General features: G+C 64.2%; 220 protein-coding genes and 1 tRNA gene (1 of these 221 cut by a window edge). 152 read left to right on the forward strand and 69 right to left on the reverse strand.

The window, feature by feature from the left end; translation table 11 throughout:
* Positions 1-371: energy transducer TonB (locus JQK15_RS13065; RefSeq protein ID WP_214866003.1), on the forward strand; the 371-nt coding region annotated here is incomplete at its 5' end.
* A 303-nt stretch (positions 372-674) separates the two neighbouring features.
* Positions 675-2846: a TonB-dependent siderophore receptor gene (locus JQK15_RS13070; RefSeq protein WP_214866004.1), complete on the forward strand. Its 2172-nt coding sequence runs from the start codon at positions 675-677 to the stop codon at positions 2844-2846.
* Positions 2847-2913: 67 nt separating this feature from the next.
* Here the strand turns inward: JQK15_RS13070 and JQK15_RS13075 are convergent, their stop codons facing one another.
* Complete coding sequence (locus JQK15_RS13075; protein WP_214866005.1) at positions 2914-4740, reverse strand: DUF885 domain-containing protein; 1827 nt, start codon at positions 4738-4740, stop codon at positions 2914-2916.
* A 188-nt stretch (positions 4741-4928) separates the two neighbouring features.
* On the opposite strand from JQK15_RS13075, the gene JQK15_RS13080 reads away from it, so the two are divergent.
* From JQK15_RS13080 to qhpE, 9 genes are all read left to right on the forward strand, one after another.
* Complete coding sequence (locus JQK15_RS13080; RefSeq protein WP_214866006.1) at positions 4929-5396, forward strand: (2Fe-2S)-binding protein; 468 nt, start codon at positions 4929-4931, stop codon at positions 5394-5396.
* A complete protein-coding gene (locus JQK15_RS13085; protein WP_214866007.1) occupies positions 5393-7576 on the forward strand; it encodes a xanthine dehydrogenase family protein molybdopterin-binding subunit in 2184 nt (727 codons plus the stop codon). Before JQK15_RS13080 ends, JQK15_RS13085 begins: the two co-directional genes overlap by 4 nt.
* A gap of 176 nt (positions 7577-7752) precedes the next feature.
* On the forward strand, positions 7753-9489 hold the full coding sequence (peaA, locus tag JQK15_RS13090) for a quinohemoprotein amine dehydrogenase subunit alpha (protein WP_214866008.1): 1737 nt from the start codon (positions 7753-7755) through the stop codon (positions 9487-9489).
* Complete coding sequence (peaB, locus tag JQK15_RS13095; protein WP_214866009.1) at positions 9486-10934, forward strand: quinohemoprotein amine dehydrogenase maturation protein; 1449 nt, start codon at positions 9486-9488, stop codon at positions 10932-10934. Before peaA ends, peaB begins: the two co-directional genes overlap by 4 nt.
* On the forward strand, positions 10931-11311 hold the full coding sequence (gene qhpC, locus JQK15_RS13100; protein WP_017501471.1) for a quinohemoprotein amine dehydrogenase subunit gamma: 381 nt from the start codon (positions 10931-10933) through the stop codon (positions 11309-11311). Before peaB ends, qhpC begins: the two co-directional genes overlap by 4 nt.
* Before the next feature lie 8 nt (positions 11312-11319).
* On the forward strand, positions 11320-12411 hold the full coding sequence (locus tag JQK15_RS13105; RefSeq protein WP_214866010.1) for a YncE family protein: 1092 nt from the start codon (positions 11320-11322) through the stop codon (positions 12409-12411).
* Complete coding sequence (locus tag JQK15_RS13110; RefSeq protein ID WP_353047199.1) at positions 12408-13427, forward strand: hypothetical protein; 1020 nt, start codon at positions 12408-12410, stop codon at positions 13425-13427. Before JQK15_RS13105 ends, JQK15_RS13110 begins: the two co-directional genes overlap by 4 nt.
* The gene (locus JQK15_RS13115) at positions 13424-15124 is read left to right on the forward strand and encodes an ABC transporter ATP-binding protein (protein WP_214866011.1); all 1701 of its coding nucleotides are present in this window, start codon (positions 13424-13426) and stop codon (positions 15122-15124) included. Before JQK15_RS13110 ends, JQK15_RS13115 begins: the two co-directional genes overlap by 4 nt.
* Positions 15117-15791, forward strand: a complete 675-nt coding sequence (qhpE, locus tag JQK15_RS13120; RefSeq protein WP_251007738.1) for a subtilisin-like serine protease QhpE — start codon at positions 15117-15119, stop codon at positions 15789-15791. Before JQK15_RS13115 ends, qhpE begins: the two co-directional genes overlap by 8 nt.
* Here the strand turns inward: qhpE and JQK15_RS13125 are convergent, their stop codons facing one another.
* From JQK15_RS13125 to JQK15_RS13145, 5 genes are all read right to left on the reverse strand, one after another.
* Complete coding sequence (locus JQK15_RS13125) at positions 15792-16544, reverse strand: FadR/GntR family transcriptional regulator (RefSeq protein ID WP_004210963.1); 753 nt, start codon at positions 16542-16544, stop codon at positions 15792-15794. It lies immediately after the preceding gene.
* A gap of 16 nt (positions 16545-16560) precedes the next feature.
* On the reverse strand, positions 16561-17484 hold the full coding sequence (locus JQK15_RS13130; RefSeq protein ID WP_214866012.1) for a Gfo/Idh/MocA family protein: 924 nt from the start codon (positions 17482-17484) through the stop codon (positions 16561-16563).
* A complete protein-coding gene (gene araD1 / locus JQK15_RS13135) occupies positions 17481-18461 on the reverse strand; it encodes an AraD1 family protein (protein ID WP_214866013.1) in 981 nt (326 codons plus the stop codon). Before araD1 ends, JQK15_RS13130 begins: the two co-directional genes overlap by 4 nt.
* Positions 18458-20035 (reverse strand): aldehyde dehydrogenase (NADP(+)), encoded by a 1578-nt coding sequence (locus JQK15_RS13140; RefSeq protein WP_214866014.1) that lies wholly within the window; start codon positions 20033-20035, stop codon positions 18458-18460. The genes araD1 and JQK15_RS13140 overlap by 4 nt, the downstream gene beginning before the upstream one ends.
* A gap of 158 nt (positions 20036-20193) precedes the next feature.
* On the reverse strand, positions 20194-21996 hold the full coding sequence (locus tag JQK15_RS13145; protein ID WP_214866015.1) for an IlvD/Edd family dehydratase: 1803 nt from the start codon (positions 21994-21996) through the stop codon (positions 20194-20196).
* A gap of 135 nt (positions 21997-22131) precedes the next feature.
* Here JQK15_RS13145 and JQK15_RS13150 point away from each other — a divergent pair, with 135 nt between their 5' ends.
* Both JQK15_RS13150 and JQK15_RS13155 read left to right on the forward strand, forming a co-directional pair.
* Positions 22132-23034, forward strand: a complete 903-nt coding sequence (locus JQK15_RS13150; RefSeq protein WP_214866016.1) for a 2-dehydro-3-deoxygalactonokinase — start codon at positions 22132-22134, stop codon at positions 23032-23034.
* A gap of 3 nt (positions 23035-23037) precedes the next feature.
* Complete coding sequence (locus tag JQK15_RS13155; RefSeq protein ID WP_214866017.1) at positions 23038-23670, forward strand: 2-dehydro-3-deoxy-6-phosphogalactonate aldolase; 633 nt, start codon at positions 23038-23040, stop codon at positions 23668-23670.
* A gap of 5 nt (positions 23671-23675) precedes the next feature.
* On the opposite strand, the gene JQK15_RS13160 is transcribed toward JQK15_RS13155, so the two are convergent.
* The gene (locus tag JQK15_RS13160) at positions 23676-25712 is read right to left on the reverse strand and encodes a hybrid sensor histidine kinase/response regulator (protein ID WP_251007739.1); all 2037 of its coding nucleotides are present in this window, start codon (positions 25710-25712) and stop codon (positions 23676-23678) included.
* A gap of 137 nt (positions 25713-25849) precedes the next feature.
* On the opposite strand from JQK15_RS13160, the gene JQK15_RS13165 reads away from it, so the two are divergent.
* The 7 genes from JQK15_RS13165 (at position 25850) to JQK15_RS13195 (ending at position 32373) form a co-directional block, all read left to right on the forward strand.
* Positions 25850-26893, forward strand: coding sequence for a COX15/CtaA family protein (locus tag JQK15_RS13165; RefSeq protein ID WP_136187926.1), 1044 nt, complete (start codon positions 25850-25852; stop codon positions 26891-26893).
* The gene (gene cutA, locus JQK15_RS13170) at positions 26890-27219 is read left to right on the forward strand and encodes a divalent-cation tolerance protein CutA (protein WP_214866019.1); all 330 of its coding nucleotides are present in this window, start codon (positions 26890-26892) and stop codon (positions 27217-27219) included. Before JQK15_RS13165 ends, cutA begins: the two co-directional genes overlap by 4 nt.
* Positions 27216-28007 (forward strand): hypothetical protein, encoded by a 792-nt coding sequence (locus JQK15_RS13175; protein ID WP_214866020.1) that lies wholly within the window; start codon positions 27216-27218, stop codon positions 28005-28007. Before cutA ends, JQK15_RS13175 begins: the two co-directional genes overlap by 4 nt.
* Positions 28008-28137: 130 nt before the next feature.
* Positions 28138-28617, forward strand: a complete 480-nt coding sequence (gene rplM / locus JQK15_RS13180) for a 50S ribosomal protein L13 (protein ID WP_004210974.1) — start codon at positions 28138-28140, stop codon at positions 28615-28617.
* On the forward strand, positions 28617-29153 hold the full coding sequence (gene rpsI, locus JQK15_RS13185) for a 30S ribosomal protein S9 (RefSeq protein WP_214866021.1): 537 nt from the start codon (positions 28617-28619) through the stop codon (positions 29151-29153). Before rplM ends, rpsI begins: the two co-directional genes overlap by 1 nt.
* Before the next feature lie 184 nt (positions 29154-29337).
* A complete protein-coding gene (locus JQK15_RS13190; protein ID WP_214866022.1) occupies positions 29338-32103 on the forward strand; it encodes a DUF3857 domain-containing protein in 2766 nt (921 codons plus the stop codon).
* 87 nt (positions 32104-32190) lie between these two features.
* Positions 32191-32373 (forward strand): CsbD family protein, encoded by a 183-nt coding sequence (locus JQK15_RS13195; protein ID WP_007713182.1) that lies wholly within the window; start codon positions 32191-32193, stop codon positions 32371-32373.
* A 159-nt stretch (positions 32374-32532) separates the two neighbouring features.
* On the opposite strand, the gene JQK15_RS13200 is transcribed toward JQK15_RS13195, so the two are convergent.
* Positions 32533-33900: an alanine/glycine:cation symporter family protein gene (locus tag JQK15_RS13200; RefSeq protein WP_214866023.1), complete on the reverse strand. Its 1368-nt coding sequence runs from the start codon at positions 33898-33900 to the stop codon at positions 32533-32535.
* Positions 33901-33993: 93 nt separating this feature from the next.
* Between JQK15_RS13200 and glmM the strand changes: the two genes are divergently transcribed.
* From glmM to JQK15_RS13225, 5 genes are all read left to right on the forward strand, one after another.
* Positions 33994-35334, forward strand: coding sequence for a phosphoglucosamine mutase (gene glmM, locus JQK15_RS13205; protein WP_004210979.1), 1341 nt, complete (start codon positions 33994-33996; stop codon positions 35332-35334).
* Positions 35334-35558, forward strand: coding sequence for a DUF1272 domain-containing protein (locus JQK15_RS13210; protein ID WP_010337632.1), 225 nt, complete (start codon positions 35334-35336; stop codon positions 35556-35558). Before glmM ends, JQK15_RS13210 begins: the two co-directional genes overlap by 1 nt.
* Positions 35555-36316, forward strand: coding sequence for a bifunctional hydroxymethylpyrimidine kinase/phosphomethylpyrimidine kinase (thiD, locus tag JQK15_RS13215; protein ID WP_214866024.1), 762 nt, complete (start codon positions 35555-35557; stop codon positions 36314-36316). Before JQK15_RS13210 ends, thiD begins: the two co-directional genes overlap by 4 nt.
* On the forward strand, positions 36309-36908 hold the full coding sequence (gene rnhB / locus JQK15_RS13220; protein ID WP_214866025.1) for a ribonuclease HII: 600 nt from the start codon (positions 36309-36311) through the stop codon (positions 36906-36908). The genes thiD and rnhB overlap by 8 nt, the downstream gene beginning before the upstream one ends.
* Before the next feature lie 79 nt (positions 36909-36987).
* A complete protein-coding gene (locus JQK15_RS13225; protein ID WP_214866026.1) occupies positions 36988-37626 on the forward strand; it encodes a L,D-transpeptidase family protein in 639 nt (212 codons plus the stop codon).
* A gap of 4 nt (positions 37627-37630) precedes the next feature.
* Here JQK15_RS13225 and JQK15_RS13230 read toward each other — a convergent pair whose 3' ends face one another.
* Complete coding sequence (locus JQK15_RS13230) at positions 37631-39052, reverse strand: APC family permease (protein WP_214866027.1); 1422 nt, start codon at positions 39050-39052, stop codon at positions 37631-37633.
* A gap of 164 nt (positions 39053-39216) precedes the next feature.
* On the opposite strand from JQK15_RS13230, the gene JQK15_RS13235 reads away from it, so the two are divergent.
* The gene (locus JQK15_RS13235) at positions 39217-39792 is read left to right on the forward strand and encodes a hypothetical protein (protein WP_214866182.1); all 576 of its coding nucleotides are present in this window, start codon (positions 39217-39219) and stop codon (positions 39790-39792) included.
* Here the strand turns inward: JQK15_RS13235 and JQK15_RS13240 are convergent.
* The 4 genes from JQK15_RS13240 to JQK15_RS13255 form a co-directional block, all read right to left on the reverse strand.
* Positions 39789-40703 (reverse strand): TIGR03619 family F420-dependent LLM class oxidoreductase, encoded by a 915-nt coding sequence (locus JQK15_RS13240; RefSeq protein ID WP_214866028.1) that lies wholly within the window; start codon positions 40701-40703, stop codon positions 39789-39791. The two genes, JQK15_RS13235 and JQK15_RS13240, sit on opposite strands and share 4 nt — an antisense overlap.
* A complete protein-coding gene (locus JQK15_RS13245; protein ID WP_214866029.1) occupies positions 40700-41566 on the reverse strand; it encodes an SDR family NAD(P)-dependent oxidoreductase in 867 nt (288 codons plus the stop codon). Before JQK15_RS13245 ends, JQK15_RS13240 begins: the two co-directional genes overlap by 4 nt.
* A gap of 94 nt (positions 41567-41660) precedes the next feature.
* Positions 41661-42452, reverse strand: coding sequence for a 3-hydroxybutyrate dehydrogenase (locus JQK15_RS13250; protein ID WP_214866030.1), 792 nt, complete (start codon positions 42450-42452; stop codon positions 41661-41663).
* Positions 42449-43627 (reverse strand): patatin-like phospholipase family protein, encoded by a 1179-nt coding sequence (locus tag JQK15_RS13255; protein ID WP_004210996.1) that lies wholly within the window; start codon positions 43625-43627, stop codon positions 42449-42451. The genes JQK15_RS13250 and JQK15_RS13255 overlap by 4 nt, the downstream gene beginning before the upstream one ends.
* A gap of 152 nt (positions 43628-43779) precedes the next feature.
* Between JQK15_RS13255 and ypfJ the strand changes: the two genes are divergently transcribed.
* The gene (ypfJ, locus tag JQK15_RS13260) at positions 43780-44673 is read left to right on the forward strand and encodes a KPN_02809 family neutral zinc metallopeptidase (protein WP_214866031.1); all 894 of its coding nucleotides are present in this window, start codon (positions 43780-43782) and stop codon (positions 44671-44673) included.
* Between the two features lie 6 nt (positions 44674-44679).
* Here ypfJ and JQK15_RS13265 read toward each other — a convergent pair whose 3' ends face one another.
* On the reverse strand, positions 44680-44991 hold the full coding sequence (locus JQK15_RS13265) for a hypothetical protein (RefSeq protein WP_251007740.1): 312 nt from the start codon (positions 44989-44991) through the stop codon (positions 44680-44682).
* Positions 44992-45075: 84 nt separating this feature from the next.
* Entirely contained in the window at positions 45076-45267 is a 192-nt protein-coding gene (locus JQK15_RS13270; RefSeq protein ID WP_037491094.1) for a hypothetical protein, read from the reverse strand.
* Between the two features lie 86 nt (positions 45268-45353).
* On the opposite strand from JQK15_RS13270, the gene JQK15_RS13275 reads away from it, so the two are divergent.
* The 8 genes from JQK15_RS13275 to JQK15_RS13310 all read left to right on the forward strand — a co-directional run bounded on the left by JQK15_RS13275 (position 45354) and on the right by JQK15_RS13310 (position 52327).
* On the forward strand, positions 45354-48047 hold the full coding sequence (locus tag JQK15_RS13275) for a bifunctional [glutamine synthetase] adenylyltransferase/[glutamine synthetase]-adenylyl-L-tyrosine phosphorylase (protein ID WP_214866032.1): 2694 nt from the start codon (positions 45354-45356) through the stop codon (positions 48045-48047).
* A complete protein-coding gene (bcp, locus tag JQK15_RS13280) occupies positions 48040-48501 on the forward strand; it encodes a thioredoxin-dependent thiol peroxidase (RefSeq protein WP_214866033.1) in 462 nt (153 codons plus the stop codon). Before JQK15_RS13275 ends, bcp begins: the two co-directional genes overlap by 8 nt.
* Positions 48498-49307 (forward strand): ferritin-like domain-containing protein, encoded by an 810-nt coding sequence (locus JQK15_RS13285; protein WP_214866034.1) that lies wholly within the window; start codon positions 48498-48500, stop codon positions 49305-49307. The genes bcp and JQK15_RS13285 overlap by 4 nt, the downstream gene beginning before the upstream one ends.
* A gap of 109 nt (positions 49308-49416) precedes the next feature.
* Positions 49417-50145 (forward strand): M23 family metallopeptidase, encoded by a 729-nt coding sequence (locus JQK15_RS13290; RefSeq protein ID WP_214866035.1) that lies wholly within the window; start codon positions 49417-49419, stop codon positions 50143-50145.
* Positions 50146-50227: 82 nt separating this feature from the next.
* Entirely contained in the window at positions 50228-50554 is a 327-nt protein-coding gene (erpA, locus tag JQK15_RS13295; protein WP_004211010.1) for an iron-sulfur cluster insertion protein ErpA, read from the forward strand.
* Between the two features lie 71 nt (positions 50555-50625).
* Positions 50626-51402 (forward strand): exodeoxyribonuclease III, encoded by a 777-nt coding sequence (gene xth, locus JQK15_RS13300; protein WP_214866036.1) that lies wholly within the window; start codon positions 50626-50628, stop codon positions 51400-51402.
* Between the two features lie 67 nt (positions 51403-51469).
* Positions 51470-51985 (forward strand): DUF2239 family protein, encoded by a 516-nt coding sequence (locus JQK15_RS13305; protein WP_214866037.1) that lies wholly within the window; start codon positions 51470-51472, stop codon positions 51983-51985.
* Between the two features lie 30 nt (positions 51986-52015).
* Positions 52016-52327, forward strand: coding sequence for a YdeI/OmpD-associated family protein (locus tag JQK15_RS13310; RefSeq protein WP_214866038.1), 312 nt, complete (start codon positions 52016-52018; stop codon positions 52325-52327).
* Between the two features lie 359 nt (positions 52328-52686).
* Here the strand turns inward: JQK15_RS13310 and JQK15_RS13315 are convergent, their stop codons facing one another.
* Positions 52687-53571, reverse strand: coding sequence for a bestrophin family protein (locus tag JQK15_RS13315; RefSeq protein WP_214866039.1), 885 nt, complete (start codon positions 53569-53571; stop codon positions 52687-52689).
* Between the two features lie 22 nt (positions 53572-53593).
* Positions 53594-53848, reverse strand: a complete 255-nt coding sequence (locus JQK15_RS13320) for a hypothetical protein (protein ID WP_004211015.1) — start codon at positions 53846-53848, stop codon at positions 53594-53596.
* Positions 53849-54079: 231 nt separating this feature from the next.
* Between JQK15_RS13320 and JQK15_RS13325 the strand changes: the two genes are divergently transcribed.
* The 3 genes from JQK15_RS13325 to JQK15_RS13335 all read left to right on the forward strand — a co-directional run bounded on the left by JQK15_RS13325 (position 54080) and on the right by JQK15_RS13335 (position 58354).
* Entirely contained in the window at positions 54080-54985 is a 906-nt protein-coding gene (locus tag JQK15_RS13325) for a LysR family transcriptional regulator (protein ID WP_037492074.1), read from the forward strand.
* 346 nt (positions 54986-55331) lie between these two features.
* Positions 55332-57542, forward strand: coding sequence for a TonB-dependent receptor (locus JQK15_RS13330; RefSeq protein WP_251007741.1), 2211 nt, complete (start codon positions 55332-55334; stop codon positions 57540-57542).
* Positions 57539-58354: a sialate O-acetylesterase gene (locus JQK15_RS13335; protein ID WP_214866040.1), complete on the forward strand. Its 816-nt coding sequence runs from the start codon at positions 57539-57541 to the stop codon at positions 58352-58354. Before JQK15_RS13330 ends, JQK15_RS13335 begins: the two co-directional genes overlap by 4 nt.
* A 15-nt stretch (positions 58355-58369) precedes the next feature.
* Here JQK15_RS13335 and JQK15_RS13340 read toward each other — a convergent pair whose 3' ends face one another.
* Positions 58370-59527, reverse strand: a complete 1158-nt coding sequence (locus JQK15_RS13340) for an N-acetyltransferase (RefSeq protein ID WP_159365488.1) — start codon at positions 59525-59527, stop codon at positions 58370-58372.
* 199 nt (positions 59528-59726) lie between these two features.
* On the opposite strand from JQK15_RS13340, the gene JQK15_RS13345 reads away from it, so the two are divergent.
* The gene (locus JQK15_RS13345) at positions 59727-60794 is read left to right on the forward strand and encodes a fatty acid desaturase family protein (RefSeq protein ID WP_214866041.1); all 1068 of its coding nucleotides are present in this window, start codon (positions 59727-59729) and stop codon (positions 60792-60794) included.
* A 520-nt stretch (positions 60795-61314) separates the two neighbouring features.
* On the opposite strand, the gene lptG is transcribed toward JQK15_RS13345, so the two are convergent.
* Positions 61315-62415, reverse strand: a complete 1101-nt coding sequence (gene lptG, locus JQK15_RS13350) for an LPS export ABC transporter permease LptG (protein ID WP_004211023.1) — start codon at positions 62413-62415, stop codon at positions 61315-61317.
* A 4-nt stretch (positions 62416-62419) separates the two neighbouring features.
* The gene (gene lptF, locus JQK15_RS13355) at positions 62420-63631 is read right to left on the reverse strand and encodes an LPS export ABC transporter permease LptF (protein ID WP_004211025.1); all 1212 of its coding nucleotides are present in this window, start codon (positions 63629-63631) and stop codon (positions 62420-62422) included.
* 137 nt (positions 63632-63768) lie between these two features.
* On the opposite strand from lptF, the gene JQK15_RS13360 reads away from it, so the two are divergent.
* A complete protein-coding gene (locus JQK15_RS13360; RefSeq protein ID WP_010337967.1) occupies positions 63769-64263 on the forward strand; it encodes a DUF2141 domain-containing protein in 495 nt (164 codons plus the stop codon).
* 7 nt (positions 64264-64270) lie between these two features.
* Positions 64271-65236 (forward strand): acylglycerol kinase family protein, encoded by a 966-nt coding sequence (locus JQK15_RS13365; protein ID WP_010337966.1) that lies wholly within the window; start codon positions 64271-64273, stop codon positions 65234-65236.
* A gap of 223 nt (positions 65237-65459) precedes the next feature.
* Here the strand turns inward: JQK15_RS13365 and JQK15_RS13370 are convergent, their stop codons facing one another.
* Entirely contained in the window at positions 65460-66353 is an 894-nt protein-coding gene (locus JQK15_RS13370) for a diacylglycerol/lipid kinase family protein (protein ID WP_214866042.1), read from the reverse strand.
* A 69-nt stretch (positions 66354-66422) separates the two neighbouring features.
* Between JQK15_RS13370 and JQK15_RS13375 the strand changes: the two genes are divergently transcribed.
* Together JQK15_RS13375 and JQK15_RS13380 are read left to right on the forward strand one after the other, a co-directional pair.
* The gene (locus JQK15_RS13375) at positions 66423-67301 is read left to right on the forward strand and encodes a metallophosphoesterase family protein (protein WP_214866043.1); all 879 of its coding nucleotides are present in this window, start codon (positions 66423-66425) and stop codon (positions 67299-67301) included.
* A gap of 166 nt (positions 67302-67467) precedes the next feature.
* A complete protein-coding gene (locus JQK15_RS13380; RefSeq protein WP_214866185.1) occupies positions 67468-69249 on the forward strand; it encodes a diguanylate cyclase in 1782 nt (593 codons plus the stop codon).
* A 185-nt stretch (positions 69250-69434) separates the two neighbouring features.
* On the opposite strand, the gene JQK15_RS13385 is transcribed toward JQK15_RS13380, so the two are convergent.
* The gene (locus JQK15_RS13385; RefSeq protein ID WP_214866044.1) at positions 69435-70310 is read right to left on the reverse strand and encodes a LysR family transcriptional regulator; all 876 of its coding nucleotides are present in this window, start codon (positions 70308-70310) and stop codon (positions 69435-69437) included.
* Between the two features lie 97 nt (positions 70311-70407).
* Between JQK15_RS13385 and JQK15_RS13390 the strand changes: the two genes are divergently transcribed.
* Together JQK15_RS13390 and JQK15_RS13395 are read left to right on the forward strand one after the other, a co-directional pair.
* Positions 70408-71337, forward strand: coding sequence for an AEC family transporter (locus JQK15_RS13390; RefSeq protein WP_214866045.1), 930 nt, complete (start codon positions 70408-70410; stop codon positions 71335-71337).
* Between the two features lie 129 nt (positions 71338-71466).
* Positions 71467-73044 (forward strand): EAL domain-containing protein, encoded by a 1578-nt coding sequence (locus JQK15_RS13395; RefSeq protein WP_214866046.1) that lies wholly within the window; start codon positions 71467-71469, stop codon positions 73042-73044.
* A gap of 3 nt (positions 73045-73047) precedes the next feature.
* On the opposite strand, the gene JQK15_RS13400 is transcribed toward JQK15_RS13395, so the two are convergent.
* On the reverse strand, positions 73048-73908 hold the full coding sequence (locus JQK15_RS13400; protein WP_125997738.1) for a class I SAM-dependent methyltransferase: 861 nt from the start codon (positions 73906-73908) through the stop codon (positions 73048-73050).
* A 41-nt stretch (positions 73909-73949) separates the two neighbouring features.
* Between JQK15_RS13400 and JQK15_RS13405 the strand changes: the two genes are divergently transcribed.
* The 5 genes from JQK15_RS13405 (at position 73950) to JQK15_RS13425 (ending at position 77981) form a co-directional block, all read left to right on the forward strand.
* Positions 73950-74696, forward strand: a complete 747-nt coding sequence (locus tag JQK15_RS13405; RefSeq protein ID WP_214866047.1) for a ComF family protein — start codon at positions 73950-73952, stop codon at positions 74694-74696.
* 50 nt (positions 74697-74746) lie between these two features.
* The gene (grxC, locus tag JQK15_RS13410) at positions 74747-75004 is read left to right on the forward strand and encodes a glutaredoxin 3 (protein WP_010335902.1); all 258 of its coding nucleotides are present in this window, start codon (positions 74747-74749) and stop codon (positions 75002-75004) included.
* Positions 75005-75009: 5 nt separating this feature from the next.
* Positions 75010-75840: a carbon-nitrogen hydrolase family protein gene (locus JQK15_RS13415; RefSeq protein WP_214866048.1), complete on the forward strand. Its 831-nt coding sequence runs from the start codon at positions 75010-75012 to the stop codon at positions 75838-75840.
* Entirely contained in the window at positions 75837-76337 is a 501-nt protein-coding gene (locus JQK15_RS13420; RefSeq protein WP_214866049.1) for a DUF1178 family protein, read from the forward strand. Before JQK15_RS13415 ends, JQK15_RS13420 begins: the two co-directional genes overlap by 4 nt.
* Before the next feature lie 261 nt (positions 76338-76598).
* Positions 76599-77981 carry a tyrosine-type recombinase/integrase gene (locus JQK15_RS13425; protein ID WP_214866050.1) on the forward strand — a complete coding sequence of 461 codons (1383 nt, stop codon included), beginning with the start codon at positions 76599-76601 and terminating at the stop codon, positions 77979-77981.
* A 16-nt stretch (positions 77982-77997) separates the two neighbouring features.
* Here JQK15_RS13425 and JQK15_RS13430 read toward each other — a convergent pair whose 3' ends face one another.
* The 8 genes from JQK15_RS13430 to JQK15_RS13465 all read right to left on the reverse strand — a co-directional run bounded on the left by JQK15_RS13430 (position 77998) and on the right by JQK15_RS13465 (position 83418).
* Entirely contained in the window at positions 77998-78198 is a 201-nt protein-coding gene (locus tag JQK15_RS13430) for a helix-turn-helix transcriptional regulator (RefSeq protein ID WP_214866051.1), read from the reverse strand.
* A 135-nt stretch (positions 78199-78333) separates the two neighbouring features.
* Complete coding sequence (locus JQK15_RS13435; protein WP_214866052.1) at positions 78334-78549, reverse strand: hypothetical protein; 216 nt, start codon at positions 78547-78549, stop codon at positions 78334-78336.
* A gap of 164 nt (positions 78550-78713) precedes the next feature.
* Positions 78714-79106 (reverse strand): hypothetical protein, encoded by a 393-nt coding sequence (locus JQK15_RS13440; RefSeq protein ID WP_214866053.1) that lies wholly within the window; start codon positions 79104-79106, stop codon positions 78714-78716.
* Between the two features lie 79 nt (positions 79107-79185).
* Entirely contained in the window at positions 79186-79782 is a 597-nt protein-coding gene (locus tag JQK15_RS13445) for a hypothetical protein (RefSeq protein ID WP_214866054.1), read from the reverse strand.
* Between the two features lie 80 nt (positions 79783-79862).
* A complete protein-coding gene (locus JQK15_RS13450) occupies positions 79863-80057 on the reverse strand; it encodes a helix-turn-helix transcriptional regulator (RefSeq protein WP_214866055.1) in 195 nt (64 codons plus the stop codon).
* A 322-nt stretch (positions 80058-80379) separates the two neighbouring features.
* Entirely contained in the window at positions 80380-81852 is a 1473-nt protein-coding gene (locus JQK15_RS13455) for a hypothetical protein (RefSeq protein WP_214866056.1), read from the reverse strand.
* A gap of 550 nt (positions 81853-82402) precedes the next feature.
* A complete protein-coding gene (locus tag JQK15_RS13460) occupies positions 82403-82747 on the reverse strand; it encodes a hypothetical protein (RefSeq protein ID WP_214866057.1) in 345 nt (114 codons plus the stop codon).
* A 146-nt stretch (positions 82748-82893) separates the two neighbouring features.
* Positions 82894-83418, reverse strand: coding sequence for a hypothetical protein (locus JQK15_RS13465; RefSeq protein WP_214866058.1), 525 nt, complete (start codon positions 83416-83418; stop codon positions 82894-82896).
* Positions 83419-83566: 148 nt separating this feature from the next.
* Between JQK15_RS13465 and JQK15_RS13470 the strand changes: the two genes are divergently transcribed.
* Positions 83567-83767, forward strand: a complete 201-nt coding sequence (locus JQK15_RS13470) for a hypothetical protein (protein WP_214866059.1) — start codon at positions 83567-83569, stop codon at positions 83765-83767.
* Complete coding sequence (locus JQK15_RS13475; protein ID WP_214866060.1) at positions 83767-84066, forward strand: hypothetical protein; 300 nt, start codon at positions 83767-83769, stop codon at positions 84064-84066. Before JQK15_RS13470 ends, JQK15_RS13475 begins: the two co-directional genes overlap by 1 nt.
* Before the next feature lie 670 nt (positions 84067-84736).
* Here the strand turns inward: JQK15_RS13475 and JQK15_RS13480 are convergent.
* On the reverse strand, positions 84737-84982 hold the full coding sequence (locus JQK15_RS13480) for a hypothetical protein (protein WP_214866061.1): 246 nt from the start codon (positions 84980-84982) through the stop codon (positions 84737-84739).
* 167 nt (positions 84983-85149) lie between these two features.
* Here JQK15_RS13480 and JQK15_RS13485 point away from each other — a divergent pair, with 167 nt between their 5' ends.
* From JQK15_RS13485 to JQK15_RS13505, 5 genes are all read left to right on the forward strand, one after another.
* On the forward strand, positions 85150-85710 hold the full coding sequence (locus JQK15_RS13485) for a terminase small subunit-like protein (protein WP_214866062.1): 561 nt from the start codon (positions 85150-85152) through the stop codon (positions 85708-85710).
* A gap of 37 nt (positions 85711-85747) precedes the next feature.
* Positions 85748-86416 carry a recombinase family protein gene (locus JQK15_RS13490; RefSeq protein WP_214866186.1) on the forward strand — a complete coding sequence of 223 codons (669 nt, stop codon included), beginning with the start codon at positions 85748-85750 and terminating at the stop codon, positions 86414-86416.
* An 80-nt stretch (positions 86417-86496) separates the two neighbouring features.
* Positions 86497-86796: a type II toxin-antitoxin system RelE/ParE family toxin gene (locus JQK15_RS13495; protein WP_214866063.1), complete on the forward strand. Its 300-nt coding sequence runs from the start codon at positions 86497-86499 to the stop codon at positions 86794-86796.
* 90 nt (positions 86797-86886) lie between these two features.
* Positions 86887-87276, forward strand: a complete 390-nt coding sequence (locus tag JQK15_RS13500; RefSeq protein WP_214866064.1) for a hypothetical protein — start codon at positions 86887-86889, stop codon at positions 87274-87276.
* Between the two features lie 29 nt (positions 87277-87305).
* Positions 87306-87866 carry a hypothetical protein gene (locus JQK15_RS13505; protein ID WP_214866065.1) on the forward strand — a complete coding sequence of 187 codons (561 nt, stop codon included), beginning with the start codon at positions 87306-87308 and terminating at the stop codon, positions 87864-87866.
* Here the strand turns inward: JQK15_RS13505 and JQK15_RS13510 are convergent.
* Complete coding sequence (locus tag JQK15_RS13510) at positions 87863-88372, reverse strand: TIGR02594 family protein (RefSeq protein WP_214866066.1); 510 nt, start codon at positions 88370-88372, stop codon at positions 87863-87865. The two genes, JQK15_RS13505 and JQK15_RS13510, sit on opposite strands and share 4 nt — an antisense overlap.
* A gap of 291 nt (positions 88373-88663) precedes the next feature.
* On the opposite strand from JQK15_RS13510, the gene JQK15_RS13515 reads away from it, so the two are divergent.
* From JQK15_RS13515 to JQK15_RS13650, 29 genes are all read left to right on the forward strand, one after another.
* On the forward strand, positions 88664-88915 hold the full coding sequence (locus JQK15_RS13515) for a hypothetical protein (RefSeq protein WP_214866067.1): 252 nt from the start codon (positions 88664-88666) through the stop codon (positions 88913-88915).
* A 2-nt stretch (positions 88916-88917) separates the two neighbouring features.
* Entirely contained in the window at positions 88918-89190 is a 273-nt protein-coding gene (locus JQK15_RS13520; RefSeq protein WP_214866068.1) for a hypothetical protein, read from the forward strand.
* A gap of 2 nt (positions 89191-89192) precedes the next feature.
* The gene (locus JQK15_RS13525) at positions 89193-89837 is read left to right on the forward strand and encodes a hypothetical protein (protein WP_214866069.1); all 645 of its coding nucleotides are present in this window, start codon (positions 89193-89195) and stop codon (positions 89835-89837) included.
* 2 nt (positions 89838-89839) lie between these two features.
* On the forward strand, positions 89840-90034 hold the full coding sequence (locus JQK15_RS13530) for a hypothetical protein (protein ID WP_214866070.1): 195 nt from the start codon (positions 89840-89842) through the stop codon (positions 90032-90034).
* A gap of 2 nt (positions 90035-90036) precedes the next feature.
* Positions 90037-90249 carry a hypothetical protein gene (locus tag JQK15_RS13535; protein ID WP_214866071.1) on the forward strand — a complete coding sequence of 71 codons (213 nt, stop codon included), beginning with the start codon at positions 90037-90039 and terminating at the stop codon, positions 90247-90249.
* Complete coding sequence (locus JQK15_RS27290; RefSeq protein WP_285236564.1) at positions 90246-90374, forward strand: hypothetical protein; 129 nt, start codon at positions 90246-90248, stop codon at positions 90372-90374. Before JQK15_RS13535 ends, JQK15_RS27290 begins: the two co-directional genes overlap by 4 nt.
* A gap of 321 nt (positions 90375-90695) precedes the next feature.
* Positions 90696-91433 (forward strand): hypothetical protein, encoded by a 738-nt coding sequence (locus tag JQK15_RS13540; protein ID WP_214866072.1) that lies wholly within the window; start codon positions 90696-90698, stop codon positions 91431-91433.
* Positions 91430-91759: a hypothetical protein gene (locus JQK15_RS13545; protein WP_214866073.1), complete on the forward strand. Its 330-nt coding sequence runs from the start codon at positions 91430-91432 to the stop codon at positions 91757-91759. The genes JQK15_RS13540 and JQK15_RS13545 overlap by 4 nt, the downstream gene beginning before the upstream one ends.
* Positions 91756-92211 (forward strand): hypothetical protein, encoded by a 456-nt coding sequence (locus JQK15_RS13550; RefSeq protein ID WP_214866074.1) that lies wholly within the window; start codon positions 91756-91758, stop codon positions 92209-92211. Before JQK15_RS13545 ends, JQK15_RS13550 begins: the two co-directional genes overlap by 4 nt.
* 78 nt (positions 92212-92289) lie before the next feature.
* A complete protein-coding gene (locus JQK15_RS13555; protein ID WP_214866075.1) occupies positions 92290-93630 on the forward strand; it encodes a phage terminase large subunit in 1341 nt (446 codons plus the stop codon).
* Between the two features lie 11 nt (positions 93631-93641).
* A complete protein-coding gene (locus JQK15_RS13560; RefSeq protein WP_214866076.1) occupies positions 93642-95087 on the forward strand; it encodes a DUF4055 domain-containing protein in 1446 nt (481 codons plus the stop codon).
* A gap of 30 nt (positions 95088-95117) precedes the next feature.
* Positions 95118-95699 (forward strand): hypothetical protein, encoded by a 582-nt coding sequence (locus tag JQK15_RS13565; RefSeq protein WP_214866077.1) that lies wholly within the window; start codon positions 95118-95120, stop codon positions 95697-95699.
* Positions 95700-95723: 24 nt separating this feature from the next.
* Positions 95724-96791 carry a minor capsid protein gene (locus tag JQK15_RS27295; RefSeq protein ID WP_214866078.1) on the forward strand — a complete coding sequence of 356 codons (1068 nt, stop codon included), beginning with the start codon at positions 95724-95726 and terminating at the stop codon, positions 96789-96791.
* A gap of 46 nt (positions 96792-96837) precedes the next feature.
* Positions 96838-97539, forward strand: coding sequence for a hypothetical protein (locus JQK15_RS13575; protein WP_214866079.1), 702 nt, complete (start codon positions 96838-96840; stop codon positions 97537-97539).
* A 92-nt stretch (positions 97540-97631) separates the two neighbouring features.
* Complete coding sequence (locus tag JQK15_RS13580) at positions 97632-98267, forward strand: hypothetical protein (RefSeq protein ID WP_214866080.1); 636 nt, start codon at positions 97632-97634, stop codon at positions 98265-98267.
* A 105-nt stretch (positions 98268-98372) separates the two neighbouring features.
* Positions 98373-99320: a hypothetical protein gene (locus JQK15_RS13585; protein WP_214866081.1), complete on the forward strand. Its 948-nt coding sequence runs from the start codon at positions 98373-98375 to the stop codon at positions 99318-99320.
* 53 nt (positions 99321-99373) lie between these two features.
* Positions 99374-99775, forward strand: a complete 402-nt coding sequence (locus JQK15_RS13590) for a hypothetical protein (protein WP_214866082.1) — start codon at positions 99374-99376, stop codon at positions 99773-99775.
* 2 nt (positions 99776-99777) lie between these two features.
* Positions 99778-100131, forward strand: coding sequence for a hypothetical protein (locus tag JQK15_RS13595; protein WP_214866083.1), 354 nt, complete (start codon positions 99778-99780; stop codon positions 100129-100131).
* Positions 100128-100394 (forward strand): hypothetical protein, encoded by a 267-nt coding sequence (locus JQK15_RS13600; RefSeq protein ID WP_214866084.1) that lies wholly within the window; start codon positions 100128-100130, stop codon positions 100392-100394. The genes JQK15_RS13595 and JQK15_RS13600 overlap by 4 nt, the downstream gene beginning before the upstream one ends.
* A gap of 8 nt (positions 100395-100402) precedes the next feature.
* Positions 100403-100795: a phage tail terminator-like protein gene (locus JQK15_RS13605; RefSeq protein WP_214866085.1), complete on the forward strand. Its 393-nt coding sequence runs from the start codon at positions 100403-100405 to the stop codon at positions 100793-100795.
* A gap of 85 nt (positions 100796-100880) precedes the next feature.
* Positions 100881-101792, forward strand: coding sequence for a phage tail tube protein (locus JQK15_RS13610; RefSeq protein ID WP_214866086.1), 912 nt, complete (start codon positions 100881-100883; stop codon positions 101790-101792).
* 108 nt (positions 101793-101900) lie between these two features.
* Complete coding sequence (locus JQK15_RS13615; RefSeq protein ID WP_214866087.1) at positions 101901-102320, forward strand: phage-derived protein YdaY family protein; 420 nt, start codon at positions 101901-101903, stop codon at positions 102318-102320.
* An 8-nt stretch (positions 102321-102328) separates the two neighbouring features.
* Entirely contained in the window at positions 102329-102661 is a 333-nt protein-coding gene (locus JQK15_RS13620; RefSeq protein ID WP_214866088.1) for a phage tail assembly chaperone, read from the forward strand.
* A 3-nt stretch (positions 102662-102664) separates the two neighbouring features.
* On the forward strand, positions 102665-106816 hold the full coding sequence (locus tag JQK15_RS13625) for a tape measure protein (protein ID WP_214866089.1): 4152 nt from the start codon (positions 102665-102667) through the stop codon (positions 106814-106816).
* 8 nt (positions 106817-106824) lie between these two features.
* Positions 106825-107181: a hypothetical protein gene (locus JQK15_RS13630; RefSeq protein WP_214866090.1), complete on the forward strand. Its 357-nt coding sequence runs from the start codon at positions 106825-106827 to the stop codon at positions 107179-107181.
* Positions 107181-108527 (forward strand): phage head spike fiber domain-containing protein, encoded by a 1347-nt coding sequence (locus JQK15_RS13635; protein ID WP_214866091.1) that lies wholly within the window; start codon positions 107181-107183, stop codon positions 108525-108527. The genes JQK15_RS13630 and JQK15_RS13635 overlap by 1 nt, the downstream gene beginning before the upstream one ends.
* A 32-nt stretch (positions 108528-108559) precedes the next feature.
* The gene (locus JQK15_RS13640) at positions 108560-118099 is read left to right on the forward strand and encodes a DUF7359 domain-containing protein (RefSeq protein ID WP_214866092.1); all 9540 of its coding nucleotides are present in this window, start codon (positions 108560-108562) and stop codon (positions 118097-118099) included.
* Between the two features lie 60 nt (positions 118100-118159).
* Positions 118160-118462 carry a hypothetical protein gene (locus tag JQK15_RS13645; RefSeq protein WP_214866093.1) on the forward strand — a complete coding sequence of 101 codons (303 nt, stop codon included), beginning with the start codon at positions 118160-118162 and terminating at the stop codon, positions 118460-118462.
* A gap of 321 nt (positions 118463-118783) precedes the next feature.
* Entirely contained in the window at positions 118784-119050 is a 267-nt protein-coding gene (locus JQK15_RS13650) for a hypothetical protein (protein ID WP_214866094.1), read from the forward strand.
* On the opposite strand, the gene JQK15_RS13655 is transcribed toward JQK15_RS13650, so the two are convergent.
* The 3 genes from JQK15_RS13655 to JQK15_RS13665 all read right to left on the reverse strand — a co-directional run bounded on the left by JQK15_RS13655 (position 119033) and on the right by JQK15_RS13665 (position 120448).
* Positions 119033-119302: a hypothetical protein gene (locus tag JQK15_RS13655; RefSeq protein WP_214866095.1), complete on the reverse strand. Its 270-nt coding sequence runs from the start codon at positions 119300-119302 to the stop codon at positions 119033-119035. The two genes, JQK15_RS13650 and JQK15_RS13655, sit on opposite strands and share 18 nt — an antisense overlap.
* 181 nt (positions 119303-119483) lie before the next feature.
* Complete coding sequence (locus JQK15_RS13660; protein ID WP_214866096.1) at positions 119484-120002, reverse strand: NUMOD4 domain-containing protein; 519 nt, start codon at positions 120000-120002, stop codon at positions 119484-119486.
* Positions 120003-120049: 47 nt separating this feature from the next.
* The gene (locus JQK15_RS13665; protein ID WP_214866097.1) at positions 120050-120448 is read right to left on the reverse strand and encodes a hypothetical protein; all 399 of its coding nucleotides are present in this window, start codon (positions 120446-120448) and stop codon (positions 120050-120052) included.
* A gap of 58 nt (positions 120449-120506) precedes the next feature.
* Here JQK15_RS13665 and JQK15_RS13670 point away from each other — a divergent pair.
* The 3 genes from JQK15_RS13670 to JQK15_RS13680 all read left to right on the forward strand — a co-directional run bounded on the left by JQK15_RS13670 (position 120507) and on the right by JQK15_RS13680 (position 125196).
* Positions 120507-120583, forward strand: a tRNA-Arg gene (locus JQK15_RS13670).
* Between the two features lie 484 nt (positions 120584-121067).
* Entirely contained in the window at positions 121068-124160 is a 3093-nt protein-coding gene (locus JQK15_RS13675) for a TonB-dependent receptor domain-containing protein (RefSeq protein ID WP_169861595.1), read from the forward strand.
* Between the two features lie 67 nt (positions 124161-124227).
* Entirely contained in the window at positions 124228-125196 is a 969-nt protein-coding gene (locus tag JQK15_RS13680) for a 2OG-Fe(II) oxygenase (protein ID WP_214866098.1), read from the forward strand.
* A 67-nt stretch (positions 125197-125263) separates the two neighbouring features.
* Here JQK15_RS13680 and JQK15_RS13685 read toward each other — a convergent pair whose 3' ends face one another.
* The 5 genes from JQK15_RS13685 to JQK15_RS13705 all read right to left on the reverse strand — a co-directional run bounded on the left by JQK15_RS13685 (position 125264) and on the right by JQK15_RS13705 (position 131389).
* Positions 125264-126163, reverse strand: coding sequence for a hypothetical protein (locus JQK15_RS13685; protein WP_214866099.1), 900 nt, complete (start codon positions 126161-126163; stop codon positions 125264-125266).
* Entirely contained in the window at positions 126160-128031 is a 1872-nt protein-coding gene (locus tag JQK15_RS13690; RefSeq protein ID WP_214866100.1) for a glycosyltransferase family 2 protein, read from the reverse strand. Before JQK15_RS13690 ends, JQK15_RS13685 begins: the two co-directional genes overlap by 4 nt.
* The gene (locus JQK15_RS13695; protein ID WP_214866101.1) at positions 128031-129620 is read right to left on the reverse strand and encodes a cellulose biosynthesis cyclic di-GMP-binding regulatory protein BcsB; all 1590 of its coding nucleotides are present in this window, start codon (positions 129618-129620) and stop codon (positions 128031-128033) included. Before JQK15_RS13695 ends, JQK15_RS13690 begins: the two co-directional genes overlap by 1 nt.
* Positions 129617-130867 (reverse strand): NAD-dependent epimerase/dehydratase family protein, encoded by a 1251-nt coding sequence (locus JQK15_RS13700; protein ID WP_214866102.1) that lies wholly within the window; start codon positions 130865-130867, stop codon positions 129617-129619. Before JQK15_RS13700 ends, JQK15_RS13695 begins: the two co-directional genes overlap by 4 nt.
* Before the next feature lie 171 nt (positions 130868-131038).
* Positions 131039-131389 (reverse strand): YciI family protein, encoded by a 351-nt coding sequence (locus JQK15_RS13705; RefSeq protein ID WP_214866103.1) that lies wholly within the window; start codon positions 131387-131389, stop codon positions 131039-131041.
* 248 nt (positions 131390-131637) lie between these two features.
* Between JQK15_RS13705 and JQK15_RS13710 the strand changes: the two genes are divergently transcribed.
* Positions 131638-132924, forward strand: a complete 1287-nt coding sequence (locus tag JQK15_RS13710) for a cyclic di-GMP phosphodiesterase (RefSeq protein ID WP_214866104.1) — start codon at positions 131638-131640, stop codon at positions 132922-132924.
* 19 nt (positions 132925-132943) lie between these two features.
* Here JQK15_RS13710 and JQK15_RS13715 read toward each other — a convergent pair whose 3' ends face one another.
* Positions 132944-133279, reverse strand: coding sequence for a GIY-YIG nuclease family protein (locus JQK15_RS13715; RefSeq protein WP_214866105.1), 336 nt, complete (start codon positions 133277-133279; stop codon positions 132944-132946).
* Positions 133280-133545: 266 nt separating this feature from the next.
* Here JQK15_RS13715 and JQK15_RS13720 point away from each other — a divergent pair, with 266 nt between their 5' ends.
* On the forward strand, positions 133546-134721 hold the full coding sequence (locus JQK15_RS13720; RefSeq protein WP_214866106.1) for a glycoside hydrolase family 5 protein: 1176 nt from the start codon (positions 133546-133548) through the stop codon (positions 134719-134721).
* Positions 134722-134729: 8 nt separating this feature from the next.
* On the opposite strand, the gene JQK15_RS13725 is transcribed toward JQK15_RS13720, so the two are convergent.
* The 3 genes from JQK15_RS13725 to JQK15_RS13735 are packed head-to-tail and all read right to left on the reverse strand — an operon-like array spanning position 134730 to position 137337.
* The gene (locus JQK15_RS13725; protein WP_214866107.1) at positions 134730-135719 is read right to left on the reverse strand and encodes a DUF2891 domain-containing protein; all 990 of its coding nucleotides are present in this window, start codon (positions 135717-135719) and stop codon (positions 134730-134732) included.
* On the reverse strand, positions 135716-136654 hold the full coding sequence (locus JQK15_RS13730) for a DUF979 domain-containing protein (RefSeq protein WP_037510233.1): 939 nt from the start codon (positions 136652-136654) through the stop codon (positions 135716-135718). Before JQK15_RS13730 ends, JQK15_RS13725 begins: the two co-directional genes overlap by 4 nt.
* Positions 136651-137337: a DUF969 domain-containing protein gene (locus JQK15_RS13735; RefSeq protein WP_214866187.1), complete on the reverse strand. Its 687-nt coding sequence runs from the start codon at positions 137335-137337 to the stop codon at positions 136651-136653. The genes JQK15_RS13730 and JQK15_RS13735 overlap by 4 nt, the downstream gene beginning before the upstream one ends.
* Positions 137338-137590: 253 nt before the next feature.
* On the opposite strand from JQK15_RS13735, the gene JQK15_RS13740 reads away from it, so the two are divergent.
* The 9 genes from JQK15_RS13740 to epsC all read left to right on the forward strand — a co-directional run bounded on the left by JQK15_RS13740 (position 137591) and on the right by epsC (position 146267).
* On the forward strand, positions 137591-138124 hold the full coding sequence (locus tag JQK15_RS13740; RefSeq protein WP_214866108.1) for a hypothetical protein: 534 nt from the start codon (positions 137591-137593) through the stop codon (positions 138122-138124).
* 126 nt (positions 138125-138250) lie between these two features.
* Positions 138251-138688 (forward strand): hypothetical protein, encoded by a 438-nt coding sequence (locus tag JQK15_RS13745; RefSeq protein ID WP_004211071.1) that lies wholly within the window; start codon positions 138251-138253, stop codon positions 138686-138688.
* The gene (locus JQK15_RS13750) at positions 138688-139398 is read left to right on the forward strand and encodes a winged helix-turn-helix domain-containing protein (RefSeq protein WP_004211073.1); all 711 of its coding nucleotides are present in this window, start codon (positions 138688-138690) and stop codon (positions 139396-139398) included. Before JQK15_RS13745 ends, JQK15_RS13750 begins: the two co-directional genes overlap by 1 nt.
* A 183-nt stretch (positions 139399-139581) precedes the next feature.
* Positions 139582-140280: a carbonic anhydrase gene (locus JQK15_RS13755; protein ID WP_004211075.1), complete on the forward strand. Its 699-nt coding sequence runs from the start codon at positions 139582-139584 to the stop codon at positions 140278-140280.
* A gap of 3 nt (positions 140281-140283) precedes the next feature.
* Positions 140284-141780 carry a SulP family inorganic anion transporter gene (locus JQK15_RS13760; protein ID WP_004211076.1) on the forward strand — a complete coding sequence of 499 codons (1497 nt, stop codon included), beginning with the start codon at positions 140284-140286 and terminating at the stop codon, positions 141778-141780.
* A 285-nt stretch (positions 141781-142065) separates the two neighbouring features.
* Positions 142066-142914, forward strand: a complete 849-nt coding sequence (locus JQK15_RS13765; RefSeq protein WP_010337000.1) for a TorF family putative porin — start codon at positions 142066-142068, stop codon at positions 142912-142914.
* Positions 142915-143108: 194 nt separating this feature from the next.
* On the forward strand, positions 143109-143819 hold the full coding sequence (locus tag JQK15_RS13770) for a response regulator (protein ID WP_004211079.1): 711 nt from the start codon (positions 143109-143111) through the stop codon (positions 143817-143819).
* Positions 143816-145150, forward strand: coding sequence for an ATP-binding protein (locus tag JQK15_RS13775; RefSeq protein ID WP_010337002.1), 1335 nt, complete (start codon positions 143816-143818; stop codon positions 145148-145150). The genes JQK15_RS13770 and JQK15_RS13775 overlap by 4 nt, the downstream gene beginning before the upstream one ends.
* Before the next feature lie 115 nt (positions 145151-145265).
* Positions 145266-146267, forward strand: a complete 1002-nt coding sequence (epsC, locus tag JQK15_RS13780) for a serine O-acetyltransferase EpsC (RefSeq protein WP_004211082.1) — start codon at positions 145266-145268, stop codon at positions 146265-146267.
* A 37-nt stretch (positions 146268-146304) separates the two neighbouring features.
* Here the strand turns inward: epsC and JQK15_RS13785 are convergent, their stop codons facing one another.
* On the reverse strand, positions 146305-147984 hold the full coding sequence (locus JQK15_RS13785) for an alkaline phosphatase family protein (protein ID WP_214866109.1): 1680 nt from the start codon (positions 147982-147984) through the stop codon (positions 146305-146307).
* A gap of 76 nt (positions 147985-148060) precedes the next feature.
* On the opposite strand from JQK15_RS13785, the gene JQK15_RS13790 reads away from it, so the two are divergent.
* The 10 genes from JQK15_RS13790 (at position 148061) to JQK15_RS13835 (ending at position 158302) form a co-directional block, all read left to right on the forward strand.
* A complete protein-coding gene (locus JQK15_RS13790) occupies positions 148061-150103 on the forward strand; it encodes a protein-disulfide reductase DsbD family protein (protein ID WP_214866110.1) in 2043 nt (680 codons plus the stop codon).
* On the forward strand, positions 150103-150840 hold the full coding sequence (locus tag JQK15_RS13795; RefSeq protein ID WP_214866111.1) for a TlyA family RNA methyltransferase: 738 nt from the start codon (positions 150103-150105) through the stop codon (positions 150838-150840). Before JQK15_RS13790 ends, JQK15_RS13795 begins: the two co-directional genes overlap by 1 nt.
* 88 nt (positions 150841-150928) lie before the next feature.
* Positions 150929-151993 carry an efflux RND transporter periplasmic adaptor subunit gene (locus JQK15_RS13800; protein ID WP_037518069.1) on the forward strand — a complete coding sequence of 355 codons (1065 nt, stop codon included), beginning with the start codon at positions 150929-150931 and terminating at the stop codon, positions 151991-151993.
* Positions 151994-151997: 4 nt separating this feature from the next.
* Positions 151998-155102, forward strand: a complete 3105-nt coding sequence (locus tag JQK15_RS13805) for an efflux RND transporter permease subunit (protein WP_214866112.1) — start codon at positions 151998-152000, stop codon at positions 155100-155102.
* A gap of 18 nt (positions 155103-155120) precedes the next feature.
* Positions 155121-155669: a TspO/MBR family protein gene (locus JQK15_RS13810; protein ID WP_214866113.1), complete on the forward strand. Its 549-nt coding sequence runs from the start codon at positions 155121-155123 to the stop codon at positions 155667-155669.
* 40 nt (positions 155670-155709) lie between these two features.
* A complete protein-coding gene (locus tag JQK15_RS13815) occupies positions 155710-156021 on the forward strand; it encodes an accessory factor UbiK family protein (RefSeq protein ID WP_214866114.1) in 312 nt (103 codons plus the stop codon).
* Positions 156022-156063: 42 nt separating this feature from the next.
* The gene (locus JQK15_RS13820; RefSeq protein ID WP_004211091.1) at positions 156064-156570 is read left to right on the forward strand and encodes a type III secretion system chaperone family protein; all 507 of its coding nucleotides are present in this window, start codon (positions 156064-156066) and stop codon (positions 156568-156570) included.
* A gap of 23 nt (positions 156571-156593) precedes the next feature.
* Positions 156594-157409, forward strand: a complete 816-nt coding sequence (locus JQK15_RS13825) for a pyrroline-5-carboxylate reductase family protein (RefSeq protein ID WP_214866115.1) — start codon at positions 156594-156596, stop codon at positions 157407-157409.
* Between the two features lie 62 nt (positions 157410-157471).
* Positions 157472-157975, forward strand: a complete 504-nt coding sequence (locus tag JQK15_RS13830) for an asparaginase domain-containing protein (RefSeq protein WP_004211094.1) — start codon at positions 157472-157474, stop codon at positions 157973-157975.
* A gap of 81 nt (positions 157976-158056) precedes the next feature.
* Complete coding sequence (locus JQK15_RS13835) at positions 158057-158302, forward strand: hypothetical protein (RefSeq protein WP_004211096.1); 246 nt, start codon at positions 158057-158059, stop codon at positions 158300-158302.
* A gap of 38 nt (positions 158303-158340) precedes the next feature.
* Here the strand turns inward: JQK15_RS13835 and JQK15_RS13840 are convergent, their stop codons facing one another.
* The 4 genes from JQK15_RS13840 to JQK15_RS13855 form a co-directional block, all read right to left on the reverse strand.
* A complete protein-coding gene (locus JQK15_RS13840) occupies positions 158341-159498 on the reverse strand; it encodes a pyridoxal phosphate-dependent aminotransferase (protein ID WP_214866116.1) in 1158 nt (385 codons plus the stop codon).
* A 145-nt stretch (positions 159499-159643) separates the two neighbouring features.
* Entirely contained in the window at positions 159644-160171 is a 528-nt protein-coding gene (locus tag JQK15_RS13845; RefSeq protein WP_004211100.1) for a CarD family transcriptional regulator, read from the reverse strand.
* A gap of 246 nt (positions 160172-160417) precedes the next feature.
* Positions 160418-160756: a ferredoxin FdxA gene (gene fdxA, locus JQK15_RS13850; protein ID WP_004211101.1), complete on the reverse strand. Its 339-nt coding sequence runs from the start codon at positions 160754-160756 to the stop codon at positions 160418-160420.
* 160 nt (positions 160757-160916) lie between these two features.
* A complete protein-coding gene (locus JQK15_RS13855) occupies positions 160917-161597 on the reverse strand; it encodes a YiaD family glycine zipper/OmpA-like lipoprotein (protein WP_026108966.1) in 681 nt (226 codons plus the stop codon).
* Between the two features lie 147 nt (positions 161598-161744).
* Between JQK15_RS13855 and JQK15_RS13860 the strand changes: the two genes are divergently transcribed.
* Together JQK15_RS13860 and JQK15_RS13865 are read left to right on the forward strand one after the other, a co-directional pair.
* Positions 161745-163061, forward strand: a complete 1317-nt coding sequence (locus tag JQK15_RS13860; protein WP_037510219.1) for a hemolysin family protein — start codon at positions 161745-161747, stop codon at positions 163059-163061.
* Between the two features lie 2 nt (positions 163062-163063).
* Entirely contained in the window at positions 163064-163867 is an 804-nt protein-coding gene (locus tag JQK15_RS13865) for a kinase (protein WP_214866117.1), read from the forward strand.
* Positions 163868-163907: 40 nt separating this feature from the next.
* On the opposite strand, the gene JQK15_RS13870 is transcribed toward JQK15_RS13865, so the two are convergent.
* Positions 163908-164525 (reverse strand): c-type cytochrome, encoded by a 618-nt coding sequence (locus JQK15_RS13870; protein WP_125997766.1) that lies wholly within the window; start codon positions 164523-164525, stop codon positions 163908-163910.
* 172 nt (positions 164526-164697) lie between these two features.
* Between JQK15_RS13870 and JQK15_RS13875 the strand changes: the two genes are divergently transcribed.
* The 8 genes from JQK15_RS13875 to JQK15_RS13910 all read left to right on the forward strand — a co-directional run bounded on the left by JQK15_RS13875 (position 164698) and on the right by JQK15_RS13910 (position 170719).
* Positions 164698-165588 (forward strand): prephenate dehydratase, encoded by an 891-nt coding sequence (locus JQK15_RS13875; protein ID WP_214866118.1) that lies wholly within the window; start codon positions 164698-164700, stop codon positions 165586-165588.
* Positions 165589-166079: 491 nt separating this feature from the next.
* Entirely contained in the window at positions 166080-166943 is an 864-nt protein-coding gene (locus JQK15_RS13880; RefSeq protein WP_214866119.1) for a small ribosomal subunit Rsm22 family protein, read from the forward strand.
* Positions 166940-167557, forward strand: coding sequence for an alpha-ketoglutarate-dependent dioxygenase AlkB family protein (locus JQK15_RS13885; protein ID WP_214866120.1), 618 nt, complete (start codon positions 166940-166942; stop codon positions 167555-167557). Before JQK15_RS13880 ends, JQK15_RS13885 begins: the two co-directional genes overlap by 4 nt.
* 170 nt (positions 167558-167727) lie before the next feature.
* Positions 167728-168456, forward strand: coding sequence for a sterol desaturase family protein (locus JQK15_RS13890; RefSeq protein WP_214866121.1), 729 nt, complete (start codon positions 167728-167730; stop codon positions 168454-168456).
* Positions 168453-168890 carry a DUF2141 domain-containing protein gene (locus tag JQK15_RS13895; RefSeq protein ID WP_214866122.1) on the forward strand — a complete coding sequence of 146 codons (438 nt, stop codon included), beginning with the start codon at positions 168453-168455 and terminating at the stop codon, positions 168888-168890. Before JQK15_RS13890 ends, JQK15_RS13895 begins: the two co-directional genes overlap by 4 nt.
* A 96-nt stretch (positions 168891-168986) precedes the next feature.
* Complete coding sequence (locus JQK15_RS13900) at positions 168987-169898, forward strand: tetratricopeptide repeat protein (RefSeq protein WP_214866123.1); 912 nt, start codon at positions 168987-168989, stop codon at positions 169896-169898.
* 15 nt (positions 169899-169913) lie between these two features.
* Positions 169914-170525 (forward strand): LON peptidase substrate-binding domain-containing protein, encoded by a 612-nt coding sequence (locus JQK15_RS13905; RefSeq protein ID WP_214866124.1) that lies wholly within the window; start codon positions 169914-169916, stop codon positions 170523-170525.
* A gap of 8 nt (positions 170526-170533) precedes the next feature.
* Entirely contained in the window at positions 170534-170719 is a 186-nt protein-coding gene (locus tag JQK15_RS13910) for a Trm112 family protein (protein WP_251007742.1), read from the forward strand.
* A 21-nt stretch (positions 170720-170740) separates the two neighbouring features.
* Here JQK15_RS13910 and JQK15_RS13915 read toward each other — a convergent pair whose 3' ends face one another.
* The 4 genes from JQK15_RS13915 to JQK15_RS13930 are packed head-to-tail and all read right to left on the reverse strand — an operon-like array spanning position 170741 to position 176326.
* A complete protein-coding gene (locus tag JQK15_RS13915) occupies positions 170741-172264 on the reverse strand; it encodes a Ppx/GppA family phosphatase (protein WP_004211116.1) in 1524 nt (507 codons plus the stop codon).
* Positions 172265-172271: 7 nt separating this feature from the next.
* The gene (locus tag JQK15_RS13920; protein WP_010337022.1) at positions 172272-174410 is read right to left on the reverse strand and encodes an RNA degradosome polyphosphate kinase; all 2139 of its coding nucleotides are present in this window, start codon (positions 174408-174410) and stop codon (positions 172272-172274) included.
* A gap of 3 nt (positions 174411-174413) precedes the next feature.
* Positions 174414-175046: an HdaA/DnaA family protein gene (locus JQK15_RS13925; protein ID WP_004211120.1), complete on the reverse strand. Its 633-nt coding sequence runs from the start codon at positions 175044-175046 to the stop codon at positions 174414-174416.
* Complete coding sequence (locus JQK15_RS13930; RefSeq protein WP_214866126.1) at positions 175043-176326, reverse strand: heavy-metal-associated domain-containing protein; 1284 nt, start codon at positions 176324-176326, stop codon at positions 175043-175045. The genes JQK15_RS13925 and JQK15_RS13930 overlap by 4 nt, the downstream gene beginning before the upstream one ends.
* 196 nt (positions 176327-176522) lie before the next feature.
* Here JQK15_RS13930 and purM point away from each other — a divergent pair, with 196 nt between their 5' ends.
* From purM to JQK15_RS13945, 3 genes are all read left to right on the forward strand, one after another.
* Complete coding sequence (gene purM, locus JQK15_RS13935) at positions 176523-177617, forward strand: phosphoribosylformylglycinamidine cyclo-ligase (RefSeq protein ID WP_214866127.1); 1095 nt, start codon at positions 176523-176525, stop codon at positions 177615-177617.
* A 116-nt stretch (positions 177618-177733) separates the two neighbouring features.
* Positions 177734-178684, forward strand: a complete 951-nt coding sequence (gene purN, locus JQK15_RS13940) for a phosphoribosylglycinamide formyltransferase (RefSeq protein ID WP_214866128.1) — start codon at positions 177734-177736, stop codon at positions 178682-178684.
* 201 nt (positions 178685-178885) lie between these two features.
* The gene (locus JQK15_RS13945) at positions 178886-179677 is read left to right on the forward strand and encodes a MipA/OmpV family protein (protein ID WP_214866129.1); all 792 of its coding nucleotides are present in this window, start codon (positions 178886-178888) and stop codon (positions 179675-179677) included.
* A 21-nt stretch (positions 179678-179698) separates the two neighbouring features.
* Here JQK15_RS13945 and JQK15_RS13950 read toward each other — a convergent pair whose 3' ends face one another.
* Both JQK15_RS13950 and JQK15_RS13955 read right to left on the reverse strand, forming a co-directional pair.
* The gene (locus JQK15_RS13950) at positions 179699-179983 is read right to left on the reverse strand and encodes an RNA-binding S4 domain-containing protein (RefSeq protein WP_214866130.1); all 285 of its coding nucleotides are present in this window, start codon (positions 179981-179983) and stop codon (positions 179699-179701) included.
* 19 nt (positions 179984-180002) lie between these two features.
* Positions 180003-182951, reverse strand: a complete 2949-nt coding sequence (locus JQK15_RS13955; protein WP_214866131.1) for a helicase-related protein — start codon at positions 182949-182951, stop codon at positions 180003-180005.
* Between the two features lie 285 nt (positions 182952-183236).
* Here JQK15_RS13955 and JQK15_RS13960 point away from each other — a divergent pair, with 285 nt between their 5' ends.
* The 3 genes from JQK15_RS13960 to JQK15_RS13970 all read left to right on the forward strand — a co-directional run bounded on the left by JQK15_RS13960 (position 183237) and on the right by JQK15_RS13970 (position 186037).
* Positions 183237-184721: a M23 family metallopeptidase gene (locus JQK15_RS13960; protein WP_251007743.1), complete on the forward strand. Its 1485-nt coding sequence runs from the start codon at positions 183237-183239 to the stop codon at positions 184719-184721.
* Between the two features lie 40 nt (positions 184722-184761).
* On the forward strand, positions 184762-185553 hold the full coding sequence (locus JQK15_RS13965; RefSeq protein WP_125985209.1) for a nucleotidyltransferase family protein: 792 nt from the start codon (positions 184762-184764) through the stop codon (positions 185551-185553).
* 121 nt (positions 185554-185674) lie between these two features.
* On the forward strand, positions 185675-186037 hold the full coding sequence (locus tag JQK15_RS13970; protein WP_004211134.1) for a hypothetical protein: 363 nt from the start codon (positions 185675-185677) through the stop codon (positions 186035-186037).
* A gap of 95 nt (positions 186038-186132) precedes the next feature.
* Here JQK15_RS13970 and JQK15_RS13975 read toward each other — a convergent pair whose 3' ends face one another.
* The gene (locus tag JQK15_RS13975; RefSeq protein ID WP_214866133.1) at positions 186133-187479 is read right to left on the reverse strand and encodes a lipopolysaccharide biosynthesis protein; all 1347 of its coding nucleotides are present in this window, start codon (positions 187477-187479) and stop codon (positions 186133-186135) included.
* A gap of 126 nt (positions 187480-187605) precedes the next feature.
* Between JQK15_RS13975 and JQK15_RS13980 the strand changes: the two genes are divergently transcribed.
* Positions 187606-188376: a phosphocholine cytidylyltransferase family protein gene (locus JQK15_RS13980; RefSeq protein WP_010337489.1), complete on the forward strand. Its 771-nt coding sequence runs from the start codon at positions 187606-187608 to the stop codon at positions 188374-188376.
* A 419-nt stretch (positions 188377-188795) separates the two neighbouring features.
* Here the strand turns inward: JQK15_RS13980 and JQK15_RS13985 are convergent, their stop codons facing one another.
* The gene (locus JQK15_RS13985) at positions 188796-189974 is read right to left on the reverse strand and encodes a BamA/TamA family outer membrane protein (RefSeq protein ID WP_353047200.1); all 1179 of its coding nucleotides are present in this window, start codon (positions 189972-189974) and stop codon (positions 188796-188798) included.
* A 168-nt stretch (positions 189975-190142) separates the two neighbouring features.
* On the opposite strand from JQK15_RS13985, the gene JQK15_RS13990 reads away from it, so the two are divergent.
* Entirely contained in the window at positions 190143-191168 is a 1026-nt protein-coding gene (locus JQK15_RS13990; RefSeq protein ID WP_214866134.1) for an outer membrane beta-barrel protein, read from the forward strand.
* Between the two features lie 24 nt (positions 191169-191192).
* Here JQK15_RS13990 and JQK15_RS13995 read toward each other — a convergent pair whose 3' ends face one another.
* Genes JQK15_RS13995 through JQK15_RS14005 form a run of 3 tightly spaced genes read right to left on the reverse strand, consistent with a single transcriptional unit; the run spans position 191193 to position 193800 of the window.
* Positions 191193-191624, reverse strand: coding sequence for an HIT family protein (locus JQK15_RS13995; RefSeq protein WP_214866135.1), 432 nt, complete (start codon positions 191622-191624; stop codon positions 191193-191195).
* Positions 191621-192724 carry a CDP-alcohol phosphatidyltransferase family protein gene (locus JQK15_RS14000; protein WP_099234035.1) on the reverse strand — a complete coding sequence of 368 codons (1104 nt, stop codon included), beginning with the start codon at positions 192722-192724 and terminating at the stop codon, positions 191621-191623. The genes JQK15_RS13995 and JQK15_RS14000 overlap by 4 nt, the downstream gene beginning before the upstream one ends.
* The gene (locus tag JQK15_RS14005; RefSeq protein WP_214866136.1) at positions 192721-193800 is read right to left on the reverse strand and encodes a CDP-glycerol glycerophosphotransferase family protein; all 1080 of its coding nucleotides are present in this window, start codon (positions 193798-193800) and stop codon (positions 192721-192723) included. Before JQK15_RS14005 ends, JQK15_RS14000 begins: the two co-directional genes overlap by 4 nt.
* 278 nt (positions 193801-194078) lie before the next feature.
* Here JQK15_RS14005 and JQK15_RS14010 point away from each other — a divergent pair, with 278 nt between their 5' ends.
* The 9 genes from JQK15_RS14010 to JQK15_RS14050 all read left to right on the forward strand — a co-directional run bounded on the left by JQK15_RS14010 (position 194079) and on the right by JQK15_RS14050 (position 204721).
* The gene (locus tag JQK15_RS14010; RefSeq protein WP_004211148.1) at positions 194079-194867 is read left to right on the forward strand and encodes a succinate dehydrogenase iron-sulfur subunit; all 789 of its coding nucleotides are present in this window, start codon (positions 194079-194081) and stop codon (positions 194865-194867) included.
* A 1-nt stretch (position 194868) separates the two neighbouring features.
* Positions 194869-195330 (forward strand): PaaI family thioesterase, encoded by a 462-nt coding sequence (locus JQK15_RS14015; protein ID WP_048937829.1) that lies wholly within the window; start codon positions 194869-194871, stop codon positions 195328-195330.
* Positions 195327-196439: a cell division protein ZapE gene (zapE, locus tag JQK15_RS14020; protein ID WP_004211152.1), complete on the forward strand. Its 1113-nt coding sequence runs from the start codon at positions 195327-195329 to the stop codon at positions 196437-196439. The genes JQK15_RS14015 and zapE overlap by 4 nt, the downstream gene beginning before the upstream one ends.
* A gap of 316 nt (positions 196440-196755) precedes the next feature.
* Positions 196756-197718 carry a malate dehydrogenase gene (gene mdh, locus JQK15_RS14025; protein WP_010337480.1) on the forward strand — a complete coding sequence of 321 codons (963 nt, stop codon included), beginning with the start codon at positions 196756-196758 and terminating at the stop codon, positions 197716-197718.
* A gap of 99 nt (positions 197719-197817) precedes the next feature.
* Positions 197818-198702: a succinate--CoA ligase subunit alpha gene (gene sucD, locus JQK15_RS14030; protein WP_004211155.1), complete on the forward strand. Its 885-nt coding sequence runs from the start codon at positions 197818-197820 to the stop codon at positions 198700-198702.
* Positions 198703-198800: 98 nt separating this feature from the next.
* Positions 198801-201596 carry a 2-oxoglutarate dehydrogenase E1 component gene (locus JQK15_RS14035; RefSeq protein WP_004211156.1) on the forward strand — a complete coding sequence of 932 codons (2796 nt, stop codon included), beginning with the start codon at positions 198801-198803 and terminating at the stop codon, positions 201594-201596.
* Between the two features lie 8 nt (positions 201597-201604).
* Complete coding sequence (gene odhB, locus JQK15_RS14040) at positions 201605-202843, forward strand: 2-oxoglutarate dehydrogenase complex dihydrolipoyllysine-residue succinyltransferase (RefSeq protein WP_214866137.1); 1239 nt, start codon at positions 201605-201607, stop codon at positions 202841-202843.
* 107 nt (positions 202844-202950) lie between these two features.
* The gene (gene lpdA / locus JQK15_RS14045) at positions 202951-204351 is read left to right on the forward strand and encodes a dihydrolipoyl dehydrogenase (protein WP_125998727.1); all 1401 of its coding nucleotides are present in this window, start codon (positions 202951-202953) and stop codon (positions 204349-204351) included.
* 94 nt (positions 204352-204445) lie between these two features.
* The gene (locus JQK15_RS14050; protein WP_214866138.1) at positions 204446-204721 is read left to right on the forward strand and encodes a hypothetical protein; all 276 of its coding nucleotides are present in this window, start codon (positions 204446-204448) and stop codon (positions 204719-204721) included.
* Here JQK15_RS14050 and JQK15_RS14055 read toward each other — a convergent pair.
* From JQK15_RS14055 to JQK15_RS14065, 3 genes are all read right to left on the reverse strand, one after another.
* Positions 204697-205848, reverse strand: coding sequence for a GGDEF domain-containing protein (locus JQK15_RS14055; protein WP_214866139.1), 1152 nt, complete (start codon positions 205846-205848; stop codon positions 204697-204699). The two genes, JQK15_RS14050 and JQK15_RS14055, sit on opposite strands and share 25 nt — an antisense overlap.
* 142 nt (positions 205849-205990) lie before the next feature.
* The gene (locus JQK15_RS14060; RefSeq protein ID WP_214866140.1) at positions 205991-206752 is read right to left on the reverse strand and encodes an enoyl-CoA hydratase/isomerase family protein; all 762 of its coding nucleotides are present in this window, start codon (positions 206750-206752) and stop codon (positions 205991-205993) included.
* Positions 206749-207417 carry an HAD family hydrolase gene (locus JQK15_RS14065; RefSeq protein WP_170978376.1) on the reverse strand — a complete coding sequence of 223 codons (669 nt, stop codon included), beginning with the start codon at positions 207415-207417 and terminating at the stop codon, positions 206749-206751. The genes JQK15_RS14060 and JQK15_RS14065 overlap by 4 nt, the downstream gene beginning before the upstream one ends.
* A 154-nt stretch (positions 207418-207571) precedes the next feature.
* Between JQK15_RS14065 and glmU the strand changes: the two genes are divergently transcribed.
* From glmU to glmS, 3 genes are all read left to right on the forward strand, one after another.
* Positions 207572-208864, forward strand: coding sequence for a bifunctional UDP-N-acetylglucosamine diphosphorylase/glucosamine-1-phosphate N-acetyltransferase GlmU (gene glmU, locus JQK15_RS14070; RefSeq protein WP_251007760.1), 1293 nt, complete (start codon positions 207572-207574; stop codon positions 208862-208864).
* Entirely contained in the window at positions 208861-209724 is an 864-nt protein-coding gene (locus JQK15_RS14075) for a metallophosphoesterase (protein WP_214866141.1), read from the forward strand. Before glmU ends, JQK15_RS14075 begins: the two co-directional genes overlap by 4 nt.
* A gap of 116 nt (positions 209725-209840) precedes the next feature.
* The gene (gene glmS, locus JQK15_RS14080) at positions 209841-211664 is read left to right on the forward strand and encodes a glutamine--fructose-6-phosphate transaminase (isomerizing) (protein ID WP_037510157.1); all 1824 of its coding nucleotides are present in this window, start codon (positions 209841-209843) and stop codon (positions 211662-211664) included.
* Here the strand turns inward: glmS and JQK15_RS14085 are convergent.
* The 3 genes from JQK15_RS14085 to JQK15_RS14095 all read right to left on the reverse strand — a co-directional run bounded on the left by JQK15_RS14085 (position 211651) and on the right by JQK15_RS14095 (position 216000).
* Entirely contained in the window at positions 211651-212967 is a 1317-nt protein-coding gene (locus JQK15_RS14085) for an MFS transporter (protein WP_251007744.1), read from the reverse strand. The two genes, glmS and JQK15_RS14085, sit on opposite strands and share 14 nt — an antisense overlap.
* Before the next feature lie 79 nt (positions 212968-213046).
* Complete coding sequence (locus tag JQK15_RS14090) at positions 213047-214660, reverse strand: bifunctional GNAT family N-acetyltransferase/carbon-nitrogen hydrolase family protein (protein WP_004211166.1); 1614 nt, start codon at positions 214658-214660, stop codon at positions 213047-213049.
* Between the two features lie 119 nt (positions 214661-214779).
* Positions 214780-216000 carry an NADP-dependent isocitrate dehydrogenase gene (locus JQK15_RS14095; protein WP_004211167.1) on the reverse strand — a complete coding sequence of 407 codons (1221 nt, stop codon included), beginning with the start codon at positions 215998-216000 and terminating at the stop codon, positions 214780-214782.
* Between the two features lie 203 nt (positions 216001-216203).
* Between JQK15_RS14095 and JQK15_RS14100 the strand changes: the two genes are divergently transcribed.
* A complete protein-coding gene (locus JQK15_RS14100; protein WP_029547694.1) occupies positions 216204-216938 on the forward strand; it encodes a phosphatidylserine decarboxylase in 735 nt (244 codons plus the stop codon).
* A gap of 50 nt (positions 216939-216988) precedes the next feature.
* Complete coding sequence (locus JQK15_RS14105) at positions 216989-217702, forward strand: CDP-alcohol phosphatidyltransferase family protein (protein ID WP_048937892.1); 714 nt, start codon at positions 216989-216991, stop codon at positions 217700-217702.
* Positions 217703-217716: 14 nt separating this feature from the next.
* On the opposite strand, the gene JQK15_RS14110 is transcribed toward JQK15_RS14105, so the two are convergent.
* A complete protein-coding gene (locus JQK15_RS14110) occupies positions 217717-217953 on the reverse strand; it encodes a hypothetical protein (protein ID WP_214866142.1) in 237 nt (78 codons plus the stop codon).
* A 257-nt stretch (positions 217954-218210) separates the two neighbouring features.
* Between JQK15_RS14110 and rpsB the strand changes: the two genes are divergently transcribed.
* The 10 genes from rpsB to JQK15_RS14160 form a co-directional block, all read left to right on the forward strand.
* Positions 218211-218969 carry a 30S ribosomal protein S2 gene (gene rpsB, locus JQK15_RS14115; RefSeq protein WP_010337471.1) on the forward strand — a complete coding sequence of 253 codons (759 nt, stop codon included), beginning with the start codon at positions 218211-218213 and terminating at the stop codon, positions 218967-218969.
* 105 nt (positions 218970-219074) lie between these two features.
* Complete coding sequence (tsf, locus tag JQK15_RS14120; protein WP_010337470.1) at positions 219075-220001, forward strand: translation elongation factor Ts; 927 nt, start codon at positions 219075-219077, stop codon at positions 219999-220001.
* A 237-nt stretch (positions 220002-220238) separates the two neighbouring features.
* A complete protein-coding gene (gene pyrH / locus JQK15_RS14125) occupies positions 220239-220964 on the forward strand; it encodes a UMP kinase (protein WP_004211175.1) in 726 nt (241 codons plus the stop codon).
* 2 nt (positions 220965-220966) lie between these two features.
* A complete protein-coding gene (gene frr, locus JQK15_RS14130) occupies positions 220967-221524 on the forward strand; it encodes a ribosome recycling factor (protein ID WP_037518180.1) in 558 nt (185 codons plus the stop codon).
* A 43-nt stretch (positions 221525-221567) separates the two neighbouring features.
* Positions 221568-222308 (forward strand): isoprenyl transferase, encoded by a 741-nt coding sequence (locus tag JQK15_RS14135; RefSeq protein WP_214866143.1) that lies wholly within the window; start codon positions 221568-221570, stop codon positions 222306-222308.
* 5 nt (positions 222309-222313) lie between these two features.
* A complete protein-coding gene (locus JQK15_RS14140; protein WP_214866144.1) occupies positions 222314-223090 on the forward strand; it encodes a phosphatidate cytidylyltransferase in 777 nt (258 codons plus the stop codon).
* Complete coding sequence (locus JQK15_RS14145) at positions 223090-224247, forward strand: 1-deoxy-D-xylulose-5-phosphate reductoisomerase (protein ID WP_214866145.1); 1158 nt, start codon at positions 223090-223092, stop codon at positions 224245-224247. Before JQK15_RS14140 ends, JQK15_RS14145 begins: the two co-directional genes overlap by 1 nt.
* A complete protein-coding gene (rseP, locus tag JQK15_RS14150) occupies positions 224244-225377 on the forward strand; it encodes an RIP metalloprotease RseP (protein ID WP_017499846.1) in 1134 nt (377 codons plus the stop codon). Before JQK15_RS14145 ends, rseP begins: the two co-directional genes overlap by 4 nt.
* 88 nt (positions 225378-225465) lie before the next feature.
* Complete coding sequence (gene bamA, locus JQK15_RS14155) at positions 225466-228102, forward strand: outer membrane protein assembly factor BamA (protein ID WP_017499847.1); 2637 nt, start codon at positions 225466-225468, stop codon at positions 228100-228102.
* Positions 228102-228586: the 5' portion of an OmpH family outer membrane protein gene (locus JQK15_RS14160; RefSeq protein WP_004211184.1), read on the forward strand. Its footprint extends 184 nt past the window's final position; the window shows 485 of its 669 coding nt (coding positions 1-485); the start codon lies at positions 228102-228104; its stop codon lies off the right edge, out of view. Before bamA ends, JQK15_RS14160 begins: the two co-directional genes overlap by 1 nt.

A 228586-nucleotide genomic window follows, 5' to 3' on the forward strand; every position in this document is an offset into this window, starting at 1 on the left:
CGGTCATGGCCGCCAGCGCCGGCGCGCCGCCCGCCCGGCGCGGCATTGCCGACGGGCTGGACGCCAACGCGCCGGCCGGCAACAGCCGCGCCTATGCCGCGCGGGTGCGTTCCTGGCTCTATGCCCACAAAATTTATCCCCGCCGCGCCAAGATGCGGCATGAGGAGGGGGTGGTGAAGGTCCGCTTCGTGATCGACCGCGCCGGCATGCTGATCGAAGGGCGGGTGATCAGCAGTTCCGGCCGTGCGTCACTCGACGAGGAGGCTGCCGCCATGCTGCACCGCGCCTCGCCCTATCCCAAGGCCCCGTCCGACATATCCGGCGACCGCATCGAATTCACCGCGCCGGTGGAGTTCGTGCTGCCGGTGTAGCGGGGGAGGATGGTCCGAAAGCGAGCAGAAGCGGGCCTTGCCTTTCCACGCCCTCACCATTCTTGTCTGCGGCGCCGCGCGAAACGATCCCGTGCAGCGATGCGAAGAGGCAGACGAAAGCAACGGCCGGAGCAGTCCCGGCAGTCAATATGACTGATCGATAGCGCCATATTGCGCCTCGACGCATATTTCGCATCAGCTTGTTTCCGAATCATTGCATTTGCAAATCAATCGCATTAAGGCGCCGCTCCAACATCCAGGGCGCCATGTTCAGGGCATGGCGAAATATGGGGGAAGTGCCTTATGTCCTTTGCATCGAAGAAGAATTTCGTCCGCTACGGCGCGGCGTCGATCGCTGCCTGCTTGCTGCTGGCTAACACCAGCGCCCAGGCCCAGGCGCCCGCGGACGAGCCTGATGCAAACGCGCCTGCCCCGGACTCGATCGTCGTTACCGGTCAGAATGAGACCAACGGCCTCAACCTCACCGCCCGCGAAACGCCCCAGTCGGTCACCAGCCTCGACAGCCTGCGCATGCAGGAACAGGGGCTGACCGACATTTCCGAAGTGATGCAGCAGATCGTCGGCATCCAGACCAACCGCTCCAGCGCGCTCGGCACCGACGGCACCAACTATACCGCGCGCGGCTTTGCAGTGCAGAATTATCTGGTCGACGGCGTCGCCCGACCGTCCAACATCTATGGCTTCACCGAAGATACCGCCGACATGATCGCCTATGACCGGATCGAGGTGATCCGCGGCTCGGCGGGGATGATGACCGGCACCGGCGAGCCGTCGGCGGCGATCAACATGATCCGCAAGCGCCCCGGTAAGGACTTGAGCGCCACGGTCGCGGCGACCATCGGTTCCTGGGACAAGTACCGGCTGGAGGGCGATATCGGCGGCGCGCTGACCGCCAGCGGCCATATCCGCGCGCGCGTCGCCGGCGCCTGGCAGGATAATGACACTTTCATCGACCGCGAACATGCCAAGCGCCAGGCCCTTTATGGCGTGATCGAGGCTGATCTGGGCCCCAGCACGCTGCTGACCGCCGGCATCGAATATCAGAATTTCCGCAACGAAGGCGCCTCGCGCGGCGGCGTGCCGCTCTTCTTCACCGACGGCACGAAGACCGATTTCGCCCGCTCCACCAATGGCGGTGCCGACTGGTCCGACTTCCGCCGCAAGAGCGTCAACATCTTCGCCTCGATTGCCCATGATTTCGACGCCAACTGGCATCTGCAGGTCGATGCCGAGCACAAGTCGGGCTCCTATGACGAGACGATCGGCTATTATTTCGGCACCGCGATCGACAAGGAAACCGGCGATGGCGGCACCTTCTACGCCACCCGCTGGGCGTCGGACCTGACGCTCGACGCGGTCTATGCCAATCTGCGCGGCGCGTTCGAGGCACTGGGCCAGGAACAGCATGTCGCCCTGACCGTGAGCCACACCCGTTTCGACGATGACCAGACGCCCTATCCCGGCTGGTGGGGTGGCAGCGACTATATGTATCCGATCAATGCCTATAGCTATTTCCCGACCGGCGACGTGGCCAAGCCTGACCTGACGCCATCGGGCGGCACCGCGGGCAACCGGATCGAGACCAGTTCGCTCGCCGGTGTCGCCCGGCTGAAGCCGATCGGCCCGCTCTCGATCATCGCCGGCGGCCGCCTCACCTGGTGGAAGCAGGACAGCTATGCGCAGGACGTGACCGGCCCCAAGGTCTGGACCCCGGTGGTCGATGAAAAGGCGGTCTTCACCCCCTATGCCGGCCTGGTGCTGGACTTTACCAAGACCCTCTCGGCCTATGTCAGCTATGCCAGCGTGTTCACGCCGCAAACATCGCGCACGGTCGATGGCGACGTCATCGCCCCGCTCGAAGGCAATACCTATGAAGCGGGCCTCAAGGCCGACTTCCTCGATGGCCGCCTCAGCGCCACCGCCGCCGTGTTCAAGATGCAGCAGGATAATTATGCCCTGGCCGACGGCCCTGGCATCTTCGCGCCCGATGGCAGTTCCGCCTATCATGCCGTATCGGGCATGAAGTCGTCGGGCTTCGAACTGGAGGTGAAGGGCGAAATCCTGCCCGGCTGGCGCATCGCTGGCGGCTTTGCCAACGCCCGAGCGGAGGATCGCGACGGCGTGCGCCAGATGCCGCAGATCGCCAAGAACAGCTTCAAGATGTTCAGCGCCTATACGCTGCCGGGCCAGTTCAGCGCGCTGACGATTGGCGGCAATGTCGAATGGCAGGGCAAGACCACGGCCGACGGCGAAGGGCCGAATGGCGAAACCTACAGCCAGGGCAGCCTGGCGGTGGTCGACCTGCTCGCCAATTATCGCTTCACCGACCATCTCTCGCTGTCGGTCCATGTCGAGAATATCTTCGACAAGACCTATTATTCCGGCCTCTATCTCGGCAGCGCCCGCTACGGCGAACCCCGCGCGGTGAAGTTCACCCTGCGCGGCACGCTGTAAGGGCAGGGAGCGCTGCCTTCACCCGGCTTGCCCCCGCTGGCGGGACAAGCCGGGTGCGCAGGCTGGCTCAGCCCTTGGCCTTGGTCGCTGCGATATAGGCCTGGACCTGTTCGCCCAGCACGTCGAGCGGCAGGGCGCCATTGGCCAGCACCACTTCATGGAAGTCGCGAATGTCGAACTTCGCGCCCAGCGCCTGTTCGGCCTCCTTGCGCAACTGGGCAATGCGGATCTGGCCGATCATGTAGCTGGTCGCCTGGCCCGGATTGTTGATGTAGCGATCGACTTCCTTGACGATGTCGCGTTCCGACAGGGGCGCATTGTCGCGGAAATACTGGATCGCCTGTTCGCGCGTCCAGCGCTTGGCGTGCATGCCGGTGTCGGTGACCAGGCGGATCGCGCGCCACATCTGCAGCGAGAGCATGCCGAATTCCGAATAGGGATCCTGATAGGCGCCCATTTCCTTGGCCAGGCGCTCGCTATAGAGGCCCCAGCCTTCGGTATAGGCGCCATAATAGCCGAAGCGGCGGAATTTGGGCAGGTCGGGCAGTTCCTGCGCGCGGGCGATCTGGAAATGATGGCCCGGCGCGCCTTCATGATGGGCGATCGCCGCGACCTGCGGCTTCTGCACCTGATTCATGTCGGCGAGGTTGACGTAGAAGATGCCGGGACGCGATCCGTCCGGCGCGGGCTGGTTGTAGAAAGCGACCGAGGCGGTTTCCTGCCGCCAGGCCTCGACCGCGCGCACCTCCAGCTTCGCCTTGGGCAGGACGCGGAAGAAGCGCGGCGCGGCGTCCATGGTCTGGGCGATGGCGGCGCGGGCGTCCGCCAGATAGGCTTCGCGGCCGGCGGCATCATTGGGATATTTGAACTTGGGATCGGTGCGCAGCGCCCGGAAGAAATCGGTCAGCGATCCGGCAAAGCCGATCCGCGCCTTTACCGCCTCCATCTCCGCCCGGATCGCCTTCACCTGGTCCAGGCCGATCTGGTGGATCTGGTCAGCGTTGAGGCTGGTGGTGGTGTAGAAGGCGAGGCGGGCGTTATAATAGGCCTCGCCACCCGGCAGGCTCCAGGCGCCGTCATTGCCCTTGGCCTTGGGCTCGATCGCATCGAGCGTGGCGAACAGGGTCTGGAAACCCTTGGCGAAGGGGCCGGTCAGCGCGGCCTGTGCGTCCGCGATCAGCTTGGCCTTCTCGGCATCCGACGCCTTGAGCGCGCCGACCTTCCTCTTGAAATCGGCGAACAGGGTGGAGTCCGGCCCCTGATCGAAGGGGGCGCCGCTGATCACCTTCTTCGCGTCGGCGCGGGCAGGGGCGAACACCATCTTGGGCGGGACGATGCCCTGTGCGGCCTGGTCGCGCATCTTGGTCGCGACCTCGTTCATCACCCGCTCGCTGTCGCGCAGGCGGGCGATATAGGCCTGGGCATCCGCAACGCTGTCGACGCGATGCTCGTTGATCAGGAAGACCGGGATATTGCCCGCTGGGCTGCCATTGGTGGACACGGGGAAGGCATATTTGGCGAAGGGCGCCTGCTGCTTCGACGTTGCCACCTGTGCCTCGAACAGGCGATAGCTGAGGCGCGCGGAGGGGCCGAGCCGTTCGGGTGAGAAGCGGCGATGCAATTCGGCCAGCTGCTGCTCCTGCAGCGCCAGGCTGCGGGCGTCGGCCCGTTCGCTATAATCGTCCAACTTGCCATAGTCGGTCTTGAGGCCAAGGCTGGTCATCGATTCCGGGCTGAGCGCGAGCTGCTGGTCGAACGCCTGGTCGAGGAAGGCGAGCAGCGCCTTGTCTTCCTGAGCGGTCGCCGATGCGGGCGCAGTGGTTGGGGCTTGGGCCAGGATCGGGGCGGAGGCGCCGAGGGCAAGGAGCAGCGCGAGCGAGATACGGACGGTCATGGCAATTCCTGTCGCGAATGGGGATGGACAGGGAGAGACAGGCGCGCGGGCACCAAGTCAAGCCGGGCCTTGCGAAAGCGATCGCTTTTCCGGGGCTTGGGCGGCCATCCTTGAAGCCTCTGGACAGGCCGTGCCTTTCTGCCATCTATTTTGCGCGCGACAATCAAAGGTCGAGCGGGGGTAGGGCGATGGCGATCAGTCTCAAGGTCAATGGACAGACACGATCGGTGGAGGCCGATCCGGCCAAGCCTTTGCTGTGGGCGTTGCGCGAGGATCTGGACATGGTCGGCACCAAGTTCGGCTGTGGTGCGGGGCTGTGCGGCGCCTGCACCGTCCATATCGACGGCAGCCCGGCGCGCGCCTGCCAGACGCCGATCGGCGAGGCGCAGGGCATGGCGATCACTACGATCGAGGCGGTGGCGCAGAGCGATGCGGGCAAGCGCATATCCGATGCCTGGGTCAAGCTGGACGTGCCGCAATGCGGCTATTGCCAAGCCGGGCAGATCATGAGCGCGAGTGCGCTGCTGGCGACCACGCCCGACCCCAGTGACGAGGATATTGACGCGGCGATGATGGGCAATCTCTGCCGCTGCTCCACCTATGTCCGCATCCGCGCCGCGATCAAGGATGCGGCCAAGGCGGGGGCGAAGGCATGAACGCGCCGATCCTGTCGCGCCGCCGCTTCCTCAGCGCCTCGCTGGTCGCGGGCGGCGGCTTGCTGTTCGACCTCAACATTCCGCTGGCGGGCGCGGCCGAGGGCGCGCCGCAGATATTGACCGCCTTCGTGCGCATCCTGCCCGACAATCGCGTCATCATCGGCGCGAAAAATGCCGAGATCGGGCAGGGCGCCAAGACCATGCTGCCGATGCTGATCGCCGAGGAACTGGACGTCGACTGGGCGCAGGTGACGATCGAGCAGACCCATGCCGACCAGAAGATATTCGGCGGGCAGACGGCCGGCGGCAGTCGCACGACGCCGCGCGAATGGCTGCCGACGCGCAAGGCCGGTGCCGCTGCCCGCGCGATGCTGGTCGCGGCGGCGGCGCAGCTATGGGGCGTGGCGCCCGCGACATTGAAGACCGGCAGCGGCAAGGTGAGTGATCCCGCATCGGGCAGGAGCATCGGCTATGCCGCGCTCGCCGCCGCCGCCGCGCAGCAGCCAGCGCCCGATCCGGCGACGCTGGTGCTGAAGGATCCCAAGGATTTCCGCATCATCGGCCAGTCGATCGGCGGGGTGGATACGCCCGCGATCGTGGCGGGCAAGCCGCTGTTCGGGATCGATTTCAAGCTGCCCGGCATGCTCTATGCCGTGCTGGAAACCTGCCCGGCCTTTGGCGGGACGTTCCAATCGGCCAATCTGGACGCAGTGAAGGCACTGCCCGGCGTGGCCCATGTGCTGACGATCAAGGGCGACGGGACGCCGGAATCGCTGTTCGACGGCGTCGCCATCCTGTCGACCAGTTGGTGGAGCGCCAACCAGGCGCGCGAGGCGCTGAAGGTCGAATGGGACATGAGCGCGGTCAGCGGCTTTTCGACCGAGGGCTATGCGGCGCAGGCGGCCGAACGGCTCAAGGGCAAGGCCGATGGCGACATCGTCCGCGCCGGAGACTTGGACGCGGCCTTTGCCGGGGCGGCGAAGACGGTCAGCGCGCAATATGATTATCCCTTCCTGGCGCATGGCACGCTGGAGCCGCAGAACTGCACCGCTCTGTTCAAGTATGGCGCGATCGAGATCTGGGCGCCGACGCAAAATCCGGAAAGCGGGCGCGGGCTGGTGGCCAAGGCGCTGAACCTGCCGCCGAAAAAAATCCGCATCAACTTCACCCGCATCGGCGGCGGTTTCGGCCGGCGGCTGATGAACGACTATATGGTGCAGGCGGCGGCGATCGCGGCGCAATTGCCCGGCGTGCCGGTGAAGCTGCTCTATAACCGGCAGCAGGATATCCAGCGCGACTTCTATCGCCCGGCTGGCTGGCACGGCTTCCGTGCGGCGCTGGACAAGGCGGGCAAGCTGACCGCCTTCCACGATCATTTCGTGACCTTCGGCAAGGATGGCAAGCCGGTGCGGTCGGCCGAGATGCCGGCGACCGAAATCCCCGCCGGCCTGATCGACACGGTGCTGCTGGAACAGAGTTTCCTCAGCTCCAACATGCCGACCGGCTGGCTGCGCGCGCCCGGCTCCAACGCGCTGGCCTTTGTCACCCAGGCCTTCCTGGACGAAGTGGCGCAGGCGGCGGGCAAGGATCTGCCGACGCTGATGCTGGAATTGCTGGGCGACCCGCGCGAATTGCCGCGCGGTCCCAATGCGCCGCCCTTCGTTACCGGCCGCGCCAGGGGCGTGATCGAGAAGGTGGTGGCGATGAGCGGCTGGGCCGATCGTGGCAAATTGCCCAAGGGGCGGGGCAGGGGATTTGCCTTTTATTACAGCCATATGGGCTATTTCGCCGAGGTGCTGGAGGTGGCGCTGGTCGATGGCATGCCCAAGGTCGCGACCGTGTGGGTCGCGGGCGATGTCGGTAGCCAGATCATCAACCCTATGAATGCGCTGCATCAGGCACAGGGGTCGGTGATCGAGGGGCTGGGCCAGGCGCTGGCCGGGCAGAAGATCACGCAGGTCGCCGGCGCGGTGGAGCAGGCCAATTTCGACACCTATCCGTTGCAGCGCATCCCCGATACGCCGCAGATTATCGTCGAGTTCGTGAAGACCGATTATCCGCCGACCGGCATGGGCGAGCCGGCGCTGCCGCCGGTGATCCCGGCGCTGGTCAACGCGCTGCACGCTGCGACCGGCAAGCGCATCCGCACCCTGCCGATCGTACCAGAGATGTTCGCCTGAACCCTGTTTTCCGACCCCCTCTTTACTTGGCCTGAAAAATCTTGATGATCGTCAAGAATCTGATGGCGGATCGACATGGCGTCGTCCGTCATGCCGGTCAGAGGGGCAAAAAAGCCCCCGCCTGAGATTGGGCCGCGTCCAGGACAAAAGACCGGACGCCAAAGGGGGACATCAGGGTGAAGCAGCTTCCGGTGAAGTTCGGTCTGTTGGCGTTGCTCTCCGCATCGGTCGTGCTTGCCCAAGGGGGTAGCGGGGCCGATGGCGGTCCCGACGGCGCGACGATGAAGGAGACGGAGGAGGGCATCCCCGTCACCGATCCGCTGGTCCAGGAAAAATGCGGCAGCTGTCATGCGCCCGATGCCAAGGGCAACCTGTCCCGCATCAGCTGGGTGCGCACCACGCCGGAGGGCTGGGCGCAGGCGATCAAGCGGATGGTGCGCCTCAATGGCCTCCCCATCACCCCCGAGGAATCGCGCGCGGTCATCAAGTCGCTCTCTGCCTCGCACGGGCTGGCGCCGGAGGAGGCGCGGCCGGTCATGTATCTGCCCGAAAAGCGGATCATCGACGAAGTGCTGCCCAACGAGACGATGCGCGGCGCCTGCGCCAGTTGCCATGCCTTTGCCCAGCCCCTGTCCTGGCGCCGGTCGAAACTGGAATGGAAGACGCTGCAGGATTTGCATGTCGCCCTCTATTCGCAGGCCGATGCCCAATATCGCCGCCCGGCCGAGGATAGCGAGCAGCCCGCCGGCCGCGACCCCAAGGACAAGATGACGCGCGGCGAATATGCGCTGACTTACCTGCCCAAGGTGGCGGGGCTGCATACGCCGGAATGGGCCGCCTGGAGCTCGCGCCTGCGCGCGCCGCGGCTGGCGGGCGACTGGCTGGTGGTGGCGTCGGTGCCGGGGCAGGGGCGCTTCGTCGGCACGATGACGGTGGCACCGGGCGCGGCCGCCGACGAGTTCAAGACCAGCGCGTCGCTCACCTCGCTCACCAATGGCGCGACCATCAGCCGCAGCGGCACCGGCCTTGTCTATTCCGGCTATAGCTGGCGCGGCTCGTCCAGGGGCGGCGCGGCGCCGGGCAAGCCCGATGATCTGGGCAGCCCGGCGCGCGAGACGATGTGGTTCGCACCCGACCAGCAGCGCGCCGAAGGGCGCTGGTTCTGGGGCGAATATCAGGAATTCGGCTATGACGTGAAACTGGTCCGCGCGACCGCCGCGCCCGCGATCCTGGCGGTGACGCCGGGCGCGGTGAAGGCCGGAGCGAAGGGCGTCGATGTCACCATCTGGGGCCATAATCTGCCCGCCTCGCTGACGGCGGCGGACGTCGACCTGGGCGCGGGTGTCACCGTCGCCAGGGTCGTGTCGGCGACGCCGGGCAAGGCGGTGCTGAGCGTCGATGTCGCGGCCAGCGCGCCCGCCGGTCAGCGCGATGTCGGCATTGGCGGCGCGGTGCTGGAAAAGGCGTTCCCGGTCTATCGCAAGGTCGATTATCTCAAGGTCACGCCGGAAACGAGCCTGGCGCGGCTGGGCGGCACCAAGTTCGCCAAGGGATACCAGCAGTTCGAGGCGATCGGTTACGACAATGGCCTGGATGGCAAGCCGAACACTGGCGACGATGTCGCGATCGGCCCGGTCGACGCGACCTGGTCGATGCAGGAATTCATGTCGGTCTATTATGATGACGACATGAAATATGTCGGGGCCTTGAGCCCCACCGCCTTCTTCACGCCGGGGCTGGAAGGCCCCAATCCCGAACGCCGGTTCAGCCGCAACAATTATGGCGAGGTCTGGGTCGTCGCCACGGCGAAGGGCGAGAAGGACAAGTTCGGCAAGCCCCTGAGCGCCCGGTCCTATCTGGTCGTGACCGTGCCCATGTATCAGCGCTTCGACCAGCCGGAGGTGTCGCGATGACCGTCATGCAGGCCCCCGCCTATCGCCGCGCCGAATATCATGGCTTTGCCGCCGGCGGCAGCGACTTCGTCTATCTGGTGAGTGCCGGCGCGATCTTCGAGATCGATGCGCAGGTGCAGGCCGTGCTCGACCGGCTCGACAGCCAGGAACTGAGCCATGCCGCCCTGGTCCGCGAACTGGCGGGCGAGGAGGGCGACCTGGCCGAAGCCGAGGCGCTGGTGCGGGAATTGCGCGCGGTGCAACTCATCCATCTGGGCGCGGCGCCGGTATCCGTGCCTGAAGCGCCGCCGGCCGATTTCCCGTTGCAGGCGCTGGTGCTGAACATCACCAACCAGTGCAATCTGGCCTGCACCTATTGCTATGAATTTGGGGCGGACAAGATCGCGACCCCGGCCGGCAAGCCCAAATATATGACGCTGGAAACGGCCAGGGCATCGGTCGACCTGCTGATCGCGGAGGCGGCGAACCGTCCGTCGGTCCACATCACCTTCTTCGGCGGCGAAACCTTGATGAATTTCAAGCTTCTGCGCGATGTGGTGGAATATGCCAATGGCGCGACGGCGGCGGCGGGCAAGGGGATCACCTACAGCCTGACCACCAATGCGACCTTGCTGACGCCGGAGATCGTCACCTTCCTGTCGGACAATCGGGTCGGCGTCACCGTGTCGATGGACGGCCCGCCCGAACTGCAGGACAAGCATCGCGTCTACAAGAATGGCAAGGGCAGCTATGCGGTGATCGAGCCGCGGCTGCGCACGCTGATCGCCCATCATCGCACCCGTGCCGTCACCGCGCGCGTCACCCTGACCGAAGGCGTGACCGATGTCGTGCGCATCTTCCGCCATCTGAAGGATGATCTGGGTTTCCACGAAGTCGGCTTCGCGCCGGTGACCACGGGGGAAACGCGGGCCTATTCGATCGATGCCGATGGCATGGACAGCGTGCTGGCGCAGTTCAACCTGCTGGCGCGCGAATGGCTGGAATATGCGCTGCGTGGGCAGGTCCATGGCTTCACCAATGTCAGCGAGACGATCAGCGAGCTGATTTCGGGCGTCAACAAATCGCATCCCTGCGGCGCGGGCATGGGGCTGATGGGGGTCAACCCGTCGGGCGACCTGTCGCCCTGCCACCGCTTCACCGACGCCGACACCCATGTGATGGGCCATGTGTCGAGCGGCATCGACCGGGCCAAGCAGGGCGATTTCCTGAGCCGGGGCCATGTCAGCGCCAAATATGATTGCCAGAGCTGCTGGGCGCGGCCGCTCTGCGCCGGCGGCTGCCACCATGAAGCGTTCGTCCGCTATGGCGACACCGGCCACGCCAATCTCCATTATTGCGACTGGATCCGGCAATGGACCGACACCTGCCTGCATATCTATGGCGAGTTGGCGGTGAAGAACCCCGGCTTCCTCGAGCATTTCGCTGAACGAAAGGGGCTGTCATGAAGCATCTTCGTGCCATCAACAAAAAGGCGCGGCGGATCGACGACGCCGTGACGCAGATGGAGGCGGCGATCGAGGCCGCCGCTGCGTCGGGCGCCACGCCATCCGACATGGAGGAGGATGTCGTCGCCCTGCAACAGGCGCCGCGTCCGCATGTGCCGATGGGCTGTACCCTGTCCTTCTCGCCCGGCTGGGAAGTGGATGCGGGCGGCGGCACGGCGGGCCTGTGCCAGCCGGTCGAGCGTGACATCTATGATTGCTACGTCACCTGCTTCTGGCCGGTGCAGGTACCCGACCATGTGAATTATTCGCCCGACTGGGCCAGCAACTGCGCCACCGCGACCAAGGACTGGCGCAATCTCGACCTGGTATTCCCATGAGGCGCGCGATGCAGAAAATCGGCTTTGTCCTGGCGGCGGGGCTTGCCGCGCTGGCGACCATCCCCACCCATGCGGCGACCCTGTTCATGGGCGCCTATCCCGATGTTCTGCTGGTCTTTGACGAGGGCAAGGGCGCGGTGACGCAGAAGATCAAGCTGGATACCGGCCTGCCGACCGCCATGAGCCTGTCGGACGATGGCAAGCGCATCTATGTGTCGACCATCACCACCAGCGGGATCGAGGTGATCGACGCCGCCAGCCGGCAGGTGGTGAGCAAGTTCAGCCTGAACGACGGCCCCAATCGGGTGCGCTTCTATGGCGGCGTTGCGGACCCGGCGGGCCGCTATTTCTACACGATCATCACCAGGATCGACAAGGAAATGGACCGCTACAAGGTCAGCAAGCCGCTCTATGGCGTGGTGGACCTGAAGCTCGGCAAGCTGGTGCGCACCGCCGAGATCGAGAAGGATGATGAAAAGGCGATCGGCGGCTTTCGCGTCGCCTTCAAGGTGTCCGGCGACGGCAAATATCTCTATGCCTTTGGCGAGAAGGTGATCGTCATCGACACCGCGACGCTGAAGGCCACCGACCGCATCGACCTCGCCCGGCCCGAAGGCACGGGGCTGGAGAATGTCGGCTTTGGCGGATCGCTCGAAACGCTGCGGACGCCCGGCCAATATGTGTCGCTGTTCAACGCGGCCGACCCCTATATCCACAGCAAGATGTTCGGCCTGGCCCGGTTCGACCTCAACAGCCGCCAGTTCGACTTCACCCCGATCGGCCCGGCGCCGGCCGCCATGGCGGGCCTGGAAATCACGCCAGACGGCAAGCAGGCCTATACGGTCGTGACCAACGGCACGCTGGGATCGAAGCGCTGCGAATTCTGGCACATGGACCTGTCCACCAACGCGGTCGTGGACAAGGTGGAATTCCCCTGCCGATCGCGCTTCCGCTTCGGCATGTCGATGGATGGGGCCAAGCTCTATATCTACGGCGCCAGCTTCGACATCGAGGTCTATGACGCGAAGACGCTGAAGCTGGAAGCCACCTGGGATCTGGGCAATGACGCGACCGGGGCCGGCATGGTGGCGGTGCCGTGATCCGTGCCGGCTGTCCCGACACTCCGATGGCCGTGGCCATCCGGGGCAGCGGGATGGCCGCCAATGCCTGCGCGCATCTGCTGAAAGGGGCGGGGCTCCGCGTCGGACAGGAGCCCGCCCATCGCCCGCCGGTACCCAGCCTGTTGCTGAGCGAGGCGGCACTGGCCTTGATGCGCGACCTGTTCGCCCGGCCGGACCTGCTCGCGGACGCGCCGCGCGTGCGGCGCCGGCTGGTCGCCTGGGGCGGGGCGCCGGTGATGGTGCCGCATGAGGCGGTGCTGGTGTCGGAAGAACGGGTGCAGGCCGCGTTCGCGGTGGCGGAGACAGCGCCGATCGCCGCGCCCGATTTCACCATCCACGCCGCGCCGCCGCTGCCGATGGGCGAACTGCATGTCTTTGGCGAGCGTCATGCCGTCGCCGCCCGCGTGCGGCTGCGCGATCCGGCCTGCCGCGAGGAAGGCCGGATCGAGGCAGTCGAGAGCGGCTGGCTGTTCCTGGTCCCGGCGGGCGGGGAGGAGGGGTGGCTGTTGGGCGTCGGCAGCGAGATCGACGCGTTGCTGGCGCAGAGCCGGCTGATCGCACCGGTGGTCGATCCGATCGGCGGGTCGTCGCGCCCCTTTCTGGCCGCGCCGCGCCTGCATCTGCCGCTGGTCGGCGACGACTGGCTGGCCTGCGGCACCGCAGCGATCGGCTTTGATCCCATCTGCGGCGACGGCACCGCCCAGTCGGTGCGCGAGGCGATATTGGCGAGTGCGGTGCTGACGGGCATCGCGGAAGGCGGCGACCGGGGCGCGCTGCTCGGCCATTATCAGGCGATGCTGATCGCGGCGATGCGCCGGCACCTGCTGCTGTGTGCCCAATTTTACGCCGATGGCGGGCAGGGCGACTGGTGGCGGGCGCAGCATGAGGCGCTGATGCAGGGGCATCACTGGTGTACCGGGCTGCTGGCGAAATTGCCCGAGCCGCAATATGCGCTGCACGGCCTGCGGCTGGTGCCGCGGCAGGTGGCGGCATGAGCGCGCCTGCGCCTGTCGCCGAATGGCGCAGCTATCGCCGGCTGCTGCCCTATATCCGGCCCTATCGGCGCGGGCTGCTGCTGGTGCTGGCGATCAGTGTGCTGTCGACCGCGCTGGGGCTGGCGCAGCCCTATCTGTCCAAGCTGATGATCGACCAGGCGCTGCTGCGGCGGGACATGGGCGCGCTGTGGCGGATTGCCGGCATCATGATTACGGTCACGGTGCTGGGCTTTGGCGTCAACATCCTGGCGAGCTATCGCTATGTCCGGCTGTCGGCGGCGATGCTCTATGACATGCGCGCGGCGCTGCTGCGCCATCTCCAGACGCTCTCGCCGCGCTTCTATGCCAGCTTCCGGCTGGGCGATCTCGTTTCGCGCATGAACAGCGATGTGAGCGACGTGCAGCGGATCGCGTCCGACACCCTGCTCTCGGTGGTCAGTAACCTGCTCTTCTTCATCGGCTGCGTCGCGATGATGCTCTGGCTCGACTGGCGGCTGTTCCTGGTCGGGGTGCTGCTGGTGCCGGCCAGCCTGGCGGCCTTCACTCATTATCAGCGGCGGCTGACCGCGCTGACCCGCGACATGCGTGAGCGGGGCGCGGATCTCGGCAGTCTGCTGGTCGATACGGTGATGGGGATGCGCGTCGTCACCGCGCTGCGCGCCGGCGAGCATGAGGTCGGGCGGTTCAAGGCGAAGAATGACGCCTTTATCGGCGCGATGTTGCGGATGCAGGTCGCCTCCTACATGACCGGGGCGCTGCCGGGGACGCTGATGACCGGGGCGACCTCCGCCGTGATCCTCTATGGCGGCTGGCGGATCATCGAGGGCGACATGAGCATCGGCACGCTCGTCGCCTTCATGACCTATCATATGCGACTACTGTCGCCGATCCAGACGCTGATGGGGCTGACGTCCGGTCTGGCATCGGCGCGGGTGTCGCTGGGGCGGATCTTCGAGCTGTTCGACACCCGGCCCGATGTCGAGGAGCGCGCCGATGCCACGCTGATCGGCCGGGTGCGCGGCGAAATCCGCTTCGAGCAGGTGGCGATGCGCTATGATCGCGATCCGGTGCTGCGCGACATGGACCTGGCCATTCCCGCCGGCAGCATCTGCGCGATCCTGGGGCCAAGCGGCGTCGGCAAGTCGACCATGGCCGACCTGATGGTGCGCCATGCCGATCCGACCGGCGGACGGCTGTTGCTAGACGACCATGACCTGCGCGACCTGCGGCTCGACGATCTGCGGCGCGAGGTGATGCTGGTCGACCAGTCGCCCTGGCTGTTCAATGACAGTATCGCCGCCAATATCGGCTTTGCCCTGCCGGACGTGCGGACCGAGGATATCGAGACCGCCGCCCATGCTGCCGGGCTGGACGCATTCCTGGCGCGCCTGCCCGAGGGGCTGGACACCCGCACCGGCGAACGCGGACTGGCGCTGTCGGCGGGCGAGCGGCAGCGCATCGTCATCGCCCGCGCGCTGCTGCGCCGGCCATCGGTGCTGATCCTGGACGAGCCGACATCGGCGCTGGATGGCGAGACCGAGGCGCTGGTGGCCCAGCGGCTGCGCGGCGCGCTGCCCGATGCGACCATCATCCTCATCACCCACAAGCCGGCCTTGGCGCGGATCGCCGACCGGATCGTGACGATCACCGATGGGCAGGCGCATGTGGCGCAACAGCCTGAGCCGGCCCATGCCTGATCTGCTGCCTGATCCGCTGCGCATCGCCGTGATCGACAGCGGCGTCCATCCCGATCATCCCCATATCGATGCCGCCCGGCTGCTGCCCGGCTTTGCCATCGCCAAGGAAGGGCGTGACAGCGAAGCTGACACGGGCGACCGGCTGGGCCATGGCACCGCCGTCACCGCCGCGATCCAGGATCAGGCGCCCGATGCGCTCTGCCTGTCGATCCGGGTGTTTCATGACGCGCTCAGCACCACGGCGCGGGCGCTGGTCGCGGCGATCGACCGGGCGGTGGCGGCACGGGTGGACCTCATCAACCTCAGCCTTGGCACCGTCAATCCGGCCCATGGAGAGGCATTCGCGGCAGCGGCCGAACGGGCGCTGGAGGCCGGCATCCTGATCGTCGCAGCGCGCGATAATGACGGCACGCCCTGTTATCCCGGCAGTCTGGATATGGTCTTGGGAGTCGGCCTCGACTGGGATTGTCCGCGCGACGATTTTCGGCTGCGGGCGGGGCTGGCTTTCGCCTCGGGGCATCCCCGGCCGATCCCCGGCGTGCCCCAGCGTCGCAACCTCCATGGTGTCAGTTTCGCTGTCGCCAACATGACCGGCCTGATCGCGCGGCAGGGGCGGGAGGGGCTGGCCCGGTGGATGCCGGCTGGCGCCTGCGCACAGGCCGGTTGATCAGGCGCCCGGTTCGCTGAGCGCAATATCCATGTCGGCAAAGGCCAGGCGCAGCAGTTCGGCCATGGCGTTGCGCGCGGCCGCTGTGTCGCGTGCGGCGATGGCGCGATGCACCGCCTGATGATCGGGCAAGGGATCGCGCGGCAACAGCTTCTTGCGATGCTTGAAGGTGGTGGTCCAGCTGACCGCCGCGCCGACCGAACTGGCCAGTGCCTCCAGCGCGTCATTATGGGTCGCGGCCAGAATGGCATTGTGGAAACGCTGGTCGGCGGCGCGTCCTTCCGGCGTGGACAGGCCATAGCGTTCCATCTCGGCCAGCGCCGCGTCCATGATCGCCAGTTGATCGTCGGTGCGGCGGCGCGCGGCAAATTCGGCCGCCGCCGGCTCGATCACGCCGCGCAGCTCGAACAGGTCGCGGATGAAGGCGCGGTCGGGTTCGCCGGCGAACATCCAGGCGAGCATTTCGGGGTCGAGCACGTTCCAGCGCGCGCGCGGCAGGACGCGGGTGCCGGCCTTCGGGCGGCTTTCCAGCATGCCCTTGGCGATCAGGATGCGGATCGCCTCGCGATAGGCGGTGCGCGATACGCCAAGCCGTTCCGACGCCTCGATCTCGCCCTCGAACAGGTCGCCGGGCTTGTGCCTGCCGGTCAGGATGGCGGTGCCCATGTCGCGGGCGATCGCCTGGTGAATGCGGAGCGAGCCTTCGTCCGACGCGAACTTGCGTTCCGGTCCGTCCTTGCGCTCGCTCCCCATTCTACCTCCGTTGAATTTAGTCCTCAAAATCAGCCGTAGGGCAATGCCGGCCACAAAGGAAGGCATCGGCCACCAGGCGCAGCGGCGCGGTGTCGGCGTCGATCACCTTGTCCGCCACCAGCCCGACGAAGCGCCGATACATGGTCGGATATTCCTCGTCCGGCGCCTTCAACTGGACTTCGCCGTCCAGCGTCAGCGTATTGCCACCTTCGGACAGGAGCAGCTTGCCATTGCTGGTTTCGACCGCGATGTCCCAGGTCTGGGGACCGGTCTGGCGCCAGTCGAACACGGTGTCGATCGGTGCGCCCGAAGCGGTCGCCATGGCCAGCGTCGCGCCGATCGGCGCCTGCTTGTTGGACGGCACTTCCAGTTCGGCCGACAGCAGGGTGATCGGTTCGGCGACGATTTCGGTCAGGATCGACAGGGCGTTGATGCCCGGATCGAACACGCCGAAACCGCCTGCTTCCCAGATCCAGGGCTGGCCCGGATGCCAGTGACGGACATCCTCGCGCCACTGGATCGAGATGCGCTCGATCGTACGCGACGCCATCCAGTCCTTGGCCTGGGCCACGGCGGCGGCATAGCGGCTGTGCCAGCTGGCATAGAGGGTGACGCCATTGGCCTTGGCCAGCGCGATCAGCGCATCCACTTCCGACACGGTCGCACCCGGCGGCTTTTCCAGGAAGACATGCTTGCCGGCCAGGATCGCCTGACGGGCCGCCTGATAGCGGACCTGCGGCGGCTGGCACAGGATGACGGCGTCCATGTCGGGCTCGCCCGCCAGCATCGCGCCGAGATCGGGATAGTTGTTCACCCCTTCGCCCTGCGCGTTGCGGCTGGCGACGGCGACCAGATCGATGCCGTCGATCTTGGCGATCGCGGGCAGATGCTGGTCGCGGGCGATCTTGCCCAGGCCTACGAGGCCGGCCTTGATGCTCATAGCGCCTTTACCTTGGTCTTGCCCTCGTCCGCTGCGCGCTTCAGGCCATTGCGGACCGGCAGGGTGAAGGGCTTGGCCTCGACCTCGAACACATCGCCTTCCTGGGTGGCGAAGCCATCGGAGAAGGAGAGGGTGGCGGTGCCGAAGAAATGGACATGAATGTCGCCGGGGCGACGGAACGGACCATATTTGAAATGATGATGTTCCAGATTCGCGATCGTGTGCGACATGTTGGTCTCACCCGACAGGAACGGCTTTTCCCAGACGGTCTCGCCATTGCGGACGATGCGGCTGGTGCCGCGCAGATCCTGCGGCAGGTCGCCCAGCAGCAGTTCCGGGCCGAGCGAGGCCTGGCGCAGCTTGGAGTGGGCGAGCCACAGATAATTGCCGCGTTCGGTGATGTGATCGGAAAATTCATTGCCGATCGCAAAGCCCAGGCGCACCGGCGTACCGTCGGCGTCGATCAGGTAGATGCCGGCGACTTCGGGTTCCTCGCCACCATCCTCGGCAAAGGCGGGCATGGTGAAGTCCTGGCCCGGATCGACCAGGATCTGGCCGTCGCCCTTGTAGAACCATTCGGGCTGCGCACCGATGCCGTCATCGGCGGGCTTGCCGCCCTCGACGCCCATCAGGAACATGCGCATGGAGTCTGTGAGGTCGCCCGAGGTGGCGGCCTTGTGCATCTTGTCGCGGCCTTCGGCCGAGCCGAGATGGGTAAGCCCGGTGCCGGCGACCAGCAGATGCGCCGCATCCTCATGGTCGATCGGCGACAGCAGGGTGACGGCGGCGAGGTCCACCGCGTCGCCCAGCTTGCCTGCCGCAAAGGCGGCCAGGCCCTGGCCCGCCGCGATCGCGTCCAGCGCCAGCTGGCGGGCGGAGCTTGCGCCCGTCACCCGCTTCGCCGCGCCGCTTTCGTCAATGGCGGCGACGCCCCGTGCGTCGCCATCCTTGAACTGAACCAGCGAAATGACGGTCACTGCGCCAGCTCCAGCTTGCCTTCCATGCGGCGGTTGAGCTTCCAGGGGTTGGCCGCCTGCAGCGCCGGCGGCAGCACGGCGTCCACCACGTCCTGATAGCAGACCGGACGCAGGAAGCGCATCATGGCCAGCGTACCGACAGAGGTGGTGCGGCCGTCCGAGGTCGACGGGAAGGGACCGCCATGGACCATGGCATGGGTCACTTCGACGCCGGTCGGCCAGCCATTGGCGAGCACGCGGCCGACCTTGCGGGACAGCGTGGGCAGCAGCTTGGCGGCATTGTCATTGTCGCTTTCGTCCATCTGCAGCGTGGCGGTCAGCTGACCTTCCATCTGGGCGATGGTGGCGATCACTTCCTCGATCGTGGCGCACTTTACCAGGATCGACGAGGAACCGAACACTTCATGCGACAGCGCCGGGTTGGTGCGGAACTGTTCGCCGCTGGTGGCGAACAGGGCCGACTGGGCCAGGTTCACGCCCTCGGCTTCGGCGCCGCGCGCCACGGTGGTGACGCCTTCCGCGCCGGCCAGTGCCTCGACGCCCTTTTCATAGGCGGCGTGGATGCCGGGCGTCAGCATGACATGGGGCTGGTTGGCCGACAGGGCCGTTGCCGCCGAAGCAACGAAGCGGTCGAGATCGGGGCTGTCGAGCGCGATCACCATGCCGGGGTTGGTGCAGAACTGGCCGGCGAACAGGCTCAGCGAACCAACGAAGGCGGTGCCCAGCGCTTCGGCGCGAGCCGCGAGCGCGCCCGGCAGCAGCACGACCGGGTTGATCGACGACATTTCCGAATAGACCGGGATCGGCTCTTCGCGGTTGGCGGCGATCTTCATCAGCGCAATGCCGCCGCCGCGCGAACCGGTGAAGCCGACCGCCTTGATGCGGGGATCGGCGACCAGCGCGCCGCCCAGATCATTGGTGGTGCCGGGCAGGTAGGAGAAGACGCCTTCATGCAGGCCGCTGGCCTTGACCGCGGCGGCAATGGCGCGGGCGACCAGTTCGCCGGTGCCGGGGTGGGCCGGGTGGCCCTTCACGACGACCGGGCAGCCGGCGGCGAAGGCCGATGCGGTGTCACCGCCCGCGACCGAGAAGGCGAGCGGGAAGTTGGAGGCGCCGAACACGGCGACCGGGCCGACGGCATGGTTGACGCGGCGCAGGTCGCTGCGGGGCAGCGGGGTGCGTTCCGGCAGCGCCTTGTCGATGGTGACGTCGAGCCAGTCGCCCTGGCGGACATAGGAAGCGAACAGGCGCAGCTGGCCGACGGTGCGGCCACGCTCGCCTTCCAGGCGGCCACGCGGCAGGCCGGTTTCGCTCATGGCGGTGGTGATCAGCAGGTCGCCGATTTCCATGATCTGGTCGGCCACGGCTTCCAGGAAGGCAGCGCGGGTTTCGGGAGACAGGGTCGAGAAGCCCTCGAACGCGCTGTCGGCCAGCGCGCAGGCATCGGCGACATCGGCGGTCGAGGCGTTGTGGAAGGCGACGTCGCCCTTGGCGCCGGTCGACGGATTGACCGCGAAGAAGGGCTCACCACCGGTGCGCTCGGCAGCACCGACCAGAATGGCTCCGTTGAACATGGATATCTCCCGAAATGTCGTGGAAAGGGGGTAATATTTGCCGGAACGGCGCGCCCATCAGATGGGGACGAGGGGACGCAATTTCGAGCATCGCTGCACGGAAATTACGCCCTGTTGCCTCCTTTGAATGACGCGCCGTTTACCGGATCAATGCCAAATCAGTGGTTGTCGCGCGGCAGGCCCATGGTCTGGGCGATGCGCTGATATTTCTCCGCGCCTTCCAGGATCGCGCCGGTGTTCATCTGGCCGACGACCGAGCGCTGGATTTCCTGCCAGGGGGTCTGCGAGGCGGGGTACTTGTAACCGCCTTCGGCGATCAGCTTGGCGCGGCGCGCTTCCAGTTCCTCGTCGGAAATCAGCACGTTCACCACGCCGGCCTTCAGGTCCATGCGGACGCGGTCGCCGGTTTCCAGCAGCGCCAGGCCACCCATCGCCGCCGCTTCGGGCGAGGCGTTGAGGATCGACGGGCTGCCCGAGGTGCCCGACTGACGGCCATCGCCGATGCAGGGCAGGGCCGACACGCCTTCGGTGATCAGGTACGCAGGCGGACGCATGTTCACGACCTCGGCCGCGCCCGGATAGCCGATCGGGCCGGCGCCGCGCATGAACAGCAGCGTGTCGGCGGTGATGCCGACCGACGGATCGTCGATGCGGTGGTGATAATCTTCCGGACCGTCGAACACGACCGCCGGGCCTTCAAAGGCTTCGGGATCGTCGGGGTTCGACAAATAGCGCATGCGGAATTCTTCGCTGATGACGCTGGTCTTCATGACCGCTTCGTCGAACAGGTTGCCGGTCAGCACCAGGAAGCCGGCTTCCTGCTTGAGCGGCTGGCCGAAGGGACGGATGACCTTTTCATCCTCGATCTCCACGCCCTTGCAATTCTCGCCCATGGTCTTGCCATTGACGGTCATCGCGCCTTCCTTGATCAGGCCCTGGTCGATCAGCTGGCTGATGACGGCGGGCAGGCCGCCGGCGCGGTAATAATCCTCGCCCAGATATTCGCCGGCCGGCTGCATGTTGACCAGCAGCGGCACCTTGTGACCGACGGTTTCCCAATCCTTGAGCGGCAGGTCGACGCCCATGTGGCGGGCGATGGCGGCCAGATGGATCGGCGCGTTGGTCGAACCGCCGATCGCCGAGTTGGCGACGATGGCATTGTGGAAGGCGTCGAGCGTCATGATGTCGGAGGGCTTGAGATCTTCATGCACCATTTCGACGATGCGCTTGCCGGTGCGATAGGCGGCTTCCTGGCGGTCGCGATAGGGGGCGGGGATCGCCGCGCTGCCCGGCAGCATCATGCCCAGCGCTTCGGCGAGCGCGTTCATGGTGCTGGCGGTGCCCATGGTGTTGCAGAAACCGGTCGAGGGAGCCGACGAGGCGACCAGCTTGATGAAGCCTTCATCGTCGATCTTGCCGGCGGCCAGCAGCTGGCGGCCATGCCACACGATCGTGCCCGAACCAGTGCGCTCGCCCTTGTGCCAGCCATTGAGCATCGGGCCGACCGACAAAGCGATCGCCGGGATGTTGACGGTGGCGGCGGCCATCAGCAGCGCCGGGGTGGTCTTGTCGCAGCCGCTGGTCAGGATCACGCCGTCGAGCGGATAGCCATACATGGCTTCGACCAGGCCCAGATAGGCGAGGTTGCGGTCAAGGCCGGCGGTCGGGCGCTTGCCGGTTTCCTGGATCGGGTGGACCGGGAATTCGAGGGCAATGCCGCCCATTTCGCGAATGCCTTCGCGCATGCGCTCGGCCAGCACGAGGTGATGGCGATTGCAGGGCGACAGGTCGCTGCCGGTCTGTGCGATGCCGATGATCGGCTTGCCGCTGCGCAGCTCTTCGAGGCTGAGGCCGAAGTTCAGGTAGCGCTCCAGATAGAGCGAGGTCATGTCGATATTGTCTGGGTTGTCGAACCAGGCGCGGCTACGCAGCTTGAGAGTAGGCTTGGACGAATCGCTCATGTGGGCATCCTGACACTTTGAAAAGGCTTGGCACGTTGACGCGCTTGCCTCTCCGATATACTCAGACAAATAACTTTTCAAGGATACAAAGAGAGGGAAAGTGCGGTTGAACGCGAAAAATCGGGCGGATCATCGATGAGCGACTATGCAGTGATCGGCGACTGGGGCACCAGCAATCTGCGGCTGTTCCGGGTGGAAGCGGGGCGGATCGTAGCGCGCCGCGACGGGCCGGGCATCGGCGTGGTCGGCCGCGAGGCGGAAGCCGCCTTTGCCGAGACGATCGCCCCCTGGCTGGAGGATGGCCTGCCGACATCGATCCGCCTGTGTGGCATGGTCGGCGCGCGCGACGGCTGGGTCGAGGCACCCTATGCCGATTGTCCCGCCGATGCCGATAGCTGGGCAGAGGTTGCCGTGCGCTTCGACTGGCGCGGCGCGCCGCTGGCGATCATGGCGGGCCTGGCCTGCACCGACGCCGACGGCATTGCCGATGTGATGCGCGGCGAGGAGGCGCAGATTTTCGGCGCGATGGCGCTCGATCCCCTGCTCGCCACCGGCCGTCACCTGATCGTGCTGCCCGGCACCCACAGCAAATGGACGCTGGTGGAGGATGGCCGGGTGATCCGCTTTCGCACCGTGCCGACCGGCGAACTCTTTGCGCTGCTGCGCGATCGTTCGACGCTCAGCCCCAATATCGCCGCCGCCGACGCCGATCCGGCAGAGGAAGCGGCCGGATTTGCCGAGGGGCTGGAACGGGCCGGCGCGGGCCGGCTGCTCGCCTCTCTGTTCGCGGCGCGGGCGATGCGGCTGCGTGCCGGGCGCTCGGCCGATTGGGCGCTGGGCTATCTGTCGGGCCTCGTCATCGGCTGCGAGATTGCCGAGGCGCGGGCCGCGCTGGCGGGCGACACCGGCGTCGTCTTGATTGGTGACGCGCGGCTTTCGGATCGCTATGCCCGTGCCCTCGATGCGCAGGGCATCGCTTCGCAATCGCTGGACGGCGACGCCTGCGCGCGGGCTGGCCTTGGCTTTCTGGAGAACTGACCGATGATTCTCGACGACCTGCTGGCCGACGGCGCGCCGCCGATCGCCGCCATTCTGCGTGGCGTGAAGCCTGAAGAGGCGCTCGATATCGCCGCCGCCCTGGTGGAAGCCGGCATCCGCGTGATCGAGGTGCCGTTCAATTCGCCCGAGCCGCTGGTCAGCATCGCGGCAATGCAGCAGGCCTTTGGCGATCGCGCGCTGATCGGCGGCGGCACGGTGCTGACGGTCGAGGCGGTCGAGGCGCTGGCGGCTGCGGGCGGCCGCATCATGGTGACGCCCAATACCGTCCCCGACGTCATCGCGCGCGGCGCGGAACTCGGCCTCGAACTGCTGCCCGGCTTCATGACGCCGAGCGAGGCGTTCCGCGCGGTCGAGGCCGGTGCGCGCCGGGTGAAGCTGTTCCCCGCCGCCCAGCTCGGCCCAGCCTATGTCAAGGCGGTCAAGGATGTGCTGCCCAAGCATGTCGGCGTCTGGGCCGTGGGCGGCACCGGCGCGGACACGATCGGCGACTGGCTTGCCGGTGGCTGCGAAGGGATCGGCGTGGGCGGCGCGCTCTATCGTCCGGGCGACGATGCGCTCACCGTGCGCGAACGGGCGGTCGATCTGGTCGCCGCCTGGCAGCGCGCCAAGAGCTGACCTTTTTACTGGGCCGGGCTTTCCACCCGGTCCAGCATATCGCGGATCTTCTCGCCCAGTGCCCTGTAGGTAAAGGGCTTGGTCAGTAGCTCGACCCCCGGATCGAGCCGGCCATGATGGATGATCGCGTTGCGGGCATAGCCGGTGGTGAACAGCACGCGTAGCCCCGGCTGCTTCGCCTTGGCGGCGCGGGCAATGTCCGCGCCGGTCATGCCACCGGGCAGCACCACGTCGGTGAACAGCAGGTCGATCGGCTCGGCCGCGGCATCCAGCGCGGCGAGGGCGGTCGGGCCATCGCCCGCCTCGATCACGCGATAGCCCAGATCGCGCAGCACCTCGACCGAATAGGCGCGGACATTCTCGTCATCCTCGCACACCAGGATCACCTCCTGCCCGGCCTGCGGACAGGGCGGGGGCGGCGCCTGCACGATCTCCTCGGTCACCGGCAGCAGGCCATGATAGCGCGGCAGATAGATTTTCACCGTCGTGCCCTGGCCGGCCTCCGAATAGACCCGGACATGGCCGCCCGACTGTTTGACGAAGCCATAGACCATCGACAGGCCAAGGCCGGTGCCGCGTCCGACATCCTTGGTGGTGAAGAAGGGTTCGATCGCGTGGGACAGTGTGTCGGCGTCCATGCCCATGCCGGTGTCCGACACACAGATCAGCACATATTGGCCGGGCGTGATTTCCTGCTCGGTCGCGGCATAATGGCTGTCGAGATGGGTGTTGGCGACCTCGATCGTCAGCTTGCCGCCCTGCGGCATCGCGTCGCGCGCATTGACCGCCAGGTTGAGCAGCGCATTTTCCATCTGGTTGACGTCGATCTCGACCGGCCAGACCCGCGGGCTCTGCACCGTTTCCACTTCGATCATCTCGCCCAGCGTCCGATGCAGCAGGTCAGACATGCCAGCGATCAGCCGGTTGGGGTCGACCCGGTCGGGGGCCAGGGGCTGGCGGCGGGAAAAGGCGAGCAGCCGCTGGGTCAGTATCGCCGCCCGTTCGGCCCCGGCCATGGCATTGTCGGCGGCGCGGCGCAGGCGCGGCTGGTCGTCGGGCAGGGCGCGTTGCAGCAGGTCCAGATTGCCGGTGACGATCTGCAGCAGATTGTTGAAATCATGCGCAACGCCGCCGGTGAGCTGGCCCAGCGTCTCCATCTTCTGCGCCTGGCGCAGCGCGGCTTCGGTTTCGGCTAGGGTCTGGGCGTCGGCGCGATGCCGGGTCACGTCGCGGGCGACGCAATAGATGAGGTCGCCCTCGGGCACGGCGGTCCAGCTGAAGATGCGATAATCGCCCCGCTTGGTGCGGAACCGGTTTTCGAACCGGATGGTCGGATGACCGTCGGCCAGATCCTGCACCTCGCCGCGCGTCCGCTTCACATCGTCGGGATGCTCCATCCATTCCGATGTGCGGCCGATCAATTCCTCCTGCGACCAGCCCAATATGTCGGTCCAGGCGGGGCTGGCGGACAGCCAGATCCCCTCGCTGTCGGCGATCAGGAAGGGGTCACGCGCTAGTGCCCAGAGGCGGTTGCGGTCGGCGCGTGCCTCGCGCTCGGCGAGCACGCGCACCGTGGTTTCGCTGACGATGCACAACACGCCGCCGATTGACCCATCCAGTTCGAACACCGGCGAATAGGAAATGTCGAAGAAGACCTCCTCGCCCCGCCCGCCGTCGCGCTCTATATAAAAGGGGCGGTCCTTGGCATGGAAGGTCTCGCCCGTGTCCCGCACCGATTGCAGCAGCGGGCCAAGATCATCCCACAGCTCGGCCCAGCCTTCGCGGGCCGGGCGGCCAAGCACGCGCGGATGCTTGTCGCCGATCGTGGGGGCATAGGCTTCATTATAGAGGGCGCAATAATCCGGCCCCCAGAACAGCACGATCTCCGCGCGCGACGACAGCATCAGCCGCACCGTCGACACGAGCGATGGCGACCAGTCCGATGCTGGCCCCAGAGGCGACGACCCGTCGATCGTCGCGGTCAGGGCGCCCATCGGCCCCTGTTCGGCGATCATGTCGGCAATGTCCCTCTGCTGGCTCATCATAACCCTGTCGTTGCAATGCGTTGGTGGGAGACGCCCGTGCGCCGATTTGTATCCCCCGGCGATGGCAGCCCCATGACCTTTTGTCCCAGTCCGTGCCTCTTGAATAGGGGGCGGCATGGGCGCATGGACCGGGCATGACACGTTCTTCCCCGACCGCGTTCAGCGCGGCTCCGCGTCCCGTCGCCATTGCCCGCTGGCTGCTCATCGTGGCGGCGCTGGTCTTCTGCATGGTGGTGGTGGGCGGCATCACGCGCCTCACCGAATCCGGCCTGTCGATCACCCAGTGGAAGCCGATCACGGGCGCGATCCCGCCCTTGACCCACGACCAGTGGATGGAGGCGTTTCGCGACTATCAGCAGATCCCCGAATATAAGGAGATCAACAAGGGCATGAGCCTGGCCGCCTTCCAGTTCATCTTCTTCTGGGAATGGCTGCACCGGCTGCTCGGCCGCCTGATCGGCGTCGCTTTTGCCCTGCCACTGATCTGGTTCGCGGCGCGGCGGGCGATCCCGGCTGGCTATGGCTGGCGCCTGGTCGCGCTGCTGGCGCTGGGCGGGTTGCAGGGCGCGATCGGCTGGTGGATGGTGAAGTCCGGTCTGTCGGTGCGCACCGATGTCAGCCATTATCGGCTGGCGGTGCATCTGCTGACCGCGCTCTTCATCATCGGTGGGCTGATCTGGACCGCGCTCGACCTGCTGGCGCTGGCGCGCAATCCCTATGCCCGGCCCGCCGCGTTGCAGCCCTTTGCGCTGGCGACCCTGCTGGTGCTGCTTGTCCAGCTGATGTTCGGCGCTTTCACCGCGGGCCTCGACGCCGGCTATGTCTCCAGCACCTGGCCGCTGATGAATGACCATCTGGTGCCCGAAGGCATACAATGGCTCGGCTCGCTCTGGGCGACCGTCTCCAGCGATCCCTATCTGGTCCATTTCATCCACCGCTGGTGGGCCTGGGTTGCGGCGGCGATGCTGATCATCCTGGCGCGCAAGGCCAAGGCGGCGGGCCATCGCGGCGCGTCGATCGCGATCAACGCGGCGGTCGGTACGCAGGTGCTGCTGGGCATCGCCACCGTCATCAGCGGCATCGCCCTGCCGCTGGCCGTGCTGCACCAGGCGGTCGGCGCGCTGGTGGTGGCTTCCGCCGCCTGGGGCGCCCATGCGGTGGGATCGCGCCGGGCATGAGCCCTGAGCGGAACGAGTTGATGCTGGTCTACAGCCTGTTCGGATCGGCCGAGCAGGCGCGTGCCGTCGCCCGCACGCTGGTCGCGGAGAGGCTGGCCGCCTGCGCCAATATCCTCGGTCCCTGCACCTCCATCTATGAATGGCAGGGCAAGGTGGAGGAAGGCGCCGAAGTCCCGGTTCTGTTCAAGACCAGCGCCGACCGGCGCGCCGCGCTGATGGCCCGGATCGCGCAGCTGCACGATTATGATGTGCCGGCGATCCTGGCGCTGCCGGTCGATGCCGCCCATCCACCCTTTGCCGTCTGGGTCGCGGAGCAACTGGCATGAAGCGGGCGATCGCCTTCCTGTCGCTGGCGCTCGCGTCGCCGGCACTGGCCGCCCCGGTTGCGATCGGCTTCGCGCCGCCGACCGGGCAGGATCTGCTCTACCGCATCGAACAGCATCGTCCGGTCGAAGGGCGCGACAGCCTGTTTCGTGCCGACCGGGCTCTGCGGTTCGAGAAGGCGGGGGATGGCTATATCCTGCATGTCACGCTGCGCAGCCTGGACAGCGATGCGCCCGGTGCGGGTGCCGATGCCTATCGCGCCGCCCTGTCGCCGCTGATCGGGGTGGAGCATCGCTTCCGCCTCGATAGCCATGGCAAGATTGTCGGCCTCGACAATGTCGATGATGTCCGGGCGGCGATGGAGAAGGCGCTCAATGCCATGGTCGCCAGGGCGCCGGAGGGAAGTGCAGGGCAGCGCACGGCGAAGAATGTCCTGACCCTGCTGGATGGTCTCACGCCCGAGGGACGGCTGGCGCTGCTGTCGGGCGAGGTGCAGCCACTGCTGCTGTTCGTTGACAGCGAAGTTGACGATGCCAGGCCGCGCGGCGTGCGCACCATGGCTGGCCCGCCACTGGGCCGGGCCGTCGCTGTGGAAGGCGAGTCCACCGTTGCCGCCCATGACGGCAACCGCCTGACCTTGCAGGAGGATCTGCAGGGGGAGGGCGCCCATGTCGCGATGCGCTATATCGTGTCGGCGCAGACGGGACTGGTCGATGCGCAGGAGCGCAGGCTAACCCTAGGCGCCCAGACGCTGACCGAAAAGCGGAGCCTGACCGTCTCCGGCAAGTGAGTGGTATTATTTTACCCGTCGTGAAAGCCGCCGAATCTCTTGACTTGTCGGCCCCCAAACGTCATTAGCGCCCATCTTCCGGCGACCCTAGGGTAGCTGGTTCACTGTTCATTCTTGGAGAATTGGCACCATGAAGGCGCTGATGAAGACCACCAAGCCGGCAACCCCGGCAACGGTCGAAAAGAAGTGGATCCTGATCGACGCCGAAGGGCTGGTCGTGGGTCGTCTCGCTTCGACTGTGGCGAATATCCTGCGCGGCAAGCACAAGCCGAGCTTCACCCCCCATGTCGATTGCGGTGACAATGTCATCATCATCAACGCGGGCAAGGTCAAGTTCACCGGCCGCAAGCTGACCGACAAGGTTTACTACAAGCACACCGGTTATGCCGGCGGCATCAAGGAAACCACCCCCCAGAAGATCCTGGAAGGTCGTTTCCCCGAGCGCGTCCTGGAAAAGGCCGTCGAGCGTATGATCCCCCGTGGTCCGCTGGGCCGCCAGCAGATGCGCAACCTGCGCATCTTCGCCGGCACCGAGCATCCGCATGAAGCCCAGAACCCCGAAGTGCTCGACTTCGCGTCGCGCAACCGCAAGAACAAGGTGGGTGCATAATGTCCGATAACCGTCAGTCCCTGTCCGACCTCGCGTCGCTGGCCACTGCCGCTCCTGCCGCTGCCCAGGCTGCCGTCGAAGGCGAAGCGCCCGTCGCTGCCGCGCCGGTCCAGCCCTCGGCTCCGCTGCGCGCCCAGGAAATCGACGGCCTCGGCCGCGCCTATGCCACCGGCCGCCGCAAGGACGCCGTGGCCCGCGTGTGGGTGAAGCCCGGCACCGGCAAGATCACGGTCAACGGCCGTGACCAGGAAGTCTATTTCGCTCGCCCGACCCTGCGTCTGGTCATCAACCAGCCCTTCGGCGTCACCGACCGTGAAGGTCAGTATGACGTGATCGCCACCGTCAAGGGCGGCGGTCTGTCGGGCCAGGCCGGTGCGGTCAAGCACGGCATCGCCCAGGCTCTGTCGAAGTATGAGCCGGCGCTGCGCAGCGCGGTCAAGGCCGAAGGCTTCCTGACCCGCGACAGCCGCGTCGTCGAGCGTAAGAAGTACGGTAAGGCCAAGGCCCGCCGCAGCTTCCAGTTCTCGAAGCGCTAATCCGCTTCGCGACTGCCGCGAATTTCGAGAAGGGGCCGGTTTTCCGGCCCCTTTTTCTTTGCGCGTGATGCTTCCCCTTGAGCGCTTCGCCGCGATGCCATAGCCTTTGATCAAACGGGGCTTAGTGCAAAAGGAAGTTCGGGGGGAAATGAGACATTTTGGGTGGTTGGCGGCTTCGGCGGCCATGACGGTTGTGGCGCCTGCCTTTGCCGGAGAGGTGCCGCTATATCAGCCGGCCCCCGGCTGGATCGACAAGGCGGCGATGCCCAAGCTCGCGGCTGATGGCGATCCGCCTTCGATGATGATCCTCGACAGCCAGCAGCGGGTCGAGAAGGGCCAGCTGTGGAACTATGCCGACATCGCCACCCGCGCCGGTTCGGCCGAGGCGCTGACCCAGTTGTCGTCGCTGACGCTGCCCTGGGCGCCGGACAAGGGCGACCTCATCATCCATGAACTGTCGATCCTGCGCGGCGATCAGGTGATCGATGCGCTGGCCAGCGGCAAGAAATTCACCGTGCTGCGCCGCGAGCAGGGGCTGGAAGCGTTGCAGATCAGCGGCATCCTGACCGCGACCATGGCGGTCGAAGGGGTGCAGGTGGGCGATGTGGTGCGGCTGCGCTATTCGACCACCAGCAAGGATGATGCGCTGGGCGGCCATGTCCAGAATGTCTCGGCCCTGCCGGCCGCGCCGCTGCGGCTGGGCTATGGCCGGGTTCGCCTGCTCTGGGACGATGCGGATGCGCCGCGCTGGAAGCTGCTGGCGAGCGGCGTCGATGCCAAGCCGGTCAAGAAGGGTGGCCTCATTGAGCTGAGCTTTGCCGTGCCGCTGGCCAAGCAGCCGGAAATGCCGGCCGACGCGCCGACCCGCTTCACCCATCCGCCGCTGTTCGAACTGTCGACCTTCGCCAGTTGGGCCGATGTGTCGAAGACGATGGCGCCGCTCTATGCGACCGACGGACTGATCGTCGATGGATCGCCGCTGGCGGGCGAACTGACCAAGCTCAAGGCGCTGCCGGGATCGCCCAAGGAAAAGGCGGCGGCGGCGCTGCAACTGGTGCAGGACCATGTCCGCTATCTGATGGTGGGCATGAATGGCGGCAATTATGTCCCGCAGAAGCCGGCCGAGACCTGGACGCTGCGCTATGGCGACTGCAAGGCGAAGACGCTGCTGCTGCTTTCGCTGCTGCGCGGGCTGGGGATCGAGGCGGAGCCGGTGCTGGCCAGTTCGACCCTGGGCGATTCCGTGCCGGAACGGCTGCCCACGGCCGCGGCCTTCGACCATGTGCTGGTGCGTGCGGTGATCGATGGCCAGTCCTACTGGCTCGACGGCACGGGCCTGGGATCGCGGCTGGAGGATATCGGCGATACGCCGCGCTTCGGATCGGTGCTGCCGGTGCGCACCGCCGGCGCTGAACTGATGCCGATCCAGACCCATGCCAATGCCCGGCCAACGATCGACGTCAGTGTCGAGGCCGACGAAAGCGGGCATGAGAAGCTGCCGACCGTGTTCGATGCCAGGGCGGTACTGCGTGGGCAGATCGCGACGATGATCAGCACCGGTCTTGGCCAGATGGATGCCAAGCGGCGCGACGAGATGGTGCAGGGCTTTTTCAGCGAGCAGGTCGGCACCGCCCAATATAGCCAGGTTGGCGTCACCACCGATGCGGCCTCGGCCACCGTCACCTTCACCGCCCATGGCGTCACCAGTTCGCCCTGGAAGCTCAGCGACCGGCGCTATCGCCGCGACGCCAGCAAGCTGATCGACGAGATCAGCTTCGCGCCGGACCGGGCACGCCCCGCCTGGCTGGCGATTCCGGTGGCGACGAGCGCGCCGATCGGCATCCGCTATCATCTGCGCCTGCGCCTGCCCCAGGGCGGCAAGGGCTATGCGATCGAAGGCGAGCAGGGCCTCAGCAAGACGGTGGCGGGTTATGACCTGCGCCGGACCGTGCAGCTGAAGGACGGGGTGCTGGATGTCGAGGAGCGGACCGACGCCACCGGCGTCGAGATTGCGGCCGATCGCCTGCCCGACGAGCGCGACGCGCTGGCGACGGTGCAGGCGATGTCGCCACATGTGATCGGCCCGGCCAAGCCCACCTATTTGTGGGATTACAGCCCGGCGACCATCGCCGCCTGGCCGCAGTCCAAGGCGGTCGAGGCGACCTTTGCCAAGGCGATCGCCGCCGATGCGGAGGACGCGACCGGCTATTCCAGCCGCAGCAATTTCCGCTGGGGCATTGGCGACTACAAGAATGCGCTGGTCGACCTGGACAAGGCGATCGGGATCAAGCCCGATGTCGACCTCTATCTGCAGCGCGCCTATCGCCGGTTCCAGACCGGCGACGTGACCGGCGCGCTGGCCGATGGCCGGATGGCGCGCCAGCTCGACCCGGCGTCGGGCGCGGCGGTCGGCACGGTCGCGACCTATCTGGCGGAAAGCGGCAAGCTGGACGATGCACTGGGCATGGTCGACGCCAAGATCGCGATCGGTGGCGAGGCGCGCGACGGCTATCGCAGCTTCAAGGCGACGCTGCTCGGCACCTATGGCGATCCGGCCAAGGCGATCGAGATCATCGATGCGCAACTGGCCGAAAAGCCCGGCATGACCGGGCTGTTCAACGAGCGTTGCTGGGTCAAGGGATCGCGCAATGTCGAACTGGACAGTGCGATGCAGGATTGCACCAAGGCGGTGGAGCTGAGTTCGGGCAGCATGGCCGCGCTCGACAGTCGGGCGATGCTGTGGTTCCGCATGGGCCGGTTCGACGATGCGCTGCGCGACCTGGATGTCGTCGTCGCGCAGGAACCGGGCAAGGAGCCGAGCCGCTACATGCGCGGCATCGTGCTGCACCGGCTGGGCCGGGCGAGCGAAGGGGACGCGGAAATCGCGGTCGCGCGCCGCATCGATCCGCGCATCGACGCCGTCTATGCCCGCTACGGGATCAAGCCCTGATTTTGTCGTGACGCCCGCGTTTCGATGGAAACCTTTCCCCCTGTCGGATGGTTGACAGGGGGAAAGCCACTTCCAAGGAGAAACCATATGGGTGAAATGACCGACAAGGTGAAGGCTGCGGGCAACAAGGCCGCCGGTGCCACGAAGGAAGCGATCGGCAAGGCCACGGATAATGAACGCCTGGAAGCCGAAGGCAAGCTGCAGAAGGCTAAGGGTACGGCCCAGGATGTGGCTGGCTCGGTGAAGGGGGCGCTCGGCGACAAGATCTGACGCCCCGCCATCTGCACGATCGAAGAGGCTCCGCCGACAGGCGGGGCCTTTTTCGTTTCTGTCCTATCTGGTTAAGCTCATGCTATAAGAACGGGGCCGCTTTCCGATAGGATCGCGGCCCCGCAATATTATGTCAGAATGTGCGGGAAATGTGCGAAGTTAAGCCTGTTCCGCCAGATAGGCCTTCACGTCGCGGCGCAGCTCGCCGGCGCACAGATAGAGGGCGATGACATTGGGGATCGCCATCAGGAAGAAGCTGCTGTCGACGATGCCGACCACCCGGCCAAGGTCGATCGCGGCGGCCGGGGGCAGGGCGACGACATAGAGGATCTTGTAGACCCACTGGGCGCGCGGCCCGTTGCCGAACAGATAGCCCCAGGCCTGAAGACCATAGAAGCCCCAGGCGACCAGTGTCGAATAGGCGAAGAGGAAGACGACGACGGCGAGCAGCCAGGGGAACCAGGGCGACACCTTGGCAAAGGCGGCGGAGGTGATAGCGATACCCTCCAGCCCATTGTTCCAGGTGCCCGCGACGACCAGCGCGAGGCCACCCAGCGCGCAGACGATCATCGTGCCGAGCAGCGGTTCGAGCAGGGCGACAAGCCCTTCGGATACCGGATGGCGGGCACGGGCCAGGCTGTGCGCCATGACGGCGGAGCCGACGCCCGCCTCGCTGGCGAAGACCGCGCGGCGCATGCCCGCGACAAAGGCGCCGATCGCGCCGCCGGTGGCCGCGTCGCTGGAAAAGGCGCCGTGCCAGATCAGCGCAAAAGCGCCGGGAATGGCGTCGGCGTGGAGGATCAGGATCGCCGCGACGCCGCCCAGATAGACGGTGACCTTGAGCGGGGTCAGGCGCTTCGACACCTCGCCCAGCCAGGCCGCGCCGCCCATCGTCACCAGCGCGACGGCCGCCGCGATGAACACGCCATAGGCCCAGCCATTGGTCATGCCGGTGACCACCTTCACCTGGGCGAAGCTCTGGTTGACCTGCACCATCGGGATCGCGCCGAACAGGGCGAAGAAGGCATAGGCGCCGCCGAGCACCAGGCCGATCTTCGGCCAGCCGCGCGCCGCGCCGACGGCTTTGAGCACATACATCGGCCCGCCATGGACATGGCCGCGTTCGTCGAAGACCCGATATTTGAGTCCCAGCGTGACCTCCGCCATCTTCACCGTCATCGCGAACCAGCCGATGATGAACATCCACAGGATTGCGCCCGGCCCGCCCATGGTCAGTGCCACCGCGACGCCGGCGATATTGCCGAGGCCAATGGTGCCGGACAGGGCGGTGGAGAGCGCGCCCCACTGGCTGACATCGCCCTTCGCCTCGCCCTCATGCGGCTGGCTGCGCAGGATGCGGATCGCCCGGCCGACCTGGGTGACATTGGGGAAGCCCAGCCAGATGGTGAAGAACAGCATGGGGAGCGCCAGATAGAGCACGATCAACTCGATCTGTGCGCCGAACAGGGGAACCTTGAAGAAGACCGCGCTGGACAGCGCGTCGACGGCGGCATTGAAATTTTCCATGCGGCGGCGATGCCGGGACAGCGGTGGAAAGTCGATCAAAGATTGCTATGGGGGAGGTGAGTTTTACCCATAGCCGCCCCGGGGCAGGATCGCATGAGCAGACAATATTTCGGCACTGACGGTATTCGTGGTCGCACCAACCAGTGGCCGATGACGCCGCAACTGGCGATGAAGGTCGGCATGGCGGCCGGCACCCATTTCCAGCGCGGCAGCCATCGCCACCGGGTGGTGATCGGCAAGGATACCCGCCTGTCGGGCTATATGGTCGAAAATGCGCTGGTCGCGGGCTTTACCGCGGTCGGCATGGACGTGGTCCAGTTCGGGCCGATCCCGACGCCGGCCGTCGCCATGCTGGCCCATTCGATGCGCGCCGACCTGGGCGTCATGATTTCGGCCAGCCACAATCCCTATTATGACAATGGCATCAAGCTGTTCGGTCCGGATGGCTACAAGCTGTCGGACGAGGATGAGCTGAAGATCGAGGCGCTGCTGAACCAGGACGTGCCGCTGGCCGCGTCCAAGGATATCGGCCGCGCCCGCCGGGTCGAGGATGCGCGGGGCCGCTATATCCATGCGGTCAAATCGAGCTTCCCTGCCGACCTGCGGCTCGACGGCCTCAAGATCGTGGTCGACTGCGCCAATGGCGCCGCCTATCAGGTCGCGCCGTCGGCCTTCTGGGAGCTGGGCGCGGAAGTGGTCGCCGTGGGCGTCACGCCCAACGGCACCAATATCAATGACGGATGCGGATCGACCTCGCCCTTGCTGTGCCAGGAAACCGTCGTCTCCTCCGGCGCCGACATCGGCATCGCGTTGGACGGCGACGCCGACCGGCTGATCGTGGTCGATGAAAAGGGCCAGATTGTCGACGGCGACCAGATCATGGCGCTGATTGCCTCTAATTTCGCCCGCGCCGGCACGCTGCGCGGTGGCGGGCTGGTGGCGACGATCATGTCGAACCTGGGCCTCGAACGCTTCCTGACCGGGCAGGGTATCGGCCTGGAGCGCACCAAGGTGGGCGATCGCTATGTGCTGGAGCGGATGCGCGAGGGCGGCTTCAATGTCGGCGGCGAACAGTCCGGCCACATGATCCTGTCCGACTATGCGACGACCGGCGACGGTACGGTCGCGGCGCTGCAGGTGCTGGCCGCCTTGGTACGTTCGGGCAAGCCGGCGAGCGAGACGCTGCACCAGTTCGATCCGGTGCCCCAGCTGCTCAAGAATGTCCGATTCGCCGGCGGCAAGCCGCTGGAGGATGAGACGGTGCAGCGCGTGATCGCCCAGGCCGAGGCGGAACTGAACGGGTCGGGCCGGCTGGTCATCCGCCCGTCCGGCACCGAACCGGTGATCCGCGTCATGGCCGAGGGCGACCGCGAGGATCAGGTCAAGGATGTGGTCGAGCGCATCTGCGCCGCGGTCGAGAAGGCGGCGGCCTGATGCTTGAAATGCGTCCCGATTGCGAACGCTGCGGCACTGACCTGCCGGCCGATGAGCCCGGCGCGTTCATCTGTTCGTTCGAATGCACCTATTGCGCGCCCTGTGCCGAGGCGCTGGACGATCGCTGCCCCAATTGCGGCGGGGAACTGATGGACCGGCCGACCCGGATGGGGAAGGCGCTGGCGAACAACCCCGCCTCCACGGAGCGCAAGTTCAAGGGATGAGCGTGCCCCGCATTCTCATCATTGCCGGGTCGGACAGTGGCGGCGGCGCCGGTATCCAGGCGGATATCAAGACGGTTACGCTGCTGGGCGGCCATGCCATGACCGCGATAACCGCGATCACCGCGCAGAACACGCTGGGCGTCCAGGGCGTCCACCCGGTGCCGACCGAGATGGTGCTGGCGCAGATGGAAAGCTGCATCGCCGACATCGGCGTCGACGCGGTCAAGATCGGCATGATCGGTTCGGCGCAGACGGCGGCAGCGGTGGCCGAGCGGCTGGCGTTGCTGGAGCATGTGCCGATCGTCTTCGACCCCGTCATGGTCGCGACCAGCGGATCGCTGCTGGCCGACGATGCGACGATCGCGGCGTTCGAGCGGCTGATGGCGATCGCCACGCTGGTGACGCCCAATATCCCCGAACTGGCGGCGCTAGGCGGCGAGGAAATCGCGATCCGTTTCGCCACCCATGTGCTGGCCAAGGGCGGCCATGGCGAGGGGCCGATGCTGACCGACCGGCTGATCGGGCCGCAGGGCGTGCGCAAGGCGTGGAGCAATGCGCGGATCGACACGCGGCACAGCCATGGCACCGGCTGCACCCTGGCGAGCGCGATCGCGACCGGCCTGGGGCAGGGGCTGGACCTGATCGAGGCGGTCGAGCGTGGCCGCAAATATGTGCGCGAGGCACTGGCGCTGGCGCCGGGGCTTGGCGCGGGCCATGGCCCGATGGGCAATCCCTTCGGCTTCCACGCCTATGCCTGATTTTGCGCATGAACTGATCCATCATCCCGGCCTGGTCGCCGGGGTGGACGAGGCCGGGCGTGGGCCGCTGGCGGGGCCGGTGGTCGCGGCGGCCGTCATCCTGCGGCAGGAAGATTGCCCCGAAGGGCTCAATGATTCCAAGAAGCTGACCGCCAAGCGCCGCGCCGTGCTGGAGGGCGAGATCAAGGCGCGGGCGCTGTGCTGGGGGCTGGGCGTTGCCAGCGTCGCGGAGATCGATGAGCTGAACATCCTGTGGGCGACGATGCTGGCCATGACCCGCGCGGTCGAGGCGCTGTCGCAGGAGTGCGCCCATATACTGGTCGATGGCAATCGTTGTCCCAATTGGCGCTGGCCCTCGACCGCAGTGGTGGAGGGCGACGCCAAATGCCTGTCGATCGCCGCCGCATCGATCCTGGCCAAGGAAGAGCGCGACCGGATCATGATCGCGGCCGCCGCCGACCACCCGCATTATGGGTGGGAGAGCAACAAGGGCTATGGCAGCGCCAAGCATATGGTGGCGCTGCGTGAGCATGGCCCGACGCCGCTGCATCGGCGCAGTTTTTCGCCGGTGGCGCAACTGCTGCTGATCTGACGATGCTGTCCCGTCGCGGGGCGGGATGGGGATGATTTGAGGGCTGGCGCGGGTGTGGCGCATGCTTAAGAAGGGATTCATGTCCTTCGCCCGTTTCGGCCTTTCCAGCCTGTTCCTGCTTGTTGGCGCGCTGTCGCTGCCGGTGCAGGCGGCCGCGCCGGTCAAGCGCGCGCGGCCGGTGGCCAGGGCTGGTGCGCTGGCGCCGGGTGGCTATCGCTGGCTGGAGGAAGGGCCGCTCGACGGGCCGATCCATCTGGTCATCAGCATCGATCGGCAGATGGCCCATGTCTATAGCGGCGACCGGTTGGTCGGCATGGCGAGCGTGTCGACCGGCATGGCCGGGCATAGCACGCCGACCGGCGACTATCCGATCCTGCAGAAGAATCAGTGGCACCGGTCCAATCTCTACAGCAATGCGCCCATGCCCTTCATGCAGCGGCTGACCTGGGACGGGATTGCGCTGCATGCCGGACATAATCCGGGCTATCCGGCCAGCCATGGCTGCATCCGCCTGCCCTATGCCTTTGCCCAGAAGCTGTTCGGCATGACCAGCCTGGGCGGGCTGGTGACGGTGACCAGGGATCGGCTGCATCCCTCGCTGACGATCGAGCAGATGGCGGCGGCGGATGCCATGGCCAAGGTCGCTGCGCCGGCCCCGGCAAAGCCGGTGCTGGATATCGACCCGATCATCTTCATGCCGAGGGTATCGCGAAGGTAAGCGATCAGCGCTGGGCCAGTACCGAACGCCGCATCGAATAGCCGAAATAGAGCAGCGCGGCCGCACCAACCCAGACCGCGAACAGCGCATAGGTGTCGGCCGGCAGGCCGAAGATCAGATAGGCGCAGAAGAGCGTGCTGGCGATCGGCAGGACCGGATAGAAAGGCACCTTGTAGCCGCGCGGCAGGTCCGGCCGGGTGCGGCGCAGGATGATGACGCCGATCGACACGGTGGCAAAGGCGATCAGCGTGCCCATGCTGGTGAGGTTGACCAGCACGTCCAACGGCACGAAGGCGGCGAGCAGGGCGACGCCGATCGCGACGATCCACGTATTCTGGCGCGGCACATGGCGCACCGGATCGACCCGGCAGAAGAAGGCGGGCAGCAGCCCGTCGCGGCCCATGGCATAGAGGATGCGGGTCTGGCCGTAGATCACCACCAGAGTGACGCTGAAGATCGAGGCGATGGCGCCCAGCGACAGGATCACCGCCGGCCAGCCCGCGCCGGTGAGGTTGTGGAGGATGACGGCCAGGCCCGCTTCCTGCCCGGCAAATTCGGTCCAGGGCTGGGCGCCGATCGCCGCGACCGCGACCAATATATAGGCGGCGGTGACGATCAGCAGCGACAGGATGATCGCGAGCGGCAGGTCGCGGCGCGGATTGCGCACTTCCTCGCCGGCGGTCGAGACTGCGTCGATGCCGATATAGGAAAAGAAGATGGAGGAGGCAGCGGCGCCGATGCCGATCATGCCCGTGGGCGCGAAGGGATGGAAGTTGGTCGGCTGGAAATGGGCGAGCGCGACCGCCACGAACAGCGCCAGCACGGCCAGCTTGGCGATCACCAATATGGCGTTGGCGGTGGTCGATTCTCGCGTGCCGCGCAGCAGCAGGATGAGGCACAGGCCCACCAGCAGCACGGCGGGCAGGTTGACGATGCCGCCTGCGCCCGGCGGCCGGGCGATGATGTCGGGCAGGCGCCAGCCGGTGCTGATCGAGAGAAGCTCGTTCAGATATTGCCCCCATCCCACGGCGATGGCGGAGGCGGAGACGCCATATTCCAGCAGTAGGCAACTGCCGATCAGGAAGGCGGCAAGTTCGCCCATGGTGGCATAGGCATAGGAATAGGAGGAGCCCGACGCCGGCACGGCCGAGGCCATTTCGGCATAGCAGAGCGCGGTGAGCGCGGCGGTGATGCCGGCGATGACGAAGGACAGGGTGACCGCCGGCCCCGCTTCGGGCACGGCGGTGGTCAGGGCGACGAAGATGCCGGTGCCGATGGTCGCGCCGACGCCCAGCATGGTCAGCTGGAACAGGCCGATATTGCGGGCGAGCGGTTTGCTGTCCGGATCGTCGCCGATGAAGTCGAGCACCGGCTTGCAGCGCAGCAGCGCGATCAGGAGCGGATGGCGGGGCGATCGGTTCGTCATGCTCCGCCGCTGTCATGCCGGACGCGGGAAGGCAAATGAATATCGTGTGAGATTGGAGCGGCGGGGCCGGTGAGGGCGCGCGATTGTCGGCGGGCCGCCGCTGGGCTAGGCAAGGGTTTGTTGGCCGCCGACCTGTGCGGCTTGGGATGGATGATCGAGCCTTGATGGATCAGAAGCAATTGCCCGGCGCGCGGAAATGGGCGCGATCCATGCTGGTGGTTGCAGCGGCGATGCTGCTGCCGGCGATGGCATCGGCAGCGGATGTGCCGAGCGGCGGCACCATATCTGTGTCCATGCAGGAGGATGCGAGCGGGCAGGCGGGCGCGGCCGACGCCTTTGTCGATGCGGCCACCCTGGCCCTGTCGGACAAGGGCTTCACCTTGCTGGACGATGGCCATGCCGCGCTGGTCATGGAACTGGTCATCCGCGCGTCCGAGGTCGGGACAGGGACCGGCAAGGTCGAGAAGAGCAATTCCGACCTGATGCCCGGCGGCGTGTCGGGCGCGGTGGGATCGAGCCTCTCGCTGGCGGTGCCGTCCGGCAAGACGCGCCATGTGGCGCTGGAACGCACCGAGCTGGAGATGCGCCTGCATCGGCGCGGCGACTCGGCGGTGATCTGGAGCGGCAGCGCCGTGACGGTTCGCCCGGCCGACAAACGGGCTAGTGCTGCCACGGCGCTGTGCAACGCGCTGCTGCGTGCCTATCCCGAGCAGCCCGAAACGGTGATCGGCGTCCCCTAGATTTTCGCGATCACCTCTTCGCCGATGCGGGCGGCATTGTCGCACCATTGGGAACGGCTGCGGCCCTTGACCGTGACGCCGCAGGCGGTGACGCCGAGCTGCGCATAGATGCCGATGCGGTCGACGATCTGCTGGTTGGAGAGATCCTCGCCAGGCTTGTTGACGCCGCCCAGGATCACGTCGGGCAGGTTTGTGCGACCGACCTGCGCCGCATAGTCGCGCATATAGGCGATGCCGGCCTGAAGATCGGCCTCATTCTCCATTGCGGCAGTGCGGGTGGTGGCGCTGTTGACGCCGCCGCCGGCGGTGAAGAAGGGGTTCCAGCCATCGGCGAGATCGACCACGCGGCGGATTGCGCGCCTGGCATTGCCGCCGACATAGAGGGGCAGGCCGGGCTTTTGCGGCGATCCGGGAATGATGCGGTTGCCGAACGCCTGATAGCCGGCCCCTTCAAAGGCGAATTCTTCGCCGGTCGTGGCGGCGCGGATGGCGCGCAGATATTCGTCCATGAGTTCGTTGCGCTGGTCGAAATCGACGCCGAGCGCGCGATATTCGCCCTTGAGATAGCCGGCACCCACGCTGAGCGTCACCCGGCCGCCGGCGAAGGCGTCGAGCGTGGTGATGTCGCGCGCGACGATGAAGGGGTTGCGATAGGGCAGGACGAGGATGCCGGTCTGGAGCCGCAGCGTCGTGGTGTGGGCGGCGAGCAGGGCCAGCATGACGAAGGGCGACTGGGCATGATGGCCGCCGGCGTCGAGCCAGCGGCCGGTCGGCACCGGATGGTCGGTGACGAGGCCGGCGTGGAAGCCGGCCTGTTCCACCGTGCGGCCGATTTCGGCGACCGCGGCCATCGTACCGAACTCGTCGGGCAGGTCGGCATGGTCGAAGGGCAGGGGGACGTTGATCTTCATGCGTCGGACACTCCATGCGGTTCGACCAGCACCCATTGGCGGGCGGCATTGCGGACCCAGCCGGACGAGGCCCAGCTGCCACCGTCGACCGGCAATATGGTGCCGGTGATGTAGCTGCTCATCGGCGAGGCGAGGAACAGGGCGGCCTGGCCGCATTCGCGGTCGATGCCGGGGCGGCGCAGCGGGATGCGGCGGGCGGTGGCATCGGCCATGGCGGGCCGCACGGGGAACCAGGTGGCTTCGTCCACCGGGCCGGGGGGATTGCCGCGCGTGCCCGGCGTGGTGGTGAAATCGGGCGCGATCGCGTTCACGCGGATGCCATGATCGGCCAGCTCCAGCGCCATGGTCCGGGTGAAATTGTTCATCCCCGCTTTGCACGCGGCATAGACGGCATAGCCGGGCGCAGCGCGCGATCCTTCGATGCTGGAGACGTTGATGATGGTGCCGCCGCGCCCGCCCGCGATGATGTGCGGCACGGCGGCCGAGGTGGCGGCGAGCATCGAGACGAGGTTGAGGTCGATATGGCGGCGCCAGCTATTCTGGCTCTGGTCGAGAAAGGGTTTACGACTGACGCCACCGGCATTGTTGACGAGGATGTCGATCCGGCCAAAGCGGGCCTGGGCGGCATCGACCATTGCCGCGACCTGATCGGGCTGGGCCATGTCGGTCGGGATGGCGAGGCAGGCGCGGCCATGTTCCGCAACGCGCGCCGCCACTTCCGCGCCGCGTTCGGGGAGGATGTCGGCGATGACGATGTCGGCGCCGGCCTCCGCCAGGGCGAGCGCGATGGCGCGGCCGATGCCCGCGCCGCCGCCCGTGACGATGGCGACCTGATCGGTGATGCGGCACTGGTCTGGCGCCATGGCGCGATCCTCTTCCCCTTTTGGCCGTCAGTTCGCGGCCAAGGGGGAAGGGGAGTCAATCGCGTGCCCGGTCATATCGACCGGGCGATGGCGCTTATTGGGCGGTCCAGCCGCCGTCGATCGAGAGATTGGCGCCGGTGATCTGGGCGGCGGCGTCGCTGCAGAGATAGAGGGCGGTGGCGGCGACCTGTTCGGCGGTGACGAACTGCTTGGTCGGCTGGCCGGCGAGCAGCACGTCGTTCATCACCTGCTCGCGGGTCATGTTCCGCGCCTTCATCGTGTCGGGAATCTGGTTCTCGACCAGCGGGGTCCAGACATAGCCCGGCGAGATGCAGTTGGCGGTGATGCCGAAGGTGGCGACTTCCAGCGCGACCGTCTTGGTGAAGCCGTTGAGGCCATGCTTGGCCGTCACATAGGCGCTCTTGAAGGGGGATGCGACCAGCGAGTGGGCCGAGGCGGTCTGGATGATCCGGCCCCACTTCTTGTCCTTCATGTACGGGATGGCAAGGCGTGTGGTGTGGAAGGCGGCATTGAGGTTGAGCGCGATGATGAGATCCCATTTGTCGATCGGAAACTCCTCGACCGGGGCAACATGCTGCATGCCGGCATTGTTGATGAGGATGTCGACGCCGCCGAACGCATCGGCGGCTTCCTGCATCATCGCCTCGATCTGGTCGACCTTGGTCAGGTCATGGCCGCTGTAGAGCGCCTTGGCGCCCGAGAGGGCTTCAAGGTCGAGCCGTTCCTTCTCGATCGCCTCCGCATCGCCAAAGCCGTTGATCACGACATTGGCGCCTTCGCCGGCCAGCGCCTTGGCATAGGCAAGCCCGATGCCCGAGGTGGAACCGGTGATCAGGGCGGTCTTGCCAGCGAGGGACTTGCTCATGCCATTTTCTCCTTGAGATGATCCGGCGCGTCGAGATCGAAGGTCGCGCTCTTTCCGTCGAGAATGTTGCGGGCGATGAGGTCGCCCTTGTGCATCACTTCCTCCACCGCCTCGCGGCCCTGGCTCCAATGATCGAGCATGGTCGCGCGGGAAAATTCGAAATCCTTCGCGCCGCTTTCCCAGGCGCGGGTGCGGTAGATGAGGTGGACGATGTTGACCGAGCCGCCATCGAGCATGTCGCGCAGCTTCTGCGCCTCCGGCCCGTCCTGCAATTCGGGCGGCAGCTTGTCGAGCAGCGCCTTGATCGCGCCATGTTCGCGGCGCAGGCGGAGATACTGGTCGGTCACCTGGCGGGTGCGGCTGCTATACTGGATGTCCTTCATGCGCGAATAGACATCGGTCATCTGCCGCGGCATCGGTCCTTCGGCCGGGAAGAGATCGACCTGGAATACCAGCATGTCGTCGGTCTGGTGGTTGAGGACATGGGCGAGCGGGGTGTTGGAGACGATGCCGCCATCCCAATACCAGCGCCCATCGATCTCGACCGGGGGAAGACCGGGGGGCAGCGCGCCCGAGGCCATGATATGGCGGGCGTCGATGCGGGTGTTGCCGCCCGGTCCGCGCGTGTCCCAATAAGCGAAATTGCCGGTCTCGACATCGACCGCGCCGACCGACAGCCGGACCGGGCCATCATTGAGCAGATCCCAGTCGACGCAGGCGTCGAGCGTGTCCTTCAAGGGCGCGCTGTCATAGAAGCTGATCGCGCCGGCCGATCCTTCGGGCATCAGCGGCGCGGGCCACAGGCGCGGGCGGAACATGCCCGGCACGCCCAGCGTCGCGACCGTGCCGGCGGCCATCAGATGGGCGGCTTCGCGGATATGGTCGATTTCCGGCAGGATCATGTTGGGCATGCCGCCCGAGACGGTCAGCCAGAATTTCTTGAGCTGGCTCAGGCGCCGGTGCGGCGGGTTGCCGGCAATGATCGCGGCATTGACCGCGCCGATCGAGATGCCCGCGACCCAGCTGACGTCGACCCCCAGTTCATCGAGCCGCTGATAGACGCCGGCCTGGAAGGAGCCGAGCGCGCCACCCCCCTGCAACAGCAATGCGACTTCGCGGGGGAGGGGGAGGGGCGTGGTGGCGCGGCGGCGCGGTCGGGATTCGGTGTCGGCCATGTCGCACTGCAATATAGGTTTTGGTCCGGCCATTCCAACTTAATGTCTCGTAACAAACTCGTTCCCGTCGATGGAACGTGCATCGTCAGCCGATGGTTTGCAGCTAGCCGGTTATGAAGTAGGCACGGGAACAGGATGCGAGGGAGGCCAGGGTGCGGCTCGACGACGAACAGGAAAGCAGCAATTTCGAGGTGCAGGACGGACGCGGCGGCGGTTTCGGCGGCGGCGGCGGGATGGGTGGCCTGGGATTGCTGCTGCCGCTGATCGGCAGTCGCTTCGGCTGTGGCGGCATCGTCGTTGTGCTGATCATCCTGGCGGTGATGGGCGTCAATCCGCTGAGCCTGCTGGGCGGCGGTGGCGGCGTGCAGCAGCAGGCGCCGCAGAGCGCGCCGGCGGGCAGCCAGGATGCGAGCAAGCTGACCGAGATCCAGCATTGGTCGTTGAAGGTGCTGGGATCGACCGAGCGGGTCTGGGGCCAGATCTTCAAGGAAGCGGGCCAGACCTATCAGCCGACCATCCTGTCCTTCTATGCGCAGAGCGGCACGTCGGGCTGTGGCGCGGCGCAGAGCGCGATGGGGCCATTTTATTGCCCGAACGACCAGAAGGTCTATCTCGACACCGATTTCTTCACCGAATTGCGCGACCGCTTCGGTGCGCCGGGCGATTTCGCCCAGGCTTATGTGATCGCGCATGAGGTGGGCCATCATGTCCAGGATCTGGAAGGCACACTGGGTCAGGTGAACCAGCAGCAGCGCCGCGTCAGCGAGGCGCAGGGCAATGCGCTGCAGGTGAAGGTGGAACTGCAGGCGGACTGTTATGCTGGCGTCTGGGCCAAGCGCACGGGCCTGATGGAGCCGGGCGACCTGGAAGAGGGGATGAAGGCGGCGCAGTCGATCGGCGACGATACACTGCAGAAGTCGGCCGGGCGCCGGCCGGTGCCGGAAAGCTTCACCCATGGCACCAGCGAGCAGCGCATGAGCTGGCTACGCAAGGGACTGGACAGTGGCGATCCGGCCCAATGCGATACGTTCAAGGGGACGCTGTAGGCGCGATCAATGTTCGGCGTTGGGGGAGCCTGGCGGCGGCGAGTCTGATGACCCCGGACTGACGGACGCGGCCGTGTCCAGCTGCGGCATAATGCTGGGTTGGCCGGCATCGGCCATCGGTTCGCCCGAGGACGGGACAGCAAAGTCCTGGGGCGCACCGGGGGCGACGGGGGGAGGCGGCGGCGCAACCGGCGTGGCGACCGGCTGTGCCTCGCTAGGCTGGGCGATTGGCTGGTGATGCGGCGCGAAATTCTGCAGCGCCAGGACGATCATCGGTGCGACCACCAGCGTGCCGCCGGCAAAGACCTTGTACATCATCGATTGACCCGCATTCCCGCCTGAAAATGGAAAGAGATTCGGGCCTTAGCGGCAAGACATGAAAAAATGTCTGCGCTTTATTGGTTAATGCTGATCAAGCTTTGCCAGCAGGGCCAGCATGTCGTCCGGCAGAGTGTCGCGCTGCGCGGAGAAGCTGGACCGCAGCGCCTTGCCCACGCCCTCATAGGGCAGGGGCAGGGCGACGTTGACGACGCGGGCGCCGCCGCTGTCCCGTCCCGGTGCCGATCGGCCAAGAGGTTTGCGCTGCATTTCCATGAGACACAGAACGGCCATCTAAGCCAAAAGTTTCTGGATTTCGTCGCATTCGGACGCGATATCGCCGTCAACAAGGAGACGGAAGCGTGACGGACTGGATCGACCTGGAGGCGCGGATACGCGCGCATTCGCCTTTTCTGGCGCGACAGATGGACCGTTATCCGGCCGTCGTCGCGTTGCTGGCGGCGGGCGATTTCGACGCGGCGATGGCGGCGGCGCAGGTGCAGGGCGTGCCAGAGGATGGGGTGGCCAAATCGCTGCGGCGGCGGCGCGGCGCGATCGCGCTGGTGACGGCGGCGGCAGACCTGGCCAGCGCCTGGGACATGGACCGGGTGACGCGCACCTTGTCCGACTTTGCCGACCAGGCGCTGGAGGAGGCGCTGGCGGCGACCTTTGCCGAACGCTATCCCGATGCCGTGCCACAGGGCTTCGTCGTGCTGGCGCTGGGCAAGCATGGCAGCCGGGAACTCAATTATTCGTCCGATATCGACCCGATCCTGCTCTATGATCCCACCACTCTGCCGCATGGCGAGCGGGAGGATGTGGCCGACGCGGCGGTGCGGATCGGCCGGCGGGTCAGCGAGATACTGAATGCGCGAGACGGCGACGGCTATGTCTTTCGCGTCGACCTGCGGCTGCGGCCATCCCCCGAAGCCACGCCGATCGCGCTGCCGGTGGAGGCGGCGATCGGCTATTATGAATCGACCGCGATGGGCTGGGAACAGGCCGCCTTCATCCGCGCCCGGCCGGCGGCGGGCGACATGGCGCTGGGCGACTATTTCCTGCGCCAGATCCGCCCCTTCGTGTGGCGGCGCAGCTTGGATTTCGGGGCGATCGACGCGATCACCGACATCAGCCGGCGCATCCGCGACCATTATGCGCAGGGGCAGGCGTTCGGGCCGGGCTATGACCTCAAGCGCGGGCGCGGCGGCATCCGCGAGGTGGAGTTTTTCGCCCAGGTCCATCAACTGATCCATGGCGGGCGCGACCCGTCATTGCGGTCGGGCCATACGCGCACGGCGCTGCGGGCACTGGCGGCAGCTGGCGTGATCGAGGCGGAGGTGGCCGCGCGGCTGGACGAAGCCTATATCCTGTTCCGCACGATCGAGCATCGCCTGCAGATGGTCGAGGATCGCCAGACCCATGAATTGCCCAAGAATCCGGACTCGCTGGATAATGTCGCGCGCTTGCACGGCCTGACGGACGGGGCGGCGCTGTTCGACCTGCTGCGGTCGCATGTCGAGTGGGTCGGCGCCAATTATGACCGGCTGACCGCCGCGCCCGACGATGGCAGCCTGTCGCATGACGAGGACAGGCTGAAGGCGCAGCTCAAGGAGATGGGCTTTGCCGATGCCGACTGGGCGGCGGCGCGGGTGGCCCATTGGCGTGACGGCACGATCCGCTCGCTGCGCAGCGGCGCGTCGCGCGAGGCGCTGGAGCGGCTGTTGCCGGTGCTGATGCCCGCGCTCGCCACCGCGCCCGATCCGGGCCGGGCGCTCAACCGGCTGGACGACATGATCGGCCGGTTGCCGAGCGCGATCAACTTCTTCAAGCTGCTGGGCGCGCGACCGGGGCTGGTGGAACTGCTGGCCGAGATATTGAGCCATGCGCCGGCGCTGGCCGATGTGCTGAGCCGCCGGGTCGAACTGCTCGAAGGGTTGATCGATGCGTCGGCCTTCGCCCCGGTGCCGCCGGTCGATGTCCTGGCACAGCAATTTTCCGCGCTGGAGGCGGGCGAGGATTATCAGGCGCTGCTCGACCGGGTGCGGCAGCGGGTGAATGATCGCCGCTTTGCGCTGGGCGTGCAGATCGTGCGCGGCGGCGATCCGCTGGAGGCCGGGCGCGGCTATGGCCGGGTTGCGGAGGCGGCGATCGAGGCCCTGGCGGGCGCCACCGTGGCCGAGTTCGAGAGCGCGCATGGCAAGGTACCGGGCGGCGAGATGGTGATCCTGGCGCTCGGCCGGATGGGCGGCGGGGTGCTGACCCATGCGTCGGACCTGGACCTGGTCTATCTCTTCACCGGCGATTTCCTGACGGAATCGGATGGCGCGCGGCCGCTGGGCGCGACCCAATATTTCAACCGCCTTGGCCAGCGCATCACCAATGCGCTGTCGGTGTCGACGGCGGCGGGGCCGCTTTATGAGGTGGATACGCGGTTGCGGCCGTCGGGCGCGCAGGGACTGCTGGCGGTCAGCCTCGACAGCTTCGCCAAATATCAGCGCGAGGAAGCCTGGACCTGGGAGCATCTGGCGCTGACGCGGGCGCGGCCGGTGTTCGGATCGGTGCAGGCGCGTAGCGCGCTGGAGGCGATCCTGACCGAGACGCTGCAGCGTCCGCGCGATTTCGACGAACTGGCACGGCAGGCGGTGAAGATGCGCGGCGACATTGCCCGGCACAAGCCGCCAGCGAGCGAGCTGGACGTCAAGCTGGTGCCCGGCGGGCTGGTCGACATCGAGTTCCTGATCCACATCAGCCAGTTCCATTATCGCCTGGGGTTCGACCCGGATCTGGGCGAGGCGCTGGCCGAGCTGGTGGCGGCCGGCCATCTGCCCGCCGCGCTGATCCCGGCGCAGGAGTTGATCACCCGCTTCCTGATCGTGTCGCGGCTGGTATCGCCCAAGTCGACCGAGCCGCCGGAGGCAACCCGGCCGCTGGTGGCACGGGCCTGTGGCGCGGCCGATTGGGACGTGCTGCTTGAAAGCTATGCCAAGGCCCGGCAAAGCGTCGGCGACGCATGGCGCGCGCTGGCCGCGCCCTATCAGGAGGATCAAGATGCTTGAACAGGGAGCGATGCTGTCCGACGTGGCGCTGAAGGATGCGGATGGCGCGGACTTCAGCCTGGCGCGCTATCGCGGCAAGCCGGTGGTGGTCTATTTCTATCCCAAGGCGGATACGCCCGGCTGCACTAGCGAGGCGAAGGATTTCACCGAACTGGCGAGCGACTTCGCGGCGCTGGGCGTGGCGGTGGTTGGCGTGTCGAAGGACAAGCCGGCAAAGCTCAAGAAGTTCGGCGACAAATATGGGCTGGCGGTGACGCTGGCGTCGGACGAGCCGGGCACGGCCTGCGAGGCATTTGGCACCTGGGTCGAAAAGTCGCTCTATGGCCGCCAATATATGGGGATCGCGCGGGCGACCTTCCTGGCGGACGCAGACGGCAAGATCGTGCGGGTCTGGCCCAAGGTGAAGGTCAAGGGCCATGCCGCCGAGGTGCTGGAGGCGGCGAAGGCACTTTGACCCTGCCGCCTGCCATCGATTCCGTGGGCGCGGGGTGCGCCCATGTGCTGACCGTTGCCGACCCGACCGCCAAGCTGATGGCGGCGCGGGCGGTGGCGCGTAGCTGGCGACTGGGCCGGCTGGCGCATCGGTTCGACACGGTGATGCCAGACCGGCCGGCCCGGCCCGATGCACCCGAACTGCTGCCGCCGGGGCAAATGCCCAAGCGCAGCAAGATGGGCACGGATCGCGGGCGGATCGCGATGCTGCACGCACTGGCGCATATCGAGTTTGTCGCGATCGACCTGGCGTTCGACCTGATCGGGCGCTTTGGCGGCGAATTTCCGGCGGGATTCACCGACGAATGGATGCGGGTCGGCGCGGACGAGGCGATGCATTTCGCGCTGCTCGACCGGCGGCTGCGGCAGTTGGGCAGCCATTATGGCGCGCTGCCCGCGCATGACGGGCTGTGGCAGGCGGCGAGCGAGACGGCGGGCGATGCGCTGGCGCGGCTGGCCGTGGTGCCGATGGTGCTGGAGGCGCGGGCGCTGGATATCACGCCGTCGACGATCGCCCGGTTCGAGGGGGTGGGCGACGATATATCCGCAAGGATGTTGCAGCGGATCATGACGGATGAGATTCGCCATGTGTCGGCCGGGACGACATGGTTCAACCAGGCGACGAACCGATTGGGCCTAGACCCCGTCAAACATTACCAAATCCTTGTGAAACGCCATTTTCGGGGAAGCGTTAAGCCACCGTTCAACGACTCGGCGCGTCGGCAGGCCGGTTTGACGCGGGATTTCTACGACGCGCTTGCAAGCTGAGCGGCGATTTGCAGTCTGCATCCAGCGGGGGCGATCTAGGTCGCCATTTTATTGAACATGGGGAACCCACGAGAGGCAAAAGCCTTCGCGGGCATAAGTCGGGGTCGGCATGTTGATTCTTCGTACTGTGAATGCGCTGGGTGCGAGTTGGTTCCAATCGGCCAGCAAGACGGCCAAGATTTTCGGGATGGTCGGCATGGTAGGCGTGATGTGCGCCGCAGCTCCGGCCAACGCCAAGGATGAAGATGATCCATATGGCGACGCCTCGGAAATCAATACCAGTGCGCTCGGCCCGGCCGATGTCGGCTTCTCCAATATCTTCTCCAGCCTGCAGCGCATGGACGGCAACGCCAAGACCGCAGCCTATATCCCCTCGGGCCGCCCGGTCGAGAAGCTGTCGCTGACCTCGAACTTCGGCGTGCGTTCCGACCCGTTCAACCGCAGCGCCCGCATGCACAAGGGCATCGATATTCCCGGCCCGATCGGCACCCCGATCCACGCGACCGCCGACGGCATCATCAGCCGCGCCGGCTGGGCCAGCGGTTATGGCAACCTGGTCCAGATTTCGCACGGCAATGGCATGGAAACCCGCTACGGCCATATGTCGAAGCTGCTGGTTGCGCCCAACTCCTATGTCCATCGCGGCCAGGTGATCGGCCTGATGGGGTCGACCGGCCGTTCGACCGGCAGCCATCTCCATTATGAAGTCCGCGTCGATGGCGCGGCGATCAACCCGATCCCGTTCGTTGCCGGTCCCGATTATCTGATCGCGATGAACACCAAGCCGCCGGTCGCCATGGGCGGCCCGACCAAGGCGGACGAAAAGGCCGTCGACTGATCGGCCGCTTTTGACCCCGACTTTTCCAAAGCCCCGGCGCCCATGGGTTGCCGGGGCTTTTGCTTGATCCTATCTAGGCGCCATGGCCGATATTGACCTCACCCCCTCCGCTGCCGCGCGCGTCGCGGCGATCGCCGCCAAGCAGGGCAAGCCCGCCATATTGCGGCTGGCCGTGGAAGGCGGCGGCTGTTCGGGCTTCCAATATCGCTTTGGTCTGGCCGAGCAGGTGGAGGCCGAGGATCTGGCGGTGGAGCGCGATGGCGTGACGCTGGTGGTGGACGATGTCAGCCTGGACCTGGTGCGCGGCTCCGCGGTCGATTTCGTGTCGGACCTGGGCGGCGCGGCGTTCAAGGTGACCAATCCCAACGCGACCGCCGGTTGCGGCTGCGGCACCAGCTTCTCGGTCTGATCGGCGCATTGGCTTGTAGACGCAGCCCACTTCTCTAAAGGGAAGTCGACAGCGAAAGAGACAGGTCCATTATGCGTATCGCCACCTTCAACATCAACGGCATCAAGGCGCGGCTGCCGCGCCTGCTGGAATGGCTGGACGAGACCCGGCCCGATATTGCCTGCCTGCAGGAAATCAAGACGTCCGACGAGACCTTCCCGGTCAAGGATATCGAGGATGCGGGCTATGGCGTGATCTGGCACGGGCAGAAGGGCTTCAACGGCGTGGCCATCCTGGCGCGCGGCGACCAGCCGGTGGAAGTGCGCCGCGGCCTGGAGGGCGAGCCCGAGGACGAGCAGAGCCGCTATCTGGAAGCCGATGTGAAGGGGGTGCGGGTGGCCAGCATCTACCTGCCCAACGGCAATCCCCAGCCGGGGCCGAAATTCGATTACAAGCTGCGCTGGATGAAGCGGTTGCGGGAGCGGTCGGCGGAAATCTGGGCGGAGGAAGTGCCCGCCATCCTGGCCGGCGACTATAATGTCATCCCGCGCGACGTGGACATCTATTCGCCCAAGGCGATGGCGGACGATGCGCTGATGCAGCCCGAAAGCCGGGAGGCCTATCGCCGGCTGCTGGGCGACGGCTGGACCGATTCGATCCTGACCCGCCATCCGGCCGGTGGGGTGTGGACCTATTGGGACTATCAGGCCGGCGCCTGGCCGCGCGACGCGGGCTTCCGCATCGACCATCTGCTGCTGAGCCCGGCAGCGGCCGACCGGCTGGTTGATGCGCAGGTCGACAAGGCGTTTCGCGGCCGGGAAAAGGCGAGCGACCATGCGCCGACCTGGGTCGAATTGCGCGATATCTGAATTTAATCCGGATATTATTGACTATATTATATCCGGGTAATAAAATCCGTGTCGAAGGAGATTCGGCATGGACCGCACATTGACGGCCTTTTCGGGCGACTATTGGATCGCGACCGGCGACGAGGATGAAGTGCGCGCGGCGCTGCGTGCGATGGGGGACGACGCGCAGAATATCCTGCTGTTCGACGATCGCACCGGACGGCAGGTGGATATCGACCTGCAGGTCGATGCGGCACCGCGGGGGCGGGGGCGACCCAAGATGGGGGTGCAGGCGCGCGAGATCACCCTGCTGCCGCGCCATTGGGACTGGCTGGCGGCGCAGCCGCGCGGCGCCTCCGCCACGTTGCGCCAATTGGTCGAGGATGCGGTGAAGGCGAGCGCGGACAAGCCATCGCCCCGCGCGGCGATGGACGCGGCCTATCATTTCCTGACCGCGATGGCGGGCGACCGGGCCGGCTATGAAGCGGCGATCCGCGCGCTTTATGCCAGGGACAGGGCGGCGTTCGAGGTGGCGGCGGAAGGCTGGCCCGGCGCGATCCGGGCGCATGGTCTGGCGCTGGCGGAGCCGGCCTTTTCCGCCTAGCCTGCGCATCGCAATGATTGGAGAGGCTGGGTGACGGACGATTTCCTCCAGGGCATAGTGCATGAGGCGGCCGATGACATGCAGGCGGCGATCCGGGCCGATGCCGGCATCTTCGCGCTGTGGCAGGGGCTGACGCCGCTTGGCCGCAACGAGTTCATCTGCTGGGTCGAGGATGCCAAGCAGGCCGCGACCCGCGCGCGGCGCATTGCACGCACTGTCGAGGAGTTGCAGGAGGGCAAGAAGCGGCCCTGCTGCTGGGCCGGCTGCATCCACCGCACCGACAAGGCGCCAAGTCGCTGGCAACAGGCGGTGCTGATCGAGGGTAAGGGGAAGCGGCGCTAGGCCGGCGTGGACAGATTCGACGCTCGCCGACCGGCCGGGATGGGTGTGAACAACACATTCCTCCCCGTCACGGGGAGGGGGACCGCTCGCGTAGCGAGTGGTGGAGGGGCACAGGCCGGATAGCGCAGCGCTAAGAGGCACCTGCCCCTCCGTCAGCGCTTCGCGCTGCCACCTCCCCGTACCGGGGAGGAATGTCCGCTGCTGGTCGAAACACGTTGATCCCTATCAGCGTCATCCTGGCGAAAGGCTCTCCTGGACTCGTCGGAGGATTCGGGATCCATTGTGCGCCACGAGGGCGCGCTGAATGGATTCCGCATCGAATGCGGGATGACGGCCGGTTTGGCGGGCGGCCTTTGGCTTTACCAGAGCACGCCGTCGACCGGCTGGACCGGCGGAGGCCCTTCGCGGCCGAGCGTGTCGCACATGTCCGCCTCGATCGTGGTGGTGATGCTGTCGAGCGGCAGGTCGTGGACGTCGTTGCCGAACGGATCGACCAGATCGTCGCCGATCTGCAGCACGGCAAGATACATGAAGCCCGCGACCGCCGATCCGACCGGGGTGGCGATGCCCAATGTCTCGACCAGGCCGATCGGCAGCAAGATGCAGAAGAGCCGGGTGAAGAATTTGGGGAAGCTGCGATACTGGGCGGGCAGCGGGGTGTTCTTGATCCGCTCCATGCCGCCCTGCGCGTTCGACATGTCGACCAGCAGCCGTTCGATCTGGGTCTGCTGGATGCTGTCGATCCAGCCGTCCGCGCGCGCCTGTTCGACCCGACGACCCGACCCGTCGAGCAGGCCGTTGGCGGGATTGCGGCGGCCCAGTTCCGGAATCTCCGGGCCGGCGAGCACGCGACGCACATCGGGCGCCGGATCGATCCGGCGGAGCTGGCAGCGCAGCGCTTGGACATAGGCGATATGGCGTTCGACCAGGGTCTGACGCAGGTCCGCCGTTTCGGCCCGGTCGGGGATGAAGTTCATCACCGCGCGTGCCCAGCTGCGCGAGACATTGACCATCGCACCCCACAGGATGCGGCCTTCCCACCAGCGCTGATAGGCGGAGTTGACGCGGAAGCCGAGTACCAGGGCGAGGGCGGTGCCGAAGATGGTGAGCGGCAGGGCCGGGGCCTTGAAGGGCGAGATGAAGTAGAAGATGGTGACCGCCAGATCCCAGAAGAACAGCGCGATCAGCGCGCGCCACGCGGTCTGGAAACTTTGGCGGATACGTGGGGCACGTCCGACGATCATAGGGGGAGAGGTTCTCTACAGGTCAGGCGATGTCCGTGCCGTCGGCTTCATCCAGTTTCAGCCAGGCATGGCGCAGCGCCATGCCGCCGATGATGCCGACCGCCTTCAGGATGGTCGCATAGATGGTGGGGGTGCTGTCGCTGATCGCCAGCCAGGCGCAGGCGAAGCAGAGCGCCATGGCGGCATAGATGGGCAGCGCCTCGATATCGTTCCAGGCAAGACGCTGATTGGTCTTGGGCGTGGGCGCGGCGCGCGTTGCGGCGAGCGTGCGGATCATGGCGGTCCTTTCCGAAATGGAGCCGACGGGCGGCCTTTGTTCGAAAAATGATGCGACGCACAAGCGACGGTCAACGTGGTCCACGCCATGCAAGCCAGCCTTGCGGTGGCGGTAACGCCAGCAAAATTCCGTCGCATTTCCGTGCCGTTTGGGAGACGTGGCAATGTTTTCACACGGAACTGCAACCTTGCGCCTATTGCAATGCAGCGTAACGCGCATAGCTTTTTGCGCATGGCCGATCGCTATGCTGAAATCCTGTCCTTCGTGAAAATTGCCGAATCGGGCAGCCTGTCCGAAGCGGCCAAACGACTGGACCTGTCGCTTGCCGCGACCAGTCGCCGCCTGTCGCAACTGGAGTCGCGGCTGGGGGTGATGCTGGTGCGCCGCAACAGCCGGCACATGACGCTGACGCAGGAAGGCCAGATCTTCTACGAGAAGGCGGGACAGGCGCTGTCCGACATCGACCAGGCGGAAAATGTCGTGATGCGCAACGCCACCGAGCCGGTCGGCGCATTGCGCGTGGTGACGACGCTGCATTCGGGCCGCAGCCGGCTGGCGCCGCTGTTCCAGCATTATGCGACGCTGCACCCGGAGGTGGCGGTGCATCTGGAGGCGGCGGGGCAGGCAGCCAATATCGTTGAGACCGGCCATGACATCGCCATCTGTTTCGATCCGCCGCCCGACAGCGGCCTGATCATGAAGCGGCTGGCCGACAATCCGCGCATGCTCTGCGCCTCGCCCGAATATCTCAGCCGACGCGGCGTGCCGCGCACGATCGAGGATCTGGCCAGCCATGACCGGATCGTCATTGGCGGCGGGCAGGATATGTGGCGCGCGATCGACATGGACATGGGGCGGGACAACCGGGCGAGCCGGGTGTTGAGCACCAATGATGGCGAAATGGCGCGGATGTGGGCGCTCAATGGCGCCGGTATCGTCATCAAGTCGCTATGGGCGGTGTCGGACGATCTGGAAGAGGGGCGGTTGCAGACGGTGCTGCCCGCTGTCGCGCTGCCGGAATCGCCGATCGTGGCCCTCTATCTGCCGGCGCAGGGGGACAGCGCCAAGGTGCGCAGTTGCCTCGACTTCCTGGCGCGCCACCTGAAGCCGGCCGAGGCGACCCCGGCCGCCGCCTGACCCGATTTTGAAAATGCGCGATCGGCGCGATCGACTGTTTGCGGACCGTCGATCGCGCCGATGCTGATTCACGGCGGCCCGCTTCCGCCGGAGCGCATCCATCCGCCATGGCCATCGACCTGTCAGGCCAATTTGTCTGACAAGTACCGCTTTTGCCAATATTGGTTTGGCCAATATATTGCGCTGGCCTGATCTGTCGGTTACAGCCTTTTCGAAATCTGGAGTCGAGTCCCGCAATGTGGGCTTTGTGATGGATGCAGTCGGGCAAACCGGCGCATCGGCCGATGGCTCCCGGTGGCAGCTTTGGAACACGGATCGGGAGAGGATGATGAAGGGGCAGTCGAAAATGGCAGTCGTGATGGCGAGCCTGCTGGTTGGCGTCGCATCGGGGACGCTGGCGGGCGTGGCCCATGCGCAGGCGCAGGATATGTCGGCCGGCGACATCATCGTGACGGCGCAGAAGCGCGAACAGAATGTGCAGGATGTGCCCTTGTCGGTGCAGGTGCTGGGCGAGGCCCAGTTGCAGGCCAATGCGGTGCAGGATTTCAATGATCTGAGCCGCGTGTCGCCGTCGCTGAGCATCCGGCCGGCGGAAAATCCGGCGAGCGCCAATGTCGCGATCCGCGGTGTCGGCACCCTGGCCTTCAGCCCCGGCGTCGAGCCAAGCGTCGCGGTCATCCTGGACGATGTGGCGCTGGCCTTCCAGTCGCGCGCCTTCACCGATCTTTCCGATATCGAGCGGATCGAGGTGCTGCGCGGGCCGCAGACGACGCTGTATGGAAAGTCGGCCTCGGCGGGCCTCATCAATATCGTGTCCAAGGCGCCGACGAAGACGCTGACCGCGTCGGTGCGCGGGATGATCACCACCGATGACGAGCAGCAGATCGGTGCGGTTCTTTCCGGGCCGCTGACCGATACGCTGGGGTTCCGCACCAGCGTCAACTATGATGATTTCAAGGGCAATTCGCGCAATCTGGCCGATGGCAAGACGCTGAACGGGCGCCGCTATTTCTCCACCCGCAACAAGCTGCGCTGGAACCCGACGGCCGAGTTGCAGGCCGATCTGGCGATCGATTATGCCGATGGGCGGACGACAGCGACGCGGCCCTTCATCGAACTGGGCGACAATGCGATCCTGCGCGGCAACCCCGCCTTCACCCAGGATGTGTTCGCGCCGGGCATCACCGTCGGCAAGGACAATACGGATGTGTCGATCGATTTCCCGACCGGCAACACCTATAATGATTTCGCCCAGTCGCTGCGGCTGAGCTATGATACGGGCGGGCCGACGATCATGTCGATCACCGCGCATGACCGCTACAAGTCGCATGACTGGTTCGACAGCGACGATTCCGCGATCAGCAGCTTCCAGAATTTCCAATATGGCCATTTCGACAGCGAGCAGTTCAGCCAGGAACTGCGGCTGATTTCGCCCGGCAAGGACCGGTTCCGCTATACGCTGGGCGCCTATTACAGCAATGTCGACATTGGCCGCGACTTCTATCGCGGGCCGCTTTTTTCCAACGCCAATTGGGATGCGACCAACGGCAGCGACCTGATCGCGGGCTTTGGCCAGCTGGAATATGATCCGTTGCCCGGCACGACGCTGATCGCCGGTGGCCGCTACAGCCGGGAAAAGATCGATTATGTGTTCACCGATCTGGCGGCCAGCCGGGTCTATGCGGGGCGCAGCAGCGACAGTTTCGGCACCTACAAACTGGGCATCAAGCAGGATGTCGCGCGCGACATGAACCTCTATCTCACCTATGCGACCGGGCATAAGGGGCAGGCCTATGACATTTCGTCGGGCTTCAACCAGGCGCGCGCCGATGCCGGCCCGGTGAACCCGGAAAAGTCCGACAGCCTGGAACTGGGCTTCCGGTCGCAGTTGCTGGATCGCAAGGTCACGTTGAACGTCACCGTCTTCAATTCCAACTTCCGCGATTTCCAGACCCAGGCGGTGGAAAATCTGGCCGACGGGACGCAGAATTTCCGTCTGACCAATGTCGGCAAGGTGCGCATCCGGGGGCTGGAAATGGAAACCAGTATCCGTCCGGTGGCCGGGCTGACAATCAATGGGTCGCTGACCTATCTGGACGCCAAGTTCAGGGAATTTGCCGGGGCGGCCTGTTATGTGAACCAGACCGCGGCGCAGGGATGCGTCGGCACGCCGCCGCGCCAGGATCTGAGCGGCAAGGCGATGCTGATCTCGCCCAAGTGGAAGCTGGCGGGCAATATCGATTATGCCCAGCCGCTGGGGCAGGGGCCGCTGGAACTGGTCGCGCAGGGGGCCGTCACCTGGCAGAGCAAGGTCGTGCCGCTGGACCAGAATCCGCGCACCATCCAGCCGGAATATGCGATGGTGAACATCGCGCTGGGCCTGCGCAGCGCCGACAAGTCCTGGCAGGTGATGGGCTTCATCAACAATCTGTTCGACCAGCATTATCGCTACCTGATCAACGATGTGTCGAACCGTTATGGGACGACGGCGATCCAGGGCTATGTGCCGCGCGATTTCCATCGTTATGGCGGCATCCGCCTGAGCTACAGCTATTGAGCTGGCGAGTTGCCGGGCTGGGCCTGGCCGCGCTGATCGGCGCGGCTGGCTCGGCGGGCGGCGCGGCGCCCTTGCCCGACATCTACGTGCTGGCCGGCCAGTCCAACATGTCGGGGCGGGGCGCCTTGGCGGACCTTACCGAGCCGGAACGGGCGCCAGTGCCGGGCGTGATGATGCTGGGCAATGACGGCATCATCCGGCCGGCGGTGGAACCGATCGACAGTGCGCAGGGACAGCAGGACATGGTGTCGGCGGACCGGCTGGCGGCGGTCGGACCGGGCCTGTTCTTTGCCCGCGCGCTGATCGCGCGGCAGCGGCGGCCGATCATCCTGATCCCCTGCGCCAAGGGCGGCAGCGCGATCGCGCGCTGGCGACCCGGCGGGGATCGGACGACGCTCTATGGCTCCTGTCTGGCGCGAGTACGATCGGTCCGGGGACGGCTGGCCGGCATCCTCTGGTATCAGGGAGAGAGCGACACGGAGAATATGGCGACGGCAACGGGCTATGGCGCTGCGCTGGCCGATCTGGCCGGACATTTTCGGCGGGATCTGGGACGCGCAGACGTGCCGTTCCTCTTTGCGCAGATTGCCGATCGGCCGGCCGCGCCGGAGCATGTCGCGCGCTATCCGGGGTGGGCGATGGTGCAGGCGGCGCAGCGCGATCTAAGGCTGCGCTGCGCCTATATGGTGCCGACCGGCGGCCTTGTGCGGCAGGCGGACGAACTGCATCTGGTGACCGATGCCCAGCGCCGGCTGGGCATGGCAATGGCGCGGGCGATGATGGCCTTGCAGGCGGATGGATGCGGGCGCTGAGGCGCACCCGCCGCCTTACAGTGTCTTTTCGTAGACCTGATAGATTTTGTTGACCCTGGATTCGATGGCGTCGGCGATCGCGTTCATGCCCTGATTATCGTCCAGCACCCAGCCGATCTCGCCCCGCGTCGCGCTGTAATGGGCCAGGGCGTTGCGGCGGATATATTCGATCATCATGAAGGCGAGCTGGCTGGCCATGCGAGTGGATTGCAGCCGCTGGACCACGCCCATCAGCGGCACGCGCATGGTGCGGACCTGCGGCTTGCGCAGCCAGCGCAGCAGCTTGATCCAGCCGAACGGGAGGAGCGAACCGTTGAGCGGCTTCAACGCCTCGTTAAGGTCGGGCAGGGTCATCATGAAGGCGACCGGCTCGCCTTCCAGCTCGGCGATCATGATCAGATCCTCGAACACCAGCGGCTTGAGTTTCTTGCCGGTGAAGGCGACTTCGGCGTCGGTGATCGGCACGAAGCCCCAATTCTTGCCCCAGGCATCGTTGAGGATGCCCAGGATGATCGCGGCTTCCTGATCGAATTTCGACTTGTCGACCTTGCGGATGGTGATGCGCGCACTCTTCTCGCCGGAGGCGACGATGCGCTCGATCAGCGGCGGGAAATTCTTGGTGATGTCCAGCTCATAGGTCTTGAGCTGCTTGACCGGCTGATAGCCGGCACCTTCGACCATCGGCTGATAGGCGGCGCTGTTATGGCCCATCATCACCGTCGGCGGATGATCATGGCCTTGGATCAGCAGGCCGGGCTCTTCCCAGATCGACAGCGAGATCGGGCCGAGCACGCGGGTCATGCCCTTGGCCTTGAGCCAGCCTTCGGCCGCGGCGATCAGGGCGGCGCCGGTTTCGGCATCTTCCGCCTCGAACAGGCCGAAATTGCCGGTGCCCGGACCCATGCCCTGTTCGACTGGCTGGGCCAGCGCCAGTTTGTCGAAATGCGCGGAAATGCGGCCGACCACCTTGTTTCCGCGCCGGGCGAGGAAATATTGGGCCTCGGCATGGTCGAAGAAGGGATTTTTGCCCGGCGTCAGCAGGCCGTAGACTTCGGACTTGAGCGGCGGCACCCAATTGGGATCGTTGGCGTAGAGCCGCCAGGGCAGGTCGACAAAGGCCTTGAGATCGGCCTTGGAGGAAACGGGGGTGATGAGGAGATCGGTTGATGCCACGGCGCAGGCCCTTGAAGAAATGTGTCGAGCAGTTCGGCGCTTGTTTGCGGAATGTCAATCTCGGGCCGGGGGAGGAGCGTTAAGAGTCGGTCTGGAAATGCGCGTCTGGCGCATCTGTACCGGCCCACACCCCCAACCGGGGTGAATATGTCACGTTGCTGCCACGATTGCAGCGCATTTGGAGTGTAGGGAAGGCAGCATGACTGTGCATGATCCCATTTTGGCCGCCGCGTCGCGCACGCGGTCGGCTATACCCGACGATAACAAGATGCTGCGCGCTGCCGCGGATCTGACGCGCACCCTGTCGACCGCGAACCCGGCCATCTACTGGCCGGATATGCTGGCGTCGGCGCTGATCGGCTATGGCGCGCTGGCCGGCGCGATTCTGGCCCAGAATGTGGCGATCGCGATCGGCTGTGCCCTGTTGTCGATGATGGCGCTCTATCGCGCGGCCAGCTTCATCCATGAGCTGACCCATATCCGCAAGGGCGCGCTGCCCGGCTTCCGCTTCGGCTGGAATCTGCTGGTCGGCATTCCGCTGATGATCCCGTCCTTCCTGTATGAAGGCGTGCATACCCAGCATCATGCCCGCACCCGCTATGGCACGGCGGAAGACCCGGAATATCTGCCGCTGGCGCTGATGAAGCCCTGGTCGCTGCCCCTGTTCATCGTCGTCGCCGCGCTGGCGCCGGTCGGCCTGATCCTGCGCTTTGGCGTGCTGACGCCGCTCAGCCTGATCATCCCGCCGCTGCGGCACAAGGTGGTGGCGGAGTTTTCGGCGCTGTCGATCAATCCCGCCTATCGCCGCCGTGCGCCCGAGGGTGAGTTTGCCCGCATGTGGCATTGGCAGGAAGCGGGCGCCTGCCTGTTCGCGCTGGCGCTGGTCGGCAGTGTCTTCGCCTTCGGCTGGAAGCCCTTGCTGGTCTATATGGCGATCCATTCGGCGATGACCGTCATCAACCAGCTGCGCACCCTGGTCGCCCATCTGTGGGAGAATGAGGGCGAGGCGATGACCGTGACGGCGCAATATCTGGATTCGGTCAATGTGCCGCCGCCGGGCACGCTGCCGGAACTGTGGGCGCCGGTCGGCCTGCGCTATCATGCGTTGCATCACCTGCTGCCGAGCGTGCCCTATCATAATCTGGCGGCCGCGCATCGGCAACTGATGGCGACGCTCGACATCGACTCGCCCTATCGCCAGGGCAATTATACCGGCATGTTCCCGCTGGTCGCCAAGATCGCCCGGAGCACGATGCACGCACGCTGATCGCGGTGGATCGGGACAGGAAAAAAAGGCCGGTGGAAACACCGGCCTTTTTTTGTGAGCGGATGAGGGAGACGGTTTGCAAGGCGACCGTGGGGCGACGCTTTTGCGGCGATCAGGTGGTCGTGATCCAACCGGCAAAGCGGAGGGCCTGGCTTCCAGAACAGGGAATGTCCGAGCGGGAAAACTGCGCACCGGGGATGGCGGGAAGCGACCAGAAGCAGACATTCCTCCCCGGCACGGGGAGGTGGCAGGCGCGGAGCGCCTGACGGAGGGGCAGGAGCCTATTAGTGCTGCGCTATTGGGCCTGTGCCCCTCCACCACTCGCTGCGCGAGTGGTCCCCCTCCCCGTACCGGGGAGGAATGTCTTGTTCCCACCCAACTTCGTCGCCCCAGCGAAGGCTGGGGGCTCTGGCGGTGGTAGAAGGGGGGCGGCCGTCTCGCTATTCGTTGATGTGGCGTTCGCATGCCTGAGATGCCAGCCTTCGCTGGCATGACGGGATTTGCCAGCCCTTAACCACGCTTATTCCTCGGTTCTGAATAGCACCGTCTCGCCGAGCAGCAGGAAGAGGAGGAAGGGCGCCCAGGCGGCGAGAATGGGGGGGTAGGCGCCCAGATTGCCCATGGCGAGCGAGAAATTGTCGGCGACGAAATAGGCGAAGCCCAGCGCCATGCCCATCACCGCGCGCAGGAAGAGCTGGCCCGAGCGGGCGAGGCCGAAGGCGGCGACGGAGCCGAGGATTGGCATCAGCACGGCCGAGAGCGGCCCGGACAGCTTGTGCCACAGGCTGCCTTCCAGTTCCGCGGTCGGTCGCCCGGCATCGTGCAGGTCGCCGATCGCCGCCTGCAACTCGCTGAAGGTCAGGGCGTCGGGATCGACCTTGGCCAGGGTGAACTGGTCGGGACGGATGTCGCTGCCGAAGCGGACGGTGCCGACATTCTGGAGCGTGCCGCGGGCGACGTCGAACTGGCGCGCGCCTTCCAGCACCCAGCTCTTGCTGGCGGCGTCATAATGGCCCTTGGGCGCGGTGATGATGGTGGTGAGGCTGTTGTTGATGCGGTTGAAGATCTCGACCTTGCGCAGTTGCACGTCCTGGCCATGGCCCGCGACGATCGCCGCGGTGACGAGATTATTGCCGTCACGCACCCAGGGATTGGTCTTGATGCCGCTGTCCGCGGGCACCGGGCCGAAGTCGACCGCCTGCCAGGCGCTGAGCATCGCGGTCGAGCGGGCGACGATCCGTTCGTTGAAGGCGTAGCTGAGGACCGAGACGCCGAGCGCGGCGGCGATCAGCGGGGCGAGGATCTGCTGGGCGGAGAGGCCCGCTGCCTTCATCGCGATGATCTCGCTATTCTGGTTGAGCGTCGCCAGCATGATGAGCGTGCCGAGCAGCACCGAGAAGGGCAGGAAGCGGGCCACGATCTGGGGCGCGCGCAGGCCGACATAATGCCAGAGCTGCGCATCGCCATTGCCCGGATAGGCGAGGATGTCGCCCGAATTGCCGAGCAGGTCGAGCATCTGGAGCACGACCACCAGCATGGCCAGCACGGCGAGCGTGCGGGTCAGGAACAGCCGCACCATGTACCAGCTGACCTGGCGCGAGGGGAAGAAATCGAACTGCATGGGGTCAGGCTGCTCCTTGCGCCGGCTCGCCACGCCGCGTCACGAAGCGCAGCAGGCGGCCGATCTGCTTGCCGAGCTTGGCGAAGGCATATTCCAGCGCCGCGATCGGCTGTCCGCCGGGGCGGTGGGCGATGACATGATACATCCAGAAGATCAGTCCGGACGCCAGCAGGAACGGCCCCCATAGCGCGATGATCGGATCGATCTTGCCCAGCGAGCCGATGCTTTCGCCATATTGGTTGATCTTGTGATAGGTGACGATGAAGACGATCGAGAGGAACACGCCGAGCGCCGAGGTCGAGCGCTTGGGCGGGATCGCGAAGGCGAGCGCGGCCATCGGCAGCAGCATCATCATCACCACTTCGACCATGCGGAAGTGGAAGTTGGAGCGGACCTCGTTGCGCAGCTTGGTCGGCGTGGCGGGATCACGCCCCATCGAGAAGAGTTCGGGCAGGGTCTTTTCCCGGTCGACGTCGCGGCCGCGGAAATTCTCGATCTGCGGCAGGTCGATCGGCAGATCGTGGCTGGAGAAGGAGAGGATGCGCGGCGTCTTGTATTTGGGTGCATCGTTCACCAGCACGCCGTCGCGCAGGCGGAAGATGATGGTGTCGGGATCGTCGGTGGCGAGGAAGGCGCCCTGGGCCGCCGTGACCGCGACCGACTGGCCATCCTTGCCGACGGCGCGGACGAAGATGCCGCGCAGGTTGCGTCCTTCGTCCAGGCTGCGTTCGATCCGCAGGGTCATGCGCTTGCCCAGGCTGGTGAACTCGCCGACCTTGATCGACGCGCCCAGCGCGCCCGAGCGCAGTTCGAAGCGCAGCGCCTCATAGGCGTGGCGGGACAAGGGCTGGACCCAGCCGACAATGCCGAGGTTGAGCAGGGCGAGGGCGAAGGCGAACATGTAGGGGACGCGCAGCAGCCGGCCATAGGAGAGGCCGACGGCGCGCATCACGTCGAGTTCGGACGAGGTGGCAAGCTTGCGGAAGGCAAGCAGGATGCCGAGCATCAGCCCGATCGGAATGCCGAGCGAGAGATATTCGGGCAGCATGTTGGCGAGCATGCGCCACACGACGCTGACGGGGCCGCCTTCGGCCGCGACAAAATCGAACAGGCTCAACATCTTGTCGAGCACCAGCAGCATCGCGGCGATCACCAGGGTGCCAAGCAATGGCAGCGCGATCAGGCGGGCGAGATATCGGTCGATGGCAGTCAGCATTTCTCTATGTCGTCGTCCCATCACCATGTTTTGGCCGCAAACCCCGCCCATATGCGAGTCAGCTAATAAAAGAGTCGCGGGGCGAACAGGGGCTCGCCGTCCGATCACATCGGGCGGCTATAGCTTCCAGGAGTCTGATGGTCATGTTGAAAGTTGCAATGGGTCTGATGCCGGTGGCGGTTCTGTTGGCCGCAACGCCTGCCTTGGCCCATGGTCAGGAAATCACGAACGATCTGTCCCGTTGCGCCGCGTCGGCCAAGGGGCCGGCGGTGCTGGTCGATGTGCGCGGCTTTGCCGAGGCGACCGGCCGCGTGCGCATGCAGTCCTATCACGCCACCAAGGCGAGCTGGCTGACCAAGGGCGAATGGCTGAACCGGATCGACACCGTGGTCCGCCCGTCCGAAGGCGGCATGCGATTCTGCATGCCGATCCCGGAGCCGGGCAAATATGGCATCGCCGTGCGGCATGACCGCGACGGCAATGGCAAGACCGACATTTCGCGGGATGGCGGCGGCTTTTCGAACAATCCGTCGATCAACATCTTCAATCTGGGCAAGCCGTCGGTCGACAAGGCCGCCTTCTATGCTGGACCGGGCGTGACCCGGATCACCATCAACCTCAAATATATGTAAGGTCGTCATGGTTCGCGTCGCGCTCCTGTCCAATCCCAAGTCCACGGGCAACCGGCAGACCCTGCCGCGCGTGCGCAGTTTTTGTGCCAACAACCCGGACATCTTCCATTATGAGGTCGAGCATGTCGACCAGATCGGCCGCGCGCTTCAGACGATTGCGCGGGTCGATCCGGCCGTCATCGTCATCAATGGCGGCGACGGGACGGTGCAGGCGGCGCTGACCGAACTCTATCAGGGCGAGCATTTCTGCGGTCGGGTGCCCCCGATCGCGGTGCTGCCCAATGGCAAGACCAACCTGATCGCGCTGGACCTGGGCATTCATGGCGATCCGATCAAGGCGCTGGAGCGGATCGTCGAGATCGCCAAGTCGGGGCTGGGCGACCATGTCGTGCAGCGCGAACTGATCGCGCTGACCGACGGGCAGACGACCCGTCCGGTGCTGGGCATGTTCCTGGGCGGTGCGGGCCTGGCCGACTATATCCTCTATTGCCGGGACAAGATCTATCCGCTGGGCCTGTCCAACGGATTCAGCCATTTCCTGACCGCGCTCGCCGTGCTGGCGTCGCTGGTTTTCGGTATTCGTGCCCGATTCCTGCCACAATCCAGCCACCCGGTCAGCATCTCGCTGATGCGCGAGGGGCAGTTGGCGGGGCGCTTTTCGGTCCTGATCGTGACCACGCTGGAGCGACTGCTGCTGGGCGTCGATCCGGGTGACAGCCGCCGTGGCAACATGAAGCTGATGGCGGTCGACCAGAGCGTTTCGGCGCTGCTGCGCCTGGTATGGGCCAGCGTCTTCCGCCGGATGGGCAAGCAGCAGATGCAGGGCATCCATCTGGAGCAGGGCGACACGATCCGCATCGAGGGCGCGCAGAGCAGCGTCATCCTGGACGGCGAAATCTTCCGCGCGTCGGAAGGCAAGCCGATCCTGCTGCGCTCGACCGAACCGGTGCCCTTCCTGCGCCTGGCCGCCTGAGATCGGCCGAGCGCCGGGGGCATCCGGCGCCCCGCTGAATGGTTGAGATGGGTGGCTTAAGGCCATCCCATCAATGTCATGCTGAACTTGTTTCAGCATCTATCAAGCCTAACAAACCATTGGTCTATTGGGAGGAATGGACCCTGAAACAAGTTCAGGGTGACGATGATGGGATGGGCGGTTCTTGGTCGCTTCCCGACAATCTGGACTTGTCCTTGCCGCCCTAGTCCTGCGGCACCGCTACATCGACGGCACCGGGGGCTATCTTTACCGTGACCGGGGTCTTTGCCAGCACTTCGCCGTCGATCGATATTTTCTGCGGCGGGTGGCAGGCGAGCTTGAACTGGCGGCCGTGAAATTCCTCCGTATGGGCATTGCGGTCGCGCAGCTTGAAGAATTTGGCATACCAGTCCCAGGCGAGGCGCGGCTTGGAGCGGCCGACGACGGCCTGGATCACGATCTCGCCGGTATCGACGGCGGCATGATCCGACAGTTCGACTCCGCCATGATAGGGGCCGTTGAGGATGCGCACCTCGGTCGACCACAGGCGCCGTTCCTTCACGCCATCGTCGATGGTCAGGCGGAAGGCGCGGAAGCCGACCGAGCATTTGACCGCCCATAGCAGATAGCCGATGCGCCCGAGATAGCGTTTGAGCTTGTGCGGCACGGTCTGGCCGATCATCGGCGACAGGCCCAGGGACGCGGCATTCACGAAATAGTCGCGATCGATCATGCCCAGATCCACGCGGCGGCGCTGGCCGGTGGCGATGGCGCGGACCGCGCCGTCAAGGTCGAGCGGCAGGCCCAATGTGCGGGCGAAGCTGTTGGCGGTGCCGAGCGGCAGCACGCCGAACACGCAATGTTTGCCGACCAATTCGTCGACCGTGCCCGACATGGAGCCATCGCCGCCGCCGACGATGACCATCGGCGCGCCGCTTTCCACCGCCTGACGGACGGTGGCGGCCATCTGTTCGGGATCGTCGACCGCATGGGCAGCGATCAGCTCGATGCCGGCGGCTTCGAGTTTTTCCTTGGCCTGATTGAAATTGTCCTGACCGCGTCGGCTATGGGCGTTGATGACCAGGATCGCCTGCCGGGGGAGCGTTTTCGTTTCCATGCCGCAATAACACCGCGCAACCAATTCGGGTCCATCGGAAACGAATAGCGATGGATTCGTTGGGGAGGGATGGCCCGCATCGCCCATCTGTCCGACATTCATTTCGGCGCGCATGATCCGCGCATCGTCGACGCCGCCACCGCCTGGCTGGAGGAGCGCCGGCCCGACCTGGTCGTCATCAGCGGCGACCTGACCCAGCGTGCGCGGGTGGAGCAGTTCAGGGCGGCGGCGGCCTGGCTCAATCGCCTGCGCGCGGCGGGGCTGAAGATATTGGTGATCCCCGGCAATCATGACGTGCCGCTGTTCGACGTGGTGCGACGCTTCGCCCGGCCGCTGGCGCGCTACAAGCGCTATATCAGCCGCGATCTCTGTCCCTTTTACGAGGATGACGAGGTCGCGATACTGGGCCTCAACACCGCCCGGTCGCTGACGATCAAGGACGGGCGGATCAACCATGACCAGATGGACCGGCTGCGCGCGAGTTTCGCGCAGGTCGCGCCGGCCAAGACCCGCATCCTGGTGACCCATCATCCGCTGTTCGCCATGCCGATCGGCCGCGGTGGAGAATTGAGCGAGGCGGTGGGGCGGCATGAGGATGCGGTGCAGGCGGCGTGCGAGGCGGGTGTCCATGTCGCGCTGGCCGGGCATTTCCACCGCACCTATGCGGAGGCCGCGCAGAAGATGGTGGCGCATAGCGGCGGGGCGCTGGTGATCCAGGCGGGGACGGCGACATCGACCCGGCTGCGCAATGCCGAGCCGCAAAGCTTCAACTGGCTGCATGTCCGGCGTAACAATGCGATCGAACTGCAGGTGATCGTCTGGGACGGCAACGCCTTTCGCCGGGCCAGCCATGTCGACTATGTGCGGGAAGGCGAGGCATGGACGGGACGGGACGTGATTGACCCGCCAACGGTTGGCAGTCTGGCTGTGCTACAAGGGACAGGCTGAGGCAGGAGTCTTCGATCGGTCGCAATTCTCCCTAAAAAACAATGATTCATGTTGCATCGGCGAAGCGATTGACCAAAGGCGATGGGCTTGCGGACCCAGGGAGTGTCAGTTGGTCGGATCATTGTCCCATCGGATTGTGGTGCTGTGCGGCATATTGTGCGTGGTGATGGTGCTGCTCGCCGGGCTGTTGCTCGACGGGTCGGCGCAGATGCGCAGCAGTCTGGGTTGGGTGACCCATTCCTCACAGGTGCTCAAGACCGCGAACCGGACGCTCGGCCATCTGCAGGAAGCGGAGTCGGGGCAGCGCGGCTATGTGCTGACCCGCAATCCCGAATTTGGCGAGACCGTCGCGGCCGAGATCGCCGCCGCCAAGCATGAAGCGGCCGCGCTGGTCAACCTGACTGCCGACAATCCGCCGCAGAATGAACGGGCGCAGCAGGTGCGCGCGCTGGTGACGGAACGGGCCGCGAGCCTGGAGAAGTCGGCGGCCATGACTCGCGCGGGCGACTTTGCCGGGGCGCAGGCATCGACCGCGACCGGACGCGGCCGCTATCTGATGCTGATGGTCGAAGCGCGGGTCGGCGATCTGCTGGCCGAGGAGCGCGCGCTGTCGGTCGAGCGCATGGGCGCGGTGGAACGGCGGCTCAACTATATTCGCTGGCTGGTGCTGCTGGGCACGCCGCTGACGGTGGCGATCATCGTCATCATGGGCGTGGCGCTGATCCGCGGCATCCGCCGTCCGGTCGAGGCTATGATGACGGTGATGGGCAAGCTGGGCGCTGGCGACCGCAGCGCGCGCATCGATGTCGAGATGCGATCGAGCGAGTTCGAGCGGCTGGCCGGCGGCTATAATGAAATGGCGCGCGAGCTGGAGGCGGCGGTTGCCGACCAGGTGGACAGCGAGGGGCGGCTGAAGGTCGCCAACCAGGAACTGAGCGCCAATGCGCAGGTGCTGCGCGAACGGGGCGAGGTGATCGAACTGCTGGGCGGCATGGCCCACCGGATGCAGGCGGCCCGCACCGACGAGGAACTGGCCTCGATCATCCGGGTGTTCGTGCCGCGCGTGCTGCCCGATATTCCCGGTGCCCTCTATGCCCATAATAATTCCCGCAACCTGCTGGTGCCGATCGCGGCCTGGGGCGGGCTGGAGGTGGAGCAGGCGGGCTTTGCGCCCGACCAGTGCTGGGCGCTGCGGCGCGGACAGAGCCATTATGTGACCGAGCAGGGGTCGGACATCGTCTGTGCCCATGTCGGGGCCGAGGCGGACCATTATCATTGCGAGCCGTTGCTGGCGGGCGGCGAGGTGATCGGCGTGCTGTATCTGCGCGGCGTGGTGGGGGCCGAAAACCGGTTCCGCCTGACCGTGCTGACCGAGAATATCGCGTCGGCCCTGGTCAACCATCGCCTGCAGCGCGGCCTGCGCGAACAGACGATCCGCGATCCGCTGACCAGCCTGTTCAACCGCCGCTACATGGAAGAGACGCTGGCGCTGGAGATTGCGCGGGCGACGCGCACCGGCAGCCCGCTGAGCCTGGTGATGTGCGACGTCGACCATTTCAAGCGCTTCAACGACGAGTTCGGCCATGAGGCGGGCGACGCGGTGTTGCAGGCGGTCGCGACGGAAATGCGCAGCCGCTTCCGCGACGGCGACGTCGTCTGCCGCTTTGGCGGCGAGGAGTTCACCATCATCGCGCCGGGCACGTCGGCCGTGGTGCTGGCCGACCGGGTCGAGATCGTCCGCCAGGCGATCAGCGAGCTGATGGTCAACCAGGGTGGCCGCACGCTGGGGGCGACGACCATGTCCTTCGGCGTTGCCACCTGGGAAGAGAGCATGGAGCGCGACGGCTCGACACTGATCAAGGCGGCCGATGCCGCGCTCTATCGCGCCAAGCGCGAGGGGCGGAACCGGGTGGTGCTGGACGCACGGGCGGAAGCGCTGTCAGCCTGACCGAGGTGGCCTGAAAGGGGCGGCGGAAAATAGGAAAATCGCCGCTTAACTTCGCATATTTCCCGCACATTTCGACATTTTATGTCGATGGTTGGAAATTTCCTTGCGTCGTCCTGCTTGCCTGATTTGAGAAAGAGCCGGGCGCGATCATGGCAGCTCGGCGCGCTGTAGGACAGCGGACCGTTTCATGCGGGCTGGAGGCTGTCGGCGATCGCGCGCAGATGGGTGAGCGCCGGATTGCGGGCGTCGGGGCGGACCATCAACAGTTGCTCGACCATCGGCGCATCGACCAGCGGCACGAAGCGCACGCTGGTCATGGCGAGGCGGCGCAGCGATTCCGGCACGATCGCGACGCCCAGCCCTTCGCCCACCAGGCTGACGATCGTCTGCTGCAACTGGGTTTCGAGCAATATGGCGGGCGGCGCGGCCAGCCAGCCCAGGATCGCGCGGCGCAGCATGGGCGTCACATCCGCGGGCGAGAGGATGAAGCGTTCGCCGGCCAACTGGTCGGGGGTGAGGGCGCTGGCGCTGGCCAGGTGATGGTCCGACGGGACGACGGCGGCGAGCGGCTCGCGATAGAGCGGGCTGGTGACGAGGCCGCGCCGGGGGCCGGGATCGAAGCCGATGGCGGCGTCGAAGCGCCCCTCCATCACGCCGTCGGCCAGCATCATCGGCAGCGTTTCGCGCAGGTGCAGCGTCACGTCGGGATGGGCGGTGGCGAAGCGGCGGGTCAGCAGGGGCACGCTGCTATAGGCGGCGTGCATCATGAAGCCGATCGTCAGTTCGCCAAGATCGCCGGACTGCCAGGCGCGGGCATCGCGACAGGCGCGGTCGAGCGCGGCGATGATCTGCCGGGCATCCTCCAGGAAGCGGGCGCCGGCGGGAGTCAGCACGGCGCGGCGCGAATGCCGCTCGATCAGGCGGACGCCCAGTTCCTGTTCCAGCGCGGCCACCTGACGACTGAGCGGCGGCTGGGTGACGTGCAGCCGTTCGGCCGCGCGGCCAAAATGCAGCGTTTCGGCGACGGCGACGAAATAGCGGAGCTGGCGAATATCAATCATACGGAATCAGTATCAATCATTCCATGTAATGGCATTGGTATGCATCGATTGGGCGGCGTAGGCGAGCGCTGTTTCCGCTGTCCCGAAAGTCCGTCCGATGTTGTCCGTGCTGCTGATCGTCCTGCCCATCTTCGCGCTGATCGGGGCGGGATGGATCGCCCGCAGGAGTGGCGTGCTGGGGCCGCATGCGACCGGCGAGATCAATCGCTTCGTGGTGTGGCTGGCGCTGCCGGCGCTGCTGTTCGACATCGTTGCCAAGGCGCGGTGGAGCGACATCTGGCAACCCGGTTTCATCGTCGTCTTCGGCATCGGCGCGGGGCTGAGCTTTGCCGCGACGCTGGTGCTGCGGCGACGCGGCGGGCGGCATCTGGCGGATGCGACGGTCGACGGGTTGAACGCGGGCTATGCCAATACCGGCTTCGTCGGCTTTCCGCTGGCAGCGACGATATTGGGGCCGGCATCGCTGGCGCCGACCCTGGTGGCGACGATCATTACCGTCTGTGTGCTGTTTGCCGTGGCGCTGATCCTGATCGAGATCGGCGTGCAGAGCGAGCGACGGCCGGGGCATATGATGGCCAAGGTCGCACGGTCGCTGGCGACCAATCCGCTGCTGGTGGCGCCGCTGGCCGGTGGGCTGTTCCTGGCCTTTGCCATTCCGCTGCCGGCGCCGCTCGACAAGTTCCTGTCGCTGCTGGGCGGTGCGGCATCGCCCTGTGCGCTGGTCGCGCTGGGCCTGTTCATCGCCGAGAAGCGGGAGAGCGCGCCGCCGCCAGCGGGAGCGGTTGGCTTTCTGGTGGGCATGAAATTGCTGGCGCAGCCGCTGCTGACCGGGGCGCTGGCGCTGGTCTTCCGCCTGCAGCCGGCGCTGGCGGCGACGGCGGTGCTGATGGCGGCGCTGCCGACAGGCACCGGCCCGTTCATGGTCGCCGAATTCTATGGCCGGGAAGCGGGTATCACCGCGCGGGTCGTGCTGGTCTCCACCATCGCCTCGCTGGTGACCATCACCCTCTATCTGAGCCTGCGCTGAGCATCAGGGTGACAGGGCGTTGCGCTTTCGCGCGCAAGGACAGGCCGTTAACAAAATAAATACTCGTCTTTGCTCTGCTGAGGGCGCAGGTTTTGCTGCTCCGATGGCGAATGAAGATGGGGGCCGGACTTGCGGCGACGGATCATTATCTTTCTGGCCCTGATATTGGCGATATTGGCGATCGTCATTCCACTGGCACTGACCGTCCATTTTTCGCGCGAGCGGGCGATCGCCGCCGAACGCGCGCATATGCAGGAATATGCCAACTGGACGCTGCTGCGCGCCGAGCAGGTCCTGACCGACGCCAAGGATGTGCTGGCGCAGGTCGGCAAGGGCGATTGTTCCGTCGGCCATATCGAGCGGATGCGCCAGTTGGCGATCGACAGCGGGGCAGTGGAGGAAGTGGGCCATTATGATGGCGATCAGCTGGCCTGCACCGGTTGGGGCAAGGTGCCGGCGGATGTTGTCATCGCGCGCGGGACGCCTTCGGCGACGCTGGCGGGCGGTTATGCGCTGCATCTGCATGTGAAGCCGCGCATCAGCCATGCCCGCGAGGTAATGGTGCTGGGCTATCGTGACCATAATGTGCTGATCCTGCCGCAGCGGCTGGTCGATGTCTTGTCCGACAGCCACATGATCCTGGGCATCGCGACGCGGCAGGGAACGCTGATCGCCATTACCGGGCGGGCCAATGACGGGCTGGTGGGACAATTGAGCCGGCAGGCGATGACCGGGATGGACGATACGGACATCTATGCGTCGGTGCAGCGCGGCGACCTGACCGCCTTTGCCATTGCCGACCGCAGCGCCATCGATGCGAAGCTGGGCAGCGAGATGCGCCTGTTATTGCCGATTGGGCTGGTGGCGTCCGCGATCCTGATGCTGCTGATCCTGTGGGTGTCACGCCAGCGCCTGTCGCCGGAAAAGGAACTGAAGCTGGCCATCCGCAAGCGCGAGTTCCAGGTTCATTATCAGCCGCTGATCGAGCTGGCGACCGGATATTGCGTGGGCGCCGAGGCGCTGGTGCGGTGGCGGCGGCCCGATGGCCGATGGATAGCGCCCGACCTGTTCATCCCGCTGGCCGAACAGAGCGGGCTGATCCTGGACATTACCGACCATGTGATCGAGCAGGTGGTAGCGGACCTGCACGTCATGCTGCTGGCCGAGCAGCAGGTGCATGTGGCGATCAACATTTCCGCGCGCGACCTGGAAAGCGGCCGCTTCCTGGACGTGCTGGAGCGCGAGATAGCCAAGGCCGGCATCGCGCCGGGCCAGATCTGGCTGGAGGTGACCGAGCGCAGCCTGATCAACCCGGACACGGCGCGCGCGACCATCGCCCGCGCGCGCGATGCCGGGCATCTGATGGCGATCGACGATTTCGGCACCGGCTATTCCAGCCTGTCGCTGCTGGAGACATTGCCGCTCGACGCGCTCAAGATCGACAAATGCTTCATCGATGCGATCGGCCGGGATGCGGCGGCCAGCGTGGTCACGCCCCATATCATCGGGATGGGGCGGGCGCTGAAGCTGAACCTGATCGCCGAAGGGGTGGAGACGCGCGAACAGGATGCCTATGTCCGCAAGGCCGGCGTCCAGTTCGCGCAGGGCTGGTATTATGCCAAGGCGCTGCCGGCGGACGAGTTCATGGCTTTCTACCGCGACTATAACCGGGGCAAGCGATCCCGCTTCCTGAGCGTCGCGGCCTGACGGTCAGTCCTTGCCCTTGAGCGCGGCGGCGAGCGAGACGGTGGCGCTGCCGCGGCGGGCGGGGGCGGCCTGGCTGGCATCGGGTTTCCAGCCGGACAGATAGATAAGCGCCATCTGTTCGGCGGTGCGGCCGTCGGGATCGGCGGCATCGGCGAAATGGGCGGCGGCGCGCATCAGCACGTCGCGCGACAGGGCCGGCGGGCGGGTGGCGAGCGCATTGCCCGCGCCCATGCCGCGCAGATCATGCATCAGCCGGACGATGTCGCCGTAGCGGATATTGAGCGTCTCGCCATCAGCGACTGGCATGGCGAAGCCGGCGCGGCTCAGGAGATCGCCGGCCGAGCGGACATCGACCTGGGGATGGACATGCTGGCCGGGCCGGTCGCCCTCGGCCGCGAGCAGGGCGGACTTGAGGCGGGCCAAGCTGCCGGCGCCGGCAAAGGCGGCGAGCATCAGCCCGTCGGGCCGCAGCACGCGGCGCATCAGGATCAGCGCGCCGGGCAGATCATTGACGCTGTCGAGCGTGCCGCAGGCGATGACCAGGTCGAAACTGTTATCGGCGAAGGGCAGGGCATCCTCGTCCGCCTGCACGCCGCCGGCCCGTTGCGCGGCGAGGAAGCCGGGATCGGCGCAGGCGACGCGCTTGCCCATGGCTTCTAGCGCGGCCTTCGCGCTGCCGTCCGGGCAGCCGATCAGCAATACTTCGGGCAGGTCGCGTTGCACATCGGCCAGCCGTTCGAGCAGTTCGTCCAGCATCGCGCGGTGGAGGAAGTCGTGATCGGCAAAGGCGCCGAGCATCCGGTCGCGGTGACGGGCGCGCAGGGCGCGGTCGAAAATGTCGGGGCGGGTTTCGGGGGCAGTCATGGCGGGCCTTGTGCATCGGGGACGAAGCGGGGACAAGGCAGATGATGTCGCTGGTCCCGCTTCTCAAGACCGTGATGCGTCCGGTCATGGATTATGCCCTTCCGCCCCGCTGCCCCGGATGCGGCGCGATCGTCGGCGCGGACCATGGTTTCTGCCTCGATTGCTGGAGCGGGATGCGGTTCCTGGGGCCGCCCTGCTGCGCGCGCTGCGGCCTGCCGTTCGAGCATGAGATGGGCGAGGGCGCGGCCTGTGGCGCCTGCCTGGCACAGCCGCCGCTGTTCGACAGCGCGCGGGCGGTGCTGGCCTATGGCGATGTCGCGCGGACGGTGGCGCTGCGGTTGAAATATGGGCGGCGGATCGGCCTGGCCCGGCTGGTGGCGGGACAGATGCTGCGCCATGTGCGGCCGGAGATGGAGGAGGCGCTGATCGTGCCGGTGCCGCTGCACCGCTGGCGGTTGTGGGGGCGCGGCTTCAACCAGTCGGCGCTGATCGCCGATCATCTGGGGCGGCTGACGGGGCTGGCGGTGGACAAGCATGGCCTGCGCCGGGTGAAGCGGACCCAGCCGCTGCGGGGGATGAATCCGAAACAGCGGGCGAAGGCGGTGCGCGGCGCCTTTGCACTGGGGCCGGACCATGGGCTGGCGGGACGGGTGATATGGCTGGTCGATGATGTCCATACCAGCGGAGCGACGGCGGCAGCCTGCGCGAAGCTGTTGAAGGCCGGCGGCGCGCGCGAGGTGCATCTGCTCTGCTGGGCGCGGGCGTTACCCAGAACCGGCGACGATTGACAAAGCGCGCATTCCCCCCAATTTCGGGGGAAAGGAGTTTTACCGAGATAATGGCAAAGGTCGAAATCTATACCAAGGACTGGTGCGGCTATTGCGCGCGGGCCAAGGCACTGCTGGAAGGCAAGGGTGTTGCCTTCGAGGAATATGACATTTCGCTGGGTGGCCCGAAGCGCGAGGAAATGCTGGAGCGGGCGCCGGGGCGCACCACCGTGCCGCAAATCTTCATCGACGGCCAGCATATCGGCGGCAGCGATGACCTTGCTGCGCTGAACCGCGAGGGCAAGCTAGACCCGCTGCTGGGGCTGTAAGCCCGATGCGCGCCGCGATTCTTCAGATGACGACCGGGATCGATCCGGCCGCCAATGCCGCCGCGATTGAGGAGGCGGCGAAGCGCGCCAAGGGGGAGGGAGCGGACATGCTCTTCACCCCGGAAATGGCGGGCTATCTGGACCGCGATCGCAAGCGCGCGGCGGAAACGCTGCGCGGCGAGGCGGACGATATCGTGCTAGCCGCGGTGCGCGAGGCGGCGGCGCGCGAGGGGCTGTGGGTCCATATCGGATCGCTGCCGCTGAAAGATGCGCGCAGCGACGGGCGCTGGGCCAATCGCAGCTTCATGATCGACGATCAGGGCGAAATACGGGCGCGCTACGACAAGATCCATCTGTTCGACGTCGACCTGGCATCGGGCGAGAGCTGGCGCGAATCCTCGGTCTATGGGCCGGGGGAAAGCGTGGTGGCGGTCGATACGCCCTGGGCGCGGATGGGCTTTTCCATCTGCTACGACATGCGCTTTCCCGATCTCTACCGGGCGCTGACCAATGCGGGGGCGACCGTGCTGCTGGCGCCGGCGGCCTTCACTGTGCCGACCGGGCAGGCGCACTGGCATGTGCTGCTGCGCGCCCGTGCGATCGAGGCGGGCTGCTTCCTGATCGCCGCCGCGCAGGCGGGTGAACATGCCGACGGGCGCACCACCTATGGCCATAGTCTGGTGGTCGATCCATGGGGCGATGAGCTGCTGGACATGGGCGAGGGCGCGGGCCTGGCCCTTGCCGATCTTGACCTGAGCCGCGTAGAGGCGGTGCGCGGGCGGGTGCCCGCCATCGCCAATCGGCGCGTGATACCGCAGGATGTTGAGATCAGGTGATCGTTTTTGACCTTAAGTGCGAGGGCCAGGGCCATGTGTTCGAGGCCTGGTTCGGCTCCAGCGCAGACTTTGCGGACCAGAAGGAACGGGGCCTGCTCGCCTGTCCGCTGTGCGGCGATACGCGGGTCGGCAAGGCGCTGATGGCGCCGGCGGTGGCGGCCAAGGGCAACCAGCGGCGCGAGATCGTGCCGTCGCAGCAGCAGCAGCAGCAGCCGGCGGCCGCAGCGGAGACGGCGCCGGTCGCGGCCGGGCCGGACGAGGCGAAGATGCGCGCGCTGGTCGAAGCACTGGCGGACGCGCAGAAGAAGGTGCTGGAAGGCTCGACCTGGGTCGGGCGCGGCTTTGCCGAGCAGGCGCGGGCCATGCATTATGGCGAGCAGGACAAGGGCAGCATCCATGGCGAGGTCGCCCCGGCCGAGGCCAAGGCACTGGCCGAGGAAGGCATCAATGTCGCCCAACTGCCCTTTCCGGTGATTCCGCCCGAAGCGAAGAATTGACCGCGCGCGCCGCGCATAATAGAGCCGGCGCTGCGTGCACCCGTAGCTCAGCAGGATAGAGCATCAGATTCCTAATCTGATGTGGTGCCGATTTCCCTGATACAATGTGATACCGCCAGATGCACGAAAAATGGCTGTTTTCCGCCATTATTCGATCGTCCCGGCTTCCGTTGATTGTATCAGGGAGTCTCCAATATGCTCCCCCAGTATGGACCTGTGACTACTTGTGGACTACTTGGCCTGCGAAAGGGACACGGCGACATGGCTGCGAAGAATTTGACTGACACGGCGGTTAAGAGCGCCAAGCCGACACCGGGCGCGAAGGCGGCCACGGCCATCAAGGATGGGATGACCCCCGGCCTCTATCTCATGGTGCAGCCCACCGGTTCGAAGTCATGGGTGTATCAGTATCGTCGGCCCAGCGATCAGAAGCAGGCGAAGATGTCGCTGGGTTCGTATCCCGCATTTTCGCTTTCGGACGCGCGAGCATGGGCTGGCGAACAGGAGGCGCTGCGCGGGCGCGGTATCGACCCCAAGCTTGAGAAGGTCCGCCTTGAGGATGAGGCCAAGGCGGTCGAGGAAGCCAAGGCGGCGAACGATACCCAAACCCTGCAATGGTTCTGGGACACCTACTATCTGCCCGACCATATTGAGCGCTTGAAACAGCCAGAGGCTGAAAAGCTGTATTGGTCGCGCTACCTGTCGCAGATCGCGCACCTTCCGCTGACCCAGATCGATCACCGGCTGCTGGACGGGCTGTTGGATCAGGCTAAGGCACGATCCCCGCATCAGGGTTACAAATTCGCTAGTTTCATGAAAACGCTCTGGAATCGCATGTGCAGCGAATATCGCTATAAGGTGCTCAATCAGGAAGACGCTGCGCGCTACCTTGTCGCGGCGAACACGATCAAAACAGTCGAGCGCCATCTGGATGAGCGGGAACTGGGATACGTGATTGCGGTGATCGACCGTTACGCGATGGCAAATCACCCCAGCAACCACCAGACGTTCGCGCTTGGCCTGCGCCTCATCCTCGCCACCGGATGCCGACTTGAGGAGGCAATGGGCGCATCGTGGGATCAGTTCGATCTTGAGGAAGGCAGTTGGACGCAGCCGGGCGCATCCACGAAAAACGGTCGGCCCAATTACCTGCTGCTGCAAGAACCGATTGTCGCATGGTTGAAGGCCATGCGGGCGTCCGCACCGGATGCACAATATGTATTCAGGCAGGCCAAGCAGGATAAGCCGCTCAACGCCTTTTCGAAGTCGACCAAGCTGCTGTTTCGCGAGACTGAACAGCTTGCCAAGGCGGATGGTGTGGAAATCGCCGGTTGGTCAGCGCACGATTTCCGCCGCACGATCACGACGACGTTCCAGCGCCTCCATCACCCCGGCACCATCAACCGGGTCGTGACCGATGAAGTGACCGAAGCGCTGCTGAACCATGTCGAGCGATCCACGACGATCGGCAGCCGCAAGAATTACAACAAGCACCAGTATATGCACGAAAAGGCATATGCGCTGCGGGTGTGGCAGGAGGTGCTGGATCAGGCCAAGGCTGCGGAAGATGCGCGCGCTGCGGTGCGCGGCAGCCTTGATCCGATCAGTCGGACGTCGAAGCAGCGGAAAAAGGCCAAGGCCTAACCGTCGTCGCGTGGGGTCAGTAGTTGGCCGCCACGCGCGACTGCATCCACTGGAGCAATTCGCTTTCGCGCCATGCGACACGGGTGCGCTTTTTGTTGAGGTAAACGGGGGAGGGGAACTCCCCTGTCTGCCGCATGCGATAGATGGTCATGCGGGAAAGGCTAGTGTGAGCCATGACTTCCTTCTGGCTCAGGAAACGGTCGGGGGTGGTAGTCATCGGTATTGGCAATCTGATTGTTGATACCCGTTGATACCGAAGCCGGAATCCCAGAATCAAAATTAAAATCGCCGCCGGGCATTTTCGCCCATTTGTCAGCGGAATCAGCGGTTTGGCGCGACCCGAAGGCTGAACTTAAAGTGTATGAACTTGTCCATCGCCCCAATAGCTATTGGCCAGATGGGCCTCATAGCCCTCCCACTCCGACTTCGACCACCACCGGCCATTGACCTCAATATGGTAGCGATCGTCATCGGTGGCCTCGGCAGGACGAACCCTACGATCGACGGGAAACGCGATCACATTGTCGTTGTCGTGCTGGCGGTCATGGTCGGGCTGATGCTTGTTCATGATGGTCCTCCCCCGGCCTGATGGTATCCCTGCGCCCGGCCGGTAGGGTGCAAGGATCGGTGCCACGCGGCCCCGCGCCGCGCAGATGATGAAGTGATTGATGGTTTGGGAAATTGGTAACCGCAGGGGCGGTCTGGTGGGGAGGCGTTGACCTCCCCAGATCGTCAGGCTTCTACGCGCGAAATTCGCGTGACCGTTATTGCTGCAACTTGATTTTGGAGAGTGTCGGTCGACCGAGTTGAGTTGTCGGCCAGCCACGCGAAGAACGGATTGAAAGCGTTGGGCGAATCGCAGCCTTCCATCACACGATACCGATCGTCATTGGTGAGGATCACGCGATACTTGTCACCATTGACCATTCTCTGATCATAGTTGACCTCATACCTTATGTCGAAATCCGGGTGCATGATTTCGACGATTACCGTTTGCAACTTTCCGAAATCTTCCCAAGTCACATTTATTTCGGCCCCACCCAGCGTGACCTGCGTGTCGGTCAACGGGACATCAATCACGTCCAGTTCCAGATTGTCCAACCAGAATTCTTCGAAATCTTCCACGGAAGTCATCTTATTATCCCCCACTGGGTCAGTCCCATCGGGCAGGCCATGGCCTGCCCGGATCGTCAGCGCAAGACGGTCAATCGATATGTTCGCCAGCGTAAAGCCCCGCCTTCATCATCACTTCCTGTGCCTGCTCTTCGTAGCCGACGATCTTGGTCAGTTCTTCGGCCGTATCGACGATGAAGGCCTTGCCATTGATGACCTGAAACTTCCGCTCTTCGGAGAAGTGAGCGATCAGCGTTCCACCGATCGTGCGGTAAACGGACAATTTCTTGTAGGAACCGTCGGGTTGCGGGCGGTGCGAATATGCCAATCTGGTGCCAGTGAAGCGGTAGGGTTCTTCGCCGTCGCGACGAAGGCAGTGGCGAGGCATATGCGACCGCACAGCCTTCTCCAGCGCATCCCGGACTTCCGACCATGGCGATGCGTTGGCGATGTCAGACAGATACTGAGCGAAAACGGATTTGCTCTTCTTGTGGTCTTTGAAAATGGTGGTCCCGCTGTGGTCCTTGACCGCCGTGCGCTCGACGGTCACGAACGGCTCAGAGTGGTCGCCAGCTTCGACCTTCCTCATCGTGATGACGGCGACCGGTCGGTCATCCATCATTTCGTGCCATTCCTCGCCTTCCTTGATGGTTTTCAGCGTCAAAGTGGATGCGTTCTTATCAATCATGGTCATGTTCCTTGGGCATATCTTCCCCGTCGCCGGAACCGCACAGTCCCAGCTTGGTCAGTTCATCAAAGTAATGGAGGTCAGGGCAGCAAGGCGTTGATAGCTTTGGCGTCCCAGTAGAGCGGTATCTTCTTTACAGTCTCAACAGGCGGCGGAATACGACCTTCTAAGCGCATACGGTCAAGGGTGCTGACCGCTACGCCAAGCCTTTTGGCTACTTGTTCTCTGGTAAGAAGTTCCACTAAATTTCCCTCAATTTCCTGAGGGGTCACCATATATACTCACAAATCCTCGTACTAAAGCTCATAAAAAGTAGTATCTGTTTTACAGTCGTTAAAATACTACTTTTGATGAACTAAAATTGGCAAAATCGATCACAGGATCGATCGGAGTCGAGGATTTACGTCAATCGGTGATCGATTTTGTTCGTAAAAAAGTGGGGCCACAGTCTGAAAGCTGACTGTGGCCCCCAAAGGGTCTTCATAACGGAGATGTCGGGACGATCGAACCATGGGAGAGAGAAACGAGGAATAACGACAGACCTCGGATCGTCCCGACAATTCTATTTATACCAAAGCCCCGATCTTCGGCGCAATATTAATCGATTTTCTCGATTTCCTTTTGCTTCGCCGCCTTTTGCTCCGCGCGCTTCCGCGCCTTGCGCGCCGTGTCCAGCGCCCGTTCGTGATCCTTCTTTGCCTGAATTTCATCCGGGGATAGAACCGGCGGCTCTTTCTTCGCTGGTTTCCAATCGGCCCAGCCCAGATCGTGCAACGCCAGCGATGGGATGCAGTAGCCTGTTGATTGGAAATAGGCTTCCAGATGCTTGGCCTGCACCTCATCATAGACCCACAGATTGACCGTTTCGGTGCTGGCTGCGTCCCTGATCGACGTGCGGCAGGCGAACTGAACCAACACTTCATATTCGCGCGTTTCGATCACCGCGTCAGGGTCGACGCCGATCATCCGCATGACCAAGCGGTCGCTCGTGTCGGGCTTGCTGGTGTATATCATTGTCGCGGTGGTGGCTGCCATGAACCGATTTGAACCCTGCTGGCGCGGCGATAGCTTGACCCCTGCGATGTTCACCCCTTGCGTGGTCAAGGTGGCCTCATCGTCCCCGTTACACATCCAGATATGGCGCATAGGATCGACCTGTGCATCAATGTGGCGCGCGACCTGTCGAAGGTGCCCCTTACCCCTCTCGCTGTTCCAGAGCATCCGCTGGGCCGTATGGGCGCGGGCGAAGTAGTTGATGACGACGCGGCGCTGCGCGTAGGGCCGGGTCATGCTGCGGTCGAGGCGAACCCATTCGATTTCAGGCCATTTCGCCGACATGATCCGATAGGTGACTGACCGGGTGAAGGCGTTGGCCAGAATGGTGACGCGCTGAAATACGCCAAGCTGTTCCGGTGACCAGATCGACCACCATGTCCAGTTCGCATCTTCGTTGAGTTCGGACCATCTTGCCAGCTTGGTTGCAACCTCGATCCGATCGGACAGGACGCGAGCGTGGAAAACGCCCACCGCTTTGGCCAGATCATCGCGGGCGAAATCCTTGGCCGTGCTATCGCTGACGGCGGTGATCCGGCGCACCCGATCATTTTCCGTTGGCATCAGGTCATAGTGCCGGGCGAAGAAATCCTTCGTCACGCTGGTCGACAGTAGCTGCTTATCCCAGATCGTTGGTGTCTCGTCGATGTAGAGGTTCCAGCCCTCAAAGGCGGCCAGATCGGCTGATTTTAGGCCTTCGTGCGTGATGATGATGATCATGTGGCCACGCTGGTAGGTCGAAGGTAGGGCCTCAATCTCGACACGGACATTGGCCACGCCAACCCGGTCTAGGCGGCCATCTTCGCGCACCTCGGCCTGTGACGAAAAGATCGTCTTGATGACAGGGGTGGTGCCAGCATCGGCGGCCAGTTCGGCCAGCATCTTGAGGCGTTCAACCATGACCGTGCGCTGTTCGACCGCCAAAAGGTAAAGGCCGGGAGTGCGCACCATAAAATTGCATTCGGTATAGGTCTTGCCCGACCCACAGGGCCGGTCGTCATAATAGATAGTCGTCATTTCTCTCTCGTTTGGCGCGTCCGGTTGGCGCTACTAGTTGCTATAATATTGTCCGGTTATTTGACTATATTTATCTTAGTAACCGGACCGGACAGGTATAGGAGAGGAATTGAGGAATTCTTGTTGAGTAATTGGGCATTCTATGGAACTGGGCGAAGCCCGGTCAATATCTTTCGCTTGCGCATCGCGCCCAAGGCCGAATGGCCTCATGCCAATGAGGACAGGCCGCAGGTCGCACGCGATCGGGAGGAGCCGCAAGGCGACGAGCGATTGCGATAACGTTGACTATATGTATAATGATTCCAAAGGCATAAGGTGCGCGTGACCGCTGGCGCGGCCACGGGAATGAAGGCCTCATCAGTCGGCAGATGCCTCCTTCGGGTCGGCCTCATTCGATCAGCTATCGCAAGGGATAGGCCTTCGGCCCGTGTTCATACACTTTAAGGTCAACCTTGATCATCAACGCGGATAGCGGGCCGTCAAAGACGGACACTGAAGACCACCCGCGTAGCGGGGCCGAAGGCCCCTTAGTAGCGCCAAACGGACATCGTCAGGCGTCTTCCCTGCGCCGTCGCCTCAATTCAGCCGCTCTTGTCTGGAAGGATATCTGATCAACCGATCGATAGACGCCAACGGCGTGATAGACCGCGTTGACCAAGGCCGTGACGGTCTGCGCGCGGCAGATATCCGTCATATGTTGGCCATGCGGATGGACGTAAGAGCAGCCGCGCCAAAGCCGATCGAACGCCCCGCGATCCTTTCGACCAGACACGGCGAACAGGTAGGCAAGCGCAAACCGCAGGCCCATCGACTGCCTGACCCGACCATCTGCGCAAGCCTCCTCGACGACCAAAAGGGCCTTTCTCGTTAGATCATCGCGGGTGAGTCGGGTCATATCCAGACCAGTACAAAGCAAGAACGTTTGGGAAAAGCCACCAAACGAACTAATATCGTTGCGGTATCAAAACGAACTTAAAGTGTATGGACTTTTGCGCGCGGAATTTTTCGCCGGGTTCATACACTTCATGTTCGACCGGGCGATCAGATCGCGTCGGTCAGGCCTGCGTCGCTCTTGGCTTCATAGGTGAGGATGAAGCCGGGAATGGCACCCGTGGTCAGGCTGATAAGGACGCCATCCCGATACCACTCATAGTCGGTCATGTGCCGGTCGATGCCCATGCTGGGGGTGAACATGCGGTTCCCTGTCTGGGTGCGCTCTTCCTTGCGCCGGGGTTCGCCATACTTCTCCAGCAGGGCGGCCAAGATCATGGAATAGTCGTCGATCGTTTCCAGCGTGACCTTGCGGACATGCTTGGTCTTGGTGCCATCGGGGTGCTTGCGCGTGTCCAAGGTCAGTTCAGCCCTGACGACAAATTTCGGGGCCAGTTCGTAGCTGAATAGCATCCCGGTGGAAGTCATTTCGGGAAATAGCTTCCTTGCGTCATTGATGTCCATGCCAGCCCTGATGCCTTTCCAGAGCATGGGGCCTTCGACCTGCGCTGCCACAGGGGCAGGGGCCTCCTGTGCCATCACCGGCATCGCCACCGTCATCAACATCGCCGCCATCGCATACTTCAACATCTGGTCATCCTCGCAATAAAATCTATGTCGAGTATGTATCATATGACTCAAAGTTGCTGCAATGACTTCTAATAGAAGTGAAATGGGCAATTATATATCGCCTTATGGTTGGCGACATCGCCATAAGTAGGTGATGAGCAATGACGAATGGCGGGGAGAGATAACCCGCAAACACAAGCGCAGCGGCAAGGTCTATGAGGTCAAATACCTCGACTTGCGTGGCCTTCACCCGATGGATCGGCGCAAGCTGGAATGGCTGGCGTTCGCGCCGGGAAGCCTTCGACAGGCGGTAGCGGACGCGCGGTTGGACCTGATGGTCAATGGGTGGTCGTGATGGAGAAGATCGGATGGGACGATTTGATTGCCGAAAATGAGGCGCGCCGGGCTGAACTGGGGTTGGTCGATATCGACCCTGAAGAAGCGATGCAGAAGGCACAGGAGCGCAAGGCGTTCAAACTGAAGAGGCTGGCCGAACTGGTTGAAGCCGGGATCGACGTGAGTAAGGTCGACTATAAGGAGCGTCGACGCCTGATATGGGGTGACACCCGCATCCACCCCGACACCGGCGCGACCCTTCGCCGCGACATTCGACCGTTCCCGGTTGGCGATCAGATGGTCGATGTTCCCGGATAGTATCCCGATGACGATGGTGATGCGATCTTTGAGGTCGACGGTCTGGCGGTTATTGGGGCGACGCAGAAGTCGATCGGTGGTGGTGTTGGTAAGCGTCGCAATCCACGGTCATAATTCGAACCGAAATTTCGCGGGTTTCAACAGGTGCGTCTTCCGGTTCGTATTCGGGTTCATAAACAGGTTCGTGTTTGTGTTCGTTTTAAGGACGCTAAAAGTTCGTCCGAAATTCATACGAGTTTTTCACGGCATAATTCGTGATAAAATCCGGTTCGCGTAAGTCTATTGACCGAACCGTCAATATGCGTGTGCGCATTGCGGTCGCAATATGGTACGTAATAAGACTGTTGGAAGAGTGTTGAATGATACTAGCGCGTTGACATCCTACGCAGTCCTTGCGAATATTCCGAACATTCGGAAAAAATCTGGCAGCCACGCCAATTTTTCCTTGCGCCGAATCCATGTGAGGGTCATTACCGAAATAGGCCACCAAGGATATCACTCCCTGATGGCCTATTCGTCGAACCGGGTTGCCGCCCGGTTCAAATCAGAGGTCGAAATGTCCTCACCGGTAAGAAAAGGAACGGAACGTGGAACCTCCATAGCCCCAAGGGGCCGCCCCGGCAGTCAATGACTGTCGGGGCTTCCTCGTTAATGGGTAATGACGGTCGCGTCAATATTCCGGCATCAACCTGACCAGATGTTGATGCTGCGGCAGATAGAATATTTCAGGGTCGACGCCAAAATCTGAATATCCAGCAGATGGACCGCGCACCTTGATTCTACCTTCGTTGTTCAACTGAACTAATTCTTCATGAAGTGTTTCGGGATTTACTCCCGTTACGGGCATGCTTCCATTCACCGCTGCGACTGGACCGTTTTGTAGGCGCTGGAGGATTTTGATTCGGGCTTCACTCATCGGATCATATCCTTGATTGGTGTTGATCGCCGTCAGGCCCCGGCAACAACCATTATAACCGATGTTCCCATGTTGTTCCAGCCTTGAAAACAAGGGGTGGTGTCATTAGGTGCCCCGAATAGCTACATGTTGTGCCTGAAATGTGGGCAGCACACATAAGTATAGGCATGACGATACCCACAGATGATGCCCCGAAGCATACCCAGACCCAGATTGCGGAGCGCACCAGCGGCCTGATGGCCCAGATTGCCGATGACGTTCGCAAATCGAAGGTTGGGCGCAAGACGAAGCGCACCCCAGAGTTGATCAACGACCTCTTGCTGTATCTTCGCGCCGGATTGTCGCTGGAGGATGCTGGTCGTCAGGTTGGCGTGTGTAATGAGACGATACACAATTGGAAGCGCGCTGATCCTGACCTTTCTGCGGATATCGAACAGGCCCGCGACGATGGGATGGAGACGCTGGAGGCCGCAATCATCAACATCATGTCTGGAGGATCGTTGTCGACGGGCAGCGTGAACCGCGACAAGGCTTTGGTGCATGAATTGCGGTGGATAATGAGCAAGCGTAACGCGCGCTATCGTGACAAGGTCGAGGTCAATCAGACGGTTACGACCTACACGATCCAAGCCAACCCGAAATCGCTGGCGATGTTCGATCAGCCTTTGATTGAGGGTGATTTCATCGACGTTGATGCGGTGATGATTGAGGATCAGAGCGAAGAATAGGCTTCATACACAATCTAAACGCTGGTATAGATTGTGTATGACCATCAACCCCGCATCATTCGTCCTCTATTGTCGCGTTTCCACTTCTCGACAGGGACGATCAGGCCTTGGCCTCGAAGCCCAACGATCGCGCGCCCACAAATTCGCCGCCGACAATGATATCCCAATCATTGGGGAGGAAATTGAGGTCGAGACAGGCAAGGGCAGCGATGCGATGGATCGTCGGCCCAGACTGTTGGCTGCGATGACGATGGCGCGGAAGCATAAGGCGGCCATTCTGGTCAGCAAGCTGGATCGACTATCGAGAAACGTCCATTTCATCAGCGGCCTGATGACCCAGCGTGTGCCCTTCATCGTTGCTGAACTGGGATTGGGCGTCGATCCATTCATGCTTCATATCTATGCCGCGCTGGCGGAAAAGGAGCGCGAAATGATCGCGTCCCGCACCCGTGAGGCCCTCCAGCAGGCCAAGGCGCGTGGGGTCGTGCTGGGTAACCCACGCATTGACGATGCCCGACAGAAGGCCGGTGAGACGCTGAACGCGCAGAAGGATGCCAGATCGTCGAATATCCGACCGTTGATCCACCAGCTTCGTCAGCAGGGCTTCACCAGCCTAGCGGCCATCGCCAATGAGTTGAACGCTAGGAAGGTGCCCACGGCTAGGGGTGGTCAATGGCATCCATCATCGGTGCGCAACATGCTCTAGTTGTATCGTTAGGCAATACAATTCGCTTGCCATCCTCAATCCAGACTGTATGGTCCAACCATACAACGCAGGAGGCAAGAATGCAGATCGTGAGTGTCAGGGATAAGCGGGTCAAGGCTCTGGTCGAAAACCCCAAGCAGACGTCGGTGAAGGGGTTGGACGCTCTGGAAACCCGCAAGATCGCGGAAATGATCGCCGCCATCAAGGTCATGACCAACCCTATCCAGCTTCGTTCGGTGCCATCGTGGAAGGCCCACGAATTGACCCCCGGTCAGCCCGACAAGTGGAGCCTGACCGTCACCCGCAACTATCGCCTGACCTTCGTGGTCGATCAGGTGGCCCAGACGGTCAGTGTCCTCGACTATGAGGACTATCATTAAGGACCAAGGGGGCGGCCACTGGCCGCCCTTATTGTATGACGGCACGATACGATGTATGGTCGGGCCGCACAGTTGCATGAAGGATGGACCATGACCAGCAAGCACAAGATCGATCCCCCAGCCTTGGTCGAGGACACAGGCGATGTCGTTCACCCCGGCAGCATGATCCGCGACCAGCTTGCCGAAGCGGGCTATTCGGTCAATGCGGCAGCCGCAGCCATGGCGCTCAATCGTGCCAACCTCAACAATGTCGTTCTGGGCAAGGTGGCCGTCTCCCGTGACCTCGCATATCGGCTGTCTGCATTGCTGAACCCCGATGATGCTGACATGGACTTTGCCCGCCTGCTGGTCGACTGGCAGGCCCGCTATGACTGGCATCGTGATGCACCAGCCCGGAAGACGCTCTTGAGCGTTATGCAGGCTTCCCGGCGCACGATCGACGCGCGGGGCAAGAAAGCCATTGATGAGGTCGAGGCCTGATAATATCGGGTGGTCACCAAGGGGGAAGTATGACCACGATTTCTAAAGCCGACTGGGAAACCAGCATGATCCCGATCGTCGATGACGCAGCGGCGAAGATCAAGGCTACCGGCTACCATCCGATGAAAAGCAAGATCGCAAATATGCTGGCTGCGGATGGTGTGGTCGATCGAAGCGGCAACCCCATAACAAGCGCCGTGGTGGGGCAGATTTACTATCGCAAGGAACTGGTCGAATCTGCCCTATCCCCTCACGCGCCAGCGACCGACTTGGTCGCGTGGGAGGCGGCCCTTGTGGAAAAGATCGGGCAGTTTCGTTTCATTCGTCTTCATTACGGTGGGGGGAGCGCACGAGTTATCGCAGACCGAATGAACCGGTTGGGTTTCCGAAACCGTGACGGGGAATTGTTGACTGCCGCAATCGTCGACAGGTTGTATAACAAGCACCTTGATGGCGCTGTTCTGAGTGCCATGGGTGAGGCATACAGAGCGAAGCGCCGCGAATACCTTGCCGCCACCGATCCGGTGGAACGGGCAAAGATAATTGCAGCCAATGAGGAGCAATATAGGGCGCTGGTGGAAGGCCTCTAGGCTTCGTTCGCGCTGACCTTTGCCCCCTTCGCGTCCATCACCGGTGCCAGCAAGGTCGGCGCGGCCACACCAGCGGGCCAACGGTAAGCCACGGCCCGCGACCGTTCGATCCAAGTTTCATTGACCATGTCGCTCTGATTTCCGCCCAACACCCGCAGCAACTTGCCATCCTTGGACTGGCCGGTGATGATGCCAACATGGCCGCCACCCGGACGCTGGAACCGAACCACGGCACCCAGATACGGCTTCGCCACTGCGACACCGAACCCGTCCCATGACGATGCCCGCACGGCGACCTTCGGAGGGACAAAGCCACATTCGGTCATCACGGCGGCCATGAACGTCCCACACCACGGGGTTTCATCGTCAGTGACTGCGATCCCCAGCACCTTGCTGCCAAGGCGCTTGATCCAGCCCATGATGGTGGGATTGTGCTTCGGACCCTTGATTTCGCGGGTGCCGATGTATTTGCGGGCCACGTCGACCCAGATGAGTTGTTCAGTCATCTGGAATTTATCCCGGCTTCGCCATCGCGACCGGGCTGCTGGGATAATTAAGTCTGAAGGGCCGCGCCGTTTTAAGGGACCGTAGGGATCACGGTCTTGGCAAAGGCGATCCTGCGCACTTCATGTGCGTCAACGCGGGGGCGTCCAGCCCTATGTATAAATTTCTCCCCGCGAAGGTTCGCAACGATCCGGGGGAGGCCAAGCGCCTCCCCTTCAAATATTGTCAAAATCACCCTTATCGGCTCGAAACATCACCCACGATCTAAATAGAACGGGAGATTGAAAAGAATAGTGACTTTCGCAGTCTCCCGCAGGCAAAATGCCATTAACAATTGGGAGATTAAAGTTTCAATGTATCTGGAAAACATCATAGCCGGTTATCTGCGCGAATTTCAGTGGGCTGCGGACATACTCGGCGACAAGGTTGAAGCGTCTTTGGGTCATGCGACCATGGCCCGTGAAGTGGAGCGGGCACAGGCCTGTTTGGACCTGCTGAAGACCATGCCGCGCTTGGACCCCATTGAGTTCATGGAGGGCCGCTGATCATGAACACCATCAAGATCACCATCCCCCTGTTGAGCGGTCAGAAGGATTTGTCCTTCCCCGTCGACATGGACAAGCTGATGGCCATCTATTCGGCCTATCGTTTCAACAAGCATCCGTCCGCCTTTGCGCTGGTGCAGTCGTTCCTTGGCCGCAAGCTGGAACTGAACGAAGTTTCCACGGCGCAGGCTGCCGACGATATCGCCATGGTGCGTGAACTGCTGGCCGATGCCGTCGACCTCAATGCGCATCGCAAGATTGAGGAGGGCCGCTGATCATGCGTATCGACAACGATTTCCTGACCCTGCTGGACCTGACCGTCAAATTGGCGATGGCAAAGGCGAACCGTCCAGTCGTAGCGTATCCCGCCGAAAGAGAGCGCGACCTTGTCAACATTGAGAATATGACGCTGAAACGCGATGCTCTGGTCGCGAAGATCAACGCGGCCGACGACGCTCGCCGCAAGGAAGAACTGGACCGGGTCGCAGCCATGTTCAAGCTGGCTGACTGGCATGATCGCAAGCGCGCGCGTCGTTCAGCGGAAATTTTGTCCCAGATCGACAAGGTAATGGGAGGTCCAGCCGGGGAAGAGCGTGATGCAGCCGTCGCGATGTTGCTTTCTGACCTGAAGGCTTCCCGTGCCACGATCGACGCGATTGCCGCTGACCTGAAGAAACGTGAAGCCAGCATGGTCGAGGCCAAGGATGCCGCGCCCGCACCGACGTTTGAGCAAAAGCTTCGTGAGTTCATGGCCAAACCGTCCGAGCCCAAGGGTTTCACCACCTGTGGCGCTACGCTGGACGAAGCCATCAACAAGCTGATCAAGGCTGGGTGCCCGATCCAGTTCGAAAGGGTTTGCGGTGGCGCACAATATTTCGCGCGTTGGAACGTGTCCCCCAAGGATGCCGGGGAGGGTCGCTAATCATGCCGATCCTTTTCATCCTGTTGATCATCGGGATCATCGTATTTGTCGCAACCGGTCACATTGCGATGGCAATCGCGCTGTCAGAATTCTGGATTCCTCTGGTTGGCCCAATCGCGGGTTGGACGCTGTCGGCGCTGGCAACGGTAGGATTGCTCGCCGCAATCCATCTCCTCTTTGCCATGGGGAGGGACTGATCATGGACATCGCAACCATCTTCCTCATCATAGCCTTGGGCTGCACCGTCATGGCGGGATATTACCATCATAGCGCCAAGCGCCGTGCCAAGGTTCTGGAGCGTCTGCGCCGGGAACACGAAGCCAACATCGCCAAGCTGGTCGAGAAGCTGAACAGCCCTGAAGATCGGCCGACGCTGGCTGCCTTTTTGCAGATTGCGGAGGGTCGGGCATGATGGAAATCGAACATCTGCTGGAATGTCTGGCCGCCGCGCAGGCTGAACTGGACTGGAACCCCGACGCTGCTGATCAGGTGGCTTGGTATGAAGCGTTGATCGAACAGGCCGGGGGTGAGGTATGACGCCGCGCTATTATCTGGCCAATCCCTTCGGTCACCCCATGGGGACTGAAGCCCAGCGCCAAAGCGATCATATCCGGCGATACTGGAACCGGAGGGCCACGGCCGCAGTGCTGTTCCAATTGGGATACTCAAACGCGGAAATCGCAAGAATGGGGTTCGGGTCATGAGCGCCCTCAACCGTATCCGCCGACGCCCCCGGCGCGGCCAATGGTTCAACTTTAAGCTGGACCCCGCTGCCATCCGCCAAACGATGGCGGACCTACAATCTCAAACCGGCAACCGTGCCGAAACGCTGCCCGACGCACCGGGCCAAGGAGAATAATGGTAAAGTTAGAGAAATTCCTTAGAATTACGTCGAATATTCTGTTCATTCCGGCGCTCGCCCAGATGATCGCTGCGATCGGATGGGGCCATGAAAACAGACTTTTCATCGACCTGTGGTTCTGGCTTTGGGCGGCTTCACTTTGCCTGAAGACCGATATTCTTGAAAAGGCGCTGACAGCGGCCAAACAGCTTGCTGACCGTCAGCGGATTGCGGCTGACCGGGTGGCCGAAAACGCAGCGCGGTTCCAGAATTGGCAGTCGCGCCAGATCAACGAACTGAAATCCGAACTGAAGAGCCGCCCCGCGCCGGTGTGGCAGTATGACCTTCAGGCCCCTGATGCGCTGACGGCCGACGAAGAAGCCTGCTATGGCGCGGCTGTCGATGCGGTCTATCGGGGCCATTTCGTATCGGACATGCGCCGCCGTGAAGCCATGTTGGATCGCAAGTTCGTCGAACACGCCCCGACCAGCTACACGCTGATCGACGCCCGCCATCCTTCTACCATCACCGGCGAATATCTTGATGCCATCCGGTCGGATGCCATTGCTGCGCGTGGCGGCAAATGGTCGGAAATCCTGTTCCCCGATCGCCAGTCCGCCGAAGCCTTCCGTGACAAGTGGGATATTGCTGGTCTGGTCATTGGCACCGCTGCCGATCAGTCGGCCCGTGAATATCTCGCCAGCGCCGTCGACAACATCATTGCGCCGGTCAAGGTGCAGGAGGGCCGGGCATGATCAAGGATCAGGATTATATCCGCCGCCTTGAAGCGAAGATCGTCGAACTGACGATGAGCAATGATGACCTGTGGCAGGAACTGGAGGACGCGAAAGAGGCCGCGAGGGAAGCGAAAAGCAACAGTTGGTCGCCCGCTGACTGGACCATCCGCACCGCTGCTGAACTTCATTTCAAGACCAGCGACATCGAGAAGCTGCGTAGCCTGTCCATCACCGCAGAGGAGTATCGTGCCTTCGAACGGGACTGCCTAACGAATATACCTCGCAGCTTCCTGTGTGGCCACCCGATCGACCGGGAATTGATGCGGAGGGTAATGGAACTATGACCTATCTCACCCTCATATCCCCGCCATCATCGGCCAGTCTGAAGGCCGCGCAGGTTTTGGCCCAGACCGACACCCTTGATGAAGCCTATGGCGCGATCATGGATTTCCGCGATGCCAGCCCCAGCCTGCTGACCGGCAATTTCCGCGCCCTTGTCATCCATGATGGTCAGGTCGTTGCACGGTGCCAGCGCGGCGATGGTCCCGACATCATAGAGGCTCTTGCCGGTGCGTGGGAGGTCGACGCCGACACCCTGCGCGTCCATGTGTTCGTCGCACCGGCAGACGGTGACTATGCGCCCGTCAGCATCACCGCCACCGAACTGGCCGCCAATGGTCCTGACCTGCCCGATGGCGACGATGATCCTGTCGAGGATGCGCCGGAACCAGTTGAAGAGCCGGTCGAGGAAGAAATTCAGCCCGAACCGGTTGAACCCGATCCGCCCGAAGAGTAATCGCTCCTCTGTGTCCTGATCGGGAACGACGCGACCCGCCTGACGGTCAGGACACAACTGCCCCAAACTAAGTAACGGATGATAGTTGATAACTACGTCCGTAACCCTTTCCAGCTTCGCGCCGAACGCGCCTATTACGCCCCCAATCCCTATGTCCTGAACGCCGGTGGTTCCGGTGGTGGCAAGTCTTTCGGGATCATGGCGTGGATCATCGAACGGTGCATCTATTGCCCCGGATCGCGCAACCTCATCCTTCGCCGCACCCGCACGGCCGTCAAGGATACCCTTTGGTCACAGGTGCTACCGGACGTCCTGAAGGCTTTCCCCGGTCTGCGGGAAACCATCGACCTCAACATCACCGACCTGACCGTCACCTTTCGAAACGGCAGCGTGATGAAGTTTGCCGGGCTGGAGGAGGGGGAGAACCGCGACAAGGTTCTGGGTCAGAGCCTCACCACCGTTTGGATGAACGAATGCACGGATTTCAATTACCGTGACTTCGAAGATATCGACACCCGCCTTCGCTACATCGTCGACGGACCCAACGGGAAGCCGATCCCGGTCAAGCTGCTGCTGGACTGCAACCCGACGAAGAAGAGCCATTTCGCCTACAAGCTGTTCAAGGAGAAGGTCGACCCGATCACCAAGCAACCGCTGGTCAATCCCAACGACTATGTCCTGATCGAAACGCCACCAGAGGCGAACGCGGCCAACCTGAGTGCCGACTATATCGAGAAGCTGAAGCGGATGAGTCCAGAGGCGCGTCGGCGCTTCTATCTGGGCCAGTGGGGCGATGACGTCGATAATGCGCTTTGGACCGAAGCCAACGTCAACAAGCATCGTGTGCCTGCCCAGACCCCGCAGGAGTGGCGCGCGCGTCTGACCCGCATCGCCATATCGGTTGACCCGTCGATCACGGCCAACGACAAATCGGACGAATGCGGGATCACGGTGCAGGGCATCGACGCCGATGGCCATGGCTATGTGTTGGAAGACCTGAGCATGAAAGCCGTGCCCGATCGCTGGGGCCGTGTCGTTATTGAAGCCTATCAGCGATGGCAGGCCGACCTGATTACCGTCGAGGGCAATCAGGGCAAGCTGCTGCTGAACCATCTGCTGAATTCGATCGACCCGACTGCGGCGGTGAAGCTGACCACTGCCTATAAGGATAAGGTGTCGCGCGCCGAACCGGTGTCGGCACTCTATGCCCGTGGTCTGGTCCACCATGCCGGTGTCTTCGATCGGCTTGAAGACCAGATGTATGCGATCGAAACCGGCTACAAAAAGGGGATGCGCGGCAAGTCTCCTGATCGCGTCGACGCTATGGTCTGGGGCTTCACAGAACTGATGGTCGCCAAGGGGCCGCCCAAGCCCGGCGCTGCCACGTCGCACCGGATCGGTGGGCTTTTCGGCCGCTGAATAAATAGCGGATGACCGATATCGACCAACCGACTGCGAAGATCGCCGCAGCCCATAAGCGCTGGCAGCGCGCCCGTGACGTGATCGAAGGTGCCGACGCCGTGAAGGCCCGTGGCACCACATACCTGCCCAAACTGACTGACCAGCAAGCGGACGAATTTGAGGATTACAAGCAGGCCGTCCCGTTCTTCCCCGGCGCAGGCGTCACGCACGAAGGTCTGATCGGCATGATCAACCGGAAGCCCGCGACCATGACGGCCCCGGCAGCGTTGGAGCCTATCCTAGAGACGATCACGGCCACCGGCATGACCGTCGACGACCTTGCCGAAGAAGTTCTGTCGGAAATCCTCATCACCAATTTCGTCGGCCTGCTGGTCGACCATCCGGCTTCGACTGCTGGCCTGAACGCGGCCAATGCCATCGCCAAGGGGTTCCGTCCATTTGTCGCTGTCTATCGTGCCGAATCCATTCTGGAGGTCACGCCAGCGGTCATCGAAAACAAGCTGAAGGTGGTGCGCGTCCGCCTGAAGGACGACGAAGATACCGTTCGCGAACTGGCGCTGGTCGACGGGAAGTATCAGGTCATCATCCATCGTCGCGTCGGTGGCGAGTGGCTGGCCGATGCGCCTGTCGTGCCGCTGAAGCGTGGCCAGCCCCTAGACGCCATTCCGTTCGTGCTGGCGACCACCAAGGCCCGAAAATTCGAACCGCAGAAGGCCCCGCTTGACGACGTCGTGATCACCAATCTGGACCACTATAATGTTCAGGCCCAGCATAGCCTGACCCGCCTGATGACCTGCATCCCAATGATCAAGGTCAAGGGCGTTGCCGATCCATCTATGGACCCAGATTCAAAGCATAAGCCCATTCGCGCGGTTCCCGGCACGGTCATCTACTTGCCTGTTGTCGAGGGTGTCGACGCTGATGCGGAATGGATGAAAAATGATGCTCCGGCGATCGGTGATATCCGTCAGACGGCCCTCGACCTTAAAGAGGACATGTCACAGGAAGGCCTGCGCATCATCGCGTCGGAGAAGAACGCGTCGGAAGCGGCCGAAACCCATGCGATCCGCCGTGCATCGGAAAATAGTCGCACGGCATCGTTGGCCCGCATCGTCAGCCGCAAGATCGAAGAAGCCCTGATCATTGTTGCGGACTGGGTAGGGGTGACCGGTGAATTGTCCTATGCCCTGTCGACCGATTTCCTTCCGACCCCGATGTCATCGCAGGACGTCGCCGCCCTTCAGGGTCTGGTCGCCGCTGGACTGATGTCGAAACAGACGATGTTCGAATTGCTCCAGCAGGGGGAAATGATCCCCGATGGCTTGACCTATGAGGAGGAACGCAGCCGCATCGAAGAGGATCAGGCCGACATGCCGACCTCGCAGGCTGGGCTTTCGACTTTCCCGCAGGAACCGGTTGAGGATCAGGAAGCCGAAGAGCCGACTGACCGTTGACGTTCATTCGTGCCGCTGTGATGAAGCGGCATGGAATTCACTGACCCTAACTTCATCGCAATAGCCACGGTCGTTGCTGCCTTTATAGCGGCGACGGTCGCGGCTGCTACCTTGATTTCGGCTAAGGAAAGCAAGGTCAGCGAATTCCGGCAGGACTGGATAGATGAGCAGCGCAAAGACCTTGCAACGGCCATCGCGGCGACCTTGGCCTACTTCAATGCCGATGCCGCCAAAGAGCGTTCTACGTTCATGAAGGAATTCTTCGAAGCGCGGATGCGCATAGAATTGCGCGAAAAGCCGACCGATCATGAATGGACGCGGGTGCGTGTTGCGGTGGCCTGCCTTGGAAACATGATGCTTCACGGCAAATTGGACATGCACAAGGTCCGACAGGCAGAGCGGATTATCATCTGCAATTCGCGCCCTGTCCTGAAGCAGCATTGGGAAACCGCGAAGAATGGGGAGCGGTTCTATAAGGGCATCAAATGGACGTTCCTTATAGGCGTTGGGGCGCTTGTCGCACTTGGCGTCCTCCTAGCCATCTTTCAGCCTATCTCGCGGCGCAGCGATGATGCGCCCGGCGTATCAGTGAAGATCACCCGACCCGGCTGATACAGATCGCGGTCTAAATAGGTCGTGACAGTCAACGACGACCTTCTATCCCGTGCGATCCAGCATCAAATTTACGTCGAACGCTATGGCCGTGGGCTGGCGGACAAGATCGTTCGCCTCCTCAATTCGGCTGACAAGGATATCGTCGAAACGCTGGCCAAGCGCCTGATCGACATCGACAAGCGCGGCTATGATCTTGGCCCGGCCATGACCAAGCGCCTTGAAGACCTGCTGGCCGATATCCGCGCCATCAACGAGAACGTCTATCAGAAGGTTGCCGATGGTCTGACCGTCGAACTGGAGGGACTGGCCCAGCATAGTGCGGACACGGCTGCCGATGGGCTCAAGGCCGCCATCCCGATTTCCACCACGATCGCCACGCCTGCGGCTTCATATTTGAAGCATCTGGTCGAGGTCGCGCCCTTGGCTGGAACCCAGTTGAAGCCATGGGTGGATCGCCTGTCGGCTTCGCGCATCGGCCGTATCGAAGATACCATCAGGACCGGGCTGGTCACCGGCAAGACGACCGACCAGATGGTTCGCGACATTCGCGGTCCCGGTGGCGTGTTCGAAGGTAGCAGGAAATCGGCGCAGACCATGGTGCTGACGTCGGTGGCCGGTATCCAGAATTCGGCCCGTGATGCGGTCTATCAGCGCAATTCGCACCTCATCAAAGGTGTCCGTTACGTCAGCGTCCTCGACACCCGGACGACCTCCATATGCCAATCGCGTGACGGCCAATTCTATCCGCTGGACAAGCCCAGACCGGCCTTGCCTGCGCATCCGCGTTGTCGTTCGGCCTATGCGCCGGTGACGCGATCGGTCGATGAACTGGGCAACGTCAAGGAAGCCGATGCGAGCCGTTATCGTGCCAGCATGGACGGCCGGGTGACCGGCAAGACTACATACGGCGATTGGTTGGAGAAGCAGCCCGCAGACCGTCAGGACGCTATTCTTGGTGTTGAACGTGCCAAGCTATTCAGGGACGGAAAGGTGGCGTTCAAAGACCTCTATCGCGATGATGGCAGCTACAAATCGCTTGATCAATTGCGCCGGGCCGAAGGCCTGGCCGCTTCGCGGCCAGCGGCATGATGTCCGCCCATTGACGGGGTCGCATCAGTCTGGCCAAACCTCACCCATGTTGCTGATACAGGCTATCATTGTGTGGGGGCTTTTGACGGCTATGAGTGGAATCGGGCAGTTTCTCTATGATTGGCAAACCCTGATCGGCAGCGGCCTTGCGCTCGCTGCTGCGTATTGGGCGGTGAAGCCGGTTTATGCCCAGCTTGAATTGACCCGCACCCAGTCCAATGGGGTGCTGCGAGAAATGCTGTTGGACCGTCAGTCGGAATTCCAACAGGCGATTGCGGCCGTTAAGAAGCATGTCGAAAAGCCGATCCGCGAAGTTTACCAGCCCGACCGTTGGGAGGAGGGCAGGCCGATTTCCTCGGAAAGGGCCTTTCATGATAGTCAATCAATGTCCGTCGTTTTGACGTGGCTCAAGGTCGAATATCATTGGCGTGACTCCGAAACGGTGGAGGCCTCCAAGCAATCTCTTGTCCAGTCAATAGAGGTGCTACGCGATGCACTAGACGCCGTTCATGCGCCCGATTCTGTCCATCAAGAATGGATCGACGATGAAGGGGAACATCATGAAATTGCGGCTGATGATTGGGCCGCGATCCTGACACGCGGGGAAGAGGCTATCGGGGAAATTGATGGATTGCGAAGTGCTGCGGTAAAAGCCGCCACGGCCATGCTCAACGCCTTGAACGCTGATCGTTATGGGATTCGTCGCCGATTGTCGGAGGTGGACGCCGCGCTTCTGGGTCGTGCCTGACTAAATAGCCTGTCGATCAGATGGTCCTGCCGCCTGATCGCGCTCAACCGCGCTACTGGCGCTAACCGGGCAGCTACTGGCTGAAAGGAAACATGACCGAAGAAGAATTGAAGGCGAAGCTCGCAGAGCTTGAGAATGAAAAAGAGGCGCTGAAGCGCAAGAATTCCGAACTGATCGATCGGGAGAAGAAGGCGAAAGCCGCTGCCGATGCTGCCGAAGAGGCCGCAGAAAGCGCAGCCGCTGAAGCCGCCGCAAAGGCTGGCGATGTTGAAGCCATCAAGGCTTCCCTCCAGAAAAAGCATGACGCTGCCCTGAAGAAGGTTGAGGCTGAACGCGATGCCGCGAACGCGCAGCTTCAGACCCTGCTGGTCGATAATGGCCTTCAGGCTGCACTGGTCGCGGGCAACGTCGACCCCGAACATTTCGACATCCTCATCCCGGCGCTGAAGGCGCAGGTCACCATGAAGGATGGCGCTGCCTATTATGGCGACGAACCCCTGACCGATGGTGTGACCGCGTTCCTGACCGGCAAGGGTGCGAAATATTGTCTGGCCCCGGCGAATTCTGGCGCAGGCGCGACCGGCTCCAGTGCCAAGGCGACCGGCTGGTCGAAGCCCCCGGCGACTGCCGAAGAATATGACCGTTATTTCAAGCTGACCGTGTCCGATCCCGCGCAGGCATCTGCGCTGGCTGACTCTTGGGGTATGCCAGAACTAAAGCCGGTCTAAGAATGGCTGAAGAAAAGCAAGAATAATAAATAACCGTGGAGCCGAAACGCTCCACGGCCCTCCAACTCCGGGCCGTAAAACCCCATTGTTGGAGCGTATATTTTAATGACTGTTCAAACTAATATTGCCGATCTTGTTGGTGCCAATCCGGGTGTTCTGGCGAACCTTGTTCTGGCCAAGTATCGTGTAAACAACTCTCTGATTTCCAGCGGCGTTGCCGTGACTGGCCCTGAAGTTGAGCTTCTGATGTCCGGTGGCGCGCAGGTTCAGCGTCTCAACTTCGTCAACAAGGTCGACACGACCGCGTTCAACCACTCCTCGGATGATTTCGACGAGAAGGGCGCGACCGGCAAGATCACCGCTGAGCCGTATCAGGCGCTGCGTATCGATGCCAACTGGGGCTGGGCTTATACCGACCTCGTCAAGATCATCACCAAGTATGACATCAAGAGTGGCACCCTTGCCGGTGCTATCCCGATGTATTGGTCGGAAGTTGGTGAAAACATGGCTGTCGCCAGCATGAAGGGCGCACTGGCCAAGGCCACCACGCTGACCAGCGGCGTCGTGACCGATGCTTTCAACCCGGATGCCTTCATCGACGCGGCCGCCACCATGGACGACCCGCGCGCGCAGAAGACCCTGTTCGTTTCGCGTAAGACCTACGCCAAGCTTCAGAAGCTTCAGCGCAATGATTTCATCGCGCCGTCTGCTGCCAACCTGAACATCGGCCGCTTCGAAGGTTACAACCTGATCATCACCGAAGCGTTCGGCGACAACAAATCTGTAGTTGCTACCGAAGGCGCTCTGGTTTTCGCGACTGGCGTGACCCCCGGCCTGATCCCGATGGAAATCATCCGTGACGGTAACGCTGGTAACGGCGGTGGTGGCGAAATCCTCCGCACCCGTATGTCGCTGGTGGCGGGTCATCCGCAGGGCTTCAGCTATACCGGCCCCTTGAAGCCGTCGCTTGTTCAGCTTGCTACAGCGAGCAACTGGACGAAGGTTGCCCAAGACCAGTTCATCGGCATCCGCGCTGTCAACCACGCAGCCTAATCCAAGAGGGCCGGGGAAAACCCCGGCCCTTTCTCTATCCGCATAAATATCGGATGACCCCCACGCTCACCGATACCGATGCTTATCACCTCGACCGTCTGACACCCGGATGGGCCGACGCTACCGATGTAGTCCGAACCGCTGCGATCGTTCGTGCCGCCGATTATATCGAGCGCACATATACCCTGCGCGATGCTGTCGAGGATAACGACCCCCTCTTGCTCAAAGCCATCATGGCGCTGGCCGTCCATGCTCTGACGTCGACGCTGGCCGAAGCCGAAGCTGACCGCGACATCATCGCCAGCGAAAAGAGCGGCGACGGTATCGGCGCGATCAAGCTGACCTATGGCGACAAGGCCGCCGATCGCTTCCCCCATATCACCGCCATGCTGCGCCCGATTGCCTACCTGACCAAGGCCGGTGGCGGGATCATGATCGGCAAAATGGTGCGCTGATCATGGCCACCGATTTCTATGCCGAAATGGCGGACCTGATCGAGGAACTGGCGGACGAGTTCCTTCGCCCGGCAACCCTGATCCGCAAGACCGCTGCCCAGACTGCATATGTGCCGGGCACCCGCAAGCTGGCCCCGGCATCGACCGTCAGGTTGGACTGCAAAGCCGTGGCGAAGCCGCGCGCAACCCGGTTGGCGGATGGTGTCCTTCATCACGATACGGTCCTGACCCTGACGGTTGAACCGCAGATCGGTGACGAAATCGAACAGGGGGTCAAGACCTATAAGGTGACGGCGCTGGAGACGGTCGCGCCGACTGGCGTGGCGCTGGTTTATCGTGCGGTGGTGTCATCGTGATCCGCATCGATATCACCAGCCAGATTATGCAGTTGGCCAGAGAGAAGGCCGACGAAATCGCCTTGAATATCTATGGCGACCTGCTGGCTGAAACGCCTGTCGACACCGGGCAGGCCAAGCAGGGCTGGACCCTAGATGATAGCGGCAAGAAGGTCATCACGATCGAAAATCGGGTGCCGTATATCGAGCGACTGGCTACCGGCTGGTCCGATCAGGCCCCTGATGGCTGGATCGACGAAATCATCGACTACCGCACTAGATAAATATCGGCATGTCCGTCACCGCCGATATCATTGCCCTCTCCGATCGCTTCCTTGACCAGTGGGGCGACCTTACCCCTGTCAGCATGGAAGGCCTTCCGGTGCTTCCCGAGCGGGATGACGCTTGGGTGCGGTTCACGATCCGACCCGGTCGGCAACGGTATTTTGGCGGCAACGGCAACCACTACGAACAGCTTGGCCGGGTCTATCTGCAAATCTTCGTGCCGACCGGGCAGGGTGATGGTCTGGCCTATGAGTTGGCCGAACGGTTCATCGAAATATTCCGCGACTATCGCGTCGAAAATCTGATTTGCGAAACGCCAGACTTGGACGTCGTTGGTGAAGATGGCCCATGGCTTCAAGTCAATGTGTCAGTGTTCTGGCGCTCAATTAGGCAGGGTTAGCGACCGGCCATTTTCCGATCCCTCTCCTAAATATCGGTGGAGTCCACTGGCTCCTTTGATTTTATTTTAGGAGTCCATACCTCAAATGGCATATTTCACCCCCTCCAACTTTGAATGGGGCATTGTCGCGGAAACCGTGCCGGGCACGACCCCGGCAACACCGGCTTTCCTTCGCTTCGTCCACAAGGAAGGCGACAACATCAATCCGACCCATGATTGGTATGAGGTCGATGTTGTTCGTCAGAACCGCGCCAGCAACGGCGGACGTCGCACCAACATTGCGGCCGAAGGTTCGCTGTCGACCGTGTTCCAGCGTGGCCCGGCCAACGAAGCCCTGTTGCTTGCTGCGATCGGCGCGACGACCTTCACCAGCAATGTCGCCAAGGGCGGAAACGCTGAAACCAGTTTCACCATCGAAAAGGCTCTGTCGGCAACGGCTTACCAGCGCATGACTGGCGCGATGGTCACCGGCTGGAACCTTGAAGCCAGCTATGATGGTGGTGTTGAAGTGTCGGTCGATATCATGGGCCGTGGCATCACCAATGCGGCGACCAAGATCGCAGGCGCTACCACGGGCGCGGCTCCTTCGACCCAGTTCCTGACTGGTCGCGAAATCACCAACGTCAGCCTTGGTGGCTTGTCGGGTATGACCTACACCAGCATGAGCCTGTCGATCACGCAGGACCGCGAAACGATCAACGGATTTGGCACCAATGCCGCTCTTGGTGTTGCTGCATCGAGCAACCGCAAGATCAGCGGTTCGGTCACCTTCCACCGCGAAGATTTCACGCCGGAAACCCTGCTGGGCGATGCGGCTGTCCCGTTCAGCTTCACCATGGGGGCAGCGGCCAACGGCCTGACCATCCTCGTGCCTGCCGTCTATTGCAAGATGCCGACCGACGACACGGATGGTGCCAAGCTGTATTGCACGGTTGAGTGGGAAGCGGACTTGGACGCTACCGAAGCCACCGATATCAAGGTCACCCGTCTGGCGTAATCCTCGCAATATTCCATCAGACGAACGGGGAAGGGGTGCTTCGGCATCCCTTCCTTTTTGTTTGCATAAATACCCGCATAATCAATATTGCGAGGTTTTCAGCCCATTATGGCTAAGTTTAAGTTCCCCAAGCGTTATGACAAGGATGTTGCGTCTGCTGGTATCAAGTTCGACATCCACGATGAATTCGGCAACCACTATGGTCGCTTTCTCACCCGTTACCTGAACGGCAACGACCCCAAGTATCAGCTTATCCGCACCCGTCTGGATCGCACCCACGCGCTGGCGGTCAAGACCAAGCAGATGACCGATGACGACGTGTTCGCGCTGGCCTTCGTCGAATATGCCATCATTGGTTGGGAAGACGTGTTTGGCGAGGATGGTGAACCCGTCGAATTTTCGCTTGAGGCGGCCAAGGAATACTTCGCCGAACCGGATGCCAAGTTCGTGCTGGGTCAGCTTATTTCAAATTCGCTGAACGTCGAATTCTATCAGGCGTCGACCCCTGAAGAGGCCAAAAAAAAGTAATTGCGCTGTTGGAGTGGCAAGAGCTTCACGCAAACCATCTTGCCACTCTCCGGGCACAGGCTGAAGACGGCCTATTGCCCGCTATCCGTATCCTCGACACGGAACCGAAGCTTGGGCCAGATACAGAATTCTGGTTCAATGCCTTCAAGACTCTCGAAACTGAACGCGCGGTCGGTTTTGGCGACGGCCCGATCCCTTTTACCGCTATTCTTGCTTTCGCTCGTTACTATGGCCTGTCGGAGTTCGAAACCGACTTTCTGATCACATTCATCAGAAGCTTAGACGTCTGGGTGCGCGAGCAGCAGGCCAAAAATCAGGCACGCAAATCCAAGACTAAATAGCGGGTGCAAGATAATGTCATCCGCATCGTTATTGACCCGACCGCTGCCCAGACTGGTGCAGCGCGGGCTAATGCTGCCTACAACTCCATTCAGGCTGCGGCGGCCCAACTCAATCGACAGATGGGCGTCACCCAGAACGGAATGGGCGCGCTCGGTGGTGCGGCGAATGGCCTTGGTGGTCACCTAAACGGCTTTGCCCGCAGCGCCGGTCTTTCGACCACCAATCTGGGACGGCTGAACGTCACCTTCGGCACCGGCACCAGTGCCGCCCATTCCTACAATTCGGCGATGCTGGCGAACATCGCGGCGATGATGCGGACGGGCACGGCTGCCCAGCAGATGGCGGCCCAGATGGCAGCCGCTGCGGCTGCGGCCGGGCAAGCTGGTGCAGCCGCCGGTCAGGCCGGATCGGGTGCCAGTGGCGCGGCATCTTGGTTCGACCGTATGCGCGCCGTGGCTGGCAGCGCAGGCAATGCGTTGGGCGGCATGGCCACCAGCATGGCGGGCCTTGGGGGCATGGCCGTCGTGGGTGCGGCTGTTGGCGCTTCCATAGTTCTGGTCGGTGCCAATGCGATCGACGCTGCTGCCAAGGTTGAGGCGTTCAAGGCCAGTCTGACAACCGTGGTTGGCAATGCCCAGTCGGCCGGGTTGGCGTTCGACGCGCTGGCCGCGTTCGCGCAGAAGACCCCATTTTCTCTTGATCAGGCCGTCGACGGCTTTGTGAAGCTGAAGGCTTTGGGCCTGACTCCTAGCGAAAACGCGATGATGTCCTACGGCAACACCGCATCCGCGATGGGCAAAGACCTCAACCAGATGATCGAAGCCGTGGCCGACGCGACCACTGGCGAATTCGAACGTCTGAAGGAGTTCGGCATCAAGACGTCCAGCGAAGGCAACAAGGTCAAGCTGACGTTTCAGGGCGTTACGACCGAAATCGGGAAGAACGCGACCGAAATCGAAAAATACCTGATCGGCCTTGGTAATAACCAATTTGGCGGCGCGATGGAGCGTCAGGCCGCCACGATCGGCGGCGCGCTGTCGGGCCTGAAGGATCAGATATTCCTGTCGCTGGCTGCCTTGGGTGGGGGCCTGTTCGGCGAAGCCATTTCCAAGATCATCAACCTGACGACCACCGGCCTACAGTCGATCACGCCGTTCATTCAGTCCATCGGTTCGGTGGTCGGCGGCGTGGTCAACATCGTGGCGAACATCGCGTCGGGCGTCGGTGCTATGTTCAGCGCCATCACCAATCAGGGCGGCGAAGGCCTTAGCACGCTGGACTATCTGACCCTTGCCTTCAACGGGATTGGGTCGACTGTTAGCGTCATGGCGGACCTTGTCGGGTCAGGCCTGCGCGGGATCGCCAATCTCGTGGGCTGGCTGGGCGACAATATTCGCACCCTGTTGGGTGGGGCGTTCACATGGCTGACCGGAATTTCCACCAAAACAGCGGGAGACGTGGGCCTCAGCTTCATTGCGATGATGCGCGCGGCCAAGTTCGTCGCCGAACAAATCCCGCGCCTGTTCCAAGTGGCATATGCCGATATCATGCAGATGTTCCGCAAGCTGGGCAGCATTGTCGGCCGCCTGCTGACCGGTGATATCTCGGCCCTGAAGGATATCGGCGGTGCCTTCACTTCATCGTTCGAACGGACTGGTCGTGTCATTAACGCTACGGCGCATGGCGCGGGTGTGATTGCGAACAATCTGTGGGATGCCAAGCAATCCATGGATGCGATGCTTGGACGCGGGAAGAAGGCCAGCATCGACGATTTTGCGGGTGTGTCGCCGCGATCGAAGCCTGCTGCCGATAGCGGCAAGAATGATGCGGCGAAGAAGGCAGCAGAAGCGGAAGCCAAGCGCCAACAGTCCATCAAGGATTTCTGGAAGACCCTCGACCAGTCTGTCGATCTTGCCCGGATGCTCCCGCAGGAAGCGGAGAAGCACACGAAGTGGCTCGAACTGCAAAAGCTGTATGGCGATAAGCTGTCCGATCAGGACAAGGCAGCGCTGATCGCTGCCAAGGACAAGATCGCGCTCAAATTGCAGGAAATCGCGACCGGCAAGGCCATCACCGGGATGCAGGAGCAGACCCGCAAGCTGGCGCTGGAAAACGGTCTGTTGGACAAGCGCAAGCTGGGCCTGACCGAACAGCAGCAGACTGTTGAGGATGCTCTGTTCAGCAATCGCCTGTCCGCGCTGACCAGCGGTGTCGATATCGCGGGCAAGGATTATCAGATTGCGGAAGCCGCGCTGAAGAAGGAACTGGAGCGCAATGCGGCCATCAAGGCCCGTGGTGACCTGTCGAAGGAAGCCGCGTCGATCGCGTCGACATACTCGCCCCAGTTCAGCGCCGGGCAGCAAATCAAGGGTATCGAAACGGAACGGGCCAAGTTCAAGGCGGCCTTCGAAAGCGGCACTCTGATCAACGGTCAGGCTATCAGCCGTGATCTTTACGATAGCGTCATGAAGGGCATGGACAACGCTGTGCGCGATGTCAGCGGCCATTTCCAAGACCAGTTCCTTGATCGCATCGACTACGTCGCCAACAGCTTCGGCGGCAAGATCGGTCGCATCCTCCAGTCGGTGGCCGGGGCGCTGTCGAACATGTCGTCGGCTGCCCGTGGCGGCCAGATGGGCGGTATTGTCGGCCTGCTTCAGACCACGCTGGGTAACGGCAAGGATGGTAAGAAGAACAGCTTCGGTGAGGCGATCGATAAGGGTGCGACCAGCTTCTACGATCAGGTCGGCACCGCGTTCAAAAATCCTCTGAAGTCGATGGGCGACGGCTTCGAAGGCTTCAAGGACAACATCAAGGCGATGTTCGGCAAGGGCGGCGAATTCGGCAAGGGGCTGGGTAACGCCCTCGGTGCCGCTGCGCAGGGCGCGCAGATCGGCACCATGACCAACGGCCTGATGAAGGGTTTGGGGATCAAGGCCAGCGGCACCGGCGCACAGCTTGGCGGTGCGCTCGGCGGCGCGGCCCTTGGTCCGCTGGGTGCGATCGGCGGGTCGATCATCGGCGGCATCGTCGGCGGGATGCTGAAGAAAGCGAAATGGGGCACCTCGGTCGTTACCGGCCAGAACGCTTCGGGTATCTCGACAGCGGGCAACAGCGGGTCGCGCAAGGAATATGCGTCGGGCGCTGCGGCCTCGATACAGGATGGACTCCAGTCGCTGGCGGACCAGTTCGGCACCAGCGTCGGCAGCTATCTGGTGTCGATCGGCACCTATAAGGACAAGTGGCGCGTCTCGACCACGGGCCGCGACGGCAAGCTGAAGGGCGGGTCAGGCCGCACCGACATCAAGGATTTCGGCAAGGATGGGCAGGCGGAAGCGATCGAATATGCTATCCGTGACGCTATCTCTGACGGCGCGTTGACCGGGCTGAAGGCCTTCACCCAGCGTGTCCTGAACGACAAGAATTACAGCCTTGATAGCGCCGTTTCGCTGGCGACGTCGTATGAGAATGCGCTGAAGGAACTGGCGTCGATCGACGATCCGCTGAAATACTCGGTCACCAGCATCCTTGACCCGATCGACCAGCTTATCGCCAAGATGAAGACCGCTGGCGCGTCCGTGTCGGAGGTCGCTGATATCGAGCGTCTGCGTTCGGAGAAGCTGAAGGCGCTGACAGAACAGCAGTTGGCTGGGCTGACCGATTTCAAATCCATGCTGAACGGCGAAGGTTCGGGCGTGACCCAGCTTGCCCAGTTGACGGCCAAGCAGACGGAATTTGACGCCCTTAAGGCCCAGATCGCGAGCGGCAAGGCCGTCGATCAGGATACATTTACGAAGCTGGGTCAGGAAATCTTCGGCCTGTCGCGCGACATCTATGGCACGGCAAACAGTCAGTTCCAAAGCATCCGCGCCGACCTGATCGGGGTTTCGGATCAGTTCGCCAGCCTGTTGACCGACCAGATCAACAGCGCGGCCGGGATCGCCACGACCACCGCCATCACCGTCGACACCAGCGCTACCGATGCGGCTGTCCAGCAGCAGACGGCGGCCCTGACCTCGGCGGCAGCGGTGACCAACGAAACACTGGCCAAAATTCTGGAAGCGCTTGAGGCTGCCAACCAGATCAACAGCCGGGCAGGGACCATCTACAGCGGTGGCGCGGGCAACTACATCAATGGGGTCAAGGTCGCATAAATATCGACATGGCCCTTGATCCCACCCGCGCAACATTTGTTCAGCGAGAATATCGCTACGAAGTCCAGACCGATAACACCGTGCTGGCCGCATACCCTGCGGCCCGCGAAATCGAACTGCCCACCCAGATCGACCAGACCAGCGCGGCGGCGCTTGCCACCAATATGCTGGCCGCAGCCAAGACCCCCGCGATGTCGTTCGAAATCGAAATCGATCAGGTCATCTATGCTGAAGACTGTGACGGATCGCTGTCCACCTTCGCCGTCACCTCCGACACGCACCGTGTGACCAACCGGACGACTCGACAGGAACAGCAGCAAATCGACTGGGCCACCGGCATCACTAAGCTGACGGTGCGCGGATAATGGCTGCGTTCGTCACATATCCCGAAACGTTCACGATCATCAGTGCTGCGGCTCAGACCACGGCACCGGCGGTCAATCTGCTGACCGATGACGTGGGCCTGATCTACCGGTCGACCACCCTGACCCCCACGTTGACAGTGCTGTCGGGATCGCCGACGCCGATCGACACCGTGGCGCTGGTCAATACGAACCTGCGCTGTTTCGACGCGGTGCGCATCCGCATCGGTGACACACAGACCGACGTCGATGGGACTGCCCCGGTCGATATTCAGATGCCCGCATGGTCGGGGATCAAGAGCAGCCAGACCAAGGCTATGACCGTTCTGCGGCTTCCCGCGCCGGTCGCGGGCAAATATGTCCGCATCGACATCACCGCCACTGGTCATCCCGATGGTTATGTCCAGATCGGCCGCGTTGTGATCGGTTCTTCCGCTACCAATCAGTTCGGCGCGATCGGTCAGGACGTCGAAGTGACGATCAACGACGGATCAGAGTCCTACGATTATCGGGGCAACACCGGATGGGACAAATACGCCAAAACTCAGTCTTTTAAGGCCCCGGTCAACTGGATCACCGAACAGCAGTATCGGCGTGATTGGCATCGCACGCTGACGTCGGCGGGCAACAGTTCGGCCGTGCTGTTCGTGCCGTCCTACGAATTGAAAACCAACGTCAATCTGTTGCGCGATAGCCAGACGATGGCGTCGGCCAATGGCTGGACAACCAGCGGCAGCCCGTCATGGGTTCGCAATGCTGACTATGCGCCTGACGGCAGCCTGACGGCCTCGGTCATTGGCGACACGTCGACGACGGTCCAACCTTATGCGCTAGGGTCTGCGTCCATTCCGACCGATGTCACAACCTATACTGTCAGCGTGTTCGTCAAAAAGCAGGCTGGTCCCATTGTTCGACTGGTCGCAGAAGTCACGGGTGGGACAGCGGCCACGGCCTCATGTTCGCTGGACCCGGCCACAGGCGCAAGCAGCGCCGCGAATTCGGTGGTCGACGCTGGCGATTACTGGCGGGTCTATCGATCGGTCAACAACAGCGGCGCAAACACCAATGCGCGTATCAGATGCTATCCGGCCTACGCTGAACCGGGATCGGTGTCGAACCCAAGTGCAGCCACAGCGGTCGGATCGAACACGTTCGCCGCTCCCCAGATCACGGCCGGATCGGGCTTGGTCGATTGGTGTCCAACGAGTCAAACGGCCACCGCCGACACCCATTTTGCCGCCATGGAGCAAAACGACGCGGTGTTCGGGTTCATTTCCAAGGCGACCCCGAAATGGTCGGCACCATACTGGTGGAATATCGACCTGACGGTGACGTCGACCAGCCTCTGACCGGGTGATGATCCACGCCGACTAAATATGGCGTGACCAACAATATCCTGATCGAGGCGACGCCTTACAACCCCGCTACTTCATCGTTTGTAACCGTCCGCATGACCCTGATGGGGGCGGACGATCGCGGCACCCAGTTGAACGGCTATCAGTGGATGCCGTGCATCAATGGCACCCCGATCACGACCCGGCGCTTTGCCAGCGATGGTGTGGCGCAGTCATTCGAAGGCAATGGCGGCGAGGTCGGTTTCGTCTGCGCACCTCAGTTCGGAAATCAGGACTGGGCAACCCTCCAGTGGGACGGCGCGACCTTCTCCATGTTCGTGGCCCCGATCGGCGCGCCATGGGCTGAATATCGTCAGGTTCTGAGTGGCACGACCAGCGCGATCAAGCGCGAGGGTGCGCAATGTTCCATCAATCTGTCTGGTTCGGAAGCCACCCTTAACCGCAACCTGCTGACGGCCAGCTACGCGGGCACGGGCAACGCTGAAGGCCCCAGCGAACTGAAGGGCACCCTGAAGCCATTCGCCGCCGGTGATTGCCTCAACATCGAACCGATCCTGATCGATCCGGTTCGCTTCATCTATCAGTTCCACAACGGCGCGGCGCAGGACGTGACGGCGGTCTATGAGCAGGCGCTGACCCTTGGCCCGGCCAGCACGACGGCTTCGACCTACAACAGCTTGCGTGACGCCACCCTGCAACCCGGTGAGTGGATCAAGGCCCCGGCTATTGGTTGCTTCCGTCTGGGCGCTGAACCGACCGGCAAGATCACCGCTGACATCAAGGGTGGCAAGGACGGGTCGACCTATCCAGCGTCGATCGCAACCATCGTTCCCCTGCTGATCAAGGCCGCTGGCGTTCCTGCGGCGAAGATCAAGACCGCCAGCTTTGCCGCGTTCAGCGCGGTTCCGTGGTCCTATTACACCAAGGCGCAGGTCCAGATTGGCGATGTCGCCCGTGATGCACTCCAGCAGGCGGGCGGTTACCTCATGGCCGATGGTCAGGGCAATTGGCAGGTCGGCAACTATTACGCGACCTCGACAGCTACGGCTTTGCGCGAAGATCGCAGCGCCTTGCCGTTGGTCCGTTCGATCGTCCAGAATGAGGCCGCGCCCCCGGTCTATCGCGTTCGTGTTGGTTATAACCGTTGCTGGGCTGTCCACAGCGCCGACGAAATCAGCCCGGCGCTGTCAGAAGCCCAAGATGACATCATCGCGGCCAAGGAAGCTGCGGACGCGGCGAAGGCTGCGGCGGATGCTGCACAGGCTGATGCAGACCAAGCCCTTCAGCAGATCGACAACATCGGCGCGGATGGGATTCTTGATCGCGCCGAAAAGGCGATCATCGTTCGCGAATTCCAGCAGGTCACGGCGGAAAAGGCTGGGATCGAAAGCCGCGCGACCGGCGCGGGCATCACCACGCTGCTGACCGCATACACCAACGCCTACAACACCCTGTCGTCATACCTGTCGGGCCTGTCACCGGCATACACCGACACGACCCAGAACACTTCGATCACCCGGTCGACGTGGAACAGCCGGTGGAATGGCTATTATACGGCCCGTCAGGCGCTGCTGAACGAAATCGCGCGCCTTGCCGCCGACATGGTCGGAAGCCTTCCCGCGACCACCGTGGCCAGCGCGGTCACCAACTTCAACACTCGCAACGATCGTAACGCCAGCCCGGTCACTGCACCCACCTTGCTGACTGATGGCACGGCGATCACATCGACCGCCAACACCGATGGTTCGGCCGATATCCGCTTTGCGTGGAACTGGGCCGGTTCGAACGATGATATCGACGGTTTCCGGGTCATCGTGCGGTCGTCGTTGTCCTCCAGCGCCTACACGCTGGGTGGCACGGTTGGTGAGGAACAGGCCTTTGAACTGCCTGCCGATCGCCGCGCCTTCTCGCTCTATGGCACCGCTGCTGACCGCTATTATACCTTCTATGTTCAGGCCTATCGCGTCGTCGATCCCGATGTCGCGAGCGGTGGCCTGATCGTCTCGACGGCGGTCAAGTCGACGCGGTCGGGTGCCAATCCATATCAGCCTTCGGCGACCGTGAATTTCATCGGCAAGGTCGGTGGCGTTGATGCCGCCGCACTGGTCGCGCAGGCTGCTGCTGCCAAGCCGATCGACACCGTGGCACCCAATCAGGTCACCGGCCTGACCGTCACTTCGACGGCTGCGTTTGACGCGGTCGGCGGCCAGATCATCACCCTCAACATTGGCTGGACCGCATCGACGGCGGCGGACCTTGCGGGCTATTCGATCGAGATCGCCCAAGGCGCTTCCTCGACCACATTCATCCCGGTCGGCAACGTCGGTAAGACGGCCACGACCTATGCCTATTCGGCGGGCATCCTCGCAAACACGGTCTATCGCGTCCGTGTCGCGGCCTATGACGATAGCGCCAATCTCGGCAACTGGTCCGCCATCTTCAACGTCACCACGGCCCGCGATACGGCTGCCCCAAGCGCACCGACCGGCATGGTAGCGGAAGCGCAGGCGCTCGACGCTATCCAGATCAACTGGACCAATCCATCGGCCAGCGACCTCGACCGCATCGAGATTTACGAACACACCGCGAATTCAAGCAGCGCTGCCACCAAGATCATGACGGTCAACGGTTCGGCGGGCCAGATTGGCGGCTATCGTCGCAGCGGTCTGCCTGCGTCGGCCTTGCGCTATTACTGGACCAAGGCGGTCGACACCAGCGGCAACGCCAGCGGCTTTAGTGCCGTTGTGTCGGCTACCGTTTCCAAGGGCGCTGGCCTCGACGTTTTTGACCCCACGCTCGGGGTGAAGATTCCGCAGGGTGTCACCAGCCTTCCGAACGTCGCGACTTGGACCGGGTCAAATCAGGTCTGGGTTGATGGCACGCTTTACGAACTGAAGGCTGGCGCATGGGTCAAGGCCATCGATATGGCCGGGATCAGCGGTAAGGTCGTCGAAGCACAGATCAGCACTGGCGCTGTAACCAGCGACAAAATCGGCACAAACGAGGTCAAGACCACCAACATCGCACCTCTCGCGGTGACGGCTGCGGAAATGGCCAACCTGACCATTTCGAACGGCAAGCTGGCGAACAGCGCAGTCGATGCGAACAAGTTGGCCACCAATGCGGTCATTGAAGCCAAAATCGCGCAGGGCGCTGTCACGGTCAACAAAGTTGGTGATGGTGCGATCACCACGGCCAAACTGTTCGACGGCGCGGTCAACTCGGACAAGCTGGCTGGCGGGTCAGTTCTGGAAGATAAGATCGGGCTTGAAGCGGTCACGGCGGCCAAGATCGGCCCCAACGCGGTCACGGTCGACAAGCTGGCGGCCAACTCGGTCACCGCTTCCAAGCTGGTCGTCGCCGACGTCAGCAATTACGTGCAAGACCCGACCTTCTCGGACGAAGCCTATTGGGCGCTTACGCGCGGCACATTCTCGACCGATAGCGCCGCCATCAACGCTATGGCGGTGCCCAAGGCCTTCCGAACCGACGTCGGCAATGGCACGACCTCACAGGCCGATAGCCGCATCGCGACACAGGCAAGCCAGCGATATTCAATCGAAGGCGGTGCAAGTTATCGCCTGAACGGCACATGGTATGTCACGGCTGGCTTCACCGGCCTGATCCAGATCGTAATCTATTGGTATAAGGCCGATGGGTCGGGTGCCAGCACGTCGTCGCAGACGCTGACCCTTGCTGACTATCGTTCGACCGCTGCGGCTGCGGCGGCGAATGGCACCAACAACGCGATTGCCAAGGCACCGACCGACTCGGTTTTCGCCAAGTTCGATTACAAGGTCGTTTGGTCGACGTCGGTCAACAACGCTGGCTATGGCTACGTTGCCTATCCGATCCTCAACCGCGCAGCGTCGGGCGAACTGATTGTCGATGGCGCAATCACCGCGACGAAGATCGCGACGAATTCGATCGATGCGACCAAGGTGGCTGCGGGATCGATCACGGCCAGCAAACTGCTGATCGGCGACACCTCCAACATGGTCACCGACGCGAACTGTGTCGACCCCAGTTACTGGACTGCGCCGGGCGGGGTTTCGACTGGGCCAACCGGCAGCGTGGCCGCATCCACCAATCGGCTTTGGGCTGCCTCATCGACGACGGCCTACAACATCGCATCGTCCTACATCCCGGTCGAGCCGAACAAGGAATATTATGCCAGTCTGGGTATTGGCCTGAATAGTGGCACTGCCACGGTCACGGCCAAGGTCGACTGGTATTCGCTGAACGTCAGCGGCGTTTACGCCTATATTTCGTCCAGCACGATCGGTGCGCCTGTCACGTCAGGCACCCTCAGCCGTGTGTCGGCGATCGTCACCGCGCCAGCAACCGCACGCGCTTGTATGATCCTCGCGAGCAAGGCGGCCAGCGCTGCGGCGGCTTCCCCCACGCTGATGGAACCGGTCATGCGGCGGGCATCGTCGGGTGAACTCATTGTCGACGGTGCGATCACCGCGACCAAGGTGGCAGCGAGCGCGATCACGGCTGACAAGGTTGCGGCCGGGGCGATCACGGCGACCAAGGTCTTCATCGGCGATACGTCGAACATGGTGCCTGATCCGGGCTTCAACGATCAGGCAAGCTGGACTGGAGCCGCCTATACGCTGTCGACCACCACTTCGGCGTTCGCGTCCGATTATTATCTGCGCATTTTGTCCAACGCGGCAGCGCCGCAGCAGGTCCGTTCGACCGCCATCCCGGTCGAGAAAAGCACCGCATACGCCTTCAGCGGCATCCCGTTCACGTCGACTTCGAACACCGCCACGGCAACGATATCGGTCGAATGGTATTCTGATATCGCCGCGACCGCGCTGATTTCGACGGCGGTAATTGGCAGCGGCACAGGCACTGGCCAGACCGCTACCAACATGATCGCCACGGCACCGGCTAACGCGCGCCGCGCCAAAATCCTTCTCGCCAGATCGGCGGGCAACAGCGACACCGGTGAGGCGCGCTTTGCCAACATCGTGATGCGCCGCGCTGCCTCCGGCGAACTGATCGTCGACGGGGCGATTACCGCTGACAAGATTTCTGCGAACGCGATCGACGCCACCAAGGTCGCGGCAGGCGCGATCACCGCAAGCAAACTGCTGGTTGGCGACACGTCTAACATGTTCGGCGACCCCGATTTGGTCGATCGGACATATACCGACTGGGTATTGACCCACGGCCTGACCTTCACCGGCACAGGCTTGGTTTCATCCTCGACCAATCGCGCCAACATGACCTCATCGGCTGATTTGGTCGATGCGCGTAGCCCTTTGATCGCGGTTGAAAGAGACAAGGATTACTTCGTCAGTTCGCAGGTCAGCGCCGATGGGGCTGGCGCGACGCTGCGGCTCTATGTCGAGTGGTATTCGATGACGTCGGGAGGAGCCACGACTTGGCTGTCGTCCGCCACGGTAGGGACCATCGACGCTACCACCACCAACACGGTCTATACTCTTTCCGGCATCGTTACCGCGCCCGCTTCCGCGCGGCGGATGCGCATGTTGTGGCGCAAGGAAGCCACGTCGGCAGCGATGGCGATGTCGTTCTATGGTCCGGTGGTGCGTCGGGCGACGTCTGGCGAACTGATCGTCGACGGGGCGATCACGGCCGACAAGATCGCTGCCAAGTCGATCATCGCGAGCAAGGTGGCCATCGGCGACACCTCCAACATGGTGGCCGATCCGAATATGTCGGACCTCGCCTGCTGGCGCGGCAACACGGTGACGACGGGCCTCGCGGTTGGGACTTACACTTCAACAAATTTCTTGGCGGCGGCATCGTCGACTGATCGCCTTGAATTCGGTTCGACCCCGATCCAGATCGAGGCTGGCAAGGACTACTATGTCAGTGCTGGCGTCCGCAACAGCGGCAACAGCATCCCGACGCTGTTCGTCATCAACTGGTATTCGGACAGCGCGGCGACCGCCTACATCAGCAATTCGCTGATCGGGACCAACTCGACCGGCAGCTTCTTCCCGTTGCTGTCGACGATCGTCACTGCGCCCGCGAACGCGCGCGTGGCCACGATGCAGTTCATCAAGGATGTCAGTTCAACCGCATCGGGTTTGCAGGCGGTCAGCCCGATTTTCCGTCGCGCATCCAGCGGCGAACTGATCGTCGATGGATCGATCGTCGCGAGCAAGATCGCTGTCGGTGCAGTCAGTGCGAACAAGATGTCGGTCGTGGCGGGTGGCAATATCGAGGATAACCGCCTGCCGACTGGCCTTTATGTCGGCACCTCTGGTGACACGATCGGGACGGTCCAGACACAGGCAAGCGGCGCGTTCGACGGGACCGCTGGATATCGGGTGACCGGTGTCCCGACCAACACGCCGACACCTTCATCAGCCTCGGTATTCGCCAATGCCAACGGCACCCGCAACATCACGCTGAATTGGGCCGCCTATACGCAGGGCACCCGTAAGGCCGACTTCCTCATGATTTTTTGGCGCAAGGCGACGACTGCGCCGGGCCTCAATGATTCGGCGGTCAGCGTCAACGTCAACACGTCAGCGGCTTCCTATTACATCTTCGAAGGCGTCAGCCCAAACGACACCTTCAGCTTTGGTATTGCGGCGGCGCGCCGCACCGAAAACGGTATCGAAATCGGCGCAATCCAGACCATTGCGGGCTGGACCAATCTCGCGACCGCGACGGCCAATTTCACAGGCAACATTGCGGGGACATCGGCCGCAACAATTCGCGCGAACGCCCTTAATCCGGCTTCGGTGATCAACGCTGCGGCGACGACCATCGACCCCGGCAAGATCACCATCACCGGCACCACAACGCTGGCTGACTGGCGCTATGGAAACACGACCACGATCGACGGCGGCTACATCGCCACCAATACGATCACGGCCAACGCTATCGCTGCGAACACCATCACGGCCAACAAGCTGGTCATCGGCGACACCACGAACATCGTCGATAATGGCTGGTCGAATGGCATCCTCGACAGTTGGACCACGCAAAACGTCACCAACTTTTCGCAGGACAACACCGCCGGGGCGGCTGCTGGCTGGCGCATCCAGTCGATCGGTCGCGATCAGGCCGTGTCAGCGGCGGTGTCGGTCACGCCGGGGGAATCGTATTACATGCAAGCGTGGTGCTTCAACCGCCATGCTGGCCGGGCGAACATCTATGCGTTTGGCACCGCCGACCTGACACTTTCGGGCACCGTGACGATCACTTCGGTCGGTTGGACCGATACCAAAACGGCTTGGACCAAGGTCAGCGGCATCTACACGGTCCCGTCAGGTGTCACCGCCTTGCGCATGTGTCTTCAGAGCGAGCGCACGGCGGGCAGCGGCGATCCGACATTTTGGGGCAAGCCGGTCCTGCGCCCGGCAGCGTCTGGCGAACTGATCGTCGATGGCGCGATCACCGCGAGCAAGATCAAAGCTGGCGAAATCATCAGCGATCATATCATCGCTGGGACACTTGCCGGTGACCGCATCGCCGGGCGCAGCATTGGCGCTGACCGTCTGGTCGCCGGGTCGATTTCCGTCAACGAAATGGGCGCGAATTCGATCAGCGCCAACCAGTTGCAGGCCAACGCTGTCACCGCCGATAAGATCAAGGCTGGCGAAATCACTGGCGACAAGATCAACTCGGCAACCAGCTTGCCGGGATCGTTGACGATCAGCGGGACAGGCTTTTCGCTTGGCACGATCAACAACGCGATTGCGAACACGGGCCAACTCAACACCTACAACGGAGATTTTTCGGCGTGGGCGGGCACGCTGCCTGATGGCTTCAATAGCTGGGGCGGGAGCGGCACGGCTACCAAGGTGACCGGCGAACGTGGCGGCAAGTCGGTGCGCATCACCGCGACGGCCAATGGCCAAAACGGTATGGTCCAAACCGGCGACAACGGCACCAACGCGGGCAATTATGCGCTCTATGCCGGGCGCTGGATCGTCATTGAAGCCGATATCACGCTGAACAGCGGAAACCTTCAGGGCGCGGGTATTCTTGTCCGCGCGCAGGGTGGTGCTGACACCTATCTGCGCTTCGCCTCCGATCCTGAAGTTTGGGGTGGTGTGGCTGGAAACGGTAGTGCAGGCCAGACCTATTCCTTCCGCAAGCTGGTTGCGACGACGGCAGGTTCGTCCACTCGCCCTGAAATGTATCTGATGAACCACTATGGCGGCATCGGCAGCATGGCGACGGCGAATGACATCACATGGCATCACGCTGGCTGGCGCTATGCGTCCGATGGCGAATACAACCCGGCGGCTCAGGTCAATGCTGCGTCGACCCAGATTGATCCGGGTAAAATCCTGATCAGCGGGTCGACCTCGCTGGCAAGCTGGCGCAATGGCGGCGACAACACCAAAATCGAAGGTGGTTCGATTGCGGCCAATACGATCACGGCCAACAAGCTGACGCTGGGTAACCGTAACATCGGCTTTATCGGATTCAATTTTGAATGGAACCCGACGCTCAACCGCGTCGAATGGTCCAACGGTTTCATCTATTGGTATGATGATAACAATAATCAGGTCGCTACGGCGGTCGCCGCTGGGAGCACCGGCAGCGCGGTCGCGCACCAGTTCATCTACTGGAGCAAAGGCGCGACGACCTTCTCCTACACGCAAAATCAGGGGCTGATGATGAGCGACAACGCCATTCAGGTCGCTGCTTGGTGGGGTGGGAATCAACTCAACGTCAACTATGGCGGCACGATCATGCACGGCGACCGGATCACGACCGGGACGATTCAGGCCAACCGCCTAAGCGTCGGTCAGCTTTCCGCGATCACCGCCGACATGGGCACGGTCTTTGCGGGCATGATCCGCAACAATGCTGGTTCGACCCAGTTCGACGTCACGAATGGCCGTATCATTTTCAACAACGGCAGCGTGATGAAGGTGTCGGGAAGCGGGTTTGGAACCAACAACCAGTTTATCGAGTGGTTCGGCCCGGCGCTGTCGAACATCAACCAGTGCAGCGAATCCAATGCGACCAGCTATTTGCGCAACGATGGCTCGGCCTACTTTGGCGGCGCACTGCTGGCGGGCACCCTGCGCAACACGAATGCGACATCGGTCCTGACCAACAATGCCAGCACGACGATCGGGCCGTTTGGCTCGAACGGAAATCAGATCGTGGTCAATGCAAGCTGGTCATGGTCGTCGGTCAATCGCGCCGATTATCCAGCCAACGCGACTGGCCGAAACAACTACAATTCAGCGATTTCGACGCTTCAATCGCAGGGCTACACGATCGTCGATGATGGCGGTGGCAGCGGTCACACGGGCTACAAGAGCGATAACAAAGATGGCAGCCAGTTCGCGCTGACCTTGGTCAAGAACGGCGGACAGGCGGCCAGCGAAGGCGGATGCACCGGCTACATCGGCTTGTTTGGTGTGCGTCCCGAACCTGCTGACGGTCAGCCCGGCTTCATCGAATATACATACACCTACAGTAAATCGCTGACCTACACCGATCCTGAGCGATCCACGGCCCAGCGAACGTTTACAGCGTCGATCACCCGCAATTTCACGCCCTCGGGCACAGCGAACCAGCGGGTCGTTGTGAACACGGTCGAGTAAGATGGTTGCGCCTCCGATGCAGATTCGTTCCAATAGCGGATCGACATCGGAGGATCAGCCATGGACGATTTCAGACAGCACGTTGTTGATGCGGCGGTGCGCGAACTTCGCCACCAACTGGGTGATGACTCGGTCGATCAGCATGGAACGCTTGTGCAGGTCGACGGCAGCTTCAAAATGGCTCGCGTTTGCGAATACGTCCTTCGCACCGCTCTCGACAGCCGCGACGAACGTATCATCGAAGAGGTCAGCCGGGGCATTGCCCGCGATGGTAGGGACTGGGAAGAATTTCGCGATCAGGCGATCGATGCCATCACTTCAATGTTTGGAATCGTGACCGCGCTGATGGACCCGTCACCTTGAGGTGATCCCGACGTGCCAAAATTCGGGGGGAATTAAGGGGTGCGCGCCGGGATCACCATCAGCCTAGCCGCATCAACAAGCGGGTCAACGTCAGGCTGATCGTCCGACCGGATGAAAAGACCGGGTTGGCATAAATAGGTGCATGACCCGCGCATTCAAAAATCGACTGAAATCAACGGCCTCGACCGTCGCAAACGCTGCAAAGTGGCTCTGGCTCCTCCCCCCGGTGCGATCCGTCGTCCTTACCAATGTTGCCCGCATCGGCTTGGGCACGACTGGCGTGGCGATTATCACCGCTATCGCTGACGGTCTGGCACGATAATGGCCGATCCGATCCCGCACGATATGCTGATGTTGCTTGGCCGCCTCGACGGCAAGCTGGACGGCATCCAGAACACGCTGACGTCGATGGCCGCGCGCGCCGATGGTCATGAGGCCAAGCTTAATGATCACGAAGTGCGGATCACCACGATCGAAACCACGGCACGGACGGGCTGGTCATCGCTGATGGTGGCGGGCAGCATTATCGCCGCGATCGTCCTGCCTCTGGTGGGCTATTTCGCCCCCAAGCTATTCGGTCTGGGCTGATCGCCGCGACCGTTTCCGCAGCCCGTTCAGTATCTCCAGCAGGCCCAGCAGTTCTTCGTCTGACCGGGCATCCCACCACCATTCCAACCTGATCACATGGTCACCGGTCGTCTTGGGCCGGATGCGCCCGGTAGTCCAAAAATCACGTTCTTTGAGGGTTGCGATGACGAATTGCCGCCACATCGTCACGGTTCGCTTGCGATCCTCTGCGCGACGGTCGCGGCGATAATCGGCATAAAACAGGTCGATCAAATTCACCGATTACTTAGTCGAAAGGGCCGATCCGCTGCGCGCGGACCGGCCCCCTTGGGTCGTCAATCAGAGGTCACCAACCGCGCAGAAAATGAGCGCTCAAATCGGGTGAAGATCGAATTTGATCTTCCTGCGTGGCCGGTAGGTTGATGATACGGGGGAGGGGATTCCCCAGTCCATATTAATCGACATAGCTCCATGTGTGCCCGGTCTTGATGTGACTGATAGTCGGCGGCGTGACCCCGAATTCACGGGCCAATTCCGCGCCTTTCCGACCTGCTTTCAAGCCTGCCTTGATAACCCTAACGATTTCAGCGGTCAGCGTGTTTGGGTTGTAACGAGAGGTGCCATGCTTGCGCTTGTCGGCGAAGTTGCCCGCGCGCGTGTCATATCGCAGGTTATCAGCCCGGTTGTTCAAACGATCGCCATCGTTATGGCAAACATCGTAGCCATCTGGACGCATTCCGATGAATGCTTCGGCCACTAGATGATGAATGTAGGCCCCAGTTTGCAGACCGTTGCGGCAGAACACGGTCATCAGATAACCGGCGCTGGACGGGCTGGGGTTCATTAGCTGGCCTTTGCGTCGGCGACCGGATGAAACCCGGTCCAATGATCGCAGCCGACCCAGATTTGAGATTTCGTAAAAGCCTTCGTAGCCCTTGATTGAGCGCCACTCCTCATGGATGTTTTCTATCATCCAATATTTAGCGGAGTTACATAAACAGGCGGCTTTAAGCCGAAATTTCAGCCATTCTTGAGGTCGGCGATCAACAGGTCGGCCTCATCCATCATTTCCATCGCCGCCGCTTCCATCGTCAGTCGGGAAGCCTCAACTGGATCGTTCTCCAGCATGATCGCACGATGAAGTGATTGAAGGGCGAACCAGCGGGCGCGGCCAAAGGCGCTGACGAAATGGGGCTGGTCCAGATGCTCGGCTTCGGCATCGGTGGTCTGCCATGCGGGCGCGCGCCGGGGGACGTAACGAGGGCGGGGAGGCATCAGGCCCAGTTCGGCCAGTTCATCGGGCGACAGGTCCGTCAGGTCGAAATCGGAGAGGTCGACGGTGGACCAGTCGCAGCCGGTGCCAGCGAGCATGTGGGGTAGCGAGCCGATCGGATCGGTCTGAAGATCATGGGTGTCCATGATCCTACTTATCTGGGCTGGCATTTCCTGCGCCGGGGAGATATTGACCCCGTTGAGTGGTCCCGTAACTCAGCCGGATAGAGTGCGAAATTCCTAATTTCGAAGCCGCGCGTTCGAATCGCGCCGGGACCACCACCTTCCCCCGATCGACCGCCTGACTACCCGGTGACTACCCCGCACCGTGGCCAAAAAGCTGTGACTACTTGGCTGACTACTTGGCCGTTGACAATCTGGCGGTCGATCCATAAAAATCACGGTATTCCGTCATATTTGGCGGTATGGTCATAGGGTTCCTAATCTGAGGGCCATGGGTTCGAATCCCGTCGGGTGCACCATTTTCCTGAAATTATAATGACTTACGCGCTCATCGGTGGGGCGCGAGCGTGACATTTTGTTGCGCGTCATGCTGTTGCACGACGGTCACATGTTTCACGAAAATTTCAATGTGTGACAAGGATATTACAATATCGCTTGTCTTGCGTCCCAGTTGGGGCACCCTGTGCGCAGCGGCGCGGGAGAGGGTCCGCGTACGTCTTAACAGGGACCGAGCTTCGTGAAAAAATATAGCTTTCTGACATTTACTGCCCTGGCGGGCAGTTTCGCCTTTGCAACGGGAGCCATGGCGCAGGGGAGCAGCGCCACGCCGCAGACGACCGAAGCCGATCGCAATCCGGAAGCGACTGGGGAGGTCGCGTCGTCGATCGTCGTGACCGGTTCGCGCATTCGTCGTCCGAATCTGGAAGCCAATGCGCCGATCACCACCATTTCGGGCGAGCAGTTCTTCGAGACGGGCCAGCTGTCGGTCGGTGATACGCTGAACGAGCTGCCGCAGCTGCGCAGCACCTTCAGCCAGCAGAACTCGACCCGCTTCCTGGGCACGCGCGGCCTCAACCTGCTCGACCTCTACGGCCTGGGCACGCAGCGCACCCTGGTGCTGGTCAATGGTCGCCGCCATGTCGGTTCCGACGTTCTGTCGAACGGCGTGTCGCCCGACACCAACACCTTCCCGACCGACCTGATCGAACGCGTCGACGTGATGACCGGTGGCGCATCGTCGGTCTATGGTTCGGACGCGATCGCCGGTGTGGTCAACTTCGTGCTGAAGCAGGACTATGAAGGCGTCCAGGTGCGCGGCCAGAATGGCGCGAGCAAATATGGCGACGCCGGCAACCGCTATGCTTCGATCCTGGCGGGCAAGAATTTCGCCGATGGCCGCGGCAATATCGCGATCAACGTCGAATATGCCCAGTCGGACGATTTCTACGGTTCCAACCGTCCGACCATGCGCCAGAATGATGCGTTCATCGTCGTCGACACCGACCCGGCCGGCACCGCCAACGGTTCGGACGGCGTGTTCGACCGCCAGTTCTTCCGCGACGTGCGTTCGGCCACCATCTCGCTGGGCGGCCAGACCGGCATCTTCCAGAGCGCCGGCAACGCGGCCTGCGGTCGTGATGCGGTAGGCGCGGCCTTTGTCTGCAACATGCTGTTCCAGCCCGACGGCACGCTGGTGCCGCAGACCGGTGAGCGCATCGGCCTGGGCCCCAACGGCAATTATGTCGGTGGCAACGGCACGAGCAGCCGCGAAGGCAAGCTGCTGGCGCTGAGCCCCAATCTGGAACGCATTTCGGTCAACCTGATGGGCCATTATGAGTTCAGCCCGTCCTTCGTGCCCTTCTGGGAAGCGAAATATGTCCGGGCCGACGCCTATGGCTCGCAGAGCGGTCCCTTCTTCTCGCAGGGCACGACGCTGGGCGATCCGGGCGGCCGCGAACGCATCCGTCTCGACAACCCGTTCCTGTCGGACCAGGCCCGCACGCTCCTGACCCAGCAGTTGCTGGCGACGACCGTCAATGCCAATACCGGCGCAGCCCTGACGGCGGCGCAGCTCGACGCGCAGCGCGCTGCGATCAACGCCGGCACGTTCCGGTTCAACCTGCGTCGCAACTGGGTCGACTTCGGCATTCGTGACGAAGCCATTCGTCGTGAAACCTATCGCGCTGTTGTCGGTGTCCGCGGCGACTTCAACGACGACTGGAACTACGAACTGTCCGTCAACTATGGCGAGCATCGCGAGAAGAATGTCGTAAAGGGCAATGTCAACGTCCAGCGCTACCTGCTGGGTATCGACACCACCCGCGACGCCGCCGGCAACATCGTCTGTCGTTCGAAGCTGAATCCGGCCGGCACGGTCGACTATGGCGCGGATGCGGCCATCCTGGCCGCCGACATTGCGGCATGCGTTCCGATCAATCCCTTCGGCCAGGGCTCAGTCTCGCAGGCTGCGCGCAACTATGTGCTGATGGACACGGTCGCGACCGGCAAGATCAAGCAGTTCGTGGCGTCCGGCTTCGTGGCGGGCGATACCAGCGCCTGGTTCGAACTGCCCGGCGGCCCGGTCGGCTTCTCGGTCGGTGGCGAATATCGCCGCGAGAAGGTCTATTATGACCTGGATGAGCTGACCCAGCAGGGCTACGCCTTCTACAACGCGATCCCGACCTTCCGCGCCCCGGCGTTCGAAGTGAAGGAGCTGTACGGCGAAATCAGCGTGCCGATCCTGAAGGATGTTCCCTTCTTCAAGGAACTGACCGCCAATGCCTCGGGCCGCGTGTCCGACTATAAGGGCGCGACCGGCACCGTCTACACCTGGGGCACGGAACTGACCTGGACCCCGGTTCAGGACATCCGCTTCCGCGGTACCTACAACAAGGCGATCCGTGCGCCCAACGTGGTCGATCTCTATTCGGAGCAGAGCCAGAATTTTGCGCCTGCGCCGAACGATCCCTGCTCGCTGCGCAACATCGGCACCGGTTCCTCCTATCGCGAGGCCAATTGCCGTGCGGCCGGCGTGCCGACCAACTATGACTTCGTCTACACCTCGTCGATCGAGCTGATTTCGGGCGGCAACCCCAATCTGCGGGAAGAAACCTCGACCAGCTGGACTGTCGGTGGCGTTCTGCAGCCCCGCTGGATTCCGGGCCTGTCGCTGTCGGTCGACTATTTCAACATCAAGGTGGACGACGTCATCACCGCGCCGTCGGCACAGCAGATCCTGAACGCCTGCTATGACGCACCCAATCTGGACAATCCGTTCTGCGGCCTGTTCACGCGTAACGGCGCGACCGAAGGTCCGTCGGGTGAAGCGGCCTATCAGGTGCTTCAGGGTTCGTTGCAGCAGACCACGCTCAACTATGCGAAGCTGACCGCGGAAGGCATCAACGCCGAACTCAACTATCGTCATGATTTCAGCTGGGGTTCGGCTGGTTTCAAGACGGTCTACACGCGCATGATCAAGCGGAACGAATATCTCAATCCGGCTGATCCGAGCTTCCGCAACCAGATCCTGGAAGAACTGGGCGATCCCAAGAACCAGGTCAACTTCAACGGCGACGTGAAGTTCGGCAAGCTGACGATCGGCTATCAGATGCGCTGGATCGACAAGATGTACCTCAACACCTATGAGGACTATAACTCGGTCAACGGGCTGCCGCCGCAGAATGCGGACTATGCCTCGCTCAAGAAATATCCCGACGTCTTCTATCACGACGCACGTATGGGCTATGACGTGACCGAAAAGTTCAACATCTATGTCGGTGTCGACAATATCGGTAACCGCGCACCGCCCTTCGGCCTGACCGGCGTGGGTGCGGGGTCGGGTATCTACGACGTCCGCGGCCGCTATGGCTATATCGGCGCCGTCGCCAAGTTCTGATCGCAGCGACATGCTGTAAGGGAGAGGGCCGGATTGACTTCCGGCCCTTTTCGTTTTCTGCTTGGCCATGACTTCCCCCATCGTTTCCCATGCCCGGCAACTGGCCGCATCCGGCCAAGTGGCGCAGGCTGTCGCCCGGCTGGAACAGGCATCGTCGCAGGGCGATGTCGATGCGCTCTTCTACCTCGCCACCTGGCATCTGGCGGGCCATGGCGTGGCGCGCGATCTGGAGCGGGCGAGGGGCCTGCTGCGCCGCGCGGTCGAGATCGGCCATGTCGATGCGGCGCTGATGGAAATCGCGCTGACCGCCAATGGCAGCGGCGGGCCGGTCGACTGGACGGAGGCGCTGGCCCGGTTGAAGATCGCGGCGCAGGGTGATCCGGTTGCGCAGCAGCAACTGGCGCTGATCAATCGCATGGCATTGGCCCCGGACGGTGCGCCTGTGGCCGTGCCCGAGGGCGAAGCGCTGGCCGGTGGCTGGGATGTCCGGCTGTTCCGCCAGTTCCTGACGGGCGACGAATGCCATCATGTCATCAGCGAAGGCCAGGCGCTGCTGGAACCGGCGATGGTGATCGATCCGCGCAGTGGCCGGCCCATACCGCATCCGGTCCGCACGTCGGATGGCGGGATTTTCGGCCCGGCGCGCGAGGATCTGGTGATCCAGGCGATCAACCGGCGGATTGCGGCGGCAAGTGGGACGATGCTGTCGGGCGGCGAGCCGCTGACATTGCTGCGCTATGCCGTCGGCCAGCAATATCGGCAGCATCATGATTGCCTGCCCCATGTCCGCAACCAGCGGGCATGGACGATGCTGATCTATCTCAACGAAGGCTATGCCGGCGGGGAAACGATCTTCCCGCGGCTGGGCCTGTCGGTGAAGGGGCGGAAGGGCGATGCCCTGCTGTTCCGCAACACCGATGCGCAGGGGCAGGCGGCGGAAGCCGCCGTGCATCTGGGCGCGCCGGTCATGGCGGGACAGAAATGGCTATGCACCCGCTGGATCAGGCATGATCGTCACGATCCCTGGGACCCGTGAGCATGCGGGGCGGGCCCAAGTCGTGTCGGGGCTTGCGCCCGACCGGAGCTTCTCCGCATTTTCACGCTCAGTGGAAGCGGATGCCGATGCGGCCGACGAAACCGCTATAGTCGCGGGTGGGGACGTTGGAATCATTGCTGGCATAGCCGGCCTCGCCGAACAGGTTGATCCGCGAGGTCAGTGCCTGTTCGACGCCGCCGGTCAGGCGCAATTGCGTATCCTCCCGCTTGAAAGGGTAAGCGTTGGAGAAGGCCGCCTTGTAGTTGCGATGGACCAGATAGAGCCGGCCATAGACTTCCAGCCCCTCGCGCAGTGGCGTGCGGGCGATCAGCATCGTGCCATAGCCATTATAGCTGAAGCGGTTGGCCTGCGCATTGGCGTGCAGGCCCAATAGCGACCCCATGATGCGGGTCTGGCCGCCGCCCGGCCGCCAGAGATGGCGCAGTTCGCCCAGCCACTCGCTCTGGTCATAGCCCTGGAAGCGCTGTTCGCTCTGGTTGCGATAGCCGTAACGCAGGCGCACCGTGCTGGTGTGGGCAGGATTGTGGCGGTGGATGAACTGCACATCCATGCGCGCGCGATCGAACACCCGGCCATCATCGCCCAGCACATATTCATAGCTGGGCTGGAAGCGCAGCCTGGTCCGCCCCCTGGCCGCCAGTGGCCAGTCGATCTGCGCGCCGACGGTCAGCGGATAGCGATTATAATCGGCTTCGGAGGGATAGATGTGGGCGCCCGCGGACGCGCGCAGGATCGCCGGGCCGGCATCATAGGCCAGGCCCACTTCGCCGGTGAACAGCGACTTGATCCGATCCTGATCGGGACTGTTGTCGACCACGTCGGGTGGCACCACGTCGAGCCCGTAGGAGAGTTCACCCTCGACCGACAGGTCGCCCGGCTTGGCCCAGCCGGCCTGGGGCATGGCGGCAAGACCCAGCAGGGCGGCGGGAATGACGATCTGTTTCATGAGACCTCCGGCGATGAAGGGGGGGATGGCGGGGGAAGCGGATCGGGCGGCGGGCTTTGCGGCCAGGGGTCGCGCCCGATCTGGATGCGCGTGGACATCGAGGTGATCGGGATGGTGAGCGCGGATTCAAGCGTGTACCAGGCGCGCAGCGCGCGGAAGAAAATGTAGGGGGGCAGCGCCAGCAGGGCGCGGGGGCGATTATTCGCCAGGATCGCGATCGCCGCGGCAACCATGGGTGATCCGACCAGCACGGCGACGATCGCCTGCCAATGGGGCAAAGCGATCGATCTCGACGTGATGAACAGTTCGAGCAGGCCGAAGATGACGAGTGGGATCATCATCGCCCGGCGCGCGGTGTTCATCAGCATATAGGGCAGGACCAGCTTGCCGCGGATGCTGAAGTCCGGGGCGCTGATGAGCGAATGGGCGCGCGCGCTGACATGATAGACAGACCGGAACCAGCGCAGCCGCTGTTCGCGCAGATGGGCGAAGCTGGTCGGCACTTCGGACACATAGCTGACCCGATGATCGACCAGCGTGCGATAGCCCAGTTCGGCGATGCGCAGCGAGATGTCGGTATCCTCGCCATTCATGCCGGAGGCGAACTGGCCGACCCGGCGCAGCGCGTCCGCCCGATAGATGACGAACATGCCGGGAATGCCGACCAGCCCGGCCATGACGCTGAGCGCGGGCGAATAATAGCCATGCTTGACGATCACCTCGACCAGACGCCCGGCATCGAAGATCGCGCCGCCTGGCGGCAAGGGCACGCCGCCGACCGCGCCGGCATCGGGATCGGCAAAATTCTGCATTGCCAACGTCAGATTATCCTCGCCCACCAGCGTGTCGGCGTCGATCCGCACGATGAACGGATGGCGCGCATGCAGCACGCCTTCGTTCAGGGCATGGGCCTTGCCGGGCGTCGCGACATGCACGACCCGCCCCTTGAGCGCGGAGCAGGCATCGATCACGGCGCGGGCGATGTCCGCCGTGCCATCGACCGAGCCATTGTCCATCACGATCAGTTCGACCTCCGCACCATAATGGGCGGCGGCGCGGTCGATATGCTGGATCGTCTGGCCGATCACATATTGTTCGTTGAAGGCGGGCACGATGACGCTGACCGGGGCGGCGAAGTCGGGGCGCGACAGGCGATAGCGCTCGGCGACGGCAACGATGTAGAGCTGGGCAAAGGTCAGCAGCACGAACAGGATGACGCCCGGACCGATGCCGCCGAGCAGGCTGATGTCGCGCATCTCCTCGAACAGCAGGATCGGTTGCTGTGCCGCCCAGATGGCGATGATCGCCGCGATCGTACCGGCAATGGCGAGGCGGTAGAGGGCGCGCCCCTTGGGCTGGGGGCCGCGCAGCACCGGTACCGGGGCGGGCATGGTACCGCGCCGGATGATGACGAAGGCGAAGACCGCCATGCCCATTAGCCCGGCCATGACCTGGATCGCGGCCAGCGAAAAGGGGGTGCCGACATAGGCGAACAGCGCCACGCTGCCCAGGTCGAGGATGGTGCAGAGCGCCATGTAGCGCAGGCACAGGTCGAGGCAGAGCAGGGTGCGCGCCCGCACCGATCCCGCTGCATAGAGCGAGAAGGAGATGAAATAGGAATAGATGAAGGTCCGGATCGAGATCGCGCTGAAGCCCAGATAGGGGCCGAACACATAATCATGGGTGCGAAAGAAGCGGTCGAGAAAGCCCAGTTCGAACAACCATAGCTGGAACAGGGCGATGGTCGTGAAGGTCAGCAGCAGGGCGGGTGCGCGCAACATCGATACCGGGCGGGCCAGCCCGCCGGCGAAACTGTCCGTCGACTGGAAATTGGCCTGGGTCCGGTCATAATCCGGGGGCGGCGGCATCAGGGGGCAGGGGCTGTTGCGCGCAGCGGGGTGGTCGCCGGCGTGGCGGGCGGCGGGACGGGAACCGGGCGATGGACCGTCACCAGCAGGGCCACGGCTGCCCTGGCCGCCGATGCACCACGCGCGAAGGGTTCCACCATGACGCCTTCGCGCCGGTCATCGGGGAAGTGAACCAGCCATTGTCGTCCGGCGGGGCGGACCCGTGCCAGCGCGGCGGCAATGTCGCCCGTCAGCACCTCGATCGTGGTGCCCGGCCTTTGGGTGCCGAAGGCAAGGGCGCTGGGCCGCATCTGACCCAGCAACTGGGCTGTGGCCTGTCCCTGCGGTGCGGTCAGTGCGCCGGCCTTCAAGGCGACCGGGCGATTGGCGGCAAGCAGGCCCCGCAACTGGACGATCGCCGGCACAAGCCGTTCGCCGCCGCCCCGCAAGATGGTTTCCGGCAGCATTTCCGCGGCGATCAGACGGCGCGCGCCGCACCGCATTTCTTCCCGCTCATGCGCGGTCAGGGTGATTTCCAACTGGTTGCGGTCCAGATGATCGGCGGTCGGCAGCGCGATCGAATGGCTGAAGCGCTGATCCTCATCGGTCAGGGTGCGGGTGAAGAGCAGATGATCGTTGAGCGTCACGAACAGCGCGGTGCGGGTTTCGGCAATCGGCCCGAGCAGCAGGCGCAGGTCGAGCGCGGACGGCAGTTCGCCATTGGGCAATTGCCCGACATCATAGCGATAGCGCCAGGTGGTTTCCCGATCGAAGCGGCGTGCGCCGCCATTCTCGATCGCGCTGACCAGGCTGACCGGATAGCGCAGCGCCTGCGTCCGGCCGGGACGGATGGCTGCGCCCTTGTCGATGTCGGTCAGTGCCTGGGCGGCATAGCCGCTTTCGCCGAAATAGATGCCATAGCCTTTCTCGCTCAGCCGTGCGGCGGCGAGCAGGGTGGCGAGATCCGCCACCTTGTCATCCTCGTCCCATTTGACCGGGATCAGGTCGCCCCACAAGGCGAGCCGGTCGCGGGTGGTGGACGGCGCCTTGTCCAGTTTGAGGTGCAGGCCGCTTTCCGGCAGGATCGTGACGACGGCGGCCAGCGCTTCATTGGGCGTGCATTCGGCCATCGGGCCACGCCCGACCAGCGCCAGTTTGACCTCCAACTGGCCCGAGGCCAGTTCGGCGGGGGTCAATTCGATCTTGGCACGCCGCTTGAAACGCCCCTGGTTCAGCACGACGTCGGCGCGCTTGACCCCGTTGATGCTGATCCGCAGCGCACCCTCGGCATCGGGCACGGCGTCGGTCGCGAAGGCGATATTATAGGTGCCGCTGAGCGGCCGGCTGTCGGTCGGCAGGCGGAAGAGCTTGCTGGCATAGGCCGGAAAGCCGGACAGGATCAGGGGATTGTCCGGGTGCGACTGAGCGACGAACACGTCGCGTCCATCGACATCGATGAAGGGGATGGAGCCGCGCTGATAATCCTCGAACAGAGGGTCGCCCATTCGGACGTTGCGGCCCATGATCGTGTCGAACAGGCCGCTCTGGCCGATCGCGATGAGCAGGCCGATGAACAGCAGCGCCTGAAGGCAGATGACCCATAATCTCATCGGCCCGCTCCCGCCATGCCGGGCAGGACGGGGCGGATCGTCTCGATCGGCCCCGCCTGGTCGAGCGCCGCCTGCTGTTCGCGCGTCCAGGCCGTGCGCGCCGGGATGTGGCGCTGGTCGACGCGGTCGGCATAACGGGCGGAAATTTCCAGCGTCTCGGCCAACAGGCCGTCGGTCAGCAGGATCGGGTCGAGGCCCAGCGCGCGGAAGGTGGCGTTGCTGACGTCGAGATCATTTTCTGCCGCTTCCTTGCGGGGGTTGGGCAGATATTCGATCGCCGCCCCGGTCAGGTCGGATACCAGACGGGCTAGGTCGCGCACGCGCAGGCTTTCGGCGATCTGGTTGATGATCTTGACCCGGTCGCCGCGCTCCGGCGGATGGGCGACGGCGAGCGCAATGCAGCGCACCGTGTCCTGGATGTTGAGGAAGGCGCGGGTCTGGCCGCCGGTGCCATGGACGGTCAGCGGATGGCCAAGCGCCGCCTGCACCAGAAAGCGGTTGAGCACGGTGCCATATTCGCCCTCATAATCGAACCGGTTGACGAGCGCGGGGTGGCGCCGGGTCTCCGCCGTTTGGGTGCCCCAGACGATGCCCTGGTGCAGGTCGGTGATGCGCAGCCGGTCATTCTGGGCATAGAATTGGAACAGCAGCTGATCGATCGACTTGGTCATGTGATAGACGCTGCCCGGCCGGGTCGGATACAGGATTTCCCAGTCATGCGGGGCACCGGCATCGTCGTGGATCTGGACGGTCAGATAGCCTTCGGGGATTTCGAAGCCGGCACCGCCATAGCCATAAACGCCCATGGTGCCGAGATGGACGAGATGCGCGTCGAGATCGCAGGCGACCAGCGCGGTCAGGACATTGTGGGTGCCGCCGACATTGTTGTTGACGGTATAGCGCTTCTCGGTCGGCCCGCGCATCGAATAGGGGGCGGCGCGCTGTTCGGCGAAATGGACGATGACGTCGGGGCGCTCCTCCGCCAGCAGGGCAAGGAGGCGGGCATAATCCTGGGCGACGTCGAGATAATGGAAGCGGATGGTCCGCCCGCTGACCTGGTGCCAGGCATCCAGCCGCTGGTCGACCATGGCGATCGGCGTCAGGCTGTGGACGCCCAGTTCCGCGTCGATCCGGCGACGCGAAAGATTGTCGATGATGACGACCTCATGGCCCAGTTCGGACAGATGCAACGCTGTCGGCCAGCCGCAAAAGCCATCGCCGCCCAGCACGAATATCTTTTTCGCCACACGATCTCCTGTCCCTGGCGCGTGCCGCACCGGAAATGTGCGGGGCGGCCGGCAATCGAGAAGAAGGGAGGTCGGATGATTCCGCTTCGTCGGCCCAAGAGCTATCGGGGTAAATACCGAGTGCCGGGAAAAACGGCAGCAGATCAATGCAATGCAAGGATATGAGGGGCGCTAGGCCCATTCGTGGAAGGGGCGGATCTCGATCTCGCTGGGGCCGGGCATGGGGTTGGGGCAGCGTTTCGCCCAGGCGACCGCTTCGTCCATGTCGGCCACCTCCCACAGCCAGAAGCCGGCGACCAGTTCGCCGACCTGGGGAAAGGGGCCATCGATGACGCGGCGATCGGTGCCGTCGAAGGCGATACGCTTGCCATGAGAGGAGGGGAGCAGGCCGTCGGCCATGCGCAATATGCCGGCCGCTTCCAGTTCGTCGTTGAAGCGGCCCATCGCCGCCATCATCTCCGGGTCGGGCGGGCCGCCTGCCTCGCTGTCCTGCGTTGCCTTCACAAGCACCATCACGCGCATCGATCGCCTCCCTGTCCGGACCGCAGGAGGATAAGCGAAAATGGCCGGTTGCGGTAGGCGCAGCGACATCATCGGCCGGCGCGAGGTGCCGTCTCCCGCAGCCAGGAAGAGAACTGGCGACTTTCAAGCAGTTGGCGCGCGTTTATGCGGTGAAACGATGCGGCCCTTTTGCTGCCGGCAGCATGTGTCTTAACCTTTTGGAAAGGCACGACCTGCGAAATGAAAGCGGGGACTACGGGGCCGTATAAATGCTGAAAAAAATCCGCACCCAGGACGTGAAACTGGGGATGTTCTTGCACAAGCTGGACGGGTCGTGGTTTTCCCACCCCTTCTGGAAGCGCAAGATGCTGCTCGACGATCCCGAGCAACTGGCGGACCTGCATGCCAGCAAGGTCGAGTGGGTGACGATCGACGTGTCGCGCGGTGCGGATGTCGCTCCGGCTCAGCCGGCGCCATCCCGCGTGGTGCCGATCAGCGAACCACGCGAACGGGTGTTCGGCCGCGCCGGGCCGACGATCGTGCGCCGCGCCGCGCCCCAGCCGGTCGACCGTCCCTTCGATCCGCTGTCCAAGGACAAGCTGCCGATCCGCGCCGAGATGGTCCATGCCCAGCGGCTGGCGCGCAAGTCGGGGCGCACCATGCGCAAGCTCTATGAGGATGTGCGGCTGGGCAAGGCGGTGAAGGCGGCCAAGCTGGAAACCATGGTCGACGAGATTTCCAGCTCCGTGCAGCGCAACCCGCATGCCTTCATGGCGATCACGCGGATGAAGAATAGCGGCGAATATCTGTATCAGCATGCGCTGTCGGTCTGCGCGCTGATGATCGGCCTTGCCCAGCAGATGCACCTGTCGCCCGACGATATCCGCAAGGCTGGCCTCGCCGGCCTGCTGATGGACATGGGCATGGCCCATGTGCCGCAGGAAGTGTGGGACAAGGACGCACCGCTGACGCCGGAGGAGTGGGACGTGGTCAAGAGCCACACCACGCTGGCGCATGAATTCCTGACCCTGGGCGGCGAAATGCCGGCAGAAGTGCTGGACGTGTGCCTCAACCATCATGAGCGGCTGGACGGCAGCGGCTATCCCAATGGCCTGGCCGGCGAGCAGATCGGCATGTTCGCGCGCATGGCGGCGATCTGCGACAGCTATGACGCCATGACGTCCAATCGCTTGCACCGTAGTGGCGAAGACCCGTCGCGCGCATTGCTGAAGATCGACGAGGATGGCGGCGCGCTGTTCGACGCGGAAATCTTCCAGGCGTTCCAGCGCGCGGTCGGCATCTATCCGATCGGATCGCTGGTGCGGCTGCGATCGCACCGGCTGGCGATCGTGGTCGAGCAGAATCCCGACGACTTGACCTTGCCCAAGGTCCGTCCCTTCTATTCGCTCGCCGACCGGGCGTTCGAGAAGAGCGAGGATATCGATCTTGGCAATTGCTTCGGCGCGGACCAGATCATCACCCGCGAGACGCCCGAAGGATGGGACATGAGCGAATGGCCGGCGATGAGTGCCAAGCTGCTGGCAGTCGCAAGCTGAAACATGGCGGGCGGCTCGGTCAGATCCCCGTCGCCTGCAACGCTTCCGCCCATTGGAGCAGGCGCTCCTTCAACCGGCGGTCGCGGCCGGCGCCGAGATCATCCGCTTTCAGTCGTTCGAGAATCTCGAAGTGGAAGCCGTTTTCGCCATGGGCATTCCAGGCGTCCTGCAGGCCGGGGTGCCGATCATTGCCCAGTCGCAGGGTGAACCAGAGCCGGTTGCGGATCGTGGCGAGATTGAGCGCGCTGCCGACCCAGCGCTGGCCAGACGGCAGGCAGGATAGGGCATAGATGCCGCTTTCGGCTTTCTGCTCCCTGTAGGCGGCGATCGCGGCCCGCTTTTCCTCTTCGGTCATGAGGGGACTTTAATATTACCCGGATATATTGGCAAATGATATTTATCCGGGTCAAATATGCCGGCTTGATTTTGCGGCCATGGGAACGATGGTCCACCCCGTCTTCCTTGGCGGATCGGGAGTTTTGCCTAAGGAAAAACCCGTATGGCGCATTATTGGAACAGCCTGTCGGAGGCTTAACCAAATCCCGCAACCGGGTGAAGACATTGTCTAACTAGGCTAGTTAAGGGCCCGCCTCCTTTTGGGTCTGACAGGGTAGGCAATTCATGAAGAAGATGGGGGGCGGCGTTGCCGCCGCTGTGGTCGCGCTGGCCGCGACGGGTGTTCTTGCGGCCGTTACACTTTCGGGGGGCGAGGCGGATGCGCCGGACGCACGGGTGATTACCATCCCGTCATCGTCCAGTTCTGCGTCAGCCGCCAGCACTGGCACCAGCGCGACGGTGCCGACGACGACAGCGGCGCAGGCCTATGCTGCGGCGGCAGCGGCCGCCGTGCCGGCGGCTACGGCGACCAGCACGTCCAAGGTGCTGCCGGGCATCAATATTTCCGGCGGCGAATTTGGTGGCACCGGCGGCAAGCTGGGCACCAACTATATCTATCCCAGCACGGCGGAAATGCGCAGCTATGCGGCGCAGGGCTTCAAGCTGCTGCGCGTGCCGTTTCGCTGGGAACGGTTGCAGCCCAATCTCTACGGCCCCTTGTCGGAGGTCGATCGCAAGGCGCTGAAGTCGGTGGTGACCCAGGCCAATGCGCTGGGCCTGACGGTGATCCTGGACATGCATAATTATGGTGCGCGCCAGGTGAAGGGCTCTGCGGCGCTGGTCGGCAGCGGCACGCTGGCGACGACGGCGCTGACCAATGCCTGGGTCAAGATCATGGAGGATTATCGGTCCAACCCCAAGGTCTGGATCGGCCTGATGAACGAGCCCAATCGCCAGACGGCGGCGCAATGGTGGGCCATTGCCGGTCAGGTGACCAAGGATATCCGCGCCCAGAAGATCAGCAACAAGCTGCTGATCCCCGGCACGGCCTGGACCGGGGCGCATAATTGGGTGAGTTCGGGCAATGCCGCGCAGGCGGTGAAGTTCGTCGATCCCGGCAAGAATTACGCCTTTGAAGTGCATCAATATCTGGATGCCTGGTCGACCGGCACCACCGACAAGTGCGAGGTCAAGGCCGGCCAGCGCGTGAATGCCGCGCTGACCTGGGCCGAGAAATACAAGGTGAAGCTGTTCTTCGGCGAGATCGCCGCGTCGGGCCAGCCGCAATGCGCGAAGGAATATCCCGACATGCTGCGCCGTCTGAAGACGTCGTCGGCGGTGCTGGGCTGGACCGCCTGGGGCGGCGGCGCCTGGTGGGCCTATGACTATATGTTCCGCCTCCAGTCGCGCACGACCACGCCCACGGCACATATGAAGCTGCTGCTCGCCAACATGCCCTGAGGCGGGAGTTACTCCAGCGCCAGCAGCGCGAAGCTGGCCAGCCAATGTTCCCCCATATAGTCACCGGCTATGTGGGGGAGCGCGGCGTCGAGATGGGCGATGGCCGCCTGCTCGGCAATCGGTGCGATCGGCGCGTCGGCGCCCAGCGCGGCGGCGATGCCGCGCCAGCACCAGGCACGGCTGAGGTTCAGGCCGTCGAGATGGGCGATCTTTCCGTCGCTGCGATCCGACACGGTGGCCGGGGTGAACAGGGTGGCCGGCTGGCCGGTCAGGAGATCGGGCAGGAAGGCGCTGAACCAGTCGGCAAATTCATCGCGCGACAGCAGTCGGCTCATCAGCAGCGCTTCGGTGAGGGCCGAGGAGAGAAATTCGTCGCCGCCCGGTTCCCAGGCCTGGCAGGCACGGTCCTGCCCGAACCAGACAAGGGCGCGCTCGCGGATCAGCGCCTGGAGCGCGGGATCGCGGTCCTTGGCCCAGTCATAAGCGTGGATCAGCGCGAAGCTGCTGTTGAAATGGGTGCCGACGCGCAGCGGATAGGTCATTTTCGGCAGGAAGGCGTGGAAGCGCGCGGCGAAATCGAGCGCCAGCGGTTCGATCGCGGCGGCCCAGGGGCCGTCCTGCCGGGCGAGTTCGGCATGGAGCGCGAGCAGCCAGGCCCAGCCATAGGGGCGCTCGAACCCGCCGGCGGTCGGGCGGGTGAGGAAGGCGCGCTCGCCCGCGACCTTGTCCGGCACAAGCATCGCGTCGGCGCGGGCGCGGATGGCATCGGCCTGGGCCATGGCGGGATAGAGGCGGCGCAGGCGCATCACCTGCCACCAGCCATGGACGCAGCTGTGCCAGTCATAGCTGCCATGGAAGATCGGATGATGGTCCACCGGAATGCGCGCATCCTCCGGCCCCTGATAGGTCAGGTCCATCTTGTACGGATATTGCCGCCCCAGATGAGAGAGGGTCAGCGCAGCGAAGCGATCGGCAATATCTTGGGAAAGTCGGGTCATCGGAAGGCCAGCCAATAGATCAGGAGGATGTTGACGCAGAGCAGGGGGAGGGCGGTGCCGACCTGGCGGCGGATCACGCCATATTCATCCTTGAGCTGCAGCAGCGCGGCGGGGAGGAGGTTGAAATTGGCAGCCATCGGCGTCAGCAATGTGCCGCAGAAGCCCGCCAGCATGCCGATCGCGCAGATGATCGCCGGATCGCCATGATATTGGTGGATCAGCAGCGGGATGCCGATCGCGGCGGTCATCACCGGGAAGGCGGCAAAGGCATTGCCCATGACGATGGTGAAGAGCGCCATGCCCAGGCCATAGGCGATCACCGCGCCGAGCAGGCTGCCATCGGGAATGGCGAGGCGGACGATGCCGCCGACGACATCGCCAACGCCGGCAAGCGCGAACACTGCGCCAAGGCTGGCCAGCATCTGCGGCAATATGCCCACCCAGCCGACCGAGTCCATCAATTGCCGCCCCTGTTGCAGGGCGACGATCGGCCGGGCGCGCAGCCAGGTGCAGCCGATGGCGAGTGCGATCAGGACGCCCAGCGCCAGCGAGATGAGGGTGGTCTGCTTGGGATCGATCCAGGCGGGGAACGCCTTGAACAGGAAGGTGCCGGCGAGCGCGGTGACGGGGATGACCAGGGCGATGGCGAACAGGCCATTGCCATGGCGGTCGGCCCGCGCCTGCCGCTCTTCCAGCGGCACGCCGCCGCTGCCTCGCCCCAGCCCCTTGAAGCCGGCAATCGCGACGAGGCCGAGGACCAGGACGCCATTGCCGATGTCGCCAATCCGATCGCCCGCCCACATGCTGAGCGCGAGCAGTGCCCAGAAGGCGGCGGTGGTGAAGCGGCGCGGGTTGCTGCGGTCGGCGGCGCCGAGCAGGGCATAGCCGGCGAACACCGCGCCCATCAGCGCATAGACCCAGTGGAGGGTGATCATGCCGCGTGCTCCGGTTCCTTGGCACCCTGCGCGTTCAGCCGGCGGTCGAGCCGCCATAGGCGAAAGCCGTGGATCAGCAGCGCGGCGATCGCGGTCGGGATCGCCCAGACCGAGAGCTGGAGCGGTTCGAGCAAGATACCATATTGCTCCAGCAGCCCCTTGATCAGCAGGATCGAGCCGATGGCGAGGAAGATATCCTCGCCGAAGAAGACACCGACATTGTCGGTCGCGGCGGCCCAGGCCTTGATCTCGTCGCGCTGCTCCTCATCGAGCGCGCCGGCCTGTTTCTCGGCCGCGGCTTCGGCGATCGGGGCGACCAGCGGGCGCACGGTCTGGGCATGGCCCGCGACCGAGATCAGGCCCATGGCGGCCGAAATCTGGCGCGCGACAAGATAGAAGAGAAGGAAACGGCCGGTGGTGGCGCCGCGCATCCGGTCGATGAGGCCGCGTGCCCGTTCCTGAAGCCCATGCGCTTCGAGCAGGCCGATTACCGGCAGCACCACCCAGACGACCGAGACATAGCGCGAGTCGTTGAACGCCTTGCCAAAGGCGGCGAGGATGGTGAGCGGATCGAGCCCGGCGGCAAGGCCGGTGGCGATGGCCGAGGCCAGGATCACCAGCAGCGGATTGAAGCGCAGCACGAAGCCCGCGACGATCAGGGCGATGCCCAGCAACACCCACATTAGTCGTTCGCGTCCCGCAGTCGTCCGTCCGTCATCGTGACGGGGTAGCGGCAATGCAGGCCGCTGGCCATAGGCGGTTGAAATCCGGTGCGATGGTCGCACCGGTCGCACCGGACCGTCGGTTCGCATCTTTTCTGAAAATCCTGATGGCCAATGACATCGGCCTGACATAGTTGGAGGAGACAGGGGCGTATCAGACGTGGACGGCCAGACCCAAAAATGGGGCGGACGTGGAATTATTCGGAGAGAGCCTTTGACCATCATAGCGATCGATTTCGAGGCGTCGTGCCTGCCCCGGCACGGACGGTCCTTCCCGATCGAAGTGGGCATAGCGGGCGGCGGCATTGCCCGCAGCTGGATCATTCGACCGCATGCGGCCTGGACCGGCTGGGACTGGACCGCCGAAGCCGAGGCGCTGCACGGCCTGTCGCGCGCCCGGATCGAGGCGGAGGGCGAGCCGGCGGACGTGGTGCTGGCGCAACTGGCGGCGGCGGTCGCCGGCTGCCGCGTGGTAGCCGACAGCGTGATCGATCAATATTGGCTGCAGACGCTGGCCGATACGCAGGCCGTGGTGGCGCCGTTCGCGATCGATCATGTCTCATTGTTGCTGGATGAGTGGGGCGCGGACGAGCCGCGGATCACGGCCGCCATGGCCCATGCCGATGCGCTGCATCCCGCGCGGCACCGCGCCGTGGCCGATGCGCTGTGGCTTTCCGGGCTGATTGAGGCCCTGTCGGGAGTGGCGCGGCCGCTTCAGGCCGATCCGGTGATCGCAAGGGTCGCTTGACGGCATGCTGCGACACAGCAATAATTTGTAACGTTCGGCATATTGGGGAGACATTCTCCCTGCCTAAACCCGTCGGAAGGATCCCGCTTATTGCTGGATATTGTCTGTTTCGAAGGGAAGCCACCCATGTTGCCGATCCTTGCCAGTGTCGCGGCGCTCGCCGCTTCCTCCACCCCGATCCACAGCGCCGAACTGACCCACGGCGCCCAGGCCTATACGGCCAGCTATCACACCGCATCGTCGGTGCGCTTCACCCAGGTCGAGCCGCGCTTCGGCAATCGCAACGCCATCCCGGTCTGCCGCTGGCAGGCTGATGTGCGCGTCGATCGCGCCGTCGCGGCCCAGGGCCAGTCGGTGCCGGCCTTCGGCAAGGCGGTCCATCGCTTCGCCCCGCTGTCGGGCAGCTATGCCGGCACCTGCGCCGCTGCCCGCAGCCAGGTGGACGCAGAGGTCGCCCGCTATGCCAGCGCCCGCAATGCCGAGGCCGTGTCGGTCGCGCAGCAGGACCGTGCCGTGCTGGTGAATGAACTGGACAGCGTACGCGCGCTGACCGTGAAGGGCTGATGAGTCCACCGCTGATACTGGTCGCCGAGACGCAGCAGGATTTGCGGCACAAGGTGCGCGAATTCCTGGAGCAGAGCGGGTTTCGCGCTCTGCCTGCGGCCTCGTCGAGCGATATATTCAGTGCCATGGACCGGATGCCGGTCGGCGCGGTCGTGCTGGATGCAGGACTGCGCGGGCCGGACGGCATGGACCTGTGCCGCGACGTGCGTGAGCGTAGCGACGTGCCGATCATCCTGGTCGGCGCCGACAGCAGCGAAGTCGACCGGGTGGTCGGCCTGGAACTGGGCGCCGACGATTACATGGCCAAACCCTATTCGACCCGCGAACTGGCGGCGCGGCTGCGCGCCGTGCTGCGGCGCGGGCGCAGCGAGCGGGCGCTGGGCCTGCGGCGTCAGACCCAGGCGCGCTTCGACGACTGGGTAGTCGATTTCGCCCGGCGCGAAGTGACCGACCCGGCCGGCGCGCTGGTCGAATTGACGGCAGCGGAATTTTCGCTGCTCGCCGTGTTGCTGGATCATGCCCAGGCGGTGATTGCCCGTGCGCGGCTGATGGAACTGGCGGGCGTGCGCGATGCGCCCTCGTCCGACCGCAGTGTCGACGTGCTGATCAGCCGGTTGCGGCGCAAGCTGTCCCATGAGGGGCGGCCCGCCGCGATCGTGACTGTTCGTGGCGTCGGATACATGTTCAGCGCGGTCGTCGACCGGCGCTGACCCCCTCGAAAAGGCGCGCTGATGGCGGTTTTCCGCCATTTGGCGCGCCTGTCGGGCGCTTTGCATCCCAGACATGATTTTTAACAATTCCGCTGCGCCGCAGCAAAATCTGCTGCGTATTTTGCAAGCTAGGCCGGTCCGCCCCCTGACCGGCAACGCAATAGCAATAAGAGGATGAAAGCCATGAACGAGCTTATCGGTCGTGTATTCAGTTTCGAGACCAAGGTCTTCCCGAACGAAAGCACGCTCTACAATCAGTTGGCCAGCCATGGTCAGAGCCCCAAGGCGCTGATGATCTCCTGCGCCGACTCGCGCATCGTTCCCGAGCACATCATGCAGGCCCAGCCGGGTGACCTGTTCGTCTGCCGGAATGCCGGCAACATCGTGCCGCCGCATGACAGCCAGTTGGGCGGCGTGACCGCCACGGTCGAATATGCCGTGATGGTGCTGGGCGTGCGCGACATCATCGTGTGCGGTCACAGCGACTGCGGCGCGATGAAGGCGCTGGCCACCGACGCCGACCTGACCGGCATGCCCAATGTCGCCGCCTGGCTGCGCCACAGCCATGCCGCGCAGAAGCTGTGCCGCGAATCCTATCCTGCCGACCTGGATGCCGCCGAAAAGCTGCGCAACATGGCGCTGGAAAATGTCGTCGTACAGCTGTCGCACCTGCGCACCCATCCGTCGGTCGCGTCGGGCATCGCCCGCGGCGAGATCGCCCTGCATGGCTGGTATGTCGACATCCATGCCGGCCAGGTCCTGGGTCTGGACGGCGAAACCGGCCGTTTCTCGGTGCTGCGCGAAGGGCAGAAGCTGCCCGTGGCGCTGCCGCATGGGCGTCGCCTGGCCGGCGAATCGCTCATCGCACAAGCTGCGGAGTAAATCATGTTGAAGGCCTTTTCCGGCGGCACGTTCAGCCGCGACTTCACGGCGTCGATCGTCGTGTTCCTGGTGGCCATGCCGCTGTGCATGGGCATCGCCATTGCCTCCGGCGTGCCGCCGGAAAAAGGCCTGATCACCGGCATCATCGGCGGCCTGGTCGTCGGCCTGCTGGCGGGTTCGCCGCTGCAGGTCAGCGGTCCGGCGGCCGGTCTTGCGGTCATCGTCTTCGAAATCGTGCGGGAACAGGGGCTGTCGGCCCTTGGCCCCATCCTGATCCTGGCAGGCGCGATCCAGATCGTTGCCGGCCTGCTGAAGGTCGGCGGCTGGTTCCGCGCCATTTCGCCGGCCGTCGTGCATGGCATGCTGGCGGGCATCGGCGTGCTGATCGTCGTCGGCCAGTTCCATGTGCTGTTCGATGACAAGCCGCTGTCGAGCGGCCTGCACAATCTGATCGCGATGCCGGGCCAGATTCTGGGCCTGACCAATCAGGATGCGGCCACCGCCTTCGCTGTCGGCCTGGTCACCATCGGCGCGATGCTGGGCTGGGAGAAGTTCCGTCCTGCATCGATGAAGCTGGTGCCGGGGGCGCTGGTCGGCGTTGTCGCCGCGACGCTGGTCGCCTTCGCGCTCGGCCTGCCGGTCGCCCGTGTTGTGGTGCCGGAATCGATCCTGTCTGCGATCAGCCTGCCCGAACAGGGCCTGCTGGCGCAGCTGATGAGCCCGACGATCATCACCACCGCCATCGCGATCGCCTTCATCGCCAGTGCCGAGACTTTGCTGTCGGCCGCTGCGGTCGACCGCATGCATGATGGCGTGCGCACCAATTATAACCGCGAACTGAGCGCGCAGGGTGTGGGCAACCTGCTCTGCGGCGTGGCTGGCGCGCTGCCGATGACCGGCGTCATCGTCCGCTCGTCCGCCAACGTCCAGGCCGGCGCCAAGACCCGCCTGTCGGCGATCCTGCACGGCGCCTGGATCCTGGGCTTCGTCGCGCTGCTGCCCTGGCTGCTGCGCGAAGTGCCGATGGCGGCGCTGGCCGGCATCCTGGTCGTGACCGGCTTCCGTCTGGTCAGCCTGTCGCACGTCAAGCATCTGTTCCACCTCTATGGTCCGCTGCCGGCGATCGTGTGGGCCGCGACGCTGATCTGCGTCGTCGCGACCGACCTGCTGACCGGCGTGCTGGTGGGTATCGGCCTGTCGCTGATCGAACTGATCCCCCATGCCAGCCGCCTGCGCCTGGGCGTCGAGGAAGCCAGCCGCGGCGATGCGCATGAAGTGGCGCTGCACGGCACGGCGAGCTTCCTGAGCCTGCCCAAGCTGTCGGCCAAGCTGGAATCGGTGCCGGCGGGACAACTGGTCATCCTCAATGTCGAGCGCCTGACCCATATCGACCATACCTGCGCCGAAATGGTGCGCGAATGGGCCGATCGCCGTACCGGCGCGGGCGCCAAGGTGGAGCTGTTCGGCGCGACCGGACGGATGCGCCAGCTCGTCGCCTGACACGAGCCAGCATGACAGAAAAGCCGCCGCATCCCCGGATGCGGCGGATTTTTCATATTCAGATGCAATTTGGACATTGAATAGAAACAATGTCAGTGGCATTTAGAAAAGAACCGTGATCGCTATATCACAGAGCCTCTCTTCCCTTGTGCAGATGCGAAGATAGAGGTTTGCGCCGACGGCTGGCGAGAATAGTCGAGTAGTTATCCGCCGGTACGGAAGACGATATTCCAACAGATCTTCGGGCCGCGGATGCAGGACGGAACATTCTTTCGTAAAAGGGGAATGTTCATGAAGTATCAAATCGCTTGTGCCGCTCTGGCTCTGATGTCGAGTGCGCCGGCCTTCGCCCAGGAAGAACCCGCAGGCCCGGTCACCGTGACCGGCAGCGTCGGCCTGGTTTCCGATTATCGCTTCCGTGGTGTTTCGCAGTCCGATCGCGGCATGGCGATCCAGGGCGGCCTGACCGCAACCCATGAAAGCGGTGTCTATGTCGGCACCTGGGGTTCCAACCTGTCGGGCTGGGGCACCTTTGGCGGCGCCAACATGGAACTGGACCTGTTCGCAGGCTATGCCATTCCTCTGGGCGACAGCGGCGCGACGCTGGACCTCGGCCTGACCTGGTACATGTATCCGTCGGGCGCCGACAAGACCGACTTCGCCGAACCCTATGTGAAGCTGTCGAGCCAGGTCGGCCCGGTCAAGGGTCTGCTCGGCGTGGCCTATGCCCCCAAGCAGGAAGCGCTGGGCAAGTGGTGCAGCGACGCCGATTGCACCATCTACAAGCCGGGTGACAAGGAAGATAATTTCTACATCTGGGGCGATGTCAGCGGTGCGATCCCGAACACCCCGGTCAGCCTGAAGGCGCATCTGGGCTGGTCGAACGGCAATAGCGGTCTGGGCCCGAACGGCACGTCGGTCGCGCCGACCGGCAAATATCTCGATTGGCTGGTCGGTGCCGACCTGGCCGTGCCGGGCACGCCGCTGACGCTGAGCATCGCCTATGTCGACACCGACATTGCCCGCGTCGAGGAAAATTATCTGCGTCCCAACTTCCAGGTCGCGGACGGCGATAATTTCGGCAAGTCGATCGCGCGCAGCACGGTCGTCTTCTCGATCTCGGCCGCTTTCTGATCTTTACGGATCGGGCCCGTTCGCGCGGGCCCGATCTGCTGTATTTCCGGGCCTTATCTTGTGCCGAGCTGTCGCCGGCGTGACAAATTGTTGCTGTGGCCCCCGTCAACTGTTTCGGCAGCAAGCTGCGGTTGACCCTCCACCGGTCGCTGCTTATCTCCCAACATCATGAACAGCCTGATGTTGCTCCGCGCATGACCGCCCCCTCGATCATCCTTGTCGAAGACGATCCGCCGCTCCGCACGCTGACGGCGCGCGCGTTGCAGGAACATGGCTATCAGGTCCGTCCGGCCTCGTCCGGTCCGGAAATGTGGGTGGCCTTCGATGCCGGCCCGGTCGACCTGGTCGTGCTGGACGTCATGCTGCCCGGCACCAACGGCATCGACCTGTGCCGCCAGATCCGTCGCAAGAGCGACGTGCCCATCATCTTCATCAGCGCCAAGGGCAGCGAGACCGACCGTATCGTCGGGCTGGAACTGGGCGCCGACGATTATCTGCCCAAGCCCTTTGGCACGCGCGAACTGATCGCCCGTATCCGCGCCATCCTGCGCCGCGTCGGCGTGGAGCGTGGCCCGGACGAGCAGCGCGAGAATGAAGCGCGCTTCGACGGCTGGATCGTCAACTTCCCGCGGCGTGAACTGCGGTCGCCGACCGGCGCGATTGTCGATCTGACCGGCGCCGAGTTCGACCTGCTGGGCAGCTTCCTCAGCCATCCGCAGCGGGTGATCGCGCGCGAGCGGCTGATCGAATTGTCGCGCACCCGCATGGGTGACAGCAGCGACCGCAGCATCGACGTGCTGGTCAGCCGCCTGCGCCGGAAGCTGTCGACCGAGGACCGGCCCGCACCGATCACCACGGTGCGCGGCGTCGGCTACATGTTCAACGCGGAAGTCGCGCGCGCTTGAGACGACAGCGGTTCAGCCGGTCGCTCGGGCTGGTCGGCCGCATCTTTGGCATATTGCTGCTGACCGTCCTGCTGGAATTCGTGGTCGGTACGCTCATCTATGAGCGCGCCAGCCATTTGTCGCTGCAGGATGACGAGGCGCGCCGCCTGGCCGAGCATCTGGTGATCGCGCGCAAGCTGGTCGCCAAGGCGCCGGTCAGCCAGCGCGGCGGGGTCAGCGCGCAGCTGACCACCGACCGCTATGATATCCACTGGACGCTGGCCGCGCCGCCGCCACCGCCGCTGTCGCCCGAACTGGCGCGGATGCGGCAGCAGATCGTCGACTGGGAACCCAGCCTGCATGAATCGCGGCTGTGGCTGCGGCTCAATTCGCCCGGACGCTCCTCGCAGATCAATGGCGGGCTGCAGCTGGCGGACGGCAGCTGGCTCTATTTCGGCATGCATCATAGCGGCGGCAAATGGGCCTTCACCTTCGGCCGCTTCGGCCTGGCGCTGATCCCGGTTCTGGCGCTGCTGATTGCGGGCGGCGTGCTGATCAGGCGGACATTGGCGCCGCTGCGCGACCTGACGCATGCGACCAAGCGGATCGGTCTGGCGCAGCAGGTGGCGGTGGCGGAAGCGGGTACCAATGATGTGCGCAACCTGATCCGTGCCTTCAACGCGATGCAGACCCGCATCCATCGCCTGATCAACGAGCGGACCGAGACGCTGGCGGCGGTCGGTCATGACATGCGCACGCCGCTCGCTCGGCTGCAATTGCGGCTGGAAGCGGTGGACGACCCCGAAATTCGCGAGGCGATGGGCGAGGATCTGGCCGAGATGGGCGAGATGATCGAGTCCGTGCTGGCCTTTCTGGGCGGCGAGAAGAATCCCGAACCGGCGGTGCGGATCGACGTGGCGGTCACGATCGCGACGGTGGTCGACGCCTTCCAGGATCATGGCGACGATGTGATCTATGACGGGCCGGATCATCTGGAGATGGAGGTTCGCCCGCTGTCGCTGCGCCGCGCGGTGCGCAACCTGATCGAGAATGCGCTCCATTATGGGGTACGTGCGCGGGTCAGCGTGGCGCGGCACGACAATGAGGTGTTGATCCGCGTCGATGATGATGGCCCCGGCATTCCGCGCGACCGGCTGGAGGAGGTGCTGAAACCCTTCCACCGGCTCGATACGGCGCGTCAGCGCAACACGCGCGGCATGGGGCTGGGCCTGGCCATCGTCGCCAAGACGGTGGAGCAGGAGGGCGGTCGCCTGACGCTGGCCAACCGACCCGAGGGCGGGCTGCGCGTCGAAATCTGCCTCTATCTGAACAGGCCGGAAGCCAAGGTCTGATCGGCCTTCCGGCGCGTTCGGCAAAGAGAATCTCGCTACCCCCAAGCAAAACTCGTTTATCCTGGCGCGCAGACGCGGGTTATTCCGGTTGCCCATCGGACAAGAGGCGCAGGGAATGGCGGACGGCGATATGCAGGGTGAAGGCGTGGGCTATTGGGATCTGGACCGGCTGGTCACGGACCTGGCCGCCGCGCGCAGTCGCTGGCGGCAGGAACAGCAGCATCATGCCGAGTATGGCGCCGAAGGATTCCCGTCGCGCGCCAATCTGGTGAAGATCACCGGCGCGCTGTGCGGCGCGCTGTTCCCGCTGCGACTGGGGCCGAGCTTCGTGCGACTGCATAATGAAGACGCCTATGTCGCCGAGACGCTGCAGACCGTGCTCAGCCGCCTCTATGGCCAGATCAGGCTCGAACTCATCTATGCGATGAAGGATGATCCGATCGCCGCGGTCGACGCGGCGGCGGCGCGGATCATTGGCGAGTTCGCGCACAGCCTGCCGGCGCTGCGCACATTGCTCGACAGCGATGTCGAGGCGGCCTTCCTGGGCGATCCTGCCGCGCGCAGCGTGGACGAGGTGCTGATCTGCTACCCATCGATGCTGGCGATCATCCATCATCGGCTGGCCCACCGCCTCTATGAACTGGGCGCGCCGCTGGTGGCGCGGATCATTTCCGAGATCGCCCATTCCCATACCGGCATCGACATCCATCCCGGCGCGCGCATCGGCCACGGCTTCTTCATCGACCATGGCACCGGCGTGGTCATCGGCGAGACGGCGATCGTCGGCGATCGGGTGCGGCTCTATCAGGGCGTGACGCTGGGCGCGCGCAGCTTCCCCTCGGACGAGAAGGGCGCGCTCGAAAAGGCGCAGCCGCGCCATCCGATCATCGAGGATGATGTCGTCATCTATGCCGGCGCGACGGTGCTGGGCCGGATCATCATCGGCAGCCGGTCGGTCATCGGCGGCAATGTCTGGCTGACCGAAAGCGTGCCGGCCGACAGTAATGTGCGCCAGGCCAAGGCCCGGCATGAAGTGACCAGCCGGGTCGAGGTGTCGGCCCCGCACCGCGTCCATGCGCTGCTGGAAAGCACGGACGGGATTGGCGAGAATATCTGATCCTCCCCCTTTTGACGGGGGGAGGATCGGCAAGGGCTTATTGCCCGGCGCAACTGTCGTCCTTGCCGGCGACCAGGTCGAGGCAGCGGCCGTCAATCTGGTCCTTGGGCACGGGCAGCTTGATCAGCGCGGCGAGGCTGGGGAGGATGTCCACCGTCTCGACGCCCAGCGGCTGTTCGAAATGCTGCATGCCCTTGCGCCAGAACAGGATCGGCACGCGACGGTCCGTATCCCATGGCGAGCCATGGGTGGCGACCGAGCCCATCACCGCCTGTTCGGGGATCGACATGACGCGCGGCTTGAGCAGCAGCAGCAGATCGCCCGAGCGGCTGGGATAGAAGCTGGCGCGCGCTTCCTGGATCAGGCTCCAGCTTTCGGGCGGACCCGAGGGCGAGGGGGTGGCGGCGATTTCCGCCTTGGTGAAAACGGTCTGCACCTGCGGATGGGCGCGCAGATATTTGAGCGCTTCGGTCTCGACCCTGGCGCGCTGCGCGGCGGTCAGCCCCTTGTCATAATAGATGTCGCCCGACGGGCCATCGCTCCAGATCACCTTCTTGCCGGGCAGGCCGGCCTTTTCGGCGATGGTGGCATTGAGCGCCTTGGGTGTCAGCGCCATGTCGACGCGCTGTTCCATCGGCATCGCGTTCATGCGGTGGCGTTCGGGCAGGTCATGGCCACCATGGTCGGCGGTGAGCACCACGACATAGTCGATGCCGTCCTTGTCGAGCTTGTCGAAGAAGGCGCCGAGTTCCGTGTCGAGCCGGTCGACCTGGATGCAGCTTTCGGTGCCTTCGGTGCCGAAGGTGTGGCCGACATAGTCGGTTGCCGACAGGCCGATCGAGATGATGTCGGTCTGCGTCTGCTTGCCCAACTGCATGCTCTCGATCGCGGCGGCGGCGAAGGCGAGGGTCATCGCATCCTGCTCGGGCGAGATGCGGAAGCCCTTGAAGTCGCCGGCTTCGCGGGCGAAGCGGCCGGTGCCGACCGTCTTGTTGCCGGCCTGGACCGGGAAATCCTTCGACACGCATTGGGCGGGCAGCTCGAAGCCGGGATTGGGCTGGGCCAGGCGCTGGGCAAAGGCCTGGTTGACCTGGGTGACGAGCGGGGTGGGGGCGACGCCCTTGTAGCTGACATAGCCCTGCGGCCCGCCCAGCCACCAGACCTGGTCGGCGGTCGCGCCGCCCATCATGATCGCGGCGCGATCCTTGCCGGCGACCGACACGACGCGGGTGGCGGGGTTGGCCGCCTTCATCCGGCCGCCCAGCGTCGGCACCTTGAGGTGCAGGGGCGAGGCTTCATATTTGTCGCTGCTGCTGCCCGGCTGGCTTTCGTCCTCGGCACAATAGAGATTCTTATCCTCGCGCTTGGCGTCGAGGTCGAACCAGTTATTGGCGATGATGCCGGTGCGTGACGGGCGGCTGCCGGTCAGGATGGTCGAGTGGCCGGGGCAGGTCTCGGTCGCGGCGTGGCTCTGATAGCCGCGCGGGAAGACCGCGCCTTCGCTGGTCAGGCGCTTGAGGCCGCCGGTATAATATTGGCGATATTCGCTGAACAGGTCGGCCGAAAACTGGTCGACCGAGATGGCGACGATCAGCTTGGGCGGAGTCGCGGCAATGCTGCGGGCGGCCGGTGCAGGAGCGGCTGCAGGCGCGGGGCTCTGCGCCACGACGGGCATGGCAGTGGCGAGCAACAGTGCAGCGGCGACGTGTTTCAACATTATGGGTACCTTCTCATGCCTTGACGGCGGATAGGGAGCGACCTAGCCCCCTTGCATCCACCCGACCAGAGGCCCGATGCGGATTTTTCAAGTCATATTCGTGACGCTCGCCATGCTGGCGGGGCTGTCGATCGCATCGCCGGCCGTGCAGGCCCAGGCAGCCTTTGGCGGCGGCCCGGCGCATATCGCCGCGCAGTTGATGGCCGAAAGCACGGCGCCCGCGCCCGGCAAGGGCACGACCATCGCCTTTGCCATGAAGCCGGGAAAGGGCTGGCACGGCTATTGGGAAAATCCGGGCGATGCGGGCCTGGGCATGACCGTGACCTGGACCCTGCCCAAGGGCGTGACGATTGGCGCGCTGCGCTATCCGGTGCCCGAGACGCTGCTGATTTCGGGCCTGATGAACCATGTCTATGAAGGCCCCTATGCGGTGCTCGCCAATCTGGGCGTGGCGCCGGACGTGGCGGCGGGCACCCGCCTGCCGATCCGGGTGAAGGCCGAATGGCTGGCCTGCACCGACAAGATCTGCGTGCCGGAAAGCGGCGAACTGGCGCTGGAACTGGTCGCGGGCGACGGCAAGGTCGTGCCGGCGATGCAGGCGCGCTTCGATGGCTGGCGCGGCCATCTGCCCCGGCCGCTGGGCAGCGAGGCAACCTATCAGATCGTCGACGGCAAGCTGCGCCTGTCGGTGCCGTTCCCGGCCGATGCGCAGGCGCGCGACGTCCACCTCTTCCCGCTGAGCGACGGGCTGGCCCGCTTCGCCGCCGCGCAGAAGGTCAGCCGCGAGGGCGACCGGCTGCTGGTCGAGACGGAGGCGGGCGAGGGTTTCAAGGGCGGCGCTGCGCAGGCGGTGCTGCGCACCGGCGACCATGTCGGTTTCCTGCTGAGCGCCAAGCCCGGCGAGGTCGCGGCGATCGCGCCCAAGGGGCTCGCGGGCACGATATTGCTGGCGCTGGGCGGGGCGATATTGGGCGGGCTGCTGCTCAATGTCATGCCCTGCGTCTTCCCGATCCTGGGGTTGAAGGCCCTGAGCCTGGCCAAGGCGGGTGGTGACGAACGGGCGGCGCGTCGCGAGGCGCTGGCTTACACCCTTGGCGTGATCATCGCCTGTCTGGCTTTGGGCGGTCTTCTGCTCGGACTTCGTGCTGGTGGCGCGGCGCTGGGCTGGGCGTTCCAGTTGCAACGGCCCGAGATTATCATCCTGTTGCTTCTGCTGGTGACGGCCATAGCGCTCAATCTTGCCGGCCTGTTCGACCTGCCCGCTTTCGGCGGTGGCGATCGCTTGACCCGCCAGCAAGGCGCGGCCGGTGCCTTCTGGACCGGCGCGCTGGTCGCCTTCGTCGCGACGCCCTGCACCGGGCCGTTCATGGGCGCGGCGATGGGGACCGCGTTGGTATTGCCGCTGGGCGCGGCACTGGCGATTTTTGCCGGCCTTGGCCTTGGTCTGGCGCTGCCCTTCCTGTTGCTCGCTTATCTGCCGGCTTTGCGCAATCGCCTGCCGCGTCCTGGTGCGTGGATGGGCCGGTTGCAGCGCATCCTGTCGATCCCGATGTTCCTGACGGCGCTAGGCCTTGCCTGGCTGTTGTGGCGGCAGCGGGGCCTGGAGGGCTTGAGCATTGGTTTCTTCGCCGTGCTGGTGTTGGGCGGTGCGTTGGCATTCTATGGCGAAAGGCAGCGATCCGGAAAAAAGGGCGGCATGACATGGCTGGTTGGCGCTGCCCTGATCTGCGTTGTTGCCATAGCCTCGGTGCCCTATGCCGACCCTCGCCTCCAACATCAGGATGAAGGCAACGTCCTCGCCTTCGACGCGGAAAAGCTCGACGGGCTGCGCGCCGCGAACAAGCCGGTCTTCCTCTATTTCACCGCCGACTGGTGCCTGACCTGCAAGGCCAATGAAGCCGCCGCGATCGAGCGGGCGGAGGTGCGCGCGGCGTTCGAGAAGGCGGGCGTCACCGTCATGATGGGCGACTGGACCAATGCCGATCCGGCGATTACCCGCTTCCTTGAAGCGCAGGGCCGTTCGGGCGTGCCGCTCTACCTCTGGTACGCACCGGGCAAGGAGGCCCAGACATTGCCGCAGCTACTGACCCCGTCGACCCTCACCGGCCTGGTGCGCTGATGGCCAAGATTCGTGCCGACCAGTTGCTTGTCGACAATGGCCTCGCCGAAAGCCGGGCGCGGGCGCAGGCGCTGATTCTCGCCGGCCTCGTCTATCTCGGTGACAAGAAGGTCGAGAAGGCGGGGCAGCAGGTGGCGGCTGACGCAGAACTGGACGTGCGCGGGCGCGACCATCCCTGGGTCTCGCGCGGCGGCATCAAGCTGGCGCATGCGATCGATGAATATGGCATCGACGTCACCGGCTTCGTCGCGATCGACGTCGGCAGCTCGACCGGCGGCTTCACCGACGTGCTGCTGACCAAGGGCGCGGCAAAGGTCTATGCCGTCGACAGCGGCACCAACCAGCTCGCCTGGAAGCTGCGCTCAGACGATCGCGTCATCGTCCATGAGCAGACCAGCGCCCGCATCCTGACCGACGCCCATATCCCTGAGCCGGTCGACATCATCGTGTGCGACGCCAGCTTCATCAGCCTGGCCAAGGTGCTGGAAAAACCGATCGGTTTCGCCCGGCCCGGCGCGCAGCTGGTCGCCCTCATCAAGCCGCAGTTCGAGGCAGGGCGCGAGGAAGTGGGCAAGGGCGGGGTGGTGCGCGATCCCGCCATCCACCAGCGCGTCTGCGACGAAGTCGCTGCCTGGGTCCGTGAGAAGGGCTGGGAAGTGCTTGGAATCACGACTAGTCCGATCACCGGACCGCAGGGCAATGTCGAATTTCTGATTCACGCGCGGCTTGGCGGATAATCGCGCCAGCTTCGTTACCCGCCCTGCGATACATTTTGACACATTCCATGCGGTTGTGTCCGTCACAAAGGCCCGTTAGCCCCTCGTCATGCGCTCGACCCTGCCTGTCATTCTCGTTGCCCTTTGTCTTGCCGGTTGCGGCGGAGAGAAGGAAAAGAAAGCTCGCCCGCCAGCCCTGGTGGAGGCGGTGGCGATTGCGCCCACCCGCTTCACCGACAATGTCGAGGCGGTCGGCACCGCGCTCGCCAATGAGCAGGTGATATTGTCCGCGCCGGTGACCGAGCGGATCGACGTGCTGAACTTCACCGATGGCGGTTTCGTGTCCAAGGGGCAGGTGATCGCCCGCATGGCCGTGGGCCAGGAAAAGGCCGAGCTGGCTGCGGCCGAGGCGACTGCGCTGCAGGCCGACCAGCAGTTGAAGCGTATCCAGGCGCTCAAGTCGCGCGGCTTTGCCACCGGCGCCACGGTCGAGCAGCAGATTGCGCTCGCCAGCAGCGCCCGTGCCAATGCCGACCTCGCCCGCGCCGGCATCGGCGACCGCACCATCCGCGCGCCGTTCAGCGGCTGGGTTTCCCTGCGCACGGTCTCGCCCGGCGCGGTCATCACCGCCGGCACCGCGATCGCCACGGTCAGCGATATTTCGCGGATCAAGCTGGACTTCACCGTGCCCGAGACGCGGCTGTCGATGATCCGCGAGGGCATGCCGATCAAGGCACTGTCCGCCGCCTGGCCCGACCGGCCATTCAATGGCACGATCGCAACGATCGACCCGGTGATTGATCCCGCCACGCGTGCCGTGCGGGTCCGCGCGATCATGCCCAATCCCGACAAGGCGCTGAAGCCCGGCATGCTGCTGACCGTCAGCGTCTTTTCGCGCGAGCGCCAGTCGCTGGGCGTACCCGAACTGGCCGTGATCGGCGATGGCGACGAGCGTTTCGTCTTCGTGCTGGACGGTCGCACCGCCAAGCGGACGAAGGTCGAAACCGGCATCCGCCAGAACGGCCTGGTCGAAATATTGGGCGGCGTGAAGGCGGGCCAGCAGATCGTGACCGAAGGCGTGGTGAAGCTGACCGACGGCGCGCCGGTGCGCCTGGCCGGCGACAAGAAGGGTGATGACGACAAGGGCGGCAAGACCGCCAAGGCCGCCGGCTAAGCCGATGCAGCTCTCCGATCTCTCGGTCCGCCGGCCGGTCTTTTCGGCGGTGGTCGCGGTGCTGATGTGCATCGTCGGCCTGGTTGGCTATTTTAGCCTGTCGGTCCGCGAATATCCCGATACCGACCCGCCGATCGTCTCGGTCGAGACGACCTATACCGGCGCCGCCGCGTCGGTGGTGGAAACCCGCATCACCCAGCAGATCGAGGATGCGGTCGCGGGCGTGCAGGGCATCCAGACCATCACCTCGACCTCGCAGGACGGCACGTCCAACATCAATATCGAGTTCGATCCCTCGCGTGATATCGACAGCGCCGCCAATGACGTGCGTGACCGTGTCGGCTCCGTGACGCAGGATTTGCCAGAGGATGCGCTGGCGCCCGAGATCCGCAAGGTCGATTCCGACGCGCGATCGATCCTGTTCCTCGCCTTCTCGCGCCCCGGCTGGTCGCCGATCCAGATCAGCGACTATCTCGACCGCAACATTGCCGACCGCTTCGCCGCGATCGACGGCGTCGCCCGCGTCACCATCGGCGGCGAGGCGCGGCCGTCGACCCGTATCTGGTTCAACGCGGAAAAGCTGGCCGCCTTCGGCCTGACCCCGGCCGATGTCGAGGCGGCGCTGCGCACGCAGAATGTCGAATTGCCCGCCGGCCGCTTTGAATCGAAGGATCAGAACCAGACGCTGCGCGTCGAGCGGCCCTTCGCCACGCCGGACCAGTTCGCGCAACTGGTCGTGGGCCGGGGCGAGGATGGCTATCAGGTGAAGCTGGGCGATGTCGCCCGGATCGAGGAAGGGGCCGAAAACCCCTATAGCAGCTTCCGTTCCAACCAGGGCACGGCGATCGGCATCGGCATCATCCGCCAGTCGGGCGCCAACACGCTGGAAGTGGCGCAAAAGGCCAAGGCGCTGATCAAGGAGCTGGAGCCGACCCTGCCCAAGGGCATGAAGGTGGCGATCGGCACCGACGAATCCCTGTTCATCGAACGCGCGATCGACAATGTCTATGACACGCTGATCGAGGCGGCCCTGCTCGTCATCCTCGTCATCTTCCTGTTCCTGGGATCGGTGCGCGCGACGATCGTGCCGGCCGTCACGGTGCCGATCTGCCTGCTCGCCACCTGCGCGGTGATGTGGCTGCTTGGCCTGTCGATCAACCTGCTGACCCTGCTCGCCTTCGTCCTCGCGATCGGCCTGGTGGTGGACGATGCGATCGTGGTGCTGGAAAATGTCTATCACCGCGTCGAACAGGGCGACGATCCGCTGGTCGCCGCCTATCTCGGCACGCGGCAGGTGGGCTTTGCCATCATCTCGACCACGCTGGTCGTCTGCGCCGTGTTCGTGCCGGTGATGTTCCTGGCCGGCCAGACCGGCCTCTTGTTCCGCGAACTTGCCATCGCGATGATCGCGGCGATCGGCTTTTCGGGCTTCATCTCCTTGAGCCTCGCGCCGATGCTCTGCTCCAAGCTGCTCAAGAATGCCGAGCGTGGCCGGCTGGCGCGCTGGGTCGATGATCGCTTCCAGCGGATCGAGCATGGCTATGGCCGCTGGCTCGACTGGACCTTGAAGAAACCTCTGATGCCGCTGCTGGGCGTTGCGATCTTCCTGGGCGTCGCCTTCTTCCTCTTCACCCGCCTGCCGGCCGAACTGGCCCCGGCCGAGGATACCGGCGTGGTCGAGGCCAATATCAACGCGCCCGAAGGCACCGGCTTCGACCGGATGATGGCCTATATGCAGAAGATCGAGAATGATCTCGCCTTCCTGCGCAAGGATGGCACGCTGCAGAATCTGGTGATCCGCACCCCCGGCGGCTTCGGCACCACCGACGATTATAACAACGGCAATGTCATCGCCTTCCTGCGGCCGTGGGAAGACCGGACCATCACCACGGCGGAAGTCGCGACCATCATCAACAAGGTGATCGCCGACCAGCCGGGCGTGCGCGGCAATGCCGCGCCGCGATCGGGCCTGGGCCGTGGTCGCGGCCTGCCGGTCAATATCGTGCTGGCCGGCTCCACCTATGAGGGGCTGGTGGCGGCGCGCGACCGCATCATGCTGGCGGCGGCGAGCTATCCGGGGCTCATCAACCTCGACAGCGATTATAAGGAAACCAAGCCGCAGATGCGGATCGAGACCGATCTGCAGCGCGCCGGCGACCTGGGCGTGTCGGTGAACGATGTCAGCCAGGCGCTGCAAAGCCTGCTCGGTTCGCGCCGCGTCACCACCTATGTCGACCGGGGCGAGGAATATCGCGTGCTCGTGCAGGCGGAGCGTGACGGGCGCCAGACGCTCGCCGATCTGGAACGTATCCAGGTGCGCAGCCGCAGCGGCGTGCTGGTGCCGCTGTCGGCGGTCGTGACCGTGCGCGAAGTGGCCGGGCCACGCCAGCTCAACCGCTATAACAAGCTGCGCGCCATCACCCTGACCGCCGCGCTGGCGCCGGGCACGTCGCTGGGGCAGGGGCTGGCCTTCCTGGAGGACCAGGCGCGCCAGTCGCCCGAGGTGCTGGCGATCGGCTATCGGGGCGAAAGCCAGTCGCTGCGCGAGACCGGCGGGTCGATCTGGGTCGTCTTCGGCCTCACCATCCTGATCGTCTATCTGCTGCTCGCCGCGCAGTTCGAAAGCTTCATCCATCCCGGCGTCATCATCGCGACGGTGCCGCTGGCGGTGGCGGGCGGCGCGCTGGGCCTGGCGATCACTGGCGGGTCGATCAACCTCTATAGCCAGATCGGCATCGTCATGCTGGTGGGCCTGGCCGCCAAGAACGGCATCCTGATCGTCGAGTTCGCCAACCAGCTGCGCGACGAGGGGATGGAGATTGCCGAGGCGATCCGCGAGGCGGCCAAGCGGCGTCTGCGCCCGATCCTGATGACGTCGATCGCGACCGTCATCGGTGCGGTGCCGCTGGTGCTGCGCGGCGGGGCCGGTGCGGCGGCGCGCCATTCGATCGGCGTGGTGATCGTGTTCGGTGTCAGCCTGGCGACGCTCATCACCCTGTTCCTCATTCCCATTTTCTATTCGCGCGTTGCCAAGCGCACGGTTTCTCCGCAAACCGTTGGTCGCAAACTGGATTCGGCGCTCAAGGATTCGCCCGAACCCGCCGAATAGCTTGGAGCTGCGTTGCCGATGAACGAGATCGCGTCCCAGGGTCAGTTGCGTCTTGCCTATCTGCGCTGGGCGTTGGTCACGGTGCCCGCGATCGTCTTTCTCGGCTTCCTGTCGGGCAGGCTCGCCAATAGCGGTTTTGGCAATCGCTGGTTCGCCTCGCTCAACCTGCCCGCGCTGATGCCGCCGGGTTGGGCCTTCGCCGTCGCCTGGACGATCCTTTATATACTGATGGCGCTGGCCTTCGCGATCGTGCTGCATGCGCGCGGGGCCAGGGGGCGGGGCGCGGCGGTCGCGCTGTTCCTGGTGCAGCTGGCGTTCAACCTTGCCTGGTCGCCGCTCTTCTTTCGCGCGCATCAGGTCGGTGCGGCGCTGGGGCTGATCCTTGTGCTGGCGCTCTTGGTGGCGGTCACCACCACCCTGTTCTGGCGGATCCGTCCCTTTGCCGGTGCGTTGATGTTGCCCTATCTGGTCTGGCTGGTCTTTGCCTCCTACCTCAACTATGAGGTCGGCCGCCTGAACCCGGATGCGCACAGGCTTGTCGCGCCGGCACTCCAGACCCAGATATGATTTCGGCGCATCCACGCGCCTGATACGAGGATAGACGATCATGCAGAGCGAGAACCGCTTTTTCGACGACCTGGCCAAGCTGGTGAACGGCGCTGCCGGCACGGTCGCGGGCATAACCCGCGAGTTCGAATCCAATGCGCGCGAACGCGCCAAGGAATGGATCGGCGGCGTCGACTTCGTCAGCCGCGAGGAATTTGACGCGGTCAAGGCGATGGCCGCCGCCGCGCGCGAGGAAGTCGAACTGCTCAAGGCCCGCCTCGACGCGCTGGAAGGCAAGGCGCCCGAACCGGTCACCAAGACCGTGCGCGCCGCCAAGACGAAAGCTGTGGATAAGGATGCGGGCGCCGAGTAAGCGCCCTGTCCTTTCGCCGCTTGCGGTGATAAAGGCGCGCCGATGATGGATAGCGACGAATTTGAGAATGGCGGCCATGAGGCCGCGCCGATCGACATGCTGGCGGCCTTTTACGAGGCGCATGGCTGGAGCTATGAGCAGGTCGGCGAGGACGAGATCGTCGCGAGTACCCAGGGGTCGTGGGCGCAATATGAGCTGCGCGGCATCTGGCGTGACGAGGATCAGGTGCTGCAGCTTCTCGCGCTGCCCGACATCCGCGTCAACGACGACAAGCGCGCCGTCATCTACGAGACGCTGGGCCTGATCAACGAACAGCTCTGGCTCGGCCATTTCGAGCTGTGGTCGTCGAGCGGCATCATCCTGTTCCGCCATGGCGCCTTGCTGGGGCAGGGCGGCACGCTGACGCTGGACCAGGCGCAGGTGCTGATCGAGACCGCGATCGACGAGTGCGAGCGTTTCTATCCCGTGTTCCAGTTCGTCCTGTGGGGCGGCAAGAGCCCGAGCGAGGCGATCAGCGCGAGCCTGATCGAAACCCGCGGCGAAGCCTGACATATCTGCCTGAAAGCCTGACCATGACCATTGCCTGCTGGCCCGAACATCTTTTCCTTGTCGGCTGCGGCAACATGGCCGGGCAGATGCTGACCCGCTGGCTGGCCTGCGGGCTCGACCCCGCCCGCGTCACCGTGCTGCGGCCGAGCGGCAAGCCGGTGGCGCAGGGCGTGACCGTCGTCACCGCCTATCCCGCGGCGCTGCCAGCTGGCACGACTGTGCTGCTGGGCATGAAGCCCTATCAGATTGCCGATGTCGCGGCCGGGCTTGCGCCGCTGCTGACGGCGGAAACGCGGCTGGTGTCGATCCTGGCCGGCACGCCGATCGCCGACCTGCGCCGGCATTTCCCGGCACCGCGGGATGTCGTCTGCGCCATGCCCAACCTGCCGGTCGGGCTGGGCGAGGGCGTGGTCGCGCTCTACACCGATGCGGCGACGGAAGCGGTAGCCAAGGCCGACATCGCCGCGCTGATCGCGCCGCTGGGCCTGGCCGAATGGATGGGTGACGAAGCCCTGTTCAATCAGGTGACGGCCCTGTCGGGCTGCGGCCCGGCCTTCCTGTTCCGTTTCATCGATGCGTTGTCGCGCGCCGGCGAGGCGCTGGGCATTCCCGCCGATCAGGCCGCGCGCATGGCGCTGGCCACGGTGCAGGGATCGGCGAACATGGCGGCGCGCGCCAGCGTCAGCCCGGCGACCCTGGCGGATCAGGTCGCCAGCCCCGGCGGCATGACGCGCCAGGGCCTCAATGTGCTGGACGCCGACAATCGCCTGCTCGACCTTCTGACCGACACGCTGGTCGCCGCGCGTGACCGTGGTGCGGCGATGGCGCGGGGCGAATAGGGACGGTTCCGGTCCGCGCCATTATCCGTTAAGGGGGCGCGATCGATATACGGAGTCCGTTCATGCTGTCCCCCGAAACCCCCATCCTGCTGCTCACCACCGGTGGCACGATCGACAAGGTCTATTTCGACGCCCTGTCCGACTATCAGGTCGGTGAGACGGTGATGGCCAAGCTGTTGCAGGTGGCACGGGTCAAGCGCCCCTTCCGGATCGAGGAAATCACCCGCAAGGACAGTCTGGAACTGGACGACACCGATCGTGCGCTGATCGCCGCCCGCGTTGCCGCCGCGCGCGAGAAGCATATCGTCATCACCCATGGCACCGACACCATGACCGAGACGGCCAAGCTGTTGCAGGATATTCCCGGCAAGACCGTCGTGCTGGTCGGTGCGCTGGCCCCGGCGCGCTTTGGCGAGAGCGATGCGAGCTTCAACCTTGGCATGGCTTTCGCCACCGCGCAGGTCGCCGAACCGGGCGTCTATATCACCATGAGCGGATCGGTGTTCCGCGCCGACAAGGTGGTCAAGGACCGCGCCAAGGGCGCCTTCGTCCCGACCGGCGAGTAAGGCGGGCCAGCGGGGCGGCTGAAACCTTTGCCCGCTCTCCGGCATTGTTGCCCCCACGGGGTGACAAAGAGGAGAGACTATATGGCAGATTATCAGGAACGCCCGGCGCCCACGACGACCATCATCGAAAAGCGCAGCGGCGGCGGTGGCACGACGATCGCGATCCTGTTGCTGGTCGTGGTGGTGGCTGTTGCCGCCTTCTTCCTGATCAGCAGCCAGACCCGCAAGGATGATGCCGTGTCGAGCGCGGCGAGCCAGGTCGGTCAGGCCGCGAGCGATGTCGGCGACGCCGCCAAGGATGCCGCCGATTCGGTAAAGGGCAATTGATCCAAAGGGCCGGCTTCCACAGCGAAGCCGGCCCTTTTTCAGACCATGATCCTGTCGAGCGCAGCGCAGAAGGCCTGCATGTCGGCCATCGAGCCGACGGTGACGCGCGACATGGTGGGCCAGGGCGCCCAGTTACGGCCGATGCCGACGCCTGCCGCCAGGAACTGGGCCTGCACCCCGGCCGCCGGCTTGCCCCAGTCGACCATGAACATGTTGGCGTCCGACGGGATGAACTTGACCCCGCGCTTGGTGAGATGGGCGAAGGTGAAGTCGCGCGCGGCGATCATCTCGGCCCGGCGCTGCTCGATCAGCGCCTTCTGCGTCAGCGCCACCGTGCCGCACACGACCGAGGGCAGGGGCAGGTTGGTCGACATGCGCTTGCCGTCATAGCGCATCATTTTGGCATGCAGGTCCGGCCGCGCGATGGTGGCGCCCAGCCGCATGCCGGCCATGCCGAACAGCTTGGAGAAGGTGCGCAGCACGATCACGTCCTTGCCCTGCGCAACCAGCGGCGCGGCCGACTGGCCGTGCGAGAAATGGAGATAGGCTTCGTCCACCAGGACGATCGATCCGGCCGGCTTGTTGGCGACCAGCCATTCGATGTCGGCCACCGGCGTCAGCGTGCCGGTGGGGTTGTTGGGCGAGCAGATATAATAGAGGCCGGCGTCCGGATTGGCGGCCAGCATCGCCTTCACGTCGTGGCGATAATCGGGCGTCAGCGGCACCTTCGTCACCTTGGCGCCGGCCCATTCCGCCGTGCCCCAGGGCTGTTCATAGCTGACATCGGCGGTCACCAGCCCCTTTTGCGGCGAGCAGAAGGCGACGACGATGCGCGAGAGCGGGTCGCTGGACCCCGGCCAGGGCAGGACATGGTCGACCGGCACGCCTTCGATGGTCGCGAGCGCCTTCTTGAAGTCGGTGACTTCGGTGCCGGGGTGATAGAAATTGGCGTGGGACACGATCTTCGCCGCGGCGGCCTGGGCGACGGGGAAGGGGCCGGTCCAGCATTCGTTGGAGCCGATCCGCACCTTGGGGAAATTGCCTTCTTCCGGGCCGTCATTGTGCTGCGCCCAGACCGGGGTGCCGGCGGTGGCGACCGCCACGCCCGCGCCCAGCACGCCCAATATGCGGGCGGCGTCGCGGCGCGAATAGCCGCGCTGGATCAGATCCTGCTGCGCGTCATCTTGGTCGGTCATGGCTATTCCCCTATGCGTCCTGAAGAACGGTTCGGGGGAGTCAACGGACGAGGGCAGGATTCCCGCAATGGCCCTGCCGTAACGAAGAAGGGCGCCCTCTGGGAGGGCGCCCTTCGTCATGTTTCAGCCTGTTCGGGCGAAGGGATCAGCCTTCGACCTTGGCATATTTCGGTGCGGCCTCATTGAGGATGCGCAGGATCTTCTGCAGCGCGGTGGGCTCGTCGGTCTCTTCCATTGCGGCGAGTTCGCGGGCGAGGCGGCTGGAAGCGGCCTCGAAGATCTGGCGCTCGGAATAGCTCTGCTCGGGCTGGTCGTCGGCACGGAACAGGTCGCGGGTCACTTCGGCGATCGACACCAGGTCGCCCGAATTGATCTTCGCTTCATATTCCTGGGCGCGGCGCGACCACATGGTGCGCTTGACCTTGGGCTTGCCCTTCAGGGTTTCCATCGATTCCTCCAGCGTCTTGTTGGAGGACAGCTTGCGCATGCCGACGCCTTCGGCCTTGTTGGTGGGAACGCGCAGCGTCATGCGCTCCTTTTCGAAACGGAGCACATACAGCTCCAGTTCCATGCCCGCGATCTGCTCCTTTTGGAGTTCGATCACACGGCCCACGCCGTGCTTGGGGTAAACGACATAATCACCAACGTCAAAGGACAGCGCCTTGGCAGCCATTTGAAACCTTTCTATTCAACCGGGGAACGGGCCGTCGCGGGGCAGGTGCAGCAGGGGCACGAGTCGGGGAAAGTCCGCGGCGTCACCGTCAAGACATGATGCGAATACTCCAGGACGAACGCGACCATGTTCGTCCGCTGGGCGCTATTTAGCAGATTCGTAACAAAATTGCCACCCCCGGACACAAAGTCTGGGGGTGCGGCACAAAATGGGACGCTGCGCCTTGATGGCGCAGGATAATATCGATCAGCTGCCCTCGCCGGGTTCGGGCGAGAAGAACTGCTCCAGCTTGTTCTCTACGCCGCTCATCGCGTCGGCGTCAGCCGGGGCCTCGCCCTTGACCGTGATGTTGGGCCATTCGGCCGAATATTTGGTGTTGAGTTCCAGCCACTTTTCAAGGCCGTTCTCGGTGTCGGGCAGGATCGCCTCGGCCGGGCATTCCGGTTCGCACACGCCGCAGTCGATGCACTCATTGGGATTGATGACCAGCATGTTCTCGCCCTCGTAGAAACAGTCCACGGGGCAGACCTCGACGCAATCCATATATTTGCAGCGGATGCAGTTGTCGGTCACGACATAGGTCATTGTCAGGGCACTCTTTGGGTTGCGACAGCGGCGGCCCTGCTATGCCCGGCGCGCGCGAAGGTCAATGAGGATAATGTTGACGGGCGCGTAGGGGCGGTTTTGTGCTGTCGGCAGCGCAGATGGTCGGTCGGGCCGCCCGTTCGAGCGGCCCGAGCCATCGTCAGTTGCGCACGTCGGATTCGGTGACGGGCGAGATCTTGATCTCGACGCGGCGATTGGCGGCCTTGCCTTCCTCGGTTGCGTTGGACGCGATCGGCTGGGTTTCGCCAAAGCCGCGGGTGGCGATGCGGGCCGACTGGACGCCATGGCTGGTCAGATAGCCGGCGACCGACTGCGCGCGGCGTTCCGACAGCGTCTGGTTATAGGCGTCCGACCCGTCGCTGTCGGTGTGGCCATAAACGTCGATATAGGTCTTGGGATATTGCGACAGGATCGAGGATACCTCGTCCAGCGTGGGGCGGAACTGCGGCTGGACGCTGGCGTCGTTGAACGCGAAGGTGATGCCCGAGGGCATGCGCAGCAGCAGGTCGTCGCCCTGGCGGATCACGTCGACACCGCTGCCGGCGGTCTGCTGTCGCAGCTTGCGTTCCTGTTCGTCCATGTAGGAGCCGATACCGGCGCCCGCGATCGCGCCGATGCCGGCGCCCAGGATCTTTTCGGTGCGGTCATGCCGGCCGCCGACCAGATCGCCCAGCAGATAGCCGCCCAGCGCGCCGCCGATGCCGCCGATCGCCGCCTTCGACATGCGCTTCTGCCCGGTTTCCGGGTCGGTGGTGCAGGCGGTGGTGGTCAGCATCGCGGCCAGGCCGGCCGCCATCATGATCCGGTGCGAAATCCTCATTCTTCTATTCCCTTGTCTTTGGCATCCGCGTGGATGGATGCCTCCCTAATTACCCAGGCGATGGATTGTTCCACAAGTGAACTGAACGGGCGATGATGGGATGGTTGTGAAAACGAAAGAATAAAGGTTATAGGGGAGGGGACCACCATGGCCACGATCCCCCCTCCCGCTCCGACGCCCTTCCCCTGGGTAGACCTCATCATCATCCTGGCGCTGGTCGCGCTGAACGGCGTCTTCGCGATGTCGGAGCTGGCCATCGTGTCCGCACGCAAGCCACGGCTGCAGGCGATGGAGAAGGCGGGCAAGCGCGGCGCCAAGTCGGCGTTGCAGCTGGCGGCGGACCCCGGCAAGTTCCTGTCGACCGTCCAGATCGGCATCACCCTGATCGGCATCATTTCGGGCGCCTATTCGGGCGCCAGCCTTGGCGGGCCGACCGGCGAGCGGCTGGCGGCGCTGGGCCTGTCGCCCAATATGGCGGAAAATCTTGGCTTTGCGCTGGTCATCGGCCTCACCACCTATGCCTCGCTGATCATTGGCGAGCTGGTGCCCAAGCAGTTCGCGCTGCGTCAGCCCGAGCCGATCGCCGTGCTGGTGGCGACGCCGATGCTTTATCTGGCCAAGCTGACCGCGCCGGTGGTGTGGGTGCTCGACAAGTCGAGCGGCCTCATCTTCAAGCTGCTGGGGCTGGACCGCGAATCCGAACATCATGTCACGGTGGAGGAACTGCACCTGATCGTCGCCGAGGCGAGCCGGTCGGGCATCATCGAGGAAAGCGAGCGGGCGATCATCTCCGGCGTGGTGCGGCTGGCCGACCGGCCGGTGCGCGAGGTGATGACCCAGCGCATGGATGTCGACTGGATCGACATCAACGCCGATGAGGACACGATCCGCCTGCGCCTGCTGGAAACGCCGCATACCCGCCTGCCGGTGGGGCGTGGATCGGTCGAGGACATTATCGGCATCGTCCAGGCGCGCGACATCATGACCGCTTTGTTCCGGGGCGAGGCGCTGAATATCGAGGCGCTGCTGCGCAAGGCGGAGGTCGTGCCCGACCAGGTCGATGCGATGGATGCGCTGGAAGTGCTGCGCAAGTCCGACGTGCCGATGGTGATGGTGCATGACGAATATGGGCATTTCGAGGGGATCGTGACCCCGGCCGACCTGCTGTCCGCCATCGCCGGCCATTTCGCGTCCGACCGCGACGTCTATGACGAGCCGGACATGGTCGAGCGCGAGGATGGCAGCCTGCTGGTGTCGGGCCAGATGCCGATCGACCAGCTGGCCGAGAAGATCGACATCAACCTGTCCGAGGACCGCGATTATGCGACGGTCGCGGGCCATGTGCTGTGGCTGCTCAAGCGGTTGCCGGAAGTCGGCGACTATGCCGAGGATCAGGGCTGGCGCTTCGAGATTGTCGACATGGACGGACGCAAGATCGACAAGCTGCTGGTCGCGCAGCTCTGACCATGGCGGCGTCGGCGCTCGATGCGGTCGATCGCCTGGCGCTGCGCCTGCTGGAAGAAAAGGACGGCCTGGCCGTGCTGGGCCTGTGCGGGGCGCAGGGCAGCGGCAAGAGCACATTGGCGCAGGCGCTGCTGGCGCGCATGGGCGCGCGGGGCGTGGCGAGCGCGATCCTGTCGATCGACGATCTGTATCTGACCAAGGGTGAGCGGGAAGTGCTCGCCGGGAGCGTGCATCCGCTGCTGCGGACGCGGGGCGTGCCGGGGACGCATGATGTCGCGCTGGGCTTGCGGGTGCTGGATGCGCTGGCGGCGGGGCGGGCGGCGTGCTTGCCGCGGTTCGACAAGGCGGTGGATGATCGCTTGCCTGAAAGCGCGTGGCCGGAGGCCGGGGCGGGACTGCGGCTGCTGATCCTGGAGGGCTGGTGCGTGGGCGCGCGGGCGCAGGAGGCAGGCGCACTGGATGCCCCGGTCAACGTGCTGGAGCGGGACGAGGATGGCGACGGGCGCTGGCGGCGCTTCGTCAATGCGGCGCTGGTTGGGGATTATCAGACGCTGTTCGGGCGGATCGATGCGCTGGCGCTGCTGGCGGCGCCGGGGTTCGACGTGGTGCAGGGCTGGCGGACGCAGCAGGAGGCGGCGTTGCGGGCCGGCGGCGGCAGTGCGGTGATGAACGATGCGCAGGTTGCCCGCTTCATCCAGCATTATGAGCGGCTGACCCGGCATATATTGGCGGAAATGCCGGCGCGGGCCGATCTGGTCGTGGCACTGGATGCGGAGCGCGGCGTGACGGCGGTGCGCAGCCGATAGCCGAAAAGGGCGCCGCCACCGGCCGCGCCCTATCCGAAACTTACTGCGCCGCGTTCTCGGCCGGGGCCTCGGTCGCGTTGGCGGCATTGCCTTCGGCCGGGGCGGCATTGTCGGCAGCGGCGGGCGCGGCATCGGCGGCGGGCAGGGGGAGGTTGGACCCCTGGGTGTTGAGCCAGGCGATCAGGTTGGCGCGATCGGCCGGGTTGGAGAGGCCGGCAAAGGTCATCTTGGTGCCGGGGGCAAATTCACGCGGGCTTTTCAGCCAATGGTCGAGATTGTCGAAGCTCCATTCGCCGCCCTTGCTCTTGAGCGCTTCGGAGAAGGCGAAGCCGCCCTTGCCCTGGCCGATGCCTTCGCCGACGGTGGCATAGAGATTGGGGCCGATGCCGTTGGCGCCGCCCTGGTTGACGGTGTGACAGGCGGCGCATTTCGCGAACACTTTCTCGCCGGCCGCGACATCCGCGCTGGCGAGCAGGGTGTTGAGGCCGGGGCCGCTGTCGCCGCCACCTTCGCCTTCCACCTCGACGCCCTCGATCGCATAGCCCATCTTTTCGGGCCGTTCATCGTGGAAATATTTGGAACTGACGATCGCGCCACCCAGCGCGATGATGCCTGCAAACAACGCCCACCCTGCAACGGTGTTGAATCGATCGCCCATCCGCAGATTTCCCTCGCATCTTTGTTATGGAGGCTGTCGTGCGCTCCCCCACTTAAGCACTTGCCATAATGGGGGATAGGCCGGGGTGCAACCCGCCGTGGCGCTTTTCGCGCCCCGCCGCCCCGCCGATGCTTGCGCGCGATCCCCCAACTGCCTAAGCGCGCAGGCACGCATGGAAAATTATCCCGCCCCCGCTCGCGCGCTGGTCGCCGACATGTCGCAAAAGGCCGCTGCCGATCCGGCGCGCGCCGTCGCCTATCAGGGCGCGCCCGGTGCCAATTCGCACCTGGCCGCGCTTGGCTACGCCCCCGATTGCGTGCCGCTGCCCTGCTTTGCGTTCGAGGATGCGATCGACGCGGTGCGGAGCGGCCTTGCCGCCCGGGCGATCATTCCGATCGAGAACAGCCTGCACGGCCGCGTCGCCGACATGCATTTCCTGCTGCCCGAATCCGGGCTGCACATCGTCGATGAATATTTCCTGCGCATCCGCCATTGCCTGATGGCGCCCGACACGGTGCCGGTGAAGAGCGCGATCAGCCATCCGCAGGCGCTGGGCCAGTGCCGCCATTATCTGCGCGAGCGCGGCATTCAGCCGGTCGCCTATGCCGATACCGCCGGCGCCGCCGCGCTGGTGGCGGAGACGCGGGCACCGGGCGAGGGGGCGATCGCCCCCTATCTGGCCGCCGAAATCTATGGCCTGCGGCTGATCGCCGAGAATATCGAGGATAGCGACGACAATATGACCCGCTTCCTGGTGCTGGCGCGCGAGCCCAAGGCACCGGCGGCGGGCGTCGGCCCGGTCATGACCACCTTCCTGTTCGAGGTGAAGAATATCCCGGCCGCGCTCTACAAGGCGATGGGCGGCTTTGCGACCAATGGCGTCAACATGACCAAGCTGGAAAGCTACCAGCGCGGCGCCAGCTTTGCCGCGACCGAATTCTACTGCGATATCGAAGGGATGCCGGGCGACCCGGCGGTCGACCGCGCGCTCGCCGAGCTGGAATTCCACACCAAATGGGTGCGCGTGCTCGGCAGCTACCGCCAGGCCCGCCCCCGCACCTGAATGGTGCGCCCGGCATAGGGCGGTTTTTGGGTCACTCCTGGGTCGCTCCAGGGTCACGGCGCGAAGTTCACAGTGTCGTGGTGCGACGATATCGGCGTTTTGCGGCGTTTTCGCGCCTGTCCCGCGCCGCCGACGCGCCTGTTGGATCACATCCGGGTCATGGCGAAGCGCCATCAGGGTCACGGTGACGCGCCTGTTGGGTTGCGGGGGTGGCAGCGCGTGGGCGCGCGCGCAGGGGCGGGATCGCGGCTGCTCCATCGTGGAGGATAGATCAGAGATTGCGCGAGTAGGAAAGCGGGGGGGGATTTGGTCGATGGCGTAATGACGACGGGATCGACGAAAGGCTTCAATCCAGAAGCGCTCTTTAAAATTTCTTGTTTGCTTCAAAGTTTTGGCAAATCTGCCATGTAAGTATTGTTCTTGATAGGTCGTTTAAAGATTGTAACTTACCTCTAGAAAAAAAGCGTCGCGGTTTTGGAGGGGAGGCCGAGTTGCTCACGACTTTTGAACGGGTTAAATCGATTCTTGATCAATTATGTCCGCCGCTGGACGAGCCGGCCGGGCAAGCCCAGATTCGTATGAAGGCGCACCTCGCTAGGTTGGCTGAAGAGTATCCGTGCATTTGGGATGGTACCCGCGCTGCCGTTGATTACGGCGACCCCGCTTGCCATGCAGCCTATATTTTCAAGTATGTCACTGCCAATGCTGAGTTGATCTACAAGGCCCTCCGGGCAGCCCGGCTTGAAGCGAATGGCATCTTCGCCAACCCGTCTATCACTATGGTGTGTGTCGGGGGCGGTCCAGGCACTGAACTCTACGCACTGTTTAAGTATCTCGAACGGGTCGAGCACCAGGTGGAACAGGTGAACTGCCTCATTCTCGACCATTATCCGCCATGGATCGAGGCCCATGCGGCATTGCTTACGACCAAGCCGGCCAACGTGCAGATAGCTATCGAATATGCGCCGATGCAACTGGCCGATCCTGCCACAGTGCCAGAGGCCAGCATCGCTGCAGCAGATTTGTTAACCTTTAGCTATAGCCTTTCCGAATCTTGGCGATACAATGCGTCCAGCGGCGGCGGCGTGAACAGGGCTGTGCAGGCTATCCTCGGCGCTGTGAAGGCAGGTGCCCTTGTTCTCTATTCTGATAATGCGGGTCCTCACTTTGACCCGAATATGGAGCGCGAATTTCTCAATCGCGTTGACCTTCGTCAAATCGAACGCGCCGATTACACGCATATGCTTGTTGGTGCCGATGAGCAAATGGACACGGTGAAGGAGTACAAGGCATGGCTCGATATGCGTCCTAAGCTGACAGGCAAGGCGACGGCCGCGGTTTTTGCGAAGCTATGATGGCGGATCTCTTCTCGTCCGACATCTCGTTCTCGCGGATCGCAATGGAGGATGCGGATGTGCAGTTCTTGCAGCGTCTTCCCATGCATCAGTCAGATGAGAGCATCTTTGAGCAACTCTTTCGAGAAACGAAATGGCTGCATGAAAAGGTAATGGTCTGGGGGAAGGAGCACTACCAACCCCGTCTGACCGCCTGGTATGGCGATCCCGGCCGCAGCTACACCTATTCTGGCACAGTGATGTTTCCTCTGCCGTGGACAAATCTGCTTTTGAGTCTGCGCCGCGAGTTGCAGGAACTGACCGACGCGCGGTTCAACAGCGTGCTTCTCAACCTCTATCGCGATCACAACGATCGGATGGGGTTCCACAGTGATAATGAACCTTCGCTCGGCCAAGAGCCAACGATTGCATCGCTTAGCTATGGGGCTACACGCACACTGATATTTAAGCACAAGAAGCGGCAGGACTTGGAGCGTAAGAGGATACCTCTCGTCTCAGGCTGCGTGTTGTTGATGAGTGGCGGCACCCAACGGAATTGGGTGCATGGTATCGATAAGGAGAGCCGTCCTTGCGGACCCCGTATTAATCTCACTTTTCGTAACATTCTCAAGTGATGTATTCGAACGCTTCTAGAGGGGGCTGGCATGGATAACATTTCGTGATAAATTAAACCGATTAGCGATCAGCTTTTTCTGGTTGTATTTATACACCATTTCATGACGCATCCCGGCATCGCAATACCCCTCCGCTTCCGCTCCCCTGCAATCACCGCTATAGCCCCGCCATGGTCGCTGCGATCCTCTTGTCCGCGCTGGCGATGACGCTGATCGTCGGGGTGCGCTATCTGATTGCCAGTGGCGGGTTTGCGCTGGCGACAAGGCTGCGGCAGCCTGGCCTCTATCGCGGGCAGGGGCGGCAGATCGGGCGGGAGATTTGCTGGTCGCTGGCGTCTGCGGCCATCTATGGCATTCCCGCCGGTATCGTCGCCTGGGGCTGGCAGGCGCGGGGGTGGACGCGCATCTATGAGGATGTCGGCCGCTATCCGCTCTGGTATCTGCCGGTGTCGGTGCTGCTCTATCTCGCCGCGCATGATACCTGGTTCTACTGGACGCACCGGTGGATGCACGCGCCCCGGCTGTTCCGCATCGCCCATGCCGTCCATCATGCCAGCCGCCCGCCGACCGCCTGGGCGGCGATGAGCTTTCACCCGTGGGAGGCGCTGACCGGGGCGGTGGTGATCCCGGCTTTGGTCTTCCTGATCCCGATCCATGTCGGCGCGCTGGGCGTGGTGCTGTCGATCATGACGATCATGGGCGTGTCCAACCATATGGGGTGGGAGATGTTTCCGCGCTGGATGGTGCGCGGGCCGATCGGCCGCTGGCTGATCACCGCCAGCCATCATCAGCGGCATCATGAACAATATCGGTGCAATTATGGCCTCTATTTTCGCTTCTGGGACCGGCTGTGCGGCACCGACCGGGGGCTGGGGGATTTCAGGGAGAAGCAGGTGTGATCGGTCGGCTATTGTTTGCGGTGGTGGCGATGGCGGGACTGGCGGGGGCGGCGCCGGTGGACCTAGCCCAGCCGATCAGCATGACGGCCGAGGGGCTGCGATCGGCCAAGGGGCGCATCCTGATCTGCGTCGCGCGATCGGCCGATTATTTCCCCGATTGCAGCAAGGATCCCGACAAGCGCCACCTGATCGTGGCGACGACGGGCAATGCCATCCCGCTCGGCAATCTGGCGCCGGGCGACTATGCGATCGCGATCATCCATGACGAAAATGGCAATGGCAAGCTGGACACCTTTGCCGGCATTCCGCGCGAAGGGGTGGGCTTTTCGCGCAATCCGGTGCTGCGCTTTGGCGCGCCCAGTTTCCGGTCGGCCGAGTTCGTGGTGAGCGGCGCGCCGGTGCGGCAGGCGATCCGGCTCAAATATTTCCTGTAAGGCGGCGCGCGCATCCCGACTTGTCCGGGAGGGGTGACGCCCCACATAAGGCGCTGTATGACGGCGGCGACTAACCGCATTGCAGGAGAATGAAGCGTGGCGACCCTGGGACTGAGCGAGGCCGACAAGGCGGCCGTGGAGGCGTTTCGCCAGGATGTGGTGGAGCCTTCGCGCACGAGCCTGGTGATTGTCGACTTCTGGGCCGAATGGTGCGGCCCGTGCAAGCAGCTGGCGCCGGTGATCGAGAAGGTGTGCGCCGACTATGCCAGCAAGGGCGTCAAGCTGGTGAAGGTGAATGTCGATGAAAATGGCTTCATCGCCAGCCAGTTCCGCGTCCAGTCGATCCCGACCGTCTATGCCGTGTTCCAGGGCCAGCCGGTCGCGGACCTGAGCCAGGCGCGGACCGAGGGGCAGTTGAAGCAATATCTCGACCAACTGCTGAGCCAGCTGCCGATCGAATCGGACGAGAAGGCGCAGGCGCAGGAGATCGCGCCGCTGATCGCGATGGGCGAGGAGATGCTGGCCGGCGGCGAGGCGGAGCGCGCTTTGTCGGTGTTCCAGCAGATTGCCGACATCGCGCCGGACAATGCCGAGGTGCTGAGCGGCCTGCTGCGCGCGCTGGTGGCGCTGGGGCAGCTGGACGAGGCCGATGCGCTGCTCGCCGAACTGCCCGCCGAGATGCAGAAGGACCAGGCGGTCGAGCGCGCCAAGGCGGCGCTGGCGCTGGCCCGCAATGCCAAGCCCGTGGCCGACCTGTCGGGGGTCGAGGCGCGGCTGGCGGCCGATGGTGACGATCATGCGGCGCGCTTCGAGCTGGCGACCGGGCTGATGGGCAATGGCGACCGCGACGGCGCGGCCGAGCAGCTGCTGGAGATCGTGCGCCGCGACCGGGCCTGGAATGATGGCGCCGCGCGCACCCAGCTGCTGACCCTGTTCGAGGCGGTCGGGCTGGAAGATCCGTGGGTGGCGGCGCAGCGCCGCAAGCTGTCGCAGATCCTGTTTTCCTAAAGGATCGGTGAGCCGGTGAATCGCGCGCGCATCTCGATCTTCCCGCTGTCCGGCGCGCTGCTGCTGCCGGGCATGGAGCTGCCGCTGCATATCTTCGAGCCGCGTTATCGGGCGCTGGTGCAGGATGCGTCCGCGCGCGACCGGCGCATCGGCATGATCCAGCCGCGCAGCGAGGGGCAGAAGCCGCCGCTGTTCGATGTCGGCTGCCTGGGGCGGATCAGCCATATCGAGGCGCTGGACGATGGCCGGTTCAACATCATCCTGACCGGGCTGGCCCGGTTCCGGCTGGTGCGCGAGCTGGAGGTGGCGACGCTGTTCCGCCAGATCGAGGCGGAGGTGGAGCAGGCGCCGGAGGATGAGGTGCTGCATCTGGTCGAGCGCGCGGCGCTGGAGCAGGAATCGCGCCGCTTCGCCGATGCGCTGGGCTATGCGGTCGACTGGACGGCGGTGTCGCGGCTGGACGACATGGCGCTGGTCAACGGCATCGCCCAGATCGCGCCGTTCGACCCGGCGGCCAAGCAGACACTGCTGGAGGCCGCTACGCTGAGCGAGCGGGCCGACCGGATCATCCAGTTGATGCAGATCGTCGGCCGCGCCGAGCGCGACGGCGGCGCGACGATGCAATGAGCGAGATTATGAGCGAAGAGACGGCCCCGATCGATCCCTGGCTGCTGGCCAAGCTGGTCTGCCCGGTGACGCGCACGCCGCTGCGCTGGGACGGCGCGCGCCAGGCGCTGGTGTCGGACGCGGCGGGCCTCGCCTATCCGGTGCGCGACGGCGTGCCGGTGCTGGTGGTGCGGGAAGCGATCGCGCTTTCCTGACCGGACACGGCCGGTGTCGGCCTAACCCTGTCCGCCGAGCAGCTGATATTTGAGGCCCATGGCCTGGGCGAGGTTGCGCAGCCGGCGTTCGACCGCTTCGCCGTAGAGATCGGCATCCTCGTCGCGCAGGTGGAGGTCGATGCGGTCGCCATGCCGTTCCAGATGGGAAATGGCGAGCGGGCCTTCGACGCCGCCCGACAGGCGCTGGGCCAGGCGGATGGCGAGGCCCCAGAGTGCGGCGCGGCGCAGTGCGTCGGGGCTGGCCATGCGATCGAGGTTGGGCAGCGTGCCGACATCGCCGCCGAAATGGGTGTGCAGCGCCTGGCCCAGCATCGCCCGCTCGGCAGCGGTGATGCCGACCCAGTTGCTGTGCAGGGCGATTTCGACACCGCGTTCGGCGCGGAAATCGGGATTGGCGCGCCAGCTGACATCGGCCAGCAGGCAGGCGGCGCGGCGGATGCGGCGGGCATCCTTGTCATCGTCGGGGAAGAGCGGCGCGATCCAGCGGTCGATACGGTCACCATGGCCGCGGAAGCGGGCCTGTGCCTCGCCCTCCGCCTCGGCCGCGACCAGCAGCGGGTCATGGGCGCGGATATCGTCGGGCAGATTTTCGTAGAGCAGCCCTTCGCGCAGGCCATAGGCCGACACGATCATCCGGCTGGACTTGAGCTGGCGCACGACCACCGACAGCAGCGCGGCGGCATCCGGCAGGGTCGGCACGCGCGATCCGGTCATCGCCGGGATCTGCTTCAGCCGGCCCTTGTCGACATGGGAGATGATGCGGGTAAGCTGTTCGGCACGGGCGGCGCTCATCTCATATTGATGCACCACCGGCAGCGGGAAATGGGTGAGCTGCATGTCGAAGCGGGCGAGCGAGCGCCAGGAGCCGCCGACAAGATAGAAGGGCAGGTCCGGTTCCGCCTGCCAGCCGGCCTTTTCCAGCATCTTGGCAACGCAGCGATCAAGCGCACGCGGCCCCTTGGCCCGGATCTGCGGCAGGCGCAGCACGCCCAGCGGCAGCGAGATGGTCTGTTCGACCGCGCCCTTGCGCACGCGGGCCAGTTCCAGGCTGCCGCCGCCCAGGTCGCCGACAATGCCGTCGGCATCGGGAATGCCCGACAAGACGCCCATGGCGGCGCCGATCGCCTCCTGCGCGCCCGACAGCAGTTCGACGGTCAGGCCCATAGCCTTGGCACGGGTGATGAACTCGGCGCCATTGGTGGCATCGCGCACGGCGGCCGTCGCCACGCAGCGTATGTCGGTGACGCGCATGTCGCGGCACAGATGGGCGAAGCGGCCGATGGCGCGCAGGCCGCGCTCCATCGCCTCCGGTTCGATCGCACCGGTCTTGGCGAGCGAGGCGCCCAGGCCCGCCATCACCTTTTCATTGAACAGGATGAAGGGGATGCGGCGTGGCCCGTCATAGACGACCAGGCGGACGCTGTTGGAGCCGATGTCGATGATCGCCGAGCGCGCGGTGGCGGGTTCGGGCGAGGTCGCCATGGTCTCGGCCATGGCGCGCACGCGGCTGAGCATCGAGTTCATGGCGCGATCAGGCCCGGCCACGCAGGCGCAGGGTCGGCACCGCGCCATGCTCCTGCGCTGCGCCACGCCCGGACAGCGACGGGTTGGTCATGAAATAACGGTGCAGGTTGAACGGCCGGTCGCCCGGCTCCAGCCGGGTATAATGGCCATCGCGATCCAGCACCCAGCTCTGTTCGGTGTCGATCAGATTGGCGACCATCACCTGGTCGAGAATCTGGTCATGGACGGTGGGATTTTCGACCGGCGCGAGAAATTCGACACGGCGGTCGAAGTTGCGCGGCATCCAGTCGGCCGAGCTGATATAGACCTTCGCGCCATTATTGGGCAGCGCCTTACCATTGCCGAAGACGGTGATGCGGCTATGTTCCAGGAAGCGGCCGACAACCGACTTGACCCGGATATTTTCCGACATGCCCGGAACGCCCGGACGCAAGCAACAGATGCCGCGCACGATCAGGTCGATCTGCACCCCGGCATTGCTGGCGGCATAGAGTTTCTCGATGATCGCCGGGTCGACCAGGCTGTTCATCTTGGCCCAGATGGTGCCGGGGCGGCCGGCGCGGACATGGTCGATCTCCGCATCGATGCAGGCGCACAGCGTGTCGCGCAGGTCGCGGGGCGACATGACCAGCTTTTCCAGCCGCTGCGGCTCGACATAGCCGGTGATGTAGTTGAACAAAGCGGCGGCATCGCGGCTATAGGCGGGGTCAGCCGTGAAGAAGCTGAGATCAGTATAGATGCGCGCGGTGATCGGGTGGTAGTTGCCGGTGCCGAAATGGCAGTAGCTGCGGAACTGGTCGCCCTCGCGCCGCACCACCATCGACACCTTGGCATGGGTCTTCCAGTCGATGAAGCCATAGACGACCTGCACGCCCGCGCGTTCCAGCGCGTCGGCCCACATCAGATTCTGTTCCTCGTCGAAACGCGCCTTCAGCTCGACCACGGCGGTCACCGATTTGCCGGCCTCGGCCGCGTCGATCAGGGCGCGGATGATCGCCGACTGCTTGCCCGCGCGGTAGAGGGTCTGCTTGATCGCGACCACGTCCGGGTCGGACGCGGCCTGCTTCAGGAAGGAGATGACGACGTCGAACGCCTCATAGGGGTGATGGACGACGATGTCCTTGGCGCGGATCGCGGCGAAACAGTCGCCGCCATATTCGCGGATGCGCTCGGGGAAGCGCGGCGCATAGGGCTCGAACTTGAGGTCGGGGCGGTCGGCGTCGACGATGCCGGACAGGTCGCCGATGCCGATGAAGCCCTCCACCTCGACGACGATCGCCTCATGGCCCTGGAGCATGTCCTGGAGCATTTCCTCGACCGGTTCGGGGATGCGCTCCTCTATCTCCATGCGGATCACGCGACCGCGGCGGCGGCGCTTGATGGCGCTGCGGAAATAGCGGACCAGATCCTCCGCCTCTTCCTCGATCTCGATGTCGCTGTCGCGGATGATGCGGAACACGCCGCTGTTGCGGACGCGATAGCCGGGGAAGAGATCGGCCGAGAAACGGCGGATCACCGCCTCCAGCGCCATGTAGCGCATCGGTTCGCCCGGAATGCGCACGAAGCGGGCGAGCGAGGAGGGGATCATCACCAGTTCGCGGATCGGTTGCTTGTCCGACAGGCGCTCCAGATCGAAGACGATCGACAGGCCCTGATTGGGGATGAAGGGGAAGGGATGTGCCGGGTCCAGCGCCTGGGGCGTCAGGATCGGGAAGATCTGGGTCAGGAAATGTTCGCGCAGCCATTGCGCGCAGCCGACATCCATTTCCGCGGACGGACCGATCACCTCGATCCCGACCTGCACCAGCTCGCCGTGCAGCGCGCCCCAGACCTTCTGCTGGGCGCGCATCAGGCTGGCCGTGGTTTCGGTGATCGCGCCGAGCTGCTGCGCCGGCGTCAGGCCATCGGCCGACCGCAGATCGACATCCTGCAATTGCTGCCCTTTGAGCCCGGCAACGCGAACGGAGAAGAATTCGTCGAGATTGGCGCCCGAAATCGACAGGAAGCGGAGCCGTTCGAGTAGTGGGTGGGCCCGGTTCATCGCCTCTTCCAGCACCCGCTGGTTGAAGGCCAGCCAGGAAAGCTCGCGGTTGAAATAGCGCTCGCCCGCGGGCGAAAGGCTGGCGATGGGATCGGCTTCGGCCACGGATTACTCGCGCTGGTCGTTGGTGGGATCGGGCGGGACTATAGGCAAGATTCCTGCAGATTGCAGGGCCTCTTTCGCCAGTGCGACCGAAATCTTACGTCCAGATGACAGCGATGCCTCATCCAGCAGCGCCGTCACCGCCGCAATCGCGCCATAGCTGCGCTCGATCCGCCGGAGCAGCCAGGGGGCAAGGTCCGGCGCGAAGCTGGCGCCCGACGCGCCCAGCCGCCGCTCGATCAGCGCCAGCGCCAGCGCCTCGTCCGGTTCCTCGATCGCGACATGGGGCGATCCGGCCAGCCGCGATCGCAGGTCGGGCAGCGCCACCGTCCAGCGCAGTGGCGAGGTGCGGCCGATCATCAGCAGCGGGCGATGCTCGGTCTGCGCCTCGTTCCAGGCATGGAACAGCATATGCTCGTCCTGCCCCTCGGCATCGTCGATCACGCTGCCGCCGCTCATCGCGACGAACTGGCGGCCCAGCGCCGAACGGCCCGACAAGGGCGGCCCGGTCAGCACGGTCACGGACACGGGCCAGTCGCGCCAGCGTTCCAGATGGGCAACGGCCAGTTGATTGGCCTCGCTCACCAGAAACTCCTCGCCCTGGCCCTGCCATTCGAAGGGCAGGCTGATCTGGCTCATGGCTGTCCTGCGGGCGCCTGCCGGCGCGAGATGCGCATGGTGTTGCCCGATACCGCCACGCTGTAGCCGCGGGCCTGCAATCCGGTGCGCAGCGCGTCGGCGCTCCCTTCGAAACTGACCTGCATCACCGACGTGCCACCCAGCGCCAGGCTGCTGGTCGCGGCCGACCGCACACCCGGAATGCCGCGCACCGCCGATTCGCCGGCGGTGACCGATCCGACGTCGGGCGTGTCGAACTGGATCGCGAAGCTGGCGACGCTGGCGCCAGCAGTGGGCAGTGGCATGTCGACCGCCTCGATCGGCGCTTCGGTCGCATTCTCGATCGCCAGCGCGCTCGGATCGACCGGTTCCTCGATGATCAGTGACGGATCGGGCCGCAGGCGTCCGTCATTGAGCGCGCGGATATAAAGCTCGTCGATTCGGCGCGCGCCTTCGTCCAGCATCTGCGGGATGCCGCTGTCGTTCGACGCACGCAGCGCGAAGCTGCCGATCAGGCTGTTGTCGGGGCCGTAGCGGGCGGTGAAATTGGCCGTCACCGGACCGCCGGGCCATTGCCGGTCGAGCCGCACCATCGGGATCACCACATCGGCGGCGCCATATTGATCGAGCAGCACACGCCACCACAGGCGACCGCGCCGCCCGGTCTGGCCGGCGTTGAGCAATACCGGGTCGGCGACCGAGCCCGCGACCCGGACATAGTCGATCGCGCTGTCGCCGGTGCGATAACGCGCCCAGGCCTTCTGCCATTCATTGACCCGTTCATAGGATACGGCGGAGCCGCCATCCCACATGACCGGGATCACCAGCAGCGGCGGCGAGCGCATCACATTGCCGGAAACGCCCAGCAACTGGCCGGTGCGCGCGCGGTCGAACAGGATGCCGAGCGTCGCGACATAGCGACCGGGGCCTGCCTGTTCATATTCGACCTCGATGCCCGAGATCATGGCCTCGAGCTGCGAATCGGACAGGCTGGGCACGCCGGTGCCGCCATGGGTGCGGGTCCACAGCATCTTCCACGCCTGGCGCTGGGCCAGCCGCCAGCCGGCATAGCGGGCCGCATCGGCGCTGCCGGCCTGGACGTCGACCTTCACACCGCGCACCTCATAATCGCCGCCGCTGGCGATCGGCGGGACGCCGCGTTCGCCTTCCATCTGGGCGAACAGCGCAGCGCCGACCAGGCCGATTCCCACCGCGCCGGCGATCTGCGCCGGCCGGGACAGGGCATGGAGAGCAAGCGCTGGCGGAAACGACAGGCGACGAAGAGTCTTGGCAAGGATCACGGGCGTCCTTTTGGCGAGATTTGCCCCGCATGCCAAGCGCGAACCTGCACGACCTTCCCCGTTCGGGCTGAGCGAAGTCGAAGCCTTCACCTGAGCGAAGCGATGCCCTTCGACTTCGCTCAGGGCGAACGGGATATAGAGGCAATGGCCGCGCAAAACTCGACATCGGACCGTTTCGAACGTAGAGCGCAGCCTCATGAGCGACAACGAATCCTACAGCTACGCCAAGGCTGGCGTCGACATCGCCGCGGGCAACGCCCTTGTCCGTGCCATCGCCCCCCTGGCCAAGGCCACCCGACGCCCCGGCGCGGACGCCGAACTGGGCGGTTTCGGCGGCTTTTTCGACCTGAAGGCGGCGGGCTATGACGACCCGTTGCTGGTCGCGGCCAATGATGGCGTCGGCACCAAGCTGAAACTGGCGATCGACCATGACCGCCATGACGGCGTGGGCATCGATCTCGTTGCCATGTGCGCCAACGACCTGATCGTGCAGGGCGCCGAGCCGCTCTTCTTCCTCGACTATTATGCCACCGGCAAGCTGGAGTCGGGCGTCGCCGAACGCGTCATCGCCGGCATCGCCGAGGGCTGTCGCCAGGCCGGCTGCGCGCTGATCGGCGGCGAGACCGCCGAAATGCCCGGCATGTACAGCGACGGCGACTATGATCTGGCCGGCTTCTGCGTCGGCGCCGTGGAACGCTCCAAGGCGCTGACCGGCAACAAGGTGAAGGCCGGCGACGTCCTGATCGGCCTCGCCTCCTCGGGCGTCCACTCCAACGGCTTCTCGCTGGTCCGCCGCCTCGCCGCCGACAAGGGCTGGAAGCTCGATCGCCCGGCAATCTTCGACAATGAAGTGCTGCTGATCGACGCGCTGATGGCGCCGACCAAAATCTATGTGAAGAGCCTGCTGCCGCTGGTTCGCGCCGGCATGATCAATGCGCTCGCCCATATCACCGGCGGCGGCCTGCTGGAAAATATCCCCCGCGTCCTGCCCGATGGTACCCATGCCATCGTCGACGCCGACGCCTGGGAACAGCCGCGCCTGATGGCCTTCCTCCAGGCGCAGGGCAATATCGAGCCCGAAGAGATGGCGCGCACCTTCAACTGCGGCATCGGCATGATCCTGGCGGTGGACGAGGCGCATGTTGTGGGCGTCACCCAGGCGCTGGAGGATGCGGGCGAAACCGTGTTCCGCGTCGGCACTGTCAGCGAAGGCGACAAGGGCTGCACCGTCAAGGGCAGCGCCGAAACCTGGAGCGCCAAGGCCGACTGGTCGGCCACGCATCTGGGCTGACAAGCACCACCAATCCCCCTCCCGCCTGCGGGAGGGGTTAGGGGAGGGTTTTCCAGGGGATCGCCTTTAAGACAGGCCCTCCCCCGGCCCCTCCCGCCAGCGGGAGGGGAGACCCTATGACCAAAGCAAAGATCGGCGTCCTGATTTCCGGTCGCGGCTCGAACATGGCGGCTTTGCTCTACGCAGCGAAGGCCGCGGACTGCCCCTATGAGATCGTGCTGGTCGCCGCCAATGATCCGGACGCGCCCGGCCTAGCGCTTGCCGCGGCCGAAGGCATCGCCACCTTCGGCCAGAGCCACAAGGGGCTAAAGCGCGCGGAGTTCGACGCGGTGATCGACGCGCAGCTGCGTGCTGCCGGCGTCCAATATGTCGCGCTGGCCGGCTATATGCGGCTTCTGTCGCCCGAATTCGTGTCCGGCTGGGAAGATCGGATGCTCAACATCCATCCCAGCCTGCTGCCCAAATATAAGGGCCTCGACACCCATCAGCGCGCGATCGACGCGGGCGACAGCCATGCCGGCTGCTCGGTCCATATCGTCACCGCCGAACTGGACGATGGCCCGGTGCTGGGCCAGACCCCGGTGGCGATCCTGCCCGGCGACACGGCCGACAGCCTGGCCGGGCGCATCCTGATCGCCGAACATCAGCTCTATTCGCGCACGCTCGCCGATTTCGTCACCCGTGAGCGCCAGCCCGACTGGCTGCTGAACAAGGTGCGTGAAGCCGCGCTGGCGCTGCCGCAGGCGGACGAGATCGTGTCGCACGGCATGCCCTGCTTCGGCATCGTCAAGGGCAAGAAATTCGCCTATTTCACGCGCGACCATCATGGCGACGGCATCATCGCCGTGCTGGTGAAGACCACCGCGCCGGAGGAGCAGGCGACCCTGATCGAAGCCGACCCGGACCGCTATTACCGCCCCGCCTATTTCGGCAATGACTGGGTCGGCATCCGCCTGGACCTGGGCGATACCGACTGGGACCATATCGGCGAGCGCCTCCACGCCAGCTGGCGCCAGATCGCGCCGCGCAAGCTGCTGGGCCTGATGGACATCGCCGACCAGTTCTGACCATCTGGTCGATGGGCCGAACAAATATGCAGGATGAGTTGTGATCTTCCTGCGTCGGGCCGATGCTGGACATTGTCCGGAAACATTGTGCTGTATTTACAGTATATTGACGGGAAATTACTGTGCCGGGCCATGGATGCCCGTGCGTCGGCATGGGGGCTGGTCGATCTTCGGACGGCCGTTTCGACAGGGATTTGCATAATGAAATCGACGATGGTCCGATTGAGCATCGCGCTCCTCGCCATGGGCGCAGCCGCGCAGGTGGCAGTCAAGGCGCAGGATCTCAGCAGTTCGCGCCAGTCGGTGGGGCAGCCGAGCAAGGACCGGATCGTCATCGGCCTGGGTGCGGCGGTGACGCCGGTCTATCAGGGCGCCGACGATTATCGCGTGCTGCCGCTGCCCGCGATCGACATTGTCGAGGGGCGCTTCTTCGCCAATTTCCGCAATGGCGTGGGGCTCAATCTGGTCGATGACCGGGCGCTGACCATCGGCGCGGGTGTCACGCCGATGCCCGGCTATCGGCGGCGCGACGTGCCCACGGGCGTCGATCGGTTGTCCTGGGGCGTGGGCGGGCGCGTGTTCGCCAATCTGACCGGCGGCGGCGTGGTGGCGACGCTGGGCGCGACGCAGGGCATTACCGGCAGCACCGGCGGCTTCATCGCTGACGCCAGCCTCTCCTATCCTGTCATCCTCAATCCCAAGCTCATCATCACCCCCTCGATCGCCACCAGCTTTGCCGACGGCAAGCATATGGATGGCTATTTCGGGGTGAATGCGCGGGAGGCGGCAGCGTCCGGACTGGACCAATATCGCGGCAAGGCAGGGTTCAAGGATGTCTCGGCGCTGCTCAACATCGTCTATCGGCTCGACAGCCGCTGGAGCGTGACCGGATCGGTCGGGGCGACTAGTCTGCTCGGCCGGGTCAAGGACAGTCCGCTGGTCGAGCATGCGACGCGGCCGAACGGCTTTCTGGCGCTCGCCTACCGGTTCTGAACCAGGCGATCGGCGGCGGGTTTAGCTGCCGACCGTCAGTTCCTCATAGCAGGCCTGCGCCTCGGGCGCGGGGCCGCGCCGGCTGGGCAACTGGATCACGCGGACGACGCGGACGCCGGCGGCGTGGGGAAAGGTGATGAGGTCGCCGGCGCGCACCGGCGCATGGGACCGGTCGATGCGCCGACCGTTGAGGCGGATATGGCCGTCCTCGGCCAGCTTCTGCGCGGTCGAGCGGCTTTTCGACAGGCGCGCGAACCAAAGATATTTGTCGATGCGCAGGGACGGGCCGACGCCCGCCCCCGGCATTGCAATGGCCCCCTTGGGGTCAGCCATTGCGCCCCAGCAGTTCGGCCAGGCCGGCAAAGGCATGGTTGCTGGTCGCGGCCTTGTGGCTGGCGGGGGTAGCGCGCGGCGCGCGATTATCGTCGCGGTCGCCACCCTTGCGCGGGCCGCGATCGCCGCCCTTGCCGCCACGGTTATCGCCACGACCTTCGCCGCGATTGTCGCTCTTGCCGGCAAATTTGCCTTCGGGGCGCTGCTGCTGATCGCGGCGGGGACCGCGCGGGCCACGATCGCCCTGCGGGCGGCCTTTCTGCCGACCCTTGAAGACCCAGTTGGCGCCGGTGGCGGCGACGGGCGCTTCGGCCGGGGTTTCGGTCGCCGCTTCGCCAGGCGTTCCCGCGTCCGCTTTGACGGGGGCCTCGGCAACGGCTTCCGCCGTTGCTTCAGGCGCAGCCTCGGTCGCTTCGACCACGTCCGTGCCTTCCACGGCGGGCGCGGCTTCGACCGGCGCCTCGGCGACGGGCGCCGGGGTCGGCACCGGATCGATCGGGCGGAAGCCGGCGGCGCGCATCAGCTGCAGGAAGGCTTCTTCGCTCAGGCCCAGCGACACGATCTGCGGGCTGAGCGCGCTGAACGGCTCATTCTTCGCGATCGTCTCATGCGCGGTGCGGGCCATGCGCTCGGCCATATCGATGCGCAGCATCTGCGGGCCAAAGCTTCGGAAGCCCGCGATGCGGGCGCCCATTTCCTGCGGCTTGTCGCCGGTCGGGATCAGGGTCAGGCCCGGCTGGGGCAGCGGCAGGCAGGGCTTGCCGATGCGCGCCGCCTGCAGCGCCGCACGCCAGCGCGCCGCGCCCGGCTTCAACAGGCCGGGGTGATAGAGGTCGAGCACGCCGATATCGATGCCGGCGCGGCGCAGCAGATGGCGCTGATCCTTGTCGAGATGGCCGAGCGCCGAATCAAGGTCGAGTCGCGGCGCGACGCCACCGGCATCGGCCAGCTGGGCGAAGACCGCGCGGACGACGGCGGGCACGGCCGGATCGGCAGCGCTTTCGCTCATCTTGACCAGCGGCAGCAGATGCTTCTGCTTCTGCGCCTCGAACCAGGTCGCCAGACGGGTGGTCACCTGCTTCTGCACATCCGGGCCCAGCGCGGCGAGCGCGCGATCGAGCCGGATTTCGGGCGCGAGCAGGCCTGCGCCCGCCATCAGCGTTGCGACCGGGGTTCCCTGCCAGGCGATGCCCGGCGTCTGTCCCGCATCGTCCATGAGCGCGAAATCCGTATCCGCAGCGCTCATCAATTCGTCAGCCTTCACTCGTAATACCTTTCCAAGGCGCCTTTCCGCCGCCGCCAGCAACAGCTTTCTGTCCTGGAGTCGCGTAGCGGGATCGACTGAGAAACGAAATCCGTCAAGTCGCCCGATCGTCTCGCCATCGACGCAGACCGTCCCATCCGGGTCGACCGTGACCGGCAGATTGCTCGCATTCTGTCCGATATCCCTTAGCAGAACAGAGGTGCGTCGGTCCACGAAACGCTGCGTCAGGGCCGCATGCAGCGCATCGGACAGCTTTTCTTCCAGCATGCGCGTGCGTTCGGCCATCTCCACCGGATTGGCGAGCCAGTCGGGACGATGGGCGATATAGGACCAGGTGCGCGCGGCGGCGATCCGGCCCGACAAGGTGTCGATGTCGCCCTGGACCGAATCGAGGCGGGCGATCTGCTGGGCGAACCAGTCGCGCGGAATATGGCCGCCAAAACCCGAACCATTGCCGGCGATGAAGCGCCAGATGCGCGCCACGGTGCGGGCATGATGCTCCGCGCCCAGCTTCTGGAAATCGGGCAGGCCACAGGCGGCCCAGAGTCGTTCGACATCGCGCTTGGAGCGGACACGGGCCTGGACCTCCGGGTCTTCGGCCATGCGGCGCAGCACGGCCAGGTCGACCGCCTGCGGCGCGGCGCGCAGTTCCGGGCGGTCGGGCCGGGCCTCCAGATCGATGATGAGATGATCGATGCTGTCAGTGCGCGGGGCGCCGTCGCGCCAGAAAAGCTGGTCGACGGAAGGGAAGCGATGCGCCTCGATCGCCTCTATCTCTTCGGGCGTGAAGGCGGCGTCGCCATCCTCCGATCCCAGGCTGCCGAAGGTGCCGTCCTTGTGATGGCGCCCGGCGCGGCCGGCGATCTGGGCCATTTCGGCGACCGTTAGCCGGCGCGACCGGCGGCCGTCAAACTTGCGCAGCGAGGCGAAGGCGACATGGGCGACGTCGAGATTGAGGCCCATGCCGATCGCGTCGGTGGCGACCAGATAATCGACATCGCCGTTGAGGAACATCTGCACCTGGGCGTTGCGGGTGCGGGGCGACAGGGCGCCCATCACCACCGCCGCGCCGCCGCGGAAGCGGCGCAGCATTTCCGCCACGGCATAGACTTCCTCGGCCGAGAAGGCGACGATGGCGGAACGGCGGGGCAGGCGCGACAGCTTCTTGGCGCCGGCATAGGAGAGGGTGGAGAAGCGCGGCCGGCCGATGATCTCGACCTCAGGGACAAGGCTCTTGACCGTCTTCGCGATGCTGGCGGAGCCCAGGATCATCGTTTCCTCGCGGCCGCGGGCGCGCAGGATACGGTCGGTGAAGATATGGCCGCGCTCGGGATCGGCGCCCAGTTGCGCCTCGTCCAGCGCGACAAAGGCGAAATCGCTGAGGCCGCCGGTCATCGCCGCCGCCTCACGCCCACCGCTGATCGGCATGGATTCGGCGGTGCAGAGGAAATAGCGCGCGCCCGGCGGCACGATCTTTTCCTCGCCGGTGATGAGGGCGACCTGCTGCGCGCCCTTGATCGCGACGACGCGGTCATAGACTTCGCGCGCCAGCAGGCGCAGCGGAAAGCCCATCATGCCGCTCGAATGGCCGCACATGCGCTCGACGGCGAGATGGGTCTTGCCGGTATTGGTGGGGCCCAGCACAGCGGTGACGGGCGAACGGGCGAACTGGGCCATGATGGGGCCTATGTCGTGCAGGATGGCGGGCAGGGCAAGGACTTTGCGCGATCGGCCCGATGTTCCCTTGGTTAACGGGACTCTGCCCGGCCATGGGCACGTTTCGTCGCAGCGGCGCGGGTCATGACGGCGTCTTAAATTGACTTTAACCCTGCGCGTTCACAAGGGTGCGGTCCGACGCATGGCGCGGGGACCATTGCGTTGGCGATGCGATAAAAAGCACCCCGGGGGTTGCGGCTTTTGTTCCAGGATAATCAGTCGGGTTTTCAGCAGGGTGGCGCGTCCATGTCGCTATGGCTGGCGGACAGCCTGCAGCGACCGGCGGCGCCACGCGACTGGCGCACGCGCCTGAGGGACTGGGCGGAGGACGTCAATCTGGTCCCGGACCTGGGGCAGAATGTCGGCAGCCTTACCTGGTTCCGCGGCCTTGCCACCTGTTTTGGCCTGTGCGCCACCGCCCTCTATCTCTCGCCCGGTTTCCAGCCGGTGCCCGGCGCGCCCGAACCGCTGCTGGCGCCAGCGCAATATGACGAGGTGCGCAGCCAGATGATCACGCCGTTGGCGCTGGGCGCGGACAGCGGCCGGCGGATGGGCGCGACCGATGCGGTGCAGCCGCTCAAGGAAACGCCCGAGCGCCCGCAGATCGAACTCAATGCCCAGATCGGCAGCAGCGACACGCTGGCCCGCGCCCTGTCGCGTGCCGGGGTCAGCAGCGGCGATGTCGCGACCGTGACCAGCATGGTCGGCGGCGATATCGGCGCAGGCGTGAAGCCGGGCACCCGGCTCGACATCATCCTGGGCCGCCGTGCCAGCCGCACATCGCCCCGGCCGCTCGACAAGCTCAATTTCCGCGCGCGGCTCGACCTGGCGGTCGAACTCAACCGGGTCGGCGGCGTGCTGCAGGTGACGCGCGTGCCCATTCGCGTCGACAATACCCCGCTGCGCATCCAGGGCGTGGTCGGCGACAGCATCTATCGTTCGGCCCGTGCCGCCGGCGCGCCGCCCAAGGCGGTGCAGGCCTTCCTGCGGGTGATCGCCAAGCAGGTCGATCTGGGATCGATCGGCGCGGGCGACCGCTATGACATCATCACCGAATATCATCGCGCCGAAACCGGCGATGTCGAGGTGGGCGAGCTGCTCTATGCCGGTTTCCGCCGGGCGCGGGGCAAGGCGGTCGATATGCTGAAATGGACCAGCGACGGCCGCACCGAATGGTTCGAGGCATCGGGCGTGGGTGAAAAACGCGGCGTGCTGGGCGCGCCGGTCGATGGCGCTCGCATGACGTCGGGCTTCGGTATGCGCCGCCATCCGATCCTGGGCTATACCCGCATGCATGCCGGCATCGATTTCGGCGCGCGCTATGGATCGCCCATCTATGCCGTGACCGACGGCGTGGTCGCCTTTGCCGGCCGTCATGGCGGTCATGGCAATTATGTCCGCATTTCCCATGGCGGGGGCCTGGCCACCGGCTATGCCCATATGAGCCGGATCGCGGCGGTGCCGGGCCAGCGGGTGCGGCGCGGCCAGGTGATCGGCTATGTCGGCTCCAGCGGCCTGTCGACCGGTCCGCATCTTCATTATGAGCTGTATCGTAATGGGCAGGTGGTCAATCCGCTGTCGGTGAAGTTTACCACGACGGCGCAGCTGACCGGCAGCGATCTGGCCGCCTTCCGCGCGCGCCTGGCCCAGCTCAAGGGGCTGAAGGTCGGCACGCATGAGGTGGCGGCCGCCGCGCCGACCGCGGGCGCACCGGCCGCTGCGGGGAAATAAGCGGCTTTGCGGCGGTGGCTCGCTCGGCTAACGAGCGGGCATGACATCCTCCCATCCCGCCACCATCACCGCGATCCTGCTGGCAGGCGCGCGGCCGATCGCCGATCCGCTCGCCACCGCTGCCGGCGTACCGGTCAAGCCGCTGGTGCCGGTCGCAGGCGAACCGATGATCAACCGCCCGGCGCGCGCCTTGCTCGCTCATCCGGCAATCGGCCAGCTGGTGGTGCTGACGCAGAATCCCGAATATTTCGCCGATGATCCGGCCACCGCCTGGCTGGCGAGCGATCCGCGCGTGCGGTTCGAGCGTGGCGGCAAGGGCATCGCCTCCTCGCTGCTGGAACTGATGGAGAAGGCGGACCTGCCTTTCCCGCTGCTGATGACCACGGCGGACCATGTTCTGCTCGACGCGGCGATGCTGGATCAGTTCGTGGCGGAGGCGACGGGCGCCGACATCGCCGTCGCCATGGTCGAGAAGACGACCCTGCTGGCCCATTATCCGCAGTCGCGCCGCACCTGGCTCAAGTTCCGCGACGGCTGGTGGTCGGGCGCGAACATCTTCTGGTTCGGCAGCGCCAAAGCGCGCCCGGTGATCGCGTTGTGGCAGGATGTCGAGCAGGACCGCAAGAAGGGCTGGAAGATCCTGTCCGCCTTCGGCCCGCTGGCGCTGGTGGGCGCGCTGCTGCGCATCCTGACCCTGCGCGGCGGCATTGCGCGGGTGGGGCGGCGTTTCGGCCTGACCGCGCGGCTGGTGGCGATGGACCAGGCGGAAGCCTGCATCGACGCCGACAAGCCCGACGACATCGTGCTGATCGAATCCATCCTCGCGCGCTAAGGGCCTCGCGCGCTAAGGGGCAGAGCGTTTCCCTATCGGGTTATTCCCGATGCCGCGCACTGTGGCTGCATGCTAGAAACAATCGGACCCGGCAGATGGGCCCGATGAACGGAGCACCCGCATGCGCAAGATTCTGCCCCTGGCGGCATTGTTGCCCGCCACCCTCGTCCTGATGGCACAGACAACGCCCGAAGCGGCGCCCCCGCCGCCGGCGCCGACCCCGGTCACCCCGGTCAGCGGCGATTCCCGCGACGTATCGGTCGCCGCCTGCCTGAACGAAGCCAAGGCCCAGGGCGCGAAGAAGGGGGTGATCGACGTCACCCTGCGCGAGGTCGAGGATACCGACAAGAAAAGCGACAGCCGCGGCGCCGTGCGCGCGCTGGTCAATGTCGTGATCGACAAGGACGGCAAGCAGAAGACGGTCAAGAAGACGTTCAAGTGCAGCACCCAGAATGGGGTGGTAACCGCCTTCAAATATTATTGAATTTCCCTAGCCCGGTCTCATCAGGCTGAACCGGGCGCGGCACCAGCGCGTCGTTCCTCTCCCCCCTCGATCCAGGGATGGCGCGCTGGTGTCGCTCAGTTCGCGTCGGGCTTCGGCGGCAGGGTATCGCGCAGCGCCAGCGCATGGCGGGTGGCAAGTCCCATCATCAGGAAACCGGCGATCGAGGCGACGATATTGGCGATCGCCGCGCCGATCGTGCCGTTCATCGGCAGCAGCACCGCCTGCATCCCCAACAGCAGCAGGGTCGAGGCAAAGGTGATGCGCAGCGACAGGCCGGCACGGTCGGTCGCCATCAGCAGCGGGCGATAGCTGACGCCGACCAGGTCGATACAGGCCGACACGCCCAGCAGCATCAGCAGCGGATAGGCGGGCAGGAATTCCTTGCCCGCGATCAGGCCCAGCAGCGGATGGCCGATGGTCAGGATCAGCGCAATGATGATGGCGCCGGCGATCAGCGCCAGCCGGTTGGTGCGGCGGAACAGGGACCGCAGCGCATCCACGCCATGGCTGGACTGGGTGCGCGACAGTTCGACGAAGATGCTGCGCGAGAGCAGGCTGGAAATCTTGGTCAGCGACTGGGCGAGCTGGTTGGCGAGACGATAGAGGCCCGCGCCCACCGGCCCGACGAACAGGCCGACGACCAGAACCGCGACCTGTTGCCCCATGGCGGACAGGCTGGTCTGCAGGTTGGTGGCGGTCAGGAAGCCGACGATGCCGGGATTTTCGTGGCGCGCATCGAGCGCTCGGCCGGCGGTCCAGCTGCCGAGCCGCCCCTTGCCTTCGCGCAGGGCGAGGTACCAATAGGCCGCCGCACACAGCAGTTCGGCGGCGCCCCAGGCGATCAGGAAACCGGTGATGCCGGGCATCAGGGCCAGGGCCAGGCCCGCGCCGATCATCCGCCCGACCGGGATCATGGTTTCGGCGACGGCGGCCGAATCGAACCGGTCGAACAGGCGCAATATGCCGGTGGGGGAGGAGCGGATGGTGATCATCATCACCATGCAGAACAGCCAGGCCTGAAGCCCCATGCCCGGCCCCAGTTGCAGCTGGTTGCCAAAGGCGAGGATGATGATCGCGGCGATCAGGCCGCCGGCCACGGCCGAGGCGAGATCGATCAGGATGCAGAAGCGCAGCACCCGGTTGAGCGCATTGCCGTTGCCGTCCGCCAGATGCGGCTGGCCATAGCGCACGACGATCTGCCAGCTGTCAAAGGACACCAACGTCTTGATGACGTTGGCCGCGCTCAGCACCAGCGCGAAGCGGCCGAAATCGGCGACGCCCAGCGTGCGGGTGACGATGGCGAGATAGGCAAGGCTCAGCACCGCGCCCACGCCCTTGCCGCCCAGCAGCCAGCCGGTATTGGCCAGGATACGGGCAAAGCCATCCTGTGCGCTGCTACCCTTTGCGCGCTTCAACTTCACCGGAACAGGAGCCTTTCGCGTGACACGCCGTTTGTTGCTGGCGGGCGTCTATCTAGGGAAGGGCGGCGCATTGCGCAAATGCGTCCTTCTCTTCCCTGCGCTGCGAAATCGCTCTAAAGCGCGGGCATGACCATCAAGAAAGCCATCATCCTCTCCGCCGGCCAGGGTTCGCGCCTGCTGCCGCTGACCCGTGACGTGCCCAAGTGCATGATCGACTTCAACGGCCGCACCCTGATCAGCTGGCAGATCGCCGCGCTGGTCGCCAATGGCGTGACCGACATCGTCGTCGTCACCGGCTTCCGCACCGAGCGGGTCGAGGATCATGCGCTGCAGCTTTATCGCGAGACCGGCGCGCGCATCCGCACGCTGTTCAATCCCTTCTTCCAGGTCGCCGACAATCTGGGCAGCTGCTGGATCGCGCGTGAGGAGATGGATCAGGACTTCATCATCCTGAACGGCGACACCATCGTGTCGGACGAGATCGTGGCGAAGCTGGTCTCGGGCGCCAAGGACGCGATCACCGTCACCGTCGACGTGAAGCCCGACGGCGACTATGACGATGACGACATGAAGGTGAACCGGGACGAGACCGGTCGCCTGCACCATATCGGCAAGCGGCTGCTGCCGCCCGACACCAATGCCGAATCGATCGGCATGCTGGCGTTCGTGGGCGAAGGGCCGGCGATCTTCCGCAACCAGGTCGACCAGATGATGCGCACGCCCGAAGGCGTCGCTCGCTGGTATCTGCGCGCGATCGACATCATCGCCAAGGGCAACCGGGTCGGTACCGTGTCGATCGAGGGGCTGGAATGGCAGGAAGTCGATTTCCCGCAGGATGTCGATGCGGCCAATGCGCTGACCGAGAAATGGGTGGAAGAAGGGCGCTACGGCGCGTGAGCGCCGGGTTGCGTAGCCAATTCGGCGGCTGCCAAATGGCCGGAATGGGTGGTTTGCGGAAGGTCTGTTTTCGGCTTAAGCATACGAGATGAATACCGCAGAACCCAACGGCATATTGATCCTTCTCGCGGTTGCCGGTGCAACGTATTGCACTTACGAAATATGGTCCGGCTTGAAGAACGAGCGTATGAATTTAATCTTATGGGCTAAATCCGAGGCGGTAAAAAGAGAAAGCGTCGGCAAATTCTATATGTATCTCGCATTCAACGTATGCGTTTTGGCATCATGCCTATTTTACATATTTGCCTAGCCCCACATCTCCATCATCCCGAATTGGATGTCCGCTTTGGGACATCAGTCTTTCGCCCTTAAACGTCGATAATTGGTCGTTTGCCGACCGTCTGATCTGTCTACCCTAACTAGAAGGCCTCGCCGATCCCGAAATAGAAGGCGGCGCCGTCCTTGCCCCAGGCAATGTCGGCCCGCAGATTCACATTGGCTTCCTTAGAGGCGAGATAGCGCAGGCCGAAACCGCCGGCCGGCAGCATCTTGGTATGTTTCCAGATATCCTTGCCGCTGCGCGCAATGCCGCCGATGCCGCCGAAGGCGACCATGCCGATCTTGCCGAACAGATGCTGGCGCACCTCGCCCTGCAGCGCCCAGCTGGCCCGGTCGCGATAGCGGCCGGTCTCATAGCCGCGCAGGTCGCCATTCTGGCCATAGAGGCACAGGTCATAATAGGGCGCGCCGTCCGACGCCTCGCACAGCGTCTTGCGCACCACCAGCACGGTTTCGCGCCCCAGCGGGAAATAGCCATTGCCCGCAATCTGCAGCTTGTGATGGGTGAAGTCGCTGCCCAGCCAGTCGGCGCCATAGGTCAGTGATCCGGTGGTGTAGACGCCCTTGCGCGGATCTACCGGATTGTTGCGGCTGTCGAACGTGAAGGAGGGGCCGAGCATCGCAATCTGGCTGTGTCGCTCGATCGCGGGCGGCGTCAGGTTCGGATGATTGGGCAGCGGCAGCGAAACGCGGGCGTTCATGTCGAGATAATAGAGGCGCGCGCCGAAGGAGAGGTGGCGCAGGAAGCCCTTGCTGAAGATCTGATATTGGGTGTCGACCATGGCGGCAAAGGCCTTGTCGCGCAGCTTGATCGACAGGTTGGATGCGCCGGCATTGGCGCCGATGCCATAGAAGCGCAGATTGGCGACGCCATAGCCGGCCCAGCCCTGGAAGCGCAGCCGGTCGTCGGCCAATGTCATGTTGTGCGATGCGCCCAGGCCCCAGCTATCGGTGCTGGTGTAGCCGCCACCAAAGCCGCTGACCCAGGGGCGGGACGATCCGTTGGGATTATAATAGAGCACCGCCGCACCGGCGAGGCCGGTGCCCATCGCCGGACTGGACAGCGGGATCGGCGCGATCACCAGATCCGGCTTGGTGCTGGGCGGGGGCAGGGCGGCATCGGGCGCGGGCTCCGGTTCGCCGGCCTGCACGCTCTGCGCCTGATCCATGATCTCGCGCGATGGCGTATTCTGGGCGGCGGCGGGAAGGGCCATGCCCAGGCACATCATCAGGCTTGGGCCGGCCAGCGCGTGTCGCACGCCATGTCTCCCTGTCATGTCGGACCAGCCTAGAGGAAGGCGGGGGCGGCACCATCGGGGGAAATGTGCAGGCAAAAGGGGGAAATTACCCAGAAGCCAGGCGAGCGCCTTTTCCGCATATTGTCTGCCCGGCCCGAAGGAGCAGGGCGCGGGGCCGGGGGACAGGGGATGATGGCGATGCGAGGATTGACGCTGCTATCGGTCATGACGCTGGGCGTGGCGAGCCATGCCCGCGCAGAAGAAGTGCCGCCCGTCCCGATCATTACCCAGGTTGCGACCAGCGCCGATCCCGTCAGCGGGACGACCGACACGCCGATGTCCGTTGCGCCCGCAGAAGCGGCGGTGGAGCCCCCGCCCGAGCGCAGGACATATCCGCTGCTGCCGATCGGCGGGCGGGCGGCGATTGAGCGCGGCTATCATATCCAGCGCGCGCTGGGCGCCAGCGGCATGCTGATCCACAATGTTCAGCATATGAACAGCCGGAACCTGGCAGTCGCCATTGCCAAGGGCGATGATCCGCCCGAGGGCGCGTCGCTGCTACAGGTGCCCTTCGTCACCACGACGGAGATGGAAAGCCGGACCAGCAACAGCGAGTTCAAAGCGGATGTCTGGCTGTTTCCCTTCCTCAACCTGTTCGCCGGCATCGGCAAGGTGAAGGGGCATGTCGATGTCGGCGTCGACATCGATCTCGATGCCTTCGTGCCTTTCCCCTTCTGTCGCCCGGCCAAGCCCTGCGGTCATAGCCAGCTGCCCTTCAAGGCGGATGTCGACAACACCTCCTTCACCTTCGGCAGCATCCTGGGTTATGGCAGCAACAGCTGGTTTGCTGCCCTGTCCCTCGCCAAGACGATCAGCGTGGCGAAGAAAGACCGGTCCGACATGCGGATGACCAACATCGCGGCACGGGCCGGCCCGCGCTTCTCGCTGGGCGGCGACACGATCCTGACACCCTATGTCGGCGCCAATTATTTCGACATGGATGTCACCGTGTCGGGACTGGTGCGCAGCGGCCCTTTGTTCGAGGACGGCGATGGTGTCGGCCTGCGCTACAAGGTCGACCTGTCGAGCCGGCGCCCCTGGGCCGGCATCGCCGGCGCCAATCTGGAACTGTCCAGCCATTGGGCGATGCAGGCCGAATATAATCTGGGGCAGGAATCCAACCGCTTCGTGCTGAGCCTGACCTTTCGGCCCTGATCCGGCCGGCCCCGATCCGTCCGATCAGAGGGCGAAATGCCCCTTCAGCCAATCGCGCAGTGCCGTGTCAGCTTCGCTGTCAATCTTGACCGCGCTGCCAAGGTCGGGCTGGCCCGGCCAGCCGGCGTCGGCAATGGTCAGGCCGGCGGCGCTGCGCTCCCCGTCATAGCGGGGGATGACGTGGAAATGGACATGCGGGTCGACCATCATCAGCATCAGATAATTGATCTTGGCATAGCCTACCGCGCGGGTCAGCGCAGCCTCGATCGCGGCGGTGACGGTCTTGAGTTCTGCATGCGCGGCGCCCGGCAGATCGCCGAACGCGGTCGCGTCGCTCTTGGCTGCCAGTATCAGCGATCCCAGTGTCGGCTGGGCCGGGCGCAGCAGCACGACCCAATGGTCGAATTCGGCCACCAGCGTCGCGGGCCAGCCGAACTTGGCGATGGTGGCGTTCATGCGGCGGCTTCCGCTTCGTCCATCCAGCTGACGATCGGCCGGCCGGAGCGGTGGACGATATAGGCCTGGGCCAGGCGCACGGCATGGACGACCAGCGAGATGATGGTCCACCAGGCAAGCGCGATCAGGCCGATGTCGGGCCGGCCGAACAGCAGCGCCACGAACAGGATCACCATGTTCGGGTTGCGGCGCGCGGTGATCAGGCGGAACTGGCTGTCGAACGGGCGCCAGACATGGATGTCCATCTTGAAGTCCTTGAGGAACATCCCTTCGATCAGGCGCTGGAGGATATAGCCCGCGATCACGGCCGTCATGATGAAGGTGAAGGTGCCGGCCGACAGGCCCAGCCCCCAATAGGTGAGGCCCACGCCCCAGAAATACCACCAGAAGGGCGGGTGGACCAGGTCGACGCCATGGTCGATCACATTGCCCCATTTGGACGAGGTGATGGTGCAGCGGGCGAGCTTGCCGTCCACCGTGTCGAGCACCATGAAGATGAAGCCGCACAGGAAGCCGGTCCAGAACAGCCCCTTGGCAAACAGGAAGGTGGCGACCAGGCACAGCGTCACGCCGATCACCGACACCATGTTCGGCGTCATCTTCAGCTGCGCGGCGATGCGCGTCAGGATCAGTGCCAGTTCGGGCCAGAGATATTTGGTCAGCAGGTCGGTCACGCCCTTATAGGCGCCGAAATAGCTTTGCCGTTCGATCGCCTTGCGGGTCTGGGGCACCAGTTCGCGCACCATCGGCTGTTCCAGCTTGCGCAGCTGGCGATTGTAGAGCTTGCGCCCGTCCGACAGGTCGATGAGGCCGCTGGCCTGCATCGGGTCGCTGCCCGCCGGCACCTGGCCGACGATCGGCTGGCCGGCCCAGGCGAACATCGTGCCGGGCGTTTCCAGCACCAGCCGCAGCAGCAGCGGGTCGAAGGCATAGGCGAGGTTGAAGACCAGTTCATGGCCCGGCGCCAGCGTGCTGCCATTCTTGGCCGCGCTTTCCGCCATGCGGCGATTGCGTTCGGCGTTGGACATGCCCCAGATCGGGGTCGCGTTCTCGCCGAGCAGGCGAACCGGGCCGAGGGTGGTGCTGATCGTCTGCATCATGCCTGTGCCTTCTGCGCAAAATCGAGGATGAGGGCGGCCTGCCGCTGCGAGGCGGGGACCGGGGAAAGATCGATACTATCCTGCATTGCCGCTTCCTGAGCAGCAACCAGGCCCGGTTGCAAGCCCGCTACCCGATCGAGCGCGCCCTGAAGCGCATCGGCGCGGTCGATCACCTGGCCCAGACGCCAATGGGCGAAGGCCTGATCCTCGCGCCAGTCATGATGGTCGATGTTGAGGAAGATGCAGGGGCGGGGGGTGAGCAGAAACTCGTAAACCTGGCTCGACACGTCGCCCAGATAGGCGTCGGCGCTGGTTGTGTAGCTCATGTCGATCGAGTGGCGGCTGCCCATGTCGACACGGATATGCGGGCTGCCGCTGTGGATCGGCGGGATGCGACGGGCGAGCTTCACATGTGGCGCGATGATGACGTTCCAGCCCTGCAGCGCTTCGAGCGCGGCCATGACCTGCGGCCCGTGCCTGACCCAGGAGGACAGGTCCGGGTCGAAATGCGGATTGTAGAGCAGCACCGGCTTGTCATCGTCGAACAAGGGCCGGCGCGGCGCGCGCAGTTCGAACTTGGCATAGCCGCCGACCAGACAATTGGTTTCGGTGCAAAGGCCATATTCGATCATCCGCCGCCGGTCCTTCTCGCCCGCGACGATGGTCAGGTCGAAATCGGCGTGGCGCTGCTTGTAGCCGCCGGCCCGGTCGCCCGCGCCATGCTTGATCAGGATCAGGCGGGTGGCAAAGCCGGGCACCCGTTTCAGCCAGGCGCTGGTAATCTCCGTCGTCACCAGGGTCGGGAAGCGGGCGATGGCGCGATAGTTGAGCAGCAACGTCGCCAGCCGCGAGGGCAGGCGGAACAGGGAGTCGGGCTTGGTCGAGGGGCGACGCAGCTTGATGAGGTCGAGCCGCCCTTCGGGATCATAGCTGGCAACCAGATCGAGAATCAGGCGCGAGGGCGAAAGCACATGGACGCGCACATCCGCGCGCTTGCCCAGTTCAAGGGCGGCCGGCAGCCAGTGAAACACCTGCTGCGCTTCGGCGATGGCAAGAAAGGCGATGTCGATCGGCAATGAAGGCGGTCCCCACAGATATTCGCCGCCGCAGGGGCATGACCTGCGTTTGCTTTACTTCGCCCCGTGTCGCAATGCGAGGGGGGAGCGAAACGAGGTCGCTCTAGCGTGGCTGGCGCGGGACGCAAGCCGAAGCCCCTCTTCGGCAATGATTATTTGCAATCGATTTGCAACAAGGCCCGCCGGGGCAGAATCATGGTCTCAGTGCTGGACCTTTGCAGATTTTTCGTTATGCGGACCCCCATCAGACAGACATCGACGAAGAGGCTCGACGAGCGATGGCCGAATTTGCTTTGCCCAAGAACAGCAAGATCAGCGGCAAGGGCGTGACCCACAAGGCGCCCGAGGGCGCGACCAATGTCCGCAGCTTCAAGGTCTATCGCTACGATCCGGACTCGGGCGAGAATCCGCGCTACGACACGTTCGAGATCGATCTCGACAATTGCGGCCCGATGGTTCTCGACGCGCTGCTGAAGATCAAGAACGAGTATGACTCGACCCTGACCTTCCGCCGTTCGTGCCGCGAAGGCATTTGCGGTTCCTGCTCGATGAACATGAACGGCAAGAACGGCCTGGCCTGCACCACCGCGATCGACGAGTGCGCCGGCAAGCAGGTGCAGATCACCCCGCTGCCGCACATGGACGTCATCAAGGATCTGGTGCCGGACTTCACCCACTTCTACGCCCAGTACAACAGCATCAAGCCCTGGCTGCAAACCGTCAGCCCGGCGCCGAGCGGCAAGGAGCGGCTGCAGTCGCCCGCTGATCGCGAGAAGCTGGATGGCCTTTATGAGTGCATCCTGTGCGCCTGCTGCTCGACCAGCTGCCCCAGCTACTGGTGGAACAGCGACAAGTTCCTGGGCCCGGCGATCCTGCTGCAGGCCTATCGCTGGCTGGCCGACAGCCGCGACGAGTTCACCGGCGAGCGCCTCGACGAGCTGGAAGATCCCTTCCGCCTCTATCGCTGCCACACCATCATGAACTGCGCGAACGTCTGCCCCAAGGGCCTGAGCCCGGCCAAGGCGATCGCGGAGACCAAGAAGATGATGGTCGAACGGCAGCTGTAAGTTGACCAGCGACGGTGTTGCAGGCGGGCGACCGCTGAACGAAGGGAAATGGTCGGGCTGGACCGCCTGGCACGATCCGCATCCCGACACCTTCCTGCAGGCCATCGGCCGCGGTTATATGCGCGGGCTGGGCGAGAAGAAGGCGCATGTCGCGCTGGAAACCCGCACCAGCCACCGCAACCGGCTCGATACGCTGCATGGCGGCTTCCTCGCCGCCTTTGCCGATCATGCCTATTTTGGCGGCCTGTGGGCGATGGGTTATCGCGATCAGGTGAACGGCGTGACCATCGACCTGTCGATGCAATATCTGGGCGCGGGAAAGGTCGGTCCCGACCTGCTGGCCGAGGTGGAATTGCTGCGCGAGACCGGGCGTCTCATGTTCCTGCGCATGCTGATCACCCAGGAGGGCGAGCCGGTCGCGGCGTCCACCGCCACGCTGCGCAAGGCGCCCAAGGCGCAGTGACCAGCGTCATCGCCCGTTATGATGCGCTGGTCGCGGCTGGCGAATTGCGGCCCGACCCGGACCAGCGTGCCGCCGCCGTGCGACTCGACCAGCTTCAGCATGATCTGGAAGCGACGCCGGCGCGTGGCTCGACGCTGTGGAAGCTGCTGCGCAAGCAGCCCGAGCCGCCGCGGGGCCTCTACATGTGGGGCGGCGTCGGGCGCGGCAAGTCGATGCTGATGGACCTGTTCTTCGACACGGTCCATGTGCAGCGCAAGAAGCGCGCCCATTTCCATGAATTCATGCTCGACGTGCATGCCCGCCTGGCCGAGGCGCGCAAGTCCGAGTCGGGCGATCCGATCCCGCCGGTGGTCGAGTCGCTGGCCGAAGAGGCGCGGCTGCTCTGCTTCGACGAGATGGTCGTCAACAATATGGCCGATGCGGCGATCATGTCGCGCCTGTTCACGGGGCTGCTGGAAAAGCGGGTGACGATCGTCACCACCTCCAACCGCGAGCCCGACGAACTCTACAAGAATGGCCTCAATCGCCAGCTGTTCCTGCCCTTCATCGACCTCATCAAGGCGAAGCTGGACGTGATGACGCTGAACGGTCCGGTCGATTATCGCCGCGACCGCCTGGGCGACTCGAAGCTGTGGCATGTGCCCAATGGGCCGGAGGCGACCAGGGCGCTGTCGGAGGCCTTTTTCCGCCTGACCGACTTTTCGGTCGAGGATCGGGCCAAGGTGCCCTCGGAGGAGATTGTCGTTCAGGGCGGGCGCACCATGCATGTGCCCAAGAGCCTGAAGGGCGTTGCCGTCTTCTCGTTCAAGCGGCTGTGCGTCGAGGCGCGCGGCGCGCCCGACTATCTGGCGATCGCGCGCAAATATCATACGGTCATCATCGTCGGCATTCCGGTGCTGGGGCCGGAGAAGCGCAACGAGGCAGCGCGCTTCGTCACGCTGATCGACTCGCTCTACGAATATAAGGTCAAATTGCTCGCCTCGGCCGATGCCGAGCCGATGCGCCTCTATCCCGAAGGGGATGGGGCGTTCGAATTCGAGCGGACCGTGTCGCGGCTGATGGAAATGCAGTCCGACGATTATCTCGCGCTGGGTCACGGTCCCAAATAAGCGCGGCGCACCCCGTCGTGCGCGCATTTCGCCCTATCGCCGCTTGCGTCGACGTTCATCAGGGCGCAACTTTCTTACGGAAAAACAGACCGGATGCTTCCACTTGGGAAGCATCCGGCAGGCTACCGCTGCAGGGAAGGCTCTAGGTCCAGGGTAGGAGACCAGGAGCGACAGGGTGTGAAAAAGCCTCTAATGCAACTGCGAATGAATTGCAAAGATAATTTGCCATAGGGGGCTTTGTTTGGTTGAAACCCCCACAATATGGGCGTAGGCGCACTGACAATTCCAGAGTTCACATCTTGGAGGATGATTGCATATGGCCCGTAAGAAGATCGCGCTCATTGGCGCTGGCAATATCGGCGGCACGCTCGCGCATCTCGCGGCTCTCAAGGGACTCGGTGACATCGTCCTGTTCGACGTCGTCGAAGGCGTTCCCCAGGGCAAGGCTCTCGACCTGTCGCAGTGCGCCTCGGTCGAAGGCTTCGATGCGAAGATCACCGGTTCCAACGACTATGCCGATATCGCGGGCGCGGACGTCATCATCGTCACCGCCGGCGTCGCCCGCAAGCCGGGCATGAGCCGCGACGACCTGCTGGGCATCAACCTCAAGGTCATGAAGGCCGTGGGCGAGGGCATCGCCGCCAACGCCCCCGACGCCTTCGTCATCTGCATCACCAACCCGCTCGACGCGATGGTCTGGGCGCTGCGCGAATTTTCGGGCCTGCCCGCGAACAAGGTCGTCGGCATGGCCGGCGTTCTGGACAGCTCGCGCTTCAACCACTTCCTGGCGGAAGAATTCAACGTCTCGGCCAAGGACGTCACCAGCTTCGTGCTCGGCGGCCATGGCGACACCATGGTTCCGGTGATCGAATATTCGACCGTCGCCGGCATCCCTGTTCCCGACCTGATCAAGCAGGGCCGTTCGACCCAGGAGCGCATCGACGCCATCGTCAAGCGCACCCGTTCGGGCGGCGGCGAGATCGTCGCGCTGCTCAAGACCGGTTCGGCCTTCTATGCGCCCGCCACCAGCGCGATCGCCATGGCTGAAGCCTATCTGGGCGACAAGAAGCGCCTGCTGCCCTGCGCCGCGAACCTGACCGGCCAGTATGGCGTCGACAATCTCTATGTCGGCGTGCCGGTCATCATCGGCAAGGACGGCGTCGAGCAGGTCATCGAGATCGAACTGAACGACGAAGCCAAGGCCAACCTCCAGGTGTCGGTCGACGCCGTCAAGGAACTGCTGGAAGCCTGCAAGGGTATCGATCCCTCGCTCGCCTGAGCCAACCAGCTTGCACCGTCCCGTTCCAGGTAAGTGCGCAGCCTGGGACGGGTCGCTTTAGACCCAAGTGCCACGTCCACAGAGAATAAAGGGACACATATGTCCATTCTGGTGAACAAGAACACCAAGGTCATCACCCAGGGTATGACCGGTGCCACCGGCACCTTCCACACCGAAACCGCTCTTGCCTATGGCACGCAGATGGTTGGCGGCGTGACCCCCGGCAAGGGCGGCACGACCCACATCGGTCTGCCGATGTTCGACACCGTTGCCGAAGCCAAGTCGAAGACCGGCGCCGACGCCTCGGTCATCTATGTTCCGCCGCCGTTCGCGGCCGACTCGATCCTGGAAGCGATCGATGCCGAAATCCCGCTGATCGTCGCGATCACCGAAGGCATCCCGGTTCTGGACATGGTCAAGGTGAAGCGCGCCCTGTCGGGTTCGAAGTCGCGCCTGATCGGCCCGAACTGCCCCGGCCTGCTGACGCCGGGCGAATGCAAGATCGGCATCATGCCCGGCAACATCTTCTCGAAGGGGTCGGTCGGTGTCGTGTCGCGTTCGGGCACGCTGACCTATGAGGCCGTGTTCCAGACCACCAATGCGGGCCTGGGCCAGACCACGGCCGTCGGCATCGGCGGTGACCCGGTCAACGGCACCAACTTCATCGACGTGCTGGAACTGTTCCTGGCCGACGACGCCACCGAATCGATCATCATGATCGGTGAAATCGGCGGCGACGCGGAAGAGCAGGCTGCCCAGTTCCTGATCGACGAAGCCAAGAAGGGCCGCAAGAAGCCGATGGCCGGCTTCATCGCGGGTCGCACGGCGCCTCCGGGCCGTCGCATGGGCCACGCCGGCGCGATCGTGTCGGGCGGCAAGGGCGACGCGGAAAGCAAGATCGCGGCGATGGAAGCGGCCGGCATCAAGGTCGCTGCCAGCCCGAGCCTGCTGGGCGAGACCCTGCTGGAAGTGCTGAAGGGCTGATCCGCCTTTAAAATATGATATGGAAACGCGGCCGGGCTGCACCCCGGCCGCACTTTCCCGCTCCGCGACTGCACGCGGCATGCATGGGACACAAGACGATGGGTTACGAGAACCAGGATTTCGAGATCGAACAGGGGCCGAGCTGGGCACGCCCCAACTGGCCGTTGGCGGACACCGACGACCTGACCGGGGCGATGGACCCGACGCAGATGCAGGTGGCCGTGAAGGCTGCTGCAAAGGCGCAGGGTGCCGCTGTTTCCGAGGCCGATATCGCATCGGCTGCCGAGGACGCAATCCGCGCGCAGATGCTGATCCGCACATATCGCGTGCGCGGTCATCTGGCCGCCAATCTCGATCCGCTGGGCCTGGCCAAGCGTGACCTGCCGGCGGACCTGACCCCGGAATATCATGGCCTGACCGATGCGTCGAAGAAGGTCTTCCTGGGCGGCACGCTGGGCCTGCAGTACGCGACCGTCGCGGAGATCGTGACGATCCTGCGCCAGAATTACTGCGGCAATGTCGGCCTTGAATATATGCATATCGCGGACGTCGAAGAGCGCCGCTTCCTGCAGGAACGCCTGGAGGGCAAGGACAAGGAAATCCACTTCACGCCCGAGGGCAAGAAGGCGATCCTGGCCAAGGTCATCCAGGGCGAGCAGTATGAGAAGTTCCTGGGCCGCAAATATGTCGGCACCAAGCGCTTCGGCCTCGACGGTGGCGAGTCCATGATCCCCGCGCTCGAAGCGGTCATCAAATATGGTGGCGCATCGGGCGTGCGCGAGATCGTGTTCGGCATGGCCCATCGCGGCCGCCTGAACGTCCTTGCCAACGTCATGGCCAAGGGCTTCCGCGTCATTTTCCACGAATTCTCGGGCGGCACCGCCAACCCCGAAGACGTGGGTGGTTCGGGCGACGTGAAATATCATCTCGGCACCTCGACCGACCGTGAGTTCGACGGCGTCAAGGTCCACATGTCGCTGGTTCCCAACCCGTCGCACCTTGAAACCGTCGATCCGGTGGTGCTGGGCAAGGTCCGCGCGCAGCAGACCTTCCGCGACGACCTCACCAAGCATGAGCAGGTTCTGCCCGTGCTGATCCACGGCGACGCGGCCTTTGCCGGCCAGGGCATCGTCTGGGAATGCCTCGGCTTCTCGGGCGTCAGCGGCTACAACACCGGCGGCTGCGTCCACTTCATCATCAACAACCAGATCGGCTTCACCACCAGCCCGCAATTCTCGCGCGGCTCGCCCTATCCGTCGGATGTGGCGAAGGGTGTCCAGGCACCGATCCTGCACGTCAATGGCGACGATCCCGAAGCCGTGACCTTCGCGACCAAGCTGGCCATGGAATATCGCCAGAAATTCCATCGCGACGTCGTCGTCGACATGTGGTGCTATCGCCGCTTCGGTCATAACGAAGGCGACGAGCCGGGCTTCACCCAGCCGCTGATGTACAAGGAAATCCGCCAGCATCCGCCGGTCAGCGACATTTATGCCGCGCGCCTGAAGGCGGAAGGCGTGGTGGACGACGCGTTCGTCTCCGGTTCGACCGACGAGTTCGTCGCCCATCTGGAAGACGAGTTCGAAGCCGCCAAGAGCTACAAGGCCAACAAGGCCGACTGGTTCGCCGGTCGCTGGTCGGGCCTGCACAAGCCGGCCGATGCCGAAACCGCGCGCCAGAGCGTGGAATCGGCGATCAACCAGAAGCTGTTCGACAGCCTGGGCCGCACGCTGACCACGGTTCCCGAAGGCCATAATGTCCACAAGACGCTGAAGCGTGTGCTGGATGCCAAGGCCGAGATGTTCAAGTCGGGTGCCAATTTCGACTGGGCGACCGGCGAGGCCCTGGCCTTCGGTTCGCTGCTGTCGGAAGGCTATGGCGTTCGCCTGTCGGGTCAGGACTCGGGTCGCGGCACCTTCAGCCAGCGTCACGCGGTCTGGACCGACCAGGACACCGAGGCCAAGTATATCCCGCTTTCGACCGTGCCGCATGGCCGTTTCGAAGTGCTGGACTCGCCTTTGTCCGAATATGGCGTGCTGGGCTTCGAATATGGTTTTGCCCTGGCGGACCCGAAGAGCCTGGTGATCTGGGAAGCGCAGTTCGGCGATTTCGCCAACGGTGCGCAGATCATCTTCGACCAGTATATCGCGTCGTCGGAAACCAAGTGGCTGCGGTCCAACGGCCTCGTCTGCCTGCTGCCGCACGGCTATGAAGGCCAGGGGCCCGAGCATAGCTCGGCGCGTCTGGAACGCTATCTGCAGCTCTGCGCCGAAGGCAATATCCAGGTCGCGAACATCACGACCCCGGCCAATTACTTTCACGCGCTGCGTCGCCAGATGCTGCGGCCCTTCCGCAAGCCGCTCATCATCATGGCGCCCAAGTCGCTGCTGCGTCACAAGGCCGCCGTCAGCAAGGCCGAGGACTTCCTGGGCGAAACGCACTTCAAGCGCATCCTGTCGGACCCCAATGGGTCGGCCGACAAGGATACCAAGCGCCTGGTGCTCTGCTCGGGCAAGGTCTTCTACGACCTGATGGAAGCCCGCGACGCCGCCGGCGACGCCAACACCCAGATCGTCCGTATCGAACAGATTTATCCGTTCGCGACCGACGCACTGGCCACGCGCATCGAGCGCATGACCAATCTGGAAGATGTCGTCTGGTGTCAGGAAGAACCGCGCAACAACGGCGCCTGGTCCTTCGTCGAACCCTATATCGAGGAAGCGCTGGCCAAGGCCGGCAAGGCGCCCAAGCGCGCCCGCTATGCCGGCCGCAAGGCTTCGGCATCGCCTGCCACGGGCCTGGCCTCGCGCCATGTGTCCGAACAGGGCGCCCTCGTCGCCGATGCGCTGGGTCACAGCGTTCGTGAAGAAATCCGTCGCCAGAAGAAAGGCTGAGAAAGCACATGGCAACCGAAGTCAAAGTCCCCACGCTGGGCGAATCCGTTACCGAAGCAACCGTCGGTCAGTGGCTCAAGAAGCCGGGTGAAGCGGTCAAGGCCGACGAGCCGATCGTCAGCCTGGAAACCGACAAGGTCGCGGTCGACGTGCCCTCGCCGGTCGCCGGTGTCATGGGTGATCTGGTCGCCAAGGAAGGCGACACTGTCGAGGTAGGCGCGCTGCTGGCCTATGTGAACGAAGGCGGTGCCGCTGCTGCCGCACCGGCTGCTGCCGCTGCCAAGGCGGAAGCCGCTGCACCCGCGCCGGCCGCTTCGGCCCCGGCTGCATCGGACGAAGACGAAGGCGGTAGCCTGACCCTGTCGCCGGCGGTCCGCCGCCTGGTGCTGGAGCATGGTCTTGACCCGAGCAAGATCAAGGGCACCGGCAAGGACGGCCGTCTGACCAAGGACGACGTCATGGCCGCCGTCGCCGCCGGCACTGCCAAGGCGGCTGCCGCGACCCCGGCTTCGGCGCCTGCCGCCGACGCCCCGGCCGCTGGTCCCAGCCGCAAGCAGGAACGCGTCAAGATGACCCGCCTGCGCCAGACCGTCGCCAAGCGTCTGAAGGAAGCGCAGAACAACGCCGCGCTGCTGACCACGTACAACGACGTCGACATGACCAACGTCATCGAGGCGCGCGCCAAGTACAAGGATCTGTTCGAGAAGAAGCATGGCGTCCGTCTGGGCTTCATGGGCTTCTTCACCAAGGCCGTCTGCATGGCGCTGAAGGACATTCCGGGCGTCAACGCGCAGATCGAAGGCGACGAGATCGTCTATAACGACTTCGCCGACATCTCGGTCGCCGTTTCGGCCCCGACCGGCCTGGTCGTTCCGGTCATCCGCAATGCGGAAAGCCTGAGCGTCGCTGCCATTGAAAAGACCATCGGCGGCTTCGGCAAGAAGGCCAAGGAAGGCAAGCTGACGATGGAAGATATGAAGGGCGGCACCTTCACCATCTCCAACGGCGGCGTGTTCGGTTCGCTGCTGTCCAGCCCGATCATCAATCCGCCCCAGTCGGCGGTTCTGGGCCTGCACCGCATCGAGGACCGCCCGGTCGTCCGTAACGGCCAGATCGTGATCCGCCCGATGATGTATCTGGCGCTCAGCTATGACCATCGCCTGATCGACGGTCGTGAAGCGGTGACCTTCCTTGTCGCGGTCAAGAACGCGATCGAGGATCCGACCCGTCTGCTGATCGACCTGTAATAATCACCATTTATTGTTGCCCCGGCTTCGGCCGGGGCGCCTCTTGCCCTTGATTTGGGGCAGAGCGATGCCAGTTAGGCTGGCATGACTGGAGAAGGGAAAACCCCATGTCCGATTTCGATTATGACGTCCTGGTTATCGGTGCTGGCCCGGGTGGCTATGTCGCCGCGATCCGCGCTGCGCAGCTGGGCCTGAAGACCGCCTGCGCTGAAAGCCGCGAGACGCTTGGCGGCACCTGCCTCAATGTCGGCTGCATCCCGTCGAAGGCGCTGCTGCACGCCTCGGAACTTTATGACGAGGCCGCCAATGGCGCGCTCGCCAAGCTGGGCGTCAAGATCGACAAGATGAGCCTGGACCTGCCCACCATGCAGGGCCAGCGCGTCGATGCCATCAAGGGCCTGACCGGCGGCATCGAATATCTGTTCAAGAAGAACAAGGTGACTTGGCTCAAGGGCCTGGCCAGCTTCACCGGCGCCAACACCGTCGAAGTGAATGGCGAGAAGGTGACGGCGAAGAACATCGTCATCGCCACCGGTTCGTCGGTCGCCCCGCTGCCGGGCGTGGCCGTGGACAATGAAGGCGGCAAGATCGTCGATTCGACCGGCGCGCTGGAACTGGACAAGGTTCCGGGCCATCTGGTCGTCGTCGGTGGCGGCGTCATCGGTCTGGAACTGGGTTCGGTGTGGAAGCGCCTGGGCGCCAAGGTGACCGTGGTCGAATATCTCGACCAGATCCTGCCCGGCATGGACGGCGAAGTCCGCAAGGAAGCGAACAAGATCTTCAAGAAGCAGGGCTTCGAATATAAGCTCGGCACCAAGGTGACCGGCGCCGAAGTCGGCAAGTCGGGCGTGACCCTGACCGTCGAACCCGCCGCTGGTGGCGAAGCCGAGAAGATCGAAGCGGACGTCGTCCTGGTGTCGATCGGTCGTCGTCCCAACACCGAAGGCCTGGGCCTCGACAAGATCGGCCTGGAGCTGAACGCGCGCGGTCAGATCGAGACCGACCATGAGTTCGGCACCAAGGTTCCGGGCGTCTGGGCGATTGGCGACGTCATCCCCGGCCCGATGCTGGCGCACAAGGCCGAGGACGAAGGCATTGCCGTCGCCGAGAATATCGCGGGCCTGACCGGCATCGTGAACCATGACGTGATCCCCTCGGTGGTCTACACCAAGCCGGAAATCGCGGGCGTGGGCCTGACCGAGGAAGCCGCCAAGGAACGTGGCGCCGTCAAGGTTGGCAAGTTCCCGATGATGGCGAACAGCCGCGCGAAGACCAATCACGAGCCCGACGGCTTCGTGAAGATCATCGCCGACGCCGAAACCGACAAGGTGCTGGGCGTGTGGATCATCGCGACCGTCGCCGGCACGATGATCGCGCAGGCGGCGCAGGCCATGGAATTCGGCGCGTCGAGCGAAGACATCGCCTATACCTGTCATGCGCACCCGACGCACAGCGAAGCGATCAAGGAAGCGGCGATGGCCGTGACCGGCAAGCCGATCCACATGTGATCGACTGCGCGATCGCAGGATAAGGGAAGGGGCCTCCGCCAAGCGGGGGCCTTTTTCTTTTGGGGAAGGAGGCGCGCTGCTCTATCGGACGTGCATGAACCAGTTCCCCTCCAGCCAGTCGGTGCCGTCGGTCAATCCTGAGCGGTTGTTCTTTGCGCTGTGGATCATCTTTTCGGTGCTGACCGCGCTGGCCGACATCATCGCGATCGTCCGCCATCCCGAAATGACGTTGCAGATATTGCCGCAGACGGCCCTGGGGCTGGCGGTGTGTCTGCCCTTCGGCGCGGTCGCGATCCTGCTGCGACGCCGGCGGCTCAAGCGCCAGGCCGCGCGCGACGCCTTTCTTCAGGCGATGGCACGGCTCGACTGAGCATCGCCGGCGGGCGCCAGCGCGGGCCGAATGGCGACGCGGTTGCGGCCCTTTTCCTTCGCTTCATAGAGCGCGCTGTCGGCGCGGGCGATCGCATCATGGATCGAGCGGTCGGCGCGATGCAGGCTGGTGAGGCCGAAGCTGGCGGTGAGCGGGCCGGGCAGGCCAAGCCGGCTTGCCGCCTGTTCGGCAAAGCGCAGCCGGATCGCGTCGGCAATGCCGGTCGCCATGGCGGGGTCTGCGCCGGGCAGGAAGAGGATGAACTCCTCGCCGCCGAAGCGGGCGATGGCCGCATCGGCCGGGGCCAGCGCCCGCAGGGCATCGGCCAGCGCGACGATTACCCGGTCGCCCAGCCCATGGCCATGGGCGTCGTTGACCCGCTTGAAATGATCGATGTCGCAGGCGATCAGGCTGCCGCCGGCATCATGGCGCGCCACCGCTTCCTCGAACCCGCGGCGGTTGAGCAGGCCCGACAGCGGATCGACATGGGCATCATGGCGATAGCGGGTGAGAACGTCCTGCATGGCCGCCGCGAGCGCTGATAGGGCCAGGAACAGGCCGAACATGCAGGCCAATGCCTGCATCAGGAAGGCATATTGGCTGTCGCGGAACGCGACGCCGCCGGGCAGGGTGAAGGACACGCTGCTGCCGCGCAGCAGATTGTCGAGCGCGACCAGAGTGACGGCGGCATAGAGGGCGCGATCGGGCCAGCCGCGCAACTGGCCACGGCCCGCAATCAGCGGAATGGAAATCAGCAGGAAGCAGCCGAAGTCGGACGACACCAGTTCCAGCGGGACGATGTCCCGCATCACCGCAAAGCTGCAGATCAGGATCGATATCGCCCAGATGGCGATGCGCAGCCCCAGCACCCAATTGGGGCGCCAGCGCGTCAGCAGCGCCTGGCTGAACAGCAGGAATCCGGTGGCAAAGGCGGTGTCGGCGACGATGCCCCACAGGTCGGTCGGCAGGAAGTCGAACGCGACCGGCACGGCAAAGCCCATGGCGACGCTGAAGAAGGCGCCGCTCCACCAGCCCGCTTCGCGCGCGCCCCAGCCCCAGACGATGAGGAAGGCGACGCCGAAGCTGGCCATCATGATGGGCAGGAAGAAGGCGAAATTCTCACCCACGAGGCGCGACCGATCCTTTGTGCAGCATGACGGCATGACGTCGCGTCATGCAGGAGCGCCATCCTGCATTTTCCGGTAAATGTCGATGGTTAAGAGAGCGTAACGGTTGCGGCGGGCCGAGCGGGAAACTGCCTAACCTGGATCAGAAACGCGGTTTCCGCTTCTCGCGGAACGCCGCGACGCCTTCGGCAAAGTCGGGATAGGTGAAGGCGTCGCGGAACATTTCCAGCGTCACCATGTCGTCATCCGCCTGACCGTCGAGGATGCGGCGGACCATCGCCTTGGATGCGCGCACGCTATGCTGGGCATTGGCGGCAATGTCGCGCGCGAGCGCATCGGCGGCGGCCAGCGGATCGGTCGCGATCTCGTCGACCAGGCCGATGGCAAGGGCCGCCTCGGCATCGTGCAGCGCGCCGGTGAAGAGGATGCGCTTGGCCCGTGCCGCCCCGACCAGATCGACCAGCAGGCGGGTGTCGAACAGCGAATAGACGATGCCCAGCTTGGCGGGCGTGATGCCCATGCGCGCGGTGGGGGCCGCGATGCGCAGGTCGCAGGCGATCGCCAGGCCGCATCCGCCGCCGACGCAATCGCCGTCGATCGCCGCGATCACCGGCTTGTCGGCATGGGCCAGCGCATATTGGGTGGCGCGGATCGCGGCCTGGTTGGCGGCGCGCCAGTCAGCGTCGCCCGAGCAGGCGGCAAATTCGTTGATGTCGGCGCCGGCGCAGAACAGGCCGGGCGTGGCCGAGGCCAGGATCAGCACACGGATATCCGCATCGGCCATGGCATCGGCGACCAGATGGGGCAGCGCCTCCCACATCTTCTGGGTCATGGCGTTGCGGCGATCGGCCCGGTCGATCAGCAGCCGGGCGATCGCGCCGTCCCGCTCCAGGCGCAAGGTCATGCCGGCCAGGCTTCCAGCATCGGCACCAGTTCGTCGAAATGGTGGATCACGCCGTCGGCCTCCAGATTTTCGACCGGGCCGTCGAGGAAGCCGAAGCTGACCGCGATGCTGGGAATGCCGGCATTGCGGGCGCCGGCAATGTCGTTGATCGTGTCGCCCAGGAAGATGGTGCGGCCGCCGCCGGCCCGCTCGATCATCGCATGGATCGGCGCCGGATCGGGCTTGGCAATGCCGACCGTGTCACCGGCCACGACCGAGGCGAAGCGGTCGAACAGGCCCAATTGGTGCAGCAAGGGAATCGTGAAGCGTTCCGCCTTGTTGGTGCAGATGGCGAGCCGCACGCCGCGCTCCGCCAGCGCATCCAGCATTGCCATCATGCCGGGATAGGGCAGGGAGTAGAGCGCCAGATTCTGCTCATAATAATCGAGCAGGATCGGCAGCGTCTGGTCGAGGATCGCTTCGTCATAGCCGCCCGACGCGTCGAGCGCGCGCTGCAGCATCACCTTGGCCCCCTTGCCGACGAAGGGCCGGATGGAATCGACCGGGAAGGGGGCTCGGCCGATCGTGCCGATCGCATAATTGACCGCCGCGGCCAGATCGCCGCTGGTGTCGAGAAGGGTGCCGTCGAGGTCGAAGCCGACAATGTCGAAGGATAAGCGTGCCATGGCATCGCCATGCCGCGTCGGCGGTGGCAATGGCAAGGCAAACATGGCAGAGAGCCGTGATATTCCAGACCACTTGAACGAAAAGGACGCGCTCGCCGTGACCGCACCTCGCCCCCTAGCAGTCGTCATCCTTGCCGCCGGGCAGGGCACAAGGATGAAGTCCGGCACGCACAAGGTGCTGCACCCGATCGCCGGGCGGCCGATGCTGCTGCACCTGCTTGCCAGCGTCGCGGACCTGCTGCCCGAGCGGCAGGTGGTCGTGGTCGGCGCCGGCCGCGAGCAGGTGGAAAAGGCGGTCGAGGGCAGCGGCGTCGCCATCGCCGTGCAGGACCAACAGCTTGGCACCGGTCATGCCGTGGCGCAGGCGCATGATGCGCTGGCGGGCTTCGCCGGCGACGTGCTGATCCTCTATGGCGACGTGCCGCTGGTCAGCGGCGCGACCATGAAGGCGATGCTCGATCGGTTGAGCCGGGGCGACGAGCCGCGCGCGGTGGTGCTGGGCTTTCGCCCGGAGGACGCCGCTGCGTATGGCCGGATCATCGCCGATGGCCAGGGCATCATCGAGAAGATGGTCGAGTTTAAGGATGCGAGCGAGGCCGAGCGCGCCGTCACCTTGTGCAATAGCGGCCTGATGGCGGTGCGGGCGAGCGACCTTTTCGTGCTGCTGGACCAGATCGGCAACAACAATGCGGCCGGCGAATATTATCTGCCCGACATCATCATGCTGCCCGGTGCGAACGGCGCCGTGATCGAGACCGAAGCGTGGGAAGTGGCCGGCGTGAACAGCCGCGCCGAACTGGCCGGCGTCGAAGCCGTGTGGCAGGACCGCCGCCGGGCCGAGGCGATGCGCGAGGGCGTGACCCTGGTCGCGCCGCAGACCGTCTTCTTCTCGTACGACACGGTGCTGGGCCGCGATGTGACGGTCGAACCCAATGTCGTCTTCGGTCCGGGTGTCACCATCGCCGACAATGTTGTCATCCATGCCTTCTCCCATCTGGAGGGGGCTACCATCGCCAGCGGCGCCGACATCGGCCCCTATGCCCGGCTGCGTCCGGGCGCTGACATCGGCCCCAAGGCCAAGGTCGGCAATTTCGTCGAGATCAAGAAGGCGCGCCTAGACGAAGGGGCGAAGGTCAATCACCTGTCCTATATCGGCGACGCCAGCGTCGGCGCAGCGGCCAATATCGGTGCGGGCACCATCACCTGTAACTATGACGGCTTCTTCAAATACAAGACGCAGATCGGGGCGGGCGCCTTCATCGGCTCCAACAGCGCGCTGGTCGCGCCGGCGACGATCGGCGATGGCGCCATCGTCGCGGCAGGCAGCGTCGTGACCAAGCCGGTTCCGGCCGACGCGCTGTGCCTCGTCCGCCCGCAGCAGGAAAGCAAGCCGGGCTGGGCGGCGGCGTTCCGCACCCGCATGCGCGAGCGGAAGGCGAAGGCTTGAGCTTCATCCGGCGCCGGCCGTTTCTGTCCGCTCTGCTGCTCCTGTTGCTGATCGCGGTGGCAGGGCCGCTCTGGCTGTTGATGAATGCGCGCGCCATGCCGGTCGTGCGGCGCGCCGATGTCGTGCTGCCTTTCCCGGCAGGTACGTCGCAGCAGCCGTTCACGGTCGCGCTGCTGACCGACACGCATCTGTCCGGGCCGGACAACAGCCCGGCGCGGATGGCGCGGATCGTGGCCCGGATCAACGGCCTCAAGCCCGACCTGATCCTGCTGGGCGGCGACTATATCGGCGACAATAAATGGGGCGCGACCTATGATGCGCGCCACGCGATCGCCCCCTTTGCCGGGCTGCGCGCGCCGATGGGCGTGGTCGCGGTGCTGGGCAATCATGACAGCCGCAGCAGGAAGAACCGGGTGGCGCTGAGCGCCGATGACTGGCAGCGCGCCTTTGCCGATCTGGGCATCACTCTAGTACAGGATGGCGCGGTGCGGCGCGGGCCGCTGGCGATCGGCGGCCTCAAGGATATCTATACCCGCAAGCCCGACATACCCGATACGCTGAAAGCGATGCAGGACATTGGTGGCGCGCCGGTGATCCTGTCGCATGGACCCGACGTCTTCCCGCTGCTGCCCGATGCGCCGTCGCTGACCCTGGTCGGCCATACCCATTGCGGTCAGGTGGCATTGCCCTTTGCCGGGATCGTCTATGTCCCCTCCCGCTATGGCACCCGCTATGCCTGTGGCCGTTATCAGGATGGCAAGAAGGCGATGATCGTGTCCGGGGGCGTGGGCACCAGCGGCCTGCCCTTCCGCATGCTGGCGCCGCCCGATATCTGGCTGATCACCATCCGGCCTCGATGACATTCTTTTCATGGCTCAGCCATGGCGCTGTCGCCTGACCGGCATTAATGGCATGGCGACAAAGCTGTCCTATATGGACGCTATCTGACTAATCTGGTTCGGCGGGGCTTTCCACCATGTGCGGTATCATCGGAATTATTGGTAAGGATCAGGTCGCGGAGCGGCTGGTCGATGGCCTCAAGCGGCTGGAATATCGCGGCTATGACAGTGCCGGCGTCGCTACCGTGCATGATGGCCGGATCGATCGCCGCCGGGCCGAGGGCAAGCTCAACAATCTGGTCAAGGAATTGGCCGCCTCGCCACTGGCCGGCACCACCGGCATCGCCCATACCCGCTGGGCGACCCATGGGGCACCGACCACCAGCAACGCGCACCCCCATGCGACCGGCGAAGTGGCGCTGGTCCACAATGGCATCATCGAGAATTTCAAGCCGCTGCGCGACGAACTGATTGCCCGCGGCCGCACCTTCGACAGCCAGACCGACACCGAAGTGGTCGCCCATCTGGTGAGCGAACTGGTGGAGCAGGGCGTGGCGCCGAAGGAGGCCGTGGCGCAGGTGTTGCCGCGCCTGCACGGCGCCTTCGCGCTCGCCATCCTGTTCAAGAGCCATCCCGACATGCTGATCGGCGCGCGCCTCGGTTCGCCGCTGGTCGTGGGCTATGGCGATGGCGAGACCTTCCTGGGGTCCGACGCGCTGGCGCTGGCGCCGCTGACCCAGCGCATCGCCTATCTGGACGAGGGCGACTGGGTCGTCATCACCAAGGACGGCGCCGAGATTTTCGACAAGGACAACAACCCGGTCGAACGCCCCGTCACTATCAGCGGCGTGTCCGGTGCGATGATCGACAAGGGCAATCATCGCCACTTCATGCAGAAGGAAATCTATGAGCAGCCGGTCGTCGTGGCCCAGACGCTCAAGGCCTATCTGCAGCGGATGGATGATCGCGTATCGCTGCCGATCCCGGATTTCGACCTGTCGACCATTCGCCGCGTCACCATCGTCGCCTGCGGCACCAGCTTCTATGCCGGCATGGTCGCGCGCTACTGGTTCGAACAATTCGCCCGCGTGCCGGTCGATTTGGATTTCGCCTCCGAATTCCGCTACCGCGAGCCGGTGATGGAGGAGGGCGGCCTGGCCCTGTTCATCAGCCAGTCGGGCGAAACCGCCGACACGCTCGCCGCGCTGCGCTATGCCCGCGCCCAGGGGCAGAAGATCGCCGTCGTCGTCAATGTGCCGACCAGTTCGATGGCGCGCGAGGCCGACCTGCTGCTGCCGACCCATGCCGGCCCGGAAATCGGCGTCGCCTCGACCAAGGCCTTTACCTGCCAGTTGGCCGTGCTGGCCGCCTTTGCCGCCAATCTGGCGCGGGCCAAGGGCAAGCTCAGCGCCAAGGATGAGAAGGAAATCGTCCGCCACCTCGCCGAAGCGCCCGCCGCGATCAACGGCGCGCTCGCCTATGACGAGGCGATCGAGGCGATGGCCCATCATATCGTGCCGGCGCGCGATGTCCTGTATCTCGGCCGCGGCACCGACTATCCGCTGGCGCTGGAAGGCGCTCTGAAGCTCAAGGAAATCAGCTATATCCATGCCGAGGGCTATGCCGCCGGCGAGATGAAGCACGGCCCGATCGCGCTGATCGACGAACTGGTGCCGGTGATTTGCATCGCGCCCAGCGGCCCCTTGTTCGAAAAGACCGTCAGCAACATGCAGGAAGTGCAGGCGCGCGGCGGCAAGGTGGTGCTGATTTCCGACTATGACGGCGTGCAGGCGGCGGGCGAAGGCTGCCTTGCCACCATCACCATGCCCAAGGTCCACCCGCTGATCGCGCCGATGGTCTATGCCGTGCCGGTGCAGTTGCTGGCCTATCATGTCGCCGTACTCAAGGGCACCGACGTCGATCAGCCGCGCAACCTAGCAAAGAGCGTCACGGTGGAGTGATCGACGTGCTCCGCATCGACCGGCCTGCACACAGGGCGGAGATGAGGAGCGCCGGAATCGCCGTCGCCGCGATCGCCGACAGCAACCGCCCGCCAAGAGCGAGGTCGGACAGGCTGCCGGCGATCAGCGGACCGATCGCGCAGAAGATCGAAACGACGAAGCTCCAGACCGCGAAGCTGCGTGCGCGCAGCGTGGCCGGCGTCAGATCCTGCAACATGGTCGGCACCAGCGCATTGGCGGTGCAGGTCAGGAACAGGAAGGCGGCGACCAGGATCAGCGCCTGATCGATCCGGCTGATCGAAAAGAGCAGTACGGCGCAGGGGATCGTGAGCAGCGCGCCTGCACCCATGATCAGCGGCCGGGCGGCAAGCCCCATGCGCCGGCCGAGCAGTCGGTCGAGGAAGCCGGCGACGGGCAGGCAGCCGATACTGGTCAGCAAGGTGATGATGCCCAGTGCCTGGCCGATCACGCGCATGTCGGCCTGGAAGCGCCGCTCCAGCGCCAGAGCGATCAGTGGATTGAGCGCCTGTACCGCGATCATCAGGCTGCCGGCCACGCCGACGAACAGGCCGACCGCCTGCCAGCGTTGCCGCAGGAACAGCAGCAGCGATGCCGATGCCGGACTGTCGTCGGCGGTGATGCCGCGCGGTGGATCAAAGGTCAGCAGGCCGACCGCGACCAGCGGGATGCCGGCGAGCGAAAGCAGCAGGATCGCCTTGCGCCAGGGTTCCAGCGCGAAGGCAAAGACCATGTCGGCCTGATGGACCAGTACGTCACCAAAATAGAAGCCGGCACTGGCGCCGGCGGCCATCAGCGCGGCGAAGGACAGGTTGGCGGCGACGCGGTGGCGATCGGCGACCAGATCGGGGATCATCGAATAGACGATCGGGATCATCGCGAATTCGGTGACGCCCGATGCCGCGCGGCCGATGAAGAAGAGGGGGAAGTTGGGCGCCAGAGCGCTTAGCGCCATCAACGCGCTCCATCCGATGATGAGGCCGATCAGCACATGCTTGCGCGACATGCGGTCGGCCAGTCGGGCGATCGGTACCGCAATGGCACTCGCGACTAATATGCCCGCCAGCCCCTGAAGCGCGCCGATCGTTGCGTCACCGACGCCGAAGCTGGCCTGTATGTCGGCCAGCAGGACCGATTGGACGCCGCGATCGCTCATCTGCACGCCGGCGGTCACGCCCAGGAACAGCACCGTGAACAGGGCGCGGGCGGACCAGGATAGATCCGAAACCGCCGAAGGCGTGATCGGGGTGGCGGGTGCGATAAAAGCGATGACATGTCTCCCCAATGGGACCGCCGAGGCGGCAAGGGGAAAATGAAGCGCTTTTGACTCGCGTTCGCAATAGATTTGTCGGGAAAGCGGGGCGTCAGCCGCCGCCCGGCGAATTATGGCCACCGGCCGGCACCGGGCCACCGCTTGGCGCGTGGCTGTGGTCGGGATTGCTGTCCCAGTCGATATGATAGAGGTCGAAGCGGCGGTCGCGCAGGTTGCGGACCGTGCCTTCGGCCCGCGCCCAGCTGAGGTCGGCCAGGTTCACGTCCGCCATGGTCAGCGTCTCGACATTTTCGCTCGCCTCGGCCGCGATGCCGTCCCGCGCGAAGGGCAGGTCGCACGGCGTCAGGATCGCGCTCTGGGCATATTGGATGTCCATATTGTCGACGTTCGGCAGGTTGCCGACATTGCCCGACATCACGACATAGCATTGATTCTCGATCGCGCGGGCCTGCGCGCAATAGCGCACGCGCATATAGCCCAGGCGCGAGTCGGTGCAGAAGGGGACGAAGATGATGCGCGCGCCCTGATCGACCAGGCGCCGGGCCAGTTCGGGAAATTCGCTGTCATAACAGATCAGCACGCCGATCGGGCCGCAGTCGGTCTGGATCACGTCGAGCGCGTCGCCGCCCTTGATGTTCCACCAGAAGGCTTCGTTGGGGGTCGGGTGGATCTTTTCCTGGGTGTGGACCGATCCGTCGCGCAGCGCGACATAGGCGATATTCTGGATGTCGCCATCGTCGGCGCGGGTGGGGTGCGATCCGCCGATGATGTTGATATTATATTCCAGCGCCATCCGCGTCAGTTCCTTGGTCAGGCGCGGGGTATAGCCGGTCAGCTTGTCGATCGCCTCGATCGGGGAGAGCTTCTTGGTCTCGAAGGAGAGCAGGGGCAGGGTGAACAGCTCGGGGAAGACGATGAAGTCCGACCGATAATCGGCCGCCACATCGACGAAATATTCGATGTTGCGGACGAACTCGTCGAAATCCTTCACCGCGCGCGCCTGGAGCTGGCAGGTGGCGAGGCGGACGCTTTCGACGCCGCGCGGCACCCGCATTTCGGGTGCCTCGTCCGGGTCGACATAGGGGTTGCGCCAGACCAGATGGGCGGCATGGCCGTCCGACTGCTTGTCTTCGGGCAGGTAATTTTCCAGCACGCCCAGCGGCTCGAACTGGTTCTTCAACTGGAAGCTGATGACCTGGTCGCGCAGCTTGCCGCTGACCACCTTTTCCAGATAGTCGGCCGGGCTGCCGGCGCGGCGCTTGGCGCGGGCATAGCCGGGCATGCGGCCCGCAATGACGATGCCGTGTAGGTCCAGTTCCTCGGCCAGTTCCTTGCGCTCGTCATAGAGGCGCTGGCCGATGCGCAGCCCGCGCAGCTTGGGATCGACCGCCATCTCATAGCCATAAAGCCATTCGCCCGCGGCGCTGTGGCGGGTGCCGAAACCGTTGGCGGTGATCTCCTCCCAGTCATGATGGGAAAAGGCCATCGCCTTGCTGACGCGCATGGTGGCGCAATAGCCCACGACCTTGCTGTCATAGAGGGCGACGAAGCAGCCATTGGGGAAATTGTTGATCTGGCCGCGGATGGTGGCCAGCGAATAATTGGGCATGCCGGGATAGGCGCGGGCGATCAGCCGCTGGATGCCGCGCACATCGCCGGGCACCGCCGCCCGGACTTCCAGGCGCTTCTTGGCTGTCGTGGTCATTCTTTGCTCCCGTCGCATCAATCCGAAAAGGAAAAGGCGGCGCCGGGATGCGGCGCCGCCTCGTTCCGTTTCCGTATTGAAAGCTTCAGGAAGCGATCAGTTCCGGTAAAAAGCCTTTATCAGGCCCACTTGGCCATTTCGGCTTCCAGATTGACGCGGATCGCCTCGAAGAACTGCTCCGTGGTCATCCAGGCCTGATCCGGGCCGATCAGCAGGGCCAGATCCTTGGTCATCGCGCCGCCTTCGACGGTCTTGATGCAGACCTGCTCCAGCGTCTCGGCGAACTTCACGACGTCCGGCGTGTCGTCGAACTTGCCGCGGAACGACAGGCCCTGGGTCCAGGCGAAGATCGAGGCGATCGGGTTGGTCGAGGTCGCCTTGCCCTGCTGGTGCTGGCGATAGTGGCGGGTGACGGTGCCGTGCGCGGCTTCGGCTTCCACAGTCTTGCCGTCGGGCGACAGCAGGACCGAGGTCATCAGGCCGAGCGAGCCGAAGCCCTGGGCCACGGTGTCCGACTGGACGTCGCCGTCATAATTCTTGCAGGCCCAGACGAACTTGCCGCTCCACTTCAGCGCCGAAGCGACCATGTCGTCGATCAGGCGGTGTTCGTAGACGATGCCGGCCGCCTTGAACTTGTCGGCGAATTCGGCGTCGAACACTTCCTGGAACAGATCCTTGAAGCGGCCGTCATAGGCCTTGAGGATGGTGTTCTTGGTCGACAGATAGACGGGCCAGCCGCGGTTCAGGCCATAGTTGAAGCTGGCCTTGGCGAAATCGCGGATCGATTCGTCGAGATTGTACATGCCCATGGCAACGCCGGCGCTGGGGAATTCGAACACTTCATATTCGAGTTCCTCGCCATTGGTGCCGACCCACTTCATGGTCAGCGTGCCGGCGCCGGGCACCTTGAAATCGGTGGCCTTATACTGGTCACCAAAGGCGTGGCGGCCGACGACGATCGGGTCGGTCCAGCCCGGAACCAGGCGGGGGACATTCTTGATGACGATCGGTTCGCGGAACACGACGCCACCCAGGATGTTGCGGATCGTGCCGTTGGGCGACTTCCACATCTTCTTGAGGCCGAATTCCTCGACGCGCGCTTCGTCGGGGGTGATGGTGGCGCACTTCACGCCGACGCCATATTCCTTGATCGCGTTGGCCGCGTCGATCGTGATCTGGTCGCTGGTCTCGTCGCGCTTCTCGACCGACAGGTCATAATATTTCAGGTCGACGTCGAGATAGGGGAGAATGAGGCGCTCACGGATCCATTCCCAGATGATGCGGGTCATTTCGTCGCCGTCGATTTCCACGACGGGGTTTTTCACCTTGATCTTCGCCATAGCGCCTATTCGCCTTCTTCTCTTGGGTGGAATTATGGGGACGCCCTACGGCCTGCGCCGCCAATGTTCAACCGTCCAGCGCCGGATTTCCGGCCGATCATGCGATGCATGCGCAAGACTGTTGTGCGATGCGCGTTCATGCCGGGAGCCAAGGACGGGGATCGTCGTTGTCAGGATCAATGTCTCCCCCTAAAGACATGCCCATGGAAAATGACGAGATCACGATTGCCGCAGGCGGCAATGTCAAATGGCGCTTCCCCTCGGTCCATCCCGAAGGGGTGAAGTTCGGCGCGATCGCGGCTGCGATCACCGGCCTGTTCTTCGTGATGGGCTGGGAAATCATCGGCTGGCTGATGCTGATGGTCACCATCTGGGTGCTGGCCTTCTTCCGCGATCCGATCCGCGCCGTGCCGCAGGATGAAGGCGCGATCATCGCCCCGGCGGATGGTCTGGTGACCCTGATCCAGCGCGTGCCGCCGCCGCGCGAGATGGCCGGGCCCGATGGCCTGGGCGATCAGCCGCTGATCCGCGTGTCGATCTTCATGAGCGTGTTCGACGTCCATATCAACCGTACCCCGATCGGCGGCACGGTGAAGGCCGTCACCTATATTTCCGGCAAGTTCCTCAACGCCGATCTCGACAAGGCGAGCGAGGATAATGAGCGCCAGCATATCCTGGTCGAGCGTCATGACGGCCTGCGCGTCGGCTTCACCCAGATTGCCGGCCTTGTCGCGCGCCGCATCGTGCCCTTCGTCAAGCCGGGCGACATGGTCGCCGCCGGCCAGCGCATCGGCCTCATCCGCTTTGGCAGCCGTGTCGACGTCTATCTGCCCGCCGGCACCGCGCCGCGCGTGATCCTGGGCCAGCGCACCGTCGCCGGCGAGACGATCCTGGGCCAGATCGGCGATCGCCGCGTGATTGCGGGCATTCAGCAGTGAGGCAGCGTCGCGCCGTTCCGCGCGGGCTGCGGCGCGGCATCACGCTGCGCATGTTGGCGCCCAATGCGGTGACGGCGATGGCGTTGTGCTTTGGCCTCACCGGCGTGCGCTACGGTATTTCGGGCGAGTGGGAGCGGGCGGTGCTGTCCATCCTGTTCGCCGGCGTGCTCGACGGGCTCGATGGCCGGATCGCCCGGATGCTGCGGGGCGAGAGTCGCTTTGGCGCCGAACTGGATTCGCTGTCCGATTCGATTGCCTTCGGCGTCGCGCCGGCGCTGATCCTCTATCTCTGGTCACTGCATGCCATGCCGAAATTCGGCTGGATCTTCGCGCTTGCCCATGCCCTGTCCTGCGCGCTGCGCCTGGCGCGCTTCAACGCCAATATCGATGTCGAGGAACAGCCGCACAAATCGGCCGGCTTCCTGACCGGCGTGCCGGCTCCGGCCGGCGCCGGCCTCACCTTCGTGCCGCTCTATCTGTGGCTGGTGACGGGCGAAGAGATTTTCCGCGCCTGGTATGTGGTCGCGCCCTGGACCGCGTTCGTGGCCTTCCTGATGATCTCCAGCATCGCCACCTATAGCTGGTCGGCGCTGCGGCTGCGCAAACGCATCCGGCTGGAACTCATCGCCTTTGTCGGCCTGTTGGCGGCGGCGCTGGCGACCCAGCCCTGGTTCACCCTGCTGCTGATCTGCGGCGTCTATGTCCTGCTGATCCCGTTCGGCATCCTGTCCTACGCCAAGGTCCGCAAGCAGCCTGTTGGCTGAGCCGAATGCCCTGTTCAGGCAGCGAGGGCGCTGCCGGGCAGGGCGGGGGCGGACAGGGTAGTGGTGCGGCCCGGCTGGCGAACGCGGTTCCGCGTGATGCGGATGTGATAGACGGGCGGGTTCTGGGGAATCGGCTCAAACAGCAAAGCTGCCGCCATCTTCTGATGATAGAGCGCAAACATCCAGGCAATGGTGCCGACCGCCAGCAGGAAGGCGGCGGAGAAAATGGTCGCTGCAACAATGGTGAACATGGCCGCTGACTTTCTATCTTGCCATTTGCACACTTAGGCTCACTATGTCGGTGCAAACGGGCGTTTAGACTGTTTGTTCCATCTGTTCACTTTATGTTCTCATATTGAGAGCGAGTCAACCCCTTGCGCAACGGGGTTTTGGGCGTTAAAGGCGCGCCCATTCCACATGGGAATCGACATATCCGGTGCCGGACGGGTCTTTGAGACCATCCAAGGTTCCTGATTCCCAGAGGTAGCAACCGGAAGGAGAAATGATTATGGCGACCCCCGTCGTCACCATGCAGCAATTGATCGAGGCTGGCGCCCACTTCGGCCACCAGACCCACCGCTGGAACCCGCGGATGAAGCCGTACATCTTCGGCGACCGCAACGGCATTCACATCCTTGACCTGTCGCAGACCGTGCCGCTCTTCGCGCGCGCCCTCGACTTCGTGTCGGCCACCGTCGCCGGCGGCGGCAAGGTTCTGTTCGTCGGCACCAAGCGCCAGGCCCAGGATCCGATCGCCGAAGCCGCCCGCAAGTCGGGTCAGCACTTCGTCAACCATCGCTGGCTGGGCGGCATGCTCACCAACTGGAAGACCATCTCGGGCTCGATCAAGCGCCTGAAGACCCTCGAAGAGAAGCTGTCGGGCGATACCCACGGCTTCACCAAGAAGGAAGTCCTCCAGATGACCCGCGAGCGCGAGAAGCTGGAACTGTCGCTGGGCGGCATCCGCGACATGAACGGCATCCCCGATGTCATGTTCGTGATCGACGCCAACAAGGAAGAGCTGGCGATCAAGGAAGCCAACACCCTGGGTATCCCGGTTGTCGCCATCCTCGACTCGAACGTCTCGCCCGACGGCATCGCCTTCCCGGTTCCGGCGAACGATGACGCCAGCCGCGCCATCCGCCTCTACTGCGACGCCGTTGCCGCCGCCGCCACCAAGGGCAACCGTGGTGCGCAGCAGGCTTCGGGCATCGACCTGGGCGCTCTGGATGAGCCCGAGGCCGAAGAGGTCGTCGCGCAGGCCTGATCCGCGGTCTTCGAACTGCAAGAATGACAGGCTAGGGCGCGGTCCATTACGGAACGCGCCCTAGTGCTTATCTGATTAAACCCCTTTTGATTTAGGAGCCTCAACATGGCCGAGATTACCGCTGCCGCCGTCAAGGAACTGCGCGACCGTTCGGGCGCGGGCATGATGGATTGCAAGAAGGCCCTCACCGAAGCCAATGGCGACATCGAAGCGGCGACTGACTGGCTGCGCGCCAAGGGTCTGGCTGCTGCCCAGAAGAAGTCGAGCCGCACCGCTGCTGAAGGTCTGGTCGGCGTTGCCGTCGCCGGCACCAAGGGCGTTGCCGTCGAAGTGAACAGCGAAACCGACTTCGTTGCCAAGAACGACCAGTTCCAGGACTTCGTTCGCACCGTGTCGACCGTTGCGCTGGAATCGGGCGCGGCTGACGCCGAAGCCCTGTCGGCCCAGCCGCACCCCGCCGGCGGCACCATCGCCGAAAAGCTGGTCGCCAACATCGCCACCATCGGCGAAAACCAGAATCTGCGTCGCGTCGCGCACGTCGAAGTGACCGAAGGCGTCGTCGTGCCCTACGTCCACAACGCCGCTGCGCCGGGCCTCGGCAAGATCGGCGTGCTCGTCGCGCTCGAAGGCGATGCCCCCGCCGACGTTCTGGAGCCGCTGGGCAAGCAGCTGGCCATGCACATCGCCGCTGCCTTCCCGCTGGCCCTGTCGGCTGACGACATCGATCCGGCCCTGCTGGAGCGTGAGCGCGCGATCGCCGCTGAAAAGGCTGCCGAATCGGGCAAGCCCGCCGAAATCGTCGCCAAGATGGTCGACGGTGCGGTCGCCAAGTTCGCCAAGGAGCAGGCCCTGCTCTCGCAGCTGTTTGTGATGGACAACAAGACCCCGATCGCCGACGTCGTCGCCAAGGCGGCCAAGGATGCCGGCAAGTCGATCTCGCTCAAGTCCTATGTCCGCTTCCAGCTGGGTGAAGGCATCGAGAAGGAAGTCAGCGACTTCGCCGCCGAAGTGGCTGCTGCCGCCGGCGCCTGATCGCCGATCGAGCGGCAAGCAAAGGGAAGGGGCGTCCTGCGGGGGCGCCCTTTTTCTATGAGAGCATGGTGCGTTCGGCGGTCGGCGCCGGTCGGCGCCGGTCGGGCCGGGCGCCATCGGTGCCGCTTTCTCCATGAAGAGGCTGGAGCGCACGACAAACGCCCCTTGGCATCGCGCTTTACCGCCTCTAATGTCCCGGCCGCTTCCCCTGCCAACCATCAAGGATTCTTGCCCCACATGACCCGGCCAGCCTTCAAACGCATCCTGCTGAAATTGTCGGGCGAGGTGCTGATGGGGTCCGGCCAGTTCGGCATCGATCCCGAGACCGTCGATCGCGTTGCTGGCGAAATCGCCGCCGCGAAGGATGCGGGCTTCGAACTGTGCGTGGTCGTGGGTGGCGGCAACATCTTCCGCGGCCTTGCCGGCGCGGCCAAGGGCTTCGACCGCACCAGCGCCGACTATATGGGCATGCTGGCGACCGTGATGAATGCGCTGGCGGTGCAGAATGCGCTGGAAAAGATCGGCTGCGACACCCGCGTTCAGTCGGCCATTCCGATGGCGTCGGTGTGTGAGCCCTATATCCGGCGCAAGGCCGTGCGCCACATGGAGAAGGGCCGGATCGTGATCTTCGCGGCGGGCACCGGCAATCCCTTCTTCACCACCGATACCACCGCAGCCCTGCGCGCAGCGGAAATGAACTGCGACGCGCTGTTCAAGGGCACCAGTGTCGATGGCATCTATGACGCCGATCCCAAGAAGGTGGCGGACGCCACCCGCTATGAGGCGATCAGCTTCGACCAGGTGCTGACCGACAATCTCAAGGTCATGGACGCCAGCGCGATCGCGCTGTGCCGTGAAAATCATATTCCCATCGTCGTCTTCAACATCCGCGAGGAAGGCAACCTGGCCAAGGTGCTGGCGGGTGAAGGCACCGCGACGATCGTGCAAAATCAGGAGCGCTAATAATGGCCCAGTATAACAAGTCCGACCTCGAACGCCGCATGGCCGGCGCAATCGAAGCGCTGAAGGGCGATCTCACCGGTCTGCGCACCGGCCGCGCCAATGTGCAGCTGCTCGATCCCGTCATGGTCACCGTCTATGGCGCCAACATGCCGCTGAACCAGGTCGCCACCGTGTCGGCGCCCGAGCCGCGCATGCTGTCGGTCCAGGTGTGGGACAAGGCCAATGTCGGCCCCTGCGACAAGGCGATCCGCTCGGCGGGCCTGGGCCTCAACCCGATCGTCGACGGCCAGACGCTGCGCCTGCCGATCCCGGACCTCACCGAGGAACGCCGCAAGGAACTGGCCAAGCTCGCCAGCAAATATGCCGAAGGCGCGCGCGTCGCCGTCCGCAACGTCCGTCGCGACGGCATGGACAGCCTGAAGGCCGACGAGAAGAAGGGCGAGATCAGCGAAGACGAGCGCAAGCGTCTGGAAACCGAAGTCCAGAAGCTGACCGACGCCACCATCGTGGATATCGACGCGGCCGCTTCGGCCAAGGAAAAGGAAATCCTCGGCCAGTAAGCCGGGGCTTTTCTTTCGCGGCCAAAGCACGCATTCCTATCTGATGGCCACACAAGCCAAGCCCGATCTTACCAGCGCCGCGCCTGCCCATGGTGCGCGTCATGTCGCCATCATCATGGACGGCAATGGCCGCTGGGCGAAGAAGCGGCTGTTGCCGCGCATCGCCGGCCATCGTGCCGGCGTGGAGGCGGTACGTCGCGTCGCCCGCGCGGCGCAGGATATGGGCCTTGAATGCCTGACGCTCTACGCTTTCTCCTCGGAGAACTGGAAGCGTCCGGCGACCGAGGTGTCCGACCTGATGGGGCTGCTGCGCCATTTCATCCAGTCGGATATCGACGAGTTCCATGCCAATGGCGTGCGGCTGCGGGTGATCGGCAACTACAAGGCGCTCGAGCCTGGCCTGGTCGAACTGATCGAAAGCGCGATGGCGCGCACCGCCGCCAACACTGGCCCGGTGATCGCGATCGCGCTCAACTATGGCGCGCAGGACGAGATGGTGCGCGCGGCGCAGCGTCTGGCGCAGCGGGTGGCGAGCGGTGAATTGTCGGCCGAGAATATCGGTATCGAGGCGATCGACGCCGAACTCTACACCGCCGACCTGCCGCCGCTCGACCTGCTGATCCGCACCTCGGGCGAGCAGCGGCTCAGCAATTTCATGCTGTGGCAGTCGGCTTATGCCGAACTCTATTTTACCGATATGCTCTGGCCCGATTTCGATGGCCGGGCATTGGCGCAGGCGCTCGACGCCTTCCGCATGAGGGACCGCCGTTTCGGCGGACTGTGAGTAACATGTCGAGTGAATTGCGGACCCGCACGATCGTTGGCCTTGGCCTGATCGCCATGGCTGTGGGCGCGCTGGTCTTTGGCGGCTTCGTCTTCTGGATGCTGCTGTCGATCGCCGGTGTGCTGATGATGGGCGAATGGGGCGTGCTGACCGGCGCCTCGTCCGATCAGCGCAAGATGGCGATGTATGCCGTCTCGGTGCCGCTGGCGATCCTCTGCCCGGTGGCGGCGGGCGTGTCCTGGCTCGGCTTCGGCCTGATGATGGCCTCCTTCTTCTTCGTGCTGATCACCAGCCGCGCGATCAAGCTGGCGCTCGGCATTCTCTATATCTGCCTGCCGGTGATAGCGCTGCTGTTCCTGCGTGGGCAGGCGCCCGTCAGCCATGGCCTGCTGCTCGCCTTCTGGGCGCTGGGCCTGGTCTGGGCGACCGATATCGGCGCCTATTTTGCCGGCCGCTCGATCGGCGGGCCCAAGCTGGCGCCGCGGGTCAGCCCGTCCAAGACCTGGTCGGGCCTGGGTGGCGGCGTGCTCGCGGCCCTGCTCACCGGCTTCCTTCTCTATCGTTTTGCCGACCTGCCGATCCAACTGGCGGCGGCAAGCGGCCTGCTCGCGGTTGCGGCACAGCTTGGCGATCTGCTCGAAAGCGCGATGAAGCGCCGCGCCGGCGTCAAGGACAGCAGCAACCTGTTGCCCGGTCATGGCGGGGTGATGGACCGGCTCGATGGCGTGGTGGCGGCCGCGCCGCTCGCCGCCTTGCTCTATCTGGTCCTGGCGGGCGCCTGATGCGCAGCGTTTCCGTCTTCGGCGCCACCGGATCGGTCGGCATGTCGACGCTGGACCTGATCCAGCGCGAACCCGACGCCTATGAGGTCATTGCCCTGACCGCCAACCGCGATGTCGCCGGCCTTGCCGCCGCCGCGCGCGCGGTCGGTGCGCAGATCGCCGTGGTCGCGGACGAAGCCCAATATGGCGCGCTCAAGGACGCGCTTGCCGGATCGGGTGTCGAGGCGGCGGCGGGTGAGGGCGCGCTGGTCGATGCCGCAGCGGCGGGTGCCGACTGGACCATGGCCGCGATCGTCGGCTGCGCGGGCCTCAAGCCCACCATCGCCGCGCTGCAGGCCGGCGGTACGGTGGCGCTGGCCAACAAGGAATCGCTGGTGTCGGCCGGCGCGCTGATGATGCAGGCGGCGACCGCATCGGGCGCGACGCTGCTGCCGGTGGACAGCGAGCATAATGCGATCTTCCAGTGCCTGGCGGGCAGCAGCCTGGACGATGTCGCCCGCATCATCCTGACCGCGAGCGGCGGACCGTTCCGCACCCTGGGTTATGAGGATATGCGCGCCATCACGCCTGCGCAGGCCGTGGCGCATCCCAACTGGTCGATGGGCGCGAAGATCAGCGTCGACAGCGCGACGATGATGAACAAGGGGCTGGAACTGATCGAGGCGGCGCATCTCTTCCCGGTCGGGCTCGACCGGATCGAGATATTGGTCCACCCGCAATCGGTCATCCATTCGATGGTCGAATATCGCGACCGGTCCACTTTGGCACAGCTCGGTTCGCCCGACATGCGCATCCCGATCGCCCATGCGCTGGCCTGGCCGGCGCGGATTGCCACGCCCTGCCAGCCACTTGATCTGGCCCGGATCGGCCGTCTGGACTTTGAAGCGCCCGACGACCGCCGCTTCCCCGCGCTGCGCCTGGCGCGCGCGGCGGCGCAGGCGGGTGACGCATCGGCCGCCATCCTCAACGCCGCCAACGAGGTCGCCGTGGCGGCCTTTCTGGCCGGCCGCATCGGCTTCCTTGATATCGCCATGATTGTGGAGGATGTTCTCAATCGCTATAGCGCGCCGATGCCCGCCTGCATGGATGATGTCCTGCACGCCGATGCAACGGCACGGGTTATGGCGGGTGATGTGATGGAAAGATTGACGGTTTGATCCACAATCCCGGTTTCCTGTTGACCATCTTGGCTTTCGTGGCGGTCATCGGGCCGCTCGTCTTCGTGCATGAACTGGGTCATTATCTGGTCGGACGCTGGTGCGGGGTGAAGGCGGAGGCCTTTTCGATCGGCTTCGGCCCGGAAATCGCCGCCTGGGTGGACAGGCGCGGCACGCGCTGGCGGCTCGCGGCGCTGCCGCTGGGGGGCTATGTCCGCTTCAAGGGCGACATGAACGCGGCCAGCCAGACGGATCCCAAATGGCTGGAAATGTCGGCGCAGGATCGCGCCGAAAGCTTCCCGGCCAAGCCGTTGTGGCAGCGCGCGGCGATCGTCGCCGCCGGCCCGGCGATCAATTTCCTCTTCGCCATCCTGATCCTTGCTGCCTTCGCCTTCCTGCATGGCGAAAGCCGGACCCCGGCGGTTGCTGGCATGGTCCAGCCCGGCAGCGCCGCTGCCATGGCCGGCATCCAGCCGGGCGATCGCATCGTCTCGCTCAATGGCCGGGCGATGAGCACCTTCGACGATATCCGTCTTTATGCTCAGATCCGTCCCGGTGAGCCGGTGACGATCCTGCTCGACCGCAAGGGGCAGGTGATCGAGAAGCAGGGCCATGTCGGCGCGGTCAGCGAAGATGACGGCTTTGGCAACAAGTTCCGCATCGGGCGGTTGGGCATCGCGCCGGGCGAACCGGTGATCGAGCCGGTCAGCCTGCTGCGCGCGCCCGTGGTGGCGATCGAGCGCACTGGCCAGATCATCCGCACCATGGTGGAGACGCTGGGCCAGGTGATCGGCGGCGATCGTTCGGTCAAGGAACTGGGCGGGCCGCTCAAGATCGCGCAGGTATCGGGGCAGGCGGCGACGCTGGGGCTGGAGAGCTTCATCTTCTTCATCGCCCTCATCTCGATTAACTTGGGGTTCATCAACCTCTTGCCAATTCCCATGCTGGATGGCGGTCATCTGCTTTTCTATGGGGTGGAGGCAGTGCAGCGGCGGCCGGTGAGCCCGCAGGTGCAGGATTGGGCCTATCGGTCGGGTCTGGCGCTGCTGATGACGGTCATGTTGCTGGTGACCTTCAACGATTTGTCGTCTTTCGGATTGTGGGAGCGGCTGTCCGGCTTGATCGGCTGAGCCGCATCGGGCAGGGAAGGCGCGGTTCGGCGCCGTCTATTTCTGGCGAAACAGTTTTTTACTTTTTTGAGGTGAGCGGGTGACAGCGATGAACAGCAGCAAGGGCCAGCGTCCGATCATCGCGGCCCTGTTGGCCACGACGATGATTGCGGGCCTGTCGGCCGTGCCGGCGATGGCCCAGAATGCGGCCCCGGCAGCACCGGCGGCTGCGCCGATCGCGGCGTCCACGGCCAATACGCCCGAAGGCACGATCCGCAGCATCACCGTGACCGGCACCCAGCGTCTGGAGCAGGACACGGTCATGTCCTACACCAAGCTGCGCGTGGGCCAGGCCTTCAGCCAGGAATCGCTCGATCAGGCGCTGCGCGACCTGTATGAGACCGAACTCTTCGCCGACGTCCAGATCCGCAACGATGGCGGCGCGCTGACCGTCGAGGTGAAGGAAAACCCCGTCATCAACCGTATCGTCCTTGAAGGTAATAAGCGCCTGAAGGACGACAAGATCCGTCCCGAAATAAAACTGGCGCCGCGCCAGATCTATACCCGCTCCAAGGTCCGCGCCGACGTTGCCCGCATCGTCGAGTTGTATCGCCGCCAGGGCCGCTTCGCCGCGACGATCGAGCCGAAAATGGTCCAACTGGACCAGAACCGCGTCGACATCGTGTTCGAAATCTCGGAAGGGCCCAAGTCCAAGGTCCGCCAGATCAACATCATCGGCAACGAGAAGTTCAAGGACGGCGAACTGCGCGGCCAGATGGTGACCAAGCAGTCGCGCTGGTTCCGCATCTTCTCGTCGGGCACCAGCTATGACCCGGATCGCCTGGCCTATGACCAGCAGAAACTGCGCCAATTCTACCTGACCGAAGGCTATGCCGATTTCCGCGTGATCTCGGCCGTCGCGGAACTGACGCCTGACAAGCAGGACTTCATCATCACTTATGTGGTCGAGGAAGGGGATCGCTACAAGTTCGGCGACGTGAAGGTCGAATCCGACATTCGCGACCTGTCGGGCGATGCGCTGACCCGCCGCCTGCCGATGAAGAAGGGCGACTGGTACAATGCCAAGCAGGTCGAGGACACGGTCGATACGCTGAGTGAAACCGCCGGCCTGTTCGGCTATGCCTTCGCCCAGGTCGAACCCGACTTCAACCGGTCGAAGGACGACCTGACGATGGGGATCAATTTCCGCATCGCCAACGCCCCGCGCGTCTATGTCGAGCGCGTCGACATCAACGGCAATACGCTGACCCAGGACAAGGTCGTCCGCCGCGAGTTCCGCCTGGCCGAAGGCGACGCCTTCAACAGCTTCCTGGTCAAGCGCTCGAAGGACCGCATCAACTCGCTCGGCTTCTTCCAGGAGAAGCTGGACATCGAGCAGAAGCCCGGCTCCGCGCCCGACCGCATCGTGCTGGAAACCAACGTCCAGGAAAAGTCGACCGGCGAACTCTCGCTTTCGGCCGGCTATTCCTCGCTCGAACGCTTCATCATCTCGGCGTCGATCACCCAGCGCAACTTCCGCGGCAAGGGCCAGGAACTGCGCACCTCGGTCAATTATTCGGCTTATTCCAAGTCGGTCGAAGTGGGCTTCACCGAGCCCTATTTCATGGACAAGAATATCGCGCTGGGCGGCGACATCTATCGCCGCGACCTCAACAGCTTCCGTTATCTCAGCAATAACGACCGCGACACCACCTATGAGCAGACCACGACCGGCTTCCAGCTGCGTGCCGGTGTGCCGATCACCGAATATGTGTCGCTGGCACTGCGCTACACGCTGAACTTCGACGACGTGACGCTGGACAAGGACACCTATTATACCGACGGCGTCTGCGACCCGCTGCTGGCCGGCCGCTATCTCTGCGATGCCATCGGCAAGCGCACCACCTCGTCGATCGGCTACTCGCTGATCTATGATACCCGTGACAACCGCATCCGTCCGACCCGTGGCCAGACCGTCACGCTGAGCCAGGACTTTGCCGGCCTGGGCGGCGATGTCCGCTACATTCGCACCCGCGCCAATGCCGCCAAATATTGGGGCCTGGGCGGCGGCTTCATCTTCTCGCTGACGGGGGAAGGCGGCTATATCCACAGCCTCCAGGGCACGCGCTATGACGCCACCGGCGCCGAAGTCGACCCGATCCGCCTGACCGACCGCTTCTTCCTGGGCGAACCGCAGATGCGCGGCTTCGACATTCGCGGCGTTGGTCCGCGCGTGAAGCGCTATTATCTGGTTTCGCAGACCAATGATGACGGTTCCACCAGCTATGTCCGTCAGACCGGCAACAATAATGTGTCGGATGACGCGCTGGGTGGCCGCGTCTATTATATGGCCCGCGCCGAAATGGAGATTCCGCTGGGTTCGGGTGCCCGTGAAATGGGCCTGCGTCCGTCGATCTTCGCGGATGTCGGCGCCGTTGCCGGCCTGAAGAATCCGGGCACCATCAACTTTGCGGGCTATTGCTCCGACTCCACCGGTTCGCTGAGCACCGTCCGTGCGACCGGCACGGCGGCCAGCCCGGTCTGCCCTGTTGGCTATGACACCAAGAGCGGCATGTTCGAGGAAGATTATCTGGGCGACACGCTGAAACCGCGTCTGTCCGTGGGCTTCGGCGTCAACTGGAACTCGCCCTTCGGGCCGTTCCGCATCGACATCGCCAAGGCCCTGCTCAAGGAACCGGGGGACGACAACAAACTCATCACCTTCAACGTAGGGACTCAATTCTGATGAAGACGTTTATCAAGGCTTTGGCGCTCGGTATCGCGCCTGTCACCGCCATCGCTCTGACCGCAGCGCCGGCCGCTGCCCAGTCGAAGCAGGGCATCGCCGTCGTCGATCTGCAGCGCGCGGTTGCCACCAGCGCGGCCTATTCGACCGCCCGCACCCAGATCCAGACCACCTACAAGGCGCAGATCGACAGCTTCACCGCGCGCAAGACCGCGATCGACACTGATCTCAAGACCAAGGGCGACGCCCTGCAGGCCGCGCTGAAGGCGGCCGGCGGCAAGCCGACCCCGGCGATCGAAACCCAGTATCAGCAGTTCCAGCAGTCGCAGCAGACCGCGCAGGCCGAACTGCAGCGCCTGGGCCAGCCGATCGCGCTCGCCAACGCCTATGTCGAGGAACAGATCACCGCCAAGCTGTCGGACGCGCTGAAGGCCGCCATGACCAAGGCGAAGGTCGACCTGGTCCTGTCGCCCGACGCGACCGT

The sequence above is a fragment of the Sphingobium sp. BHU LFT2 genome (assembly GCF_018604485.1).
Lineage (GTDB): Bacteria > Pseudomonadota > Alphaproteobacteria > Sphingomonadales > Sphingomonadaceae > Sphingobium > Sphingobium yanoikuyae_A.

Coding starts and splice junctions, on each gene's coding strand:
- JQK15_RS13070 (WP_214866004.1), top strand. CDS start 675: ATGTCCTTTGCATCGAAGAAGAATTTCGTCCGCTACGGCGCGGCGTCG.
- JQK15_RS13075 (WP_214866005.1), bottom strand. CDS start 4,740: ATGACCGTCCGTATCTCGCTCGCGCTGCTCCTTGCCCTCGGCGCCTCC.
- JQK15_RS13080 (WP_214866006.1), top strand. CDS start 4,929: ATGGCGATCAGTCTCAAGGTCAATGGACAGACACGATCGGTGGAGGCC.
- JQK15_RS13085 (WP_214866007.1), top strand. CDS start 5,393: ATGAACGCGCCGATCCTGTCGCGCCGCCGCTTCCTCAGCGCCTCGCTG.
- peaB (WP_214866009.1), top strand. CDS start 9,486: ATGACCGTCATGCAGGCCCCCGCCTATCGCCGCGCCGAATATCATGGC.
- qhpC (WP_017501471.1), top strand. CDS start 10,931: ATGAAGCATCTTCGTGCCATCAACAAAAAGGCGCGGCGGATCGACGAC.
- JQK15_RS13105 (WP_214866010.1), top strand. CDS start 11,320: ATGCAGAAAATCGGCTTTGTCCTGGCGGCGGGGCTTGCCGCGCTGGCG.
- JQK15_RS13115 (WP_214866011.1), top strand. CDS start 13,424: ATGAGCGCGCCTGCGCCTGTCGCCGAATGGCGCAGCTATCGCCGGCTG.
- qhpE (WP_251007738.1), top strand. CDS start 15,117: ATGCCTGATCTGCTGCCTGATCCGCTGCGCATCGCCGTGATCGACAGC.
- JQK15_RS13125 (WP_004210963.1), bottom strand. CDS start 16,544: ATGGGGAGCGAGCGCAAGGACGGACCGGAACGCAAGTTCGCGTCGGAC.
- JQK15_RS13130 (WP_214866012.1), bottom strand. CDS start 17,484: ATGAGCATCAAGGCCGGCCTCGTAGGCCTGGGCAAGATCGCCCGCGAC.
- JQK15_RS13140 (WP_214866014.1), bottom strand. CDS start 20,035: ATGTTCAACGGAGCCATTCTGGTCGGTGCTGCCGAGCGCACCGGTGGT.
- JQK15_RS13145 (WP_214866015.1), bottom strand. CDS start 21,996: ATGAGCGATTCGTCCAAGCCTACTCTCAAGCTGCGTAGCCGCGCCTGG.
- JQK15_RS13150 (WP_214866016.1), top strand. CDS start 22,132: ATGAGCGACTATGCAGTGATCGGCGACTGGGGCACCAGCAATCTGCGG.
- JQK15_RS13155 (WP_214866017.1), top strand. CDS start 23,038: ATGATTCTCGACGACCTGCTGGCCGACGGCGCGCCGCCGATCGCCGCC.
- JQK15_RS13160 (WP_251007739.1), bottom strand. CDS start 25,712: ATGAGCCAGCAGAGGGACATTGCCGACATGATCGCCGAACAGGGGCCG.
- JQK15_RS13165 (WP_136187926.1), top strand. CDS start 25,850: ATGACACGTTCTTCCCCGACCGCGTTCAGCGCGGCTCCGCGTCCCGTC.
- cutA (WP_214866019.1), top strand. CDS start 26,890: ATGAGCCCTGAGCGGAACGAGTTGATGCTGGTCTACAGCCTGTTCGGA.
- JQK15_RS13175 (WP_214866020.1), top strand. CDS start 27,216: ATGAAGCGGGCGATCGCCTTCCTGTCGCTGGCGCTCGCGTCGCCGGCA.
- rplM (WP_004210974.1), top strand. CDS start 28,138: ATGAAGGCGCTGATGAAGACCACCAAGCCGGCAACCCCGGCAACGGTC.
- rpsI (WP_214866021.1), top strand. CDS start 28,617: ATGTCCGATAACCGTCAGTCCCTGTCCGACCTCGCGTCGCTGGCCACT.
- JQK15_RS13190 (WP_214866022.1), top strand. CDS start 29,338: ATGACGGTTGTGGCGCCTGCCTTTGCCGGAGAGGTGCCGCTATATCAG.
- JQK15_RS13195 (WP_007713182.1), top strand. CDS start 32,191: ATGGGTGAAATGACCGACAAGGTGAAGGCTGCGGGCAACAAGGCCGCC.
- JQK15_RS13200 (WP_214866023.1), bottom strand. CDS start 33,900: ATGGAAAATTTCAATGCCGCCGTCGACGCGCTGTCCAGCGCGGTCTTC.
- glmM (WP_004210979.1), top strand. CDS start 33,994: ATGAGCAGACAATATTTCGGCACTGACGGTATTCGTGGTCGCACCAAC.
- JQK15_RS13210 (WP_010337632.1), top strand. CDS start 35,334: ATGCTTGAAATGCGTCCCGATTGCGAACGCTGCGGCACTGACCTGCCG.
- thiD (WP_214866024.1), top strand. CDS start 35,555: ATGAGCGTGCCCCGCATTCTCATCATTGCCGGGTCGGACAGTGGCGGC.
- rnhB (WP_214866025.1), top strand. CDS start 36,309: ATGCCTGATTTTGCGCATGAACTGATCCATCATCCCGGCCTGGTCGCC.
- JQK15_RS13225 (WP_214866026.1), top strand. CDS start 36,988: ATGTCCTTCGCCCGTTTCGGCCTTTCCAGCCTGTTCCTGCTTGTTGGC.
- JQK15_RS13230 (WP_214866027.1), bottom strand. CDS start 39,052: ATGACGAACCGATCGCCCCGCCATCCGCTCCTGATCGCGCTGCTGCGC.
- JQK15_RS13235 (WP_214866182.1), top strand. CDS start 39,217: ATGGATCAGAAGCAATTGCCCGGCGCGCGGAAATGGGCGCGATCCATG.
- JQK15_RS13240 (WP_214866028.1), bottom strand. CDS start 40,703: ATGAAGATCAACGTCCCCCTGCCCTTCGACCATGCCGACCTGCCCGAC.
- JQK15_RS13245 (WP_214866029.1), bottom strand. CDS start 41,566: ATGGCGCCAGACCAGTGCCGCATCACCGATCAGGTCGCCATCGTCACG.
- JQK15_RS13250 (WP_214866030.1), bottom strand. CDS start 42,452: ATGAGCAAGTCCCTCGCTGGCAAGACCGCCCTGATCACCGGTTCCACC.
- JQK15_RS13255 (WP_004210996.1), bottom strand. CDS start 43,627: ATGGCCGACACCGAATCCCGACCGCGCCGCCGCGCCACCACGCCCCTC.
- JQK15_RS13265 (WP_251007740.1), bottom strand. CDS start 44,991: ATGATGTACAAGGTCTTTGCCGGCGGCACGCTGGTGGTCGCACCGATG.
- JQK15_RS13270 (WP_037491094.1), bottom strand. CDS start 45,267: ATGGAAATGCAGCGCAAACCTCTTGGCCGATCGGCACCGGGACGGGAC.
- bcp (WP_214866033.1), top strand. CDS start 48,040: ATGCTTGAACAGGGAGCGATGCTGTCCGACGTGGCGCTGAAGGATGCG.
- JQK15_RS13290 (WP_214866035.1), top strand. CDS start 49,417: ATGTTGATTCTTCGTACTGTGAATGCGCTGGGTGCGAGTTGGTTCCAA.
- erpA (WP_004211010.1), top strand. CDS start 50,228: ATGGCCGATATTGACCTCACCCCCTCCGCTGCCGCGCGCGTCGCGGCG.
- xth (WP_214866036.1), top strand. CDS start 50,626: ATGCGTATCGCCACCTTCAACATCAACGGCATCAAGGCGCGGCTGCCG.
- JQK15_RS13305 (WP_214866037.1), top strand. CDS start 51,470: ATGGACCGCACATTGACGGCCTTTTCGGGCGACTATTGGATCGCGACC.
- JQK15_RS13315 (WP_214866039.1), bottom strand. CDS start 53,571: ATGATCGTCGGACGTGCCCCACGTATCCGCCAAAGTTTCCAGACCGCG.
- JQK15_RS13320 (WP_004211015.1), bottom strand. CDS start 53,848: ATGATCCGCACGCTCGCCGCAACGCGCGCCGCGCCCACGCCCAAGACC.
- JQK15_RS13325 (WP_037492074.1), top strand. CDS start 54,080: ATGGCCGATCGCTATGCTGAAATCCTGTCCTTCGTGAAAATTGCCGAA.
- JQK15_RS13330 (WP_251007741.1), top strand. CDS start 55,332: ATGGCAGTCGTGATGGCGAGCCTGCTGGTTGGCGTCGCATCGGGGACG.
- JQK15_RS13345 (WP_214866041.1), top strand. CDS start 59,727: ATGACTGTGCATGATCCCATTTTGGCCGCCGCGTCGCGCACGCGGTCG.
- lptG (WP_004211023.1), bottom strand. CDS start 62,415: ATGCAGTTCGATTTCTTCCCCTCGCGCCAGGTCAGCTGGTACATGGTG.
- lptF (WP_004211025.1), bottom strand. CDS start 63,631: ATGCTGACTGCCATCGACCGATATCTCGCCCGCCTGATCGCGCTGCCA.
- JQK15_RS13360 (WP_010337967.1), top strand. CDS start 63,769: ATGGTCATGTTGAAAGTTGCAATGGGTCTGATGCCGGTGGCGGTTCTG.
- JQK15_RS13365 (WP_010337966.1), top strand. CDS start 64,271: ATGGTTCGCGTCGCGCTCCTGTCCAATCCCAAGTCCACGGGCAACCGG.
- JQK15_RS13370 (WP_214866042.1), bottom strand. CDS start 66,353: ATGGAAACGAAAACGCTCCCCCGGCAGGCGATCCTGGTCATCAACGCC.
- JQK15_RS13375 (WP_214866043.1), top strand. CDS start 66,423: ATGGCCCGCATCGCCCATCTGTCCGACATTCATTTCGGCGCGCATGAT.
- JQK15_RS13380 (WP_214866185.1), top strand. CDS start 67,468: ATGGTGCTGCTCGCCGGGCTGTTGCTCGACGGGTCGGCGCAGATGCGC.
- JQK15_RS13385 (WP_214866044.1), bottom strand. CDS start 70,310: ATGATTGATATTCGCCAGCTCCGCTATTTCGTCGCCGTCGCCGAAACG.
- JQK15_RS13390 (WP_214866045.1), top strand. CDS start 70,408: ATGTTGTCCGTGCTGCTGATCGTCCTGCCCATCTTCGCGCTGATCGGG.
- JQK15_RS13400 (WP_125997738.1), bottom strand. CDS start 73,908: ATGACTGCCCCCGAAACCCGCCCCGACATTTTCGACCGCGCCCTGCGC.
- JQK15_RS13405 (WP_214866047.1), top strand. CDS start 73,950: ATGATGTCGCTGGTCCCGCTTCTCAAGACCGTGATGCGTCCGGTCATG.
- grxC (WP_010335902.1), top strand. CDS start 74,747: ATGGCAAAGGTCGAAATCTATACCAAGGACTGGTGCGGCTATTGCGCG.
- JQK15_RS13415 (WP_214866048.1), top strand. CDS start 75,010: ATGCGCGCCGCGATTCTTCAGATGACGACCGGGATCGATCCGGCCGCC.
- JQK15_RS13425 (WP_214866050.1), top strand. CDS start 76,599: ATGGCTGCGAAGAATTTGACTGACACGGCGGTTAAGAGCGCCAAGCCG.
- JQK15_RS13430 (WP_214866051.1), bottom strand. CDS start 78,198: ATGACTACCACCCCCGACCGTTTCCTGAGCCAGAAGGAAGTCATGGCT.
- JQK15_RS13435 (WP_214866052.1), bottom strand. CDS start 78,549: ATGAACAAGCATCAGCCCGACCATGACCGCCAGCACGACAACGACAAT.
- JQK15_RS13445 (WP_214866054.1), bottom strand. CDS start 79,782: ATGATTGATAAGAACGCATCCACTTTGACGCTGAAAACCATCAAGGAA.
- JQK15_RS13450 (WP_214866055.1), bottom strand. CDS start 80,057: ATGGTGACCCCTCAGGAAATTGAGGGAAATTTAGTGGAACTTCTTACC.
- JQK15_RS13455 (WP_214866056.1), bottom strand. CDS start 81,852: ATGACGACTATCTATTATGACGACCGGCCCTGTGGGTCGGGCAAGACC.
- JQK15_RS13460 (WP_214866057.1), bottom strand. CDS start 82,747: ATGACCCGACTCACCCGCGATGATCTAACGAGAAAGGCCCTTTTGGTC.
- JQK15_RS13465 (WP_214866058.1), bottom strand. CDS start 83,418: ATGGCGGCGATGTTGATGACGGTGGCGATGCCGGTGATGGCACAGGAG.
- JQK15_RS13470 (WP_214866059.1), top strand. CDS start 83,567: ATGAGCAATGACGAATGGCGGGGAGAGATAACCCGCAAACACAAGCGC.
- JQK15_RS13475 (WP_214866060.1), top strand. CDS start 83,767: ATGGAGAAGATCGGATGGGACGATTTGATTGCCGAAAATGAGGCGCGC.
- JQK15_RS13480 (WP_214866061.1), bottom strand. CDS start 84,982: ATGAGTGAAGCCCGAATCAAAATCCTCCAGCGCCTACAAAACGGTCCA.
- JQK15_RS13485 (WP_214866062.1), top strand. CDS start 85,150: ATGACGATACCCACAGATGATGCCCCGAAGCATACCCAGACCCAGATT.
- JQK15_RS13490 (WP_214866186.1), top strand. CDS start 85,748: ATGACCATCAACCCCGCATCATTCGTCCTCTATTGTCGCGTTTCCACT.
- JQK15_RS13495 (WP_214866063.1), top strand. CDS start 86,497: ATGCAGATCGTGAGTGTCAGGGATAAGCGGGTCAAGGCTCTGGTCGAA.
- JQK15_RS13500 (WP_214866064.1), top strand. CDS start 86,887: ATGACCAGCAAGCACAAGATCGATCCCCCAGCCTTGGTCGAGGACACA.
- JQK15_RS13505 (WP_214866065.1), top strand. CDS start 87,306: ATGACCACGATTTCTAAAGCCGACTGGGAAACCAGCATGATCCCGATC.
- JQK15_RS13510 (WP_214866066.1), bottom strand. CDS start 88,372: ATGACTGAACAACTCATCTGGGTCGACGTGGCCCGCAAATACATCGGC.
- JQK15_RS13520 (WP_214866068.1), top strand. CDS start 88,918: ATGAACACCATCAAGATCACCATCCCCCTGTTGAGCGGTCAGAAGGAT.
- JQK15_RS13525 (WP_214866069.1), top strand. CDS start 89,193: ATGCGTATCGACAACGATTTCCTGACCCTGCTGGACCTGACCGTCAAA.
- JQK15_RS13530 (WP_214866070.1), top strand. CDS start 89,840: ATGCCGATCCTTTTCATCCTGTTGATCATCGGGATCATCGTATTTGTC.
- JQK15_RS13535 (WP_214866071.1), top strand. CDS start 90,037: ATGGACATCGCAACCATCTTCCTCATCATAGCCTTGGGCTGCACCGTC.
- JQK15_RS27290 (WP_285236564.1), top strand. CDS start 90,246: ATGATGGAAATCGAACATCTGCTGGAATGTCTGGCCGCCGCGCAGGCT.
- JQK15_RS13540 (WP_214866072.1), top strand. CDS start 90,696: ATGGTAAAGTTAGAGAAATTCCTTAGAATTACGTCGAATATTCTGTTC.
- JQK15_RS13545 (WP_214866073.1), top strand. CDS start 91,430: ATGATCAAGGATCAGGATTATATCCGCCGCCTTGAAGCGAAGATCGTC.
- JQK15_RS13550 (WP_214866074.1), top strand. CDS start 91,756: ATGACCTATCTCACCCTCATATCCCCGCCATCATCGGCCAGTCTGAAG.
- JQK15_RS13555 (WP_214866075.1), top strand. CDS start 92,290: ATGATAGTTGATAACTACGTCCGTAACCCTTTCCAGCTTCGCGCCGAA.
- JQK15_RS13560 (WP_214866076.1), top strand. CDS start 93,642: ATGACCGATATCGACCAACCGACTGCGAAGATCGCCGCAGCCCATAAG.
- JQK15_RS13565 (WP_214866077.1), top strand. CDS start 95,118: ATGGAATTCACTGACCCTAACTTCATCGCAATAGCCACGGTCGTTGCT.
- JQK15_RS13575 (WP_214866079.1), top strand. CDS start 96,838: ATGTTGCTGATACAGGCTATCATTGTGTGGGGGCTTTTGACGGCTATG.
- JQK15_RS13580 (WP_214866080.1), top strand. CDS start 97,632: ATGACCGAAGAAGAATTGAAGGCGAAGCTCGCAGAGCTTGAGAATGAA.
- JQK15_RS13585 (WP_214866081.1), top strand. CDS start 98,373: ATGACTGTTCAAACTAATATTGCCGATCTTGTTGGTGCCAATCCGGGT.
- JQK15_RS13590 (WP_214866082.1), top strand. CDS start 99,374: ATGACCCCCACGCTCACCGATACCGATGCTTATCACCTCGACCGTCTG.
- JQK15_RS13595 (WP_214866083.1), top strand. CDS start 99,778: ATGGCCACCGATTTCTATGCCGAAATGGCGGACCTGATCGAGGAACTG.
- JQK15_RS13605 (WP_214866085.1), top strand. CDS start 100,403: ATGTCCGTCACCGCCGATATCATTGCCCTCTCCGATCGCTTCCTTGAC.
- JQK15_RS13610 (WP_214866086.1), top strand. CDS start 100,881: ATGGCATATTTCACCCCCTCCAACTTTGAATGGGGCATTGTCGCGGAA.
- JQK15_RS13615 (WP_214866087.1), top strand. CDS start 101,901: ATGGCTAAGTTTAAGTTCCCCAAGCGTTATGACAAGGATGTTGCGTCT.
- JQK15_RS13630 (WP_214866090.1), top strand. CDS start 106,825: ATGGCCCTTGATCCCACCCGCGCAACATTTGTTCAGCGAGAATATCGC.
- JQK15_RS13635 (WP_214866091.1), top strand. CDS start 107,181: ATGGCTGCGTTCGTCACATATCCCGAAACGTTCACGATCATCAGTGCT.
- JQK15_RS13645 (WP_214866093.1), top strand. CDS start 118,160: ATGGACGATTTCAGACAGCACGTTGTTGATGCGGCGGTGCGCGAACTT.
- JQK15_RS13650 (WP_214866094.1), top strand. CDS start 118,784: ATGGCCGATCCGATCCCGCACGATATGCTGATGTTGCTTGGCCGCCTC.
- JQK15_RS13660 (WP_214866096.1), bottom strand. CDS start 120,002: ATGATAGAAAACATCCATGAGGAGTGGCGCTCAATCAAGGGCTACGAA.
- JQK15_RS13665 (WP_214866097.1), bottom strand. CDS start 120,448: ATGGACACCCATGATCTTCAGACCGATCCGATCGGCTCGCTACCCCAC.
- JQK15_RS13675 (WP_169861595.1), top strand. CDS start 121,068: ATGGCGCAGGGGAGCAGCGCCACGCCGCAGACGACCGAAGCCGATCGC.
- JQK15_RS13680 (WP_214866098.1), top strand. CDS start 124,228: ATGACTTCCCCCATCGTTTCCCATGCCCGGCAACTGGCCGCATCCGGC.
- JQK15_RS13685 (WP_214866099.1), bottom strand. CDS start 126,163: ATGAAACAGATCGTCATTCCCGCCGCCCTGCTGGGTCTTGCCGCCATG.
- JQK15_RS13690 (WP_214866100.1), bottom strand. CDS start 128,031: ATGCCGCCGCCCCCGGATTATGACCGGACCCAGGCCAATTTCCAGTCG.
- JQK15_RS13695 (WP_214866101.1), bottom strand. CDS start 129,620: ATGAGATTATGGGTCATCTGCCTTCAGGCGCTGCTGTTCATCGGCCTG.
- JQK15_RS13705 (WP_214866103.1), bottom strand. CDS start 131,389: ATGCGCGTGATGGTGCTTGTGAAGGCAACGCAGGACAGCGAGGCAGGC.
- JQK15_RS13710 (WP_214866104.1), top strand. CDS start 131,638: ATGCTGAAAAAAATCCGCACCCAGGACGTGAAACTGGGGATGTTCTTG.
- JQK15_RS13715 (WP_214866105.1), bottom strand. CDS start 133,279: ATGACCGAAGAGGAAAAGCGGGCCGCGATCGCCGCCTACAGGGAGCAG.
- JQK15_RS13720 (WP_214866106.1), top strand. CDS start 133,546: ATGAAGAAGATGGGGGGCGGCGTTGCCGCCGCTGTGGTCGCGCTGGCC.
- JQK15_RS13725 (WP_214866107.1), bottom strand. CDS start 135,719: ATGACCCGACTTTCCCAAGATATTGCCGATCGCTTCGCTGCGCTGACC.
- JQK15_RS13730 (WP_037510233.1), bottom strand. CDS start 136,654: ATGATCACCCTCCACTGGGTCTATGCGCTGATGGGCGCGGTGTTCGCC.
- JQK15_RS13735 (WP_214866187.1), bottom strand. CDS start 137,337: ATGTGGGTGTTGCTGGGCATCGCCCTGATCGTCGCGGGCTTCGTGCTG.
- JQK15_RS13745 (WP_004211071.1), top strand. CDS start 138,251: ATGTTGCCGATCCTTGCCAGTGTCGCGGCGCTCGCCGCTTCCTCCACC.
- JQK15_RS13750 (WP_004211073.1), top strand. CDS start 138,688: ATGAGTCCACCGCTGATACTGGTCGCCGAGACGCAGCAGGATTTGCGG.
- JQK15_RS13755 (WP_004211075.1), top strand. CDS start 139,582: ATGAACGAGCTTATCGGTCGTGTATTCAGTTTCGAGACCAAGGTCTTC.
- JQK15_RS13760 (WP_004211076.1), top strand. CDS start 140,284: ATGTTGAAGGCCTTTTCCGGCGGCACGTTCAGCCGCGACTTCACGGCG.
- JQK15_RS13765 (WP_010337000.1), top strand. CDS start 142,066: ATGTTCATGAAGTATCAAATCGCTTGTGCCGCTCTGGCTCTGATGTCG.
- JQK15_RS13770 (WP_004211079.1), top strand. CDS start 143,109: ATGACCGCCCCCTCGATCATCCTTGTCGAAGACGATCCGCCGCTCCGC.
- epsC (WP_004211082.1), top strand. CDS start 145,266: ATGGCGGACGGCGATATGCAGGGTGAAGGCGTGGGCTATTGGGATCTG.
- JQK15_RS13785 (WP_214866109.1), bottom strand. CDS start 147,984: ATGTTGAAACACGTCGCCGCTGCACTGTTGCTCGCCACTGCCATGCCC.
- JQK15_RS13790 (WP_214866110.1), top strand. CDS start 148,061: ATGCGGATTTTTCAAGTCATATTCGTGACGCTCGCCATGCTGGCGGGG.
- JQK15_RS13795 (WP_214866111.1), top strand. CDS start 150,103: ATGGCCAAGATTCGTGCCGACCAGTTGCTTGTCGACAATGGCCTCGCC.
- JQK15_RS13800 (WP_037518069.1), top strand. CDS start 150,929: ATGCGCTCGACCCTGCCTGTCATTCTCGTTGCCCTTTGTCTTGCCGGT.
- JQK15_RS13805 (WP_214866112.1), top strand. CDS start 151,998: ATGCAGCTCTCCGATCTCTCGGTCCGCCGGCCGGTCTTTTCGGCGGTG.
- JQK15_RS13810 (WP_214866113.1), top strand. CDS start 155,121: ATGAACGAGATCGCGTCCCAGGGTCAGTTGCGTCTTGCCTATCTGCGC.
- JQK15_RS13815 (WP_214866114.1), top strand. CDS start 155,710: ATGCAGAGCGAGAACCGCTTTTTCGACGACCTGGCCAAGCTGGTGAAC.
- JQK15_RS13820 (WP_004211091.1), top strand. CDS start 156,064: ATGATGGATAGCGACGAATTTGAGAATGGCGGCCATGAGGCCGCGCCG.
- JQK15_RS13825 (WP_214866115.1), top strand. CDS start 156,594: ATGACCATTGCCTGCTGGCCCGAACATCTTTTCCTTGTCGGCTGCGGC.
- JQK15_RS13830 (WP_004211094.1), top strand. CDS start 157,472: ATGCTGTCCCCCGAAACCCCCATCCTGCTGCTCACCACCGGTGGCACG.
- JQK15_RS13835 (WP_004211096.1), top strand. CDS start 158,057: ATGGCAGATTATCAGGAACGCCCGGCGCCCACGACGACCATCATCGAA.
- JQK15_RS13840 (WP_214866116.1), bottom strand. CDS start 159,498: ATGACCGACCAAGATGACGCGCAGCAGGATCTGATCCAGCGCGGCTAT.
- JQK15_RS13845 (WP_004211100.1), bottom strand. CDS start 160,171: ATGGCTGCCAAGGCGCTGTCCTTTGACGTTGGTGATTATGTCGTTTAC.
- fdxA (WP_004211101.1), bottom strand. CDS start 160,756: ATGACCTATGTCGTGACCGACAACTGCATCCGCTGCAAATATATGGAT.
- JQK15_RS13855 (WP_026108966.1), bottom strand. CDS start 161,597: ATGAGGATTTCGCACCGGATCATGATGGCGGCCGGCCTGGCCGCGATG.
- JQK15_RS13860 (WP_037510219.1), top strand. CDS start 161,745: ATGGCCACGATCCCCCCTCCCGCTCCGACGCCCTTCCCCTGGGTAGAC.
- JQK15_RS13865 (WP_214866117.1), top strand. CDS start 163,064: ATGGCGGCGTCGGCGCTCGATGCGGTCGATCGCCTGGCGCTGCGCCTG.
- JQK15_RS13870 (WP_125997766.1), bottom strand. CDS start 164,525: ATGGGCGATCGATTCAACACCGTTGCAGGGTGGGCGTTGTTTGCAGGC.
- JQK15_RS13875 (WP_214866118.1), top strand. CDS start 164,698: ATGGAAAATTATCCCGCCCCCGCTCGCGCGCTGGTCGCCGACATGTCG.
- JQK15_RS13885 (WP_214866120.1), top strand. CDS start 166,940: ATGATGGCGGATCTCTTCTCGTCCGACATCTCGTTCTCGCGGATCGCA.
- JQK15_RS13890 (WP_214866121.1), top strand. CDS start 167,728: ATGGTCGCTGCGATCCTCTTGTCCGCGCTGGCGATGACGCTGATCGTC.
- JQK15_RS13910 (WP_251007742.1), top strand. CDS start 170,534: ATGAGCGAAGAGACGGCCCCGATCGATCCCTGGCTGCTGGCCAAGCTG.
- JQK15_RS13915 (WP_004211116.1), bottom strand. CDS start 172,264: ATGAACTCGATGCTCAGCCGCGTGCGCGCCATGGCCGAGACCATGGCG.
- JQK15_RS13925 (WP_004211120.1), bottom strand. CDS start 175,046: ATGAGCCAGATCAGCCTGCCCTTCGAATGGCAGGGCCAGGGCGAGGAG.
- purM (WP_214866127.1), top strand. CDS start 176,523: ATGAGCGACAACGAATCCTACAGCTACGCCAAGGCTGGCGTCGACATC.
- purN (WP_214866128.1), top strand. CDS start 177,734: ATGACCAAAGCAAAGATCGGCGTCCTGATTTCCGGTCGCGGCTCGAAC.
- JQK15_RS13945 (WP_214866129.1), top strand. CDS start 178,886: ATGAAATCGACGATGGTCCGATTGAGCATCGCGCTCCTCGCCATGGGC.
- JQK15_RS13950 (WP_214866130.1), bottom strand. CDS start 179,983: ATGCCGGGGGCGGGCGTCGGCCCGTCCCTGCGCATCGACAAATATCTT.
- JQK15_RS13955 (WP_214866131.1), bottom strand. CDS start 182,951: ATGGCCCAGTTCGCCCGTTCGCCCGTCACCGCTGTGCTGGGCCCCACC.
- JQK15_RS13960 (WP_251007743.1), top strand. CDS start 183,237: ATGTCGCTATGGCTGGCGGACAGCCTGCAGCGACCGGCGGCGCCACGC.
- JQK15_RS13965 (WP_125985209.1), top strand. CDS start 184,762: ATGACATCCTCCCATCCCGCCACCATCACCGCGATCCTGCTGGCAGGC.
- JQK15_RS13970 (WP_004211134.1), top strand. CDS start 185,675: ATGCGCAAGATTCTGCCCCTGGCGGCATTGTTGCCCGCCACCCTCGTC.
- JQK15_RS13980 (WP_010337489.1), top strand. CDS start 187,606: ATGACCATCAAGAAAGCCATCATCCTCTCCGCCGGCCAGGGTTCGCGC.
- JQK15_RS13990 (WP_214866134.1), top strand. CDS start 190,143: ATGATGGCGATGCGAGGATTGACGCTGCTATCGGTCATGACGCTGGGC.
- JQK15_RS13995 (WP_214866135.1), bottom strand. CDS start 191,624: ATGAACGCCACCATCGCCAAGTTCGGCTGGCCCGCGACGCTGGTGGCC.
- JQK15_RS14000 (WP_099234035.1), bottom strand. CDS start 192,724: ATGATGCAGACGATCAGCACCACCCTCGGCCCGGTTCGCCTGCTCGGC.
- JQK15_RS14010 (WP_004211148.1), top strand. CDS start 194,079: ATGGCCGAATTTGCTTTGCCCAAGAACAGCAAGATCAGCGGCAAGGGC.
- mdh (WP_010337480.1), top strand. CDS start 196,756: ATGGCCCGTAAGAAGATCGCGCTCATTGGCGCTGGCAATATCGGCGGC.
- sucD (WP_004211155.1), top strand. CDS start 197,818: ATGTCCATTCTGGTGAACAAGAACACCAAGGTCATCACCCAGGGTATG.
- JQK15_RS14035 (WP_004211156.1), top strand. CDS start 198,801: ATGGGTTACGAGAACCAGGATTTCGAGATCGAACAGGGGCCGAGCTGG.
- odhB (WP_214866137.1), top strand. CDS start 201,605: ATGGCAACCGAAGTCAAAGTCCCCACGCTGGGCGAATCCGTTACCGAA.
- lpdA (WP_125998727.1), top strand. CDS start 202,951: ATGTCCGATTTCGATTATGACGTCCTGGTTATCGGTGCTGGCCCGGGT.
- JQK15_RS14050 (WP_214866138.1), top strand. CDS start 204,446: ATGAACCAGTTCCCCTCCAGCCAGTCGGTGCCGTCGGTCAATCCTGAG.
- JQK15_RS14060 (WP_214866140.1), bottom strand. CDS start 206,752: ATGACCTTGCGCCTGGAGCGGGACGGCGCGATCGCCCGGCTGCTGATC.
- JQK15_RS14065 (WP_170978376.1), bottom strand. CDS start 207,417: ATGGCACGCTTATCCTTCGACATTGTCGGCTTCGACCTCGACGGCACC.
- glmU (WP_251007760.1), top strand. CDS start 207,572: ATGAAGTCCGGCACGCACAAGGTGCTGCACCCGATCGCCGGGCGGCCG.
- glmS (WP_037510157.1), top strand. CDS start 209,841: ATGTGCGGTATCATCGGAATTATTGGTAAGGATCAGGTCGCGGAGCGG.
- JQK15_RS14090 (WP_004211166.1), bottom strand. CDS start 214,660: ATGACCACGACAGCCAAGAAGCGCCTGGAAGTCCGGGCGGCGGTGCCC.
- JQK15_RS14095 (WP_004211167.1), bottom strand. CDS start 216,000: ATGGCGAAGATCAAGGTGAAAAACCCCGTCGTGGAAATCGACGGCGAC.
- JQK15_RS14100 (WP_029547694.1), top strand. CDS start 216,204: ATGGAAAATGACGAGATCACGATTGCCGCAGGCGGCAATGTCAAATGG.
- JQK15_RS14105 (WP_048937892.1), top strand. CDS start 216,989: ATGTTGGCGCCCAATGCGGTGACGGCGATGGCGTTGTGCTTTGGCCTC.
- JQK15_RS14110 (WP_214866142.1), bottom strand. CDS start 217,953: ATGTTCACCATTGTTGCAGCGACCATTTTCTCCGCCGCCTTCCTGCTG.
- rpsB (WP_010337471.1), top strand. CDS start 218,211: ATGGCGACCCCCGTCGTCACCATGCAGCAATTGATCGAGGCTGGCGCC.
- tsf (WP_010337470.1), top strand. CDS start 219,075: ATGGCCGAGATTACCGCTGCCGCCGTCAAGGAACTGCGCGACCGTTCG.
- pyrH (WP_004211175.1), top strand. CDS start 220,239: ATGACCCGGCCAGCCTTCAAACGCATCCTGCTGAAATTGTCGGGCGAG.
- frr (WP_037518180.1), top strand. CDS start 220,967: ATGGCCCAGTATAACAAGTCCGACCTCGAACGCCGCATGGCCGGCGCA.
- JQK15_RS14135 (WP_214866143.1), top strand. CDS start 221,568: ATGGCCACACAAGCCAAGCCCGATCTTACCAGCGCCGCGCCTGCCCAT.
- JQK15_RS14140 (WP_214866144.1), top strand. CDS start 222,314: ATGTCGAGTGAATTGCGGACCCGCACGATCGTTGGCCTTGGCCTGATC.
- JQK15_RS14145 (WP_214866145.1), top strand. CDS start 223,090: ATGCGCAGCGTTTCCGTCTTCGGCGCCACCGGATCGGTCGGCATGTCG.
- bamA (WP_017499847.1), top strand. CDS start 225,466: ATGAACAGCAGCAAGGGCCAGCGTCCGATCATCGCGGCCCTGTTGGCC.